The following is a 230,686-nucleotide window of genomic DNA, read 5'->3' as shown; positions in this document are numbered from 1 at the left end:
GGGTTGGCAGGCCCCACAGCGGACTGTCGGCCGGAGGCGGTTCGGGGTGGAAGGTGTCCAGGCCGGCACCCCCGATACGGCGTTCGCTCAACGCATGCACCAGTGCATCGGTATCGACCAGCTCGCCACGTGCGGTATTGATCAAGATGGAGCCGGGACGCATGCGCTCAAGTTGCTGGGCGCCGATGAGGTTGCGGTTGGTGTCCGTGAGCGGGCAATGCAGGCTGATGATATCGCTATCGGCCAGCAAGCGATCGAAATCCTCTTCGCGCTCGACGTGGTCACGCACGGGCAGTTGCCGTAGGTAAGGGTCGTAAACCTTGACCTTCATGCGCAGCGGCGCCACCAAGTCCATCAGGATCGCGCCAATCGAGCCAAGGCCGACCAAGCCCAGGGTCTTGCCCGCCAATTCCATACCGTTGGCAGTGGCCTTGTCCCAGTGGCCTTCGCGCATGCGCGCATCGAGTAAGGCGGTCTGGCGCGCGACGCTGAACATCAACGCAAAAGCGTGCTCGGCCACTGATTGGGCGTTGGCCCCAACGGCGATGGAGACAGGAATACCACGGTCGGCGGCGGCCTGGATGTCGATGGTGTTGTAGCCAACCCCATGCTTGGCCACCACCTTCAATGCGCTGGAGGCGTCGATCATGGCGCGGGTTAGGCTGCCTTGGCGCACGATGATGCCATCGGGTTGCTCTGCGCGAATGATCGCTTCGAGCTCTTGCTCGGGCAGATAGGGCGTGGTGGGGATGACGCGGATGGCGTGTTGTTCGGCCAGGCGCATCGCTTGGTCGGCCAGCGCCGGACCGGTCAGCAGAAGGGTACGGGACATCGTCGATACCTTGTTTTTGTTCAAGACGGTAGGACTGCACTGAGTGCTTTCACCAATAACGTAGCATAATGAAATGGCGTTGCAACAACAGTTTTATCGTCAATCAGATTCCGTAATTATCGCCATTTAAAATCCTTGAAATGCGTTTAATGAAATGACATTCTGAAATGGCGTTCTGGTTTGCCTGGGGCGCGCCCAATAAATCCAAGAGAGGAAGGTCACATGAGCATTGGTTTCCAGGTGCTTGAACGCACGCGCAAAATCGGTGATGAATGGGTATCGCGCTACCGCGAGGTGCCGGTTGCCAACGTCAGCGATTCGATGAATCGCATGACGGCCGGTGGTGCGCGTTTGCGTCCCATGCACCGGGAAGGCGTGCTGTGCGGCGCGGCGCTGACAGTCAAGGCCCGCCCTGGTGACAACCTGATGCTGCACTACGCCATCGACATCGCCGAGCCAGGGGATGTGATCGTGGTCGATGCTGGCGGCGACATGACCAATGCACTGATCGGCGAGATGATGGTGGCGTACGCTGTAAAGCGCGGTGTAGCCGGTATCGTCATCAACGGTGCAATCCGCGATGCCGGAAGCATCAAGGCCGGTGACTTCCCCCTTTTCGCTGCCGGTGTTTCCCACCGCGGCCCTTACAAGGACGGACCGGGTGAGATCAATGTGCCAATCGCCATCGATGGCATGGTGATCGAACCTGGGGACCTGATCATCGGTGACGATGACGGCTTGCTGTGCGTACCCTATGCCCATGTCGCAGAGGTTTACCAACGCGCCACGGCCAAGCACGCTGCCGAAACGGCGCAAATGGAACATATCACTCAAGGTACCAATGACCGCACCTGGGTCCTGGAATCCTTGAAAAAGAAAGGCTGCCTGCTGCCAGGCTGAGGATCGACCCGCACGTGGTACGAGCAAGATCCTTCAATGGCGGCGGCTTCTCACCTGAGGACTTGCTCACTTGTCAGACCTGACGCCGCCCCCTCGTACCCGTTGGCCCTCTGCGGTACGCGCACTGGGCCACCGCAACTTCCAGGTTTACTTCGCAGGCCAGGGTGTTTCCACCTTGGGCAAGTGGGTTCAGCAAGTCGCGCTGTCCTGGCTGGCCTACCACTTGACCGGTTCAGCCGTATTGCTGGGGCTGATCACCTTCCTTTCCCTCGCCCCGCAACTGGTCATTGGCCCTCTGGCAGGCGCCTGGATCGATCGCCATGACAAGCGCCGATTGCTGATCGTCGTCCAGTCGATACTGGTGGTGCAGTCAGCCGTGCTTGGGCTGGCCACCTGGGCGCATTGGGTAGATGGCCCTTTCATCGCCGCCATGGCGTTGCTGCTGGGCTTGCTCAACGCCGTCGAAACGCCACTGCGCCAAGCCCTGATTGCTTCTTTCGTGGATGACCCGGCAGACCTGCCCAATGCGCTGGTGCTAAACGCGATGCTCATCAACGCGGCCCGCTTCGTCGGCCCGCCATTGGCCGGTGGCTTGATTGCCGTGGCAGGGGAGGCGGCGTGCTTTGCCTTGACCGCCTTTGCTTTCACCGCCTTGCTCGTTGGGTTGCTGAAGGTGCAAGCCAAAGCCAGCCCTCGGGCTACAGGTTCCACCGCCCAGGTGTTCCGTGAGGGCCTCGCTTATCTATGGCGCGAGCAAGGCGTCAGGCAATTGCTGTTCAACGTCATCATGGTCAACCTCCTGGCATCCTGCTATGCAGCGCTCTTGCCGATCCTGGCCAAGAGTGTGTATGCCGGTGACGCACGGGTGCTGGGCTGGCTTTGGGGCGCGGCGGGCGCGGGCGCGTTCGTGGCCACGCTGGTGCTGGCGGTGGGCGGAGCCTTGCCTCGCCTTCGCCAGTTCATCGAAATGGGCGCAGGGCTTTGCGCCCTGGCACTACTGGGGTTGTGCTGGGCAGGTCAGTTGCAGCTGGCATTGTTTGCCCTGGTGGTGCTGGGTTTCGGTATCACGCTGAGCAACGTGAGCACCAACATGCAGCTGCAGAGCCAAGCGCCAGGCCATTTGCGCGGACGTGTCATTGCGTTCTACATCGCCATGCGCTTCGGCTTCGAGGCACTGGGCGGAATGGCCGCCGGGCTGCTGGCTGCTCGGGTTGGCGCCCCGGCTACCTTGGGTGCAGCCGGGGCAGTGTTGCTGTTGGGTGTGGCGGGGACTTGTGCATGGCGCAACCGTCGGGCTGCATAAACGCGCCGGGCTGGCCTGCTGTTGGCAGGCCAGCCCGAATGGGAAGAACGTCATAACCCGAGCATGTTGTAGTGCACGTAGTACATGATCCACAGCGACAACCCCACCAACAGCGTGATGATCACCACCGTGAATACCAGCGCGACCAGGTTCCAACGCTGCTCTCGCGCTGTGGTCAGGTGCAGGAAAAACACCATGTGCACCACGATCTGGAACAGGGCGCACACCAGCACAGCGATGAAGGTCAGGTGACGCGGCAGGCTGGGGTACATGGCCAACCCGAAGGGGAGCAGGGTGAGCAGGGCGGCCAGGACGAACCCAGTGTTGTAGGAACGGTGGCTGCTCTGGCTAGCGCCGGCACTGCTAGGCACATGGCTTTGACGATTCATCAGATCACCCCGAACAGGTAGACGACGGTAAACACGCATACCCACACGATGTCCAGGAAATGCCAGAACAGGCTCAGGCAGCTCAAGCGTGTGGCATTGGCACAGGTCAGGCCGCGTTGATGGACCTGCATCATCAACAGGGCCATCCAGATCAATCCCACCAGCACATGCAGGCCGTGAGTGCCCACCAACGTGAAGAACGCCGTCAGAAACGCGCTGCGTTCAGGGCCTGCGCCCTCGCTGATCAGCTGATGGAATTCGTTGATCTCCATGGCGATGAAGCCCAGGCCGAGGAGAAACGTGACGCCCAGCCAGCGCAATACCCAGCGCTTGTCCCGACGGTGGTTGGCGAGCATCGCATAGCCGTAGGTGATGCTGCTCAACAGCAGCAGGAACGTCTCCACCAGCACATAGGGCAGTTCGAAGATGTCCGCCGCGCTGGGCCCACCTGCCACAGACTGGCCCAGCACCGCGTAGGTAGCGAACAGGGTGGCGAACAGAATGCAGTCGGTCATCAGGTAGACCCAGAAGCCGAACAGGCTCAGGGAGCCTGCGTCTTCGTGGCCATGCTCCTGCTCGCGAGCCGTTTCGTTGTGCACGACATGGGACATGATTCAGGCCTCCGCCAGCCGTTGGCGCCGCTCGGTTTCCATCCGTTCGACCTCTTCGGCCGGGATGTAGTAGTCGGTATCGGGGTCGTAACTGCGCACGATCAGGGTGGCGATGACTGCCAGTGTACTGGCGATGACCAACCACCAGATGTGCCAGATCAACGCGAAGCCTAGCGCCGTGGACAGAACGCCTAGCACCAGGCCCAGGCTGGTGTTGCAAGGCATGTGGATCTTGCGAAAATCCATCTCGGCCAGGGTTTTCACGCCTTTCTCCTTCATCCCCCAGTACGCGTCGATGCCGCCCACGACCGGTTGTTCGGCGAAGTTGTAGAACGGGGGCGGCGAAGCGGTCGCCCATTCCAGCGTACGCCCGTCCCAGGGGTCGCCTGTGGTGTCGCGGTTCTCATGACGTTTGCGGATACTCACCACCAGTTGCATGACCTGGCAGGCCACGCCGCACAGAATGATCAGTACCCCGACCATTTCCAGCAGCAGCAAGGGCCGCCACTCGGGTACGTCGAAGTGATTCAGGCGCCGGGTCATGCCCATGAACCCCAGGAAGTAGGACGGCATGAAGGCAAAGTAAAATCCAGCCAACCAGCACCAGAAGGCAGCACGCCCCAAGGGGTCGTAGAGCTTGAAACCGAAGGCCTTGGGGAACCAGTACGTCAGGCCGCAGAGGTAGCCGAAGACCGCGCCGCCGATGATCACGTTGTGGAAATGGGCAATGAGGAACAGGCTGTTGTGCAACAGGAAGTCCGCCCCAGGCACCGCCAGCAGGACCCCGGTCATGCCCCCGATGCTGAAGGTGACGATGAAGCCAACCGTCCACAGCATCGGCGTCTCGAAACGTACTCGGCCCCGGTACATGGTGAACAACCAGGTAAAGATCTTCACCCCGGTGGGCACGGCGATGATCATGGTCATGATGCCGAAGAACGCATTCACGTTGGGCCCGGCGCCCATGGTGAAGAAGTGGTGCACCCAGACGATGAACGACAGCACCGTGATGACGATGGTCGCCCACACCAGGGAGTAGTAGCCGAACAGCTTCTTGCGCGAGAACGTCGAGGCCACCTCCGAGAAGATACCGAACGCTGGGAGTATGAGGATGTACACCTCGGGGTGGCCCCAGGCCCAGATGAGGTTCACATACATCATGGGGTTGCCGCCCAGTTCATTGGTGAAGAAGTGCATGCCCAAATAGCGATCAAGCGTGAGCATGAACAAGGTGGCAGTGAGAATGGGAAAGGCAGCCAGGATCAGGATCGAGGTGCACAATACCGTCCAGGTGAACACTGGCATGCGAAACAGCGTCATGCCGGTGGTACGCATCTTCAAGATGGTGACGAAAAAGTTCAGCCCGGTGAGCAGGGTGCCGACCCCGGATATCTGCAGCGCCCAGATGTAGTAGTCCACCCCCACCCCGGGGCTGTACCCGATGCCCGACAACGGGGGATAGGCCACCCAGCCTGTGCGGGCAAATTCGCCAATGCCCAGCGAAAGGTTCACCAGTACAGCGCCGGAGACGAACAGCCAGAAGCTGACGGCGTTCAGGAATGGATAGGCCACGTCGCGTGCGCCGATCTGCAGGGGTACCACCACGTTCATCAGCCCGACCACGAACGGCATGGCCATGAAGAAGATCATGATCACCCCGTGGGCGGTGAAGATCTGGTCGTAGTGCTCAGGTGGCAGGTAGCCGGGCGAGCCGTTCGAGGCCATGGCCTGCTGGGTGCGCATCATCAACGCGTCGGCGAAGCCGCGCAGCAGCATCACCAAGGCGACGACGATGTACATCACGCCGATGCGCTTGTGGTCCACGGTGGTGAACCATTCTTGCCACAGGTATTTCCATTTGCCCATGTAGGTAATGGCCCCCACGACCGCCAGGCCCAGCAGCCCGACGACGGCCAGCGTGTACATGATGATCGGCTCGTGGAGGGGAATGGCATTCCAGGTCAGTTTTCCGAACATGGTCTTACTCCTTGCTGCCTTGGGTGCTCTCGCCCTGGGAATCGCCAAGCCGGCGCTCGACCTCGCGGGAGCGGTTGACGCCCTGGTACTTGTCGATCAGCGACTGGAACAGGTGCGGCTCGACCTGGCCATAATGTTCTACCGGGTGGGCAATACTGGGCTTGGCCAACTGCGTGTAGGCAGCCCCATCGAGCTGGCGCCCGGCAGCGCGTGTGCGTTTGACCCACTCTTCAAAGCCTGCCGGGTCGAGGGCCAGCGCCTTGAAGTGCATGTCCGAGAACCCCGGCCCGTTGTAGTTGGCGGCGATCCCCGTGTAGTCGCCTGCGTGGTTGGCGATCAGGTGCAGCCGTGTCTGCATCCCGGCCATGGCGTAGATCTGGCCACCCAGGGCTGGGATGAAGAACGAGGTGATGGCCCCGTCGGAAGTCACCCTGAAGTCGACGGGCGTGTCCACAGGCATCGCCATCTCGTTGACCGAAGCAATGCCAAGTTCGGGATAGACGAACAGCCACTTCCAGTCCATGGCGATGACCTGGACCTTGAGCGCCGGGGTATCGGATGCCAGCGGCCGGTACGGGTCCAGCGCATGGGTCGAGCGCCAGGTGACGACGCCCAGCACGATGATGATGGCCAGTGGTACGCCCCATACCACCGCTTCGATCAGCCGCGAGTGGCCCCAGTCGGGGGTATAGCGGGCCTTTTCGTTCGAGGCCCGATAGCGCACCGAAAACACCAGCGCCATGATCATCACCGGTATCACCACGATCAGCATGAGCAGGGTGGCGAGGATGATCAGGTTGCGTTGCTCGAGCCCCACCTGCCCCTTGGGGTTGAATAACACCATGTCGCAGCCCGAGAGCTGGAGTGCCACAGTGCCTAGCGCCATTATCCAAAGCAGTCGGCTTGCCGTTTTTGGTTCCCTGGCCATGTGAGCGTCCCGTATTTGTTGGCAGATGTTTCGGCTATCACCTGTGAGAGGAAACCCGTGCTAGCAAGGTTTTTTGCAATGTTCGATTAGTCGACGAATGGCAGCGCAGGTCAGGGAACTTAAGTCCATGGGACGGTGGGGTTGGCGCGCCCTTTGGGCAAGGGCACTGAACCTTGCGCGCAGGTGCTCAGTCACAGCGCCATTGCCCGGACGAATGGAGCGCCATGATGACCAGCGACGCAACTGCCTCACTCAAACGCGTGATCACCCTACCGTTGCTGGTGTTCTTCATCCTCGGGGACGTATTGGGCGCTGGCGTATACGCGCTGGCCGGCGCCATCGCCGACCGGGCCGGTGGCGCCATCTGGGCCCCGCTGGCCCTGGCACTGTTCTTCGCCCTGTTGACGGCGGCGTCCTACGCCGAACTGGTCAGCAAATACCCCCGGGCCGGCGGTGCGGCCGTGTTTGCACGGCGTGCGTTCGGCTCGCCCTTGCTGGCTTTCTTGGTGGGGTTCGCCATGTTGGCGGCAGGCATCACCAGTGCTGCCGGGCTGGCGTTGGCGTTTGCAGGGGAATACCTGCGCGTGTTCATCGACTGGCCTTCGGCGGTGCTGGCGCCCCTGTTTCTGGTGCTGATGGCCATGCTCAACGCCCGGGGTATCAAGGAGTCGCTAAGCGCCAATCTGGTCATGACCCTGATCGAACTCAGCGGCCTGGTGCTGGTGATCATCGCGGTGGCGGTGTTGAGCGGCCAAGGGCAGGCCGAGCCTGCCCGCTTGTTGGACTTCGGTGATCAGGGCCCGGCAACTGCGATACTGGGCGGCGCCTTGCTGGCGTTCTACTCGTACGTGGGGTTCGAGACTTCCGCCAACCTGGCCGAGGAGATCAAGGACGTACGCCGGACGTACCCGCGCGCGCTGTTCGCGGCCTTGCTGGTGGCCGGGCTGGTTTACCTGGCTGTCGGCGCCGGCGCTGCGTTGGTGATGCCAGTGCAAGCACTGATCGACGCCAAGACGCCCTTGATGGACATCGTGCACAACGCAGAACTTGGGCTGCCCCACGGCGTATTCGCCATCATCGCCCTGGTGGCGGTGGCCAACGGCGCCATGTTGACCATGATCATGGCCAGCCGTCTGACCTGGGGCATGGCCCGCGATGGCATGCTGCCGCGCATGCTGGGCCAGGTGCTACCCAACCGCGGTACCCCGGGTTATGCGATAGCCGCGACCACGCTGCTGGCCATCGTCCTGACCTTTACTGGCTCGCTGGAAGTGCTGGCTGAAACAGTCGTGCTTTTGCTGTTGTTCGTTTTTTTGAGCACGAACGTGGCGGTGTTGGTGCTAAAGAAGGACAAGGTCGATGCCGAGCATTTCTCGGTGCATCCGGTGGTGCCTGTGTTGGGTATCCTGTCGTGCCTGCTGGTCCTGGGTCAGCAGCCCTTCGAGAACTGGCTGAGGGCGGGAGCGCTGTTGGGATTGGGTGCGGTGTTGCACTGGCTGGCGGGCAAGGGCTTTGGTCGTACCGTCAGCGAGGGGGATGCGGGGCAGTGACTGGAGCATGCGATCATGTGCGAGCTTTGGATGTCCAACCGCTATCTGGCGAACCGCGCCCTCGCGCAGACGTGTGCAGCCAATCATCAGGAACTCTTCAATGGCCAAAGAGATTGAAAGCCCTTGCGTGTCGAGCTGCAAGCTCAAGCATGAAGTGTGCACGGGCTGCGGGCGCAGCAAGGAGGAGATTAAAGGCTGGCGAAACATGAAGCGCTCTGAGAAGAAGGCGACGGTCGAGAGAGCAGCTGCTCGCTTGAAGAAGATCAAGAAGAAAGGGAAGGGTTGAGCGGTGTGCAGGGTTGGCTGATAGCAGGTAACGGTCGGTAGATGCCATTCACTGGACGACCTATCCGCGAATATCAACCGGATAGTCTCTTGCGGCTTGGTTCCAGCATCCCCTCGACCTGAGGAGCGACGTTCAAGTGGAGCATGGAAGTGAAGCTGTCTATCAACGGTGATTCTCTGTGGGTGTTCCAACTCATGTACAGGCCGATGGCCGGGTTGGGGGAGGTGGTCACGGGGTAGAGACGGCGCAACACTACCTTGTCGCGCATGATCGAATTGGCAATCGACTCAGGCACGCACGCTTTACGGCGCTTCTTACCCGGCGAACGGCAATTACCTGCAACAGATATCGGTGTTCGCTCGGACGCCGGAGCAACTGGGCCGACCGGACGGCCTGGCGTTGGACGTAGAGGATAACCTGTGGGTTTGCCAATTCAACGGAGGCTGCCTGCTGCAGTACGACCGCCATGGGATGCTGTTGCAGACCTTGCCGGTGCCGGTGCCACGGCCCACCAGTTGCTGCTTTGGCGGACCGGATATGCGTACCCTGTTCATTACCACCGCCAAATTCGGCATGTCGGCGGCCGAGCACACGGACTATCCGGCGGCGGGCAATATCTACAGCATCCGGTTGCCAGTGCCCGGAAAGCCGCGCCACCGTTTCAAGGAACTGTAGTCCCTACGCATCAAGGCCTTGGCAGGCCGGCAGGTGTCCGTGAGTAGTGGGTAGAGTCAGGAAATGGAAAGCCAGTAGCGTGGTTTTGACAATTTATGCTTTGGGCTCGTTCCAGTCGCTACGCGTCGCAGCAGTCAGCGCATCCCAGTCATCAGGAGGGTTGCCGCGGCCCAGCATCTTCTCGGATACGGCGTAGGGATCGAATTTGCTACCTGCGGAACGTAGAGTGTTTTCGTCGTTGACCCATGCATAGACGATGACCTTGGACCTTGAGTCGTAGCGAAAGAGCAGCCGAAAGCGCCTGCCGATTTTTGCACGGCGCCAATGTCGGTAGACGGTGCCCAGCGTGTTGCCTTTGCGGAAATCATCACGGCCTGGGTCGGCAGGCACAGCCTCCATGATCAGATGGCTCAATGCCCGAAACAGCTTCATGTTGGCGTTACTTTCAAAATCTTGCGGGTCGTTCTGCTCGGCCCGGGCGGCGGCTTCTTGCAATTTGCGTAGCTGTAGAGTCACACCTTCATGGAACAACAGTGTCCAGCCATGTCGCAGCAACAGATTGCGACCTCACCGTCGATCTCTTCGTCCAGGTTAACGGAGTGGTTTGCGTTGGCGAGCATGGTTTGCGCCAAGTCTTCCGGCAGGGTAGTGAGGTGGCGGCCGCTTCGAATATCAGCATCCAGCAAACCGAGAAACGCAGCGATGGCAGGGTCTTCGTGGGTGGTTTTTACGCGGCTGACCACGATTTCACCGTCGCGTACATCGAATGCAATCTTGCCAACAGTGTCAATGCCCAAAAGCTGGCGAACGGATTTGGGCAGTGTGATCTGTCCCTTCGAGGTCAGCGTTGCGATTTCGTGAATAGCAGGCATGAGTGTTCTCCCGGATGTATTGATTGAGGGGTAAGGAATAATCCTTACAAGGTCAATCCTGGTTTTCTGCTGTTCAAGCATACGGGGGGAGGACGCTCAATAGTGCCGCAACATGATTTATACCATTGCCTTCGGCGGTGGAGTCGTAAAGGTGTGGTCGCCGGCCCCTTACAGTTGGACCGTTGACTGGAAGCATCCTTAGCAAACTATACAAAGCGTGCCCTTATATGCCCAATGTTGAGCAATTAACTGGAAGTCAGTGGCTAGTCGAAGCCGGAAAAAGCCAGAAATGATCAGCCAACAAGCATGCCCGAAGCCTTTAAAGACTCTCAGGATCCCCAAAAAACATCTGAATCCTAGACCTCAACCACCGCTCCGCCGGATCATTGTCCTGCGCCCCGCGCCAGGCCATGTGCAATTCAAAACTGCGCACCTCCAGCGGCAGCTCTTCAGCCCGCAACCCACCGGCCGCTGTCAGGGCATCGGCCGTGTAATCGGGCACGGTGGCCACGATGTCGGTGCCGGCCAGCAGGCTGCCCAGGCCATTGAACTGCGGCACGGCCAGGACCACGTGGCGCTTGCGTCCAAGCGCCTGCAGGGCTTCGTCGATGAAGCCCGACAGGTCCCCGGCGAACGACACTAGGGCATGGGGCCTTGCGCAAAAATCATCGAGGCTGATGCTGCCCGGTACGCTGTCGGCCCGCAGCAGCTTCGGCCGGCTGCGGCGCAGCACCTTGCGTTTGGCATTGGCGGGCAGTTCGCTGGTGTAGCTGACGCCGACCGAAATTTCACCGGAGGCCAGCAAGGTGGGCATCAGCAGGTAATTGACGCGCCGTATCACCAGCACGATACCTGGCGCTTCGGCGCGTACGCGCTTGAGCAACTGGGGCAGCAGGCCGAATTCGGCATCGTCCGACAGGCCGATGCGAAACACGGCGTTGCTGGTGGCCGGGTCGAACTCGGCCGCTCGGCTGACGGCCGTGGAAATCGAATCCAGCGCGGGCGAGAGCAGGGCGAAGATTTCGTTGGCGCGGGCCGAAGGCTCCATGCTGCGCCCGGTGCGCACGAAAAGCGGATCATCGAACAGGTTGCGCAGGCGCGACAGGGCGGCACTGATGGCGGGCTGGCCGAGGAACAGCTTTTCCGCTGCACGGGTCACGCTTCGCTCGTGCATGAGCGTTTCGAACACGATCAGCAGGTTGAGGTCTACGCGACGCAAGTCGTTTCGATTCATCGGGGCGCTTCGCCAGAAAAGGAGCAGGGGTGAATATTAAGGCCAAAGGCTGGTAACCTGCACCCATCCAGGGGGCCAATTGCAGGGAAAATGCAGGGCCCAATCGATGACAGGCATGTCGACTATTAATGACCGCGGCTGGTCTGATGGGTAAAGCCCGGATAGAGTCAGTGGTAATTGATGTTTCACGAGGCGAGGTAGGCGATGTCCCGCATGATTCGGTTCCACAAGTTCGGCGCTGCGGATGTGCTCCGTTGCGAGGAGCAGGCTGAGCCGATGCCCGCCGCCGGTGAGGTGCAAATCCGCGTCGAGGCGATCGGTGTCAGCTGGTACGACGCGCTCTGGCGCCAGAACCTGGCGTCCTCCCGTGCACGGCTGCCAGCCGGTATAGGTCATGAAATGGCCGGCGTGGTGACGGCGGTGGGCGAGGCGGTCGACGACATCGTGGTCGGTGACAGGGTCGCGAGCTTCCCGGCCACCAGTGCCAACGATCACCCGGTGTACGGTGACGTCATCGTCTTGCCCCGTTCAGCCATCACCCGCTATCCCGAGGTGCTGACACCGATCGAAGCGAGCGTGCACTATACGCCGCTGCTGATCGCCTATTTTGCGTACGTCGATCTGGCCCGTGCAAAAAGTGGGCAGACGGCACTGGTCACCGATGCCAGTCATTGCGCGGGCCCGGCGTTCGTGCAGCTGGGCAAGGCGCTTGGGCTGACGGTGTTTGCCGCGACCAAGGATGGCGAGCAGCGTGACTATCTGCTCGGCCTGGGCGCTGACAAAGTGATCGTCACCGAGGAGCAGGACCTGGTGATGCAGGTAGGCAAGTACACCGAAGGTCGCGGTGTAGACATGGTGCTCGATGGCCTGGGTGGGCCACAGATGTCGTTGCTCGGTGATGTCTTGGCCCCGCGTGGCAGCCTGGTGCTGTATGGCCTGCAAGGCGGCAACCAGACCCCATTCCCGGCCTGTGCTGCATTCCAGAAGAACATTCAGTTCTACGTGCACTGTATTGGTAATTTCACAGGCAAGCCTGAATTGGGCATCAGCCAGGACCAGGTGGCCTTGCACAGGGCATTGCGCGACATCAACCAGTTCACGGCCGACAAACTGCTTACGCCGCAGATCATCAAGGTGTATCCGTTCGAGCAAGTGGTCGACGCCCATAGGTACATGGACCAGTGCCCTTGCGGCGGGCGCGTGGTACTGGACCTTACGCCAGCCTGACAAGCCACTTGCTGATGGCTCGCTTCACTGGGTGGGCATCTACAGGTCGCTGCCGGCCACATCTGGCTTTACTCGCACATACTCCTCCCAACAGTCAGCCGTCGCCGGCGTGATCCCCGGCGACGGCTGACTGTTCCTGGTTGTTTACTCGCTTCGACCCGTGGCAGGGGGCCTTCGCATGAATTTATAAAAGGATAGGTCCTACAATGGACGAAGACTGATACTACATAAAGTTTCAGTGTTCTCGAGTTGCAGAAATATTTCGCCTCTTATCTTTGATTGAAGTCTTTAAGTTTCAACGTCAAGCTGTCGTTTCATCACTGCTGACTACTTTTTTTCCCCTGATCTGTATCTTTAATTCTTCTGTTGCATATCGATAATGGCGCAATGACAGTTTACGCAAGGAGCGTGATATGAGCAGGGCTGAGCTGGCTGGGCAATGGCGTGAAGGTCCGGTGTGCCATGGGCATGCGGTGAGGGTTTCCGATGTGTGTCGACAGTGAAGGTGAACTTCGTTGTGCGTGAACTGTAACGACCTTTCGGAGTACCCCGGGCCGGTGGATGCCAAGTGCTTTGTGCATCGACTGACCGCATGAACTGGACGAGGTAATATCGTGACGGCTATTCACGATCAGGCTATGCATCATATCTATCGGCAAGTGCTGGAGCGCTTGTTGAATCATATGTCCCAATCACAACGTGCGTCCTTGCAGTTGTTGATTCAGCGATTGCTAATAGCTGCCGGAGGTGCTGAATATATCGGGACATTCCGTGTATTGGTCCTGCATGGCAACGACCGCCGTAGTGCAAGGTTACTGGCCATGCTTCGGGCTGCGCAATTGAGCATCGCCGCACGCGGGCCGGTCACCTTCCAGTTGCGCGTGTTGGTGATCAGTCAACCCGCTCCCAGTTTCAACACCCTGATAGCTCACGAGCGTGCGTTCAATGCCTTGTTCCTGCAGGATGATCCACGCGTTGAGTTGCTTATGGTCCAAGGCCGGGCGGTCAGACCCTTTTCGCGAGACTGGGTGCCCAGCAGAGACGACGCCCCTGCGGCCAGTACTGCCATGCTGATGTTGGGGCATCTGGCACGGACCAGGCCCGAGGGGGTGCTAGGCGCTTGGCTTTATCTGGACCTGGCAACCACATTCAGTGAGGCCGTGCAGTCCCAAACACCTGTCGACGTGATGATCACGGCAATACCGGCGCGAGAGCGGCATCGTTTTCTGGCCTGGTTCCGGCGCATCCTGCACCTTGCAGGCGAAATTGGCTTGCCCGAGGCGCAGCATTGCCTGGCTGCGTTGGCTGACGGCCTCAGTCAACTGTCACGGCGGCTGGAGGGTGCTGGCGGCCAGGAAACCATGCCGGCAGGCCGGGAGGTGCAGGCACGTACACCACTGCGAGTCATGGCGATCGATGAGCTTCTGGCTGACTTGCTTGAAGGGCAGAAACTCGAATCGATGCTCGGCAATGCGTGTGCAGTGCCAGAGGATGCCTATCCATTGGGGGCTTTCGTGGAGCCTGAGGCGTTGGCGCAGGTGCGTCAATTGCAGGGCCGCGCTGAGCAAACCCTGGGGTGCAGGCCTGCATTGTCGCTCAAAAATCAGGTAGACAAACCGGGCCGGGGCCGCGCCGCGCAGGCGGGCGGCGTGCTGGGTTTGAGTCACGATCAGTTGATTTGCCTGCTGTTTGCACCTTTCGCTCGCAGGGGTGAGCATTTGGAGCGCTACCTCAAGTGCCGGCATACCGACATGCTGGTGGCATTGCCCTATTTGCACTACGCCTTACGCGGCGAGCCTTGTCCACAGGCCGTGAAGGCTTGGCTCGTCAATGTCAGTGGCTTGCCTGTTGCACAGCTGCGGGCCGTGTATGAAACCAGCTTGCCTGCCTCGGCCATTCGCGTGTTGAGGCACCTGGCCAGGCGTGACATCAACCTGCGTCTGCTGTGTCAGGCGCCATTGCCGGCGCAGGGCAGTGACGTGGAGTGGTCGTGATGCCGCAGGCCCCGCATCGCGAGTTTGCCTACCGCAAGGTCTACCGGTACATCGAAGCACTCATCGATCAATCGCCGCCCGGCCAACGACAGCGTTTGCCCTCGCTGCGTGGCTTGGCTTCGAGGCTGCGGGTGTCGTTGGGCACTGTTCAGCACGCCTATAACCTGCTGGAGGAAGCCGGTCGTGTTCAGCGCCTGCCCAGATCGGGCTACTTCGTGCACGGTGCGTCAAGCAGCGAGCTGGCCATCGTGCCCCGGCAGCTGCCGGTATTCGAGCCATCGCTGTTCGAGCTGAACTTGCACAACCATGAACGCCGGCTGGCGCGTCAGCGGCTGCGAGCCGTGGGCAGGGGGCAGGATCCGGGGAGCGTGAGATTGCGTCAGGCGCTTGCAGAGCGCTACACCCATTCCAGCAGCCGTTACTGGTGCGCTAAGGATGTGCACGTGGCGCCGGACCTCACTGCGTTGCTCGATACGGTGTGGGCAGCGCTCGAACTTCGGCATGCGACAGTACTGGTTCATTCACCGTGCTGCTGGCAGCTACTGCAGGCGCTCGCCCGGACCGGGGTGCCCGTGCTGGAGGTGCCAGTGGATACTAGAGGTGATCTGAATCTGTATGCGCTGACCTGTCTGTTGGAAAGCGAGCCAGTGGGGCTTGTGGTGTTGCCCTCATGTCTGAGCACGCCACAAGGGCGGTTAGTGTCCTCGGCGGGCCAGCAGCAGTTGGGCCATCTGCTTTCACGCTATCGGGTATGGGTGCTGGAAAGCGACCTGGACAGCGAGCTCTGTCACGCAGGCCCGCCTGTCATACGCCAGCGAGACTGGGTGGATGTCAGGCAACTGTTGGTGGTGGGTGGGTTCGAGGCAGTGCTTGGGCCCGAGGCCCCGTATGCCTACGTACTCGGACCAACCGGTGCACTGACCAGAGGCTTTGGCGAACGGGCTTTCCGCTTGCCACCCTTACGCATGCAAGCGCTGGCCTGCATGTTGGACAAAGGGGAGGTGGACGCACAATGGGCCTGGCTTCGCCAGGCGCTGCAACGCCGTACCCGAACATTGGCACGCGTGCTCGCGTTACGCTTCGGGCCACAGCTGCAACTGCGTTTGCCCGACGGCGGCGGCTTGATCTGGGCAAGGTTGCGCCAGCCTGTGCATTGGGAGTCCATCAGCAAGGCGCTGGCAGGCACGTCGCTGCATGCCATGCCTGGCAAGCACTTCAGCTTGCAAAGCCGCTTTCAGCACCACCTGGCCCTGGGCTGGACCGGCGATGACCCGGTAGAGCTACAGATTGCCGTCGATCGACTGGCTCGGATCGCCGGGCATCCCTGATGACCTTACCAGCCGGCATCGGCCGTGCTGCCACGGTGCGAAGGTGCACGGCCCGACCCGCGGCACTTGTCACATGGGCCCATCTGTATGTATAACCAGTACCCCGTAAAGCTGCCGTCCGACCGATTTCCGTGATTGCCCATTCTGTCGAAGATCCCCTGTATTACCTGCATAACTTCCGCCAGGTCCTGTGCTGGGTGGGGCAGCGCTATGCAGACCTGCTCGATCTGAGCGAGCAGGCGTTCATCGCTGCGTTCGCCGAGTTGGATCCTCCTGCACAAGCGATCATGGTGCGCATGGTCATGCGCAAGGGTGAGCTGTTTCGCGATGATCGCCTGCAGTATGCCGAAGTCGGTGATACCGGGCAGGCTTTGGCACCTCTGATCGGCCTCGGCTGGGTGTGCGAGCCCGAGCACTTGACCCTCGAGCAGTTGTTCACGCTCTTGCGCAAGGATGAACTGGCGCAGTGCTTTGCAGCGCAGCTCAGCCGGCCGCGGGCGGCCAAGCATGAGCTGCTGGCCGAGTTGCAAGCATTGGAACTGGCTCCGCGGTCGCTGCGCCAATGGTTCGCCGACAGTGAGCTGCGTATCGTGCAGTGGTGTCGACAGCCGGTCTGTGACCGAATTCGGCTGCTGTTTTTCGGCAATCTTTATCAAGACTGGTCGGACTTCGTGCTCGCCGACCTGGGGGTGCTGCGCTTCGAGCAAGTAGCGTTCAGCGCTGACTCGCGGGCCTTGCACCAGCGCTCGGAGGTTGATCTGGCCCTGGCGCTGCACCAGTGCGCCGAGCGTCTTGAGGAGGGCGCCGATACCGCTTCGATCCTGGCGACACTGCAAGGCTTGCACAGTGGCAATGCATGGCTAGCCAGGCGCCGGGCGCGGTTGCTGTTCGCGCTGGGCCAGCAGTGCGAACGCAACGGCGAGTGGGATCAGGCCATGGCGGTGTACGCCCAGTGCGCCCACCCCCAGGCGCGCATTCGTCAAGTACGCGTACTGGAGCGCACACAGTCCTGGGAGCAGGCCCATGCCCTGGCTCTGCAACTGGCAGCAGCGCCGGCCAATGCGCTCGAGGTACAGGCGCTGGAGCGCATGTTGCCGCGCCTGGCGCGCAAGCTCGGCGGGCCACCTCAGCGTCGCCAGCGCCTCAAGCCCGTCGAAGTGATGGAGCTGGAACTGCCCAGAGCCCACGCCGAGCTTGGCGTCGAGGAAGCGGTGCGACAGCATCTGGCTGCGGCGGGTGGGGAGGTTCACTATGTGGAAAACACCCTGTTCAACAGCTTGTTCGGCCTGCTGTGCTGGGAGGCCGTGTTCGCCCCGGTCCCAGGAGCCTTCTTCAACCCGTTCCAGTCGGCGCCACAAGACCTGCACGACAGCGACTTCCAGCATCGGCGCAGCCAAGTGTTCGAGCGTTGCCTGAGCCGGCTGGACGACGGGACACATCGGCAGGCCATTCTGGACTGCTATGCCACCAAGCGCGGCCTGCAATCGCCTTTCGTGTTCTGGGGCATGCTCAGTGAAACCCTGCTGGACCAAGCCTTGGGCTGCTTGCCGGGCGCCCATCTGAAGCAGTGCTTTTTGAGGTTGCTGCAGGACATTCGCAACAACCGCACCGGTATGCCGGACCTGATCCAGTTCTGGCCGGAGCAAGGCCGCTACCGCATGGTGGAGGTCAAGGGGCCAGGTGATCGCCTGCAGGACAACCAGCTGCGGTGGCTGGAATTCTGCCGCCTGCATGGCCTGCCGGTCGCGGTGTGTCATGTGCGCTGGAGCGAGGCGGCGTGAGCTACAGCGTAGCCGTACGGGCGTTGTGTGAGTTCAGCGCCAAGGTGGGTGACCTGGACCTGCGCTTCACGCCGTCGCCCACAGCCCAGGAAGGCATTGAAGGCCATCGGCGCGTGGTCGCCCGCCGGGGGGCGGGCTATGAGTCGGAAATCGCCCTTGAAGGGCAGTTTGAAACCCTGCGTGTTCGCGGACGCGCCGACGGCTATGACCCGGCCTGCAACCGCCTCGAAGAAATCAAGACCCACCGGGGTGACCTGGCCCGCCAGCCTGACAATCATCGCCAATTGCATTGGGCTCAGGCCAAGGTCTATGGCTGGCTGCTGTGTCAGGCGCGTGGCCTGTCAGCCCTTGATGTGGCCCTGGTGTATCTGGACGTCGACAGTGACGGGCAGACGCTGATCACCCAGCACTGCACGGCGACTGATCTGCAGGCCTTCTTCGACGACCAGTGCCAACGGTTTCTGGCCTGGGCTCACCGTCAGCAACGACGCCTTGCGCAGCGCGACCAAGGGCTACTGGCGCTGCGCTTTCCCTATCCGCAGTTTCGGCAAGGGCAGCGGCAGCTGTCTGAGACCCTGTACAAGGCCGTGAGCACTGGCCGCTGCCTGATGGCCCAGGCCAGTACCGGCATCGGCAAGACGCTTGGCACGCTGTTTCCCTTGCTCAAGGCCATGGTGCCGCAGCAGTTGGACAAGCTGTTCTTCCTGACAGCCAAGACACCGGGGCGCGCGCTGGCCCTGGATGCCCTTCGCCAACTGACCGATACCCAGGCCCAGCCCGGCTTGCGCACGCTGGAGCTGATCGCCCGCGACAAGGCCTGCGAACACCCGGACAAGGCCTGCCACGGGGAGTCATGCCCGTTGGCGGCGGGCTTCTACGACAGGCTGCCTGCCGCACGCCAAGCCGCCGCTGCCCAGCCCATGCTCGACCGCAGCAGCCTGCGCGCAGTGGCGTTGGCCCATCAGGTATGCCCTTATTACCTGGGGCAGGAAATGGCGCGCTGGGTCGATGTGCTGATTGCCGACTACAACTACTACTTCGATGCCCACGCCTTGCTCTTCGGTTTGGCCCAGGCCAACCAATGGCGTACTGCGGTTTTGGTGGACGAAGCCCACAACCTGGTCGAGCGCGGCCGCAACATGTACAGCGCCAGCCTCGATCAGGGCCAGCTGCAGGCGTTACGCCAACGTAAGCCGGCCGGGCTGACCACGGCGCTGGACCGTCTGAACCGGCAGTGGAATGCGCTGCACAAGGAACAGCGCGCGCCGTACCAGGCCAGTGACGCGTTGCCCCAAGCGCTGCTACGCGCGCTCCAGCAGTGCACCAGCCTGATTCAGGAGCAGATGAACCAATCCCCGGCGCATACCGATCCGCACCTGCTGCAGTTTTTCTTCAACGCGTTGCAGTTCAACCGGGTGGCAGAACTGTTCGACGAGCATTTTCTTTTCGACATCAGCGTGCGCAACGGCCCACGCAATAAGCGCTATTCCACCCTGTGCCTGCGTAACGTCAACCCGGCGCGGCTGCTCGCGCCCCGTATGCTGTCGGCCCGCAGCGTGACCTTGTTTTCAGCCACCCTGAGCCCCCGGCGCTTCTACCACGACCTGCTGGGCATGCCGGCGGACACCGCCTGGCTCGAGGTAGCCGCGCCATTTCGCGCCGAGCAGCTGGAGGTGCGCATCGCAAGTCAGGTTTCCACGCGTTATCAGCAGCGCAGCGCCTCGTTGGCGCCGATCGTCGAGCTGATTGCGCAGCAATACCAGCGCCTTCCGGGTAACTACCTTGCTTTCTTCAGCAGCTTCGAATATCTGCAGCAGGTGGCCGAGCTGCTGGCGCGCCAGCACGGGCAAATCCCCCTCTGGTCGCAAGCCCCAGGGATGGACGAGGGCGAGCGTCAGGCGTTTCTCGACCGTTTCGTCGAGGGCGGCCGCGGCGTAGGGTTTGCGGTGTTGGGCGGGGCCTTCGGTGAAGGGGTCGATTTGCCGGGGACGCGCTTGATCGGCGCGTTCGTGGCCACCTTGGGCCTACCCCAGGTCAACCCGATCAACGAGCAGTTCAAGCAGCGGCTTGGTCGCCAGTTCGGCGCTGGGTTCGACTATGCCTACCTGTATCCAGGTGTGCGCAAAGTCATCCAGGCAGCAGGGAGGGTCATCCGGGGCGACCAGGACCGCGGGGTACTGGTACTTATCGACGAGCGCTTTGCCGAACCCCGTGTTCAGCAGATGTTTCCAGGCTGGTGGCCGCCAGCGATTGCTTGACACTGCAGCGCGGGCCCTTTGCCGCTACTGATGAAAAGGCAGCTTTAAGGCCCTGCGTTCGTTCTGGTGGGCCCTTTGCGGTAAGATCAGCGGCCACACCGTTCCACAATCCGTTGTATTTGAGGGCGGTTGAGCGTGTCAGGTTCGCAGTGGCTTGGCCCGTGCGCTGTCTCCGAGGCCTGAGAATGGGTAGCTTGCACTCATCGTCCGCCTGCGCTGCAACACGGCTACAGGATTTATGTTTTGTCCGAACTTTCGAAAAACCCGCTCTTGCAGTACATGGACCGGCTGGCGCCCTCCAGCCAGCAGACCATGCGCTATATCCTCCAGGACGCTGCCGACCGGCTAGGGTTCGTGGACTGCAACCTGGTCGATGTGCCGTGGCATCAGCTCGAGCCTGGTCATGTGATAGGGCTGGTCGCCGCGCTGCGCAGCGATGGTTTTGCGCCCAATAGCTCGTCGCTGTACGTCAACGCCATCCGCGGCGTGATGAACGAGGCCTGGCGACAGGGCCTGATCGACCACGAGCACCTGCTGCGCATGCGCGAGGTCAAACCTGCCACTGGCTCGCGACTACCGCCTGGTCGCAACCTGCGGCGCAGCCTGATTCGGGAACTGATGGACGTCTGCGCCGCTGACCCGCGCCCGCAGGGCGTTCGTGATGCGGCCATCATCGCCCTGTTGTACGGCACCGGCATGCGCAAGTCGGAATCGGTGGACATCGACCTGGACCAGGTGGATTTCGAGGCGCGCAGTTTGCAGGTGGTGGGCAAGGGCAATCACCAGCTGATCAAGTACGCACCGCCCTGGGCCTTCGAAAAACTGCAGGCCTGGCTTGACCTGCGGCGCGCTGGCTTGCCTGCCGGCGCAGAGGACGATCCGTTCCTGTTCAACCGAATTCGGCGGGGCAACCACATCACCCGGGCTCGCATCACCAAGCATGCGATCTACTACATTGCCCGCCAACGCGGTGCGCAGGTCGGTGTGAAGATCATGCCGCACGATTTTCGTCGCGCCTTCATCACGCGGGTCATCGAAGAGCATGACCTGTCCATCGCTCAGAAGTTGGCGCACCACGCCAACATCCAGACCACGGCCATCTATGACCGGCGCGATGACAACGAACGTCGGCGTGCCGTGGACCGTTTCGACTACTGAACACGCCTGTCCCTTGTCGCAAGACAGCCCACCCCATGCCTAGGCCCACGAGCACCTCAATGGCGCTCGTGCATGCCCTCGGCTAGTGCGCGCACCAACCAGCTGCCCAATGCGGGCGCAGCGCTTTGATTCAAGCATCTACCGCTGAGCTGCCGAATTGGCCCATTCCCTGCTATGTCCACCTCGAGAATTTGATCGAGTGGTCAGGCAGGAACGCGTAGTCGTCCCCGCCCGGTCCCCTCGCAACGGCCATCAGGCCACGCACTACAAGGGCTGCAGGATGATGCTCGCAGAGCCGCTTAAAGCATTGGACGACCCGACCGGGTGGAGCGCTTGTCTGCAATTGCGTTTTGTCGTACGCGAGGATGTGACCCGCCTTGGTGCGCGCCGGCATTTCGGACCTCTTTTGGTGCAGCGGCCATTCTATCCGGAAGGCGCGCCATGCCACGTCTATGTCCTGCACCCGCCAGGCGGCATCGTCGCCGGTGACCGGCTAGAGTTGGACATCAGCCTGGAGCCCGGTAGTCACGCGCTGCTTACCATGCCGGGGGCGAGCAAGTTCTACCGCAGCGTGGGCCCAACGGCGCGCCTGACCCAGCGCTTTCACCTGGCAGCGGGCAGCACACTGGAGTGGCTGCCTCAGGACAGCATCTTTTTCAATGGTGCCAAGGCAACGCTCGAGAGCCGCTTCACCCTCGAAGCCGGCGCTCGACTACTGGCCTGGGAAACCTTGTGTCTGGGTAGGCCGGTCATGCAAGAGCGCTTTGAGCAAGGCGCGCTCGACAGCCTGCTGAGCATCGAGCTTGCAGACCAAATCGGCCTGCACGAACGCTTGCGGGTGCGCGGTGGACGTCTGGAGAAGCTCGGTGGTCATCCGTTGCTGGCAACGTTCTGCGCTGCGCCCGCCAACCAAGACACGCTTGAGGCCATACGCCCGCATCTGGACGCGCTGGGTATCCCGGCAGGCGCGACGCTGCTCGGCTCGCTGCTGGTGATCCGCCTGCTCGATCACGACAACCAACACCTGCAACACACCCTGCAACGCCTTTGGCAGGTGCTGCGTCCGGCCATCCTGGGGCTGTCCGCCTGCCCGCCACGAATCTGGGCCACCTGAAGAGAGTACCGATGGAGCTGACCCCTAGAGAGAAAGACAAACTGTTGCTGTTCACCGCCGCATTGCTGGCCGAACGGCGCCTGGCCCGTGGCCTTAAGCTTAACTACCCCGAGGCGGTGGCGCTGATCAGCGCGGCGGTGCTCGAAGGGGCACGTGACGGGCGTACGGTCGCCGAGCTGATGAGCCTTGGCCGTGAAGTACTGACCCGCGAGCAGGTTATGCCCGGCATCGCCGAGATGCTGCACGACGTGCAGGTAGAAGCAACGTTTCCCGATGGCACCAAGCTTGTGACGGTGCATGACCCCATTGTCTGAAACCCCACCGGAGCCCCTGATGATTCCAGGTGAAATCCAGGTCGCCCTTGGCGACATCGAGCTCAACAGCGGCCGTGCCACCGTCAGCGTGAGCGTTGCCAACCACGGCGACCGACCCGTGCAGGTCGGGTCGCATTACCATTTCTACGAGGTCAACGCGGCCCTGGTCTTCGAGCGTGGCCCCACCCGCGGGTTTCGCCTGGACATCCCGGCAGGTACCGCCGTGCGTTTCGAACCAGGCCAGGCCCGTACCGTGCAGTTGGTCGCCTATGCCGGCAAGCGCGAGGTATATGGGTTTCAGGGCAAAGTCATGGGGCCTTTGGAGCATGAAGCATGAGCCGACTGTCTCGCCAGGCCTATGCCGACATGTTCGGGCCCACGGTAGGGGACCGGGTACGCCTGGCCGACACCGAGCTGTGGGTGGCCGTCGAAAAGGATTACACCCTGTACGGTGAAGAGGTGAAGTTCGGCGGCGGCAAGGTCATCCGTGACGGCATGGGCCAAGGGCAGATGCTGGCCGCCGGGGCCATGGACCTGGTCCTTACCAATGCGCTGATCATCGACCACTGGGGCATCGTCAAAGCTGACATTGGCATCAAGCATGGCCGCATCGCCGGGATTGGCAAGGCCGGCAACCCTGACGTCCAGCCAGGCGTCACCTTGCCGATCGGCCCTGGCACCGAGGTGATTGCGGCCGAAGGCAAGATCGTCACAGCTGGCGGCATCGATTCGCACATCCATTTCATCTGCCCCCAACAGGTGGATGAAGCGCTCAACAGCGGCGTGACGACCTTCATTGGCGGTGGTACCGGGCCCGCCACCGGCACCAATGCCACCACCTGCACTCCAGGCCCCTGGTACTTGGCGCGCATGCTCCAGGCAGCCGACAGCTTGCCCATCAACATAGGGCTGCTGGGCAAAGGCAATGCATCGCGTCCCGAGGCACTGCGCGAGCAGATCGCCGCCGGCGCCGTGGGGCTGAAGCTGCACGAGGATTGGGGCTCGACCCCAGCGGCCATCGACTGTTGCCTGGGGGTGGCCGAGGAGATGGACATCCAGGTGGCCATCCATACCGACACCCTCAATGAGTCCGGCTGCATCGAAGACACCCTGGCCGCCATTGGCGAGCGCACCATCCATACCTTTCACACCGAAGGGGCTGGCGGGGGCCATGCGCCGGACATCATTCGGGCAGCGGGGCAGGCCAATGTACTGCCGTCCTCGACCAACCCCACGTTGCCTTACACGGTCAATACCGTGGATGAGCACCTGGACATGCTGATGGTCTGCCACCACCTGGACCCGAGCATTGCCGAAGACGTCGCCTTCGCCGAGTCGCGTATCCGGCGCGAGACCATCGCGGCCGAGGATATCCTGCACGACATGGGCGCCTTCGCCATGACATCTTCCGATTCCCAGGCCATGGGCCGGGTCGGAGAAGTCGTGCTGCGCACCTGGCAGGTGGCGCACCAGATGAAAAAGCGGCGCGGGCCCCTGGCGCCCGACACGGCGTACAGCGACAACTTCCGGGTCAAGCGGTACATCGCCAAATACACCATCAACCCTGCAGTCACCCACGGCATCGCCCATGAGGTCGGCTCGGTCGAGCCGGGCAAACTGGCAGACCTGGTGTTGTGGTCTCCGGCGTTCTTCGCGGTCAAGCCGGCGTTGGTGATCAAGGGCGGAATGATCGTCACTGCGCCGATGGGCGACGTCAACGGCTCGATTCCAACGCCGCAACCGGTGCACTACCGACCGATGTTCGGCGCCCTGGGCGCGGCCCGCCATGCCACCCGCATGACCTTCCTGCCGCAAGCCGCAATCGACGATGGCCTGCATCAGGCGTTGAACCTGCGCAGCCTGATCGGGGTGGCCCACGGCTGCCGACGGGTGCGCAAGGCCGACATGATCCACAACACCCTGCAACCGGTGATCGAAGTCGATGCCCAGACCTATCAGGTCAGGGCCGACGGTGAACTGCTGGTGTGCGAACCGGCCACCGAGCTGCCGTTGGCGCAGCGCTATTTCCTGTTCTGAAGGAGCCCCGATGTTAGTTCTGACCCGTCGTATCACCGACCCCGGCACCCATGCCGTAACCGGCACTGTCACCCTGGATGTGGACAGCCGCATCAAGAGCCGTTTGCGGGTAACCCTTGACGATGGCCGCGAAGCGGGCCTGATGCTCGAACGGGGGCACTTGCTGCGCGGCGGAGAACTGCTGACGGATGCTACCGGCAGCCAGTTGATCCGGGTGCAGGCCGCGGCCGAAGCAGTCTCGACCGTGCGGTGTGCAGACCCGCACCTGCTGGCACGCGCCGCCTATCACCTGGGGAATCGACACGTACCTCTGCAGATCGAGCCTGGCCTGCTGCGCTTTCAGCATGACCATGTGCTCGATGACATGCTGCGCGGCCTGGGCCTGACCGTGGAGGCCGAACAAGCGCCTTTCGAGCCTGAGGCCGGTGCCTACCAGAGCACACCCCATACCCATGGCCATGATCACCCCTTCGTGCGCCTGCCTGCTCATTCCTGACCCTACTGGAGCTACCTATGAAAAAGACGTTCGCGCTGTTGTTACTGATGCTGGCGTTGCCCGCTTTCGCCCACCCTGGTCACGATACCCACCCGCTACAGGACGGGCTGTTGCACCCGTTGACCGGGCTGGATCACCTGTTGATGCTGCTGGGCACTGGCGTGTTGGCGGCGCTCACTGGCCGCACGTTGCTGCTGCCCTTGGCGACATTGGCGGCGATGTTCGCCGGTGCTGTAGGGGGACACTTGTTCGGCAATGTACTGGGCATGGAAACCCTGATTGCAGGCTCGCTGGTGGTGGCCGGTGCGGCCATGCTGCTGCCAGCACGGCAACTGCTGCTGGCGCTGGCCATGCCGGTCTTTGCGCTGTTCCATGGCTGGGCGCATGGGGTAGAGGCGACGCCCAGCGCGTTCTGGCAATTCAGCGCAGGCTTCGTTGCAGTGAGCGGGCTGTTACTGGCCTGTGGCTACGCAGCAGGCTTGCTGCTGCGCCGCCATGCACGGCTGCAGAAAGCGTTCGGCGGTGGGCTGCTGGCCGGCGCAGCACTGGTGCTGGCCGGTTGATGAGCACCGATCTGGCGTTGCTGCGGTTGCTGCAGCTGGCAAGCCCCGGCTTGCCGGTCGGGGGCTTCACCTATTCGCAAGGCCTGGAATGGGCAGTCGAGGCAGGGTGGGTCAAGGACACAGATGGTTTTGCCGCCTGGCAGCGCGAACAGATCCAGGACACCTTGGCGTACCTGGACTGGCCCGTGCTTGTCCGCCTGTACAACGCCTGCCTGGCCAGCGATGCCCAGGCCTACGCCCATTGGTGCCAGTTCTTGCTGGCCAATCGCGAAACGGCAGAGCTGCGCCTGGAAGAGCAACAGCGTGGGGCCGCCCTGGCGCGACTGCTCGACGGTTGGCAGCTGGCCCAGGTTCCGGCTTGGCGTGACAGCCTGGGGCTCACCCAGCTGGGTGGCATGGCCTGGCTGGCCGTGCATTGGGCGATCCCCTTGCGGCAACTGGCCATGGGCTACGGTTTCGCCTGGCTTGAAGGGGCGGTAATGGCCGGTGTCAAGCTGGTGCCGTTCGGCCAACAGGCTGCCCAGACCCTGCTGCATGCGCTGAGCAATGACTTGCCCGAGGCATTCGACCACGCCCTGACCCTTGGCGACGACCAGCTTGGCGGCGGCTTGCCACTGCTGGCCATCGCTTCATCGCGCCATGAAACCCAATACACCCGTTTGTTCCGTTCTTGAGGACTGCCTGAATGCAAAGCTATCAACAACCCCTGCGTGTCGGTGTGGGTGGCCCCGTGGGCTCCGGCAAGACCGCATTGCTCGAAGCGCTGTGCAAGGCCATGCGCGACCATTACCAGATCGCGGTGGTGACCAATGACATCTATACCAAGGAAGACCAGCGCATCCTGACCGAAGCCGGTGCACTTGAGCCTGAGCGCATCGTGGGCGTCGAAACCGGCGGCTGCCCGCACACGGCCATCCGTGAAGATGCGTCGATGAACCTCGCAGCCGTCGAGGAGCTGGCACGCAAGTTTGGCAACCTTGAAGTCATCTTTGTCGAAAGTGGCGGCGATAACCTGAGTGCGACGTTCAGCCCCGAGCTGGCCGACCTCACTATCTACGTGATCGACGTAGCCGAAGGCGAGAAGATTCCGCGCAAGGGTGGACCCGGCATCACCAAGTCCGATTTCCTGGTCATCAACAAGACCGACCTGGCACCGTACGTTGGGGCTTCACTCGAAGTAATGGAGCGTGACACCCAACGGATGCGGCCCGAGCGGCCCTGGACGTTCAGCAATCTGAAAAAGGGGGAGGGGTTGCAGGCGGTGATCGACTTCATCATCGAGCGGGGCATGCTGGGCGTGCGAACCTGACACCCGCTTGATGGGCAATACCCAGCCAGGCGGGTATGCCAGGCTGGGTAGACGCGACCCGGCAGCGCATCAGCCTGAGTGCGCGACGTGCTCCGGCGTCAGTTCATCCTGGAAATCCTCCTCGCCAGGCAATGCGGTGATCACGCTGAAGTCACTCACCTCGACCTGCCCACCGCCATAGCCCAGCAGGTGGAAGGAGAAGGCCTTGCGCTCCACCGGGTTGTCGAAACCGAACTCCATCTCCAGCGGCTCGTCAGCGGTGACCCTGACTTCCTCGGGCAAGCCTAGCGGCACATCCTGCTCCAGTTGCTTGGCCTTGAGCTGGATATACGCGGCGTGCCTGGCGTCCAGCGCACGCACCTTGACCCTGACCCGCGTGCGCGAGCCCTCGGGCATTTCCAGGTACTGCGCGCCGATCAGGTTATCGGCCCAATCGTCATGGATGCGCTTGCGCAACTGGATGGGTGAAGGCCCGCCAAATTGATAGCGCAGGTTGAGGGGGCTTTGCATCAGCGACTGGTCCAGTACGCCGGCCAATGCCCCCATCTGCTGGCCCAGTGCGCTGTCGCCCTGGTCCAGGTAGCGGGCCTGATCGGCAATGAAACCTTCGCTGGCGTAACGGCGACAGCGCTGCTGGAAATCGCACTCGGTAAACACGCCCTTGCCGTTGTGGTAGCGGAGCATGCCATTGGTGAACGAGATCATTTCACGACCGGTGTCGTAGTCTCGGTACATCGACCGCCCGCCAAGGGCCAGCGGGATGGGCAGCGCGAAATAGTCCAGCAGCGAAGTGGCCAGGTCGACATGCCCGTAGGTGCCGCCCTTGAGGTGAGGTAACTGGGCCTGATCGGGTGCGAGGGTCAGGTTGAAGCCCCAGGAAGAGGCCAGACGCACCCCATCGATGCCGTGGGATTCATCCGAGGTGATTACCACCAAGGTGTCCTTGAGCACGCCCCGGCGCTCCAGGTTATCCAGGAAGGCCCCCAGGGCATCGTCCAGATAGGCCACGGCGGCCTGCTTGGGCGTGTCGAAGCGCGCCAGGTAATCGGCAGGGGCGGAGTAGGGCTGGTGGGTGCCGACGGTGAGCAGGGTGAGCATCCACGGTTTGTCTTGCTTGCGCAGTTGCCCGACGTAATTCAGTGCGCCCTCGAAAAAGGCTCGGTCATCCTTGCCCCACGGGAAGTCCAGGTAATTGCGGTTGGCGAACCACTCCACGCCATGTACCGAATCAAAACCTATGTGGGGCATGATGCGGTCCTTGGCCATGAAACGAAGCCCAGCGCCCTGCAGGTAATGGGTGGTAAAACCAGCCTGGCGCAACTGTGCCGGCAGGCAGGCCTGGTTGCGCTCGGCCTGGGTCAGCAACTCCACGCCCTTGGGCGTACCGTTGGCCAGCTTGTCGTAGTCGCCACAGAGCATTGCATACAAGCCGCGTATGGTCTGATGGCTGTGCAGGACATAGTCCGGGGTGTTCATGCCCCGCGCTGCCCATTGGCTCAGGCGCGGCATCAGGTCTTCGTCGAAGCGGCTGTGCAGCGCCTCGCGATTGGGGCGCAGGTAGGCACCCGGTATGCCCTCGAGCGTGATGACCAGCAGGTTGCGCGCGCTGCCCGGGCCATCGAGCAGGCGTTGGCCGTTGAGGTCCGACTGGGTGAGGCCGGCGCTCGGCAGGGGGGTGAACGGCGTCGCTTGGCCGCTCCAGCGTTGCACCTGGCGCTGCACATCGCCCACCGCCGCAGAGACGAGCTGATGGCCCAGGTTGTATTGGCGCCACTGTTCGGCATCGGAGGGTGCCAGGTGTTGGCTGGCCCAATGCACGCCGAACAACGCCAGGACCGCCATCCACGCCTTGCGTGGCAGCGATCGGCCAGGCTGTGTACGCGTCTTCCACGCCCAGGCCAGCCAGGCCAGCAGCCCGGCACCCAAGGACCAAGGCAGCCAGGCGTGGGCCAGACCGCCCCCGGTGGAGTTCTCCATAAACTGCGGGTCGACCAGATAGGCGAGGTCTGCGCTGGTGGGCAACCGTCCCACCGCGCTGACCAGTTCGGCCGAGGCGACCCAGAGGAGGGCCCACGCCAACAGCACCGGCAGCGCCAGCCACCAAGGCCGGCGGTGCAAAAGCAGCACCAGTGCGCCGCCCAAGGCCAGGTCGGAGAGATAGCCAAGCGGGTTGGACCAGCCCAACACGGCACGTGCGCCCAGAGGTAGCACCAGCACCAACACGGCCAAGGCGGCGAGCCGCTGGTGTGAGGGGTCTGAAAGGCTCTTCACAAAAATCTTTCCTTTGCCATTAAATCGTCATCAAACTGTGGCTGATGATAACAGGCCGAGGCCGGGCAAGGCGGGCGTGCAAAGCGCGGGCACACAAAAGGAGGCCCGCGTAAGCGGGCCCGGTGCGTCGTTCATCAGAAGTAGTAAGGGAATTTGAGGCTGAACGAGAAATCGGGCGCATCATCTGTCAGCCCAATGGACAGGTTGGGCACGATCGTGAGGTTGTTGGTCGCCGCAAACGTCATGCCGACGTTGAAGTTGGCCGCGTTGTAGTCGCTGTTGGAGACCGATTGCCAGTCACCACCGTCGGGCTTGATCTTGCTCTTGCGTCCGAACTGGTCGGAGACCGAGAACGACATGCTCATCTTCTCGTTCAGCGCGAAGGCAATACCCGCACCGATCTGCCACGAGTCGCCCAGCTTCACGTCACCTGGGACCTTGCTGTCGACCTGCGGGCTGATGTCGCTGAAGGAGTCTTGCAGGTTGTATGTGTAGGACAAGCTGCCGAACAGCACGGCCGGATCGAACGTCTTGACCAGCGAGATACCCGGCGTGATGGACCAGACCCCATTGCCGGTCGGCAGGCTCTCGGGCACGGAAAGGTTGTCGTTGCCCGCCACTTCGCGCAGCTTGATCCCATAGGGGTCCTTGCCGGTCGGCGCCTTGACCCGCAGGGTGGCCACGGCGTCTGGCCAGGTCTCGGATTCGTCCAGGAACTTGTAGGCGACACCTACGTTGATATCGCCGATTTCCGGGTCCCGCGTGACCGTGGCATCCGAGATGCTCGGCCCGGCACCGCCGGCGCCGCCAGACGAATAGGTGGACTCGCGGTAGATGACCGGGACGTTGATGTCGAACTGCCAGCGCTGGTCCAGGTTATAACGTGCCGTCAGGTCCAAGGTCCAGTTGTCAGCCTTGATCCGGTCCAGGTTGATATTGCCCAGGAAGATCGAATCCAGCGCCAGGAAGCCGTTGAGGGTCAGGGCGCGGGTGTCGTAGTGGGTGTAGGTCAAGCCGGTTTCGAGGCTGAACTTGCCACCCCCGAAGAACCCGCTGGCCTCGTCGTACAGGTTGGAGACGCTTTGCGCAGGCTCGGAGTCTGCGGCCAGCGCCTGTCCATACGAACTGCCGGTGGTCCCAGGCGCCCCGGCAGCGACGGTCTGGGCCCCCTTGACCCGTTCGCTGGGCGATCGCACCAGGCGTTTTGGCGGGGGCGCGGCCGGGGTTTCTTCGACCTGGCGAACCCGCTGCTCCAGCACCATCAGCGCCTGCTGCTGGGCTTCATAGCGGCGCTTGAGTTCGGTCAGTTCCTGTTTGAGTGCTTCTACTTGCGGATCTACAGCGGCGTACAGCGATGTGGCGGGTGCCAAGGTTGTCAAACACACAACCGCTTTGAGTGCTAACGATCGTTGCATGAAGATGCCGTCCCTTCCGACTGCTGTGATGAGACTGAGCGTAGATCAGTATCCGACAGAGCGAAGCCCTTTGAGCTGGTCCAGGCTGCCATTTAGCGAAGCGGCAGTCGGCAGGTTCTGGCGCATGACCACGTTCAGGGAGGTGACGTTGTTCACCAGGTTGCCATTGCCAAGCACGGTGGTGTTCTGCATCAACCCGCCCTGGGCCAGGCGCTGCACGCTGCTGCCCTGGTTGGCGTTGGCGTCTATGTTCATTTGTACGCCCACGCCTGTGGACGATACGCTCAGCGCGCCGGCACCGTTCTCGGCCATCAGCGTCTGCCCAGCGGCCAAGACCTGGCCATGGGGCTGCACGGCGGGGGCCTGATCGGCCTTGGTCACGTTGACGTTTACAGTGTTGTTCGCACTGTTGTCGTCGCCGGCCGCGCGGACCACCTGGGTCACTCCCTGGGTGGTGCCGAGCCCGGCACCGCCGCTCACCGTGCCGCTGCCTTGGGCGACCGGCTGGGCACCTCCCTGGGCCGTCGGCGCGCCGTGCTCATCGATTAGCGAGACATAGAACTGCGGCTTGATCGTGGCCTCTTGCACCTGCAAGGTGCTGCTGGCGCCTATCACTTCACCGCGCGCGTTCTGCCAGGTGCTGCTCATGACGATGCCAAAACTCACGATTCGGCCCGGCATCACGTAGCGCCCACGCAAGCTCGCCAGCTCCTGGTCCTTGAGCTCGATGGGGTGCAGCACTTCGGCGTGGACAGGCAGGCAGGCCGTCATGCAGGCCAGCACCAACCAGGTAGGGGTCTTCATGCAATGCTCCCCGGCGCATCATGCACCTTGTTCTTGGAAGAGGCGTTAGAAGAAATCGCTTCGAATGAAGCCGTAGTCCAGCAGATCGGCATCCTTGACCGGCGTGAAGCCGTCCAGGCGGCCTTTGGCCGTCAGCGGCAACGGAGGGTCGAGCAGGGCGTTGTGCTTGTCGTAGCCCTGGCCGATCACCGCGAAGATGATGCCGTTCCAGCCCTTGAGGAAGTCCTCGGTTCTGTAGCGCTTGTGCCCCAACACCGGATCGCCGATGTAGACCCAGCCGCGGTCGACCTTCTGCATGACCACAAAATGCTTGTAGCCGCGGATGTCCATCAGCACCACCACCGGGATTCGTACGCTGTTAAGGGTCTCGGGTGCCACCCGGTATCCCCGGGCGCGCATGCCCAGGCTTTCCACGTAGCGCTTCATGTCGAGCATCGAAAACCCCTGGGTGCGGACCAGGTCCTGGTCGGCATGGGTCAGCATGCCTTCGATGATCTGGTGTTCGTCCACGTCCAGCCAGTAGGCCTGACGCAGGATGGTTGCCAGCGCGGCAGCGCCGCAGCTGAAGTCGGTCTTCTGTTGCACCAAGTCGGCGAACTTGCGTTCGCGCATGCTCTGGATGGGCTTGAACACCACCGCACCGCCGGGCAGGACGGACAGGGGCATCTGGGCTGCTTGACCCATGCTGGCCAGGCACAGCAGGAACGCCAGGGCGAATACGCGCATGATCGACGCCTTTGGATGCGTTGAAGATAGGCCCCCTGAAAGGGGGCCTTGGGTCTGGCATCAGAACGAGGTATTGGAGATAGCCAGCGAGTTGCTCTGCTGGTTGCCGACACCGGCCGCCACGTTCACGCCCAGGTTGCCGCTGCCGCCATTGACCGAACCGCTAAGGGTTGCAGTGTTGGTCACAGGGTTGGCCCAGCCGGTCGGGGTCAGCACTTGGAAGGACACGGTATTGCTCAAGTCGTAAGCGCTGCTTTCGCTGTAGCTCTTGGCCACGTCGTTGGAGGACTGACTGGAGGTTTCGCCAGACTTTTCAAACGCCGAAGCCGAAGCGTTCTCGTAGGACGAGTCATGGGACTTGGTGTACGACGAGTCCCGCGAATGGTTATAGGCCGACTCGCTCGACTTGTCGTAGTTGGAGTCGAAGGCTTTCTCGAACGAAGAGTCGTAGGCACTTTGCTGCGAGGTGTTTACCGAGGCATCCAGGGATGCATTGAGTGAACCGTCGACGCTGCTGGTGCGGGTGCGCTCGCGATCACCGTTGGTCAGGGTCAGGGTACGCGTGGCATCGGCAGCCGCTGCCAGGCTGGCACTGAGGCTGGCGCTGCTCGAAGCGCTGGCGCTGCCGCTGGCCGAACCGTTCATGCCCCAGCTGTTGGAGCCACTGGCACTGGCACTGTTGGAGCCGCTGGCGTTATTGGCACTCGAACCACTCGCATTCCAGCCGCTGGAGCCGCTGGAGCTGGCACTTTGCGAGCCCGCCAGGTTGAAGCTGGACGAGGCACTGCGGTCATCGGTCGAGTTCAGCGTACCTTCACGCGAGCTGGAACCGGTGGCCGAGGTGGTGAAGGTCAGGGTATCGACACGGTAAGTGCGGTCGGCCCCATTGTTGACCACAAGCCCAGGACCGTTCTGGTCGGCCTTGGCCGTAGCCGTGGCGTTGCCGATACCGGCATTGGTATTGGCGATGGCCATGCTGTTTTTCTGCTGGTTCAGGTCGCCGCCGGCAATGTTGATGCCTACGTTGCCCGAGCTGCCTTCGCCAGAGCCGCTCATCACCGCCGAAGACTGGGTCGACCAGTTGTCGACACGGTTGTTGTTGCTGTACTGGCTGACGTCAGCATTGGCTTGCGCGGTGCCGAAGACGAAACTGTTGTCCAGGGTAGAGTCGGCAGCGGCGTTGGCGATGGCCGACGCGTTGCCCTGCTGGTTACCGTTACCAGACGCCACGTTGACACCCACGTTGCCACTGGCGCCAGTTGCCGAGCTGCTCATTTCAGCTTCGTTCACGGTGCCCTGGTTGGTGATGGTGTTGCCGGTGCTACGCTGGGTGTCCAGCGCATCGGCCTTGGCCGAGATAGGCAGCCAGGTGGTGCTGTTGCCGTTGTAGCTGCGACGGTTCTGATCGGCTTGTACAGCAACGGCCATGACCGCAGCAATTGCGAAAACCAGAGGCTTGAGTGCCATCGAAGGTTTCATGGTGATTCTCCGTACTCTAAAGGTTAAGTGTCGTTCATGACTCAAACGGTCAGTCGGCGACTCGTATGCTCAAGGTGTTGGCCATGCGGTTTCCCACCCCGGCACTCTGATTCAGCTGAACCACGCCACGGCCACCGGTGAACGCCTGGTCACTGGTGGTGACCTGGCGATGACCTGTCGGGGTAGCAGCTGAGTCAAAGGTGTTGAGCAGCGTCACGTTCTGTTTCAGGAGGACGCTGTCGTCGATGCTTTGCGGTTGTGTTCCGACGCTGATGCGCAGGGCGTTGGCCTGCTGGGTGCCGGCACCGGCGCTCTGGTTGACGCCAAGCGCGCCATTACCGTGGCTGAACGAGGCGCCGCCAATGCGGGCTTGGGTATCCATGGGAGCGTGCGCAGGCGTATTGAGCCGTTGCCGGATCTGGGTCGTGGCACTGGCGCCGTGGCCAAGGGCGAAGGCCCGGGCATTGGCCTGCTGCTGCATGTCCCCGGCGGCCTGGTTAACCGTCATGTTGCCCTGATAGGCACGGCCGGCGTCGTCGATGGTGGCGCTGTTGCTGATGGCAGTCGGTGGCTGGGCCATGGCAGAGGCGCTGCACAGCAGGGTGATGACGAGCAGGGCAGGCTTCATGTCATTTGCCCCCCGTCAGGATCTGCAGGGGCGCGAGGCCTTTCTGCACGCTCGAATTGACCATGTTGGAGATCCCGTTGCCCGACCCTGCTCCACGCCCGCCAGAGAGGTTGGGCAACTGGCTCTGGTGGCCAAGGTTGCTGCCCAGGTGATCGGTGTGTTGGGTGATCAGGGCGTTGATGCCTGAGCCGCTGCTGATGCTGGCGAAGTCGCCATCGCTCAACTCGTTGGTCTGGCGCAGCACATGATTGACCGGGTTGGCATTGACGGTGGTGGGTGTGGGGTCCGGACGCAGTGGGGGAATCACGGCATTGCGTGTCTGCACGTCGCGGGTAATGACGATGGTGCCATTGTCGGCTTGGGCGGTCGCGCTGAGCGAGCTGATCGCGCACCCCAGCAGCAACAGGTAACCCAGGCGTTTGTCGATGTTCCTCACGACGGCAATTCCTTCTTCAGCCGCTGGCCTTGTTCAGCGTTGCGCTAGCAAGAGCAGAAGCCGTGCCGCTTTTGAGAAGTCGTTGTATTTCAGGGGGTTAGCGCGATGAAAGCTGTCGTGTAGGGCTGCGTTGTGTCAGTGCTGATACAACGACTATTGACTGATGACCAAGCGGTCACCTCTAGGGCTGGGTTTGATTGGAATGACAGGCAGTGTATCGGTGGCGTGACACTTATCGGAGCTCACCGCGTAAGCCGCATGCTTGCGGGGTTGGCAACAGCCGGGGTGTGTCAGAGGCTTAACACCGGCTCAGAGCCCCGCAGCGTCGAGGCGACCAGTTCCAGCGCCAGGGCCTGACGTGTCGCCCAGTCACCTTCGATGATGTGATAAGGCTGATCGTGGTCTTGCAGCCAGTGCAGGCTTGCCTCGAAAAACTGCTGGCGCTCTCGCACATCTGGTTGGGTGCGCTGGCCATCGGCAACCCAGGGTACGCCCTCTGGGCTGAGAAGCAGGTGCAGGTCGTAGTGACGATCGAGCAGAGCCTGCTCCAGCCAAGGTGGGCAATCGCCGAACAAGGTCTGGCTCCAGAGCATGTTGCTGAGCAGGTGGGTGTCCAGAATCAACAGCGACGGCGAGGCTGCGCGTGCAGCGTCTTCCCAGGCCAACTGCCCACGGGCGATGCTGGGGATGTCGGCGTAGCACGTGTCGCGGCAGTGCTGGTCGATGAAATGACGCACGTACTCACCCACCACCAGCCCTCCGAAACGCGCCTGGATCTGGCCGCTGAGCCAGCTCTTGCCACTGGATTCGGGGCCGCACAGCACCACAACCTGGGTGCTCGTGACAGCGCTCATGGCTTCACCAACGCCGGGTCCCGGTGCCATTCCAGCCATCCGCGCAGGGCAATGAGGGTGAGCACCGCAAACAGCGCCGCGGTGAAATACAAGTGCTGGTGCAGGTACTGCCCGACATAGATGATGTCCACCACGACCCACAGGGGCCAGCATTGCAAGCGCTTTTGCGCCATCCACAGCTGGGCCACCAAGCTAAAGCCGGTCAGGCTGGCATCCAGCCAGGGCAGGGCGGCATCGGTCCAGGTGGCCATGGCAGTACCCAATGCTGCGCTAAGCAGTACGCCCAGGCCCAGGTGGATGACCAGCGCGCCGGGCCGTAAGCTCGATACCTGGCGTGCCGCGTCTTGCCGTTCAGGGCGCTTCCACTGCCACCAGCCATACAGTTGTAACAGCGCATAGGCAACTTGGAGCAGCATCCCCGAATAGAGCTTGACCTCATAAAATAGCCAGGCATAGATCAGCACCATGATCAGGCCGAGGGGCCAGCACCAGGCGTTCTGCTTGACCGTGAGCCACACAGCGATGACGCCGAGGACGGCGGCGATGAGTTCAAGGCCGGACATCGGCGATCCTTGGAGATTTCAGGGAGGGGCGCGATTGTAGCGGTTAGCTCAAGGAAGGTGTAGAGCGTTGCCGGGATCAGGGCCGTCTAGCAGCCCTGAGCCGGTGTCGGCTTCAGACCCTGAACTGGCGCAGCAGTTGTTCCAGGTCCTGGCTGAGGCGGCCCAGCGCCACGCCGGCCTCACTGGACTGGCGTGCCGCCTCGGCCGCCTGCTGCGAGAGGCCTGCCGTGTCCAGCACGTTGCGGTTGATGTCCTCGACCACGTGGGACTGCTGCAGGGTAGCGCTGGCAATAGAGGCATTCAACGCTGTCAGGGTGTGCAGAGCCTGGTTGATCGCATCTAGGCTGGCGCCTGCTTCGCGGGCTTGCGTGACGGTTTGCCGTGAGGCCTCGCTGCTGGTGTCGATCGCCTTGACGGCGGCATCGGACTGGCTCTGCAAGTGTTCGATCATGATGTGGATCTCGGCCGTGGACTGGGCCGTGCGCTGCGCCAGCAGGCGCACCTCATCGGCTACCACGGCAAAACCCCTGCCTTGTTCGCCTGCGCGAGCGGCTTCGATCGCCGCGTTAAGCGCCAGCAGATTGGTTTGTTCTGCAATCGAGCGGATCACGTCCAGCACGCCGCCAATACGGGTACTGTGCCCGGCCAGGTCACGGATTACTTGCACCGCCTGTTCGATGGTGATGGACAACCGATCGATCTGGGCCAGGCTGCCATGGATCGCCTGCTGCCCATGGGCGACCTGTTGCTGAGCGCAGTGCATTTCCCCGGCGGCCTGCTCGGCGGTCTTGGCCACATCCTGCACGGCGTAGGTCACCTCGTTCACGGCCGTTGCCACCTGGTCCATCTGCAGGGATTGTTGGGCGCTTTGCTGTTGCGCCGCACCGGCATTGTCGCCTACATGGTCGGCTGATCTGGCCAGCGCATGCGCCGCACTTTGTAATTGCCCGATCACCCCTTGCAGCTTGCCGTTGAAGCGGTTGAAGTGCTCGCCCAGCTGACTGAGTTCATCGCGCCCGTGGGTGTCCAGGCGCCGGGTCAGGTCGCTTTCGCCGCTGGCGATATTGCCCATGGCCTGCACGGCTTCCTGTAGCGGGCGGGCAATGCTGCGTGCGATCACCCAGACCATCAGGCCCATCAGCAGCGCGATCGCCATGCCCAGCAGCGAAGCGTCACGCAGCTGGCGAGCGAACTCGGTCTGTACGTCGTCAACGTAGACCCCAGAGCCGATGATCCAGCCCCAGGGCTTGAACAGCTGGATGTAGGATGTCTTGGCAACAGGTTCGCTAGCCCCTGGCTTGGGCCAGCGGTAATTCACGGGCCCAGCCTCCTGCTGGCGCGCCAGCGCGACCATTTCGTTGAATACGGCAAAGCCATCCGGATCGCGAATGCCCGAAAGGTCCTGGCCGTCGAGCTTGGGATTGGCCGGATGCATGATCATGCGCGGGGTCAGGTCGTTGATCCAGAAGTAGTCGTCATGGTCATAGCGCAACGCCCTTACCACTTGCAGGGCTTGTTGCTGGGCCGCGTCACGGCTCAAGGTACCGGCGGCCTCCAGCTGTTGGAAATGCGCCAGTACACCTGTGGCCGTTTCCACCACATGCCGGGTTTTCTCTGCCTTGGCTTGGTACAAGTCGCCGTGGATCTGGCGCAGCATCAGCAGACCAAGCACCAACAGCATGGCTATGGCCACTATCAGGATCAGCCATAAACGGCTGCTGATCGACATCGATCTTAGCGTCTTCATTGCGCATGCTCCATTTGTTCTTGTTCTCACCTGCATCCAAGCACGCCTGCGGCCATGGACCCACTCGACCAATGGCTAAGTGCCATGTGCCGTGGAGTCTGTTGCCTGCCACGTCATGACAGTGCAAAGGAGCTCTGCCAGCATTTCGGCCGCGCAAGATGAAACCTTTAGTAACCGTGAACTTTTCCACTGGCTTTGCGACCAACAGACGCTGTAAAACAGCCGGGCCGCGTGCGGCAATATTCAGGCAAATCAAGAACAAGGAGCTTGCCACGAGCAGGCTCCATCGGGGGAATGATGGATTTTTGGACGGCCTTTCAGGCAATCATACTGGGCGTGGTGGAAGGGCTGACGGAGTTCCTGCCGATTTCCAGTACTGGCCACCAGATCATCGTTGCCGACCTCATCGGTTTCACAGGTGAGCGGGCGATGGCCTTCAACATCATCATTCAGCTGGCCGCCATCCTGGCGGTGATGTGGGAGTTTCGCGGCAAAATATTCGCTGTGGTCCGTGGGTTGCCGAATCAGCCCAGAGCGCAGCGCTTCACCGGCAACTTGCTGTTGGCCTTCCTGCCGGCGTTGGTATTGGGTGTATTGTTCGCCGACCTGATTCATGAGTACTTGTTCAACGCTGTCACCGTGGCAGCTGCGCTGGTACTGGGTGGGGTGGTCATGCTCTGGGCCGAGCGACGCCAACACAGGGTTCAGGTGACTCATGTCGACGAGATGCACTGGAGCCACGCGCTTAAAATCGGTTTCGTGCAGTGTCTGGCCATGATCCCGGGGACCTCGCGTTCCGGCTCGACCATCATCGGCGGCCTGCTGTTTGGCCTGTCGCGTACTGCCGCGACGGAGTTTTCCTTCTTTCTGGCGATGCCGACGATGGTGGGGGCTGCCGTGTATTCGGGTTACAAGTACCGTCATCTGTTCCAGCCCGATGATCTGCCGGTCTTTGCGCTGGGCTTCGTCACCTCGTTCATCTTCGCGATGATCGCCGTACGCGGTCTGCTGAAATTCATCGCCAACCACAGTTATGCAGCCTTTGCCTGGTATCGGATCGTCTTCGGCATGCTGATCCTGGCGAGCTGGCTGTTTGGCTGGGTCGACTGGACCGTCGCTCATGGATGAGCAGTCAGACCGCCAGCGCCCGACACGGATACGCAATGCCAAGTTCAAGGGAGTGCTGCTGGGGCTGCTGTGTGTGCTGCCGGTGTTGGGCGTCGCGTGCCTGGCCTTCGACGCGCAGGCGTGGTGGCCGCTGGTGGTGTACCCTGTGATGAGTCTGCTCACTGTGTTGCTCTATTGGCGCGACAAGTCCCAGGCCCGCAGCCAAGCGCGACGCACCCCGGAGAAGCTGCTGCATGGTGTAGAACTGTTCGGTGGCTGGCCTGGGGCTCTGCTGGCGCAGCAGGTGTTCCGGCACAAGACACGCAAGGTGCCTTACCAGGTCAAGTTCTGGGCCATCGTGGTCGTGCACCAGGCCGCCTGGGCGTATTGGCTGTTCTTTCAAGGGCGAGCTGCAGCGTTGGGGTGAAGCCGCTGTATCACGAATGGGGGCGAGCGCCCCCATTGAAGTCCCGGCCACTCGGGTTGGGCTCAGTGATGTGTCACACGTAACGTTCCCCGCACGTTTCGAATGAGGCGGCCAAATGGTCGATCCATACCCGCACCGCAGGCGTGACACCGCGTCGGTGCGGGTAAACCGCCTGCAGGTAGCCGCCTGGCAAGGACCAGTCCGGAAGTAATCTAACGAGTTCACCGCGTTGGAGCTGCTCTTCACAAAACAGGCTGGGCAGGGCGGTGAAGCCCAGGCCAGCGCGTACAGCTGCATTACGTACCACGAAATCGTCCACTGACAGCCTGGGTTCGAGCGCCAAGGCGCGTTGTTGGCCCCCTGGCCCCTGCAGCCTCAGGTGTACCAGGCGGTCGGCCTCGGGTGCACCCAGCACCGGCAGGTCGGCCAGCTGCTCAGGCGTGCGCACCTGGGGGGCGAAACCGGGCGCGGCTACCAGTTGCATCTGTGCCTGACACAGTCGCCTGGTCACCAGCGTAGGGTCTTCATCGCCCAAGTCGCGCACTCGCAGCGCTACATCTATTCCTTCAGAGATCAGGTCCACTCTACGGTTGAGCAAGACCAGATCCAGCTGCACGAGCGGATACTGTTGCAGAAACCGGGTTACCACGTCCGGCAAGAACGCATGACCCAAGGCCACCGGGCAGGACACGCGTAGCCTGCCGCGTGGTTCACTGCTCATGCTGGCTACTGCCTCTTCAGCGGCTTCAGCTTCGAGGAGCATGGCTTGGCAGTGATGCAGGTAGCGTTCGCCCACGGCTGTCAGTTTCACTTGCCGCGTGGTGCGCTGTAGCAGGCGCATGCCCAAGCGATCCTCCAGTTCGGCGATACGGCGGGATAGCCTTGATTTCGGAATGCCGAGCTGGCGTCCAGCGGCGGCGAACCCGCCTGCTTCGACGACACGGGCAAAGTAAAACAGGTCGTTCAAATCCTGCATGGCACGGCTCATTGTTCCAGGGGTAGGACAAACTAGCGCGATTGGGCGCACTTATCATCCATTACACACTTAGGTAACATCCTTTTCATCGAATATATTCAGCCTTACCCCCTTTCACAGGAGTACCCCATGAAACTGCTGCACATCGATTCGAGCATCCTGGGTGACAACTCGGCCTCGCGCCAATTGAGCCGTGAAGTCGTCGCCGCGTGGCAGGCCGCTGAGCCGAACGTTGAAGTGGTTTATCGCGACCTGGCAGCCGATGCCATCGCTCACTTCTCGGCCGCAACCCTGATGGCTGCCGGCACCGGTGAAGAGCTGCGCGATGCGGCCCAGGCTTTCGAGGCCAAGCTCAGTGCCGAGACCCTCGAAGAGTTCCTGGCCGCCGACGCAGTGGTCATCGGCGCGCCAATGTACAACTTCAGCGTGCCGACCCAACTCAAGGCTTGGATCGACCGCATCGCCGTCGCCGGCAAGACCTTCCGTTATACCGAGGCTGGTCCAGAAGGCCTGTGCGGTGACAAGAAAGTGGTGCTGGTTTCCACGGCAGGGGGAATGCACGCCGATCAACCAACAGGGGTCGGCCACGAAGACTTCCTCAAGGTGTTCCTGGGCTTCATCGGCATTACCGACCTGCACGTGGTTCGAGCTCATGGCCTGGCTTATGGCCCGGAGCAGCGCACCCAAGCGATTGCCGCGGCACAGGCGCACATCGAAAACGATCTGTTCGCGGTGGCATAAAGGCAGGGGAAACAGCGCAAATTGAGGGTCGCCTAGGCGGCCCTTTTTCATGGGCGTACCAACCGCATGTTGCTGATGGCCGCACAGCTCACTGTTGCGCAACGCTAGGGCGCAACTGTAATGGTGGTTCATTGAGGAATAGCCTTATGCTGTAACGAAATATGTATAAGTGCTGAAGAAGGAAGCCGCAATGCCGCTCAAGGACCTGCTCATCGCTCTGGTGGTAATCATCGCCTGGGGCGTCAACTTCGTCGTGATCAAGGTCGGGCTCGATGGGTTGCCACCCATGTTGCTGGGGGCGCTGCGTTTTCTGCTTGTGGCTTTTCCCGCGGTGTTCTTCATTAAGCGGCCGAACCTGCCGTGGCGTTGGTTGATCGCCTACGGTGCGACCATCTCGCTGGGGCAGTTTGCATTTCTGTTCCAGGCCATGGCCAGCGGCATGCCACCGGGGCTCGCTTCATTGGTCCTGCAGTCCCAGGCCTTCTTCACCTTGGGCTTCGCTGCGCTGTTTCTGGGCGAGCGCTTGCGCGTGGCCAGCGTGCTCGGGCTGCTGGTGGCCGCCGGTGGGCTGGCGCTGATCGGCAGCGAAGACGGTAGCCATGTCCCCATGCTCGCGCTGGTACTGACCTTGTGTGGCGGGGCGATGTGGGGCTTGGGCAACATCATCACTCGTCGCTTCGGGTCGATAGACTTGGTGGCATTGGTCATCTGGGGCGGCTTGATCCCTCCGCTGCCTTTTCTGCTGCTCTCTGGCTGGTTGGAGGGGCCTGAAAGCATCAGCCAGGCGCTCACGCACATCGGCTGGCACTCGATTGCCGCGCTGGCATACCTTGCATTCGTGGCCACCATTCTGGGCTACAGCCTCTGGAGCACGCTGTTGTCGCGCCATCCGGCCGGAAAGGTCGCGCCTTTTTCGCTGCTGGTACCTGTCATAGGCCTGAGTTCATCAGCGCTGCTGCTGGGCGAGCGCCTGACCGAAACCCAGGGTTGGGGTGCCTTGCTGGTTATGAGTGGCTTGTTGGTGAACGTGTTCGGCGCCCGACTCGGACAGCGACTCAAGGCTGCGAGGGCCTGAGTAATTACGAGTGCTACCTGTCTTTTTTTAAGCGTTGATTGACCAAGCTCATGATGTCGGTCAGTTACGGTCGCCTATCAGGCACGGATATGGTTCCTTGGTTACGTTTTTTGTAAGGAGGACCGCAAACGATGCGAGTCAGGGACGAAACCTATTGGCAGTGGGCCGATGCACAACTGCACAGCCGCTGCCACGACGAAGTGCTGAGCGATGGCACCACCCTGGATGTGCAGGTGCGCCTGTCCAGGCAAGGCGCAACTCAACTGTTTCTCGGCCTTTACGCACGCAATGGGCAGGCTCTGGTGGAGGAGTATTATCCTGCGCGCTCTGGGGAAACCATGACCCGGGCGCTGGTTTGGGGTGTTGAGCGCGCTCGGGCGTTGGCCACAGGTGCCATGCCATTACCTAAAAACGCCAAAAGGCGCGCATGAAAAAGCCCGGCGCGGTGGCCGGGCTTGATACAGCGTGACGGTCAGTACTGCGCTTCGATCACTTTCACGGCACGTTGCGTACGTGCCTCTGGCCATTGCTGTTGCAGGGTTTGCAAGACACGGCCGACGAACTCGGTATCGGCAGCCGCCTTCTTGCCCACATAGCCCTGGCCTCGGCGATAGGCCTTGAATCGCGCACGCATGCTTGGCAGGTGCTCCTGGAATTCATCTTCGATCGTGTTGGGTGGCAAGCGGTCCAGGCGCACTTCGCCGCTTTGGCTCACCCACAACAGATGGTCATCAAGGCTGTCCTTGCGCGTGGCGAACAGCTTGGCCAATTGATCGATGGTCGGATTGTCGTTCAAGTTCATCATAAAGCCCCCATTACCCAGTTTCAGGTGATTTTCACAGTTGGCGCTATCGCGATGTAGCGCGTTTCCAAGGCTGCTACTGCAGCTTTGCAACAGGGGCTTTCTCACGCTGCCTTTTGGACAGTTCCCTCTCCACGGACCGCCTGCGTTACCGCGCAGGCGGCCTGGAACACCCTTGCCACGGCTCCCGATCAGGGAGACGGCCTCATCATGCACAAGCGCGATGAACGGCGTCAACCATTTTGTAGTGATATTTTCTGCTAACTACATTTTCGTAGAGTTGTTCGACAATCCTCGATTTCAAAGCCCTGAAAGAATCTCGTATGCCGCGCGCACGCGGGCTTCGTTGGGGTAGTTGCGGTTGGCTAGAAGCACGATGGCCAACCCCTCAGACGGGACGAACGCTGCGTAGGCACCGAAACCATTGGTGGAGCCTGTCTTGTTGTACCAGGCTCCCGCCAATGGGGCGGCAGGCGGCTGCAGCCGTTGTGCCGGCTGGGGGCCTCGTATCATCTGCGGGCCATTGCCGGCGATGAGGGTGCGCAGTGCAACGGGGTACGCATAACGCTCCCAGCCTAAGCCTTGTGTCATTTCACCGATCTGGGCGTAGCCGCTACGGGTGATGAGGGTGGCGCGGGCCAAGGGCGCAGGCAGACCGTCGGGCTGCATGTTCAAGCGCACATAACGCAGCAGATCGCTGGCACTGGTCTTGATGCCGTAGGCTTGCTGCGCATAAGGGCCAGGGTTTACGCGCACTGGCTTGTCGCTGGCATCGTAGCCTTGGGCATACAGGCTACGTGCATCACTGGGCACCTCCAGGTAGGTACTGTGCAGGCCCATGGGCTCCAGCACGTTGTGCTCAAGCAAGGTGGCAAACGGTTGGTGTTGGGCGCGGGCGGCCAGGTCGCCGAACAGGCCCAGGCTCGGGTTGGAGTAACACCGTTGGGCACCTGGCGTGCCTTTGGCCTGCCATTGGCGCAAAAACTTCACCACTTGCTGGGGTGTTTCCACGGTGTTGGGAAACTGCAAGGGCAGGCAATCGGCACTGTAGGTGCCCAGGTCCAGCACGGTGGCGTCGCCCAGGGGAGTGCCAGCCAGGGCCGGGTGATAGCGTTTGGCAGGGGCGTCCAGGGCAAGCTGGCCTTCAGCATTGGCCACTGCCACCAACGTGGCGGTGAATGTCTTGCTCAGCGAGCCAATTTCGAAGAGGGTGTCGCGGCTAACGGGCACGCCGCTGTCGCGGCTGGCGACGCCGTAGCTGAAGTAATGAGCGTGGCCATTCGCATACAGCGCGACCGCCATGCCGCTGATGCCCTGGGCCTGCATCAGGGGACCGATGACGGTGTCGACTTTGATTCGCAGCGGGTCATTGGCGTAGGCGGGTAACCAGGGGGCGCCGAGTGTGAGGGCGACCGCAAGGGTCACGGAGCGGGAGCAGATCATGAAGATTCCTTGGCTGACTGTCCGTTGCGCGATACCAGAAGGGGTTCCGGCGTTAGCGCCTGGGGGCGCTAGACCTTATCCTCCGTCCTTGCCCAAAGACAAGACGGAGCTGTGATGAAGTACCTGCGCATGCTGTTCGACAACTTCACCCTTGCCTTGCTGGCAGTGGTAGCGATCGCCACCGTGTTGCCTTGCTCAGGACAAGGGGCGGTGTATTTCGGCTGGCTCACCAACCTGGCGATCGGTTTGTTGTTCTTCCTGCACGGGGCCAAGCTCTCGCGGGAGGCAATCATCGCTGGAGCGGGGCATTGGCGCCTGCACCTGCTGGTGTTTTCCTGCACGTTCGTGCTGTTTCCGCTGCTGGGCATGGCGTTCAAGCCGCTGTTCCTGCCATTGGTAGGAGACGAGCTCTACTTGGGGGTGCTGTACCTTTGCGCCCTGCCTGCCACCGTCCAGTCGGCCATCGCGTTCACCTCGCTGGCGCGGGGTAATGTGCCAGCGGCCATCTGCAGCGCAGCCGCATCCAGCCTGCTGGGCATATTCCTGACCCCGGTTCTGGTGATGCTGTTGCTGGGCGCCAGCGGCGACACCGGCTCGGGTCTGGACGCAGTGCTCAAGATCACCCTGCAGTTGCTGGTGCCATTCGTGGCCGGGCAACTGGCCCGCCGCTGGATCGGTGCCTGGGTTAAACGCAATGCGCGCTGGCTGAAGATCGTCGACCAGGGCTCGATTCTGCTGGTGGTCTACACCGCCTTCAGCGAGGCGGTGGTCACGGGCTTGTGGCACACTGTTTCGCCGCAGCACCTGGCAGGCCTGTTCGCCGTTTGCGGCATCCTGCTGACCGTGGTGTTGGTGGGGACCAGCCTGTTGGGCAAAGTGCTTGGTTTCAACCTCGAAGACCGGATCACCATCCTGTTCGCAGGCTCGAAGAAGAGCCTGGCAACCGGTGTGCCGATGGCGCAGGTGCTGTTCGTCGGAAGCGGCATCGGCGCAATGATCCTGCCATTGATGCTGTTCCACCAGATCCAGCTGATGGTCTGCGCTGTGCTGGCCCAACACTATGCGAGCCGCGAGCAGGATGATATCGAGGTGCCGACGGTGCGATGACCCGGTGATGGTTGCAGCTCACGTGGTCTGCAACCATCACGTCGCCTGGGTCAGAAGTTCGCGGGGGTATTGGCGCTGATGATCTCTGCTTCGTCCTGGCCAATATTCTTGAAACTGTGGGGCAGGGTGGTAGGGATGTAGTAGCCATCTCCCGCATTGAGCACGCTGACCTGGCCATCGACCCACAGCTCGACGGTGCCTCGCGTGACGAGCCCGCACTCTTCGCCCTCGGCATGCACGATGGGCTCGCCCGAGTCGGCACCTGGGGCGTAAAGCTCGCGCAGCATGCGCATTTGCCGGCCCTCGACGCTGGCACCTACCAGCAGCATGCGCAATCCGTTGCGACCCAAGTCGGGCTGCTCGCCCGCCCGGAACACGAAACGCTCCTCACGCACGGGTTCATCGAAGCTGAAAAACTCTGCCAGGCTCATCGGAATGCCCTCCAGCAGCTTTTTCAAGGAACTGACCGATGGGCTGACGCGGTTCTGCTCGATCTGCGAAATGGTCGAGTTGGTGAGCCCGCTGCGGCGCGCCAACTCTCGCTGGGAGAGGTTGTTGCGTTCACGCACTAGTTTGAGTCGCGTCCCCGTGTCCATAGCCGCCTTGTAATAAGAGGTGTCAAGAATAATGAGCGAGGCGCATTAAAACACACTCTCAAGGCTTGCGCGCTGCGGTTTGCAGGTGCCCGCTGCCAGCGAGGCCGGACGGGCCATCGCCAGGCAAGATGCGGCGCCCTCAGTCCGCCTTTGATCCTGGCCACATGCTGCGCAGCACCCCATCACGGCGAACCCAGGCGTGCATCAGCGCAGCGCCCACGTGTACCAGTACCGTGGCGAACAACAGGTAGCCTCCCCAGCCGTGCGCCTGGCGCAGCACGGCATACAGCTGCAAATCATGGGGCACGATCGCCGGCAGGCCAAACGGGCGAGGGTACCCGCCGGCCGAGAGCATGGCCCACCCCAGCAAGGGCATGGCTAGCATGAGGCCGTACAGCAGCAGGTGCGAAGCGCCGGCAGCCAGGCGCTGGAAGGCTGGTAGGTCCTGGGGCAGAGGTGGATGGGGAATGCTCAGGCGCACGATGATGCGCGCTACGATCAGCACCAGCAGCGCAAGCCCCGTGATCTTGTGCAAGCTGACCAGTACGGGGTGACGGACCGACAGGTCCGTGACCATGCTCACGCCGATCAAGAGCATGGCCAGGATCAGGAACGCCATCGACCAGTGCAGCAGGCGGGCGACGGGATGAAAGGCGGTGGGTTTCATGGTCGGGCTCCCGTGCTCAAGGACTCGCGGCTACGACGGTTGAATGATTCCGAATAGGCCGCTGACCGGGCCGCGAGTATAGGGTCGGCGGAGGGTTCGATGCCGTGGGGCAGTATCAAGGGGTCAAAGTTGAGGTCGCGGCAGGCACCCTGTTCCGGTGCGTCGACCTGCTCAAGCACCAGGGTGCCTGCGTTGACGCTGCGCCGGCTCGCTGGCCAAGGCTTGGCAGGGTCGTCGATAGCGTCGTCCGGTTCGGCCAGTACCAGGCGCAGGGTCCAGCGCAACGGCCCCAGCGCCAGCCGTCGTCGCAGGTCATGTTGCAGGAACAGAGGGTCGTCCACCTTCGCCGGTAAGGCCGTATACGGCGTGAGCGGTTCAAGCTGCCAGCGCACCGGATGGGCATGGCCGTCGTGATCGATCAACTTGAATGCATTGATGCTGTGGTACTGGGTGTTGGCGAAGCTGTCGCTGGGCTTGTAGCTGGCTGCCCATTGCCTGAACGCGGCGCTCTCGGGGTGGGCTGCAAAGAAGGCCTGTACCTTGGCAGGGTCGGGCTTGCGCGTGGCCGGGTCCGGGGTGTTGGCCAGCACCTGCTCGTAGAACGCCTCGGCCGTACTTACCGCCAGAACGGGCGGGTTGTTCATGCCGGTCCTCCAGACTTGCCCATCGTCGGTGGCGAGTTCGATTGCCAGGCTGCGCACGGGGATGCCGGTGTCAGGCGCAAACGGGTTGGCACCACCAATGGCCAGGCGGCCTGTGACCGGCACATGCGCCTGGGTGAATGCCCGTGCCGTCGACAAGCTTGCCGCTTGCCCGCTGGCCTGGAAATAGCCGCTCACGCACAGGCCTTTAGCGTGGTTCTTGCGATAACCCGGGTAGTGCCCAGCCTGGGCCTCGAACGTGTCGATGATGCGCTGTGGTGTGAGCGCGGATTGGCCAAGCCAGCCGGCGCTGTAGGCGAAGCCCGCACCGGCAGCCAGCATCACCGCGCCGATTGCGGCAAGCCGCCAGGCCTTGGCCCGGCCGTGCAAAGGTTGGTTCATGGTCAGTCCCGTTGATTTCACGAAAAGTGCCAGTACGACGCTGCCCTGGAAAAGTTATTCCCCGAGCGGGAATAACTTTTTCTCCAACGCGTCTGTTCTCTACACTGCCCCATCATTGACCGGATACTTTCCATGCAGGACTTGGACGACCAACAATGGCGAGCGCTACTGGCCCGACTGCGTCGCTTCGCCCTCTGGCTGACCCGCGAGGCGGGAAGTGCGGATGACCTTGTGCAGGCCACGGTCGAGCGTGCCTTGAGCCGGCGTCAGCAGCATCAGGATCCCGATGCCCTGCGCGCCTGGCTCTTCACCATCCTTTATCGATTGTTTCTTGATGGCAAACGGCGAGAACGGTTGCATGCCCGCTGGCTGTCCTGGTTCGCCAGCAGTAGCGCTGCCGAAGAAACGGCCGGCGATAACCTTGAGGACATCGTGCTGGCGCAGGCGGATTTGCAGGCATTTGGCCGGCTCAAGACCGAGCAGCGCGCGTTGCTGTTGCTAGTGAGCGTTGAGGACCTGAGTTACAAGGAGGCTGCCCAGACGTTGGGTATTCCAATCGGTACTGTCATGTCACGGCTGTCGCGGGCGCGCGATGCCCTGCGTGCATTGACCGAGGACAGCCCTCGACCACCGGCCTTGCGGAGATTGAAATGACCCGTCTTATTCCTAGCGAAGAAGAGCTTCACGCCTACGTCGATGACCGCCTGGACCCGGTGCGCCGTGCCGAAGTCCAGGCCTGGCTGGCCAATCATCCAAAGGCTGCGCAGCGTGTGGAAGGCTGGCGCGCCGATGCGCGCCAGTTGCGTACGAGCCTGGCGGGCCTTGCGCAGCCGCTGGCGGGCCCGCGGGTTGACCGCGATCAGCTGCGCCAACAGGCGCGACACCGCCTGAAGCGTCGCTGGGCAAGTGCTGCAGCGATCGTCCTAGCCTTAGGCGTTGGGGGACTTGGCGGGTGGCAGGCGCGCGATGCCAGCTTTGCCGACGCAAAGCCCATGGCTGATGCCGTGCAGGCCCACCGATTGTTCGCCGACAGCCAAGCGCTGGATATTCAGGCGCGTGACCCCGATCAATTGCGCACCTGGCTGCAAGCGCACTTTCACCAGGTGGGCCAACTGCCTGATTTGGCAGGCTACGGGTTCGCCCCGGTGGGCGCCCGGCTGCTCAGTAACGAGCAAGGGCCGGCGGCGCTGGTGGTGTTCCAGGACGGGGCGGGGCGCCGTATCAGCCTGTTCCTGCGCTCACCCGGCGAGCACTTCCGGCGCATGCCGCAAGGGCAGCGAATCGATGGGCAGCTCCAGGCCCGATACTGGTCCCATGGCGCCTACAATTTCGCCCTGGTCAGTGCTGCCGATGATGGTCGCGGTGTGGGTATCGGCGAGGCCTTGCGCACGACGTTGTGAGCCGTACAAGGCCTCCTGCGCCCTAGGCTGGCTTAGCTGAGCTCTAGCCAGATGGGCGCATGATCCGACGGTTTTTCCATCGCGCGCAGTTCGTAATCCACGCCTGCAGCCTTGATCCTCGGAACCAGGCTTGCCGAGGCCATGATCAGGTCGATGCGCAGGCCACGCTTGGGCTCGTCCTCGAAGCCGCGGCTGCGGTAGTCGAACCAGCTGAAACGGTCGTCGACACCCGGGTGCAGATGCCGGAAGCTGTCCACCAGCCCCCAGCCTTTCAAGCGCTCCATCCACTCCCGCTCCTCTGGCAGGAAGCTGCATTTGCCGGTCCTGAGCCAGCGCTTGGCATTGTCTGGGCCGATACCGATGTCGCAATCCTCTGGGGATATGTTCATGTCGCCCATGACCAACACGGGCTGGTCACTGCGAAACTGGCTTTCGAGCAGCGCTTGCAGGTCCGCGTAGAAACGCTGCTTGGCGGGAAACTTGGTGGGGTGGTCGCGGCTTTCGCCCTGGGGGAAATAGCCGTTCATGACGGTGATGGGGTTGCCGTGGTGGTCGGCGAAGGTGCCCCAGATGAAGCGCCGCTGGGCGTCTTCTTCGTCCGTTGAAAACCCTTTGTGCAAGCTCAAAGGTGCCTGGCGTGACAGCAAAGCGACACCGTAGTGGCCCTTTTGCCCGTGGTAATGCACGTGGTAGCCCAGAGCCTGGACCTCGGCCAGTGGAAACTGATCGTCGCTGACCTTGGTTTCCTGCAGGCCGATGATGTCCGGCTGGTGCTTTTCGACCAAGGCGGCCAACTGGTGTGGGCGCGCCCGCAGGCCATTGATGTTGAAGCAGACGATCTTCATGCAGAGCCGATCCCGGTAAAAAGGCGCGATGCTAGCCGACATCGGCGTTGATCACCAGCATGAGGGCGCTTAGGCGCGGCTGACATGGCGCGAAGGTGAACGATGGGCGGCATTGTGCCTCCAAGGCCTATCAGCCAGCCCAGAAGGTTCCCCTCCATGTCTCAAGCCCCTGCCGCCGAGGCCCGCGTTTGCCTGCTCGACTCCGGTTATCGCCGCGAAACCCGGGCACTGCTGTACACCGTCTACCGGAACGACCCTACCTTCGCTTATCTGCTCGAAGCGCATCGCCCTGGTTATGAGCGCCGCCTGCGTACGCTGCTACGCGAGTGGGTACGCCAGCATTTCTACCTGCAACTGCCCGCCGTTGGCCTGCTGCTGGACGATCGCTTGGTAAGCGTCGCGCTGATTGTGCCGCCACTGCGGCGTCTGGGTGTGGCTGACAGTTGGGCCTGGCGCCTGCGCATGATGGTTGGCGCGGGGGTGCGCGCCACCCGGCGCTTCATGGCGTACCAGGCGGCTGTCTCGACATGTCGGCCTACCGATCAAGTGCACGTGCTGCCGCTACTGGGGGTGTTGCCGGCGCTGCAAGGCCAGATGTATCCGACCCAGTTGTTACATGCGGTACAACAATGGTGTATGAAGAATGGGCAGGTCGAAGGGATCGTCGTCGACACGGGCAATGATGAACACGTGGCGTTTTATCACACGCAAGGCTTTGTCGAGGTTGGCGAGGTCGCCATTGGGACAGTGCGCCAACGCGTTCTGATGTATGACAGCGCTCAGGTCAGTGAACCCTTGGCGTGAATGGCGTTTCGGTTGGCTTCTTTTACACCCTTGGTCTGGTAGCATGCGCGGGATGACATATTCAGGAAGAGTTCGCTGGGGCCTGGTGATCTGGGCCGTCAGCTTTGCTGCATGGGGCCAGAGCGAATTGGTGGTGACGGTCAAGCCGGCCAACAAGGCGCTCAAGGCCAATGTCGAGGGCTATATCGGTAGCTTGGGCGACCGCGACGAGCAAGCGCTGCTGCGTTTCAGTCGCGGGGCCGAGGAGCAGGCGCGCAAAGCGGCCCAGGCGCTGGGCTACTACCAGGCCCAGATAAGTACCGACGTCAAGCCGCCCCGCGACGATGACGGTTCACCACGACTGGTGGTTAACATCGTGCCCGGCGAGCCGATACGCCTGCGCAACGTGACCGTGCGTGTCGAGGGGCCGGCCAGTGACATGACCGCGTTCAGAGTGCCTTCCGGGGGCGCGCTTCGCACTGGCGAGCAACTGAACCATGGTGTCTATGAGGATGCCAAGCGTGTCATTCAGAACCAGGCCTCACGCTATGGCTTCTTCGCAGGTCGCTTCAGCCAGCAGCGCCTGGCCGTCGATCCCCGCGCCGGGGTGGCCGATATCGACCTGGTCTACCAAAGTGGGCCGCGGTACCGACTGGGCGCGGTCACCTTCAGTGGCGATACGCCGTTGGACGACGATTTGCTGCAGCGGATGGTCTCGTTCAAACCCGGTACGCCCTACGATTCGGAGCTGATTGCCGAACTCAACAGCGACTTGCAGTCCAGCGGCTACTTCGAGGGTGTACGCGTAGACGCCGCGCCCACGGCCGCAGTCGCTCAGAATATTCCGGTCGATGTACGCCTGGAAACCCGCAAGCCTCGCACATTGGGCTTGGGCCTTGGGTATTCCACCGACGTTGGCCCGCGCGGCAAGGCCAACTGGACGCGCCATTGGGTCAATCCCCAGGGGCACAGCTATGGCTGGGAAGCGGAGCTGTCGGCGCCGCGTCAAAACGTGGGGCTGTGGTACGACATCCCGTTGGACCCGCCATTGACCGACAAACTGCGATTTGCCGGGGGGTACCAGAACGAAGAACTGGCGGGCACCGACACCCTCAGCAAGCTCTTGACGGTAGGCCCTGAATGGCACAGCAAGCTGCCCAGCGGCTGGCAGCGGGTCATATCGCTCAAGTACCAGCGCGAAGAGTACCGGCTGGGGGACGATGCGGGCCTTAGCAACCTGCTCATGCCCGGTATCAGCTATTCATTCCTGCGCAGCGACAACCGCATTGACCCCCATAATGGCTATCGCGTGCAGTTCGAAGCGCAAGTGGCAAAGGAAGGCCTGGGTTCCGATACGAACCTGCTGCGCGGCAACGTGCTGCTCAAAGGGCTCACCACGGTAGGTCAGAACCACCGGCTGCTGGGCCGCGTTCAGTTCGGCGGCAGCGCCACCAACGGTTTCCAGAACAGCGTTCCGCCTTCGCTGCGGTTCTTCGCTGGTGGCGACCAGAGCGTGCGCGGCTACGACTACCAGACCCTGTCGCCGAAAAACAGCGACGGGGATCGCATCGGTGGCCGTTACCTGGTGGCGGGCAGCGTCGAATACCAGTATTCCCTGACGGACAAATGGCGCCTGGCGACCTTCGTCGACCAGGGCAACGCGTTCAACAACTTCGAGTTGCCCAACCTGAAGACGGGGGTCGGCTTCGGCGTACGCTGGGTTTCACCGGTAGGGCCGCTACGCTTGGACTTGGCCAAGGCCTTGGACGACGACGGCGGCATCCGCCTGCACTTTTCCATGGGGCCTGAGCTTTGAAATCTGTCATCAAATACATGCTGCTGGGCCTGTTTGGGCTCGTGGCCGTCCTGACGCTGACCATCGCGTTGGTGATCGGCACCGAGGGCGGCAGCCGTTGGGCGCTGGGCAAGGTTCCCGGGCTGACCGTGGAGGGTTTCGCAGGACGCTTGGCGGGCACCTGGCAAGCCACTCGTCTTTCCTACGTCGATGGGCAGACCCAAGTCCAGACGCAGGCGCCGTTGCTGAACTGGTCCCCGGCATGCCTGCTGCGTGGGGCTTTGTGCATCGAGCAGTTGCACGCAGAACGAATCGACATGGCGTTCGCCCCCTCGACTGACGTCAGCGACGACGGCCCGCTGCAACTGCCCACATTGGACTTGCCGCTTGCCATCGAACTGGGCGAGGTGAAGATAGGGCAACTGCGCCTGGATGGCAGCGACCTGCTCGGTGATCTGCAACTGGCTGCGCACTGGACCGGTGAAGGCATGCGCATCGACAGCCTGCACCTGACCCGCGACGATCTGCAGTTGGGCCTGCAAGGTGATGTGAAGCCTCAAGGCGATTGGCCTGTGCAGTTGCAGGCCCAGGTGCAGCTCCCCGCCGTGGGGGACAAGCCATGGCAACTGGCATTGCAAGCCACGGGTGAACTGCAACGCTCGCTTGACCTGACCGGGACGAGCAATGGGTATCTGGATGCCACCCTTGCGGGCAAGGTCCAGGCATTGGCTGAACACCTGCCGGCCAGCCTGAGCATTCAGACCAAGGCGTTCAAGCCATCCGAGGCACTGCCCGACACCCTGCAGCTCGATGACCTGGTGCTGTTAGCCGATGGGAACCTTGAGACGGGCTATGCATTGACCGGGTCTGCCAACTTGCCAGCCCAGCAGTCGCCCATCGCCCTGGCTTTGTCCGGGATGGTCGACAGCAAAGGTGCCGTGGTCAAGGGCCTTGATCTCAACGCAGGCGATAGCCAGCAGGTGAAGCTGCAAGCCAAGGTCGACTGGCAGGACGGCCTGGCAGCGGACGCCCAATTGGCTTGGCAGGACTTTCCCTGGCTGCGCCTGTACCCGCTGGATACACCGCCTGAGGTGACGCTCAAACGCCTGAACGCGCAGGTTCGCTATCGCGACGGTCGCTACGAGGGCAGCTTTGATGGCGATCTGGACGGGCCTGCCGGCGCCTTCAAGGTGGCAAGCCCTTTCGAAGGGGATCTGGAGCAGGTCACTTTGCCAACGCTGGCGCTTACTGCGGGACAAGGCAAGGCGACAGGCCGTGTGGCCGTACGCTTCGCGCAAGCGCTCGCCTGGGACGTGGACCTGCAGTTGTCGGCGCTGAACCCGGCCTATTGGGTGGCGGAGCTACCTGGAACATTGGCCGGGCCGTTGCGTAGCAAAGGCCAGCTGCAGGGCGATGACCTGTCGCTCGACGCTCAGCTCGACCTCAAGGGGCGCCTGCGCGGCCAACCCGCTGTGCTCAACGTTCAGGCGGACGGGGCAGGGCAGCGCTGGACACTGGCAGCCTTGCGCGTGCAACTGGGTGACAATCGTATAAACGGAAGTGGCAGCCTGCAACAGCGCCTGGCCGGCAAGGTGGACATCGATCTGCCACGGCTGGGGCAGCTGTGGCCCGAGCTGCAGGGCCAGGTCAAGGGGCAACTGGACGTGGCCGGTACCCTGCAGGCGCCGCAAGGCACGCTGGCATTGCGCGGTACCGGGTTGGCACAGGCCGAGAATCGCTTGCAGCAACTGAATCTCTCGGCCCGTCTGGACGACCGGCAACGGGCCAATATCGACTTGAAAGTCACGGGTATCCAGGCGGGTGACACCGCCCTCGGTACGCTGCAGGCGGTCGGCAATGGTGACATGCGACGACAGGCATTGACGCTGGCGTTGAACGGCCCGCAACTGAAGCTGGACGTGGGTCTGGACGGGCAACTGGATAACGGTGACTGGCGCGGCCGCCTAGCCACTGGGCGGGTACAGGCTGGCGGGCAAGACTGGCAATTGCAGGCGCCTGCCAAACTGCAGCGCCTGGCCAGCGGTCAGCTGGATTTCGGCGCCCACTGCTGGCGTTCCGGGCAGGCCAGTCTGTGTGGTGATGATCAACGGTTGGCGCCTGAGCCGCGCCTGCGGTACCACCTCAAGCGCTTCCCGCTGGACAGCCTGGCGCAGTGGATGCCCAAGGATTTCGCATGGCAGGGCCTGCTCAATGCCGACATCAACCTGGACCTGCCCGCCAGCGGCCCAAAGGGCACCGTGGTGGTTGACGCCAGTCGCGGCACATTGCGTGTCAATGACGGTAACCGCTGGGTCGATTTCCCCTACCAGACCCTGCGGCTGGATAGCACCTTGGCGCCGCGGCGTATCGATACGCGTCTTGCATTCCTGGGGGAGCGCCTGGGGCAGCTGAATCTCACGGCGCGTATCGATCCACTGGGCAAGGACAAGCCGTTGTCCGGCGACTTCAACCTGGCCGGTCTCGACCTCTCGGTGGCCCGTCCCTTCGTGCCGATGGTTGAGCACCTGGCTGGGGAGCTCAAGGGGAGCGGACAGCTGTCTGGCACGCTGTTGGCGCCGCAAGTCAACGGCAGCATGAATTTGAGCGGCGGCCAGATCACCGGTGCCGAACTGCCGATTCAGTTCCAGGACCTGGGCCTTCAGGCCCGGATCGCGGGTGAACAGGTGCAGCTTGCCGGCACCTGGCGCAGCGGCACTGCAGGTCGCGGCCAGGTCGATGGCAACCTGGCCTGGGGCCAGGCGCTGGGGATGAACATCCGCGTGCAAGGGCAGCAGTTGCCTGTCACGGTCGAACCCTATGCCACGCTGGAGGTAGCGCCGGACCTTACCCTGGAACTGATCGACGACAAGTTGGCAGTCACAGGCAAGGTGCAGGTGCCCAACGGCAAGATCACGGTGCGCGAGCTGCCCCCTTCCACGGTTAAGGTTTCCGACGACACGGTCATCGTCGGCAACCAGACCGAGGAGGGCAAGCCGCCGATGGCCATGGCCATGGATATCGATGTCGAGGTAGGCCGAGGCAAACTGTCGTTCAGTGGTTTCGGCCTGACTGCCAACCTGTTGGGGCACGTGCATATCGGTGACAACCTCGATACGCGTGGCGAGTTGAGCCTGGCCGATGGTCGCTACCGCGCCTACGGACAGCGGCTGACCATCCGCCGCGCCCGGCTGCTGTTTGCCGGGCCGATCGACCAGCCCTACCTGGACATCGAAGCGATCCGCCAAGTCGATGACGTGATCGCCGGCATCCGCTTGAGCGGCAACGCCGAGCAGCCGACTAGTACGGTGTTTTCCGAGCCTACCATGAGCCAGGAACAAGCGTTGTCCTACCTGGTGCTTGGCCGTCCGTTGGGGGCATCGGGTGAGGACAACAACATGCTGGCCGAGGCTGCCTTGGGACTGGGCTTGGCCGGCAGCGCAGGGATCACGGGTAATGTGGCATCCCGCCTGGGTATCGATGACTTCCAGCTCGATACCGAGGGCTCAGGCAACACCACCAGTGTGGTGGCCAGTGGCAACCTGACCGAGAAACTCAGCCTGCGCTATGGAGTGGGCGTGTTCGAGCCGGCCAACACCATCGCCCTGCGCTACAAGCTCAGCAAGAAGGTGTATGTCGAGGCTGCCAGTGGCGTGGCAAGCTCCCTGGACGTCTTCTACAAACGCGACTTCTAGTCGCCACCGAAGGTTGCCGGCTTGGTCCGACCGAGAGTCGGGTTAAGCAGGTGGTTTGGGAATCAACGTACCGTCGCCGCCTCGATGAATTCGTTGGTGGGCGAGGGTGGTGGCGCTGGAGCTGGAGCTGGAGCCGGAGCCGGAGCCGGGGCGCGAACTGGGATGATCAAGTTGGTGTATTCCTCGATCAGCCGGTTCAAGGCCTCGGGCGGTTCGCTTGCCTGGAACTGCATCCGGATCTGCACCTCGTCGGGGTCGCGGCTATCTCCTTGGCGCTCCTGGCCACCGATGGTTACCTTGAAACTGGCCGAGCGGCTTGCGTCGGCTGGGGTTAATGCTCGTTGTGCTTCGGTATTCTGGACGCGAACCGACAGGTCGACCTGCATCCGTTCCAGTGCCAACCCTTTAGGCGACACTAGCGCGAAAAGGGGCACGCGCATCAGGTGCTGCCCATCCATGGCCACCTCGACCATCTTCGCGGTCATCGGCGCGCCCAGCTCCTGGTGATTGCAGTCGAAAAAACGATCGAACAGTTCAATGTACTGTTGCGCGATCATGCTGTTGGCGGCGCTCGCAGCTTCCTGCAGGCCGCGAGTGATTTCGCGCAGGTCAATGGAGGTCATAGGGACAGGGCTCTTGTCCATGGGTTCGACTCATTGGGCCAAGTGGGTCCCCTGAAGAGCCTTCAGGGGGACAGTTCGCGCCGCGCCGTGACTGCGCTGGCAGTAGTCATGCCGTTGGGCTATCGAGCTCTTCCTGAGCCTGAGGTGGCGCACTCAAGGCTGGCGATTGCTGCGTGACATCCTTTGCAACAATGGGCTTGGTAGCCGCCTCCGTGAGGAAGTCGATCACCCTCATCATTGCCTCTGGTGGGTCCTGTCGCTTGAGGGTCGTGTTGAAGGCGTAGCGTGCCCGGGTGTCGGTCTTGCGCGTTTGCGAGGACTTATGGCTCACGCTGCCCTTGACGTTGAGCTTGAAGGGGCCCCAGCCCAAGGAGGCGGCGCCTTCTGCGTTCATGTCCCTGGCCGAAGTGGCTTCGGACATCTGATTGATGACCAGCTCGAATTCGACGGTGCCGTTTTCGATGGCGATGTTGGGGTGGGTGATCGCCGCCATTAGCGGCACTTGCAGCGTCTTTTTGACCACGCCCTGTGATTGGCCCTGCTCGTCGGCGATGGTCTCGTCATAGTCGAACTGGATAGCGACCGCCTTGCCGTCCTGTACGCAGACTTGCATGAGGAAGTCTGCGTAGGATTTGCTGGCGGTGACCTGGGCCTGGACCATGGCCTGCAACGGGCCCGCAATCATGCGGTCCATGGGCAAGGCACTGATGACGGACCCTATGAGGCTGTTGTCTATGGACATGCTGGGTTCTCTTTTAAATTTCAGGTTAAGGGTGTGTATGGGTTGAGGAGGCTTCGCTCATCGCAACGGCAAATCCTGACGGCGGATGTTGCCGATCTGGCGCAGGCTCAGGCCGTACTTGTCGGCCAACAAGCTGCGCGAGAATCCGCTGGCGCTTTCTTTCTGAATCTGGTGGTTGCGCAATTGGCGGATAAAATGATCAGCCTTGGGAATCTCAAGCGCGACACCTGCAAAGCGCTTGATCAGGGCGTCGAGTGCCTCAGCCGGTAACACGTCAGCAAGTTTGGTTCGATCGCGGTGTTTTGGAATGTACTTAGGCCTACCGCCAAATGCGCAGGTCAGCTGGTACGCGTTTTCTATGCCTATGCACTCAATCAGTGCCTGTAGCGATTGCGGCAATTGGCTAACGTCGATGTGGCTCAAGTCTGGCGTTTCCATATGACGCTCCTTCGAAAATGGTAGGGGTCACCAGCGGCATAACGTCGAGGTGTGGCTAAATTCTCTGTGATAGCCGGCGGGACCCGCTAGGCGCCATTAGGGGTGAGGGCTGTAGTTTCGGTTACTAGCTTACGCAGGCAGCGCAGTCTCACGGTGTAGGAAAAAAACATGCAAGCGCTTGAAAAACGAATGTTCCCGAAGGGATGTGCGCAACGTATGGCACTTTGGGTATTAGCACCTCAGTCGCAGGGGTAGGCACTGAGTAGACTGGCACTGCCCACGTGTGCGTCTTGAAGACTTCTCGGCCCGGATGGCACGGACCTCCAGTCCACCTGCACGCAGAGCGCGTGCAGAGGCTGCCCGTTACGGGATCCGATAATCCGGTCATCGAAGGTCCTGCGGTAGATCGCGTGGGTCTCGGACACCGGCCGGACTTGGTCGGCGCGCGCCAGGGTCTGCTGCGCAAGTGTTGGCAATACAGCGGAGGGCACCTCGAATCGCAACGAAGTGTTGCCAGGATTCAGATAGCCAGCCTTTCGAACCCGTTGCCACAACTGTTGCCACTGGCTGCTCCCTGCTTGCTGGCTCAGCGTGTAACCAAGATCGAGCAGTCTTGCGCAAGGCACCTCAGTTGTATTGAAAGCATGCAGTGGCGTGGCGGTCAGGCACAGCATGAGTGTTAACAGGCGTTTGTTCATGGGGCTCCCCACACGTGTGATGAAGCCGAATGTTTTCAGGTTGGGGTGCTACCAGGCAGCAGGAAATGCAGCGCCGGGGCGTGCGAACGTTGTATCATCTGCGCGGCTTGAGCTAAGCCATCTGTCCCGGATGTAGCAAGGAACCGTCGATGACACACGTGCAGCGCCTCAAATATTCCCTCCTGATCATTCTGGTGGTCCTTGGGCTAATGATCGGCCTTTCCCATTTGCAAAAAGCGGGTACGATCAGCGAGCAGACCTTTCAGATGCTGGCTATCGCCATTGCCGTGGTTGTGGTCGTGATCAACGGCATACTGCGACGTAAAGTCAGGCGATGACGTTTGTCGGTCCAGTGGCCAACCCAGCTACTCAGGCTGAGGTGGGTCGCTCCAGCAGGGCACGTGCCTGCGGATCAAGGCTGTAGCATTTGTCAGCACCTAGCTGAATCACGCCTTCGGCACATAACCGTTTGAGCACTTCTCGTACGCTGAGAAATGACAACGGTATGTCCAACTGCTCCAGTTGCGCATGCACACCCCGCACGCCAATGCTTCTTCCATTTCGCTCTGCCGCGTGCAGGGCGTCTATCACTTTCAGCCGTATCAGGCTCGTACGCAGCCCGAAGCTGCGCAGCAACTCCCGTATCTGCTCGTTGCCGGTTCGTTCGTCGACCTGCGCGTCCTGCCCAGTCGGGGTGTTGGCCTGCGCCGTGTTGGCTTGCACTGGAGTTGGCGGGTTGTACATGTGAATGCTCCTTTTCTTAGACGAACCGAACGATGGGTGCCTCTTTGAATAAGACGAATGAGCGCCTGTAATCTGCAATGCAAAGCGAAAAAACCTTCATCAGTTGTTGTGGGCTCAGATCAAGCGGCTTCTTTTACCGTCACGCCTGGTCCCTGTACACGAGCGTCAGGCCTGAGCGTAAAGGCCGCCTAAACTCTTCTTGCGTTCGTTCGTTTCACCGGCATGAACCGTATTCGAGGAGTGTCCGTGTCCCCATTTATCCGCTCAAGCCGTTGTGCCGGTCTGGCCGCAGCGCTCATGGTTGCGGCCTTAACCGCACACGCTCGTCCCGTAGCGCCAGATGCCAGCGCCCAGATCCGTCGCACTACCTATGGCGTGCCACATATCGTGGCCAAGGATGAAAGAGGACTCGGTTATGGCATTGGCTATGCCTATGCCCAGGACAATCTTTGTTTGCTGGCTGACCAGGTCCTGACGGTCAGCGGTGAGCGCTCGCGCTATTTTGGTGGTCAAGGCCAGACCGTGGACCAGCGCGAGAACCTGGCCAGCGATGTCTTCTTCACCTGGCTCAACGGGCCGACACAGGTGCAGGCGTTTCTGGACGCGCAGCCCGCTGCCATCCAGGCTCTCTTGGCGGGTTATGCCAGTGGGTTCAATCGAGCACTGGCTGAGCGTCGTCAGCAGGGCCTGCCACAGGAATGTGGAGGGGGGGAGTGGGTGCGCGCCATCACCAGCCAGGACCTGGTCAAGCTTACACGGCGGTTACTTGCAGAAGGTGGGGTCGGGCAGTTCGTCGAAGCCCTGGCCGGCGCGCAGCCGCCCGAGAACGATGTCCGGCGGCCCGCCGTCGCTTACGGGAAAGCGCTGGAACAGCAGCAACGGTTTGCCACCCAGCGTGGCAGCAACGCCATTGCAGTGGGTGCCCAGCGTTCGGTCAATGGGCGTGGTTTGCTGTTGGCCAACCCGCATTTCCCATGGGTGGGAGGCATGCGGTTCTACCAGATGCAATTGACCATCCCCGGTGAACTCGATGTGATGGGTGCAGCATTACCTGGCTTGCCGATGATCAACATCGGCTTTAATCGCCACCTGGCGTGGACCCATACCGTCGACACCTCCAGGCATTTCACCTTGTTTCGCCTGCAACTCGACCCCAAGGACCCAACCCGCTACGTGCTCGACGGCAAGTCCCTGCCGCTGACCCGCCAAAGCGTCAGCATCATGGTCAAGGCCGCCGATGGCCGACTGCAAAAAGTCGAGCGTGTTCTGTATAGCTCGTCATTTGGTCCGGTCGTTCAGTGGCCTGGGCGGTTGGACTGGGACAGGCATACGGCCTACAGCCTGCGTGATGCCAACAGCGATAACGCCCGCGTGCTGCAACAGTGGTACCAGATCAATCGTGCCGACAGCGTGGCGGCGCTGACGCGTTCCATTGAGCAGCTGCATGGTATTCCTTGGGTCAACACCGTCGCCGTGGATGAACGTGGCAAGACGACCTACCTGAACCAGTCAGTGGTGCCTTACGTCGACCAGGCATTGCTCGATGCCTGCGGTGGCGAACAGACAGGCCCGCTGGTAGTGCTCGATGGTTCCCGCAGCCTGTGCAACTGGAAAGTCGACAGCCGCGCTGCCCAACCCGGTACGGTTCCGGCGCAGCTGATGCCCCGTCTGGAGCGCGATGATTTCGTGCAGAACTCCAACGATCCAGCCTGGATGACCAACCCTGCGCAGCCGATGACAGGCTACTCGCCCTTGGTCAGCCGCAGCGATCAGCCTCTGGGCATGCGTGGGCGCTTCGCGTTGGAACGTCTGCAAGGCAGGGCGCTGCTTGGTGTGGAAGATCTGCAGCGCTTGGTGACCGATGACAAAGTCTACCTTGCGCGTTTGCTGCTGCCGGATCTGCTGAGCTGGTGCAAGCGTGCCCCCACTGATGTCGAGCCCGTGTGCCGCAGCCTGGCCAGCTGGAACGGCAAGGCCAACCAGCAGAGCAACATGGGGCTGGTGCACTTTGAAAACATCTACAACGCAATCGAGCAACAACCGCAGGTATGGCGAGTGGCGTTCGATCGCAACGATCCTGTGCATACCCCGCGTGGTCTGGCGGTTGAGCAGGCATCGGTGAGCAAGGTGGTTCATCAGGCGGCCCTTGCCTCACTCCGGCAAGTGGCCGAGGAGGGCATCGACCCGAAGGCGCACTGGGGGCAGGTACAACAGGCCCATGATGGCACGCCAGTGCCGGGCGGGCCCCAGGCGCTTGGCGTGTACAACGCCATGTACAGTGTGCCGATGGGGCAGGGCAAGCGCTTGGTTGTCAGCGGCACCAGCTACCTACAGCTGGTCAGCTTCACCGATGAAGGCCCCAAGGCACGCGGTCTGCTGGCGTTCTCCCAATCGAGCGAGGCGGCCTCGCCCCATGCCAGTGATCAGACCAAGGCGTTCGCTGCCGGTCAGTTGCATGATATGCCGTTCACAGAGAAGCAGATAAAGGCCGATCCGGCGTACCGGGAGGTGATTATCCGTGAGCGAGATGAGCGGCTAGGCGATCGGTGAGTATCGGAATGGGAGACAAGCCTTGCTCGTCTCCCGCATAAGTATCAGCCCGACGCCTGAATGTTGCGCTCAGGCTGGCTAGCCACTATCGAGCAAATAGCGCTCAAGCGCTCAGGGAAATTCGAACGGCGCCAGCTGAAACCCTTGCGCGTCCACTTGCAAGGCCCAGGCACGCTTGTCCCAGTCGCCCAGCACAATGCGCCGGGCAGGCTCCCCGTCCACCATCAGCTTGTGAATCGCCGGGCGATGGGTATGGCCGTGCACCAGTGTGCGCACGTCGTGCGCCGCCATGACCTTGGGCACTTCTTCGGGCGTAACGTCAACGATCTCCGTGGATTTCATTCGCGTCTGGGCGCGGCTTTCGCTGCGCAGCTTGCGTGCCAATTTCAGCCGAACTGACAAGGGAAGGTGCCTAAGCAACCAAAGGCTCAGGGGATTGCGCAGCAATCGCCGCATTTTCATGTAGCCCACGTCTCGGGTGCACAAGGTGTCGCCGTGCATCAGCAGCACCCGTTCTGCTTCCAGCTCCACCACACAAGGATCGCTCAGCAGGGTGCAACCTGCGGCCTCGCAAAAGGCCTGGCCGATCAGGAAGTCGCGGTTGCCGTGCATCAGGTAGAGCGCAGTGCCGCTGTCGCTGAGCCGTCGCATGGCTTGGCAGATCGACTGCTCAAAGGCGGTCATGGCATCGTCGCCGATCCACGCTTCGAAAAAATCGCCCAGTATGTACAGCGCCTTGGCCTGGCGAGCCCGACCTTCGAGCAGATCAAGAAACGCCCGGGTAATGTCCGGGCGTTCTTCTTGCAAGTGCAGATCGGAGATCAGCAGTATCACTCAATGATCTCGGCTTTCTCGATGATTACGTCGTCCTTTGGTACGTCCTGGTGGCCAGCCTTCGAGCCGGTGGCAACTTTTTCGATGGCGTCGACGACTTCACGGCCTTCGATCACTTCACCGAACACGGCGTAGCCCCAGCCCTGGGTGTTTTTGCCGCTGTGATTGAGGAAATCGTTGTCAGACGCGTTGATGAAGAATTGTGCCGAGGCAGAGTGCGGGTCCATGGTGCGGGCCATGGCGATGCTGTACTTCGTGTTCTTCAGGCCGTTGTCGGCTTCGTTCTGGATGCTGGCGCGGGTTTTCTTCTGGGACATGCCAGCTTCAAAGCCGCCGCCCTGAATCATGAAGCCCTTGATGACACGGTGGAAAACGGTGCCGTCGTAGTGGCCGTCCTTGACGTACTGAACGAAGTTTTCGGTCGTCTGCGGCGCTTTCTCGGCGTCCAGCTGCAGGACGATGTCGCCGTGGTTGGTGCTCAGTTTGACTTTGGACATGCAGAAACTCGCTTTTTCAAGGCAATCGAAAATAGGAAGCGCTGGGCGCTGATTACTACCAGACGCGGCGTCAGGCGTTGGGGACACATGGCGCGCTTGCGCCATTTTGCCAAGGCTGCGGCAAAAAGGCGTGAGAAATCACGCGAGTTTGGCGGAGCCCGACTGTCGGCAGCTTGACTGCTTCGGCTATGATAGGCCCTTTGATTCATTCGGCCTACCCAGGCCGGCTACGTGCATTCAAGGATCCTATGAGCAAGCCCACTGCCGACAACGCGCCCAACGCCGCTGCCAAAGGCGCCCCCGCTGTCCCTGCGAACTTCCTGCGGCCGATCATCCAGGCCGACCTGGACTCGGGCAAGCACGCCAGCATCGTTACCCGCTTCCCGCCCGAGCCCAATGGCTACCTGCACATCGGCCATGCAAAGTCGATCTGCGTCAATTTCGGCCTGGCCAAGGAGTTTGGAGGTGTCTGTCACCTGCGCTTTGACGACACCAACCCTGCCAAGGAAGACCAGGAGTACATCGATGCCATCCAGCGCGATGTAAAGTGGCTGGGCTTCGACTGGGCCGGCGACGTTCGCTACGCCTCGAGCTACTTCGACCAACTGCACGCCTGGGCCGTCGAGCTGATCAAGCAGGGCAAGGCCTACGTGTGCGATCTCACGCCGGAGCAGGCCAAGGAGTACCGCGGCAACCTCAAGGAACCAGGCAAGAACAGCCCGTACCGCGAGCGCAGCGTGGAGGAGAACCTCGACCTGTTCGCCCGCATGAAGGCCGGTGAGTTCAAGGACGGTGAGCGCGTGCTGCGCGCCAAGATCGACATGGCTTCGCCCAACATGAACCTGCGTGACCCGATCCTCTACCGGATTCGCCATGCCCACCACCACCAGACGGGCGATACCTGGTGCATCTACCCGAACTACGACTTCACTCACGGCCAGTCGGATGCCATCGAAGGCATCACCCATTCCATCTGCACGCTGGAGTTCGAAGGACACCGGCCGCTGTACGAGTGGTTCCTGGACAACCTGCCGGTGCCTGCGCATCCGCGCCAGTACGAGTTCAGCCGTCTTAACCTCAACTACACCATCACCTCCAAGCGCAAGCTCAAGCAACTGGTGGACGAGCAACACGTCGAGGGCTGGGACGACCCGCGCATGTCCACCTTGTCGGGCTTCCGCCGCCGTGGCTACACCCCGGCGTCGATCCGCAACTTCTGCGAAATGATCGGTACCAACCGCTCGGACGGTGTGGTCGATATGTCCATGCTGGAGTTCTGCATCCGCGACGATCTGGACCGCACTGCACCCCGCGCGATGTGCGTGCTGCGCCCATTGAAGGTGGTGATCACCAACTATCCCGAAGGCCAGACCGAGCAGCTCGAACTGCCGCGCCATCCCAAGGAAGACATGGGCGTGCGCGTGCTGCCATTCGCACGTGAGCTGTACATCGACCGCGACGACTTCATGGAAGAGCCGCCCAAGGGCTACAAACGTCTTGAGCCTAACGGCGAAGTGCGCCTGCGCGGTAGCTACGTCATCCGCGCCGATGAGGCGATCAAGGATGCCGAGGGCACCATCGTCGAGCTGCGCTGCTCCTACGATCCGGACACCCTGGGCAAGAACCCCGAAGGCCGCAAGGTCAAGGGGGTGATCCACTGGGTGCCGGCCGAGGGCAGTGTGGAATGCGAAGTCCGGTTGTACGACCGTCTGTTCCGCTCGGCAAACCCTGAGAAGACCGAGGAGGGTGGCACTTTCCTCGACAACATCAACCCTGATTCGCTGCAAGTGCTCAGCGGCTGCCGTGCCGAGCCCTCGCTGGCCCAGGCGCAGCCGGAAGATCGCTTCCAGTTCGAACGCGAAGGCTACTTCTGTGCTGACCTCAAGGACAGCCAGCCGGGCCGCCCGGTATTCAACCGCACCGTCACCCTGCGTGACTCCTGGGGCAGCTGAGGAACTACCGTGCTCACGATCTACAACACCCTGACCAAGACCAAGGAGCCGTTCAAGCCGTTGGACGGCAACAACGTGCGCATGTATGTCTGCGGCATGACCGTCTATGACTACTGCCACCTGGGCCATGGTCGCAGCATGGTGGCTTTCGACCTGGCCACCCGCTGGTTGCGCAAGAGCGGCTACAACCTGACGTACGTGCGCAACATCACCGACATCGATGACAAGATCATCAACCGGGCCAACGAGAACGGCGAAACCTTCGATGCACTCACCGCCCGCATGATCGATGCGATGCACGAGGACGAACGCCGCCTCAACATCCTGCCTCCGGACCAGGAACCGCGTGCCACCGATCACATTGCCGGCATGCATGCCATGATCCAGACCTTGATCGACAAAGGTTATGCGTATGCGGCTGGCAACGGCGACGTGTACTACCGCGTCGGCAAGTTTGTGGGTTACGGCAAGCTCTCGCGCAAGAAGATCGAAGACTTGCGTATTGGTGCGCGAATCGAAGTCGGCGAGGCCAAGCAGGATCCGCTGGACTTCGTCCTGTGGAAAGGCGTCAAACCGGGCGAGCCCAGCTGGGAGTCGCCTTGGGGGCCTGGCCGCCCTGGCTGGCACATCGAATGCTCGGTGATGTCCACGTGCTGCCTGGGTGAGAGTTTCGATATCCATGGCGGCGGCAGCGACCTTGAGTTCCCGCATCACGAGAACGAAATTGCCCAGAGCGAAGCTGCCACCGGCAAACCGTACGCCAACGCCTGGATGCACTGCGGCATGATCCGCATCAACGGCGAGAAGATGTCCAAGTCGCTGAATAACTTCTTCACCATTCGCGACGTGCTGGAAAAGTATCACCCCGAAGTGGTGCGCTATCTGCTGGTGGCCAGCCACTACCGCAGCGCGATCAACTATTCAGAGGATAGCCTTCGCGACGCCAAGGGTGCACTGGAGCGGTTCTACCATGCTTTGCGTGGCTTGCCTCGTGTACCGGCCAGCGGCGGGGAGGCCTTTGTCGAGCGTTTCACTGCTGCGATGAACGACGACTTCGGCACGCCTGAAGCCTGCGCCGTGTTGTTCGATCTGGTCCGCGAAATCAACCGCCTGCGCGAGAGCGACGTGTCGGCCGCGGCTGGCTTGGCGGGGCGTTTGCGTGAGCTGGGTGACGTGCTGGGTGTGTTGCAGCTGGAGGCCGATGACTTCCTGCGTGCAGGCGCTGAGGGGAAGGTGGACGCGGCCCAGATCGAGGGTTTGATCCAGGCGCGCTTGCAGGCGCGGGCGGACAAGAACTGGGGAGAGTCCGATCGCATTCGTGACCAGTTGACGGCCATGGGTGTGGTGCTTGAAGACAGCAAGGGTGGGACGACCTGGCGGTTGGCGGACTGATCTGGGGGAGGGCGAGCGGGATTAGGTTGCTTGCAACCCATGTCCAGCCCGCCTGTAACTCGGCGATGGCCAAGCGATTACCGTCGTCCTTGTCCGCGTCCTTACCGCCACGTGCTTTCTGCTTTTGCTTCTAAGCGCGCAATAGCTCAGGCGCCGCAGATCGCGACTTCAGGAGGCCGAGCGCAGGGCTTGCGGAGGGAGGTGACAGGCATGGATGCCTGTCAAGCGCTGGGCTCCAGGATGGGGCCTGCAGCGCGGTCCTCCCGGGAGCAAGCCCGGAGCGAGAGGACCCCGGAGCGCAGCGCAGGGGCCGGGTGATAGGAGCAGGCGGTTTTTGCTCACTTTTTGACAAGACAAAAAGTGAGCCGCCGTAAGGGCGCAAAGGTGACTGTGCGCCACCCGCGCCAATGAATACCAACTTGCCGTATGCGCCCACACTTTGAAGTTTGAAGTTTGAAGTTTCAGGCTTCAAGTTTGATTGCGTTGGCGTGGGTATTGAAAGAGAGCACATTCCATTTGCGATGGCGACGCTTAGTCACCTTTTCGCCATTACGTGAACTGACCCCCGAATGTTGGACACCTATCTCACCGGAGGGTGTTCCATGACGAAATACAACCTGGCGCTCAAACAGGCACTCATCGAAGAGTGCCTTTCTGCTCCTAGCATTCATGAAGTGGCGCTAAAGCATGACCTCAGTCCATCGATGCTACGTCGGTGGGTAAAGGGCTATGAAAAACACGGCGCAGCCGGTTTAAGTGCCAAGTACAGCCGCTACGATGCCCAGTTCAAATTGAAGGTTTTGCAGTGCATTGAGCAAGAAGGATTGTCTGCCCAGCAAGCCTGCATCCAGTTTGATATTCGTGGTCCAAGTAGCATCAGGCAGTGGAAAAGGTTGTATGATCAAGGCGGAGTTGAAGCACTTCATCCGCATCATACCCGAGAGTTGAGCATGCCCCGTAAGCCATCGAAAAAAACCAGCGCAAGTCCTCCTACCGCTTCGGATAGCGACCTGACACCCGAGCAAATGCTCGAAGAGCTGGAATATCTGCGTGCGGAGAATGCTTACCTAAAAAAGCTCGATGCCTTGATCCAAGCGGACCCTCGCACTGCGCAGGCGAGAAAACGAAGGCTGTCCAGGGATTGAGGCACGGGCATCGACTCGCTCTGCTGTTACGTGCCGCCGGGCTTGCACGTAGTACCTTTTATTACCAAAGCAAGGTGTTGTTGACTGACAAGCATGCGGCTTTGAAAGAGAGTATCAACAACGTCTATCACGAGCATAAGGGACGGTATGGCTATCGCCGGATCACTGAGACCCTCAAGCACAACGGTCGGATGATTAATCACAAGAAGGTGCAGCGACTGATGCAGCTTATGGGTCTCCAGTCGCTGGTCAGGGCGAAGAAATATCGCTCGTACCGAGGCTCAGAGGGACTGGTTGCGCCTGATCTGCTCAGGCGAGAATTCAAGGCAGGAGCCCCTAATCAGAAATGGGCAACCGACGTGACAGAGTTCAAAGTGAAGGGGCAGAAGCTGTTTCTTTCGCCGTTGATGGACCTGTATAACGGCGAAATCCTCGCTTATCAGATTAACCGGCGCCCGGAGTTCAAGATGGTCTCGGCAATGCTTGAGCAAGCCTTTGAGCGGCTGAATCCAGGTGATAAACCGATATTGCACTCCGATCAAGGATGGCAGTACAGGCAGCCCACTTACCGGCATATGCTGGCCGAGAAGAACATTGAGCAGAGTATGTCGCGTAAGGGCAACTGCCTAGACAACGCCGCAATGGAAAGCTTTTTCGGCACACTCAAGAGCGAATATTTTTACCTGGAGTCGTTTGAAAATGTCGAGCAGTTGGCTTCAGGACTTGATGATTACATCGCTTACTACAACCAAAAACGCATCAGCCTCAGACTTGATGGCCTGAGTCCGATACAATTTCGGACCCACGCGCTGGCCCCATAGCGCTCACTGTCCAACTTTTGGGGGTCAGTTCAACGGCGAGTCACTTTTTGTCAAACGCGACAAAAAGTAACCAAAAAACGCTGTGCTCCATTCATACGGCCCCTACGCTACGCTTCGGGGTTCCCTCACTCCGGTCTTGCTCCCGGGAGGACCGCGCTGTAGGCCCCATCCTGGGGCCCAGCGCTTGACAGGCATCCATGCCTGTCACCTCCCTCCGCAAGACCTGCGTTCGGCCTCCTGAAGTCGCGAAGATCAAAAGCAAGATCAAAAGCCAAAGCAAGATCAAGATCAAGATCAAGATTAAGATTAAGATCGAGTATGAGTTTTATTGCTGGCTGTTGTTTGCCATTTCGTTTATGTACATATCCGGTGTAGGAGCGGCCTAGTGCCGCGATGGGCCGCGCAGCGGCCCCAGTATTTAAATCACAACAAACAAACTCCAAACTCGGGCCACAGCGCGCCCCATCGCGGCCGGTCCGGCGCTCCGGCCAGGCCGCTCTTACAAGAAATGGTAGGTAGTTTAAAGTTTTTTGAACGCAGCTACACCACTATGAAAGAGACTGATCTATAAGGTGCAACGTGATACCCAATTTCCATTCTCGCCAATAGGTGACCCACCTGAAAGACGTCCCTCCATCAATCCGCTAGCACCCAGATCCAACACAGGACCGCTGCTCCCCCGTATCGATGCTGACCACCACCGACATACCCGGCCGCAGCCGCGCAGCTTCTGGCTGCCCCGCATCCACCGTGATACGCACCGGTATCCGCTGGGCGATCTTGACGAAGTTGCCGGTCGCGTTGTCCGCCTGAAGCAACGCAAACTCCGAACCCGTAGCAGGGGAGATCTGTTCGATGTGCCCGTACAGCTTCAAATGGTTCAAGGCATCCACCGTGAAACTGGCCGGCTGACCGATGCGCACGTCGGCCATCTGCGTTTCTTTCATGTTGGCGATGATCCACAACGTATCGGGCACCAGCGCCATCAGCTGGGCACCTGAGTTGACATAGGCGCCCAGGCGCGTGCCGATCTGCCCCAGCTGCCCGTCCCTGGGCGCAGTGACGCGGGTGTTGTCCAAGTCGATACGGGCCAGGGCCACGGCTGCCTTGGCATTCTCGACCGCAGCCAGCAGCGCCGCGCGGTTGACGATCACCGACTCACGATCCTGCCGAGCGATCTCAAGCGCGGCCTTGGCCTGCGCAAGGCTCGCCGCCGCTGCCGCTTCGCTGGCGCGGGTAACATCCAGTTCGCGTCGTGACACTGACCCATCGCTGACCAGCGCCTGGTTACGCGACAGATCGGCCTTGGCTTTGGTCAACTGCGCGGCGGCGTCATTGATGGCAGCCTGGCGCTGGGCGATGGTCGCTTCGGCGCTCTTGCGCTGCTGGGCATTGTTGGCCAGCGCCGCTTCCTGTTGCTGCTGCTGGGCAATCGCCTGGGCCAGACGCTGGGTGTAGATGCGATCATCGAGCCTGACCAGCAACTGGCCTGCCTTGACGTACTGAAAATCCTGTACGGGCACCTCGACGATATAGCCGCTCAACTGCGGACCTATGATCGTGACCTGCCCGCGCACCATGGCGTTTTCGGTACTTTCGATGGCGCTGCTGAAAGGGGGCAGGCGCCAGGCATAAAGCACCACCAGCACGCCGACCAAGGCAACACAGCCGAATGTGATGGCAGACAGTATGCGCACCTTGCGGGTGCGTCCAGGTGAGGTCGGCTCGCTGGGTGGCGGTGTGCCTTCCGGCGCTTCGGCGATGGCGGTCGTGGTGGTGGTGCGGGATTCTTCGGTCATCGTGTCGGTGCGCCAAGGGATGGGTCGGTCAGGCGGGCCTGACGTTTGCTGTACCAGAGCCAGGTGCCGCGTATGCAGATCCAGATCATGGTGAGAATAGCGATAGCGCCAATGAGCATGAAGACATCGTTGTAGGCCAGCACATTGGCTTCTCGGGTGGCCGCGCTGGCCAGTTGGCGCATGCCCACTTCAGTACGCAGGGCAGGGTCGGCGATCAGGCGCCCGACGCTTGCACCACCACTTTGAACCCGGGCGGTGACCAGCGGTTCCACGCTGCTCAGGTGGTCCATGAGATGGCTTGAGTGAAATTTTTCCCGCCAGATCTGGAACGTGCCCAGCAGCGCTGCGCCAATCAGGCCACCGAGGTTGTTGCAGATGCCGAACAGCACCGAGAAGCTCACCAGGTTCTGCGGATTGGCCCGCACATGGCCGATGCCCAGGGCCATGGAGGGGCCCAGGAAGAACGTACTGCCGAACGCCAATAGAAACTGGCTCAAGTACATCTGCGCAGGGCGGGTCAGGTTGCTCGACCTGCTGTCCATGAAGGCCCCTATCGCCATGGCCAGCAGGGAGATCAGCAACGGTAGGATCAGGTGGTTGGGATTGATGGTCAGGGCGCTGGTCGCCAGCCCGGCGACCGCGCCGAGCAGCATGATCCAGTACAGCGAACGCATCTGTTCGCTGGACATGTTGAGCATCTGCAGAAAGCCGACTGCGCCGGTGGATTGTTCGGAGGTGACCATACGGATGAGGATCACGCACAGCCCCAGGCGGATGATGGCGCCGCTGCCCAGCCACCGCGTCATCAGCAAGGGGTTCTCGCGGTTGTGCTCGATCGCCAGTCCACTGAGGATCAGGACGATCGAGCCTGCCAGCGCCATGCCGATCCATGGCGCATCCAGCCACCAGTCGATGCGACCAAGCGATAAGGCAGCGCAAAGCAGCGCCGTGCCGCTGGCCATCAGGGCGAAGGTAAGAAAATCCAAGGGCTCGAAGGTCTTGAAGCGGTCACCAGGTGGCAGTTTGAGCAGAAGTACGCAGCCCAGGGCTGTCAGCGCCAGCCCCAGTTCGAACAAGTAAAGCCCCCGCCATTCGGCGATCAGTAGCAGGTCTTCTGAAAATATCCGTGCCAGCGGCAAGGCCAGCTGGGAAGCACCAAGGCCCAGGACCATGGCCTTGAGCCGCCACTGCGCAGGAAAGGCCTGGATCATGTAGTACAGGCCGAGCGAGGTCAGCGCGGCGCCCACCATGCCGTGGGCGGCCCGCACGGCAATGGCCGAGTTGAGGTCGTTGACCAGCAGGTGAGCGAAGGTCACCAAGACATAGAGCACCAGGAACACTTCGGTGAAGGCACGCAAGCCAAATTGCTGGCGAAACTTGACCAGCAACAGGTTCATGGACACGTTGGTCATCACATAGGCCGCTGGCAGCCAGGCCATTTCCGCCGTGGTCGCGCCCAGTGCACCTTGCAGAAACACAAGGTTTGCGGTCACCAGCGCGTTGCCAAGCCCGCCGGTGATGGCGACCAGCAAACCGACCAGGCCATAGGCCAGGCGCTTGGCTGGGCTGTGCAGGGGCGTAGACGGCGAACCTGGCAGGGTCGGTTTCTCGTGGGGCAACCACTGGCGGGGTGCGTACTTGTCCATGAACCAGCCTATCTAAGGTGTTGAAAGCGGCCGTTGCTTGGCCGCATGCGCTCGCGTCGATGTCATCCAGCGCTGCTACAAAGCCCGTGCCAGGAAGGGGGCTGTACGGCTGTGCTCAGTCGTGGCTACCTGTTCGGGCGTGCCGCTGGCGACCACCTTGCCGCCGGCATCGCCCGCACCAGGGCCGATGTCGATCACCCAATCGCACTGGGCGACCACGCGCATGTCATGTTCGACCACCACCACGCTGTGGCCGTTGTCCACCAGGCGATTGAGCTGCACCAGCAAGCGGTCGACATCTTGTGGATGCAGGCCGTTGGTGGGCTCATCGAGCACGTACAAGGTGGCGCCGCGCGCCTGGCGTTGCAGCTCGGTGGCCAGCTTGATCCGTTGCGCTTCGCCCCCTGACAACTCCGTTGCCGGCTGGCCCAGGCGCAGATAGCCCAAGCCTATGTCTTGCAGCACCTGAAGCGCACGCCGCGCCGATGGCTGATCCTCAAACACGCTCAACGCCTGTTCCACGGTCAGGTGCAGCACCTCGGCGATATTCATGCCACGCCAGACAACCGCGAGGGTCTCTGGATTGTAGCGGGCCCCGTGGCAGGTCGGGCAAGGAGCGAACACGCTTGGCATGAACAGCAACTCGACACTGACAAACCCTTCGCCTTCGCACGTAGGGCATCGGCCCTTGGCCACGTTGAAGGAGAAACGCCCGGCATCGAAACCCTGGGCCTTGGCCTGTTCGGTACTGGCGAACAATTTGCGTACATGATCGAACAGACCGGTGTAGGTGGCCAAGTTGGAGCGAGGCGTGCGGCCGATTGGTTTCTGGTCTACCTGCACCAGCCGCTTGATGTGCTCAAGGCCTGCGCTGACGCGGCCCGTGCTCACCTGCTCTGGCTCATCTTCCAGGTCCGCCTCCTGAGTATCCTGTGAAGCCTCGACGTGGCCCAGGTGTGCGCCCACCAACTCCAGCAGGGCCTGGCTGACCAGGCTCGATTTGCCGGAGCCCGAGATGCCGGTCACCGCCGTGAAGCAGCCCAGCGGGAACGCTGCGCTGAGGTTGTCGAGGTTGTTACGGGTTATGCCTTCCAGGTGTAGCCATGCCTGGGGCTCGCGTAATGGGCGCGGTGTCTTGTCCTGTACCTGGAACAGATAGCGGGCCGTACACGATTGCTCGACCTGGGCCAGGTCAGCCGGCGGTCCGCTGTAGAGAACCTCACCTCCGTGCTCCCCGGCGGCCGGTCCCACGTCCACCAGCCAGTCCGCACGGCGCATGGTGTCCAGGTCGTGTTCGACCACGTACACCGAATTGCCCGCCTGCTTGAGGCGCTGCAGGGCTTCGAACAAGGCTTCACTGTCGGCGGGGTGCAGGCCGGCGGAGGGCTCGTCCAGCACATAGACCACGCCAAAGAGCTGCGAATTGAGCTGCGTGGCCAGGCGCAGGCGTTGCAGCTCGCCCGATGACAGGGTAGGGGTGCTGCGCTCGAGCGCCAGGTAACCCAGGCCGAGCTCGAGCAGCGTGTCGATGCGCACCAGCAGCTCACTGGCGATGCGTTGCGCGGCCAGGCGTTTTTCAACGGTCAGGTCATCGTCCTGGGTCAGGTACTCGGCTGCCGCCACCTTGCGCAGTACCTCGGCCAGGGCCTGCAGGGGCAGTTGCGACAACGCTGCGATGTCCAAACCTGCAAAGGTGACACTCAATGCCTCGGGCTTGAGACGTTTGCCCTGACACGTGGGGCAAGGACTTGGGCGCATGTAGCGGGACACGCGCTTGCGCATCTGCGCGCTTTGCGAGTGCATGAACGTATTCAGCACATAGCGCCGGGCGCCGGTAAACGTGCCTTGGTAGCTGGGCTCTGCCTTGCGCTTGAGGGCAGCGCGTGCCTGGGCGGGCGTAAGGCCCGCGTAGACCGGCACGGTGGGAGTTTCTTCGGTGTAGAGAATCCAGTCACGCTGCTTCTGGGGCAGATCGCGCCAGGGTACATCCACGTCATAGCCCAGGGTGACCAGAATGTCCCGCAGGTTCTGCCCTTGCCAGGCCATGGGCCAGGCAGCCACTGCCCGTTCCCGGATGCTCAGCGAGGGGTCGGGGACCATGGTCGCCTCGGTGACCTCATAGACCCGGCCGAGCCCATGGCACGCGGGGCAGGCGCCTTGAGGCGTGTTGGCCGAGAAATCCTCGGCATACAGCATCGGCTGGTTGGCAGGGTACTGGCCTGCGCGCGAGTACAGCATGCGGATGGAGCTCGATAGCATGGTGACACTGCCCACCGAAGACCGCGCACTCGGGCTGCCACGCTGTTGCTGCAGCGCCACCGCTGGCGGCAAGCCTTCGATGGCGTCCACGTCGGGCACACCCACTTGATCGATCAGGCGCCGAGCGTAAGGCGCCACCGATTCGAAATAGCGGCGCTGGGCCTCGGCATACAGTGTTGAGAAAGCCAAGGACGACTTGCCGGAACCCGACACGCCGGTAAACACCACCAATGCGTCGCGCGGTACATCGACATCGACATTCTTCAGGTTGTGCTCGCGCGCACCCCGTACACGAATGAAACCGCTGAAGGCAGGTGTGTCGCTTGGCATGTGGCTGTCCTTGCTTGGCAGTTGGGTCGGGAAGACATAGCAGGCAATCGATCACGTGTGTGGCCTGCGGTCGAATGGGGATCGCACGCTGTAGGACGCTTCAAGCGGCCAGGGAGTTCTACCGGGCAGCCTGCGAGCTGAGCGGAGCGTGGCCATCGACCTGGACGCACACCTGTCGGTCGCCCACCGTTTTGCAGGGCCAATGATCATTGATGTAAGCATCCGGGGTGAAACACACCCGGTCATCGTTGACCCAGAACATGTGGCCGCTCGATCCGGATAGACGCAATTGGGCGCACGGCCGATAGTCCTTGATCATGAGCGTTGCCGTGGTCACTGCAATCATCACCGGGGCCGCGATGCATATCGCCATGAGCGTGACCTGGAAGGAGCGGAGCTGGAAACGGTCAAGCCGGGACGCCCGCGGCGGGTCGAACTTGCGGCCGGTAAAAAGGCCGATAATGGCGGCGAGGACCACGATGGGCGTCAACGGAATCACACCGATCATGAAGAACGCCTTGAACGAAGTCTCGACTACCGGGGCGTTGCGGTACAGGCGGCCAAAGACCGGCAGCACATCCATCCAGATGGCATACATCGCCAGGCTGCACACTGCGACCATGCCCAATCCCAGCCCCAGGGCTACGCAGCGAAACAAAAGCGGGCTGCGCAGGTGAAGTTCAGCCCGCTGTTTCATCGATTCCCGCCGGCGCCCTGTCCGTGCCCAATAACGCCCATAGGCGCGCATCTTCGAAGTTATCGATGACCAGGCGCGCACCTGCCTCGATCAAACGTTGTGGCGTCTGGGTGGTGGCAAGGCCGACTGTGAAGATCCCGGCAGCGCTGGCTGCCCGAACGCCCGGCAGCGAGTCTTCAAACGCCAACGCCTGGTCGGCATGGGCCTGCAGCCGCTGCAGGCCGGTCAGGTAGGGAAGCGGGTCGGGTTTGGGCTTGGCCAGTTCATCGGCAATTACCACGTGGTCGAACCTGTCGCTCAACTTCAGGCCTGCGAGCATGTGTTCGGCATTGAGCCGTGGGGCGTTGGTTACCACGCACATGCCTACGCCGTGGGTGCTGGCGTGATCGAGCAGACGAATCAGCCCAGGCAGCGGCTCGAGCTTTGGCGACATTTCACGGAAAAGCGCTTCCTTGCGCTCAGCCAGTGCCTGGCACTGCGAGGCACTGGCGCCTTCGAACAACTCGGCGAACAGTTCGCCATTGGCCCGGCCACTGATTTGGGCATCGAACTGGTCCTGGCTCAATTCGCGGCCATCGTACTCATGCAGTAGCTGGCGAAAAGCCTGTAAATGGAGGGTATCGGTGTCTGTGAGGGTGCCATCGAGGTCGAACAGCAAAGCATTGAACATCAGGATTTCCCAGTCAGGTACGGGGTGGCCAGACGATGATAACCAATGACGACGACGAAGGGGGCTGGTCAGCGTGCTCCGGAAAGAGTACAAATGTGCTCCATGGACACTCTAACCCCTAAGCGCCGCGCCATTTTCGATTTCATTCGCGAGCGCATCACCGAACAAGGCCAACCGCCTAGCCTGGCCGATATCGCCACGCGCTTTGGTTTTGCCTCACGCAGCGTGGCCCGCAAGCACATCACCGCGCTGTGCCAGGCAGGCTACATCGACGTCACCCCCAATCAGGCCCGCAGTATTCGCCTGGCAAGGCCGTTACGCCGGCCTGAAATGCTGGAACTGCCGGTCCTCGGGCAGGTCGCGGCCGGTGCGCCGATCGGGCCAGACCTGGACATCCACGAGCAATTGCTGCTCGACCCCAGCCTGTTTCGCCGCACCCCCGATTACCTGCTCAAGGTGCGTGGGGACTCGATGATAGGTGACGGCATCCTCGACGGCGACCTGGTCGGCATCCGCCAGCAGGGCGATGCGCGGGACGGGCAGATCGTGGTCGCTCGGCTGGACGGCGAGGTGACCATCAAGCGCCTCCAGCGCCTGGGCGAGGGCTATCGGCTGCTGCCGCGCAACCCGGCTTACGCGCCGATTGACGTAGGGCCGGACCAGGATCTCTTCATCGAAGGCATCTTCTGTGGCCTGGTGCGGCGCGACTGATGGGCGCGGTCGTCGATCTGGACAGGCTGCTCGACCAGCGTCGGGTGTGGCGCGGCCGTCAAGCCCAGGCCCGGCCACTGGGCCTGCAACCGACCGGGCATGCCAGCCTGGACGAACGCCTGCCCGAAGGCGGCTGGCCGGCAGCGGCCCTCAGCGAATTGTTGCTCGCCCGCCCTGGCAGCGGCGAACTGCAACTGCTCTGGCCCACGCTGGCGCGCCTGAGCGGCGAGGGCGGACGCGTGGTGTTGGTATCACCTCCCTTCATCCCTTTTGCACCAGCCTGGCAGGCGGCGGGCATCGACCTGCGCTGGCTGTTCCAGGTCGACGCGGGCACCACCGACACCCTGTGGGCCGCCGAGCAGTGCCTGCGTTCGGGCAGTTGTGCCGCTGTGGTGTGCTGGCCAGAACGCGCCGACGACCGCGCCTTGCGCCGCTTGCAGGTCGCGGCGGAAACCGGGCAGGCCCTGGCGTTCGCCTGCCGCGGGCAAGCGGCCCTGCACAATCCGTCGCCTGCGGCATTGCGCCTGGCCATCGACGTACGCCCACCCCAGTGGCGGGTGCTCAAATGCCGTGGCGGCATGCCGCCAGCCCAACCGATCGCGTGTTCAAGGCAGGGATGATGGATCATGTTGTGGGCCTGCATTCTATTTCCGCAGTTGGCGCTGGACAGCCTGCTGCGCGAGCGCGACGACCGTGACGCACCCCTGGTGCTGCTGGGTGGTCCCAGTCAGCGCCGGGTCCTGCAGTCGGTCAACCCAGCGGCCGCCGCCCTGGGGCTTCGCGCCGGTCAAACCCTGACGGCAGCCCGTGCCCTGGCTGACGGCTTCACCTGCCTTGAAGTCGACCCCAGGCGCATCGATGCGTTGCAGCAGTTGCTGGCCGCCTGGGCCTACCGTTTCAGTGCCCAGGTCAGCTTGCACTACCCGCGAACTTTGTTGCTGGAGGTAGGGTCCAGCCTGCAGTTGTTCGGGCCGTGGCCAGTATTGCAGGCGCGCCTGCGCCAGGAACTGTCTGCGCTGGGCCTGCGTCAGCGCATCGTCCTGGCCAGCAACCCGGTGGCTGCGCGCATGCTGGCCAATGCTCACGACGGGTTGGCGTTGGAAGATGCCGCTTCGACCCGTGCAGCGTTGGCCGAAATGCCCATCGACCGGATCGGTCTGCGACCGGAGGATGCCCAGGCCTTTAGCCGCATGGGATTGCGCCAGCTCAATCATGTGCTGGCGCTGCCGCGTGATGCACTGGCCAGGCGCTTTGCTCCCCAGGTGCAGTTGCACCTGGATCAGTTGCTGGGCATGCGCAACCTGGGCCTTGCGTTCTTCGAACCGCCCGATCGTTTCGACGCGCGGTTGGAGCTGAACTTCGATGTGGAGTCGCATCAGGCGCTGTTGTTCCCATTACGTCGCCTGCTGACCGACCTGGCCGCGTTCCTGGCGGGGCGCGACTGTGGTGTCCAGCGTTTCAAGGTGTACATGGAGCACGCGCAGGGCTCTGACACCCAGCTCGACGTTGGATTGTTGGCTGCAGAACGCGACCCGGCCATGTTGCTGGAACTGGCCCGTGGCAGGCTGGAATCGGTGCGCCTGAAGGCGCCGGTGCGTAACCTGCGCCTGGTGGCCGAGGATTTGCCACCGTTCGTACCTCAACACAAGGCGTTGTTCGACCCGCGTGCCCAGCAGGCCCAACCGTGGGAACAACTGCGCGAACGCTTGCGTGCACGCCTGGGTGACCAGGCCGTGACGGGGCTCAGTGCCTTGGCGGACCATCGTCCTGAACAAGCATGGCAGGCCAATGAAATCGGCCAGTGGTCCAGCCTGTGCGTTGCACCCGGAAGCCGTCCTGGCTGGCTGCTGGCAACCCCCACGGTGCTCGAAGAGCAGGCGTACCAGGTTCAGGGGCAGGCCGAGCGCATCGAGTCCGGTTGGTGGGACGGCGGGGACGTGCGCCGTGATTACTATCGCATCGAAACCCGTGAGGGCCTGCGTGGGTGGGCCTACCGCGACCTCGGCCAAGGCGGCCCGCTGTGGCTGCAGGGCTGGTTCTGATGAGCGGCGTTGGCTACGCCGAGTTGCATTGCCTGAGCAACTTCAGTTTCCAGCGCGGGGCTTCAAGCGCCGATGAGTTGTTCCGCCGGGCTCGCGAGCAAGGCTACCAAGCCCTGGCCATTACCGACGAATGCACGTTGGCTGGCATCGTGCGCGCATGGCAAGCGGCGAAAGAGCAGGGTGTACGGCTGATCGTCGGCAGCGAAGTGCAACTGCAGGACGGGCCCAAGCTGGTGCTGCTGGTGCAAGACCTGCAGGGCTACCAGAACCTTTGCGCCTTGATCACCCGTGCGCGGCGTCGGGCGTCCAAGGGGAACTACCAGCTATTTCGCGAGGACCTGCCTGCGCACAGCCCGGGCCTGTTGGCATTATGGGTGCCTGACGATATGGCCGATCAGGCGGTGGGCGAGTGGTTGAGGGAAGTCTTCGAGCACCGCCTATGGCTGGCCGTGCATCTTCACCGCGGTGTCGATGACGACCAGCGCCTGGCGCGTCTGCGCGCATTGGCGACGGCCTTGGGTGTGCAGGCGGTGGCGTGCGGGGACGTTCACATGCATGTGCGCGGTCGGCGCGCCCTGCAAGACTGCATGACGGCCATTGGCCGACGGTGCCAAGTGGCTGAGGCAGGGCGCTTTCTGTACGCCAACGGCGAACGTCATTTGCGTACCCCTGCCCAATTGGCCGAGTTGTATCCTGCCGACTTGCTGGCCCAGACCTTGGTGATAGCCGAGCATTGCCGTTTCGACCTCGCCGAGCTGCGCTACCGCTATCCCGAAGAACTGGTGCCCGCCGGGCATACCCCTGCCAGTTGGTTGCGTCAGCTGTGCGAACAAGGGTTGCCGCTGCGCTGGCCCCAGGGCCCGAGCACCCAAGTCCGCCAAGCCCTCGATCGAGAGCTGGCCTTGATCAGCGAGCTGGGCTACGAGAGTTATTTCCTCACCGTCCACGACATCGTGGCCTTTGCCCGTGAGCAGCACATCCTGTGCCAGGGGCGCGGCTCTGCAGCCAACTCGGTGGTGTGCTTCGTGCTGGGGATCACCGAGCTGGACCCCATGAAGCATCGCTTGCTGTTCGAGCGCTTTTTGTCACGCGAGCGCAACGAGCCGCCGGATATCGATGTGGACTTCGAGCACGATCGGCGCGAGGAAGTCATCCAGTATGTATTCAGGCGCTATGGTCGACACCGCGCGGCGTTGACAGCGGTGGTCAATACCTACCACGCCAGTGGGGCGGTACGCGATGTAGCTCGCGCATTGGGGCTGCCAGCCGACCAGGTGGACGCCCTGGCCAAGTGCTGCGGCCGCTGGAGCGACCGCATCCCCGATGAGCAGCGTCTGAACGAGGCGGGGTTCGATGCAGGCAGCCCGGTGGTGCGGCGCATCCTGGTGCTGGCCGGTGAGCTGATCGGTTTTCCCCGGCACTTGTCGCAACACCCAGGTGGCTTCGTCATCTCGCAACAACCCCTCGATCAGCTGGTGCCCGTGGAAAACGCGGCCATGGCCGAGCGTACCGTGATCCAGTGGGACAAGGATGACCTGGACATGGTCGGCCTGCTCAAGGTCGATGTGCTGGCACTGGGCATGCTCAGTGCACTGCGTCGCTGCTTTGCGCTGGTACAGCAGCACCGTGGGCGACACTTGACCCTGGCCACCGTCCCTGCCGAAGACCCGGCCACGTACGCCATGATCAGCCGCGCCGAGACCATGGGCGTGTTCCAGATCGAATCCAGGGCGCAAATGGCCATGTTGCCGCGCCTGCAGCCCAGGACCTTCTACGACCTGGTCATCGAGGTCGCCATCGTGCGTCCCGGTCCCATCCAGGGCGACATGGTCCATCCCTACTTGCGCAGGCGCCTGAAGCAGGAACCGGTGACGTACCCATCGCCCAAGCTCAAGGCGGTGTTCGAGCGCACCCTTGGCGTGCCGCTGTTCCAGGAGCAGGTGATGGAGTTGGCCATGGTCGCGGCGGACTACAGCCCCGGTGAGGCCGACCAACTGCGCCGCAGCATGGCCGCGTGGAAACGCCACGGCGGGCTGGAGCCGCACCGCGAGCGGTTGCTCGACGGCATGCAGCGCAATGGTTACGAACTGGCGTTCGCCGAACGCATCTTCGAACAGATCAAAGGCTTTGGCAGCTACGGATTCCCCGAATCCCACGCCGCCAGTTTTGCACTGCTGTGTTATGCCAGCAGTTGGTTGAAGTGCCACGAGCCGGCCATCTTCACCTGCGCGCTGGTCAACAGCTGGCCGATGGGGTTCTACAGCCCCGACCAACTGCTCCAGGAGGCTCGCCGCCAGGGCATTGAGGTGAGGCCGGTGGACGTGTGTCACAGCCAGTGGGACTGCACGCTCGAGCCAGGGCCTGGGGGTGAACTGGCAATCCGCATGGGCTTGCGCTTGGTCCGCGGCCTGGCCGAAGCCGATGTGCGCCGGCTCGAACAGGCAAGGGCCATGCAGCCTTGGCGAGACGTCGAGGACCTGTGCCTGCGCTCGGCCCTAGATGAGCGCGCCCGGGCTCGTCTGGCGGATGCAGGCGCCCTGGTCGCGCTGGCCAGGCACCGGCACCAGGCACGCTGGGAAGTGGCGGCGGTACAGGCGCAGCTGCCTTTGTTCGCCGACGTGCAGGCGGCCCCCGAGCAGCCGGTCGAGCTGCCGGCGCCTACCGTCGGCGAGGATTTGGTAGCCGACTATCACGCCATGGGCACGACCTTGGGGCCGCATCCATTGACCTTGCTGCGGTCCCGTCTGCGGGCACTGGGTTGTCGCAGTTCCGGCGAGCTGCAAGGTGTCGAACACGGCGACGCCATCGCCATGGCCGGGCTGGTGGTGGGCAGGCAGCGGCCACAGACCGCCAGTGGTGTGACCTTCGTCACGCTCGAGGATGAGTTCGGCATGGTCAACGTGGTGGTGTGGCGGGACCTGGCCGAACGGCAGCGGCGTGCGCTGGTCGGCGCCCGGCTGATGAAGGTCAGTGGCCGCCTGGAACAGGAAAATGGCGTGCGCCACCTGGTGGCCCGACGCCTGGAGGATGTCAGCGTGCTGCTGCAGGGGCTGGACGTACGCAGCCGGGATTTCCACTGACCCCCTGCAGCACAGCCTCGCTTACACCATCGCCAGGCGCTGCTTGCGGGTAGGCGCCTCGAATGCCTGGTCGATGGCGTTCAGGTCATCGGCGGTCAAGTTCAAACGCGTTGCCTCGGCATTGAGCCTGACATGCTCGGGCGTCACGGCTTTGGGAATGGCGATGACGCCGTTGTGGCGCGTGACCCAGGCCAGGCAGACCTGGGCCGGAGTAGCACCATGGTCGTTGGCGATTTGCTTGAGCACTGGGTGTTGCAGTAAACGCCCTGCCTGGGCCAGGGGGCAATAGGCCATGATGGGCAATCCATGCTGCACCGACCAGGGCAGCAGGTCGAATTCGATCCCTCGTTGCGCAGGGTTGTAGAGCACCTGGTTGGTGGCACAATCGGCGTTGTCCAATTCGCGAAGGTCATCCACGTCGAAGTTGGACACGCCCCAGTGCTTGATCTTGCCAGCCTCGCGCAGCCGCTCGAAAGCGTCCACGGTTTCGTGCAACGGGTACTGGCCGCGCCAGTGCAGCAGGTACAGATCGATGCAGTCGGTACCCAGGCGCTTGAGGCTGCGCTCGCAGGCGGCCTGCGTGCCGTGCTGGCTAGCGTTGTGCGGGTACACCTTGCTCACCAGAAATACCTCGTCCCGACGCCCGGCGATGGCCTGGCCCACCACTTGTTCCGCGCCACCTTCGGCATACATCTCGGCGGTGTCGATCAGGCGCATGCCCAGGTCGATGCCTTGTTGCAAGGCGGCGACTTCGGCCGCCCGACGGCTCGGGTCTTCGCCCATGTACCACGTACCCTGGCCGATGCTCGGCACGTTGGCGCCTGCCAATTTCACGTCACGCATGTTACCTCCGGTGGGTGGGTATTGTTCAGTAGAACATCCAGCAGCGCCTGGGCTGCCGTGGACAATGTGTGCTCGCGCAGGGCTATCACGCCAATGCGCCGTTCGACGGCAGGCTCGACCAGGGGGATACAGCGGGCCCCCAGCTCCTGCATCTGGGTAATGCAAAGCGCCGGTACCGCGCTGACGCCTAGACCGCTCGCGACCATGCGGCCAACGGTTGCAAGCTGATGGCTTTCGAAAGCCACAGCCAGTTTGCCGTGCTGCACCGCCACGTTCTGCTCAAGCAACAGGCGCACGGCAGAAGGACGCTGCAGCGCCACGAAATCCTCGGCAAGAAGCTGCGCCCAACTGATTTGCGCAAGCCGGGCCAAGGGCGAGTCAGCCGGCACGACTGCAACGAACCGGTCGAGGTACAGCGGGTGAAAGTGCAAGCCCTCGACATTGTCTGGCTCAAAGCCGATGCCCAGTTCGACGCGCCGATGCCTGACCAGTTCCTGCACCTGTTCGTTGATCACGTCGTGCACGGTCACGTTGACCTTGGGGTAGCACTGACGGAAAAGCTTGAGGGCCCCTGGTAACAGGTTGCCGGCAAAGGAGGGCATTGCCGCGATGGCCACCCGGCCCAGTTGCAGGGTGAAGCGCTGGCGCAGCATTTCCTCGGTGTCGTCCCAGTCAGCCAGCAGGCGACGGGCCAGCGGCAGCAGTACCTCGCCTTCTGCCGTCAGGCTGACGCTACGTGTGGTCCGGCTGAGCAGGGCGCCGCCCAGGTTCTCCTCCAGCGCCTTGATGGTCAGACTCAGTGCGGGCTGTGAGATGTGCAGGTGCTCGCCGGCCTGGGCAAAGCTCTGGAACTTGGCCACGGCGACGAAGGCGCGCAGTTGCTTCACATTCATGGGAATCGCCTATGCTTTGATTTGAAGTGCTTATCAATCGATCATAAAAACAAAATTAACAAATCAGTGAACAGGGGAGAAGATACCCCCACACGCTTACCGACGCCCCGTCGGCTCAACAACTACAAAAGGCGAACCAGCATGGCCGGATTGGACAAACGCGTAGCTACGTACGAACAGGCCCTGGAAGGGCTGACCGACGGCATGACGGTACTGGCCGGGGGGTTCGGCCTGTGCGGCATACCTGAAAACCTGATCGCCGAGATCAAGCGTCGCGGCGTCAAGGGCCTGACCGTGGTCTCCAACAACTGCGGCGTTGATGGCTTCGGCCTTGGCGTGCTGCTCGAAGACCACCAGATTCGCAAGATGGTCGCTTCCTACGTGGGGGAAAACGCCGAATTCGAGCGCCAGCTGCTTAGCGGGGAGCTTGAGGTCGAGCTCACGCCCCAGGGCACCCTGGCCGAAAAAATGCGCGCTGGCGGAGCGGGCATTCCTGCATTCTTCACTGCCACCGGTTATGGCACCCCGGTCGCCGAGGGTAAGGAAGTGCGGGAATTCAATGGTCGCAAGTACATCCTCGAAGAAGCCATCACCGGGGACTTTGCCATCGTCAAAGGCTGGAAGGCTGACCATTACGGCAACGTGATCTATCGCAACACCGCCCAGAACTTCAACCCTCTGGCCGCTACAGCCGGCAAGATCACCGTGGTCGAAGTCGAGGAAATCGTTGAGCCTGGCGTGCTGCTGCCCAGTGAAATCCATACCCCAGGCATCTTCGTGGACCGCGTCATCGTCGGCACCTTCGAGAAGCGCATCGAAAAACGCACCGTCAAGGCCTGAGCGCCCCTACAGAACAACAAAGAGATCCTGACCATGGCACTGACCCGCGAACAGATGGCCCAACGCGTTGCACGTGAACTCAAGGACGGTTACTACGTCAACTTGGGTATCGGTATTCCCACCTTGGTCGCCAATTATGTGCCGGCCGACATGGACGTGATGCTCCAGTCGGAAAACGGCCTGTTGGGCATGGGGGAATTCCCCACCGAAGCGACCCTTGATGCTGACATGATCAACGCGGGCAAACAGACTGTCACCGCCCGCATTGGTGCATCGATCTTCGACTCGGCGCAGTCGTTCGCCATGATCCGCGGCGGTCACGTCGACCTGACCGTGCTCGGTGCCTTCGAAGTGGACGTGCAGGGCAACATCGCTTCCTGGATGATCCCGGGCAAGCTGGTCAAGGGCATGGGGGGCGCCATGGACCTTGTGGCCGGTGCGGAAAACATCATCGTCACCATGACCCACGCCTCCAAGGACGGAGAGTCCAAGCTGCTGCCCCAGTGCAGCCTGCCGTTGACCGGCGCGGGCTGCATCCGCAAGGTGCTCACCGACCTGGCTTACCTTGAGATTGAGGACGGTGCATTCATCCTGCGCGAAACCGCGCCCGGTGTGAGCGTCGAAGAAATCGTCGCCAAGACGGCCGGCAAGCTCATCGTGGCCGATGATGTGAAGGAAATGACCTTCTAACCCCACATGCAATCTCACCCTGCTGCGACGAACCCGCTCGTCCAGGTTGCCGCCTTCACCACGGTACCTGGCGGGCGGGTTGGTTGGCGCAGGGTTCGCGCGTTTATGCGCGGCCTTTCATCTACCTATAAAACCAATAAAAGGACGCTTCCGTGGCCGCTGAACTACAAGACAGCCGCTCTGCACGCTTTGCCCTGCGCTGTTCCAACTGGGCCGAGCGCTGGTTCCCCGACTCCTGGGTATTCGCCGCCTTGGCAGTGCTGCTGGTGTGCCTGGGCGCGTTGGCCATGGGCGCCAAGCCCCTGGACACCGCCAAGGCCTTCGGGGATGGATTCTGGAGCCTGATTCCGTTCACCATGCAAATGGCATTCGTGGTCATCGGCGGCTATGTGGTCGCCAGTTCGCCGCCTGCCGCGCGGTTGATCGATCGTTTGGCCCGCATTCCGCGCAACGGTCGCTCGGCCGTTGCGTGGGTAGCCCTGATCTCGATGCTGGCGTCACTGCTCAACTGGGGCTTGTCCCTGGTCTTCGGTGGTCTGCTGGTGCGCGCGTTGGCGCGTCGTACCGACCTCAAGATGGACTACAGGGCTGCCGGTGCGGCGGCCTACCTGGGATTGGGTGCCGTTTGGGCGCTGGGGCTGTCCTCTTCGGCGGCTCAGTTGCAGGCCAATCCGGCCAGCCTTCCGCCCTCGATCCTGTCGATCACCGGCGTCATTCCATTCACCGAAACCATCTTCCTGTGGCAGTCTGGCGTGATGTTGGCGGCATTGGTCGTGGTATCGCTGGTCATCGCCTATGCCACGGCGCCGGGTCCCAACAGCGCGCGCAGCGCCGAGGCCTGTGGCGTGGACCCAAGCTTCAGCGCCCCGCCGGCACCGGCGCGTACACGCCCCGGCGAGTGGCTGGAGCACAGCCCAGTGCTGATTTTGTTGCTCGTTGCACTCGCCGCAGGCTGGCTGTATCAGGAGTTCGCGAGTAAACCCGCCATTACGGCCATCTCCGGCCTGAACACCTACAACCTGCTGTTCATCATGCTCGGCGCACTGCTGCACTGGCGGCCGCGCAGCTTCCTCGACGCGGTGGCCCGTGCCGTGCCCACCACCACCGGCGTGCTTATCCAGTTCCCGTTGTACGGCTCCATTGCCGCGATCCTCACCCAGGTCAAAGGGGTCGACGAACAGACGCTTGCCCATCACATCTCGCTGTTCTTCACCCAAATTGCCACCCACGATACCTATGCCCTGTTGATGGGTGTTTATTCGGCAGTACTGGGCTTCTTCATCCCGTCAGGCGGCGGCAAGTGGATCATCGAGGCGCCCTACGTGATGCTGGTGGCCAACGACCTGCAGTACCACCTCGGCTGGGCCGTGCAGATCTACAACGCAGCCGAAGCGTTGCCCAACCTGATCAACCCGTTCTACATGTTGCCGTTGCTAGGGGTGCTTGGCCTGAAGGCGCGCGACCTGATCGGGTTTTCCTTCGTGCAGCTGCTCGTGCACGTCCCCTTGGTGCTGTTCCTGCTGTGGGCCTTGGGCACCACGCTGCAATACACGCCACCGGTCATGCCGTAGCGGCTGCTGATGACCACAGCACTGCGTCTTGCTTTAGGGTGAGGTGCAGGGCTGTGGTCAAGGTGCTTTCTCTAAGCCGCCCCTTGGCGCGCGAATAGCAACAGGCTCCCACCCCCTTGAATTCACCAAGCCACATTCCCACCACCTGCACAACTCAAGCGACGTTTTTTTGACTTGTTTGGACTAAGCCCATTGAGATTTATTATGGTGTCGGTTCATTGACGTAATGTCAGAGTGCCCATAAGCTCAAGTCAATACCGCAACACACCCCGCATCATCGCGCCACTTACTCATTGATTATCCTGGTTAAAAGGACGGCGTATGCGCACGACTCTGATTGTGAAATCGTTCTTTTTGTTGGTGCTGCTAAGCGGTGCCGCCCGCGCGGCTGATTCGTATATCAACCAGAGCAGTATCATTCCTGTTGCAACCGCGGGTTGGTTCTTCGCATTTGCAGTCGTGGGTTTTGTCGCCGTGGCCAATCGAAGAAAGATTTGAAAGACCGCTGTTATAGTCACTCAGGTAAGACCGCTTGAGTTGGCTTGTGAATTCGTCAAGCGTTGCTATATTGCCATTACCCTCTCGAAGTCTGGTCAACAGGGTTCGACGTGCCGCCTAGCGGCCGGCAGAGCGTGGCGCTTGCGGTGGTAACTGCGAAGTGGAGCGAGAGTTGGTGTGTTGTTCTCTTCAGTGCTCTAGTCGGGCCATTTGGCCGGAGGGACCCTCATGGTGCGTTCATTGTTCGCCGTCGTTGGCCTTGTTGCAATGTGGTCGGGTCAGTGCGCTGCCGCGCCCTCGGAATCGGCCTATCGCCTCAATCCCGGCGATGTGGTGATGGTTTCGGTCTGGCAGGAGGACAGCCTCAAGCAGGAGGCAACCGTGCTCCCCGATGGCAGCATCACGTTCCCACTGGCGGGCCGCATAGATGTTGCAGGGCTGGATGTGGCCTCGGTTGAAAAACAAGTGGCCAGCAAACTTGAAAAGTTCCTGCCCGACCCGAACGTCAGCGTGGTGGTCAAGAGTAACGCGGGCAACTTGGTGTATGTCCAAGGCAAGGTCATAAAGCCCGGCCCTGTGCAAATGTCAGGCCCCACGGCCGTGCTGCAGGCGTTGAGCATGTCGGGTGGGTTGGACAAGTTTGCCGATGAAAGCGAAATAATGGTCGTGCGTGGCACCGGCACGTCCCAACGAATCTTGCCCGTGCGATACAAGGACCTGGTGACGGGCCGCGACATGTCTACAAATTTCCAACTTCAGGCCGGTGACACACTGGTCGTTCCTTGATCATGCCTTTTAATAAGTAGACTTGATGCCTCTTCCAAGAACAACACGCATTGCCGCGGCAATTGTGGTCTTGCCGCTTGCGCACTCAACCCAGGCCGCTACCTGGCAGTCGACGATGGTGGTACCGACTTCGGTCGAACACGACAGCAACCCGCTGTTGCTATCGTCGGGCGAGAAAGGGGTGACACGTACCCTGATCGCACCTGACTACACCCTGATCGGCAGTTTCGGCCCAGATGAACTCCGGTTGGGTCTGGGCCTGGACATTCTGCGCTCATCCGACACCAACGTCGTCGATGACCGCGAAGACCCGGACATCAGCTTGGGCTGGCAACGCACCACCGAACGGGGGCAGTTCGGGCTCCTAGCACGCTACAACGAAACCTCGACGCTGTCGGGGACCGTACTCGATACGGGCGTAGTCACCACCGATGGCACGCAGAAGCTGTACACCTTGACGGGTAACTGGCGCCAGGCGATCACCGAACGCAGTACCCTGAGCAACGAAACGACCTATAACCGCGCCCGTTACGATATCAACAGCCTCACTGGCTACGACGAGCTGGCCAATACCCTGACCTGGACTTATGCCTGGAGCGAGCGCGCCGACGTTTATACCCGCTTCGGTGCTCGGCGTTATGAACCCGATGACGACCTGACCGCCACGGCCTCCAACAGCTACAGCCCGGCGGTGGGCATCAAGTACCAGTTCTCCGAGTCACTGAGCGCCGATGCACACCTGGGCGTCAACAAGGTGTCGGGCAGCCAAGGGGGCCGGCGCGGGGAGGGCGGCGTGGCGCTGCTGTACACCGGGGCACGCAGCGATGCCAGCCTGACGGTCGAGCGCAGCACCGTGGCCAGTGCCCAAGGCGGCTTCGCCCAGCTCGATCAGGTGCGTGGGGTCTGGAGCTATGCCCTCGACCCGTTGACCCGGGTAGGCGCCGACGCCGCCTGGCAGGACAGTAAGGGCCAGATACCCAATACCTTGCAGATCTACAGCCTCTGGGCCAGCCGCCAATTGTCCCCCTATTGGGACGTGCGCCTGGCGCTGACCTACAAGGAGCGCAAGCAGGACCTTGACGGCGATGCGACCGCCACGATCGTTGGCTTGACCCTGACATACCGCTATCCCGACATCTGAACCGCTTGCAGGTGGCCCCATGAAGTCCGATTACGAGCTCTCCCTCAGAGATTACATCGCCATTATCAAGGACCGGGCCGTGGTGTTGGGGGGCAGCGCAGCCGTCATCCTGGCCGCCACCGTCGCCGTGGCGTTGATGGTGCCACCGATCTACCAGTCCACCGGCACGATCCTGGTGGAGTCCCAGCAGATCTCACCCGAACTGGTGTCAACCAACACCACCAGCTTTGCCGACGAGCGCATCGAGGTTATTCGCCAGCGGGTGATGACGCGGGAAAACCTACTGCGCATCATCGACAAGTACGGACTGTTTGCTGACAAGCGCTTGAGCGAAAGCGACAAGATCGACCAGATGCGCAACGCCATCGCGGTCCAGACGTTGACCACGTTCGTGCGTGGACGCGGCGAGGCGACGGTGGCCTTCAACGTGTCCTTCGAACATCGTCAACCAGAGCTGACCAAAGAAGTCGCCGATGAACTGGTGACACTGTTTCTCAATGAGAACCTCAAGCAGCGCACGGAGCGGGCCAACGAGACCACCGAGTTTCTGACCCAGGAGGCGAACAAGCTGGGGGCAGAGCTGGCCAGCCTGGAGAACCAGTTGGCCGACTTCAAGCAGGCCCATGCCAACGCGTTGCCTGAGCATCAGACGCTGCGCATGAACATGCTTTCGCGGGCAGAGCTCGAGTTCCGCGAGGTAGACCGCGACTACAAGGCGGCCCAGGAGGAACTGCGCTACCTGGAGCTTGAGCTGTCCGCCGCCAATGCCGGCCTTGGTACCAAAACCGGGGAGGGCGCGCGTCCAGCCGGCGCGGATCAGCCTCAGGACCTGGCCAGCCTGAAGGCCGAATACGCCCGCTTGTTGACCCGCTACAAGGAAGCGCACCCCGACGTGGCCGCGGTCAAACGCAAGATTCAAGCGCTGGAGGCCAGTGGCCAGACCGGTAGCGTGGCCTCGACGGTGAGCCTGGATGCGGCACGCGTAAGGGCCAAGATGAGCGCCGCACAGGTGCGTATTGCCTCGTTGGCCGAGCAGAAGCGCGAATTGACCCGCAAGATGGAAGGGTACGAAGCCGAGATTCTCGAAGCGCCGCAGGTTGAGCGCGACCTGGTGACGCTGATGCGCGACCATGACAACGCGCGCAAGAAATACGAGGAGATCCGGGCCAAGGAAATGGGCGCCAAGATCACCGAGAGCCTCGAGCAGGAAAACAAGGCCGAGCGTTTCGTACTGCTCGAACCGCCCTTGATGCCCGAAAAGCCTATCAAGCCCAACCGCAAGAAAATCGCGGCACTGGGGCTGGTGCTGGCGCCGGCAGGTGGTGGGGCGCTGGTCATGTTGCTGGAGATGCTCAACCAGCGGGTGCGGGGCGTGGGCGCCCTTGAGAACCTGCTGGGCAGGCGCGTACTGGTGGCGCTGCCTTACATCGACACCCGCGCCGACGTGGCCAGGCGCAAGCGCTGGCGCAACGGCCTGATTCTGGCAGCGTTGTGTCTGGTGGCTATCCTGGTAGGGCTGGTACACCTCTTCTACATGCCGCTGGATGTGCTGTTGCTCAAGCTCACTTCCAGGTTTGCATAGGAAAGCAGTGATGGACAGGAATACACCGGCTTATGGCAATACCCTTCACCCGGTCACTCCAGGTACGCCCCAGGCCGTGACCCCGGCACCGGGCACCGCGCTTGCCGAAGTCCCGGGGCAGTTCGACTACGTCAATACCAAGGTGGTGGCGCTCAAGGCCGACCACTTGGAACGTCATCGCATCGTTGCCTACAACAAGAACTCCAGCATGAACGGGCCCATTGACCTGCTGCGTACCCAGGTGCTCAGGACCATGGAGGAAAATGGCTGGCGTACCCTGGCCATTACGTCCCCCACCCCCGAAGCGGGCAAGACAGTACTGGCTATCAACCTGGCCATGAGCATTGCCCATTACACCACCCGCACGGCCTTGCTGGTGGATTTCGACCTGCGGCGCCCCCGCGTCGGCAGAAGCCTGGGGCTACCCATGGACTGCTCGTTGAACGAGTTTCTCGATGACCAGGCGCCATTGCAGGATTGCCTGGTGAACCCGACATTGCCTCGCTTCGTCGTACTGCCGACGCGGGTGCCGGTCCCCATGTCGACTGAAGTATTGTGCTCACCCAAGGTCACCCACCTGGTCAGCGACCTGCGCAATCGCTATGCCTCGCGTATCTGCATCTTCGACTTGCCACCGCTGCTGAGCTCCGACGATGCGATCACCGTGCTGCCCACGTTCGACTGCGTGCTGTTGGTGGTGGCCAACGGCATGAACACCAAAAAAGAGATCGAGGACTGCCTGCACCATCTGGGCACGGCGAACCTGATTGGCACCGTCCTGAACAAGGCCGACGAAAAACCGCAGCCCTACTACTGAGCGCGTGCAGGGGCGCCACCACGCAGGCCCCGGCAGACGCTCAACGCCACGACATCGCAGGCCACGGGTACTGCCGCTCCCATTGCCAGGCGTGGGCCACGATCACTTCCAGCTCCGCGTGCACAGGCCGCCAACCCAGCACCTGCATGGCCTTGCTGGCATCGGCCACCAGTCGAGGCGGGTCGCCTGCGCGGCGCGGTGCATCCAGCACGGTGATGGGGCGGCCCGTCACGGTCCTGGCCGCATCAATGACCTCCTGCACCGAGAACCCTTGGCCATTGCCCAGGTTGAACACTGCACGCTCACCGCCTTCGAGCAGGTAGTCCACGGCCAGTGCATGGGCGCAGGCCAGATCAGTCACATGGACGTAATCGCGGATGCACGTGCCGTCCGGGGTGGGGTAGTCCCGGCCGAACACCGTGACTGCCTCGCGCCGGCCCGAGGCGGCCTGGAGGATTAGCGGGATCAGGTGTGTCTCCGGCTCATGGCGCTCGCCGAGCAACCCGGCCGGGTCGGCGCCTGCGGCATTGAAATAGCGCAGGCACACCGACTTGAGCCCATAGGCCCGATCGAAGTCCTCAAGAATCTGTTCCACCATCCACTTGCTCAGCCCATACGGGTTGATCGGCGACTTGGGATGGGCCTCGTCGATGGGCACGTACTGCGGATCCCCATACACAGCCGCCGTGGAGGAGAAAATCAGGCACTTGATACCTGCGTTGACCATCGCCTGCAGCAGCGACAGGGTAGCGGCGACGTTGTTCTGGTAATACTTGCCCGGTGCGCTGACCGATTCGCCGACCTGGATGAATGAGGCAAAATGAAACACCGCGTCGAACGTGCACATGCCGAACAGCACGTTTAGCGCAGCTTCATCGGCGATATCCAATCGGGCCCACTGAACGCCCGGCCCTGGCGATACCAGGTCTGCTACAACCACTGAATGCCCGGCAGCCAACAGATAGCCGACCATGTGCGAGCCAATGTAGCCCGAGCCCCCCACCACCAGGTACCTCATCCACACCTCCACGAAGCCGCTGTCGACAGACACCGTGAACCGTCCCTGGAACATGCAGGCGGGATGCTCGGCTAACAGGTGCCCTGAGCGTAGATGGCCATCTGCCCTATTTCAAGAACAGCCAATTGGACATGTAGGTGCCGTCCAGGATGATGTGATAACGCCCATCTCGGTAGCTGGCGGGCAGTGGTTTGAGCTGCGCCTGGGCATCGCGGGCGAACAGTTTCAACCCAGCAGGCGCCTTGATGCTCAGCTCGGCCTTGAGCGGCTCGACATGAAAGCGCGTGTTTTGCTCAGGCTGGGGCACCGCTCGTGTGCCCAGGGACACCAGCATGCTGCGCGACTGGCCTAGCACGACCCCGTCAAGGCTTTGCACGGCGACACTGGCGTAGGGCGTGCTTGCCTGCACCTGGACATCAGCCAACGTGATCGTGCGCCCGCCCAGCCAGCCCGTCACCGCTTGGGTGAGCGGCGTGTCGATGGTGTAGAGGCCCGACTGCCAGTTGCGCTTGAGCTCGCCGGTATCGCTCACCGACTCAGTCGCGTCTGCCGGCAGCAACGCCTGGGCAGGATCGTGCAACACGGTAGCTCCGTCAGCGATGGCAGCAGGTTTGAGCCATTGCAACTCGGGCGTGGCAGGCAAGGCGATCTGCAGCTGGCCCAGACCTACCGCCGTGCGCAGCAGCGCCGAAGTACGCGGGGTGATCTCCTGATTGAACAAGGTATCGGGGCTGGGCGCGAATACGTAGTGGGTACTGGCGGGTTGAACGTCCCCGCGCCGATACATCAGCGCCGCAGCCGGCAGGGTGGCAAGCAATGCCGGATCATTGTAGGCATGCCAGTTGTCTGCCGTGCGCCAGCCGGGGTTGAACGCCTGTTGACTGTAGGCGTACTGCAGCATGGCGTCCCAACCCTGGTGGCTGGCGGTGCCGGCGATATACAGCGGCAGGGAGTGCCGGTCAGGCAACGGGAATGGCTCGGCGTTCCATTCACTGACCGTCAACGGCTTGCCCACGACCTGGGCGGCGGCCAGCCAGTCGATCAAACCATCACTGGTCAGCGGGTTCTTCTCCAGCTGGCCGCTGGCACCGTAGCTGTGGGCATCGATGACATCACCCACCGTGAGGGCGGGCAGGGCACTCAGCCCATTGCCTCCCCAGGTGCTGGTGGTGGCGATCGGCACTCTTACCCCCAAGGCGCGCAGGTGCGCGATCATGTCGGCATTGAAGCGCTGCTCGAGGTCGTTGAGAAACAGCTTGGAGGGGCCAGGCTGCCAGGCCCGCCAGGTCAGGTCCGCAGGCAGGTCGTGCTGGCTGGCGAACGCCTTGGCAGCGGCCATGTAACGCTGACTGTGGCGGGGCACGTCCTTGTCCGGGAGCAGGGCGTTGCCGTAGTGCTGGGTGATGTCGTTCTCGTTGGTGAGCAGGATAGCCGCGATGGCGGGGTCATCTTTGTAAGCCAGCCCTGTCAGGGGATTTACATGGCCTAGGTACTGAGTGGCAAAGCGTTTCATCGCCTGCTGGATGCTGGCGTTGACGTAGGCGTAGCCCTTCAGGTCGACCCGCGCTTCGCCCTTGGCCAGTTCGCCAAAGTCATCGATACCGTCCTGGGTGGTCAGGGCGCGTTGCACGTGCAGGTCCAGCCAGATGTAGATGCCCTCGTCCTTCAGCGCCTTGATCCAGAGGTCAAGCTTGCGCATGGACTCGGCGTCCACCTGTTGGGTGTTGCGTACCAGCGTACCGTCACCAAACACATTGGGGCTCACCCAGGGCGAGTCGTGATGGTGCAGCCGTACAAGGTTGAAGCCCAGCGCCGACAGGCGTTTGGCCTGCTGGACAATCTCCTCGTCAGGGCTCTTGAACAGGGCGTAGGCCGACAGGTTGGTGCCCCAGAACCGCACGGGCGTGCTGTCCTCGAACACCAGTTGTTCACCGGACGCCTTGACGAAGCCGTGTTTGCCGGCGGGTTTTTGCTGCGCATTGAGAAACGACAGGTCCACCGGTGATGTGCGCCAGTCCAACTGGTCCAGTGGCCAGGTCTTTGGGTCCACCAGGCCGAAGCGCTCGGTTGGCGTGGGCGCCAGTGCGATGTCCCCCGTAACGTTCAGCGTGGCCTTGAGCTGTTGCTTGCCGGGGGCGATGTCGTCTTTGTAGAAGAAGGCGCGCAGCTCCGAGGGGTTGCCGCGCTCGAAGTAGACCTTGGCCAAGGGTGGGTCGAAACGCATCTCTACACGCCGGCCCTGCTCGGCACCGCCCCAGGACCACCCGCGGTTACCGGCCAGCAGTTGCGGGGCACCCATGGGCCCTGCGATCTGCGCCGGGTCGAACTGGAACACCATGCCCCCGCCTATCACATCGCGCTGGCGGCTATGGGCATCAAGGTCGAAGTCCCACGCCAGGGTTTGCGGTTGCACCTGGGTGATTGCCGCCTTGAGCTCGAAATCCAGATCCTTGTTCTGCCCCTGCAAGGTGTAGCGCGCCGGGGCATCGACGCTCAGGGCCGTCTGGAAACCCGTCCAGCTCCAGTCCTGCGCCCAGAAGTCGAACTTGGCGCTCATCACCGGCCCGCCACCCTGTGTTACCACCGGCAGGCCGTTCTGCTCATCGATGCTGACCTGCCACGCCTCGGCCTGAACGTTGATGGGCAAGGCCAGGGCGCTCAGGGCGGCCAGGCTCAGCAGGGCACGCATGGCAGACAGGGTCATGAAAGGCTCCTGGGTTGCGCAGAGGGGATGTCGTAAGCGGGCGTAGCGAGCGCGTGCTGCCGGCGGACCATGTGGGTGTAGGCCACAGCCAGTCCGGCGATGGACCAGTACACCACCGGGATGAAGGTGATGCTGCTGACGGTGAAGATGATCACCAGGATGCCGATCAATGTCGCCAGCAACACCCGGCCAAGCTGGCGACGTTCGTCATCCTTGTCGTCGAAGCTGCGCATAGCCTTGTAGAGGCCGCGCAGCACCACGGCAAAAAAGGCCACGAACAATCCAAGCCCGACCAAGCCGACGTGCAGGGCCAAATTGATGTAGGAATTGACGATATCGATGATGCCTTCTCCCTGGATCATCGACTGCATTTCGGGCGTGTTGCGAAAATCGAACGAGCCGAACAACGGATTGCGCTGAATGACGATCCAGGCATTGTCCATGAGCCGCTCGCGGTAGGTGATGTTCTCTTTTTCAAGGTTGCCAATGAACGGCAGCAGGTCCAGCACTTTATCGCCACCGGGTATCACGCCCAGCAGCGGCAGTGCGAGCACCCCCGCCGTAGCCAGCAGGGCCAGGCGCCGCACGGCACCCCTGCCCAGTGCCACGAACACCACCACGATCACCGCAGCGCCGATCCAGGGCCCGCGTGAGAGCGGCGCGAACAGACCGGCAGCCAGCAACAACGCGCCCATCCAGCGGTGCAACGGACGGCGCAGGTAACCTTGCACGAACAGGAACAGACCAATGGCGACGCTCATCACATAACCCAGCACGATGGCCTGGCCCGTGGTAACGCTGGCCCGCAGGGCCCCGCCGCGGCTCAGGTAGCCTGACAGGCTCCAGGGCACACCCATGGCGTCGATCAGGGCGCTGTACAGCAACCAGTGGCGTACGTACTCGGCGACCCCGATCAACGCCAGCAGGAAACCGACCAGCACGAAGGCCAGCATCGCGTCCTTGAAGTCGCTGACCTGGCGCAACCCACGGCTGGCCACGTAGTAGGGCAGGAACACATCGACATACAGGTACAGCGTCTGGCGTAGGGTGTCGGTGGGCGTGGTTTCGCGCAAGTAGAGCACACTCATCAACACCAGGCTCGCTGCCAGCAGTCGATCTGGCCAGGTGCGGCCGAAGCGCAGCGTGTCCGGCTGCCGACGCAGGGTCAGTGCGGCCGGTAGCAGCACGCACAGCGTCAACAGGCGGATGTGGTTGAGGTCGACCAGGTAGTTGACCACGCCGAACCCCGGTACCTGCGCCGCCGCCGGTGGGATCAGGAACAGCAGCAGGTAGAACAGCGCCATGGGGTTATGCTCACGGCGCCCGGCCAGGTACAGGATAAGCCCGCCTGCCGCCAGGTACAGCCAGAAGCTGTGGGAGACGAACGCCAGTACCGTCAGCAAAAACCACAGGTTGCGCCGGCGCTTGAAATCGCGCAGCGGGATCAGGTCGGTGGCAGGACGCCGAGCCAGCACGAATACCACGCTGGCCAGGAACAGGATGACGATCAACGCGCGAAAATGTTCAGGCATCAGCTATTTACACCTTCCTTTCGGTGGGCCACGGCTAGCATCATGGCTAATTGAAACTATAGTGACTTTTAGCCATTCAGTCAGAGATTGAACCCATGCCGTCGATTGAGGTGTCAGCCACCCCGAGCCTGCGCTCGCGGGCCTTGCGGGCGGGTTCATGGAACCTGGTCTCGCAAGTGGCTTCCCAACTGATGCGCCTGGGCGGCAACCTGATCATGGCGCGTATCCTGGTCCCGGAGATGTTCGGGGTCATGGTCATCGCCACCACGGTTTCGGTACTGCTTCACTTGCTCTCCGATGTTGGCCTGCGCCAGAACATCATCCAGAGCCACCGGGGTGACGACCCCGTTTTCCTCAACACGGCCTGGACCGTGCAGATCATTCGCGGCTTCATCCTGTTCGCCTTGACCTTGCTTCTGGCCCTGGGCGCGTGGCTGGCGCAGGTGGCTGAGCTATGGCCTGCGGACGCGACGTATGCAGCACCCGTGTTGCCGGCGGTACTGGCCATCACCGGCCTGTCTGCCGTGATCTGGGGTTTTCAGTCCACCAAGATAGACGTGGCAGTGCGAACCTTCCAACAAAAGCGCGTGGTGCTGGTCGACCTGGCGTCCCAAGTCGCGGGTCTGCTGGTAATGCTTGTGGTGGGCTACCTGACCCATTCCATCTGGGCGCTGGTCAGCGCTGGCCTGGTGTCTGCCCTGGCCTGGACGGTACTGGGCCACACTGCGCTGGAAGGCCCTGGCAACCGCCTGCACTGGGACCGCGCCGCCCTGAACGAGCTGATCGTGTTCGGGCGCTGGATCCTGCTGTCTTCGATGGTCGGGGTGCTGGCCATGTATGGTGACCGTATCTGGTTCGGTGCCAGCATGACGGCGGCGCAGCTGGGGGTGTACTCCATCGCCGTGTTGATCCTCGGTGCGGTGCAGATGGCCATTATGAAGGTGGTCGGCGCCGTGGCGCTGCCAGCGTTCAGCGAGGCAGCGCGTGCTGACGATCGCGAACGTCTGGTGGCCCTGTATCACCGTTTCCGGCTGTTGGTGGACCTGCTGGTGCTGTTCACCTGCGGGGGGTTTCTGACCGCCAGCCCGCTGCTGATTGGCTGGATGTACGACGAGCGGTACCGTGAAGCAGGGCCGATGCTCGCAATTCTCTCGCTGTCCTTCTTCACATTGCGCTATACATTGGCCCATCAGGTCTGGATCGCCTTGGGGCTGACCAAGTACCAGGCCATGGACAACATCATCCGCCTGGTGTCGTTGTGGGGGTTGCTGCCGGTACTGCTGTATTTCGGTGGGGTGGACTGGGCGATCTGGGGCGTTGCCCTGCACACGCTGCCCACACTGGTGTTGATCGTTTACGTGAACAGCAAACTGGGTATGTTCAGCCTCAAGCGCGAGCTTGCAGTGTTGCCGGCCCTTGTGGCCGGGGCGCTGTGCGGGGCTGGGCTGACCGCGTTGTTCGAGTGGATCTGAGCGCTACCTGTCGGAATTTTGTGAGGATGGCCAGGTGATCATGGGCAAGCAGAGCGTGTGTGCGTCACAGGTAGGTCGCAGGGAGTTTCTCAAGGGGTGCGCGGTGGTAGGGGCGACAGGCGCCGTGCTGGGTCCGATGACGGCGGTCGCCGGCCAAACGCTGCCACGGCACACCGCTGACACCAGCGAGGCGTTCGTGGTCATCAATGGCTGGGTATTGCCGTCCCAGTATTTCAAGAGCCCGTCGGCATGATCACCGATTTTCAGGAACACAAGACGCTGCGCGACAGCTACGACGTGTGCATCATCGGCGCCGGCCCGGCCGGCATCACGCTTGGGTTGCGCCTGGCGGCGGCTGGCTGGAGCGTGTTGCTGGCAGAGGGGGGTGGGCATGACTATGCACCTCGCTCTCAGGAGCTGTACGCCTGCACCTCCAGTGGGCTGCAACTGTATGCCGAACAGACCCGGCTGCGTTACCTGGGCGGTACTTCAAACCATTGGGCAGGCCGCTGCCGACCCTTTACCCCGTCCGATTTTTCCATCGCTCCGCCAGGCGACCTGCCAGGCTGGCCCATTGCCTACGCCGAAATCGCGCGCTACCTGCCCGCCGCCATGGACATCGTCGATTTGCCCGCCGGTGCGGACTTTCACGCCATCAACACGGGCCTGGACGGCGACGAGTTCGAACCGGACCGCTTCCTGCTCAGTACCCCAACCCGATTTGCCCAAAAGTACGCCACCGCCCTGGAACAAACCCCAGGGCTGGACGTGTTCATCAATTGCAACTGCGTAGACCTGGAATTCGACCCCGCCTCTGGTCGGCTGGCAGCGGTGCTGCTGTCAGACTACGCCGGCAACCGCCAGCGTCAGGTCGCGCGGCAGTTCATCCTCGCCGCAGGCGCCATCGAGAACGCGCGGCAACTGCTCAACAGCACCTCCCTGGCAGCGGCCGGGGTGATCAGCAAGGACGGCTTGGTGGGCCGGTGCTTCATGGAGCACCTGAACATCGACATGGGCACGTTCATCCTCAAGTCGGGGCTTGATCCCGATCCGCGCGAGTACTACACCACCGACGCCTTCATCGAGCATTTCAAGATCGGCAAGGGCAATGTGCGCGCGGCCCTGCTGGCCGATGTGCAAACCTACGGGCGTACCGCCGAGGTCAAGTACTTTTTGGAAACCTTGGCCTGTGACATGGGCGTGGCCAGCAAGGTGGCCTTCGTCGCCAGCTTCAGCTGCCCAGGCGATGGCATCATCAGCACCATGATCGAACAGTTCCCAAGCCTGCACAGCCGGATCTCCTTGCTCGACGAGAAGGATGCGCTGGGCGTGGCCAAGGTCAACGTCAACTGGGTACTCGACGAGCAGGACCGGCACACGATCAAGTGCATCGGCACCGAGCTTGCGACCCAGTGGGCCAAGCAGAACCTGGGGTTCGTCAAACTCAACGACTTCGTCTACGACACCTCGGTACCGCTCAGGCTGTCGCCGCACGCCCACCACATGGGCACCACGCGCATGGCCGCCGACGCCCGTCATGGCGTGGTGGACCGCGACTGCAAGGTGTTCGGCACCGACAACCTGTATGCAGCCGGCAGCAGCATCTTCGCCACCGGCGGTGCCTCCAACCCGACCATGCCACTGTTGCAATTCGCCGTGCGCCTGGCCGAACACCTCGATGCCCGCATGAGCGCCCAGAGGAGCGCCGCGGCGTGATCCACCCGCTTTAGGAAAAGGGGTGCGGCGGTCAGCACACACAAGAATGAGACCGGCGGCGCCCAGGGATAACTCAGGTTGCATCGATTGCGAGGCCAGGCAGCATGATGGGATGGATACGCAGAGCCGTAATGCAGTATGCCCACCGCACGGGGCGGGCACGCGGTTTGTACAAGAAGATGTGCAACCCTGCGGGGCTGGAATGGGGCGAGTACCTGGCCCGCTGGGGCGGTTTTCACTCCGTGGGCACCAACGTCTACATCAACCAGGGTTGCAACGTGACCGATCCATCGCTGGTGCGCATCGGCAACAGCGTGGGCTTGTCCGATTGCACCCTCATCGGCCATGACGGCGTCGTGCTGCTGATCGAGCACCGCTTCGGCAAGCACCTGGACTCGGTCGGCTTCATCGACATCAAGGACAACTGTTTCATCGGTCACGGCGCAATCGTCATGCCACGCGTGACCATCGGCCCGGACTCCGTCGTGGCCGCCGGGGCCGTGGTGACCAAGGACGTGCCGCCTGGCACTGTCTACGGGGGTAACCCCGCGGCCTTCATCTGCACCACCGACGCGCTGATCAAACGGGTGGAAGCCCGCTGCGAAGCCTATCCCTGGATCGACATCGTCAAGCAGCGCAAGGGCGCCTTCGACCCGCAGGTGGAGCCCATGCTGATGGCCCAGCGGCGCCAGTACTTCTTCGGGGACAGCGACAATGGCTAAGCCGGTGGATGTGATGGTGGTCAATTTCAACACGGCCGGTTTGCTGCAGCCCATGTTCGATGCCTTGCGCAGCGCCGACAGTGAGCATCTGGCGCGCTACCTGGTGGTGGACAACGCCTCGGCCGATGACTCACTTGCACGCCTGACCCAGGTCTGCCCTCAGGCAGTGGTGCTGAGCAACCCGAAGAACGTAGGGTTTGGTCGTGCCAACAACCAGTTACTGGCGCACCTGCAAGGCCAGTACGCCCTGCTGCTCAACACTGATGCTTTCATCGCCCAGGACGCGCTGCACAAAACGCTGGACTACATGCAGGCGCATCCGGAATGTGGCGTGCTCGGTGTTCGGCTCGAAGGTCGCGATGGCAGCCTGCAACCGAGCTGCCGGTATTTTCCGACGCCGCTCAACGTGTTTCTCGCCCGCACCGGGCTCGAACGCTTCGTCCCCGGCGTACAGCGCGTCGACGACATGAGCTGGGACCATGGCTCGGTGCGCGAATGCGATTGGCTGCCTGGATGTTTCTACCTGGTGCGCCGCGAAGTCCTTGACCAGGTGGGGCTGTTCGACCCCCGTTTCTTTCTGTATTACGAAGAGGTCGACCACTGCAAGCGCGTCAAGGCCGCGGGCTGGAAGGTGGTGTTTTACCCGCACACCACGGTGGTGCATATCGGCGGCGAGAGCTCCAAGTCGGTGGCCCAGCTCGAAGCCGCGAGCCGACAGATCTCCACGTATCAGATCGAAAGCGAGCTGCTGTACTTTCGCAAGCACCACGGCCGCGCGGGCCTTGCCCTGCATATGGGGCTGGTGAGCCTGGGTGACGTGATACTGGCGCTCAAGGCAATGATCAAGCGGCGCGGGCGGGAGGCCTTGAAGGCCTGCTGGCTGCATAGCCGCACCACGTGGGCATTGCTGTTCAAAACCCGCTACGCCACCCAGCCGACAAGGTAGCGCGCCATGTTCGAGAATATTCGTGCCGATCTGCGGGCCCACGGTGGCGACTGGGGAGCCCAGGGGTTCTGGGTGATGTTGGTCTACCGGTTCGGTCGCTGGCGCTATGGCGTAAAGCCTGCGCCACTGCGCAAGCTCTGTTCGCTGGTCTACAAGGTGTTGTTCAAACTGGTACAGATCCTGACCGGGGTCGAACTGCCTTGCGAGGCGTTGGTGGGTCGCAATTTCGTCATCGATCACTTCGGCGGCATCATCGTCAGCGGCTACGCCCGGTTCGGTGACGACTGTCGCATTCGCAACGGCGTGGTGGTGGGGCTCAAGCAGGTCGATCGGCCTGTGGCGCCCGTGTTCGGTAACAATGTGGACATTGGTACCGGCGCCAAGATTCTGGGCGATATACGCATTGGCAACAATGTGGTGATTGGCGCTAATGCCGTCGTGCTGGTCGATGTGCCGGACAACAGCATTGCCGTGGGCGTGCCGGCGGTGGTCAAGCCCAGGCGCAGCCCTGCGACGCAGGTGATGCCGTGAGCGCACACCTGGAGAGCATTGGCGTCGTGGTGATTGGCCGCAACGAAGGCCAGCGCCTGGCGCGCTGCCTGCGCGCGCTGGTGACCCGTGTCAATACGGTGGTGTACGTGGATTCCGGCTCCACCGATGGCTCGGTTCAGCTCGCGCATCAGTTGGGTGTACACGTCCTGGCCCTGGACTTGTGTATCCCATTCACTGCCGCCCGCGCGCGCAACGAAGGCTTCGCCAGGCTGCACCAGTTGCAGCCTGGTCTGGACATGGTGCAGTTCGTTGATGGCGACTGCGAGATCGACGCCCAGTGGCTGCCCACTGCCCACGCCTTCTTGCAACAGCACGCCGAGGTTGCGGTTGTTTGCGGGCGGCGGCGTGAGCGCTTTGCCCAGCATAGCGTCTACAACCAGTTGTGCGACCTGGAGTGGGACACCCCGGTTGGCCAAGCCGAGGCCTGTGGCGGTGACGCATTGATGCGTGCCCAGGCATTCGCCAGCGTAGGCGGCTTCCGGGCGGGGCTGATTGCCGGCGAGGAGCCGGAGCTGTGTGTACGTTTGCGAGCCGCGGGCTGGAAAATATGGCGCCTGGACGCCGAAATGACCCTGCACGATGCAGCCATGACGCGCTTCGGCCAATGGTGGCGACGCAGCATGCGCGCCGGCTACGCCTATGCCGAAGGCGCCTGGTTGCATGGTGCTGCACCCGAGCGGCACTGGGTGCGTGAGTCCCGCCGTGCCTGGGTCTGGGGGCTGGGGATCCCGCTGCTGACACTGGCGGCATGCCTGCTGTTCGGGGCAGGGGGGCTGGCGCTCTTGCTGCTGTACCCACTGCAAGTCCTGCGGTTGGCCAGGCGCGGCGGCCTGGCGCCCCGGCAACGCAGGTTGCAGGCCTTGTTTCTGGTCCTGGGCAAATTCCCAGAGGCAGTGGGGCAACTGAAATTCTGGCGCCAGCGGCTGTTGCCCGGCAAATCAGCGCTGATCGAGTACAAGTGAGATGACCCCATGATGCTTGTCCGCCTCGTGAGCAGCCTATCGACGTTGCAACCCGGTTTCACCCCGCGAGCCTTGAAGAGCAAGTACGCGCTGGCCGTGCTGATGGTGAGCCATCGCCACGCGCTCGAGCATTTCATGGGGCGCATGAGGACTGCACTGGGCCCCCAATGGCGGCAGCGCGTAGGGGACGACGCGCTGGGCATGGTGCAATGGCCCTACATCAGCAGCGGCTGGAACGTGGCCCAACGGCTCGACACCGTGGCCTCGCATTTCGAAGTGGTGACTGCTAAAGCGCCGGTGCTGCTGATCACAGGCCGCGATGAGCGCCGCGTGTTGTGCGATTTGGGGGACCATTCACCGGCCTGCAGCCTGGTGCTGGACCGGCCGATCTGGTTCAAGCGCGAAGGCGAGTTGGTCCTGAACCTGTTTCAGGGCGAGCTGCGGGTCGCGTCACTGGCCTTCACCCTGTGTAACGACGGGAACAGGTTGACGCTTTTCATCGGCGCCGTGCAAGGCATCCACAAAGGTATCGACAGTGAAACGTCCTTGGGCATCTACCGCGACCTGACCAAGCATTTCGAAGGCCTGCGCCCGCGCAGCCTGGTGCTCGAAGCGCTCAAGTGCCTGGCCCGCTCGCTCTCGGTCGATCGCATACTGGCCGTCAGCGACGGCTGCAGGCACCACCGTCATCCCTATTTTGGCGCCGACACCGCCCGTGAACTGGCAGCCGACTACGATGCTATCTGGCAGGAGCACGGCGGCCAGCCGACGCCCTGCAACGGTTTTTTCGAGCTACCCCTGGTGGCTGCACAGCGCGCCGAATCGGACATTCCCGCCAAGAAACGGGCGATGTACCGCCGCCGGCAAGCTTTGCTCGACAGTGTTTTCACGCGCATGCACAAGGCTTTGGCAGGCGCTGCCGGCAACCATGAACTACAAGAACTACAAGGGGATGCATGCGCTGGGCATGCATCGGCAGTGGACGCTCCGCCCCTGACAGAAGGCCGTACATAAGGCTTGTCGGGCGTGGTGTGTCATCAAGCGGGTTTGGATCTGGATTCGTATGCGTATTGCTTACTTCGTCAATCAGTACCCGAAGGTGAGTCACAGTTTCATACGGCGCGAAATCCTGGCGATTGAACGCCTGGGCATTACGGTTCAGCGCATTGCCCTGCGCGGATGGGACGCCCAGTTGCAGGACCCTGAGGATGTCTGCGAGAAAGCCAAAACGGTGTATGTGCTGCAGCATGGGCTGGCGGGTTTGCTCAAACCGCTCTGGCGCGTGCTGCGGGCACAACCACGGCGTTTCTGCCAAACCCTGAGCCTGGCCTTGCGCATGGGATACAGGGCGGACCGCGCCTGGCCGTATCACCTGGTATACCTGGCTGAAGCCTGCCAGGTACTGCTCTGGCTGCAGCAAAGCGGAGCCTCCCACGTTCATGCCCACTTTGGCACCAACTCCGCTGAAGTCGTCATGCTTGTCCACGCACTGGGTGGGCCGCCGTTCAGTTTCACCGTCCACGGACCGGAGGAGTTCGACAAGCCGCAGTTCCTGCACCTGGGCGACAAGGTCGACCGTGCAGCGTTCGTAGCGGCTGTCAGTGCCTACGGACGCAGCCAGCTATATCGCTGGGTGGCCCACGCCAACTGGCCGAAGGTCAAGGTGGTGCATTGCGGTCTGGAACGCGCGTTTCATGAGGTGCCCAGCGTGGCGATACCCCAGGCCCCGAGACTGGTTTGCGTGGGCCGCCTGTGCGAGCAGAAAGGCCAGTTACTGCTGCTGGAGGCCGCGTCCCGGCTGGCGGCGCGTTCCATCGCCTTCGAACTGGTGCTGGCCGGTGATGGCGAGATGCGTGGCGAGATAGAGCGGTTGATCGCCCATCATGGCTTGCAGCAACAGGTATGCATCACCGGCTGGATCGGCAGTGAGCAGGTGCGCGAGCACATGCTTGCGGCGCGTGCCTTGGTGCTGCCCAGCTTCGCCGAAGGGTTGCCCGTGGTCTTGATGGAGGCCATGGCGCTGCGTCGTCCTGTGCTGAGCACCTATGTGGCAGGTATCCCCGAACTGGTGCGCCCTGGCGAGAACGGCTGGCTGGTGCCAGCGGGGGACGTCGAACAATTGACCGAAGCCATGGCTGACTGCCTCCGGCAGCCGGTCGAGGCGTTGCAGCGGATGGGCGCAGCCGGCCATGCGCGGGTGTTGGAGCGGCATGATGTGGACACTGAGGCGGCCCGGCTGGCCGAGTATTTCAAGGCAACGGCATGATCACTGTATTGACGTTCTTACTGGGGGGGCTGGCGCTCCTAGTCTCGGTTCCGGTGCTGGTGCTGCTGGGGCAGGTGTTGCTGGCCTACCTTCCCGCTCGTGCGCAACCCGTCGCTGCCCGGGCGCGCCCGCAGGTTGCCGTGCTGGTCCCGGCCCATGACGAGGCCAGCATCATCGCCGCCACGCTCGCGAGCCTGGTGCCGCAACTGCAAGCCGGTGACCGCCTGCTGGTCGTGGCCGACAACTGCAGCGACGACACAGCGCGACGGGCCGAGGAGGGCGGTGCTGAAGTGGTTGTGCGTCAGGATGCCTTGCGCCGGGGTAAAGGCTATGCGCTGGACTTCGGTATGCGTCACCTGGCCGCCGACCCGCCCCAGGTGGTGATCATCGTCGATGCCGATTGCCGTGCTGAGCAAGGGGCGCTCGAACAACTGGCCCTTCGCTGCGCGCAGAGCGGCCGGCCGGTGCAGGCGCTGTACCTCATGAAGGCGCTGGCAGGTGCCGGTCTCAAGGTGCAGGTGGCCGAGTTCGCCTGGCGGGTCAAGAACCTGGTCCGGCCCCGTGGCTGGGCACGGGTGGGCTTGCCCTGCCAGCTCATGGGCTCGGGCATGGCGTTCCCGTGGCAGGACTTGGCCGCCGTGGACCTGGCCAACGGGCATCTGGTCGAAGACGTGAAATTGGGCCTTGACCTCTGCCAGCGGGGCACGCCGCCGTTGTTCTGCCCGCAGGCGCTGGTCACCAGTCAGTTCCCGACCAGTGAGCAAGGCCTTAACAGCCAGCGCACGCGTTGGGAGCACGGGCACCTGGGGCTGATGCTGGCCGATGCGCCCCGTCGCGCCTGGGCTGCCTTCAGCCAGCGCAACGTGGCCTTGGCCGGTTTGACGCTGGACGTGCTGGTGCCTCCGCTGGCCCTGCTGGTCCTGATGTTGCTGGGGCTCAACGCCCTTACCTGGGTGGCCTACGCCGTAGCAGACGTGGCGACACCTGCCTGGATGGCGCTGAGTGCGTTGCTGCTACTGGCGCTTGCCGTGCTGCTGGCCTGGGCACGATTCTGCCGCGACGTGATCCCGTTCTCGGTGCTGCTGTATGCGCCGTTCTACGCCTTGCGCAAGGTGCCGGTTTACGTGGGCTTTCTGATCAAGCGCCAGGTGGAGTGGGTGCGCTCCCGCCGGGAGGACGATTGATGGCCGCAAAGCAGTGGCCAGCACGGTGGCACGCGGTGATCGACCAGCTGCAGGTGGTCGAGGATAGCGAGGCTGCTGAGCGCCTGCTGCACGCCTTGGCTGCCCCTGTAGCCCCGACCGTGCTGGGCTTCGTCAATGCCCATGCCATGAACCTGATCGTTCGCGATGACGCCTATGGCGAGGCGCTGCTGGGCGCCGATGTGCTGCTGCGCGATGGCTCGGGCATGGCGATGCTGTACCGTCAGCTGGGGTTGGCGCCAGGGTTGAACATGAACGGGACGGATTTCATTCCTCGGCTGGTGCACGCCTACGCAGGCCGCCGCGTGGCCTTCTGGGGCACCCGCCAGCCTTATCTGGGGCAGGCTGTTCAGTGCTGCGTTGCCACCTATGGCGTCACGCCGGTTTCGGTGCATGACGGCTTCGCCGACGTGTCGACGTACCTGCACCTGGCGACCGAGCATCGGCCGGATCTGATCCTGCTAGGCATGGGCATGCCCAAGCAGGAGGCCGTGGCGGCTGCGCTCAAAGGCACGGGCCTTGTGTGCACGATCGTTTGCGGCGGCGCCGTGTTGGACTTCATGGGCGGCAAGGTCCATCGCGCACCGGCCTGGGTCAGGCGGCTGGGTGCAGAGTGGCTGTACCGCTTGCTGTGCGAGCCCCGGCGGCTGTTCATGCGCTACGTGGTGGGCAACCCGCTGTTCCTGTTACGCGCCCGGCGGTTCGCCCGGGCAGGGCGAGCGCTGCATCCTGGCGGCTGACGACATGGCGCGGTCGCCCGAAGTTACCGCGCAGCCAAGGACGGGCTGCTACAGTGATATCACCGCTACAGACACCCGCGCGCGCCTGCTGCTGTACCGGTTTCGCCAACGCTGTCCTTCAGTATCAAAGGGCGATTACAGGCCCTGGCCATGTACCCATCGATGAGGTCTGAAATGGTGTTCGAACCCCGAAGCAGCCGGTCTTTGCTTCAGCGCAGAAGCAGCGTCAGCAACGCCGTGCAAGCCGGTCTGGATGGCGTGGCGGTGACCGGCATTGCCTGGTACCTGATCTACGACCAGTTCGGCTACATCACGTCCGACTACGTCATCATGTTGCTGTTGCTGATCGGGGCACTGGCGGTCATCTACGATCACTACGCCATCTATCGCACCAACGTCGGGCTGTCGATCAAGGCGTTCCGGCTGTTCAAGGCATGGTCGGCAACGTTCTGCTTTCTGGTGGTCATGGCCTTTCTGACCAAGCAGAGCGAAACCTATTCACGGCTGTTGGTGGTGGAATTGTTCGTTATCGGCTACATCGCCCAGCTGTTTCTGCATGTTGCCGTGCGTGAACTGCAAAAACGCTTTACCGCCCACGCTCGCCTTGAGAACGCCCTGATCATCGGCGACGGTGACCTGGCTAATTTCCTCTATCAGAAAATCAGCAGCAACCCCTGGTTCGGGGAACGGGTGGTAGGCTGCGTGTTGACCGCAGAAGCCGCGCCGCTCGGCGACGACGTCGAGCACGGCAAGCAGCGCCTGCCGGTGCTGGGGCATATCAGCGATTTGGACGGCATCGTCGCCCAGCATGGCATCCGCACGGTCTACCTGGTGACGCCACTGGGAGGCTCGCAAGTCATCAGCGACGTCTATTTCAAACTGCTCGACAAGTGCATCGCAGTGAACTGGGTGCCCGACATTTTTTCCCTACGCCTGATCAACCATAGCGTGCGCGAAATCGCCGGTATTCCTGTCCTGACCCTGTCTGAAACCCCGTTGACCGGCATGAGCCTGTTCCTGAAGAACCTCGAGGATCGTGTCCTGGCGGCACTGATTCTGCTGTGTGCATCGCCGGTGTTGCTGGCTGTGGCCCTGGCGATCAAGCTCGACAGCCCAGGCCCGGTGTTCTTTCGCCAGGAACGCACGGGCTGGACCGGGGAATCGTTTCGGATCTGGAAATTTCGCAGTATGCATGTTCACCAGCCCGAAGCCGGGCAGATCAAGCAGGCACAGAAAAACGACCCGCGCCTGACCCGGGTCGGCGCCTTCATCCGGCGCACCAGCCTCGATGAGCTGCCGCAGTTGTTCAATGTACTAACGGGCGAGATGTCATTGGTTGGCCCCAGGCCCCATGCATTGCAGCATGACACCTTGTACTCCCAGGACATCGTCGACTATTTCGCGCGCCACAACATCAAGCCAGGCATGACCGGCCTTGCCCAGGTGCGGGGCTTCAGGGGTGAAACTAAGGACATCGAGCAGATGATCCAGCGTGTCGATTCGGACATCGAGTACATCAACAACTGGTCCCTGTGGCTGGATTTCGTGATCCTGGTGCGCACCCTAAACGCCTTCACCGGCAAGCAGGCGTACTAGCGACCCAAGCCAGACAGGCTGGGTGTTTTGCGCTACAGATCTTGCGGTGCGCCAGTCAGGGGATGCAATTCTCGAAACGCCTGCGCTTCTGCCACCAGCCAGTCGTGTACCGCACGTGCGCCGGGCTGGTTCAACCCGCCAGGCGGGTAGTGCACCACGTAGCGCTTGTGGTTGGGGATGGCGACCCCGAATGGCACGATCAGCGCGCCACGCTCCAGTTCGTCGTTGAGCAGGGTACGCCGGGCAATGGCCACGCCAAGGCCCGCAATGGCCGCCTCGATGGTCAGGTGGTTGCGGTTGAAGGTGTGGCCACGCCGTACGGCTTGCGCAGGCGCACCGATGCCTTCCAGGTAGAACTCCCATTCGGCATATTCCGAGCTGCCTCGCCAGGCCGTGATGTCGTGCAGCAACGGGTAGTGCACCAAGTCCGCTGGCCCGTGCAGCGGGGGACGCCCACGCAGCAGGGCTGGGGAGCAGACCGGGAAGATCTGCTCGGCCAGAAGCGGCGTCGACAGCATGCCGGGGTAGCTGCCGTCATTGAGGTCGATCGCCAGGTCAAAATCCCCAGGCGTCAGGGCCTGTGCGCTGTCCTCGGCCACCAGCCGCAGCTCGATGTCTGGGTAGCGTTGCTGGAAACGTGACAGCCGCGGGGTCAGCCACTTGGCCAGGAACGAGGGGATCGAGCGCACCCGTACGGTGCCGCGTATTTCACCTGCATCCAGGCGCACCAGTTCTGCCTCGATGCTGCCATAGGCGTCCGCCACCGTCTGAGCCAGGCGCTGGCCTTCGGCGCTCAGTTCCACGCCACGGGCGCGGCGCAGGAACAGCCGATAACCCAGGCGCTCCTCCAGTTGGCGCATCTGCTGGCTTACGGCCCCGGGGGTGATATGCAGCTCTTCGGCGCAGCGGGTGAACGACAGGTGACGGGCGGCACAGGCGAACACGTGCAGCCAGACGAAGGATTGCCCTGTCAGTTGGCGTCTCATGGTTTAGTCCTGCTAAAGGCTGGCTTAGGAAGTTTCGTTAGTCATTTGTAGCACAGGGGCGCAGTATCTCGCGAAACGGGCCTGTGCGCCTGAGGTTTTCAAGTGTTGGGCGTTTTGGCAGCAGCAACCGCCCGTCAGGTATTAGCATGGCTATCAGTGTTTTCGACCTTTTCAAAATCGGTATCGGCCCATCCAGTTCGCATACGGTCGGCCCCATGCGCGCCGCCGCCACGTTTGCCCAAGCGCTGCGCGAGCAAGGCTTGCTCAACAGCACCCAGCGTGTCGAAGTACGCCTGTATGGTTCGCTGTCGGCCACTGGCGTGGGCCATGCCACTGATCGAGCCTGCCTGCTGGGCCTGATGGGACAATGGCCAGACCGCATCGACCCTGCCAGCATCGATGCGCGCATCGGCCAAGTGTTGCAAGAGCATTGCCTGATGCTCGACGGCAGCCATCCTGTGGCGTTCGACTACGCCCGCGACCTGCTGCTGCTCGATGAAAACCTGCCCTATCACCCCAACGCCATGCGCCTGGAGGCGTTCGACCAGCATGCCAGCCTGCTGCACCAGACCTACTATTCGGTAGGCGGCGGGTTCATTGTCGAGGAGGCCGAGCTGACCGCGCCGGTGGGTCTGTCGCCAACCGTCACGCTGCCTTACGAGTTCGACAGCGCAGCCGAGCTGCTGGCGCTGTGTAGCCAGCATGGCCTGAGCGTTGCGCAGTTGATGATGGCTAACGAATGCGCGTGGCGGCCCCAGGCGCAGGTGCGCGACGGGCTGTTGCGCATCTGGGCGGCCATGCGCGAGTGCGTCGACAATGGGCTGCGCAACGAGGGCGTATTGCCGGGCGGCTTGCAGGTCAAGCGCCGGGCGGCCAAGCTGCACCGCAGCTTGCAGGAGCTGGGCAAGCCCAACGTCATCGGCTCTACCTTGAGCGCCATGGAGTGGGTCAACCTGTTCGCCTTGGCCGTCAATGAAGAGAATGCCGCCGGTGGGCGCATGGTCACCGCACCCACCAATGGCGCGGCCGGCATCATCCCGGCCGTGTTGCACTACTTCATGAAATTCAACCCCGGCGCCTGCGATGACGACGTGGTGGATTTCCTCCTGGCGGCTGCGGCCGTGGGCATCTTGTGCAAGAAGAATGCGTCAATTTCCGGTGCCGAGGTGGGCTGCCAGGGCGAGGTGGGCTCAGCGTGCTCGATGGCAGCCGCAGGCCTGGCGCAGCTGCTGGGCGCTACGCCCCCGCAGCTGGAAAATGCCGCTGAAATTGCGTTGGAGCACAACCTGGGCCTGACCTGTGACCCGGTCGGCGGCCTCGTTCAGGTGCCCTGCATCGAGCGCAATGCCATCGCCGCGGTCAAGGCGATCAACGCTGTGCAGATGGCGCTGCGCGGTGACGGGGAACACTTCATTTCCCTGGACCGCGTCATCCGCACCATGCGCGACACCGGTGCGGACATGCACGCCAACTACAAGGAAACTTCTCGCGGCGGCCTGGCCGTTGCGTTCGTGGAGTGTTGAGCACCCTGCGCTTCAGCGCAGGGCAGTCGAACCCGGGCTGCTGTGCATGGCCTGTTTGAACAGGCCCTTGAGTTGTTCGTTGCCCGCGTCAATCAAGTGGTTGTCATCGAAATACAGCGGCCTGCCGTCCTTTGAACCCATGCACTTGCCGTCCGGGCAGAGGTAGGGCACCGGGTCAACGATACCTGCGTGGCAGCGTTCGGCCGCCGTCTCGATGGCTTCCAGGGCCAGGCGGTTGCGCGCCTGGTAATCGCTCACAGGCGTGACGATGTCGCTGTTCATGCCTAGAAGCCGGTGCTGCAGGGTCAGGCCCTTGTAGACACTGAACGGCATTTCCGGCACCGGCTTGACGATGTACACCGGGCGATTTTGTGCCAGCATGCACACCGTTTGGGTGTAGGTCTGGATGAACTGCTGCTCGAATTGCGGGCCGCTTTGGTGCTTGTCGCCGTTGAAGTAGACGCTATAGCCACTGTGCCGGCGCTGGTCGGTATACAGCGCTGCGCGGCTGAACAGGAACAAGGGTACGCCAGGGTAGTCCGTGGCCAGTTGGGCGAACTTGTCGGCGTTGAAGGCTTTGCAGTGCTGCTCGACGTCCTTGTCGCCCATTTCGAAGTCGATCAGGGTAGGGCAGCCGGCCCGTGCCCAGCCCATCGCCGCGCCGGGGTTTTCCAGCATCAAGGCCGCGGCGGTGGATTGGGCATGGCTGTCGCCCAGCAGAAGGGCCGAGATATCGCCGGTGCCCAATACGCACTGTGCGGCCCCGTACGGGTTGGTGTCGCAGTGCTGTGCGTACAGCTTGCTGTCGTACTCCGGCTTGCCGTCATCGTGGGCCCAGCGCAGTTGCGGGTTGTGCTTGATTGCCGAGGCCACGGCCCCTGCCGCCGCCACCCACACCAGGCCCATGCCTGCGTAACGGGCAAGGCCCAGTACCGGGCGCTTGAGGGCGCGTGTCCTGCTTTCGATCAACCCATAGGACGCCGCGCCCAGCGCAACCGACAACAGCACCGCACAGGTCACCGCGCGCCAGTCTTGCAGCAGCCCGCAGGTATAGAGCAACACCACCAATGGCCAATGCCAGAGGTAGATCGAATAAGACGTCTTGCCCAGAAATGCCAGTGCCCGGTTGCGTGCGAACAGGCTGTTGGCATTGGCGTGGATCACCAGCAGGGTGCCGATCACCGGTATCAGGGCCAGGTAACCCGGCCAGGTAGCGTCGTGGGGCAGCAGTGCCAGGGCGCCTGCAATCAGTGCAAGGCCCAGGGCTTCGCACAGTGCCGCCGCCCTGGGCGAAAGCGCGAGCGGATACAGGAACACCAGAGCACCGGCGAGCATTTCCCAGGCTCGGGTAGGCAGCAGGAAGAACGATGCGACCGGATGGCCTGGGCTGTAGAGCGCCGAGAACACCAGCGAGGCGGCACCAAGCGCCAACACAAGCCGCTTGAAGGTAGGCGGTGCGCACACGTTGTGCAGGCCCATCACGATCACGGGATAGATCAAGTAGAACTGCCACTCCACCGACAGCGACCAGGTGTGCAGCAGCCAGTTTTCCTGAAGCGGTGCATCGAAATAACTGCCGTCACGGGCGAAATAATGGTTGGACGTGAACAGCAGGCTTTCCTTGCTGGTGCGCAGCAACTCCCGGTAGTCGTCCGTTGCCAGAAAGAAATACCCGAACACGGCCAGGGCGATGCACAACCCCAGCAGGGCCGGAATGATTCGCCTGGCCCTGGCCGCGTAGAAACCGATTAGCGAGAACTGCTGCTTGTCCAGGCCGCTCACGATGATCCGGGTCATCAGGTAGCCCGAAATCACGAAGAACACATCCACGCCGAGAAACCCGGCCGAGAACCCCGGGATCTTGAAGTGGTACAGCACGACCGATATGACGGCCAACGCCCGCAGGGCGTTGATGTTCTTGTGAAACAGCATGGGAGGGGTCCTGATCTGGCCTGGGCCGGGTGGCCCGCTTCCTTTTGGCATGGTCGGCGCGACCATGCATTTCGAGGGGCGCAGACTACCACATGGCCCATGGCCTGTACCTGAACGTCTTCACCCCAGGGCCTCGCGCAGCCGGTACCACAACATGCCAAGGGCCAGCAGGGGCGAGCGCAGCGCTCTGCCGCCGGGGAACGTGAGGTGGGGCACGGCGCTGAACACATCCAGCCCCTTGCTTTGCCCCAGCGCGATGCTCTGGGCAAGCAGCCTGGCCGTCCAGTGTGTGACGTTCAGCCCATGGCCCGAATAACCCTGGGCATAGTAGACGTTGGGATGATCACGCAGTCGCCCGACCTGTGGGAAGCGGTTGGCCGTGATGCCGATCAGGCCGCCCCATTGATAGTCGATGCGCACTTCGCCCAACTGCGGGAACACCCGGTGCACCTTGGGCCGCATGTACGCGGCGATATCGCGGGGATCGCGCCCGGAGTAGTGGCAGGCACCGCCGAACAGCAAGCGCCGGTCGGCGGTCAGGCGATAGTAGTCCAGCCCCACCTTCTGATCACACAAGGCCATGTCTTGGGGAATGAGCGACATTGCGACCGTTTCCTCCAGTGGCTCGGTCACGACCACGTAGCTACCCGCTGGCAGCACCTTGCCGCTGAGCCTGGGCTCCAGGCCCTCAAGGTGGGCATTGCAACCCAGTACCAGGCTGGCAGCGCGTACCTTGCCGTGCGCGGTGTGCACCGTTACGGTGGAGCCATGGTCGATGCGCATGACCGGGCTCTGTTCAAAGATCTGCACCCCCAGGGACTGCGCCGCTCGGGCTTCGCCCTGCACCAGATCCAATGGGTGCAGGTGCCCTGAGCCCATGTCCACCATGCCGCCTGCATAACGGTCGCTGCCAACCACTTCGCGCAGGCGCTCTGCCGGCACCCGGTAGGTGTGAGGCTGGTAGCCCAAGGCCGCCAGCTCCTGCTGCTCGGCGGCAAAGGCAGCGAACTGGGCGGGGGTATTGGCCAGCTCGCAGAAGCCCCAGCGCAGGTCGCATGCTATGCCGTGGCGGGCGATGCGCTCAGCCACCAAGGTCACCGAGTCGATGCCTGCCTGCTTCAGATACCTCACGCCGTCCTCGCCCACGTACCGAGCGAAGCCGTTGACATCATGGCCGATGCCACGGATCAGCTGGCCGCCATTGCGCCCGCTGGCACCCCAACCCACGCGCCGGCCTTCGAGCAGCACCACCGACAGGCCGCGCTCGGCGAGTTCCAATGCGGTGTTGACCCCTGTCAGGCCGCCGCCGACGACGCACACATCGGCATCGACTTCGCCGTCGAGGTACGGATAGCGGGTTGTATCACGGGCAGTGGCCGCATAGTAGGACGCGGCATGTTCGGCAGATAAAGGCATGGGTAAGGCTCACTCAGCGATTGGACTTGATCTTGGTCCAGGCGCGCGTCATCAGGCGCATGATCTTCGGGCTTTGTGTCGTGGAGATGTACAACTTGTCCAGCACCTGCTGGGGTGGGTAGACCTCGGGGTTGTTCACCAACGCCGGGTCCATGAATGCCTTGGCATCGGGGTTGGCATTGGCATAACCGACCGTCGCACTGACCTTGGCGATCACCTGTGGGTCGAGCAGGTAGTTGATGAAGGCCAGGGCCTGCTCGGGGTTGTTGGCATCCTTGGGGATGGCCAGCAGGTCGAACCACAGGTTGCTGCCCTCCTTGGGAATGCTGTAGGCGATCTTCACACCATTGTTGGCCTCTGCCGCGCGGTTGGCAGCCTGGAACACATCGCCCGAATAGCCAAAGGCGATGCAGATGTTGCCGTTGGCCAGGTCCGAGACGTACTTGGAGGAATGGAAGTAGGTGATATAGGGCCGCAGGGCCAGCAGGCGCGCCTCGGCCTTGGGATAGTCCGCTGCGTTCTCGCTACGCGGGTCCATGCCCAGGTAGTTGAGCATGGCCGGGAACAGCTCATCGGGCGAGTCCATGAAGGCCACGCCGCACTGCTTGAGTTTCTTGAGGTTTTCGGGCTCGAACAGCACCGCCCAGGAGTCCACCCGATCGATGCCCAAGGCTGCCTTGACCTTGTCCACGTTGTAGCCGATGCCGTTGGTCCCCCATAGGTAGGGCACTGCATAGCGGTTACCGGGATCGTTCTGCTCCAGCAGCTTGAGCAGCTTGGGGTCCAGGTGCTGCCAGTTGGTCAGCTTGCTGCGATCGAGCGGCAGGAAGGCGCCGGCCTGAGCCTGGCGTGCCAGGAAGTGGTTGGACGGCACCACCACGTCATAGCCGGTGCGACCTGCCAGCAGCTTGCCTTCGAGGGTCTCATTGGAGTCGAACACGTCGTACACCACCTTGATACCGGTGCTGGCCTGAAAGTCCGCCAGCGTCGTGTCACCGATATAGTCGGTCCAGTTGTACACGCTGACCGTCGGCGCTGCCTGGCTGGTGGCCGCGAACAATAGGGTGAATGCAGAAGGGATCAGGGCTTTCAGGTAATGCATGACGACACCTCGTTGGCATTGTTGTGGGTGTACGGTGCTAAGGGGCCGCGTTGCGGCCCCTGCAGGATCAGACGCTCAGCATCAGGAACTCGCGCTCCCATGAGCTGATGACGCGTTTGTAGTTCTCATGCTCGGCCCGCTTGACCGCCACGTAGCCCTGCACGAATGACTTGCCCAGGTACTGTTGCACGGTCTGGCAGTCTTCCATGTGCTGCAGCGCATCCTCGATGGTGATCGGCAAGCGCAGGTTGCGCCGTTCGTAAGCCCGGCCCTGGACCGGCGCGCTGGGGTCGATCTGCTCGACCATGCCCAGATAGCCGCACAGCAGGCTGGCGGCGATGGCCAGGTAAGGGTTGGCATCTGCGCCCGGCAAGCGGTTTTCCACGCGCATCGACTCGGGCGTGGACGTGGGAACGCGCAGGCCCGCGGTGCGGTTCTCTTCGCCCCACTCGACGTTGACCGGGGCGGAGGTGTCCGGCAAGAACCGGCGGAACGAGTTGACGTTGGGGGCGAACATCGGCAGCAACTTGGGTATGTACCGTTGCAGACCGCCGATGTGGTGCAGGAACAACTGGCTCATGGTCCCGTCATCGTTGGCGAACACCGGCTTGCCGGTGGCCACGTCGAGCACGCTTTGGTGCAGGTGCATGGCACTGCCGGGTTCATCGGTGATGGGCTTGGCCATGAACGTGGCCGCCACGTTGTGCTTGAGGGCCGCTTCGCGCATGGTGCGCTTGAACACCGTGATCTGGTCGGCCAGGTCAAGCGCGTCACCGTGGCGGAAATTGATCTCCATCTGCGCCGGGCCGTCTTCATGGATCAGGGTGTCCAGGTCCAGCCCCTGCAGTTCGCACCAGTCGTAGACGTCCTCGAACAAGGGGTCGAACTCGTTGGCCGCGTCAATGGAGAACGACTGGCGCCCACTCTCGGCACGCCCGGAGCGGCCCAGCGGCACCTGCAATGGCAGGTCCGGGTCTTCGCAGCGCTGGGTGAGGTAGAACTCCATCTCAGGGGCTACGATGGGTTGCCAGCCTTTATCGGCATACAGTTGCAGCACTTTCTTGAGAACGTTTCTAGGTGACAGCTCGATCGGGTTGCCCTGTTTGTCGAAAGTGTCATGGATCACGATGGCGGTCGGCTCGATGGCCCAGGGAATTTGGTACACCGCACTGGGGTCAGGCCGGCAGATCATGTCGATGTCGGCCGCATCGAGCAGGCTGTAATAGATGTCATCGTCGACATAGTCGCCGGTGACGGTCTGCAACAGTACGCTCTCGGGCAGGCGCATGCCCCGTTCGTGCAGGAACTTGGCGGTAGGGGCGATCTTGCCGCGGGCGATGCCGGTCAAGTCGCTGATGACGCATTCGACCTCGGTGATGCGGTGCTCTTTCAGCCAGGCGGACAGCTGATCGAAGGGGGCGTTCATACGGACCTCTTGAGGTTATCGGTGAGTGCGCGGCATCACAGGTGAACAGGCATTGGCTTCCCAGTCGACGCGCTGGCGACTATCTTGGTCGCAGTCCCGGCTACGATCTATCCACTTTCTACGCTGTCGAATGCACCATAAGAGTGCACAAAGGATGTCGCGTGAATACCGCAGATGCCTTGCAGGTCCAGGCTTACCACACTCACGATGTTACCGAGCAGATCCGCGTCACACCTGGGTGGCAGCAGCACTACCGGCAAATGTCGCCGGGTCATTTCAGCGGCGAGCTGCGCTGTCTGGGACTGGACGGGCTGCAGGTGTACGAAGAGCGGCTCAACACCCGGGTGGAACAATTCTTTCGACCGCCTTCGGGCTCGCTGACCTTCTGCTTCGACCGAAGCGAGAACAACCTGTACCTGCTCAATGAGCATACCCGCAACATCTGGATCACCCCCGAGCACTACCAGGAAGTGGCCGTGGTGTTCGAGCAGGCCTTCCTGCTCAGCCATGGGCTTAACCTCGAACGCCTTGATGGCCTGTTCATGGTGCCGCTGGGCAGCGGGCAAACGGCGCTGTTCAGCAGTTGGCTCAGCGCCACGCTCACCCACCTGGGGCAGTCACAGGGCTGTGTGCAGGGGCAAGCCCTGGCCGAGCAACTGCTGCAGGATTGCCTGTTCATTCTGGATAACGCCTGCCAGCGCCTGCAGGGCGTGGCATTGGGGCAGCGGGGGGAGGCAAGGGCCATCATGCGCCGTGTCAGTGACTGGGCCGCCGATTGCCCCGAGCAGACCCTGAACCTAGTCGAGCTGGCCAGCGTTGCAGGCGTTTCGCTGCGCCAATTGCAACAGGCATTCAAGGCCTTCACAGGGATGACCCCTGCGCACTGGATGCGGCTAAGACGCCTGAACGGCGCCCGGCGGGATCTGCTCAATGGGGCCAGCGGCACGGTGGCCGAAGTAGCGATGCGGTGGTCATTCTGGCATTTAGGAAGGTTTTCAAACAGTTACAGGCATTTGTTCAAGGAACTTCCCAGCGACACGCTGCGGCGCGCCAAGAGTTGAGCAGCCCCCGCATTACGGCAGGACGGTCCTCGGGTGTTTGGTGCCTGCATCAGGGCGATAAAGTTGCTATCGTGCCGCCCTTATAAACACCTGAGGTGCCGATGTTCTACCTGCCTTTGCCCAGCGACCAGGCCGACAACCTCGCCGCCGGCACCTGTGCCGATCCACTTGTCTCTGCCAGTGTGCTGCAAGCGGCTGCCGTGCTGTTTGTCCAGCGTCTGGCCAGTCAACGGACGCCGCTCACGGCCGACGCCCAGGAGCGGCGCTTCGCCGAGGTGCTGCGCATTGCCCAGCAGGTCGAGCAGGCAGCGCCCGGGCGTTTTCAGGCGCAGGTGCAGCAGCAATTCGACCGCGAAGTGTTCGCCATGGGCCTGGGCATGCTGGGCGAAAATGGTGTTGCGCTGTTGTCGCCTGAGGTTGCTCATGCGCCGGACGAGTTGCTGGACGATCAGGGGCAGTGGAACTACCAGTTCGCCGATCTGTACCGGCAGCGCGTCACGCCCCTGCATGCCGTACACCTGCCGTCGCTGGCCAGCGATCTTAGGCTCAGTGATCAGCAAAACCGTCTGTTGCGTGAGTTTCTCAGCGGGGTGGACGAATCGGTGGCTGTGCAGGGGTTTGCAGGCACCGGCAAGACCTTTCTGATTCATCAGTTCGCCAGGTTGCTCGATCCGCAGCGCACCTTGCTGCTGGCCCTGACCGAGGGGCAGCTGCGGGCGCTGCAGGCGCGGGTAAAGGATGCAAAGGCCTACACGGCCATGACATTCGGGCAACTGGCCGATGAGCTCTTGAACCGTGATCTGACCCGCACCGGCTGGCGATTGCGTGACCCGTACCGCACCCGGCAGTCCTGGCGACCGCAGGAGGCGCAGATCGTGCGCTGGCTCGGCTTGCCCGACGTCGGGCCGCTGGCCGCCGTCGACGTGGTGGGCGTTTGCGTACGCGCGGTGCGCGCCTTTTGCCACAGTGGCGACGCGCAGATTGACTTGCACCATTTGCCGTCGTCCGTACCGGGTATCACGCCGCTGGACCAGCACGTGCTGCTCGAAACGGCGCGCCGTTACTGGCAGGCGCTGATCCGCCCCCCGGCCAGGGATATTCAGTTGCCGCTGCGCGATTATCACCGGGTCAAATTGCTTGCCCTGACCGGCTACCTGATCGATGCGCGATATACCCACGTCATCGTGGACGAAGCCCACGAATTGTCAGCGCCCATGCTCGAGGTGCTCGACCGTAGCCCACAATCGGTGATTGCGCTGGGTGACGAGTTGCAGAACCTCAATGGCCTTAGCGCCCATCATGGTGGGTTCATTCGTCAACGCTACATCGACCATTCATTGCGGGTCGGGCCGGCCATGGACAATGTGCTCAACCCGTTGATTCAAGCGCATCCGGCTGCCATCCAGGCCGCGTTCAGCGGCAGTGCCGAGCATTACACACGCGTCAGTTTCTTCGACAGCGTGACCGTGCCCCAGCAGCCCACGGCCTTGATCGTCGAGGACGAATGGGGCCTGTTCGGTTGGTTCCAGCGCCTGACGCATCTTGGCGTTGCGTTCGTGATGCTGCACGGGGCACGCAAGGACTTCGAGCTGTTTGTCGAAGACTGCATCGAACTGTACCGCCACGGTACTCGGCCGCGGCACCCGATGCTGTTCCGGTACGCCAGCTGGCAGGCGCTGGCCGAGCACAAAGGGGACGACAAGGCGTTCATCGCGGTGGCTTCGATGCTGGGCAAGGGATATACCTCGCAGCATTTTGCCAAGGCCAAGAGCCGCTACCGCTGGGACAAAGCGCCCAAGCTGTTCCTGGGGCGGGTCAGGGATGTGAGGAACATGGAGTTCGCGCGGGTGATGGTGTCGCCAGAGCTGATGGTGCCGCAACAGGTGACAGGCAACCGCAACGAGCGCGCCCGGCTGCTGGCGGGGTTGTATACGGCGTGTTCCAGGGCTCGGCACGAGCTGATCGTGCCAGGTGGGATGCTCGATTGGGTGAAGGATCAGGGGCGGGGGTGATGGTGGGTGAGGGTAAGTGGGTTGTCAGGCGCTGGGCCCGATCTGCATAGTAGGCTCAGAGCCAGTGCTGTCGATCTCCCACGGGGACCGCATAACCGTGATACTCGCGTAAAGCCTGTGTGACAATTGCACCTCATCTGCGAGTTGCCGGGTCGCCGGGCCGGTCGCGGCAGGCCCCCGGATTCAGCTCGCACTCTAGATCGCCGGGGCCGCGCAGCGGCCCCCGACGGTGTAAAACGCGAAGCTAAACCCCCATCACCGTCACAACACGGCACCCAAGCCAGACAGCGCCTCAGTTGCGATCCAACCACACCGTCTGCACATTGGTGAACTCACGCACGCCAAAATGCGACAGTTCACGCCCGAACCCGCTTTTCTTCACCCCGCCGAAGGCGACACGGGGGTCGGAGGCGCAGTAGCCATTGATGAACACCGCACCGGTCTCCAGCGCCGACGTCATGCGCTCGGCCAAGGCATAGTCGGCGGTGTAGATGGTCGAGGCCAGGCCAAACTCGCTGTCGTTGGCCAACGCCACGGCATGGTCGGCATCCCGCGCGGTGGTGATCGCCGCAACCGGGCCGAACAGTTCCTGCCTGAAGGCTGTCATCTGCGGCGTCACATCCCCCAGCACGGTCGGTGCGTAAACGTTGGCCACACCTTCGACCTTGTGCCCGCCGAGCAACAAAGTAGCGCCCTCGGCAAGGCTGGCCTGCACCTGGCCATCGAGCTCGTCGCGCAAATCGTAGCGGGCCATGGGTCCGATATAGGTCGCCTCTTCAAGCGGGTTGCCCACCTTCAAGGCTTGCGTTGCTTCAACGAACTTGCGTGTGAAGGCCTCGGCGATGCTCTGCTCGACGATAAAGCGCTTGGCGGCCGCGCACACTTGCCCGGTGTTCTGGTATCGCCCGATCACTGCTGCCTGCACGGCTGCATCCAGATCGGCATCGGCCAGCACGATAAAAGGGTCCGAGCCGCCCAGTTCCAGTACGCACTTCTTCAGCGCAGCACCGGCTTGAGCACCGATCGCCATGCCGGCGCGCACGCTGCCGGTCAAGGTCACCGCCGCAATGCGCGGGTCGTTGATGGCGCGAGTCACACCGTCCGGTGTCACGTTGAGCACCTCGAACACACCCTCTGGAACGCCCGCATCCTTGAACAGCTTGTCCAGCAGGTAGGCGCTGCCCATCACATTGGGGGCATGCTTGAGCACGTAGGTGTTACCCGCCAGAATCGCCGGTACCGCGCCGCGCAGCACCTGCCAGACGGGGAAGTTCCAAGGCATCACGGCCAGGATCGGGCCCAACGGGCGGTATTCGATGCGGGCTTTTTCGACCTGGGTCGCTTCAGGCGCGAGCATCGCGGGGCCGTGCTCGGCGTACCAGCGGCATAGCCCCACGCACTTGCTGACTTCACCCCGGGCCTGGGTGATGGGTTTGCCGATTTCGCGGCTGATCATCTGGGCAAACGTCTCTGCCTGAGTCTCCAGGGCGGTGGCCAGCGCCAGGAGGTGCTCGCTGCGCTGATCGGCCGACAGCCGGCTCCACTGGCCGTAGCCGTGCTTGGCCCGCGTTAGCGCAGCTTCGAGCGCGGCATCGGTGTCGAACGGGTAGGCGCCGATCTGTTCGCCGGTGTACGGGTCAAGGGAGATGGCGTGGGTCTGGCTGCTGATCGCATTCATGGCGGGACACTCTCGCTGTAGGTATGCAGTGGGCTCAGACTAGTGGGCTAGGGCTTTAATGAAAACTGAATAATAATGAGCCACTCATTCACGTTTGGAGAAAGCCGTGGACCTGATACAACTTGAGATGTTCAAGGCAGTCGCCGAGCAAGGCAGCATCAGTGCAGCGGCGCAGCATATCCACCGGGTGCCCTCCAACCTGACCACGCGCATCAAGCAACTGGAAGAGGACTTGGGCGTAGACCTGTTCATTCGCGAAAAAAGCCGCTTGCGCTTGTCCCCGGCCGGCTGGAATTTTCTGGAGTACACCCGGCGCATCCTCGACTTGGTCCAGGAGGCGCGCAGCACGGTGGCAGGGGAGGATCCGCAGGGCACGTTCGCACTGGGCTCCCTGGAAAGCACCGCGGCGGTGCGGATCCCGGCCGTGCTGGCAGCCTATAACCAGCGCTATCCCAAGGTGGACCTGGATCTGTCCACGGGACCGTCCGGCACCATGCTCGAGGGTGTTCTGTCGGGTCGGCTGGTGGCCGCGTTCATCGACGGGCCGGTGTTGCACCCGACCTTGGAGGGCATGCCGGTCTTTGAAGAAGAGATGGTGATCATCGCGCCCCTCAACCACGCGCCCGTGACCCGGGCGCAAGACGTGAACGGCGAAAACATCTACGCCTTTCGCGCCAACTGCTCGTACCGGCACCATTTCGAGAACTGGTTCGTCAACGATCAGGCCGTCCCACGCAAGATCCACGAAATGGAGTCCTACCATGGCATGTTGGCGTGCGTCAGCGCCGGTGCAGGCTTGGCCATGATGCCGCGCACGATGCTGGAGAACATGCCAGGGTGCAGCACGGTCAGTGCCTGGCCGATGTCTGAAGACTTCCGTTACCTCAAGACCTGGCTGGTCTGGCGCCGTGGAACGGTCTCGCGCAGCTTGTCAACGTTCGTGAATCTACTTGAAGAAAGTATCTCATCTACCTGATTCAAAATGATTTTGAACGATTCTTACAGCGACCAGTCTAGGCATCCGTTGCCGGCTCGATGCGTTGGACCACTATGCCAGGGCCTTGGATATGGAAAGCGGTCTAGCGCGCCTATCCAGCCCAATCCAAGTAGTAAACGGCTAAGGAACACGAGAAGTGATAGCAATCTACTTCCAAGTTCCTATACAACTGACCATAATCCGGCAATTATTACATCGTGTGACCGAAACATGAGATTCGGTTACCAAAAATTTCGAGAGGTCAAAGCCCCAGGCCGTCCAGTCGATGCTCAGCAGGCTGATGCAACCGACTGACCCAGGGTCCAGACTTCCAGCTGTCGCACTTACCATCAGGAGATGTCATAGATGAAATCCCGTATCGCTGCTTCGTTGGCTGCCGCCGTGCTGGCCTTCGCCGGGGCGAACCTGGCCCAGGCTGCTCAGGTTTCCGGCGCTGTCGGTGTTACCAGCCAAGGCGACATGACCTACCGTGCAGGCTTGTCCTTCGACTGGGACAAGCAGTGGTTCGAAACCAGTGTTGGTCACCTGACCGGCTACTGGGACGCGGGCTACACCTATTGGGAAGGCGGTGACGCCAGCGGTGCCCACTCGCTGTCCTTCAGCCCGGTGTTCACCTATGAGTTCAGCGGCTTCACCTACACCCCCTACATCGAAGCGGGTATCGGTATCGCGGCATTTTCCAAGACCCGTGTCGGCGACCAGCGCCTGGGCTCGTCCTTCAACTTCGAAGACCGTATTGGCCTGGGCTTGAAGTTGCCGTCGGAGCAGAAGGTCGGCATCCGCGCCATCCATTACTCCAACGCCGGCATCCGCCAGCCTAACGATGGCATCGAGTCGTACTCGCTGTTCTACAGCAAAGGCTTCTGATGAACAGCCCGGCTCGGCGGCTGCGTTGCCGCCGAGCCGGTCGAGTGCCTGTCAGAAGGTGTAGGCCACCCCGGCCTGCACCGTACGCGGCGCGCCGGGATAGGCGTAGGTGTTGAACGAGCCTTCGTCATAGCCCTTGTTGAACAGGTTCTTCACGTCCAGGTTCAGGCGTACGTGCTCGTTCACCTTGTAGAAGCTCAGCAGGTCCACCACGCTGTAGCGCTCCATGGTGTAGGTGGTGGTTGCGGTCTGGCCGGCGCGGTCATCCACATACTTCACCCCAACGCCCAACCCGAGCCCCTTGGCCAAACCGTCCTGAAACTCGTAGGTGTTCAGCAGGCTGAAGGTATTGCGCGGGATATTGGCAAGGCGCGTACCGCTGGGCAGGCTGGTGTCCTTGGTGACTTCGGCGTCGACATAGGAATAGCCACCGATGACGCGCCATTCGGGGGTCAGGTTGCCTGCCACATTGATATCCAGCCCGCGGCTGCGCACTTGGCCTGCGGCCACCTTGAAGGTGTTGGTAGGGTCGCTTGGATCGTTGGCCAGGACATTTTCCTTGATGATGTGATAGACCGCGGCATCCGCGCTCAGCTGGCCATCGAGCGACGCCCACTTCAACCCCAGCTCATAAGACTTGCCCTTTTCCGGATCGAAGCCGCCACCGCTGGCGGGCGTGCCGGTGTTGGGCTTGAACGAGCGCGCGGTATTGGCGTACACCGCCAGGGTATCGGTCAGGTCGTAGATCAGCCCAACGCGCGGCGTGACGCCATTTTCCCCTTTGCTGAAGTCGCGGTTGGTGGGCATCTTGTCGTCGTAGTCATGCTCGAAGCGCTCCAGGCGTACCCCGGCCAGCGCCTTGAGACGTTCGGTCAGGGCCACTTGGTCCTGAATGAAGAACGCCCAGGTTTGCAGGTTCTCCTTGTCCCAGGTGGTGGTGCGCGTCAGGGCAGGGCGAGGCTGGCCCAGTACCGGGTGATAGATATCGATGGGGTAGGTACCATCGCGCGCCGAGGAGCGCTGGATGATGGAGTTGTAATCGTAGTTCTCGTATTCGACGCCGGTCAGCAAGGTGTGGCTGAACGCGCCTGTGTCGAAGTGCCCCGTCAGGTTCAGTTGCCAGTCCCGGTCGGTCCACTGCAGCTTGCGCCAGTTGAAGTTACGCTCCAGGGTGCGGCCATCCACCGGGGCCTTGTTGGCCTCCACGGCGTTGCCGTGCAGGCTGCCATCAAGGAACTGGAAACCGCCAGCCAGCGTCCAGTCCTGGTTGAGCAGATGCTCGAAGCGTACCTGGGCCATGTTGTTGTCGTTGTGCAGCAGGTTGTCACTGCCCTTTTCCCAGATGTAGGTGTCTCGCGAGGCACTGCGCGGTTGGCTAGCGTAGCGGGTCAGGCCACGGTCGAGGGGGTGGTTGTTGCGCATGAAGTCGCCTTCGAACACCACCTTGGTGCTGTCGTTGACCTGCCAGCTGAGTACTGGCGCTACGTCATAGCGCTCGCCCTGCACATCGTCACGGAAGCTGTCGCCGCCTTCGCCCAGCACATTGAGCCGGTAGGCCACGGAGCCATCCTCGTTCAGCGGCCCGGTGGCATCGAGGGTAGCGCGGTGCATGCCTTGGTCGTCGAACTGACTGCCCAGGGTCACTTTAGGGTCTGGTAGGGGTTGCTTGCTGACCACGTTGAAGGTGCCCCCCGGATCGCCACGGCCATACAGGCTGCTGGCCGGGCCGCGGATGACTTCCAGGCGCTCGACCGTGTTGGCGTCGGGCGCATTGGGGTAGCCCCGGTTGATCGGGAACCCGTTGCGGTAGAACTCGCCAGTGGTAAAGCCGCGCACCGTGAAGGTGGTAAGGCCCTGGCCGCCGAAGTTGTTGGCACGGCCTACGCCGCCGGCATAGTCGAGCCCGTCCTGCAGGCGCGTGGCGCCCGTATCCTGCAGGACATCCTTGGGCACCACGCTGACCGACTGAGGCGTCTCGTGCAGTGCCGTGTCAGTGCGCGTGGCGCTGGCCGAGCGACTGGCCTTGTACCCCTCGACCGGGCCATCGACCCGCTCGGCGTCGGCACTGCCGGTAATGCTCAAGGCTTGAAGTTCGATTTGCGCGGTGTCGGGCGGGGAGGCCGGGTCGGCAAACGCCAGGGGGGAAACGGCGTGAAGTACACAAAGCGAGACGAACGTGCGACGCATCGACAGTACGATCCTAAGTAGGGCGCTGAGGTTGGAGGTTTAAACGCGCCGCGAAAAATACTATGAATCATTATCAAATGCATCTGTTTCGGTTTACACCTGTGCTCTGTATGCGCAGGCGGTAATGAGCAGGTCGCTAGCCAGCTGTCATCCATTTGGTCAGGCCATTACGGCCGCTTACGCCTAGCTTGGCAGCGGCGCGTTTTAGATAGGTCTCAACAGAACTGTTCTTTACATTCAACCGCTGGGCCAGCTCAGGGACAGTGCAGCCGCCCAGCAAGCCCACGCACACCTCCTGTTCGCGCGCCGAGAGCTTGACCGACGCCTGAAGCAGGCGCCTGCCGAAGACTTGCTGCAGTCTGCCGACCTCCGCGTCATCCAGCGCCTGGCCGATCACTTCGGCGCCGTCATGGCCGAGCAATTGGCCGTGATGTTCCACGAGCGGCAGCAAGGTGCTCGAAAGGCTTTTGAGCTGCGACAGCTCTGCCAGCGAAAAGCGTCGCTCGCTGGGCAACCGGTAGGCACTGATCACCCAGCGCTTGCTGCCGCTGCACGACACCAGGTGGCATTGATGGGCCCGCCGCAGGTTACGCGGATTGCTACCGTCGGGCGCCTTGAACTCGATGAGCAACGGGTCGTGCATCCGCTCGATCGACTGCAGCAGGGGCTGAGGCGCGCGTGAACCCACCTGCCTGGCATGCACACCGGCGCGGCCGAGCACTTCGACGCGGCTGTCCGTCAGCTGCGGTGCATCGAGGGTCCATTCACTGATCTCCAACCCGTCGATGCTGACTTGATCCTGTACCAGGCGAAGCATCTGTTCGGCGAAACAGGCGCCTCCGGTCAGCGCGATCAATTCACCCAGTTGCAGGTAGAGGTGAGGGTCCGGGCGGTAGTCGGAGCGAGCGTTCAACATCATGTCGATGGGTTCCTGAGGCCTGCTGGGGTTGCGTCTGCCCGTGCAACCACATTGCAGCCGGGCAGGGTGTAGGGGCGTATTCAAGCCCGCTGGCTGGAAAGCGTCTGTAGTGGGATTCAGGGACAGAAAATGCCAGCAAAAGGTGGTAGGCGCAGGTCAACTGAAGCGCGGGGGAACGCTAGGAAACGGGCTATATGCCAGCAAATTGGCGTCAGAACGGTGGCTCATGGGACCTGAATGCAGCGAATACGGTATGCCGTGAGCCATCGTCGCCGGCCCCGTGTAGGTAATCTCCTACAAGGATTTCAGCAGCCCGCGTTGCTTCCAGGTCTGTCCGGGTTTAATGGGCCATACACAGCAGGCGACCGGTGTTTGAATCCCACGCTGACCCCTCAGAAGGACCTGACCGATCATGCCTGCCGCCAACCTTTTCGACCTGACCGTTGCCCAGCGGGATATCTGGCTGGAGCAACTCAGCCAAGGCTCGTCCCCGCTGTACAACATTGGCGCCTATGTCGCGCTGGAGGGGCAGGTGGACAGGACCAGGCTGGCGCAGGCACTGGACCATCTGGCTAGCCTGCACGATGCCTTGCGCACCACCTGGGTGCAGGACGGTGGCTTGGCACAGCAGCGTTTCGCCACCCAACTGCCCGTGAAATTGATGTGGGACGACCTGCAGGCTGAGGCCCACCCCGCCGATGCCGCCCTGAACCTTCTCGACGCCTGGATGCGCAGCCCTATTGCACTGGAGCAAGGGCCACTGTGGGAGGCCAGGCTGATCAGGCTGAGCCCCCACGAGCACCTGCTGGCCTTGCGCGCCCATCACCTGGTGCTCGATGGGTGGGGCGTGGACCAGTGGTTCAAGCAACTGGCCGACCTCTACCACAAGCTCGAAGACCACCAGCCGTTGCCCGCCAGTGCGCCCTCGTACTGCGCCTACATCGAGGATGACGCCCGTTATCAGGCCTCGGCACGTTATCAGCGAGACCGTGACTACTGGCTGGCCAGGCTTGCCCAACTGCCCGACCCCCTGCTGCGGCCTAACCCGTCGGCCCTGTCGCTGGAGGGCTCACCTAGCCATGCGGATGACCTGGCGGTTGCGCCTGACCTGATGCGCAACCTGCGAGCGCTGGCCAACACCCTGGACGTGTCGCCGTTGCCCGTGTTGCTGGCGGCACTGCACGTCTGCGTCTGCCGCACGTGGCAGCGCGATCAGTGGATGGTCGGCTTGCCGGTGCGCAACCGGGCCAACGCACAGTTCAAGGCGACCCTGGGATTGTTCACCCAGGTCAGCCCGCTGCGCATGGACTTTGGCAGGAACCTGTCCTTCGCGGGCCTGATTCAAGCCATTGCCGCTACGCTCAAGCAGGACTTTCGTCATCAGCGCTACCCGCTGAGCGCGCTCAAGCGCGACCTCGCCGCGCAACATGAAGGGCGCACGCAGTTGTTCGAGCTGCTGGTGTCGTTCGAAGAAGACACCAACGCACTGCGAATCGGCGATGCAGCAGGTGCGACGGTCATGATCTGCAATGGCCATGAACCCTCACCCTTGAGCATCCATCTGCGCTGCAACACCCACGCAGGCACGGCGCGCCTGCACCTGGTGCACAGCCGCGCCTGGTTCAGCGACGAACAAGCCGAGGCCATTGGCGCACGGTTGCTGCACGTGCTGGAGCAGGGGCTGGCCCAACCCCAGGCCCTGGTATCGGCCTTCGACATGCTGACTGCACCCGAGCATCAACGCCTCAAAGCATGGAACCTGACAGCCCCGCCGGCGACCGACACTGCGCCCTGCCTGATTCAGCAACGCATCGAGCTGCAAGCCCGCACTCGTCCGCAAGCCCTGGCAGCCTGTTTCGGCGACCAAACCTTGAGCTACGGTGAGCTTGACCACCGCGCAAGCGCCCTGGCCCAACACCTCGCCAGCCTGGGCGTGGGCCCTGAACGGCGCGTGGCGGTGGTCGCCCAGCGAGGGCTGGAGACCCTGGTTGGGCTGCTGGCGGTGCTCAAGGCAGGCGGCGCCTACGTGCCGATCGATCCGGCTCACCCGGCAGAGCGTATCGCTTACCTGTTGCAGGACAGCGCCCCGCACGCGGTCCTGACCCTTTCGCGGTTCGCACCGCGCCTGCCCAAGCACGGCAGGCTACAGATCGAACTGGACAACCCGTCGTGGCCCACCGAGCCCGTAGCCAGTTTCTCATTCGCACCGCAAACGAGTACGGATTTGGTCTACGTCATCTATACCTCTGGCTCCACCGGCCAACCCAAGGGGGTGATGGTCGAGCAACGCATGTTGGCCAACCTGGTGGACTGGCACTGCACCCAATTTGCGCTTGGCCCAGGTCGCCATCAGTCCAGCGTGGCCGGCTTTGGCTTCGACGCCATGGCCTGGGAGGTCTGGCCAGCGCTGTGCAGTGGCGCCACTTTGCACCTGGCCCCCGTGCGCGAGGGCGCCGAAGACGTGCACGCCTTGCTCGCCTGGTGGCGGGCGCAACCGCTTCACGTCAGCTTCCTGCCCACACCGATTGCGGAGCTCGCCTTGGCCCAGGGGATGCCTCATCCAACGTTGGAAACCCTTCTGGTGGGCGGTGACCGCCTGCGACGACTGGGCCCAGCGCTGACGTACAAAGTGATCAACAACTATGGCCCGACCGAAGCCACGGTGGTGGCCACGTCAGGCCAGGTGCTGCCGGGTGGGTCATTGCACATCGGCGTCCCGATTGCCAACACCCAGGTGTATGTGCTGGACGGCCAGGGCCAGCTGCTGCCGCCCGGCGCGGCCGGCGAGCTGTACATCGGTGGCCAGGGCGTGGCCAGGGGCTACCTCAACCAGCCGCAACTGAGCGCCGAGCGCTTCGTACAAGACCCGTTCAGTAGCGCGCCTGGCGCCCGGCTTTACCGGACCGGTGACTGGGTGCGCTGGTTGCCCGACGGCACGCTTGAGTACCTGGGCCGCAACGATGACCAAGTGAAGATCCGCGGCATGCGGGTGGAGCTTGCGGAGATCGAAGCCGCCTTGAGCCGTCACCCGGCGGTAAGCGACGGCGTGGTCATGCTCTGCGAGGGTCAGCTGCATGCCTGGTTCACGGCGCCCTATCCGGTCATTCCCAGGGCCTTGCACGATCATCTGCGCGACAGCCTGCCTGTCGCCCTGCTGCCGGTCGCTTACATGCAGGTCGCCCACTGGCCCTTGACTGCCAATGGCAAGCTCGACCGGCGCGCGTTGCCTCCAGCCAATGACACGGCCATGGTGCGGCACGAACACGAGCCGCCAGAAGGGGAGATGGAGCAACGCTTGGCCGCGCTCTGGAGCCAGTTGCTGCACATCGAGCGCATCGGCCGCTACGATCACTTCTTCGAACTGGGCGGGCATTCGCTGCTGGCTGTCCAACTGATCGAGGGCATGCGCCAACAAGGCTTGCAGGTCGATGTCCAGGTGCTGTTCGGGCAGTCGACCCTGGCAGCGGTCGCCGCCAGCACCAGGGCCACCGAGTGCGTGCAGACCCCCGCGCCTTGCATTGCGTCGGGTTGCCAGCGCATCGAGCCCGGTATGCTGCCTTTGGCCACGCTGGGTCAGGCAGCGCTCGACCGCATCGTAGCGGGGGTGCCGGGTGGCGCGGCCAATGTGCAGGAAATCTACCCCTTGGCGCCCTTGCAGCAGGGGCTGCTGTACCACCACCTGACGGACACGGTCGACCCGTACCAGCAGCAGGCTGTGTTCTCGTTCGCCAGCGAGCACCAGGTGCGCGACTTCGCCGCTGCGTTGCAGCATGTAGTGGAGCGCCACGACATCCTGCGCACAAGCTTGGCCTGGGAAGGGCTGGAGACGCCGCATCAGGTGGTCTGGCGCCATGCCCGCCTGCCGGTCGAACGATGGCAGGGGCCTGAAGGGCAGTGGCGTGAGCACTATCATCCCAGCCGGCGCCCGCTCAGCCTGGACAAGGCCCCGATGCTGGCGCTGGTGTGCATGGATGCACCTGAACAGGGCCGTTGGCTGGCGCTGCTACGGTTTCACCATCTGGTCAATGACGCGGTGTCGTTGCAAGTGCTACTGGGTGAGCTGGAGGCCTGGATGGCAGGGCAGGGCGCGCAATTGCCAGCGCCTGTGCCGTACCGGGATTACGTGGCGCTCACTAACCGCGCCGAGCGCCAGGCCGCCCACCGGGCATTCTTCACCGAGCAATTGGCGGGTTTGGAGCCGCAGCAGCCCTTGGCAGGCTGGGGCGGGGCGGCGCTCGATCAGGCCGACCTCGAGAACGCCAGCCGTGACCTGCCCGCCGCCACGGTTGCCGGCCTGCGCACCCTGGCAAGGGCGCATGGCGCCAGCCTGGCGAGCCTGCTGCACCTGGCATGGGCCCATGCACTCGGTAGCCTGGGTGGGCGCGACCAGGTGGTCGTGGGCACGGTATTGCTGGGGCGCAGCATGGCCGGCACCGGCGCCGACCGGGCGCTGGGGATGTTCATCAACAGCTTGCCACTGCGCATCAACCTCAATGGCTGCACGCCAGCGCAGGCGTTGGCGGACACCCATGCTCGCCTGGCGGCGCTGCTGGCCCATGAAGATGCGCCGCTGATCCTGGCTCAGCAATGCAGCGGTCTGCCGGCCGGCAGCGCACTGTTCGATAGCCTGGTGAACTACCGCCAGGGTGCCGTGCCATTGGGCGAGGTCATGCCGGGTGTCGCGCTGGTCGAAGCCAGTGAAGTGACGAGCCATGGCTTGGTATTGACGGTGGACGACCCGGGAGACTGCCTGCAATTGGCCGTGCGCGCCCCGCGTGCGCTCGGAGCGCAGCGTATGCTGGACTACCTGGACACGGCGCTTGAGCAGATCGGCCAGGCATTGTCGGCCCCGGCGTCCGGTATGCTCCAGCAGCTATGCCCGGTGCCTGCACGGGAGCTGGCGTTGATGCTCGAGTACTTCAACGCCACCGAAGATCCCACCAGCCCTGTTCACCACACCCTGCCAGCGCTGTTCGAAGCCCAGGTGCAACGTACGCCCTGGGCCATCGCCCTGCAGGCCGACGGCCAGAGCCTGGACTACCAGACGCTGAACGAACAGGCCAACCGCCTGGCGCATCACCTGATCGGCCTGGGCGTGACACCTGACAGCCGCGTGGCGGTGTGCATCGAGCGAGGTGTCAGCCTGATGATCGCATTGCTCGGGGTGCTCAAGGCAGGCGGCGCCTACGTGCCGCTGGACCCCGAATACCCGGAAGAACGGCTGCGCTTCATGTTGCAGGACTGCGACCCGGTCACGGTGCTGGTGCACGGGGCCACGGCAGGGCTGTTCGCGCCGCTGCAACAGCCCACCCTGAACCTGGACCGCTGTGATGTGAACGAGCGCCCCAGCACCGACCCTCAGGTGCCAGGCCTCGGCCCACAGCACCTGGCCTATGTGATGTACACCTCAGGTTCCACCGGCACGCCCAAGGGCGTGATGATCGAGCATCGCGGCCTGTGCAACCTCATGCACTGGGGTTCGCAGATCCGGGCCCCACGCGCGGGTGACGCATTGCTACAGCGCGCCCCGTGCACGTTCGACGGCTCGGTCTGGGAGTTGTTCTGGCCGTTGACCGCGGGCTTGCGCCTGGTCCTGGCTCGCCCTGGCGGGCACCGGGACCCTGGCTACCTGGTGGAGCTGATCAAGGCGCAGCATGTCAGCATCGTCAAGTTCGTCCCAGCGCTGTTGCAGCAGTTCCTCGATCAGCCAGGTGTGCAGGGGTGCACCCGCCTCACCGACATCTTCTGCGGAGGCGGCGACCTCACCCCAGCGTTGCTGCAAAGCCTTCGCGAGCGCTTGCCTTGGGTTTGCGTGCATAACGTGTATGGTCCCACCGAGGCCACAGTCGACAGTACCGCCTGGTCGTTGCCGGCCCATGCGCCATTGCCGGTGCAGGCACCGCCCATCGGCCGTCCGATCCCCAACACCCGCGTCTACGTGCTCGATGAACACGACCGCCCGGTACCGCTGGGTGGCGTGGGCCAGTTGCATATCGGTGGAGTCGGCGTCGCGCGCGGCTACCTGGGCCTGCCTGAGCTTCAAGCCGAGCGCTTCATCCCCAGCCCCTTCGTCGACGGCGACCGGCTCTACCGCACAGGCGATCTGGTGCGCTATCGAGAAGACGGCGACCTTGAGTTCATGGGCCGTAACGACTTCCAGGTCAAGCTGCGCGGCCTGCGTGTGGAGCTGGGTGAAATCGAAGCCTCGCTTACCGCCCACCCGGCGGTTGCGCAGGCGGTGGTGCTGATGCGCGAGGAGCGCCTGGTGGCCTACTTCACCCTGTGCGACGACCAGCCCGCGCCGGCCCTCGAAGCCCTGCGCGGTCACCTGCTGGCCTGCATGCCGGAGTACATGGTGCCACAGGCCTTCGTGCGCCTGGCGCAGTTGCCCTTGAGCGCCAACGGCAAGCTGGATCGACGCGCCTTGCCCGAGCCCGGCGCCGATGCGGTCATCAGCCGTGCCTACCGTGCACCCGAAGGCGAGCTGGAAGCGGCCATGGCAGCCATCTGGGCCGAGTTGCTCAAGATCGAACAAGTGGGCCGTGACGACAACTTCTTCGAGCTGGGCGGGCATTCATTGCTGGCCGTGAGCTTGGTGGCGCGCCTGCGCCAGGCCGGGCTGCATGTCGATGCCAGGGCGCTGTTCACCCAGCCCACGCTCTCGGGGCTCGCCGCCAGTACCCAGGCGCAGCCTGAACAGGCCGTCATCGCGCCTACCACCATCCCAAGCCTGGGCAAACGCAGGCGCCTTTGACGCCAGGCCCGGGGCCAGCCGGCCCCGGCAATCGTTTGCGCAGTTGTCCCCACTTCCCATGTCAGACCGGCCGGTCGCGTTGCTTTAGCGTGTCGGCCATCAACCCTTCCAGGCAAAGCAGGATGCTTACCGATGCACTTCAGCGAACTGATCAACGCACTTTCCACCCGTCCCATCCGTCTGCAGCGTGAAGATCAGGACCTGATCGTCCTGGGTGACGATCAGACGCTGGACGACCCGTTGTGGGAGGCGTTGGCCCGGCACAAGCCGGCTTTGCTGGAGATGCTTGCAAGTCAGGATGACGATTGGCTCAGCCCAGCATTTCGGGTCACCCCGGACATGCTGCCATTGGTCAGCCTTGACCAGGTGGCCATCGACCGTATCGTCGACAGCGTGCCGGGCGGCGCCGCCAACGTACAGGACATCTACCCGCTGGCACCCCTGCAGCAGGGCATGCTGTACCACCACCTCTCGGCCCAGGACGGCGACCCCTACTTGTCGCAGGTGCAATTGCGCTTGGCCAGCAAGGCGCACCTCGATGCCTTCGCCGATGCCCTGCAAGCGGTCATCCAGCGCCATGACATCCTGCGCACTGCCGTGCATTGGGAATACCTGGACGAGCCCGTGCAGGTGGTGTGGCGCGAAGCGGCCCTGGTGCGTGAAGCGTTGCCGTTCAAGGGCCATGACGCACTGGCCGAGCTGTGCGAGCGCCTCGCCCCACGCCGGTATCGACTGGACCTGCGCCAGGCGCCCCTGATGCACCTGGCCCATGCCCAGGGTGAAGGGCAGACGTGGGTGGCGCTGCTGACCTTCCATCACATGATCATGGATCACACGGCGCTGGATATCGTGCGCCGGGAAATTCAGGCGCACCTGGCCGGTACTGCCGCCCAATTGCCCGCGCCGACGCCGTTCCGCAACCTCCTGGCGGCGGCGCGCCAAGCCCTGGACGAACAGGCCCATACCCAGTTCTTCGAGCACATGCTGGCCGATATCGACGAGCCGACCCTGGCCTTCGGTGCCCAGGCAAGCCCCGAGCAGCGCCTGCAGCAAGCGCGGGTGACCTTGCCGACACCCCTGGCTCGGCGCCTGCGACAGCAAGCCCGGCAGCAGGGGGTCAGCCCAGCCAGTGTCCTGCACCTGGGCTTCGCCCGTTGGGTGGGGCAGCTGGCCGGGCGTCAGGCAGTGGTGTTCGGCAGCGTATTGCTGGGCCGCATGACCGCCGGGGAGGGTGCTGAGCAAGCCTTGGGAATGTTCATCAACACGCTGCCGCTGCGTATCGACCTGGCAGAGGTGGGGGTCAAGGACGGCTTGTTGCACACCCACCGTCGCCTGACCGGCCTGCTGGCCCACGAGCAGGCGTCCCTGGCCCTGGCCCAGCGCTGCAGCGGTGTGGCGGCGCCCACGGCCCTGTTCAACAGCATGCTCAATTACCGTCACAGCGACGCCGGCGATGCCGCCGAGATCATTCCTGTGGCGCCGGGCATCGACATTGTCGGCGCCCAAGAGCGTACCGATTACCCGTTGACGGTGAGCGTCGACGACCTGGGCGATGACCTGCGCCTGACCGTGCAGAGCCTGCCTCAGTGGGATGCCGCACGCTTGTGCCAGCAGTTCCAGCAGGTGCTCGCCAATCTCGTGCACGCCCTGGAACAGGCGCCCGACACGCCCTTGCTGCACGTGGCCGTGCTGCCAACGCAGGAATTCGATCAGGTGGTGCGTCGCTTCAACGACACCGCCTGCACTTATCGCCAGGGCGACACCGTGCACGCACGGATCGAAGCGCGTGCGCGCATAGCGCCAGACGCCATCGCGTTGCGTCAGGACGGCCAGGCACTGAGCTACGCCGTGCTCAACCAGCAGGCCAATCAGCTGGCCCACCGGCTGCTGGCAGAAGGTGTGGAGCCAGGCCAGCGCGTAGCCCTGTGCCTGCCGCGCAATGCCAACAGGCTGGTCGGCATGCTTGCGGTGCTCAAGGCCGGTGCGGCCTACGTGCCAGTCGACCCCGCTTACCCCGCAGACCGTATTGCCTACTTGCTGACCGACAGCGCGCCCGCCTGGGTGCTGGCCGAGTCCGGCATCGAGGGCCTGCCCACGGGCGTACCGCGCATGGACCTGGACCAGCCCCATGCCGACGCCCCTACGCACGACCCTGTAGTCACGGGTCTGGATGATCGGCAACTGGCCTACCTCGTCTACACCTCTGGCTCGACCGGCCAGCCCAAGGGTGTGATGGTCGAACACCATGCCCTGGCCAACCTGGTGGACTGGCACTGCCAGGCCTTCGACCTGGACGAGCACGGCCATGCCTCAAGCGTGGCCGGATTCGGTTTCGATGCCCTGGCCTGGGAGGTATGGCCCTGCCTGTGCGCCGGGGCAACATTGCACCTGCCGCCGGCCGATCTTGGCAATGAGCATGTGGAGGCCCTGCTCGACTGGTGGCTGGAGCAGCCGCTGACGGTGAGTTTCCTGCCAACGCCGGTGGCCGAGCACGCGCTGCGCCGCGAGCGCCAGCACCCGACCTTGCGCACCCTGCTGGTGGGCGGCGATCGCCTGCGCCACTTCGAGCGCGACCCAGGCTTTGCGTTGGTCAACAACTACGGCCCTACTGAAACCACGGTGGTCGCCACTTCTGGAGAACTGCGCCCTGGCGGTGCCCTCCATATCGGCACCCCGATCGCCAACACCCAGGTCTACGTGCTGGACGCCGGCCTGCAACCGGTGCCCGTGGGCGTCGTAGGCGAGCTGTACATCGGGGGTGCCCAGGTGGCGCGGGGCTACTTCAACCGCCCAGAACTGACGCAATCGCACTTCATCAAGGATCCGTTCAGCGATGATCCCCAGGCACGCCTGTACCGCAGCGGTGACCTGGTCCGCTGGAACACCGACGGCACGCTGGACTACCTCGGGCGCAATGACGATCAGGTGAAGATTCGCGGCGTGCGCGTCGAGCTGGGTGAAATCGAGGCTGCGCTCAAAGGCCAGCCCGGTGTCGAAGACGCCGTGGTGCTGGTGCGCGACGGCCGGCTGCTGGGTTGGTACACGCAAACCCAACCCCTTGAGCCGCTGGCGCTGCGCGAGGCCTTGCAGGCCTGTCTGCCGGCGCAACTGGTGCCGGCGGCAGTGACCTGCCTCGATGCGCTGCCGCTGACCCGCCATGGCAAGCTCGACCGCCGTGCGTTGCCAACGCCGGACACCGCCAGCCTTGCGGCCAGCGCGTTCGAAGCCCCGCACACCCCGACCGAAACGGCCATGGCCGCGATCTGGGCCGAGGTGCTGCAGGTCGACCGGGTAGGGCGCCATGACAACTTCTTCGAGCTGGGTGGGCACTCGTTGCTGGCGGTCACGCTGGTCGAACGTCTGCGCCGGGCTTCGCTGGTGGTGGACGTGCGCGTGCTGTTCGCCCAGCCCACTGTCGCCGCCCTCGCCGCTGTGGTCGGCGATAGCCCGGCCCAGCAGGTGCCGGCCAATCGCGTGCCGACGGGCGCGCAGCGCATTACGCCAGACATGCTCAGCCTGATCGCGCTCGAGCAACCCGTGATCGACCGCATCGTTGCCCAAGTGCCAGGCGGCGCGGCCAACGTTCAGGAAATCTACCCACTGGCGCCGTTGCAACAGGGCGTGCTCTACCATCACCTGAGCGCAGAGCAGGGCGACCCCTACCTTTTGCAGACATGCCTGGCATTCGACAGCATCGAGCGCCTGCTGGCCTGGGCCGGGGCCCTGCAACAGGTCATCGACCGCCATGACATTCTGCGCACCGCCGTAGTGAGTCATGGCTTGCCGCAGCCGCTGCAGGTGGTGTGGCGCAAGGCCGAGCTGGGCGTCTTTGAGGTGACCGACCTGGCCGAGGGTTCGAGCACCTCGCGCATCGACCAGTTGCAGGCGCGCTTCGATGCCCGCCATCACCGCATGAACCTGGGCCAGGCACCCCTGGCGCGGCTGCACTACAGCCTGGACCCTGACAATCACCAGGTGGTGGCCGTGTTGCTGTTCCATCATCTGGCACTGGACCATACGGCCCTGGACGTGGTGCTGTTCGAGATGCGCGCTTTGCTGTTCGGGCAAGGGCATACCCTGCCGCCGGCCGTGCCGTACCGCAATTACGTTGCCCAGGCCTGCCTGGGCGATGAAAGCGCCCACGAGGCCTTCTTCAAGACCTTGCTGGCCGATATCGATGAGCCCACCCTGCCGCTTGGTCATGCCGACGTGCAAGGCGATGGCGCTGGCATCGAGCACGCCCTGCTGCCGCTCGACCACGGCCTGGCCCAGGGTCTGCGTGCCCAGGCCAGGCGCCTGGGGGTGAGCGCTGCAAGCCTGATGCACGTGGCCTGGGCCCGTGTGCTGGGGGTGCTGGCCAACCGCAGCGATGTGGTGTTCGGCACGGTGCTCATGGGGCGCTCGCAAGCAGGCGAAGGCGCCGACCGCGCGCTGGGCATGTTCATCAACACCCTGCCACTGCGCGTCGATACTGCCGCCGGGGTAGAGCAGGGCGTGCTGGCCACGCACCGCCACTTGTCGGCGCTGCTGGCCCACGAGCATGCGTCATTGGCACTGGCCCAGCGCTGCAGCGGCGTGGCGGCCGGTACGCCATTGTTCAGCGCATTGCTCAATTACCGCCACAGCACCGACCCGGCAGCCCAGGCAAATGATGGGCTGTGGGAGGGCGTGCAACTGCTGGGGGCAGAAGAGCGCAGCAACTACCCGCTCACCCTCAGCGTCAACGACCTGGGAGATGACTTTACCTTCAACGTGCTGGCGTTGATCGACATCGGCGCGGCGCAGGTTGCCGGGTGGATGGCAATGGCCGTGGCGCAGTTGGTTCGGGCGTTGGAGCACGAACCGCAGGTCAGCGTTCAGCGCCTGTCCATACTGGACGACGGGGCGCGCGAGCAGGTACTGGGCGGCTTCAACGGGACCGCACAAGCGTACCCCCAGGGCCAGACCGTTCATGGCTTGATCGAGGCCCAGGCTGCCGCGGTGCCCGATGCCACAGCGGTGTGCCAGGGCGCTTTGACCCTGACCTACGCCCAGCTCAACCGACGCGCGAACGCGTTGGCCCATCGACTGATCGCAGAGGGCGTAGGCAAGGGTGAGCGCGTCGCCTTGTGCCTGGATCGCACGCTGGACCGTATCGTCGCCTTGCTGGCCGTACTCAAGGCCGGGGCCGCCTATGTGCCCGTGGACCCGGCCTATCCGGCCAGCCGTATCGCCTACCTGCTCGAAGACAGCGCACCGACCCTGGTACTGGCCCAGACCGATATCGGCGGCCTGCCGCCGCACATGCGCCGCCTCGACCTCGACCAGCCGGATGCGGGCCTGAGCCGTGCCGACAACCCGCACGTGGCGGGGCTGACTGCCACTGACCTGGCGTACCTGGTGTACACCTCAGGTTCCACCGGCCAGCCCAAAGGCGTCATGGTCGAGCACCAGACAGTGACCAACCTTGTCCACTGGCACTGCCAGGCATTTGCCGTGCAGGGGGGCACACGCACCTCCAGCGTGGCTGGTTTCGGTTTCGACGCCATGGCCTGGGAAGTCTGGCCAGCCCTGTGCGCGGGGGCCACGCTGCACCTGCCGCCGGCCTGCCTGGGCAATGAGCAGGTCGAGGCGTTGCTGGACTGGTGGCTCGAACAACCCCTGGCGGTCAGCTTCCTGCCGACGCCTGTGGCTGAACAGGCGCTGCGCCGCCCACACCAGCACGCCACGTTGCGCACCCTGCTGGTGGGCGGCGATCGCCTGGGTCAGTTCAAGCAGGACCCAGGATTCACCGTGGTCAACAACTACGGCCCCACCGAATGCACTGTGGTCGCCACCTCGGGTGCGTTGACACCCGGCGCAGCCCTGCACATCGGCATGCCCATTGCCAATACCCGTGTCTACGTGCTCGATGCCCTGGGCCAGCCTGTGCCGGTCGGGGTCACCGGCGAGCTCTACATCGGTGGCGCGCAAGTGGCGCGAGGCTATTTCAACCGGCCGGACCTGACCGCAGAACGCTTCCTGCGTGACCCGTTCAGCCGCCTGCCCAACGCCCGGATGTACCGCAGCGGCGACCTGGTGCGCTGGAACGGCGATGGCACGCTTGACTACCTGGGCCGCAACGACGACCAGGTCAAGGTGCGTGGCGTCAGGGTGGAGCTGGGTGAAATCGAGGCCGCGCTCAGGGCGCAGCCCGGTGTCGGCGATGCCGTGGTGCTGGTGCGCGGCGAACGCTTGCTGGCCTGGTTCACCGAGACGTCTGCCGTCCAGGTGAGTAACCTGCGCCAGGGCTTGCAGGCGTGCTTGCCGGGTCAGCTGATGCCCCAGGCCTTTATCCGCATTCAGGCGCTGCCCCTGACCAGCCACGGCAAGCTCGACCGTCGCGCGCTGCCCGAGCCACAGCCCCATGACCTGGTGCAGCAGGGGTACGAGGCCCCGCTGGGTGAAACCGAGGCCATCATCGCCCAGGTCTGGGCCAACGTGCTGGGCCTGGAGCAAGTCGGCCGGCACGACAATTTCTTCGAACTGGGCGGGCATTCGCTGTTGGCCGTGAGCCTGATCGAGCGGCTGCGCGAACAAGGCCTGGCCCTGGATGTGCGCGTTTTGTTCGCGCAACCGACGGTGGCGGCACTGGCCGGGGCGCTGGGCACAGCCCGTCAGGTACGCATCCCTGCCAACGGTATCCCGGCCCACTGCGCCCGCATCACCCCGACTATGCTGCCCTTGTTGACGCTGGAGCAGGCTGCGCTGGACCGCATCGTCGCTGCAGTCCCCGGCGGCGCGGCCAACGTCCAGGATATCTACCCACTGGCGCCGCTGCAGGAGGGCATTCTCTATCACCATCTCAGTGCAGACGGTGTCGACCCTTACCTGCTGCAATGGCGAGTTGCCTTCGATTCGCTGCAAAGGCTGCATGCCTTTGCCCAGGCCCTCGACCAGGTGGTGGCCCGCCACGACGTGTTGCGCACGGCGGTGCTCTGGGATGGCTTGCCCCAGCCGGTGCAGGTTGTACTGCGCTCGGCGAACCTGGCGTTGATCGAGGTGACAGAAAAGGACGCGATGCTCGACGGCCAACGCATCGAGCTTGCCTCGGCGCCGCTGATCCGGCTGTTGCATGTGCATGATGCGGCAGGGGTGCAGGTCGTGCTGCAGTTCCACCACATCGTGCTCGACCACACCGCCATGAAAGTGGTGCTGGCAGAGATTCGCGATCACTTGCACGGCCAGACGCCGGCAGGGGCGCCGGTGCCTTACCGCAACTATGTGGCCCAGGCTCTGCTGGGTATCAGCGAGTCCGAGCATGAGGCGTTTTTCAGGACCGAACTGGGCGATGTCGATGAGCCGACGCTGCCCTATGGGCTTGCCGGTCTGCAGCACCAAGCCAGTGATTTCGAGCTGGCCAGTACCGAATTGGCCCTTGAGCAGTATCAACGGCTGCGGGCTCTGGCCCGCCAGTGCGGGGTGAGCGCCGCAAGCCTGGTGCACCTGGCCTGGGCGCGGTGGGTCGCGGCCACCAGTGGCAAGGACGACGTGGTCTTCGGCACCGTGCTGCTCGGGCGGCTGCAAGGCGGCGAGGGCGCCGACAGGGCATTGGGCATGTTCATCAACACCCTGCCGCTGCGCCTGGACCTGGCAGGGCTGGACGTACGGGCAGCGCTACAGCTGACCCACCAGCGCCTGGCTGCGCTGCTGGTCCACGAGCACGCCTCGCTGGCGCTGGCCCAGCGCTGTAGCGGCGTGGCTGCACCCACACCGCTGTTCAGCGCGATGCTCAACTACCGTCACGGCGCGACCGAGCAAGAGCAGCAGGCGCGCGACCAGGCCCTTGAGGGTATCGAAGTGCTGCCGGCCGGTGGGCATGGCAACTACCCGATCAGCGTCAACGTCGACGACCTGGGCTCAGGGCTGCGCATCACCGCTCAGGTGTGCAGGCCCATTGGCGCACGGCCGCTGTGCGAGCAATTGACGCATGTGCTGGTCGAGCTGCTGGAGGCGCTTGAACGGCGTCCGGCCCTACCGGTGCACAGCGTGTCACTGCTTGACCCTGCGGCGCGCGCAGCGGTGCTGGGTAACCACCGCGCCTGCCCACATGACCTGACGCAGACCCTGCACGGTCTTTTCGAAGCACAGGCCCGGCGCAGCCCACAGGCCATCGCGCTGGTGGCCGAAGAGGGCGAGCTGAGTTACGCCGAACTCGATCGACAGGCCAACGGCCTGGCTCACCATCTGCTGTCGCTGGGCGTACAGCCTGACGACCGCGTTGCGATCTGCCTTGAGCGCAGTGCCGCGCTGGTGGTAGGCCTGCTGGGCATCCTCAAGGCCGGCGCGGCCTATGTGCCGATCGACCCTGGCTACCCCGCCGAGCGCATCGGTCACATGCTGCGCGACAGCGACCCACGCGCGGTGCTGGTGCATCGCGCTATCGGCGAGCTGGCGCTGCCCACCCAGGCGCCCAGGGTGGACATGGACGCCGCTCAATGGGGGGAGCAAGCGCATCTGGCTCCCCTGGTGCCAGGGCTCACTGCACGCAACCTGGCCTACGTGATCTACACCTCCGGCTCCACCGGGCTACCCAAGGGCGTCATGGTCGAGCACCGCAACGTGGTGAACCTGGTGCACTGGAGCCAAGGGCAGTGGCCGCTCGCTGCGACCCAGGCTGTACTGCACAAGACGCCGATCAGCTTCGACGCCTCGGTGTGGGAGCTGTTCTGGCCGCTGTGCAGCGGCTTGCGCCTGGTGCTTGCCCGCCCGTTGGGCGAGCGCGACCCGGACTATCTGGCGCGGTTGATCCAGGCACAGGAGGTAGGCGTGGTGCAGTTTGTGCCTGCGCTGCTGCAGCAGTTCCTCGACCACCCTGGCAGCCGCCTGTGTTCAGGGTTGACGGACATCGTGTGTGGGGGCGGGGAGCTGACCTGTGCGCTGGCCAGCCAAGTGCGCGAGCAGTTGCCCCAGGTGCGTCTGCACAACGTCTACGGCCCCACCGAGACCACGGTCGATTGCAGCGTCTGGACACTGCAGCCCACTGCCGCCATCCCCGTCGCTGGCCTGCCCATCGGAAGCCCGGTGGACAACACCCGCTTGTATGTACTCGATGCACACGACCAGCCAGTGCCGCCCGGCGTTGCCGGGCACCTGCACATAGGCGGTGCTGGCGTTAGCCGCGGGTACCTGGGCTTGCCCGAGCAGCAAGCGGAGCGGTTCCTCGATAACCCCTTCGTCGAGGGCGAGCGGCTTTACCGCAGTGGCGACCTGGTGCGCCTGAATGCTCAGGGCGAGCTGGTCTTCCTCGGCCGCCTCGACCAGCAGATCAAGCTGCGCGGCCTGCGGATCGAACCCGGCGAGATCGAAACCTGCCTGCAGCGCTTGCCTGGTGTGGACTCCGTGGTAGTGCTCGCGGTGGACGGCACCCGGCTGGCTGCCTGGTACACCGGTGACCCGCAGGCCCCCGAGGCACTGCGCCAGGGCTTGCTCGAGCACGTGCCCGAGCACATGGTGCCCGCGGTGTTCATTCACCTGGATCGCTTGCCTTTGACGCCCAATGGCAAGCTTGACCGCAAAGCCCTGCCCACCCCGGACAGCGTGTTGCAGGCACGGGCCTTCGAGGCGCCGGTAGGTGATACCGAAGCCCTGCTGGCCCGCCTGTGGGGCGAATTGCTGGCGGTGCCGCAGGTGGGCCGATACGATAATTTCTTCGAATTGGGTGGCCACTCGCTGTTGGCCGTCACCCTGACCGCTCGGCTGCGCCTTGAAGGCTTGCAGGTCGATGTGCGCACCTTGTTCGGCCAGCCGACCGTAGCGGCCCTGGCGGCCACGCTCACGGCCAGCCGCCAGGTCCAGGTGCCCGAAAACCGCATCCCGGCGAACTGCTCGCACATCACCCCCGACATGCTCAGCCTGATCGAGCTGGACCAGGCCGCCATCGGGCGGATCGTCTCGCAGGTACCGGGCGGTGCGCCCAACGTGCAGGACATCTACCCCCTGGCGCCGTTGCAGGAAGGCATCCTCTACCATCACCTGTCGGCCGAGCATGACCCCTACGTGCTGCATACGCGCCTGCGTTTGAGCGACAGGCAACGGCTGCAGGCCTTCGCCGCTGCACTGGACCAGGTCATCGCCCGCCACGATGTATTGCGCACGGCGATCTTCTGGGAAGGGCTGCCGCAAGCGGTGCAGGTGGTGGTGCGCCAGGCTCGCCTGAGCGTGGACGCCGTAGCTGACCTGTCGGCCACTGCCAACCTTGACCTGGCACGGGCCCCGCTGCTGCGACTGGTGTACAGCCAGGGGCAGGACGGCATCGAGGCCAGCTTACACTTCCACCACATCGTGTTGGACCACACGGCGCTGGAGGTAGTGGGCGAAGAGCTGACGGCCCTGCTTAGTGGTGCCCCCGTACCGGCTCATGCTGCGGTGCCTTACCGCAATTACGTGGCCCAGGCCAGGCTAGGGGTCGATCAGCTCGCCCATGAGGCGTTCTTCACCGCGCAGCTGGGTGACATCGATGAGCCGACCTTGCCCTATGGCCTGGATGACGTGCAAGGCGACGGCCGCGACCTGGATGAGGCCAAGCAGGTCTTGCCCGAGGCCCTGTCTGCCGGCTTGCGCCAACAGGCGCGGCGCCTGGGCATCAGCGTTGCTTCGTTGTTCCATTTGGCCTGGGCCCGCCTGCTCGGGGCTGCCAGTGGCAGATCGTGCGTGGTGTTCGGCACCGTGCTGCTGGGGCGCCTGCAGGGCGGTGAAGGGTCCGAACGGGCGCTGGGCATGTTCATCAACACCTTGCCATTGCGCGTGGACCTGGAGGCCATCGGCCTGGTGGAGGCGGCCAAGGCCGTGCATCAGCGGCTCAGCGACCTGTTGGCCCATGAGCATGCTTCGCTTGCGTTGGCACAGCGTTGCAGTGGCGTCGCGGCGCCGCAGCCGTTGTTCAGCGCCATGCTCAACTACCGCCATGGCACCCAGCCGGGCGCCGATCGCGGCGAAGGCTGGGCGGGCATCGAGGTGGTGGACGGGCAGGAGCGCACCAATTACCCCCTGAGCCTGAACGTGGATGATCTGGGCGACGCGTTCCGACTGGTGGCTACCGTACCTTCCCAGATCGGCGCGCAGCGCATCTGTGGGCAGGTGCAGCAGGTGCTGCAAGCGCTGCTGAGCGGGCTTGACCGCACCCCGACGCTGCCCGTGCAGCAATTGCCCGTGCTCGAGAGCCATGAGCGTGAGCGCGTGCTAGTAGGTTTTAACGCTACCGAAAAGGCCTACGGGCTCGATCACACGCTGCATCGACTGATCGAGGATCAGGTACAGCGCACCCCGCAGGCTGTCGCCGTCAGTGCCGAGGAGGGCGAGCTGACCTTCGAGCAGCTCAACGCCCAGGCCAACCGCCTGGCTCACCACCTGATCGCGCTGGGTGTGAAACCCGACGATCGCGTGGCGATCTGTGTCGAACGCGGCTTGTCGATGATGGTGGGCTTGCTCGGGATCCTGAAGGCGGGCGGCGCTTATGTGCCGGTCGATCCGGACTACCCGGCAGAACGTATCCGCCACATGCTCACCGACAGCGCGCCGGTAGCGGTACTGGTGCACGCGGCGACCAGGCATGTGCCTGAGCACGGCGTCGTGATCGATCTGGACGCGCCTTTGAGCCTCGAACTACCTGCCGACAACCCGCATGTGCCAGGGCTCACCGCGCAGCACCTGGCGTACGTCATCTACACCTCAGGCTCTACCGGCCTGCCCAAAGGGGTGATGAACGAGCACGCCGGCGTGGTCAACCGCCTGCTGTGGATGCAGGACGCCTACGCGCTGGATGCTGACGACGTCGTGCTGCAGAAGACCCCGTTCAGCTTCGACGTTTCGGTCTGGGAGCTGCTGTGGCCCTTGCAGACCGGTGCGAAACTGGTCATGGCCCGGCCCGGTGGGCATCGCGACCCGCAGTACCTACAACGGGCTATCGAGGCCGAAGGTGTCAGCACGCTGCACTTCGTGCCGTCGATGCTGGACGTATTCCTCTCGGCCATGGAATCAGGCTGGTCCGCGCCTTCGCTCAAACGGGTGGTGTGCAGCGGCGAAGCATTGCCGGGCAGCTTGGTGCGTCGTTTCCACCAACAACTGCCAGACGTGGAGCTGCACAACCTCTACGGCCCGACCGAAGCCGCGGTGGATGTGAGTGCCTGGCACTGCGTCAGCGCACCCGACAACACCCCAATCGGCAAACCCATCGCCAACACCACCCTCTACGTACTGGACGAGCAAGGCCAGCCGGTGCCGCAGGGCGTGGCCGGTGAGCTATACATCGGTGGCGTACAGGTCGCCCGCGGTTACCTGAACCGCCCCGAGCTGACCGCCGAGCGCTTCGTCGATGACCCCTTCGGCCAGCGCCCAGGCGGGCGGCTGTACCGCACCGGCGACCTGGCACGGCACCTGCCGGACGGCAACCTCGAATACCTGGGCCGTAACGACGACCAGGTGAAAGTGCGCGGGCTGCGTATCGAACTGGGTGAAATTCAAGCAGCCATGACGGCTGTCGCGGGCATCAAGGAGGCCGTGGTCATCGCCCGCGACCAGCGCTTGATTGCCTACTACACCGGCTCCCAGCAACCGGTAGACGCGCTTCGCGCAGCCTTGCTGCGTCAATTGCCGGACTTCATGGTGCCGGCGCTGTTCATGCACCTGCAGGCCTTGCCGCTGAGCCCCAACGGCAAGCTCGACCGCAAGGCCTTGCCTGCCCCTGACGTGACCCAGGAACGCGCCTTCGAAGCACCACTGGGCGAGACCGAAACCTTGCTGGCCGCGCTCTGGGGCGACCTGTTGGGCGTGGACCGCGTGGGCCGACAAGACAACTTCTTCGAGCTGGGCGGCCATTCGCTGCTGGCGGTCACCCTGACGGCGCGCCTGCGGGAACGCGGGCTGCAAGCCGACATTCGAGTGTTGTTCGGTCAGCCGACGTTGCAAGCCCTGGCTGCCGCGCTGGTTAGTCAGCGCAGCGTCGTCGTGCCGGAAAACCTGATCACGCCTGACTGCACCCGTATCACACCTGAGCTGTTGCCGCTGGCGGACCTTTCGCAAGCGGCCATCGACACGCTGGTGGCGCAGATACCCGGCGGGGTCGAGAACATCCAGGACATCTATGGCCTGGCGCCCTTGCAGCAGGGCATTCTTTATCACCACCTGACCTGCGAAGACCGCGACCCCTATGTGCTGCAGGCCCGCTTCAGCTTCCCCGACCAGGCGCAGCTGGACGCTTTTGCCGCTGCCCTGGACGTGGTCATCGCTCGCCATGACATCCTGCGCACCAGCATCCATTGGCACGCGCTCGAAGAACCCGTGCAGGTGGTATGGCGCAACACCCCTGCGCTGGCCAGCCAACTTGCCATCCCTGGCGAGGGGCTGAAGCTCACCCAGGCGCCGCTGGTGCGCCTGGTGCAAGCGTCCTCTGGGCAACAGGTGCAGGCAACGCTGTTCATCCACCACATCATCCTCGACCATGCGGCGGTCGAGCAGCTGGTGGCGGAAATCACCACTGTGCTGCAAGGCCAGCCAGTGCTGCACGCCAGCACGCCCTACCGTAACTACGTGGCCCAGGCACGCCTTGGCGCCGATCCGCAGGCAGACGAAACGCTGTTCCGTGAGTTGTTGGGCGACATCGACGAGCCAACTGTCGTGTTCGGCCTGCACAACGCCGATACAGGTACGGGCGAGGTGTTCGAGACGCGTCAGTGGATCGAAGGCGAGGTGGTCGTGCAGTTGCGCGAACAAGCGCGCCGACTGGGCGTGAGCCTGGCCAGCCTGGTGCACCAGGGGTGGGCGCAGGTGTTGTCGCAGCTCAGCGGCCGCGAGGAGGTGGTGTTCGGCACTGTCCTGCTCGGCCGCCTGCAGGGCGGCGCAGGCGCCGAGCGTGCCTTGGGCATGTTCATCAATACCTTGCCGCTGCGCGTCAGCGCAGGCGCGGCGGGTGTCGCCGATGGCGTGCGCCTGACTCATCAGCGCCTCGCCAGCCTGCTGGCCCACGAGCAGGCATCCTTGGCCTTGGCCCAGCGCTGCAGTGCGGTGCCGGCTTCACAAGCACTGTTCACCAGCCTGCTGAACTTCCGCCACAGCGCACCGGCCCAGCAGGGCTTGAGCCAGGCCTGGAACGGCATCGAGCAGGTGGCGGCGGTGGAGCGCAGCAACTATCCGCTGGTGGTCAACGTAGACGATGTGGGCGATGCAATGGCACTTACCGTGCAGGCCGTGGCCCAGGTCGATGGCCAGCAGGTCTGCACGCTGCTGGCCCATGCGCTTGGCCAACTGGCGCAGGCCTTGGAACAGGCGCCCGGTACCCCGTTGTGGCAGGTTTCGCAGCTACCGGCTGGCGAACGCGAACGGGTGCTCGACGGCTTCAACGCCACCGCGCGCGACTATCCACGGGACCAACCGCTGCATGCATTGTTCAGCGCACAGGCTCACCGTGCGCCCAGTGCCTGCGCCGTGGTGCATGGCGAGCAGCAATGGACGTATGCCCAGCTCGAACGGCATGCCAACCGTCTCGCGCACCACCTGCTGGACCTGGGCGTGATGCCGGGGGACAGCGTGGCGCTGCTGTTACCGCGTAGCTTCGACCTGTTGGCGGCGCAACTGGCCGTCAGTGCCTGCGGCGCCGTCTACGTGCCGCTGGACAGTTATGCGCCCGTGGAGCGCCAGGCCTATATGGTGCAAGACAGCGGGGCAGCCGTGCTGCTGACGTTGAGCCACGAGCCCGCGCCGCCCTGTGCCGTACGCATCGACCTGGACCGCTGTGATCTGACCGATCAGCCGGCCCAGGCGCCGCACACCGAGGTTTCAGCCCAGCGCGCGGCCTACGTGATGTATACCTCCGGCTCCACCGGGGCGGCAAAGGGCGTGCAGGTGCCCCATCGGGCCATTGCCCGTTTGGTCATCAACAACGGTTTTGCGGCGTTCACCGCCCAGGACCGTGTCGCCTTCGCCTCGAACCCGGCATTCGACGCCAGCACCCTCGAAGTGTGGGCGCCGCTGCTCAACGGCGGCGTGGTGGTGGTCATCGATCAGGACCAGGTGCTGGCGCGCGACAAGCTGCGCGATGCATTGCTGAACCAGCAGGTGAGCGTGTTGTGGCTCACCGCCGGCCTGTTCCATCAATTTGCCGAAGCCTTGCTGCCAGCCTTTGCACGCCTGCGCTACCTGATGGTCGGTGGTGACGTGCTGGACCCGCATGTCGTGGCCCGGGTGCTGCGTGACGGTGCCCCGGCACACCTGCTAAACGGCTACGGGCCAACCGAAGCCACGACCTTTACCACCACCTTCGAGATGACCCGTGTCGAGGCGGGCAGCCTGCCCATAGGCCGGCCGATCGGCAACACCCGCTGCTACGTGCTGGACACTCACCAGCAACTTCTGCCCGTGGGGGCCGTCGGCGAGTTGTACATCGGCGGTGACGGTGTAGCCCTGGGTTACCTGGGCCAGCCCGCGCTGACGGCCGAGCGCTTCATCGCCGATCCGTTCAGCGGCCGGCCGCAGGATCGGCTGTACCGCAGTGGCGACCTGGTGGCCTGGCAACCAGACGGTACCCTGCGCTACCTGGGCCGCGCCGACCAGCAGGTCAAGCTGCGTGGTTTCCGCATCGAGCTGGGTGAAATCGAGACGCGCCTGGCCGAATGCGACGGCGTGCGGGAAGCCGTCGTGCTGCTGCGCGAAGATCAGCCGGGCGACAAACGGCTGGTGGCCTACTTCACTGCCCACGCTACTGTGCCCCTGATCGCCGACCTGCACGCCAGGTTGCAGACGCAGTTGCCCGACTACATGCTGCCGGCCGCGTACGTCCAGCTTCAGGCATTGCCCCTCACGGCCAATGGCAAGCTTGATCGCCGTGGCTTGCCGGCGCCTGGTCTCGACGCGGTGCTGACCCGTGGCTTCGAACCCCCGCAGGGCGAGGTCGAGGTGGCCTTGGCGAGCCTCTGGGCCGAGGTGCTCAAGGTCGAGCGCGTCGGTCGGCATGATCACTTTTTCGAACTGGGCGGGCACTCGCTGCTGGCCGTGACCCTGGTCGAGCGGATGCGCAAGGCCGGCCTGGGCGCCGACGTGCGTGTGCTGTTTGCCCAGCCCACCCTGGCAGCCCTGGCCGCCGCCGTGGGCCAGGACCGCGACCTGCAAGTGCCTGACAACCGCGTGCCAGCGCACGCCGAGCGCATCACGCCGCAGATGCTCAGCCTGATCGCGCTTGATCAGGGCAGCATCGACCACATCGTGGCCAGCGTGCCTGGTGGGGCGGCCAACGTGCAGGAAATCTACCCCCTGGCCCCGCTGCAGCAAGGCATTCTGTTCCATCACCTGAGTGCCCAGCAGGGCGACCCGTACCTGCTGCAATCGCGCCTGGCCTTCAACAGCCTGGCGCATCTGCAGCACTGGGTAGCGGCGTTGCAACAGGTGATCGACCGCCACGACATTCTGCGCACCGCCGTGATCAGCGAAGGCCTGGCGCAACCGGTGCAGGTGGTATGGCGTAAAGCGCAGATGGCGGTCAGCGCCGTCGACGGGCTGGACGAGGCCGACGTGCTGCACGCCTTGCAGGCGCGCTTCGATGCCCGCCAGCAGCGCCTGGACCTGGCGCAGGCGCCGATGATGCGCCTGGTTTACGCGCCCGATCCGCGCAACCTGCGCGTGGTGGCCATTTTACAGTTCCACCACCTGGCCCTGGACCACACTGCCATGGAAGTCATCGCCAGCGAGATGCAAGCGCTGATGACCGGGCAGGGGGACACCCTGACGGCGCCGGTGCCGTATCGAAACTACGTGGCCCAGGCCCGGCTCGGGGACGACGAGGCGGGGCACGAGGCGTTCTTCCGGCAGATGCTGGGCGATGTGGACGAACCGACCTTGCCGCTGGGCCTGGCCGACGTGCAAGGCGAAGGGCATGCCATCGAGGAGGCGCGCCTGGGCGTCGATGCCCGCGTGGCCGGAGGGTTGCGTGAGCAAGCGCGGCACCTGGGGGTGAGCGTCGCCAGCCTGGCGCACCTGGCCTGGGCGCGGGTGCTGGGCGCACTGGCCAACCGCAGTGACGTGGTCTTCGGCACCGTGTTGATGGGCCGCCTGCACGGCGGCGAAGGGGCCGACCGGGCGCTGGGGGTGTTCATCAATACCTTGCCGCTGCGTATCGACCTGTCCGTGCCGCTGGTCGAAGCCGTGCGCACCACTCACCAGCGTCTGAGCGCGCTGCTGATGCACGAGCACGCGCCCCTCGCGCTGGCCCAGCGATGCAGTGGGGTGGCCGGCTCGCTGCCGCTGTTCAGTGCCTTGTTCAACTACCGCCACAGCAGCGCCGCGGACGGCAGCCACACCGGGGCCATGCAGGGCGTGCGTCTGCTCGGGGGCGAAGAGCGCAGCAACTACCCGCTGACCTTGAGCGTCGATGATCTAGGCGAAGCCTTCAGCTTGAGTGTGCTGGCCCAGGCCGGGATTGACGCTGCGCAGGTGGCCAGTGCCATGAACCAGGTGTTGACGGGCCTTGTGGCCACGCTTGAGCAGTTGCGTCAGCCAGGCGCAGCCTCTGGAACGGGCCTGCCGGTGGCCCTGCTGCCGGTGCTTGGCGCTCCAGCGCAGGCGCAGCTGTTGCACGCCTTCAACGCCACCCACAAAGCCTACCCTCAAGGGCAGACCGTGCATGGGCTGATCGAAGCCCAGGCGGACCGCGCGCCACAAGGGGCTGCGCTGGTGCAGGACGGATGTGTGCTGAGCTATGGCGAACTCAACCGCAGCGCCAACCGCCTGGCGCATTTCCTGATTCAACAGGGCGTAGGCCTGGGCGACCGCGTTGCCCTGTGCTTGCCGCGCAACCCGCAGCGGCTCATTGGCCTGCTGGCCGTGCTCAAGTGCGGGGCGGCCTATGTGCCGATCGACCCGGCTTATCCCGATGAGCGCATCGCCTACCTGCTCGGTGACAGCGCCCCGAAAACGGTGCTGGTCGATCATGTCAACCAAGGCCGGATGGGCCCTGTGCATTGCACAGTCGTGGACCAGGACGGCTGGCAGGGCGAATCGCACGTCAATCCCTGCGTGGCCGGGCTCGATGCGCACCAGCTGGCCTATGTGGTCTACACCTCCGGCTCCACCGGGCAGCCCAAGGGGGTGATGGTCGAACATGCCACCCTGGCCAACCTGGTGCATTGGCACTGCGACGCCTTTGGCGTAGGGGCGGGAACCCACACCAGCACCGTTGCAGGCTTCGGTTTCGACGCCGTGGCCTGGGAGGTCTGGCCGGCCCTGTGCGCCGGGGCTGTGTTGCACGTGCCCCCCGCGCACATCGGGGCCGAGCACGTGGATGAGCTGCTCGACTGGTGGCTGCAACAACCGCTGGCGGTGAGCTTCCTGCCTACCCCGGTGGCCGAGCAGGCGCTGCGCCGCGAGCACCAGCACCCGACCTTGCAGACCTTGCTGATCGGCGGTGACCGTCTGCGTCAGTTCGAGCGTGATCCAGGCTTCACGGTGGTCAATAACTACGGGCCGACCGAAGCCACGGTGGTTGCCACCGCCGGGGCCCTGACCGCGGGCGCGCCGCTGCACATCGGCAAGCCGATCGCCAACACCCGCGTCTACGTGCTGGATGCCTATCGCCAACTGGTGCCATTGGGCGCGGTGGGCGAGTTGTACATCGGTGGGGCAGGTGTGGCACGCGGCTACTTCGACCGTGAGACCTTGACCCACGACCGCTTCCTGCCCGACCCGTACAGCCCCCAAGCCAATGCGCGCATGTACCGCAGTGGCGACCTGGTGCGCTGGCGAGCGGACGGCACCCTGGAGTACCTGGGCCGCAACGATGACCAGGTCAAGGTGCGCGGCGTGCGTGTGGAACTGGGCGAGATCGAATGCACGCTGGCTGCCCAGCCGGGGGTTGGCGATGCCGTGGTGCTGGTACGCGATGACCGGCTGCTGGCCTGGTTCACCGAAACCGCGCCGGTCAACGTCGACGCGCTGCGTCAGGCCATGCTGGCCAGCCTGCCCATGCACCTGGTGCCGCAGGCCTTCACACGTCTGGATGTGCTGCCCTTGACCAGCCATGGCAAGCTCGACCGCAGGGCGCTGCCCGAGCCTGCCATGCTGCACCGGGCCGGCGAGGACCATGAGCCACCCCAAGGCCCGGTAGAAACCGCGCTGGCCCAGGCCTGGGCTGATCTGCTCGGCGTCGAGCAGGTCGGTCGTCACGACAACTTCTTCGAGCTGGGCGGGCACTCCTTGCTGGCCGTCAACCTCACCGCGCGGCTGCGCCGCGAAGGGCTGCAGGTCGATGTCCGCACCTTGTTCGGCAAGCCGACCATCGCGGCGCTGGCCAGTACCCTGGGCCAGGCGCGCGCGGTCACGGTGCCGGCCAACCTGATCGCCCCCGGCTGCGAGCAGATCACCCCGGCGATGCTGCCGTTGATTACGCTCGATGAGGGCGCCATCGCGCGCATCGTCGCCCAGGTGCCAGGCGGCACCGGCAACGTCCAGGACATCTATCCACTGGCGCCGTTGCAGGAAGGCATTCTCTATCACCATGTCAGTGCCGACGGCCACGACCCCTATGTGCTGGAGTCCCGCTTCGTCTTCGATACCCGTGGGCATCTGGACACCTTCGTGGCGGCATTGAACAAGGTCATCGCCCGACACGATGTGCTGCGCACGGCCATTTTCTGGCAGGGCTTGCCCCAACCTGTGCAGGTGGTGCTGCGCCAAGCTTCGCTGGCCGTGCTATCGGCGCAGGACGCCGTGGGCGGGCCACCACCGGCGTTCGACCTTGGCCAGGCACCGCTGATGCGCCTGGTGGTCGGCCCGGTAGGCACTGACCAGCAGGTGCAGGCCACGTTGCAGTTCCATCACATCGTGATGGACCACACGGCCATGGAAGTGGTGGCGCAGGAGCTGATCGCCTACCTGCAGGGCGATGACGCGCCTGACCAGGCGCCGGTGCCTTACCGCAATTATGTGGCCCAGGCGCGTCTGGGCATGAGCCAGGACGAGCACGAAGCGTTCTTCCGGGCGCAGCTGGGCGCGGTTGATGAACCCACCTTGCCGTTTGGCCTGAGTGATGTGCAGGGCAATGGCCAGGCGCTGGAAGACGCCACGCTGTGGCTTGATGATGCACTGGCCGACCGCTTGCGCAGCCAGGCACGCCGCCTGGGCATCAGCGCCGCAAGCCTGTTCCACCTGGGCTGGGCACGTCTGTTGAGTGCAGCCACAGGGCAGGGCACGGTGGTGTTCGGCACCGTGTTGCTGGGCCGTCTGCAGGGCGGCGAAGGGGCCGAACGGGCCTTGGGCATGTTCATCAATACCTTGCCGCTGCGCATCGACCTGGCGGGTATGCCCGTCGAGGCCGCGGCGCGCGCAGCCCATCGCCAGCTCAGCGAACTGCTGGCCCACGAGCATGCCTCGTTGGCCCTGGCCCAACGCTGCAGTGGCGTGGCCGCGCCGCAGCCGCTGTTCAGCGCCATGCTCAACTACCGGCACAGCACCCAGGCCAGCGCCAGGCAGAAAGCGGCGAGCGCAGGCATTACCATCGGCCAAAGCCAGGAACGCAGCAACTACCCTCTGGGGTTGAACGTGGACGATGTGGGCCAGGCCTTCCGCCTGGTGGCCACGACCACGGCTGCGGTGGGTGCAGCGCGTATCTGCGGGCAGATGCAGCACGTGTTGCAGGCGCTGGTGACGGCGCTTGAGCAAGCCCCTGATCAAGGCGTGCAGCACTTGCCAGTGCTGGAAGCCGCAGAGCGCGAGCGGGTAGTGGCAGCGTTCAACGCCACGGCCAGGGACTACGACCTGGACCACACCTTGCACGGGCTGATCGAAGCCCAGGTACGACGCACGCCGACGGCGGTGGCGGTGAGCGCCGAGGAAGGCGAGCTGACCTTCGAGCAGCTCGACGCCCAGGCCAACCGCCTGGCTCATCACCTGATCGGGCTGGGTGTGAAGCCTGATGATCGCGTGGCGATCTGCGTCGAACGCGGTTTGTCGATGATGGTGGGCCTGCTCGGGATCCTGAAGGCGGGCGGCGCTTATGTGCCGGTCGACCCGGACTACCCGGCAGCGCGTGTGCGCCACATGCTGACCGACAGCGCGCCCGTGGCCGTGCTTGTGCATGGCGCAACCCGCCATGTGCCGGAACACCCGGTCCTGATCGATCTGGATGCACCCGTCTGGCAACACTGCCCGGCTATCGCTGCGTCGGTGACCGGGCTGACCCCTCGGCATCTGGCCTATGTGATCTATACCTCGGGCTCAACCGGCTTGCCCAAAGGGGTGATGAACGAGCACGCCGGCGTGGTCAACCGCCTGCTGTGGATGCAGGATGCCTATGCCCTGGAGCCTGGCGACGTCGTGCTGCAGAAGACCCCGTTCAGCTTCGACGTTTCGGTTTGGGAGTTGCTGTGGCCCTTGCAGACCGGTGCAAAACTGGTCATGGCCAGGCCCGGTGGGCATCGCGACCCGCACTACCTGCAACAGGCCATCGAAGCCGAAGGCGTCAGCACGCTGCACTTCGTGCCGTCGATGCTGGACGTGTTCTTGTCCGCCATGGAATCAGGCTGGTCCGCGCCTTCGCTCAAGCGTGTGGTATGCAGCGGCGAAGCATTGCCGGGCAGCCTGGTGCGTCGCTTCCACCAGCAACTGCCAGACGTGGAGCTGCACAACCTCTACGGCCCGACCGAGGCCGCAGTGGATGTGAGTGCCTGGCACTGCGTGAGCGCGCCCGACAACACCCCAATCGGCAAACCCATCGCCAATACCACCCTGTACGTACTGGATGAGCAAGGCCAGCCGGTGCCGCAGGGCGTGGCCGGTGAGCTATACATCGGTGGCGTACAGGTGGCCCGCGGTTACCTGAACCGCCCCGAGCTGACCGCCGAGCGCTTCGTCGATGACCCCTTCGGCCAGCGCCCAGGCGGGCGGCTGTACCGCACCGGCGACCTGGCACGGCACCTGCCGGACGGCAACCTCGAATACCTGGGCCGTAACGACGACCAGGTGAAGGTGCGCGGGCTGCGTATCGAACTGGGTGAAATTCAAGCAGCCATGACGGCTGTCGCGGGCATCAAGGAGGCCGTGGTCATCGCCCGCGACCAGCGCTTGATTGCCTACTACACCGGCTCCCAGCAACCGGTAGACGCGCTTCGCGCAGCCTTGCTGCGTCAATTGCCGGACTTCATGGTGCCGGCGCTGTTCATGCACCTTCAGACCTTGCCGCTGAGCCCCAACGGCAAGCTCGACCGCAAGGCCTTGCCTGAACCCGACGCACTGCCGCAGCGCCCGTTCGAAGCGCCCGAAGGGCCAACCGAAACCCTGATGGCTGCACTGTGGTGCGAGCTGCTGGAGGTAGAGCGGGTAGGGCGGCACGACAACTTCTTCGAACTGGGCGGGCACTCGCTGCTGGCCGTCACCCTGACTTCCAGGCTGCGCGAAGCAGGCCTTGAGGCCGACGTGCGGGCCCTGTTCGACCAACCGACACTGGCAGGCTACGCAGCCATCACAGACAGAATGGAGATCGTCCTGTGAGCATCAACCAATTACTGGCCACATTGGCCGACCACGACGTGCAGCTGGCGCTCAAGGATGGCCAACTGGTGGTGCAGGGCAACCGACAGGCACTGACCGACGGCGCCCTGGTGGCCCAGTTGCGGGCCCACAAACCGGCGCTGGTGAGTCTGATCGAGCGCGGCGAGTACGTGGCCCGCAAGCACGGCCCGGTGGCCGTGCCGCCCAACCTCATCGCACCGGGTAGCACCCACATCGACGCGGCGATGCTCAACCTGGTGACCCTGGACCAGGCCACCGTGGATCAAGTGGTCGCGGCCATCCCGGGTGGGGCGGCCAACGTGCAGGACATCTACCCGCTGGCGCCCCTGCAGCAGGGCATGCTGTTCCACCATGCCAGCGCCGAAGGCCACGACCCGTATGTGATGCAGGCGCGCTTCGCCTTTGCCAGCCAAGCACGCTTCGACGCTTTCGCGCAGGCGCTGCGCGGCGTCATCGCCCGCCATGACATATTGCGCACGTCGGTGCACTGGGAAGGCCTGGCCCAACCCCTGCAGGTGGTCTGGCGGCACGCCGAGCTGGCGGTGCTGACACTGGCAGACCCGGCGACCGAACGGGACTGGATCGACCTGACCCAGGCACCCCTGATCCGCCTGCTGCGCGAGCCCACCCAGCCCGACGGCACGCTGCATGCCACCTTGCAGTTCCATCACATCGCCCTGGACCACAGTGCACTGGACGTGGTGCGGCAGGAGCTGATCGCCTTTCTGACCGGCAACAGCGAGCAGCTTGGGGCCGCGGTACCGTTTCGCGACTACGTGGCTCAAGCCGTGCTTGGCGTCAGCCAGGCCGAGCACGAAGCTTTTTTCCGCGACATGCTCGGCGACATCGACGAGCCGACCCTGGCCTACGGGCTTGCCCAGGTACAGGGGGGCGACCCGGTGCATGAAGAGCATCAACTCGACTTGCCGCTGGCGCTGTGCCAGGGTTTGCGCAGCCATGCCCGCACCCTGGGGGTAAGCGTTGCCAGCCTGTTCCACCTGGCCTGGGGGCGCGTGCTGGGCGGGCTGACCGGGCACGATCAGGTGGTGTTCGGCACGGTGCTGATGGGGCGCTTGCTCGGCGCGCAAGGGACCGACCGGGCCTTGGGCATCTTCATCAACACCTTGCCATTGCGGGTGGACCTGGCGGCAGCGAACCTTGAAAGCGCTATCCACGCGACCCACAAGCGACTGACCGCCTTGATGCGCCATGAACACGCGCCACTGGCGCTGGCCCAACGGTGCAGCGGCGTGGCCGCACCCGCGCCGCTGTTCAATAGCCTGCTCAATTACCGGCACAGCGCCGTCGGCCCGGCTGAGCCGCGCCGGGCAGCATTGGCCGGCATCGACATCATCGACTCGGTCGAAGCCACCAACTACCCATTGACCTTGAGTGTCGACGATTTGGGCGAGGGGTTGCGCCTGACCTTGCTGGCCGATGCCCAGGTACCGGCGCCACGTGTTTGCGCCTATCTGCAGCAGACTCTTGAGAGCTTGTTGCGCGCGCCGCAGGCGGCGGTACTCGACCTGCCCATGTTGCCGGAGGCCGAGCGTCAGTGGCTGCTGGACAACTTCAATGCCTGCCACGGCGACTATGACCAGCAGCATACGCTGCACCAGCGTATCGAGCAGCGCGCCCAGCACTGCCCGGATGCGGTGGCGGTAACCTTTGGCGAACGTCAGTTGAACTATGGCCAGCTCAACCTGCAGGCCAATGCCCTGGCCCATCACCTGATCGCTCTGGGGGTGCGACCGGATGACCGCGTGGCTGTGCTTGCCCGGCGCGGCCTGGAGACGCTGGTGGGCCTGTTGGCGGTGCTCAAGGCAGGGGCAGGCTACGTGCCTGTCGATGCTGCCCATCCTGACGAGCGTGTGCGCTACCTGCTTGAAGACAGCGCCCCGGTGGCGGTGCTGACGCAACGGGCGCTGCTGCCACGGGTCGGTCATAGCGAACGGCCAGTGCTGCTGCTGGACCAGCCCGACTGGCCGGCCCGGCACGACGATCCTATCGTCAAAGGCCTAACCCCTCGGCACCTGGCCTATGTGATCTACACCTCCGGCTCGACCGGTGAACCGAAAGGGGTGATGGTCGAGCACCTGACGGTGAACAACCTGGTGGACTGGCATTGTCGCGCCTTCGGCCTGGGCCCAGGTCGGCATACCTCGAGCCTTGCCGGGTTCGGCTTTGATGCCATGGCCTGGGAGATCTGGCCGGCGCTGTGCACCGGCGCAACCGTGCACCTGGCCCCGACGAGCGGCGCCAGCGACGACCTGGATGCCATGCTTGCCTGGTGGCAGGCGCAGCCGCTGGATGTGAGCTTCTTGCCCACGCCCGTGGCCGAATACGCCTTCAACCACCACCTGGAACACCCCACGCTGCGCACCCTGCTGATTGGCGGTGACCGCTTGCGCCAGTTCAACCGTACCCAGCGCTTCACCGTGGTGAACAATTATGGCCCCACCGAAACCACGGTCGTGGCAAGCTCCGGCGCCGTGCAGGCCGGCAGCACCCTGCACATTGGCAAACCGGTGGACAATGCCCGGCTCTACGTGCTCGACGCGCGCCGGCAACCGGTGCCGCTGGGCGTGCCTGGCGAGCTGTACATCGGCGGTGCCGGGGTTGCCCGTGGTTACCTGAACCGCCCGCAACTGACAGCCGAGCGCTTCGTGCAAGACCCGTTCGCAACCTCGGCCAGTGCCCGCATGTACCGCTCAGGCGATTTGGTGCGCTGGCTTGCCGACGGCTCCCTGGAGTACCTGGGCCGCAACGATGACCAGGTCAAGATCCGCGGCTTGCGCATCGAGCCCGGCGAGATCGAGAGCCGCCTGGCGGCCCTGGCAGGTATCGACGAGGCGGTGGTCATCGCCCGCGAAGATCAGCCCGGGCACCCACGCCTGGTGGCTTACTACACGGCCAAACCCGACGTGGTACCGCTCGAACCTGACGGTCTGCGCGCGCAATTGCAGGCCCATCTGCCTGAATACATGGTCCCGGTAGCCTTCATCGCCTTGCCAGCGCTACCCCTGACCGCCAACGGCAAACTTGACCGGCGCGCACTGCCGGCACCGGAGCGCTCAGCGCTTTTCGAGGTGGGTTTCGAAGCGCCGGTGGGCGAGCTCGAGCAGGCCCTGGCCCAGCTGTGGGCAGAGCTGCTGCACGTGGAGCGGGTCGGGCGGCATGACGACTTCTTTCGCCTGGGTGGGCATTCGCTGTTGGCCATGCGCATGGTTTCCCAGGTGCGCGTACGCCTGGGGGCTGAGCTGAGCCTGGCGGCACTGTTTGCCGCCCCGCAACTGGCCAGCGTGGCCAGGCACCTGGAGAAGGCTGGGCGCAGCGAGGTGCCGCCCATCGTGGCGGTAGCGCCAGGGCAGCCCTTGCCCATGTCCTTCGCCCAGCAGCGCCTATGGTTCCTGGCACAGCTGGAGGGTGGCAGCCAGGCCTACAACGTTCCCCTGGCCCTTGGCCTGCGCGGTGCGCTGGATGTCGATGCGCTGGAAGCAGCCCTGCTGCGCCTGCTGGAGCGCCACCCGGTGCTGCGTAGCCAGTTCAAGGCCGTGGCGGACAGCGCCGAGGTGGTCATTTGCCCCGTGCCGCAGAGGGGCTGGTTGCAACGCGAGGCAGTAACGCCCGAGGCCTTGCCCGCCCGGCTTCAGGTGCTTGCCCGGGCCCCCTTCGACCTGGCCTGCGGGCCCCTGGTGCAGGCGCACGTGTTGCGCCTGGGCGAGCAGCACCATGTACTGGCCATGACCATGCACCATATCGTGGCCGATGGTTGGTCCCTGGGCGTGATGACCCACGAGTTGAACCTGCTCTACGCCGCATTGCGTGAGGGCCGGGATGACCCGCTCCCCGCGCTGGCCCTGCAGTACACCGATTACGCCCTGTGGCAGCGTCGATGGCTGACGGGCGAACGCCTGCAACAGCAGCTCGATTACTGGCACCAGACGCTGGAGGGTGCCCCGGCGCTGATCAGCCTGCCCACCGACCGGCCACGCCCGGCGCGTCAGGACCTGGCCGGTGCCAGCGTGCCGGTGCACCTGTCGCCGCGTCTCTCGGCGGCGCTGCGCACTTTGGCCCATCAACACGGTGCGACCCTGTACATGACAGTGCTGGCAGCCTGGTCAGCGCTGCTGGCGCGCCTGGCCGGACAGCCTGAGGTGATAATCGGCTGCCCGGTCGCAGGACGCGGGCGCGCCGAACTCGAACCCTTGGTCGGGCTGTTCGTCAATACGCTGGCCGTGCGCATCGACCCAAGTGCAGCACCGACCGCACAGGCCTTGATGGGCCAGGTACGCGACCGGGTTCTGCAGGCCCAGGCCCACCAGGACGTGCCGTTCGAGCACGTGGTGGAAGTGCTGCGCCCGGCGCGCAGCCTGAGCCATACGCCCGTGTTCCAGGTCAGCTTGAACTGGCAGGCAACCGAGGGTGCAGCGCTGGCGTTGGCCGGCTTGCATCTGGAGGCCGTCAACCAGGCCAGCGCCGTGGCCAAGTTCGACCTGACTTTGAACCTGGGAGAACAGGGCGACTGCCTGATTGGCAGCCTGGACTACGCCACAGCGCTGTTCGATGAGGCGACGGTGTGCCGCTACCTGGGTTACTTCGAGCGGCTGCTCTGGGCGATGACGGCCGATGACCAGCAACCCTTGGCCCAGGTGGACCTGTTGGACGCCCGCGAGCGTGATCACCTGTTATTCGCGCTGAACCAGACGCAAACCGCCTGCCCCCGTGAGTGCAGCGTGACGCACCTGTTCGAGCGACGCGCGGCCGAGCACCCCGCGGCCATCGCCGCTGTGCATGGCGAGCAGGTCCTGCGTTATGGCGAGCTCAACCGTCAGGCCAACCGCCTGGCACGGTACCTGGTTGACCAGGGCGTCAGGCCAGATGCGCAGGTGGCGCTGCTGCTGCCGCGCTCGTTCTCGTTGCTGGTGGCCCAGTTGGCCGTGCTCAAATGTGCGGCCAGCTATGTGCCGCTTGACCTGCACGCACCTGCCGAACGCCAGGCGTTCATGGTGCAGGACTGCCATGCCAGCCTGGTGCTGACAATGGCCACGATCAACGCACACCTGGACGCCCGACGCATCGACCTCGATGCCTTGCAGCTTGCAGGCTGGACGGATGATGACCTGGGCCTGGCAGCGACCGCCGACAGCACCGCCTACGTGATGTACACCTCCGGCACCACCGGCCAACCCAAGGGTGTGTGCGTGCCGCACCGTGGCATCGTGCGGCTGGTGGTGGACAACGGCTATGTCGAACTGGGCCCCAATGACCGCCTGGGCTTGGTCTCCAATCCGGCGTTCGATGCCAGCACCTTCGAGGTCTGGGGTGCGTTGCTCAACGGCGGCCAGGTGCAGGTGATCGACCACGCCACGCTGGTCGACCCTGAGCGTTTTGCCTGCGCGCTGCATGACCAGGCCATTACGGTGCTGTTCCTGACCACTGCGCTGTTCAACCAGTATGTACAGCTGATGCCCCAGGCACTGGCCGGGCTGCGGGTGCTGATCAGCGGCGGTGAGCGGGCCGAGCCGGCCGCGTTCCGCGCACTTTTGACCCAAGCACCTGGCCTGCGCCTGATCAATGCCTATGGCCCTACCGAAACCACCACCTTCGCTGTCACCTGCGAAGTTCACGCGCTGGCGCCGCAGGCAAACCAGGTCCCTATTGGTCGCCCCATCGGCAACACCCAGGTGTACGTGCTTGATGCGTGGCAGCGTCCGGTGCCACAGGGCGTGGTCGGTGAATTGTATGTGGGCGGTGACGGTGTGGCCCTGGGTTATCTGAATCGGCCCGACCTGACCGCACAGCGTTTCGTCGAAAACCCCTTCGGCCAGCAGGCGGGGGCCCGTCTTTACCGCACCGGCGACCTGGTGCGCTGGAATGCCGACGGCCAGCTCGAATGCCTGGGGCGTAACGACGATCAGGTGAAAATCCGCGGCTTCCGCATTGAGCCAGGCGAAATCGAGCAAGTGCTGGCGCAGGCACCCGGCATCGGGGAGGTGCTGGTCATGGCCATCGAGCAGGCCCACGGGCCCCACCGACTGGTCGCCTGGTACACGCGCCGTAGCGAGGAACTCGATGGCACGGGGCTGCGCGATTACCTGCGCGTCCGACTACCCGACTACATGGTACCTTCGGCATTCGTGCCTCTGGCGCGGATGCCGCTGAACAACAACGGCAAGGTCGATCGGACGGCGCTGCCGCCCCCGGGGCTACAGGATCTGTCGACGGTGGCGTTCGAGGCCCCTCGGGCTGGGCATGAGTCAGACCTGGCGCGAATCTGGGCCGATCTGCTTGGGCTCAACACCGTCGGCCGGCAGGACCGTTTCTTCGAGCAGGGCGGGCACTCCTTGCTGGCCATGCGCATGCTGGCCCAGGTGCGCGAACAGATGGGCTGCGAACTGGCGTTGGCCGACCTGTTCGCCGACGACTGCCTGGCCGCGGTGGCGGCCACCTTGCAGGCCAGCGTGCAAGCCTTACCCGCTCTGGAGCCGATGCCACGTGAAGGGCGCCTGCCGCTTTCCCTGGCCCAGCAGCGCCTGTGGTTCCTGACCCAGATGGGTGAAGCCAGTGCTGCGTATCACATTCCGGTGGCGCTGCACCTGCAAGGGCGCCTGCACCGCCAGGCGCTGGAGCGCAGCCTGCGGGCGCTGGTGGCCCGTCATGAAAGCCTGCGCAGCCACTTCCATGAGCATGACGGGGAACCGTATGTGGCGCTGGCAACCGATACCGGCGCCTTCACCGTGCAGTGGCACCAGGCCTGCGGGCTGGATACGCCTGCGTTGCAAGCCTGGGCCCGCGCCGAGGCGGCGCGGCCCTTTGCCTTAGACCAGGATTTGCCGGTGCGCGCTCATGTGCTTGAGCTCAGTGATGACCGCCACGCGCTGCTACTGGTCGTTCACCACCTGGTGGCCGATGGCTGGTCCCTGGGCATTCTGATTGGCGAGCTGGCGGCGCTCTACCAGGCTTTCGCTACGGGCGCCCCCGACCCGCTGCCCGCGCTTGGGGTGCAGTACCTCGATTATGCCCAGTGGCAGCAGCGCTGGCTCAACGGTTCGGCGCTGCATGCCCAGGCCGACTATTGGCGCAAGCAGCTCCACGGCTCGCCTGCGCTGCTCACTCTGCCGTGGGACCGGCCTCGTCCGGAGCGCCAGCAATACGCCGGCGACAGCGTCCAGGTGCAGCTCGACCTGCCGTTAAGCGAAGCCCTCAAGGCTGTGTGCACACGCCATGGCGTCACACCGTTCATGCTGTTCACGGCAGCGTGGGCAGCACTGCTCGCTCGGCTGTCCGGGCAGCAGGATGTGGTCATCGGCTCGCCGGTCGCCAATCGACGGCAGAGCCAGGTCCAGGGAATGGTAGGCATGTTCGTCAATGCCCTGGCCCTGCGCCTTGACCTGTCGGGCCGCCCGCAGGTGTCTGCGTTGTTGGCCCAGGCCAAGGCCGTGGTGCTGGAGGCCCAGGCCCATCAGGATGTTCCGTTCGAACAGGTGGTGGAGCTGTTGCGCCCGCGTCGAAGCCTTGGGCATACGCCGCTGTATCAGGCAACACTGGACTGGGATGCCAACACCGGGCACCGGGCCCCTGCGTTTGCGGACTTGCACGTCAGCGCCATGGCTGCCGAGGCCGCAGTGGCCAAGTTCGACCTGAGCTTGAGCATGGGTGAGCGGGCCGGCTGCTTTGCCGGTGGCATCGTGTATGCCACCGCGCTGTTCGACCGCGCCACAATCGCACGCTTCGCCGGTTACCTGCAGCGCGTACTGCAAGTCTTTGCGACCAGCGACCAGGCTACCGTCGCGGACATCGACCTGTTGGCTGCCGAAGAACGTGAGCGGGTGCTGCACGCCTTCAACGCGACCAGCACCGACCATGACCTGGACTGTACCCTGCACGCGCTGATCGAGGCCCAGGCGCAGCGCACACCCCAGGCCGTCGCCGTCAGTGCCGAGGAGGGGGAGCTGACCTTCGAGCAACTCAACGCCCAGGCCAACCGCCTGGCTCACCACCTGATCACGCTGGGTGTGAAACCCGACGATCGCGTGGCGATCTGCGTCGAACGCGGCTTGTCGATGATGGTGGGCCTGCTGGGGATTCTGAAGGCAGGCGGCGCTTATGTGCCGGTCGATCCGGACTACCCGGCAGAACGTATTCGCTACATGCTCACCGACAGCGACCCGGTAGCGGTGCTGGTGCACGCGGCGACCCGGCATGTGCCTGAGCACGGCGTCGTGATCGATCTGGACGCGCCTTTGAGCTTCGAACTTCCTGCCGACAACCCGCATGTGCCAGGGCTCACCGCGCAGCACCTGGCGTACGTCATCTACACCTCAGGCTCTACCGGCCTGCCCAAAGGGGTGATGAACGAGCACGCCGGCGTGGTCAACCGCCTGCTGTGGATGCAGGACGCCTACGCGCTGGATGCTGACGACGTCGTGCTGCAGAAGACCCCGTTCAGCTTCGACGTTTCGGTCTGGGAGCTGCTGTGGCCCTTGCAGACCGGTGCAAAACTGGTCATGGCCCGGCCCGGTGGGCATCGCGACCCGCAGTACCTACAACGGGCTATCGAGGCCGAAGGTGTCAGCACGCTGCACTTCGTGCCGTCGATGCTGGACGTATTCCTCTCGGCCATGGAATCAGGCTGGTCCGCGCCTTCGCTCAAACGGGTGGTGTGCAGCGGCGAAGCATTGCCGGGCAGCTTGGTGCGTCGTTTCCACCAACAACTGCCAGACGTGGAGCTGCACAACCTCTACGGCCCGACCGAAGCCGCGGTGGATGTGAGTGCCTGGCACTGTGTGACCGCACCCGACAACACCCCCATCGGCAAACCCATCGCCAACACCACCCTCTACGTACTGGACGAGCAAGGCCAGCCGGTGCCCCAAGGCGTGGCGGGTGAGCTGTACATCGGTGGCGTACAGGTGGCCCGCGGTTACCTGAACCGACCCGAACTGACCGCCGAGCGCTTCGTGGATGACCCCTTCGGCCAGCGCCCAGGCGGGCGGCTGTACCGTACGGGCGACCTGGCGCGGCACCTGGCGGACGGCAACCTTGAATACCTGGGCCGTAACGACGATCAGGTCAAGCTTCATGGTCTGCGCATCGAACTGGGTGAAATCCAGGCGGCGATGACGGCCGTGGACACCGTCAAGGAAGCGGTCGTGCTCGCCTGCGACCAGCACCTGGTTGCGTACTACACGGGCCAGCGTCTGGCCCCCGAGGCGTTGCGGGCCATCTTGATGGCGCGCTTGCCCGGGTTCATGGTTCCGGCGCAATTCATCCACCTGGCCGCGCTTCCGCTGGGCCCTAACGGCAAGCTTGATCGCAAGGCGTTGCCAGCGCCCGAAGTGCAGCAGCGCCCCTTCGAAGCCCCTTGCGGGGACGTCGAGCAGCTAGTCGCGAGCCTTTGGCGCGAGTTGCTCGAGGTCGATGAGGTGGGCCGCCATGACAACTTCTTCGAGTTGGGCGGTCACTCGCTGGCCGCCATTCGCCTGGTGGACCGCCTGCACAAAGCCGGGGTGCCCGCGGCGCTCAATGACGTCTTCCAGCGCCCAACGGTGGCAATGCTCGCCAGGCTGGTGGAACGGCAGGCGCCCGCGGTACCGACCGTCATCACGGTCCGGCCGGGTACTGCCCAGGCGCCGCTGTTCCTTGTGCATGAATTTTCCGGGCTGGACTTCTACTTCCCCGTGCTTGCCCAGCAGATAGGGGGCGACTTTGCCATTCACGGCCTGCCGGGCGTACCCGATGGTGCCCCGCAGCTGCCCACGCTGGAATGCCTGGCGCGCTACCAGATCACGCAGATGCGCACCGTACAACCCCATGGGCCCTACCGTCTGGCCGGGTGGTCGTTCGGCGGTGTGCTGGCCTTGGAGATGGCCAATCAGCTGCGCGGCGCCGATGAACAGGTGGCGTTCGTGGGGTTGATCGACACCTACGCACCGCGCCTGGCCGACCAGGGCAAGGCACGCTGGGAAGGCCCGTATGCCTTGGAGCGGCAGTTGCTGCTCAACTGCACGGCGTACTGGCAAACCAAGGGTGAGGCAGGCGACGCCAAGCGGGCGCTGCTCGCGCGCCTGGAGCAGGACCAGGCCGACTTCGCGACCCTGGTGGCAAGCTGCCGTGAGCACGAGGTGCTTTACGGCCTATGGGCCAGCATGACGGACGCGGACCTGCGGCATTATTTCTGCCGCGAGCTCGCCCATGGCCATGCGTTGGCCCATTACCGCCCAGCGTCCGTGGATGTGCCGGTGCACCTGCTCTGCGCCGCAGAGGCTGACGAGGTGCCAGAGGGCCTTGGCTGGCGTACGGCGTTGCCGACCCAGGTACTGGTGACCCACACCGTTCCGGGGGACCACCGCAGCCTGATGCAGGCGCCTCACGTGACTACCGTTGGCCAGGTGCTGACGCAGGTCCTGGCAACTGCTGCCGTTACGCCTGTACCAGCGCCCTTGGCCCCCGTGGCCATCCAGACCGGTACTGCCGGGCACGCGCCCGTGTTTTGTGTGGCCGGTGCCGGCGACAGTGTGACCAGCTTCATCGGCCTGGCCGAGGCCCTGGGCCCGCAGTGGCCTGTGCAAGGCTTGCAGGCCCGAGGCCTGGATGGCCTGTCGCTGCCGCACAGCTGCGTCGAGGCTGCAGCAGCGTGCCATGTGCAGGCGATCGAAGCGGCCTATCCCGAGGGCCCGCTGAACTTGGTGGGGCACTCGTTCGGAGGCTGGGTGGCCCATGCCATGGCCGCGCGCTTTGAGGCCAAAGGGCGTCAAGTGCGGTCCTTGACGTTGATCGACAGCGAAGGCCCAGGCCCGGGGAGCACCTGCGGCCAGCCCCATACCTTCACCCAGACGCTGCTGCGCCTGATCGATGCGTTGGAAATGTCCACCGGCAAACCCCTTGGCCTGGACCGGGTGGCGTTTGCCCAGGCCAGCGACGATCAGCAACAGCACCAGCTGCACGCGGCCATGGTGCGTTCAGGACTGCTGCCTGCCAGGTCCAGTACGCGTGTGCTCGACGGCACGGTGCGCACCTTTGGGGCGGCGCTGCGCACGGCCTACCACCCCGAGCTGCCGTACACCGGCCCGGCAGGGTTGGTGCTGGTGGACGATCCGGGACTCGACACTGAAGGTAATGCTGCCGAGCACCGTCTCATGCAGCAACGCTGGGAACAGTTGTTGCCTGAACTGAAGGTGTGGAAGGCGCCGGGCGACCATTTCAGCATCCTCAAGGTGCCGCATGTGTTCAGCCTGGCCGCCTGGTGGCATGACGGTCAGGCACTTGCTCAGGCCCAGGTCGCTCAGTAGCCGGTTACCTGGCAGCAGGTGGGCGAGCCCGCCGTTGCCAGGTCTCGGCGCAGTCTTGTCAAACAAAGGAATAACGTGTGTCCATGGATAAAACCAAACTGCGCAAATGGGGCATCGGGCTGGGCCTTGCCGTGATGGCGAGTATCGGCCTGTATGCGGTTCAGGCCCCAGCCAAGGCACCGCAGTACATCACCGCCCAGGTCGAGCGCGCCGACATCGAGAACGCGGTACTGGCTACCGGGGTGCTCGAAGGGATCAAACAGGTGGATGTGGGTGCCCAGGTATCCGGTCAGCTGAAATCGCTCAAGGTGAAGCTGGGCGACAAGGTGACCGAAGGCCAGTGGCTGGCCGAGATAGACCCGCTGGTGCTGCGCAACACCTTGCGCCAGGCGGAGGTGGACGAGCAGAAGCTGCAGGCCCAGCGCCGCTCGACCCTGGCCCAACTCAAGCAGGCCAAAGGGGTCTATGAACGCTATCGGGCGCTGCAGGTCGATGCCTCGGTATCGCGCCAGGAATATGAAAAGGCCGAGGCCGACTATCAGGTCCAGCAGGCCGCCGTGGGCTCGCTCGATGCGCAGATCCGCAGCGCCCAGGTGGAAATCGACACGGCCCGAGTCAACCTGGGCTATACCCGCATCAGCGCACCGATCACAGGCCACGTGGTGGGCATCGTTACCCAGGAAGGGCAGACGGTGATCGCCAACCAGCTGGCCCCGGTGCTGCTCAAGCTGGCCAACCTGGACACCATGACCGTCAAGGCACAAGTCTCGGAAGCGGATGTGATTCACATCACGCCGGGCCAGGAGGTGTATTTCACCATCCTGGGGGAAGACAAACGCTATTACGCCAAACTGCGCGGCACCGAGCCTGCCCCTCAGCACTACGCCCAGAGCAGCGACAAGGCAGAGGGCGGGGCCGGCAAGCCAACGGGCGCTGTGTTCTACAACGCCTTGTTCGAAGTCCCCAACCCTGATCACCGCTTGCGCATCGCCATGACGGCGCAAGTGCACATCGTACTCGACACCGCGCAGCAGGTGCTGACCGTGCCAGTGGCAGCACTGGGTGGGCGCGAGGCCGACGGCAGCTTCGCCGTGCGGGTGCTCGATGACAAGGGCTTCGCCGAGCAGCGCAAGGTGGTGGTGGGGATCAACAACAACGTTCGGGTACAGATCGAGCAGGGTCTCAACGAAGGTGACCGTGTGGTGATTGGCGAGCCGATCACCGGCGACTCGGGAGCCTGAACATGAACATGAATGTGCAACCGACCGCCCCCCTGAGCCAGGCAACAGGGCAGGGGGAGCCCTTGCTTTGCCTGAAGGGCGTTACCCGCAGTTTCCAGGCCGGCGAGCGGGCTTTTCTCGCCCTCAAGGGTATCGACCTGCAGATTCACCGTGGTGAGCTGGTGGCCATCATCGGCGCCTCGGGCTCGGGCAAGTCCACGCTGATGAACATCCTGGGCTGCCTGGACAATGCCAGCGCTGGCAGTTACCGGGTCGATGGTCAGCAAACCCGGGACCTTGACGCCGATGCGCTGGCCGCTCTGCGCCGCGATCACTTCGGGTTCATCTTCCAGCGCTACCACTTGCTGCCGCACCTGGACGCCCTGCACAACGTCGAGATCCCTGCCGTGTACGCCGGGATGGACCTGCAACGCCGCCATGAGCAGGCGCAGACGCTGCTGAGCCGGCTGGGGCTGGGCGAGCACTTGCGCCACCGTCCCAGCCAGCTGTCCGGAGGCCAGCAGCAGCGGGTGAGCATATGCCGGGCCCTGATGAATGGCGGCCAGGTGATCCTGGCAGACGAACCCACAGGCGCGCTGGACAGCGCCAGCGGCAAGGAAGTCATGAAGATCCTGCTGGAGCTGCACGCCGCGGGCCACACCGTGATCCTGGTCACCCATGACCCGCAGGTGGCCGCACATGCCGAGCGCATCATCGAAGTCAGCGACGGTCAGATCGTCAGCGACCAGCGCAAAGCCCCTGAAACGGTGCCTGCACGGGCCGTTGCCCCAACGCCGGCTCGGCCAGGTGGGCATCGCCTGTTGGCAAGCCTGGGCATGTTCCGCGAGGCGTTCAAGATGGCTTGGCTGGCCTTGGTGTCACACCGCATGCGTACCTTGCTGACCATGCTGGGGATCATCATCGGCATCACCTCGGTGGTGTCTATTTCAGCTATCGGCGAGGGGGCCAAGGGGTATGTACTCAAGGACATCCAGGCCATCGGCAGCAACACCATCGATGTGTATTCAGGAAGCAACTTCGGCGACAGCCGGGCCAGAAACATCGAAACCTTGGTGCCGGCGGATGTGGCGGCGCTCAACGCCTTGTATTACGTCGACAGCGCAACGCCTGTGATCGGTCAGGGCACGCTGGTGCGCTACCGCAACCTGGACGTGGACGTACAGCTCAATGGCGTCAGCGAGCACTACTTCCAGGTGCGCAACATCCCACTGGCAGCGGGCATCGTGTTCAGTGCCGAGGATGCCCGGCGCCAGGCCCAGGTGGTGGTCATCGACCATAACACCCGCGAACGCCTGTTCGGCCCGGCCATCGACCCCCTTGGGCAAGTGATCCTGGTCGGTAACCTGCCCTGTACCGTGATCGGCGTCACGGCCCGCAACAAGAACCTGTTCGTGGCCAGCAACCAGCTGAACATCTGGGTGCCGTACGAGACTGCCGCCGGGCGGGTGCTGGGACAGCGTCACCTGGACAGCATCAGCGTGCGGATCAAGGATGGGGTGCCCAGCAAGCGGGTCGAGGAGGAGGTCAGCCGGGTACTGCTGCAGCGCCACGGCAGCAAGGACTTCTTCACCAACAACCTGGACAGCATCATGCAGACCGTGCAGAAGACCAGCCGCTCGCTGACCTTGCTGCTGTCGCTGATCGCGGTGATCTCGCTGGTGGTGGGCGGCATCGGGGTGATGAACATCATGCTGGTATCGGTGACCGAACGTACCCGGGAAATCGGCATACGCATGGCCGTCGGGGCCCGTCAGGTCGACATCCGCCAGCAGTTCCTGGTCGAAGCGGTCATGGTCTGCCTGTTGGGCGGGTTAGTGGGCGTGGGCCTGTCCTACGCGGTGGGCTACCTGTTCGAACTGTTCGTCAAGCAATGGGAAATGGTGTTTTCTCCGGCCTCGATCGTGATGGCGTTCGCCTGCTCGACCTTGATCGGGGTGGTGTTCGGCTTCGTGCCGGCGCGCAATGCGGCTCGACTGGACCCCATCGAAGCGCTGGCACGGGACTGAGCCACCCGCACTACAGTTGGACCGGAGCTTGGCCTAGGCGTACATCCAGCGCATCAGCGAATGCCGCCCGCCGATGCCCAGCTTGATCACGGCCCGGCGCAGGTAGCTTTCGACGGTATTCACGCGCAGGCCAAGCCGCTCGGCCTGCTCGGGGGCCGTTTGACCGGCCAGCAGCCCAAGGCAGACCTGGCGCTCGCGTTCGGACAGCTTAAGGCCGGTCTGGGCCAGGCGCTCAATGAACCGCTGCTCCAGGCTCTCGTGGCTATTGCGCTGCGCGGTGGGTTGCAGGGCACGCAGGTGTTTCTCCAGCATCGGCAGCACCAAGGGTGTAATGGCCTCGAGCCTGTTGCGCTCCAGGGCGGAGAAGCCGTAGGTGGTGTCGGCGCGCAGTACGCGGATCTCGACCCGCGCGTCGCTGGTGCGGATACGGTGCAGGCGCGATGGGTCGCCCGAGGCGGTGGCAGTGGCTTGATCGCACGAGAACACGGTTTCGTCGAGCACGGTGGTTTCGCTCGGCGAGCGTGGCAGCTGGCGGATCTGCGTGGCGTCGATGCACAGGTGAGCCTGAATCAGGTCATGCAACAGGCGGGGGAACTGGCGGCTGCCGGTGCTGGCAATGATCTTGCCGATCTGGGGATAAATGGAATTGATGCTCATCGAATCGTCCTTGAGGCCAGGGCAGAAACCCGGCTGTGGTGCAAGCCCTCATCCTGGGCCGGCATCGGTGCGTGACAGGTATGCTAGTACAACGAGCGAGTCCTGGCTAAATCAAGGCTCGATGATGCCATATTGATATTGTTTTGTGGGCGCCATGCCGATCAGCGGGTTTGCTATCATGCCGCCTCCCTGACTAGCACAAGGCCCCATTTCCATGCCCCTGAGCGCCGAACAGATTGCCGAGTTTCGTGAGTTTGCCGAGCAGTTGGCCGATGCTGCGAGCGCGGCCATCACGCCTTACTTTCGTGCAAGCCTTGAGGTCGAGGACAAAGGCGGTCGCTTGTACGACCCGGTCACCGTCGCCGACAAGGCGGCCGAGGACGCGATGCGCGAGCGGATCCAGGCGCGCTATCCAGACCATGGCATTCTCGGTGAAGAGGCGGGCGTGGCCGTGGGCAGCAGCCCGTTGACCTGGGTGCTCGACCCGATCGACGGCACCCGTGCCTTCATCACCGGCCTGCCGTTGTGGGGCACGCTGATCGCGCTCAACGACGGTACCCGGCCAGTCGTGGGGGTGATGAACCAGCCCTTTACCGGCGAACGGTTCATCGGCACGCCCGAAGGTGCCTGGTCGGGCACGCGAGCGCTCAAGACCCGCGCCTGCAAGGAACTGGCAGCGGCCACGCTGATGTGCACCACCCCTGACATGTTCGATACGCCTGCGCGCAAGGCTGCGTTCGAGCACGTGGCCAGCCAGGCGCGGCTGATGCGCTACGGTGGCGATTGCTATGCCTATTGCATGCTGGCGTCGGGCTTTGTGGATGTCATCGTCGAAGCCAGCTTGCAGCCCTATGACGTGCAGGCGCTCATGCCCATCATCGAGGGCGCAGGCGGGGTGATCACCGCCTGGGATGGCAGCAGCGCGCAGCAGGGCGGTTGCGTGGTGGCCTGTGGTGACCCGGCCCTGCATGCCCAGGTCGTGGAGCTGCTGCGCGGCGCGATGTAACTCAGGTCACTGCACGGACTGGCGCTTGCCGCACTTTTTTGGCTTTCGGGGCTCTATGCTAGGCCCAGGCCGCCGCGATCCCCGCGGTGGCCGCCGAAAATGAAGCGGTGCCGATGGTAGTGTGCAGTTGCTCCACGATAGTTCGCCTGCTGTTGGCAGGCTCCCTGGCCAGCCTGTGCGCCTGCACCCAGCAGCAGGGGCGCGACATCGTCAACCAGCTGGGCGAAGGCAAACCCAGCGAGCTGTTCCAGACCAGTGTGGACCGCCTGGCCACCTTGTCGATGCGCGACAACCTGCAAAGCCTCTACCTGCTGATGAACAAGCTGTACCTGCGCAATCCCAACCAGTTGCAACGTTCAGGCTACCTGGACGCGGCCACGGCCGAGCGCCAGATCCGCCTGGCCATCGAGCAGCGCCAACCCCTGGCGCAACTGGGCAATCGACGTGACCTGGCTGCCTTGAGTTATGCCTTGAGCCCGGAGTTTCGCGGTGATCGAGTGGGTGCGTTCATCTACGCCATCGGCAGTATGCTGATCACCGCCCACGGTGGGCGCACCGCGTTCTACATGACCGACACCCTCGACCCGTTGTTCATCAACAACGCCGCGCGCAACATCGAAAAAGCCACCTGGATGCTGAGCCAGCGGCAGGACGCCAACGGTGTGTTGTTGCTGTTCTCCAATGAAATTTCGGAGGAGGGCAGCAACCTGAGTTTTGCCGTGGAGTTCGGCAAGGTGGTTGCCCGCCTCGACCTGCTGGCCGAGCTGCTCGACGAGCGTTACCGCCGTATCGGCCTCAATTATGCGCAAAGCCTGCTGCTGATGAATTTCCTGCCGGTACAGTGACCTGCTGCGCCTGGAGCAGGGCCTGGATGGCCTTGCGGTAACGCTGCCCGGCCAGGCTCATGCTGTTGTTGTGCGTTGCACCCGGCACCAGCAACAGCGTCTTGGGCTCGCGCGCGGCCTCGAACAGCTGCTGGCTGAAACGCGAGGGCACGTAGCGGTCGTCCAGGCCATGGACCAGCAGCACCGGCAGGTCGATGTCGCCGATCTTGCCCAGCGAGTCGAATTTCTGCGACAGCAGCCAGCGCACCGGCAGCGATGTATTGGCGACCACGCCTGCCACATCGCCCAACGAGGTGAACGTGGACTCCAGGATCAGCCCTCGCGCCGGGGCGCTGGTGCGCGTGTCTCGGGCTTCACGGGTAAGCGTGCGCGCCAGGTCGACCGCCACGGCCCCACCCAGGGAGTGCCCATAGATCAGGCGTTTGCTGGCATCAGGTTGCAGTTGGGCGAAACGCTCCCAAGCCACGCGAGCGTCCTCGTACACGGTGGCTTCCGAAGGCAAATCCCCTCGGCTGCGACCAAAGCCGCGATAGTCCACCGCCAGCACCGAATAACCCATGGCGTGCAGCTGCTCGATGCGAAACAGCTGGCCCGTAAGGTTCCAGCGCACACCGTGCAGGTAAAGAATGGCCGGGGCATCGGCGCGTTTTGCGGGCCACCACCAGGCATGCAGGCTCTGGTTCTCGGCGAAGGTACGCGGGCGCAGGTCCAGCTCCTGAACACCGCCGGGCAGGCCATGGAACCAGCTGGCCTGGCCGGGCTCGATGCGAAACACCAGCTCGCGTTCCTTGTGCTGCAAGACCGAGCACCCGGCGGGCAGGGCGAGCACCAAGGTGGCAGCGCACAGCCAGCTGAACCAACGGCGGCGTAGGGCGGAGAACAACCGGGTAGACATACGGAGTTTGGGGGTCTCGAAAGTGGTCAAGGCGCGGGAACGTACAAGAAGCGTGGCGTAGTTCTATCAAATGCTGCAGGTCATATGTAAGAAATATTACCCGCCGGCGGGTCAGCTTCTTTGCAAGCTGTTTCCAGCGCGAGCGTGCGCACGGTGCGCCGATTGCGCAAGCGCCCCGCAAGCAGGTAGCGTGGCCCGACACCCTCCTGACGAAGGCTTTGTTTTGGACTCGATAACCCAAGCCGTTCTCGGCGCTGCGTTGCAAGGCACATTGTTGGGGCGCATTCAGGGCCGTCGGGCCCTGGTCTACGGCGCTGCGCTGGCCACACTGCCGGACCTGGACGTGATCATCCGCTATGCCGACCCGGTCTCGCAGATGACCTACCACCGTGGCTTTTCCCACTCAGTGTTCGTGCTGACCGCGCTGGCAGCGCTTCTGGCATGGCTGGTGAACAGGGCCTGGCCGGACAAAGGCTATACGCTGTCCCGCTTATTCCTGACGTTCTGGCTGGTCTTGGTGACCCACCCTGTGCTCGACGCGTTCACCGTGTACGGCACCCAGCTGCTCTGGCCCTTGCACGTGACCCCGCAAAGCTGGGCGGCCGTGTTCATCATCGATCCTGTGTATACCGTACCGTTGCTGGTGGCGGTGGCCTACGCCGCCGTGCGTGGCACCCATGCCCGCGCACTACGGTTCATGGCCGTGGCGCTGGTTTTGAGCACCACGTACCTGGGCTTAGGCCTTGCCAGCCGTACCCTGGCAGAACACCGTTTCCAGGCCGCGCTCGATGCCAAGGGCGTGACTGTGAGCGAGGTTCGGGCAGTGCCCATGGCGTTCAACAGCCTGGTCTGGCGGGTCTTGGCCAAAGCGCCGGACGGCGTCTATTACGAAGGGGTCAGTAGCCTGTTGGACCGCCAGTCGCCAGAGATGCTGCGCCTGAACCGCAACCTGTCATTGGCCCAGGTGCTGGCAAACGATCCGCTGCACCAGCGGCTGCGCTGGTTCACCGACGACTGGCTGCGCTACGACCAGGTCGGCGACCGGCTGGTGGTGACCGACCTGCGCATGGGTACGCCGGGCAACTACACATTCCGCTTCGACATGGCACGGAAGGGCGAGCAGGGCCGCTGGCAGACGCAGCAGCCGGCCGTGCACACCGTCAGCGGCCCGCGCGATCTGTTCGACGGGCAGGCACTGAGGTTGATCTGGCGCCGCATCGTCTTCCAGCAACCCCCGCTGCCCTTGGCCGCCTGGACCGCACGCATTGCAACGCCAGGGCAAGGCCAGGTGGAGTAGCCCCCCATGCGCTCAGGCGGGCTGGACCTGGTGAAGTGGGTCGCGATGCTGGCGATGGTCGCTGACCACCTGCGCTTTCTCTGGCCGCAGGCCCACGGCCTGTTCGTGGTTGGCCGACTGGCGTTTCCGCTCTTTTGCCTGGCCATGGCCATGAACGTGGTGCGGCGCGGGCCTGACACGTTGCTTGATCGCCACCACGGGCGGTACCTGGGGCCGATGCTGCTGTTCACGGTGCTGTCCGAGCCCGCTTACCGCTGGCTGGACAGCGGCTCGACCACGTTCAGCATCATGCCGACGCTGTTGTTGGGCCTGCTGCTGGCCTGGGGCGTGCAGCATACCCAGTTGGCAACGCGGCTGCTGGGGCTGGTCGCGCTGGGCGCAGGTTGGGCTGGCAGCCCGTACCTGATGTACGGCCTGCCAGGGGTGCTGCTACCCGCCGTTTGCGTGCTTGGCCACCGCTACGGGGGCCGAATGTGGCTTGTGCCGTGCCTGTCGGCGGTTGCCGGCAACTTGACCAACAGCTGGTTGATGACGCACCTGAGCGCCCCCTTCACCTGGGTCACGCTGACGGTTGCCGCCGTGGCCATCCCGGTCGGCAACGGCCTGTTGCACAGCCGATGGCGTCGCGTGCCGGCAGTGGGTCGCTGGGGCTATGGGTTCTACCCGCTGCACCTTTTGCTGATCAAAGCTGCGGGCATTCTTCAGCTGTGACACACCTGTTCCACCTTTGACCCAAGGTTGAAGCAACTGTGTCGAGCATTCGCCCGTATCCGGCCCCTGCTCACTGACGGCCAAAGGCTCTACCGCGGTATCTCCGGCCCTCAGCCGGCGGTTTGGCACAGCCGTTGCTCTTGCCTGGAATGACGCTCGTCGCAGCGTCGCCATAACAAGAACGGAGAACAGCGCATGAATCGATCAGGCCCCCAACGCCTTGCACTCGGCTGCCTGGCCATGGCCCTCAGTTGGACACCCCTGGCCTTTGCCGCCGGTGTCGATGGGCAACGCATCATCGATGCGGACAAAGAGCCCGGCAACTGGATGAGCCATGGCCGCACGTACGACGAGCAACGCTTCAGCCCCCTCAAGACCATCGACCAGAGCAACGTCAGCCAGCTAGGGCTGGCGTGGAGCTACAAGCTCGACCTGGACCGCGGTGTGGAGGCGACTCCCATCGTGGTCGATGGGGTGATGTACACCACGGGGCCGTTCTCGGTGGTGTACGCGCTGGATGCGCGCAACGGCCAGCTGCTGTGGAAGTACGACCCGCAGTCCGACCGCAACCGTGCGGGCGAGGCCTGCTGCGATGCGGTCAACCGGGGCGTGGCCGTGTGGCAGGGCAAGGTCTACGTCGGTGTGCTCGACGGTCGCCTGGAGGCCATCGACGCCAAGACCGGCAAGCGGGTGTGGTCGGTCGACACCCGCGCCGATACCACGCGCAGCTACACCATCACCGGTGCGCCGCGGGTGGTCAACGGCAAGGTGGTGATTGGCAATGGCGGCGCCGAATTCGGCGTGCGTGGCTATGTGACCGCCTACGACGCCGAGACCGGCCGCCAGGCATGGCGGTTCTACACCGTACCGGGCGACCCGAAGCTACCGCCTGAGGATAAGGCCATGCAGATCGCCAGCAAGACCTGGCACGGGGATGCCTACGTCGAGTGGGGGGGCGGCGGGACAGCCTGGGATTCCTTCGCCTATGACCCGCAGTTGAACCTGCTGTACATCGGCGTGGGCAACGGCGCGATGTGGGACCCCAAATGGCGCAGCCAGGCCAAGGGCGACAACCTGTTCCTGTCCTCGATCGTGGCGGTGAATGCCGATACCGGCGAGTACGCCTGGCACTACCAGACCACGCCCGGCGACGCCTGGGACTTCACGGCCACCCAACACATGATCCTGGCCGAGCTGCCCATCGACGGCAAGCCGCGCAAGGTGCTGATGCAGGCGCCCAAGAATGGCTTCTTCTACGTGCTGGACCGGGAAACCGGCGAGTTGCTGTCGGCCAAGAACATCGTGCCGGTGAACTGGACCAAGGGCATCGACATGAAGACTGGCCGGCCCATCGTCGATGACGAGGCGGCGGCCTACTGGAAGGACGGCAAGCGCAAACTGGTGACCCCGGCGTTCTGGGGGGCGCACGACTGGCACCCGATGTCGTACAACCCGCAGACGGGGCTGGTGTACATCCCGGCCCACATCATGTCCGCCTACTACGAGCACGTGCCCGAAGCGCCCAAGCGCAACCCGTTCAAAAGCGTCTATCAGCTGGGGCTGCGTACCGGCATGATGCCCGAAGGCGCCGAAGGGCTGCTGGACATGGCCAAGACCTGGTCAGGCAAACTGATCGCCTGGGACCCGGTCAAGCAGGCGCCTGCCTGGGAAGTGCCGTACATCACCATCTTCAATGGCGGCACCTTGAGCACGGCCGGCAACCTGGTGTTCGAAGGCAGCGCCGACGGCCGGGTCATTGCCTATGCCGCCGAAACCGGCAAGAAGCTGTGGGAAGCGCCTGCAGCCAGCGGCGTGATGGCCGCACCGATCACCTATGCCGTCGACGGTGAACAATACGTCACCTTCATGGCGGGCTGGGGCGGCGCGTTTTCCACATTCGCTGGGGCACTCTCGTTGCGTGCAGGCGTGCAGCCCTACGCACAGGTGCTGACCTACAAGCTGGGCGGCACGGCCAAGCTGCGCGAGCCGGCCCCGCCTGCCGATGCGCCCAAGCCGCCGCCATTGACGGCCAACGCCGAGACGGTCGCCGCAGGCGCTGCGCTGTACGACGGCAACTGCTCCCAGTGCCACGGCATTCATGCGGTCAGCGGCGGGGTACTGCCGGACCTGCGCAAGCTGAGCGCCGACAAGCACCAGATGTTCCTCGGGATTCTCTACGGCGGCAGGGTGCCCGATGGCATGCCCTCGTTCGCCGACAACCTCAACCCCGAGCAGGTCGAGCAGGTCCATCAGTACCTGATCAAGCGTGCCCACGACTTGCAGGAGGAGGGCGAGGTCTGGAAGCGGTTCAGCGCCCGCCCGGCAAGCTCTTCATCGCTGGCTGACAATGCACCACAGGAGTGAAATGCCCATGAACGATTCGGTCTACCAGAACTTCATCGACAACCGGTTCGAACCCGGTGAAGCCTTGCTTGAGGTCCATAACCCGGCCAACGGCCAGTTGCTCGGTCGCGTGCCTGAGTCCTCGCAGGCTCAGGTCGACCAGGCCGTGAGCGCGGCACGCCGGGCTCAGAAGGCCTGGGCAGCCCGGCCTGCGCAGGAACGCGCGGGCTACCTGCGTGCTATCGCGAGCCGGATACGGGCCAATGCCGACCAGCTGGCCCGGACCATTACCCTGGAAGGCGGCAAGGTCCCGGCTCTGGCCCAGGTGGAAGTCGGCTTCACGGCCGATTATCTGGACTACATGGCCGAGTGGGCGCGGCGCCTGGAAGGTGAGGTGTTGACCAGCGACCGTCAGGCCGAGCATGTGTTTCTCATGCGCAAGCCGGTGGGCGTGGTGGCAGGCATTCTGCCGTGGAACTTCCCGTTCTTCCTGATCGCCCGCAAGATGGCGCCGGCGCTCATCACCGGCAACACCATCGTGGTCAAGCCCAGTGAGGAAACTCCGATCAACTGCTACGCGTTCGCCCGGCTGGTGGCCGAAACCGGCCTGCCACCCGGGGTGTTCAACGTGGTCGGCGGCACAGGCGCCGCCGTGGGCCACGGCCTGTCCAGTCACCCCGGCGTGGATATGGTGAGTTTCACCGGCAGTGTGGCGACCGGTGCACGGATCATGGCAGCGGCGGCGCCGAACATCACCAAGCTGAACTTGGAACTGGGCGGCAAGGCGCCTGCCATCGTGTTGGCCGATGCCGACCTGAACCTGGCAGTGAACGCGATCGTCGCCTCGCGGGTGATCAACACCGGACAGGTGTGCAACTGCGCAGAGCGCGTGTACGTGGCGCGCCAGGTGGCCGATCGGTTCATCGATCAGGTGGCCCAGGCGATGGCCGCCACGCGCTATGGGGACCCATCGTCGCAGGAGGACCTGCACATGGGGCCGCTGATCAACCAGGCCGGCCTGGACAAGGTGGCGCAGATGGTGCGCACCGCCCAGGCCCAGGGCGCGCAGGTGGTCACGGGCGGGCAGGTGGCCGACCTTGGCAGCGGTTTTCATTATCAGCCCACCGTGCTGGCAGGCTGCGCGGGCGACATGGAGATCATGCGCAAGGAAATCTTCGGGCCGGTATTACCGATCCAGGTGGTGGAGGACCTGGACGAAGCCATTGCCCTGGCCAACGACAGCGAGTACGGGCTGACCTCGTCGCTCTATACCCGCGATCTGAACGCCGCGCTCAAGGCATGCCGGGAAATCGACTTTGGCGAGACCTACATCAACCGCGAAAACTTCGAGGCCATGCAAGGCTTCCACGCCGGGGCCCGCAAGTCGGGCATAGGCGGGGCGGACGGTAAGCATGGGCTTTATGAGTACACGCGCACGCAGGTGGTCTACATCCAGGGTTGAAGCTCGGCAGTTGCCAGTGCCCCGCCGTCACGGCAGGGCACTGGGCTCAGTGGCCCTGGCGATTGGGTTGCACGATGCCGTGGCGCCTGATCTTGCGGTACAGCGTGGAGCGCGAGATGCCAGCGGCCTGGGCGGCGGCGCTCATGTTCCACTGGGTACGGCGCAGCAGCGTTAGCAGATGGTCAGCTTCAGCCTCCTCGACCTGCTGCCCAAGCTGCGGCGTTGCGCAGATTGTCCTGCTCGGTTCGACCTGCCCAAGCTGCAACTCGGCGGGCAGGTCGGCCAGTTCGATGCACCCGCCTTCTGCCAGGGCCGCGCCCTGGCGCAGGGCATTGAGCAGTTGGCGAATGTTACCCGGCCAGGAGTAGGCCAGCAGGGCGGCGTGTGCAGATGCTGACAGGTGCAGCCCTGGCGCCAGACGTGCCAGCAGACCCTCGATCACGTGCGCCCGGTCACTGCGCTCGCGCAGCGCCGGCAGCGTGATGCGCATGCCACAGAGCCGGTAGTAGAGGTCCTCGCGGAATTGGTGGGTGGCGATCCTGGCAGTCAGGTCCTGGTGCGTCGCCGATATCACCTGAATATCCAGCCTCACCGGCGTGGCCGCCCCCAGCGCCACCAGCTCCCGTTCCGCCAGCACCCTTAGCAGACGGGTTTGCAGATCAGCCGGCATGTCGCCTATTTCATCGAGAAACAGCGTGCCGCCGTTGGCCTGTTCCAGCTTGCCTTTCATGCCCTTGCGGTCCGCCCCGGTGAAGCTGCCGGGCCGGTAGCCGAACAATTCGCTTTCGATCAGCGCTTCGGGAATGGCAGCGCAATTGAGCGCCACGAAAGGCCGGGCGCTTCGGGCGCTTGCCTGGTGCAGGGCGCGAGCGAACGCTTCCTTGCCGGTGCCGGTTTCACCGCTGAGCAGCAGCGCGATGTCCTTGTCCAGCACCTTGCGCAGGCGCGTGACGGCGTGCTGCAGCTGCGGGTCGCCGCCGGCCAGCTGGTCGAGTGTCGGATGTGCGTTGGCAGAGGCCGCCGGTGCAGTCGAGGCACAAGGGCGATAAGCGCGCGGCACGCGCAGGCCAACCTCAAGGCCCGTGACCTGGCACGCATCGTACAGCTGCGTGCCCCGAGCGCCGCCCTGGGTCAGGGCCAGCAACTGGTCGATGTCGGCACTCAACACCTGCTCGATACGCAGGCCGAGCAGGGCATGGGGGTTGCTGTTGAACGCGGCCCGGTTGGCCCCGACGATACGGCCACCCTCGTCGAGGGCCAGCAGTTGCTCGGCTGCCAGGTCCGCATCGCCGTCGCAGGGCTTGACCGCGAGGGTCAGGCAGTCGCGGTAACGCTGGCGAAAATGCGCGTTTTCGATCAGCCGCGCGTACAGCGTCACCAATTGCAAGGTCAGGTGCTGGGCCTGCTTGGGCCCATCGTTGTACAAGCAGGTCGCGTTCAGGCAACCCAGCAGGTGGTTATGGCTGTCGAAAATCGGCGAGACCGAGCAACTGAGCCGGGCATTGCTGGCCAGGAAATGTTCCTGACGGTGAATGGTCAGCGCCTGTTGTGAGGCCAGCGCGGTGCCGATGCCGTTGGTGCCGGCGATGGACTCGTCCCAGCGCGCCCCCACCACCAGCCCGGACCCGGTGAAGTGCCCGGCGTCGGCAGGCAGGCGGGCATCGAGCGTGACCCCCGCCGCATCGCTGAGCAAAACGGCAAAACCTGCATCCGCTACCCGCCGGGCCAAGCCACTCACCCCCTGGCTGGCGAGGGTCAGGTAGGCCTGGTGCTGGGCTTGCAACTGGCGGATTTCGGCGGCACTGAGCATATTGTCCGTCGGGTGCACACTCGGGTCCAGGCGGTGCTGGGTGACACTGCGGTACCAGGATTCGGCGATCACCGCTTCCGGGACCAGGCCGCGGTGGCCGAAGTGACTGTCGACGAAGGCCGCCAGTTCCGAGGCAGGGTTATGAGCGGGCATGGGCGCTCCACAGTTATTGTTATCAGGGGTGAAGATAACCCTAGCTGATGGCGCGCTACCAGCCCAGACGCACGGCCAGGGACCTCAGTGGATCAGTTCGAGGGCCTCGGCGGTGGTCAGCGGCCGCTTCATGCGTTGTGACAGCTGCATCATGGCTGAGGCATAACCCTTGGCAACCACGGCCTGTACCAGATCCGCCAGGCATTGCAGCGCAATGAAATCCCCGCTTTCCGGGGCGCCGACGAAGGTGATGGCGTCCCACTGCCGAGCGTGGCCGAGCACTTCGAACCGCTGCCCATGGTGATAGGTCCAGAAAAACGGCACGTCGGCGTAGCGGCGCTGCTGGCCCAGCATGTTTGCCGCGGCGATGACGCCGTGTTGCTGCGCCAGCCGCCAGTGTTCGATGCGCACCGATTGGCCGGCGAGTGGGAAGGTGGCCATGTCACCCGCCGCCCATAGGCCTTCGGCCACCTGCATTTCACCGTTGACCGGCACGCCATGGTCGTCGGCCAGCGACACCCCATTGAGAAAAGCCGTGGCCGGGGCTACCCCCGTTCCCAGCAGCACCGCCTGGCAGTCCACGCGCTCGCCGCTGCCAAGCACGACCGCTTCGACCTGATCTACGCCTTCGATCGCCTTCACCTCGGCCGGGCCATGGAAAGTGACGCCCTTGCGCTCGTGCAAGGCACGAATCGCCCGGCCGATGCGCTCGCCCAGCTGCTTGACCAGCGGGACATCGTGCCGTCCGATTACATGGACCTGGGCACCGTATTCGCTCAACGCCGAGGCCGCTTCCAGGCCGATGAAACTGTCGCCCACGATCACGACCGGCTTGCCCGGTTCCACGGCATCGAGCAGTTGCGTCGCGTCCCCGCGCGCGCGCAGCGTGAAGACGCCAGGCAGGTCACGCCCCGGGATATCCGGGCGCTGGGCCTTGGCGCCCGTGGCGAGCAGACAGGCGTCATAGTCAATGCGTTGGCCGTCGGCCATCAGGAGCTGGCGTTTCTGGGCGTTGAGCGAGCGGACCTTGGCGTGCCGACGCTCCAGTTGCCCCATCCGCAGGTCATCAGGCTCCAGCAGCATCGGCACCTCATCCGGGGCCATCTGGCCTGCGAGCACGAATTTGCTCAGGGCCGTGCGGTCGTAGGCCGGCTGGCGCTCCTGGTCGATCCACACCAGGCGGCCGTTGAAGCCATGGCGGAGCAACGTGGCCACGGCGGCACTGCCTGCCGCACCGGCCCCCAGCACCACGAAACACCGCGCATCGCTGTGCCGGGGCGGGCGCGCCTTGGGCAGAGGGCGGTCGTCCACCCACACCTGGTCATCCTTGACCCAGGCCTTGTAGCGGCGCAGGTCGGTCAGGGCAGGGGGCTCGCACACGGCCCCCTCGTCCACGGCGAACGCGGCCTTGTGCCATGGGCAAATCAGCAAGCCGCCGCAGACGCGGCCCTCATCCAGCGGCGCGCCTGCATGAGGGCAGTTGCCCTGAAAAGCACGCACCTGATCGCCCTGACGGACGATGATCAGCTCTTCGCTACCGGCTTCCACGCGCAGGGGGGTGTGTTCATCGAGGTCGGCCAGGCGGGCCACGGCGTGTTCGGTCATGGTGAATTCTCCAAAGGGGGGCCTCTGGAAGGGTTCGACGCCGATTTGCCAGGTCGGGCTGCGTCGAGCTGACGACTGGAGCGCCGTACAGGGAACAAGGGGTGGTCAACCTTGCTCGCACGGGACCGCATGACCCGTGCGAGCAAGCGCCGTTGGCGCGACCGTCAGTCGGCTGTGGCAGGTGCGGGCATAAGGGTACGGGTGGCGCGCAGGGCCACCAGGCTACCCACCACGATCAGCGCCGCCAGGGCGTAGAGGGCAGCGTCGGTCGAACCGGTCTGGTCCTTGATGAACCCGACCAGATAAGGGCTGAGAAAGCCCGCCATTTGGCCGACCGAGTTGATCAGGGCCAGGCCCGCTACGGCCGCACCCGCGCTGAGCAAGGCCGTGGGCATCGGCCAGAACATCGGCAGGCCGGTGAGGGCGCCCATGGTGGCGATGGACAGGCCCAGGATGGCGATCGCCGGAGTAGCCGCGAAATTCACCGCCATCAGCAGGCCCACAGCGCCCATCAGCATCGGCACTACCAAGTGCCAGCGGCGCTCATTGCGAAGGTCCGCCGAGCGCCCGCACAGGATCATGAAAACCCCGGCCAGCAAGTAGGGAATGGCGCTCAACCAGCCAATGAGCAGGGGGTTGTCGAAGCCCATGTTCTTGATGATCGAAGGCAGCCAGAAGTTGATGGCGTACACACCGCTCTGGATGCAGAAGTAGATGAAGCCGAAGGTCCAGATCAGCGGGTTGGCCAGCACGGCCAGAACGCTGTCGCCCGTGGTGGGCGGCTTGCTGTCGGCATCGGCCTGCAGATCGGCGGCGATCAGCCGGCGTTCATCATCGCTCAGCCAGGCCGCTTTCTGGTAGCCATCGCTGAGCAGGAACACCGCCAGCACGCCGAGCGCAACGGTCGGCAGCCCTTGAATCAGGAACATCCATTGCCAGCCGGCAAGGCCATGTTGCCCGGCTGCAAAATGCTCGAGGATCCAGCCGGAGAACGGGCTGCCCAACAGGCCCGAGACCGGGATCGCGGACATGAACAAGGCCATGATGCGGCCACGGCGCGCACCGGGGAACCAGCGCGAGAGGTACAGCACCACGCCTGGGAAGAAGCCTGCCTCGGCGGCACCTGTGAGCAGGCGCAGGGCATAGAACTCGGTGGGGGTCGTCACGAACAGCAGACAGGTGGACAAGCTGCCCCAGGCAATCATCATCAAGGCGATCCAGCGCCGTGGGCCGAAGCGGTTGAGCGCCAGATTGCTCGGAAGGCCGCACAGGACGTAGCCGATGAAGAAGATACCGGCACCGAGGCCGTAGACGGTTTCGCTGAACTTGAGCGCGTCGAGCATCTGCAGCTTGGCGAAGCCGACGTTGACGCGGTCGAGGTAGTTGAACAGGTAGCAGATGAAAATGAACGGAATCAGCCGCAAGGTGATGCGCCGGTACAGCGCATTGCGGGTGGTGTCCGTGCCTTGGTCAGGGGCGGGGCTGTGTGCCATGATCGGGTTCTCTGTTGTTATGGTTGTCACCGCGTCGCCTGTTCCGGCGCTCGCCTGAACGAGTCTCGGGGACGGCGGCGTGGCTGTCTTTGTGCTTTTGCACAGGCCATGGGCCTTGCTGCTGTGCCCGAGCCCAACCGCACGCCCCCAAGGACCGTTGAATGTTCGAACTCGACCACGACCTGGCACAGGATATCGTAGACCGCGCCATGGCCATTCTGCCCTGCAACGTCAACGTCATGGACAGCCAGGGCCTGATCCTGGGCAGCGGCGAGCCGGAGCGTATCAACACACGGCACGAAGGCGCCCAGCTGGTGCTCGCCAATGGCCGCAACGTGGAGCTCGACCAGGAGGCGGCACGCTGCCTGAAGGGGGTGCAGCCGGGGGTGAACCTGCCGCTGATGCTCGACGACCGCCTGATGGGCGTCTTGGGGCTGACGGGTGATCCGCAGCAGGTTCGGGTGTATGCCGAGCTGGTGCGCATGACCGCCGAAATGCTGCTGGCCCAACGTCACCTGCAGGCCGATCAGCAGTGGCGCAAGCAGCGCTGCGACGATTTGCTGGCCTTGCTGCTGGGCGGGACCGGCGACGCCTCACGGCTGCTGGACGAGGCACGCCAACTGGGCCTGAAACCGCAGCTACCACGCATTCCCTGCCTGTTCGAGTTGGCCAGCGGGCCCGATGCCGAAGCGCTGGCAGGCTGGCTGATGAGCCGCTACCCCGACAGTTGGTGCGTGAGCCCAGCGCGCCACTCGCTGCTGTGGTGTCGCCCGGCAGGCGTGGCGCTGGAGGTATCACGGCTGGTCGAGCGCATCGAGCGGCACGGTTGGGCGGTGGAGCGCTCGGCCATGGGTACCGCCGCGCAGGGTCTTGAGCAGCTGCGCCGCGGCTACCGGCGTGTGCGCGACCTGCTGGCCTATGGGCGTGAGGTGGTGCCCCAGGAACGGCTGCTGAGCTTGCAGCGCTATCGCCTGCCAGCCTTGCTCTGGCGCCATCGCAACGATGAGGCGCTGGACGAACTGCTCGAGCCGTTGCTGCGCATTCAGGCCCGCGACAGCAGTGGGCAATTGCTGGCTACGCTGCGCGCCTGGTGTGCCCATGATGGTCAGAGCCAGGCGTGTGCCGAGGCGCTGGGTATTCACCGCAACAGCCTACGTTACAGGCTTGAACGCATCGCCGAGCTGGGCGAGGTGGACCCCATGCGCCTGGAGGGCATGCTCAGTTTGTACCTGGGGCTGCAGTTGCTGCCCATCCGATAGCCATAGCCGGCTGGGCACTGTCGCCTGGCGCTGGCATCTGCCCAAACAATCCGTCGGGCGGTTTGTGCATTTGACCGACGCCGCTTCGCGGGCCAGCTGTCAGCATGCCGCTACCCGGACAGGAGAATCATCATGAAGATCGTCATCGCGCCTGACTCGTTCAAGGACAGCCTCGAGGCGGCAGACGTGGCGCGCGCCATCGCTGCTGGCCTGGCCGAAGCACTGCCCGACGCCCAGTTGATCGAGTGCCCCATGGCCGACGGTGGCGAAGGCACGATGCAGGCCATTCTTGCCGCCAGCGACGGCGAGCTGCGCCGGCTTACCGTGCGCGGCCCCTTGGGCACAGCTGTGGCGGCGGGCTGGGGCTGGCTGCCCCAGAGCCGCACCGCAATCATCGAAATGGCGCAGGCCAGCGGCCTGCAACAGGTGCCCACCGGTCAGCGCGACGCCTGCCGCAGTTGCACCTGGGGCACCGGTGAGCTGGTCGCCGCGGCGCTCGACGCCGGCGCGCAGCGCGTCGTGCTGGCGATCGGCGGCAGTGCCACCAATGATGCGGGCAGTGGCATGCTGCGCGCCTTGGGCCTGCGACTGCTGGATGCAGACAATCAGCCACTGGCCGAGGGTGGCCTTGCCCTGGCCGGCCTGGCGCGGATCGATGCCAGCGGGCTGGACCCGCGCCTGGCGCACGTAAATTTCGAAGTGGCGGCTGATGTGGACAACCCGCTGTGCGGCCCCCAGGGCGCATCGGCCATCTTCGGGCCGCAGAAGGGGGCCAGCCCGCAACAGGTTCAGGCCCTCGACCAGGCGCTCGGTCACTTCGCCGACCACTGCGCCCGCTTGCTGGGCCAGGATGTGCGTGATTACCCAGGCTGCGGCGCCGCCGGGGGCATGGGCTTTGCGGCCAGGGCCTTCATGGGTGCCCAGTTCCGGGCCGGCGTGGAAGTGGTGGCCGAACTGGCCGGCCTGCAAGCCCATGTCAGGGACGCGGACCTGGTGGTGACCGGGGAGGGCCGTTTTGATGCCCAGACCCTGCGCGGCAAGACGCCGATGGGGGTGGCCCGGGTCGCCAAGCGTCATGGCGTGCCGGTGGTCGTGCTGGCGGGCATGCTCGGCGAGGGCTATCAGCAGCTGTACGCCCATGGGGTAGATGCCGCCTTTGCGCTGGTGGACGGTCCCATGACGTTGGAACAGGCCTGCCGCGACACCTCCCGCCTGCTGCAAGCCCGCGCCTGTGACATCGGTCGGCTCTGGGCCTGGGTCAAGCGCGTCTGAGCAGATGAAGCGCGCAGCTCAGGGTGCCAGCACCGGCAGGGGTGTGCTGGGCAACACGGCCAGGTCGCCGAAACGCTGCGTCGAATCGATGTAGCGCAGCGCCGACTTGGCGTCCTTCCAGCCTACGTAGCTCATGAGCGACTTGAGCTCCCAGCCATTGGCGCTGGCCCAGGTGGCGAAGCCGCGACGCAGGGAGTGACCGGTATACAGCGCAGCTGGCACCTGGGCGCGGGCCAACATGCGCCGCAGCAGGCCCACCAGGCTGTTGCTGTTGAGCGGCTGGTCACCGAGATTGCCCCAGCGGTCGAGCTTGCGGAACACCGGACCGTGGGCGATGCCGGCCACCTGCAGCCATTGCAGGTAGGCCGTTACCGGGCATAGGGCCTTCAGGGCCGGGGTGCGGTGCTGCACGCCAAGTGCCTCGCGGTCGCCTTTGCTGCGCGGCACAAACAGCGTGATGCCCACGCCCGCTTCGGCCTGTATGTGCTCGACCCGCAAGCGCGCCAGTTCATCGCCGCGAAAGCCACGCCAGAACCCCAACAGCAGCAGCGCCGTGTCGCGCCGGGCGCGGCGCAGCCCGGCCATGTCGTGGTTCGCCTGGGCTTGGCGGGCTTCCTCCTCGAAGCAGGTCACGGCCGTTTGCACATGTTGCAGCAGCAATGGCGCTGCCTGCCTGGGCGGGGTGGGATGCAGCGTGCGGATGCCGCGCAGGACCTGGCGCACCACTGGTGCTTTGGTGGGGTCGGGGAAGCCTTGGCTGATGTGCCACTGGCTGAGGGCCGCCAGGCGCTGGCGCAGGGTACTGACCGCATGCTGCTGGGCGTGGTCGGCCAGGTACCGGGCGATGCTTTCGGCAGTGGCCGGCAGAAAACCGCCCCATTGCGTCTCGAAATGATCCACCGCCGCCTGGTAGCTGCGGCGGGTGTTGTCACGCGTGGCGGCGCGCAGGTAGCGCTCGATATCGGTCATGGTGCGGGCGTCGGCGGATGGATGCAGTGGTGCCACCTTAAACCTTGAGGCCTGTCGGTACCAAGGGTTTGCCAGGGTTTGCACGCTCTTCTTCGCTTCAGTGCAACGCGGCCAGGGGCTGCGCCTGATGCTTGAACGGCACGTAGTCACGCAGCTGCGCGGCGGACAGGGGCCGGCTGAAATGATAGCCCTGAGCAACGTCGCACCCCGCCAGGCGCAGGCACACGACCTGCTCGCGGGTTTCCACGCCTTCGGCCACCACCACCAGGCCCAGGCGTTTGGCCAGGATGATGGTGGAGGCCACGATGGGGCTGTCGTCCGGACTGTTGGACAGCGAGGCGATCAAGGATCGATCAATCTTCAGTTTGCTCAGAGGCAGTGCATGCAGATGGGCGAAGCCTGCGTAGCCTCGGCCAAAGTCGTCCAGGCTGATCCCGATGCCTGCCTGGCGCAGCCGGTGTAGATGCGCGATCGCCGGGCCCTCAGGGTCGAGGATGGTGGTTTCGGTGATCTCAAGCTCCAGATGCTCGGGGGCAATGCCGTGCTCGCTCAGTTGGTCGAGCAGGCGCACAGTGAAGTCAGGCTGACGCAACTGCAAGGCAGACACGTTGACGGCCAGGCGGACCTGGCGGCTTTCCCTGTGCCAGGCCGACAAGGCCTCGCAGGCCAGGCGAAGGACTTCCCAGCCCAACTCGACAATGAAGCCGCTGCGTTCGGCCAGAGCGATGAAACGGTCGGGGTAGAGCAGGCCGAACTCGGGATGCTGCCAACGTACAAGCGCTTCAAAGCCTGCGACCTTGTGGTCATCAAGGCCGATCTGCGGCTGGTAGTGCAAGACGAATTGCCTGCCTGCCAGTGCAGCGCCAAACGCCTGCTCCAAGGAAAATGCCTGGATGTCGGCCACGTTCAGGGAGGGGTCGAAATAGCGGTACTGCGCGCGGCCGGCCTGCTTGGCCGAATACATGGCCGCATCGGCGCTGCGCACCAGGCTGTCGATGTCCTGGCCATCGCGCGGGCAGATGCTGACCCCGATACTGGGACTGGTGTTGACCTCTTGTCCTTCCAGGGCATACGTGGCAGAAAGCCTGCGGGCCAGTTCGCGTACCCAAGCATCGATCTGCTCCTCGCTGCGCTCGCCTGCGAGCAGTACGACGAACTCATCGCCGCCAAAGCGCGAGGCTTCATCGCCCGGTTCGAGCAAGCGCTGGATACGGCCGGCCACAGCCTGCAGCAACAGGTCACCGACTTTATGGCCCAGCGAATCATTGATGGACTTGAAACGGTCCATGTCGATGAAGAGGATGGCCACCAGTTGCCGCCTGCCACGCTGATGGACGAGCGCGGCACCTGCCACTTCGACGAATTGACGGCGGTTGTGCAGGCCGCTGAGATGATCGGTAGCGGCGGCATGACTGCTGCGCCGGTGTGCATCTTCCAGGCGCCCAATCAGTTGCTGGTTGATCTGCTGGGCGTGTTCCAGCGCCGTGAAGGCTTCCTGGCGCTTGCGCAGCAGGCGCAGGGTCCAGGCCAGGCTGGCCAGGATCATCAGTGTCATGCCCAGTGTCAGCCAGAACTGCCGGGCACAGGCCGCGTCGATGGGCCCGGTGATCTCGTTCTCGCGCTGGCTGATGACAAGGGTAAAACCGTGCTCGGGCCGATGCCTGAAGACGCTCTGGTAAGGATCACCTTCCAAGTACTGGGTCAGCACGCCCGCAGGGGTGCCATCGGTTGGCAGTGCCGGCTGCAAGGCAGGTGTGATCGGCAACAAGCCGCGATTACCGAGGCGCAGGCGTTCCGTCCCGTCGGCCTGCAACACACTCACGCGGGTAGAATCGCCCAGATCCACCTGTTGCAGCAATTGCGCCAAGGGGTGGGCGGCAAGCTGCACTGCAACCAACGTATCGCATCCCTCGGGCTGCTCAGGCACGGGCATGAGGACCGGGGAGGAGGTCGCACACGCTGTGCCCTCGGCAGCGGCGTGCGCACGCTCGAGCCATTGGCTGACGTTTTCGGCGAGCACGTTGGCCAGCCGCTGATGTTCGTTGCCACGGTTGGTCAGAGCATCCTGGCGAGCGGTTGCTTTCTGAGCAACATGCACCCCCCACAGAAAGGTCAGCGTAGCAGCGCACAGCAGCAGGATCAGCAGCCTGAGCAAGGTCGCCGAGGAAAGTGAACGTCGTATCAATTGCAGTGTTTCCCGGCCTTGTGTGAGGCCCGGACATTACGGCAGCAACATGACAGCGCCATGACTGGTGGCAAATAGCCTGTAGTGATGGCTGAACCAAAGATGACAGCGGCGGGTCAAGTCGGGTATACCTTGCCGCTACCAAGGGGAGCCCGATAACGGGCTGAGAAACCGCTGAGCCAGGTGCAGCGCGGTGACCCTTCGAACCTGATCCGGATAATGCCGGCGAAGGGATGGGGTGCTATACCGCCTGCCTTCCCGCCGGTCTCAAGGCGAGACCCGATTCATGACCATTGCCCAGGTCTCGCTGTCACCCTCACCAAGGACAGCGCCATGACCGAAGGTTTCACCCAGACCCTGCGCCGCCAGAGCGAGACGACATGGGCCGCCGCCACCGGCCATCGTTTCGTGATCCAACTGTGTGACGGCAGCCTGCCTGATCCCATCATGGTCGACTACCTGGTCCAGGATCATCGCTTCCTGGACAGCTTCCTGATGTTGCTGGGCGCCGCCATCGCCACGGCCGACACCTTCGAGGCGCGCCTGCGCCTGGGGCGATTCGCGGGCATGATCAGCAGCGAGGAGAACACTTACTTCCTGCGGGCGTTCCAGGCGCTGGGTGTCAGCCCGGCGCAGCGTGATGAGCCGATGGACACGGTGCCCACGGCGGCGTTCAAAGCCATCATGCGCGAAGCGGCTGCCACCCGCTCGTACGCCGCCGCGCTGGCAGTGCTGAGCGTCGCCGAAGGCCTTTACCTGGACTGGGCGCTGCGCGCGCCCAAACCCCTGCCGTCGCGTTTCATCCACGCTGAATGGATCACCTTGCACGACAATCCGGATTTCCAGGCGTTCGTGGCGTTCCTGCACGCCGAACTGGACCGCGTCGGCCCTCTGCATGCCGCGGTGGCGCAGGACTTTCACCAGCGCACCGTCGCGTTGGAGTTGGCCTTCTTCGACGCCATCTACCCGGAGGCGGAATGAACATGGACATCTTTGATCGGCTCAAGCAGGCCGCTGCACCGCAGTGGCGCGGTTACGTCGACCATGCCTTCGTGCAGCAGATGGGCGATGGCACGTTGAGCGAAGCCGCTTTTCGGTCCTATCTGGTGCAGGACTATCTCTTCCTCATTCAGTTTGCCCGCGCCTGGGCGTTGGCGGCGTACAAGAGCAGGCGACCGGCCGATATCCGTGCCGCACAGGCGGGGCTGGCGGCGATCCTCGACGAAACCGACCTGCACGTGCGTCTATGCGCACGCTGGGGGCTGAGCCAGGCTGACATCGAGGCGGCCCCCGAGCACCCGGCCACCGTGGCGTACACCCGGTATGTACTGGACTGCGGTGCCGCTGGCGACTTGCTGGAGTTGCACGTGGCGCTGGCGCCCTGCGTGATCGGCTACGCCGAGATCGGGCAGTCCCTGGCCGCACGCATCGGCAATCTGAACGCGCATCCCTATCGCGAGTGGATCGGCGAATACGCCGGTGCCGGCTACCAGGCCGTCGCAGCAGCTGCACGCACGCACCTGGATTCGTTGGCGGCGCGCAGCATGACGGATCAGCGGTTTGCCGAACTGGCCGCGATCTTTGCCCAGGCCTCGGGGCTGGAGGCCGATTTCTGGCAGATGGGGCTGGACATGGCGTGACTGGGCAGCCGCATGCCTGGATCGCCACTATCCCCGTGTGCTGTTGGCTGGCAAGCTGTAGTGGAAAAGGGGGCACGCGGATGATCGCCGCAACTGGCCCGCAGCGCTCGAAGACGATCCAGGACGAGGAAGGACAGCATGAACATCATCAACGCACGGCTGCGTGGCAAGCCTGGCCTGTACCGCATCGAACTGGCCGGTCAGCGCATTGGCGCGATCACTGCGCAGAACGAGGGTGTGCTGCCCGTGGCCGGCGCCGATCTGGATGCCGCCCAGAACCTGGTGGTCCCCCCTTTCGTCGAGCCGCACATCCACCTCGACGCGACCCTGACGGCCGGGCAGCCTGAGTGGAACATGAGCGGCACGCTGTTCGAGGGGATCGAGCGCTGGGCCCAGCGCAAGCAGAGCACCACCCATGAGGACATCAAGACCCGGGCCAAGACCACCCTCGACATGCTGGTCGATCACGGCATCCAGCATGTGCGCACCCATGTAGATGTAACCGAGCCGGGCCTGGTGGCACTCAAGGCCATGGTCGAGGTGCGCGATGAAGTGCGTGATCTGGTCGACTTGCAGATCGTTGCCTTTCCCCAGGAGGGTATCGAATCGTACCCCGATGGCCGCGCATTGATGACCGAGGCGGTGGCCATCGGCGCCGATGTGGTGGGCGGCATTCCCCATTTCGAGAACACCCGTGAACAGGGTGTGGCGTCGATCCAGTTCCTGATGGATTTGGCAGAACGCACCGGCTGCCTGGTGGACGTGCACTGCGACGAGACGGACGATCCGCAGTCACGGTTCCTGGAAGTACTGGCCGAACACGCTCGGGTTCGGCAGATGGGGGCGAGGGTGACCGCCAGCCACACGGTGGCCATGGGTTCGTACGACAATGCCTACTGCTCGAAGCTGTTTCGGCTGTTGAAGCTGTCCGGCATCAACTTCGTGTCATGCCCTACCGAGAGCATTCATCTGCAAGGGCGCTTTGATACCTATCCGAAGCGCCGTGGGGTCACCCGTGTCGCCGAACTCGACCGTGCTGGCATGAACGTGTGCTTCGGCCAGGACTCGATCGTCGATCCGTGGTACCCCCTGGGCAACGGCAATATCCTGCGCGTGCTCGAGGCGGGCCTGCACATTTGCCACATGCTGGGCTATCAGGACCTGCAGCGCTGCCTGGACCTGATCACCGACAACAGTGCCCGCGCCTTGAACCTGGGTGAGCGCTATGGCATCGAGACCGGTCGCCCTGCGAACCTGCTGCTGCTCTCGGCCCCGGACGACTACGAGATGGTGCGCAGCCAGGGCCACGCGCTGGTGTCGGTGCGCAACGGAAAAGTACTGATGCGGCGCCGGCCTGCGCAGGTACAACGCGAGTTCTGAATCCGGCGCTTTCAGGCGCCGATGGCCGCCAGCACACAATCGGCGATCTGCGCATCCTGAACGGCAACGCCGGTCAGGTCAGCCAACGTGATCTGGTCGTCGGACTCCCGGCCATGGGCTCGGCTTGCCAGCAGCGCGCCAAGTTCGACCAGTTGGTTTGCGGTCACCAGGCCTTTGCCGATCGCATGGGACACTTCGCCATATTGGGCGCACTGGGTGATCGAGTCGACGACCAAGCGGTCGGCCCTGGCGACCAGCCCAGGGTCCAGCTCTTGCTTGCCAGGGCCATCCGCACCGACAGCGGTGATGTGAGTGCCCGGTTGTATCCAGTGCGCCTGCAACAGCGGCTCGCGCGAAGGTGTGGCGCTGACGATGAGGTTGGCAAGGCCCGCCAGTTCCGCGGCGTCGTGTGTACTGCGCACGGTAAAACCAAGATCCCGCGCCATCGTCACGTAAGCGCCTAGTCCTTCGGCGTGACGCCCCCAGACGATCACCTGGCGGCAGTCGGTGACGCTGCGCAACTGCTCCAATTGCATGCTGGCCTGCATGCCTGTGCCCAGGATGCCGATGGCCTTGACCTGTGAGGGCGCGAGCAGCCGGGCCGCGATCCGTCCCGCCAGTGCCGTGCGCATCGCCGTGAGCCAGCCTTGGTCCTGGAGCAGGGCCAGCGGCTGGCCGGTGTGGGCCGAGAACACCATCATCAGCCCGTCGTTGCTGGGCAAACCGTTGGACGGGTTGTCATAAAAGCCGGTGGACACCTTGACGGTAAAGGTGGGGCTGCCCACTTTGTAGGCAGACTTGATGCAGCAATCCCCGTTGGTCTCGGCGAAGGTAAACGCCTGCACAGGCGGTACCTGAACGTTGCCAGCGGAATAGGCGATAAAGCCCTCTTCGATGGCGCTGAGCGCCCGCTCGGTGTCGAGGCTCGCGAGGATCTGAGGCTTGGTGATCAGCTTCATTTGACGGCCTCAAGGAAGGTATCCAGGGCAATGTTCCGCCCACACAGCACCACAGCTACGCGTTTGCCTTGGTACCGGTCCGCGCATTTTTTCATGGCGGCCACTGCGACAGCTGCCGCGCCTTCGATGATCCACCGCTCGCTGCTGGCGATGTCGCGCATGGCGGCGCGTATTTGCGCTTCGCTGACCAATACAGTATCGGTGAGCAAGGCCTGGCACAGGGGCAGGGTGATGGCGCCTGGCTCGACGCCGCCTGCCGTGCCGTCGGACAGCGTGGGACTGGCAGGTACGTCGATGATCCTGCCGGCCTTGAGCGACTGCTCAAGGGCCGGGTCGTTCTCGGGCCAGCAGCCGATGATGTCGACACCCGGTGCCAGGGTACGCAGGGCAGCGCCAATGCCGGCGATCATGCCGCCACCACCCACCGCGACGAATACGGCGTCCAGGTCTGGCGCCTGCTCGAACAGTTCCATGCCGATGGTGCCCTGGCCGGCGATCACCTGCAGATCGTTGTAGGGCGATATGAAGGGCACGCCCTTGGCCTGGGCTTGCCTGGCCGCTTCCAGCTCCGCGCTCAAGGGATCGGTCGGCAGGCAGATCACTTCAGCGCCGAGGTTACGCATGGCTTCGACCTTATAGGTTGACGCCGTAGTGGTGGTGTAAAGGGTCACCGGAACCCCGGCGGTTTTGCCGGCCAGGGCCAGCGCCTGGCCATGGTTGCCAGACGAGGCGGCGATGACGCCATGCTCACGTGCACTCACAGGCAAAAGCCTGACTTTATTGCTGGCCCCGCGAAACTTGAATGAACCGGTAGGTTGCAGGTGTTCGCACTTGAGCCATACGTCCACGCCGGTGGTTGCTGACAGGTGCTGGCTGCGCGTCAGCGGGGTTGTGCGTACGGCTGGCCGCAAAGCGGCATGAGCGTGCTTGATCGCCTCGAACAGAGCGTTGAGGTCGGGTTCGCAGACGGTTGGCGGTGCAAGGTCAGACATGGCGCATAAGGCTCCGTATGGAATTAGTGTCTACGGTAGACGTATTGTCCATGCTCGTGCAAACACTTCTTTCAGCCTGGGTCAGTCCTGGCGCTCAAAATCGTCATCCCTTGAGCGCCTTGAGGTATTTGTAAACCGTCGCACGCCCCATGTTCAGCACATTGGCCACATAGTCCACGCCGCTTCGGCCTTCGAACGCACCCTCGGCATGCAACGCTTGCACCAGACTGCGCTTGTCGCCCATCTGCATTGTCTGCAGAGACAAATGGCGCGCCTTGAGCCAAGCATGCATGAAGGTATTGATGCGCTCCTGCCAGTCATCGCGAAACAGCGCCTGAGGCTGCTCGACCAGGCGACCCATTTGAAAGAACGCCTCCAGCGCATGACGGGCGTTTTCGAGCACCGACAGGTCCAGGTTGATGCACATCAGGTGCCGAGCATCACCCTGCTCATCGCGCAAGACCGTACTGATGGAGCGCACCTTCTGACCGTTCCAGTTCAACTTCTCATATGGGCCCAACTTGGCGCCGCCGAGCAGATCGTCCAGGTCCTCGGCAATGGCCGAGTCATCTCCCAGGCTGCGCTTGGAGATGTTGTTGGCGATATGCACCACCGTCTGGGTGCGCAGGTCATGGACGACGACTTCGGCATGGGGATACAGCAACAGGGCAATGCTTTCGGCGATTGCCTGGTAGTTCTCGAGCGACATGCGGGGCCACTGTGCATTCTAAGGAGGCGCTTATGTTGGCTCTCGAATGCCTCCTCGCACAAGGCGCCGTATGCCGATCAACCACCCTGTACACGCTGAGACGGGCTGGTGGCGACCAGAACCGGCTCAAAATCGGCCTAACATTCGATAAGCCGTGATTATTCCATGTGAGATTTCACTTGTTTTAGCAGTTCGGAACCAGCAGAATTGGTACGTAATTACATAGTACGTACAACATTACGAAATCGTAGGAGCATGCATGGCACGTGGCGGCATCAACAAGGTGGTTGTGCAACAGGCCAGGCAGGCCCTGATTGCAAGAGGGGAGAACCCCAGCATCGATGCCATCCGCATCGAGCTGGGCAATACAGGCTCGAAAACCACCATTCACCGCTACCTCAAGGAGCTCAACGGACAGCAGCCAATGCCCTCCGAAGGCGGCGCGCCGATCAGTGAGGTATTGAGTCGCCTGGTAGGTCAGTTGGCGACGCAACTGCAAGACGAAGCGGATTTGGTGATCGAGCGGGCAGAAAGCGTCTTCACCGAGCAGCGCGAGGCGCTCGAAGCGGCCTTGGCGGCAGCTGAGCAGGCGCTTGCAGCGGCTGACCAACAGCACGAAATCGATGCAGCGGCCTTGCGTGAGGAGTCAGAGAAACTCAACAGCACGCTAAGCACGCTACAGGCTGAGCAGCTGCGCAGCGCCAGCCTCAACCAGTCCCTGGGGGAACTGCAAGTACGCCTGGCGGATAAGGATGAGCAGGTCAAATCCCTGGAAGACAAGCACCGACACGCCCGCGATGCGCTTGAGCACTACCGCACGGCCAGTCGCGAGCAGCGCGAACACGAGCAGCGTCGTCACGAAGCTCAGTTGCAGCAGATGCAGGTCGAAGTACGGCAGTTACAGCAGGCCATGATCGTCAAGCAGGACGAGCTCACTCGCCTGCACCGTGATAACGAGCGTCTGCTTGGGGAGAATCGCCAGGCGAGCAGCGAACGGCGGGCTCAGGAACAGCTGCTAGAGCAGCGCGACGCCCAGATCCAGGGCTTGCGCACGATGCTGGCACAGGCCCAGGGGAGCAGCGACGAGCTGCGCCGCCAATTGGCTATGCAGGCCAAAGCGCTGGAGGACAGCAAGGTCTCGTGCCGGGATCAGGCGCTAAAGCTTGAGACGCTGGAGCGGGAGCTGACAGAGAACCAGGCGTCGTTGCGCCTGTGTCAGGATCAGCTAAGGGATGGAGAAGATAAATAAAACTTTCTGGCGCAACGGCTTTCTTCCCTAGACAGCCATTTGGAGAAGACCGCATGAGCGAACGAGGCACAACCCACGGCACGCAGCACGGACCTCACTCGACCGACGAAGCCGATAAACCGGATGATCTTGGCTTTGACCCTGATTCTCCCGACCTCGATGATCCTCAGGTAGACCCCCAAGGCCCCGCCAAACCACCAAGGGATGTAGAGAAAGACACCTGAAGGGCACGCACCAAGCAAAAGGCCCTGATCGATACGATCAGGGCCTTTTTTATCCAGCATCAAGGTCAGGGTGGACTTTGCCCGTGCTGACCAGCGGACGTCAGGCTTGTGCCTGTTTTTCCACTTCAGCCTGCTTGGCCGCCTCGACACCCTTGGCAGAGAGCTTGATCGGGTAGTTGAGCGTCATCTCATGTTCAGCATCCACACTTACGCTACCGTCGTGGATCAGGCCATCGTCCTGCAGCGATTTAAGCATGCCGGCCACAGCTTTTTCACCGCGGTAGTTGTCCAGCAGTTCCTTGCCCAGACCATGGGGGTGAGCATGGTTGAGTCGGGTCAGGATTTCGCTTTTCAGTGCGTCGTTACTCATGCGCGCCTCACTTGCCATGCTGGGTTTGCAGTGCCTTGGCTTCTTGCAGGTGTTTCTCAAGGGTTGGCAGGGTCTTGGCAGCGAATGCCTTGAGCTCAGCCTTGTCAGAAGAAGTGGCTTCTTTCTTGAACAGTTCGACGGTCTTCTCGTGAGCATCGACCTGATTGTTCACGTAAGACTTGTCGAAGGACTCGTCACGCCATTCCAGAATCACTTTTTTCACCTTGTCGGTGATGGCCGCATCATCGGGCACCGAGATGTCCAGCTTCTTGGCAATTTCTGCCAGCTCCTGGTTGGCCTTGGTGTGGTCGGTCACCATGTGCTGGGCAAAGGTCTTGATCTCGGCGTTCTGGCTTTTTTCCAAAGCAAGGTTGCCGGTCACGATCTCTGCGATGCCGGCTTCGGTAGCCGCGTCTACGAAGTCGTCCGAGCTGGCAGCAAAGGCGTGAACCGAGGCCATGCCCAGCACCATGGAAAGGCCGACGCGCTTGACGAAGAGATTGCTCATGTTTCACTCCTTAAACGATGGCGCGACATCAGTGTCGCGTACTGTTGAGGGCGCGCGCAGGCCAAAGGTTTCATCTTTTTTGCATCAACAGGGTGTGGCAGTGGTCAACAGCGTTGACCAAGCACGTGCAGGGGATGTGCATGCGAAGCGCCAGGCAGACCGATGAAGAAAGAGCCCTTGCGCTGGCGGGCCAGGGACGAGCGGTAGCCCTGTTTCGCCTGGTGCTGGCGTTCATGCTGGTGGTCATGACCACGTTCGCAGCCGTTGAGGGCTGGCGAATCTGGCGTGATTACCGGGACGCGTTCCACAATGCCGCGAACATGGTGACCAATCTGGCCCAGGCCACCGCCCAGCATGCCGAGGATGCCATTCGCCAGGTCGATTCCATCAGTGCGGCGCTGGTGGAGCGCGTGCAAGGCGATGGGTTCGAGCACTTGGATCGCAAACGCATGCATGGGTTGCTCAGCCAACAGGTGCGCATCATCCCTCAGCTCCACGGCCTGTTCATCTACGACAGCCATGGTCGCTGGCTCGTCACGGACCGCTCGGCAACGCCGCCGGCCGCTAACAATGGCGACCGTGATTACTTCATCTACCACCGCGACCATCCCGATAGCGCCATTCGCATCGGTGCAGTGGTACGCAGCCGCTCGACGGGCGATCTGATCGTACCCATTTCTCGGCGCCTGAATTATCCGGATGGGCGTTTTGCGGGCGTACTGCTTGGGACCATCAAGGTCGACTGGTTCGTGCGTTACTACGGCGAATTCAAGATCGACGAACGTGGTGCGCTGGTGCTGGCCAAGCGCGACGGTACGATCCTGGTGCGGCGCCCATTCGTGGAACCGCTGCTTGAGCGTAACCTGGCCAACAGCGATATTTTCAAGCACCACTTACCCTATGCAGCCCAAGGGTTGGTCGAAGCGGTGGCCGTCGTCGATGGTACACCGCGCCTGTACGCTTACCGAGCCTTGGCCAGCTACCCGCTGGTGGTCGAAGCGGGCCTGTCACGCGAGTCAATCATCGCCCCCTGGCGCCAGGATGCGATCAAATCGCTGGTGGTGTTACTGGTGCTGGTCATGGTCCTTGCGTTGTTCGGTTGGGTGGTCCTGCGCCAGGTGCGCGAACGCATCGTGATCGAGCGCGCCTTGCACCAGGCCCACCAGACCCTCAAGACCCTTGCCTTGACCGACAGCCTGACCGGATTGGGTAATCGTCGCAGGCTGGACGCGGTGTTCGAGCCCGAGCTGCGCCGGGCTCGGCGCCAGGCGTATCCGGTGTGCGTGGTGATGCTCGACCTGGATCATTTCAAGGCCTACAACGACCGTTACGGACATGCGGCAGGCGATCAGTGCTTGCAACGCTTCGGCGAACTGCTGCGCCAAGCCGCGCAGCGTCCGGCAGATCTGGCCGTACGCTACGGGGGCGAGGAGTTTACCTTGCTGTTACCCGACACGGATGTACGCGGAGCGAAGGCGTTTGTCGAGACGCTGCAGCAAGCTCTGCGCAAGGAGATGCTGGTGCATGCGGGCAGTCCACTGGGGATCGTCTCGTTCAGTGCGGGTATTGCGGTGGCAGAACCCACGCGCAGTGAACAGAGTCCACAGCAACTGCTCGAAGCCGCAGATGCGGCACTGTATGAAGCCAAGCGCCAGGGACGGGACCGCTACGCGGTCGCTGACCCTTGAGAACCGCATGGGATGCAGGCAGCCCGCCTAGCCCTGGCGGGCATCGACTTCATGCCTGAAGTTGCCAACGTACCGAACTGACGCCCTTCTCCAGGCTGACCCGGCTGACCAGCCGCTCCAACTGGGCGGGCGCCTGTGAGGTACCCAGCAACTGGGCACGCACTTCCAGGCGGGCCGGGTCTGGCAAGTCCTCGCTGTGCAAGGACTGCAGGCGCAGTTCAGGCTCGCCGAGGCTATGCAGCATCAAGCTGCGTACCTGAATCTCATCCTGGGCTCGACAGACAATACGCACCTCGAACTGCTGTTCTACCTCCGTGGCGGGCACCACCTCCTGGCGGTCCAGGCGTTGGGCGATATCCCTTAGCAAGATGTTGGCGCACAGCACGACCACCGCGCCCAGGGCTGCTTCGAGCAGCAGCCCCAGGCTGCACAGCACGCCGATGGCAGCGGTGCACCACAGCGTTGCCGCGGTGTTCAGCCCCCGCACATTGAAGCCGTCACGCATGATGACGCCGCCGCCCAGGAAACCGATACCCGACACCACATACGCCGCCACCCGGGAGGCGTCGGTAGGCGCCATGCCTGGAACCGCCTGGGTCATCAGTACAAAGAGACAGGCACCCGTACTGACCAGGCCGTTGGTGCGCAGGCCAGTCAAGCGCTGACGCAATTGGCGTTCGGCGCCGATCAAAGCCCCCAGCAGCAGGGCGGTGCTGACACGCAGCAGAAATACTTTCCAATCCATTACGAACCTCTTCCACGGGCCCAGGCCCGCTCTAACGCCATCACTCAAGAAAGCGCGGTGGTAAAAACCAGAGATGCGAAAGGACCACAGGGGGGAAGGAGGGGGCGATGCTGTGCATCGGCTGCCTCGGCAACTCGGCCAGGCAGCGTGGGAGACTGCCGGGCTAGCGCGCCGCGTGGGCCTGTCGCAAGCGACTGGGGCTAGTGTCCAATGCAGGGCTCCTATTGGTGAATGCAAAAGTGCGGCGCGGACGATAAGCCCGACCCTCAATCAGGTCAAGGGTAAAAACATGACAATGGCTTCATCCGCAAATGCCTGACAAGCCTGCCGGTACGATGGAAAAATTCACGGCCAATGGTTAACCTTTTGCCTTTTCTGAACCGTTGCGGGCTGATCCATGCTGTTCAATATCCTCGTCCTGCTTGGCACACTGGTGGCCATGGAGGGTGTCGGCACCTTGGCGCACAAGTACATCATGCATGGCTGGGGCTGGTGGCTGCATCGCTCGCACCACGAACCCCAGCTGGGCATGCTCGAAACCAACGACGTGTACCTGCTGGCACTGGCGGTGATTTCGCTGGCACTGGTGGCGGTCGGCAAAGCCGGGCATGCGCCACTGCAGTGGGTCGGAGGCGGGGTGGCGGCTTACGGCGCGCTGTACGTGATTGCGCATGATGGCTTTTTTCACCGTCACTGGCCCCGCACGGTGCGCCCGGTGGGGCGCTACCTGACGCGCCTGCACCGCGCGCATCGGCTGCACCACGCCGTCAAAGGGCGCAAGGGTAGCGTGTCGTTCGGTTTTTTCTACGCGCCCCCGTTAAAGCGGCTGGTGCGCGAGCTGCGGCGCAACAGGGGCTCTGGTCTCTGAGGTCTCAAGCGCACAGACGCCTTTGCTGATCGGGTTGCCTCCACCACCCTGCCTGCCCGGCATACATTGCACTGTCTGGACCTGCGCAGTAGCATGCGCGCTTTTCAGCCCAGGACTCGCCCTTCATGCCGTATCAGCAAGGTCTGCTTGCCACGCCCGTGCCGGTGCACGCGCGTCACCTGTTCTTCTCCATCGAGTCAACCGAGGCCGTGCCTGCGGCCCTCGATGCCTTGCTGGGTCATGTCGACGGCCTGCGCGTGACACTGGGTGTGGGCGCCCCTTTGGCAAAAGCCCTGAACGCCCAGATCGAAGGCCTGACCCCGTTCCCGCTACTGGACGCCGCGGTCGAGAACCCCAGTACCCAGCACGCGCTGTGGCTGTGGTTGCGGGGTGACGAACGCGGGGACCTGTATCTGCAGGCCCAGGCGCTGGAGCGTCTATTGAGCCCAGCCTTTGCGCTGGTTGATCATGTTGATGGCTTCCTCCACCGAGGCGGCCGGGATCTGACGGGCTACGAAGACGGCACGGAAAACCCCAGCGGCGACGACGCCATCGAAGCCGCCATCCTGGGTGACGGCGCGCCTGGCTTGCAGGGGTCGAGCTTCGCCGCGTTCCAGCTGTGGAAGCACGACATGCACTACTTCAAATCGCTGCCACAGCAGGTGCAGGACAACATCATCGGCCGGCGCCTGAGCGATAACGAGGAACTGGAGGATGCGCCTGAGTCCGCCCATGTGAAGCGTACTGCCCAGGAAAGCTATGCACCGGAGGCTTTCATGGTGCGTCGCTCGGTTTCCTGGGCTGATACCCGCGGTGCAGGGCTGGCGTTCGTGGCGCTGGGTACGTCTTTCACCTCGTTCGAGGTTCAGCTGCGCCGCATGAGCGGGCTGGAGGACGGTGTGATCGATGCCCTGTATCAGTTCACACGCCCGCTGACCGGGGGCTACTACTGGTGCCCGCCGATGGCGCAGGGTTCGCTGGACTTGCGCCTGCTGTTGCAGCCCGAGGCTTAAACATCCAGATACACAAGATGATCGCAAGACAGCTTCCACGAACTAGCATTGGATATTTCCGCTCTGTTACGGAGATTTCCTATGTATGGACGTCGGGATGTCCTACGTGCGGGCGCTGCGATCGGTCTGCTGGCCACCAGCCCCTGGCTGAGCGCAGCTGCAGTGGCGAGCCTGCTCTCGCGGCCGATTCCGTCAACGGGTGAGCTACTGCCGGTGATCGGCGCCGGCACGTCAGGCAGCTTCGAAGTCGAGGCCGGCTCAGCGGACTACCGGCAGCTGTATCAGGTGCTTGAAGCCTTCTTCAAAGGTGGCGGTCGGGTCATCGACACCTCTCCCAACTACGGCGGCGCCGACAGCATCCTGGGTCAACTGCTCGCCGAAGGCGGGTGGCACCGCCAGTGCTTCATTGCCACCAAGATCGCCGCCAACAGCCGCGCAGATGCCCAGGCCCAATGGGACGGCACGCTGCGCAGCCTGCGCACGGACAAGGTGGACCTGCTACAAGTGCACAATTTGCGTGACTGGCAACAGCAGTTGCCCTATGCACGTGAACTCAAGCAACAGGGCAAGACACGCTATGTGGGCATCACCCACTATCTGGACTCGGGACACGACCAGGTGGCCGCGATCGTGCGCAGCCAGGCTCTGGACTTCATCCAGATCAATTACGCAGTCAATGCCCCTGGCGCTGCGCGTGAGCTTCTTCCCTTGTGCCGTGACAAGGGCGTGGCGGTGCTGATCAACCGCGCCTTCGATGACGGTCGTCTGTTCGCGGCGGTCAAGGATCGCGCCCTTCCAGAATGGGCACAGGAACAGGGCGTCGGTAGCTGGGCCCAGTTGTTCCTGAAGTTCGCACTCAGCCACCCGGCAGTCACCGCCGTGATACCGGCCACTGGCCGACTGGATCGTCAGTTGGACCAACTCAAGGCAGGGCAGGGTCCGATGCTTACCCAGGCGCAGCAGCAAGCGCTGATCGAACAGTTCGCCTGACACCATGGTGACGCGGCGGCAGCGCCTGCAGCAGATGCTGGACATGCGGTCTGGGGAAGCGCCAGCGGTTCTGGCAGGCAGCCTACTGTTCTTCATGCTGTTCACGGGGTATTTCATGCTCCGGCCGGTGCGAGAAACCATGGGCGTTGCCGGTGGCGTCGAAAACCTGCAATGGCTGTTCACCGGTACCTTCATCGCCACGTTGGCTTGCCTGCCTGTGTTTGGTTGGATGGCCTCCCGTGTACGGCGCCGGCACATATTGCCTTGGACCTATGGCTTCTTCATCTGCAACCTGCTCGCCTTTGCCGCGCTATTGGCACGCCATCCCGACGGGCCTTGGGTGGCCCGGGCGTTCTATATCTGGTTGTCGGTATTCAATCTACTGAGTATCTCGCTGGCCTGGAGCGTACTCGCCGACCTGTTCAGCACCGAGCAAGGCAAGCGCCTGTTCGGCGTACTGGCAGCAGGGGCGAGTGTGGGCGGATTGTGCGGGCCGCTGCTCGGCACGCTGCTGGTTGCGCCCCTTGGACACCCCGGTTTGTTGACGCTCGCGGCCGTGTTGCTGCTGGGCAGCGTACTGGCCGCCTGGGTGTTGCAGCGTTGGCGCACGAATAATCCACTCCCGACCCGCGATCCCGCTTGCGAGGGCCGCGCACTGGGCGGCAATCCGTTTTCCGGTGCAACGGCGGTAATACGCACGCCGTACCTGCTCGGTATTGCTCTGTTCGTCGTGCTGCTGGCCAGTGTCAGCACATTCCTCTATTTCGAACAGGCTCGCATTGTCAGTGAAACCTTCACCGACCGTACTCGGCAGACGCAGGTGTTCGGCGCAATAGATGCAGTCGTTCAGGCACTGGCCATTCTCACGCAGCTGTTTTTCACCGGTCGGCTCGCTCGACGCCTGGGGGTGCGGGTGTTGCTGGTGGCAGTGCCGCTGGCCATGGCTGCCGGGTTCATGTGCCTGGCCTTGTCGCCTGTCTTCGCCCTGTTCGTCATCGTGATGGTCGTACGGCGGGCCGGCGAGTATGCCCTGGTTCGGCCTGGCCGCGAGATGCTGTTCACCGTGGTCAGCGCCGAAGACAAGTACAAGGCCAAGAACTTCATCGACACCGTGGTCTACCGAGGCGGGGATGCGGTCAGCGGCTGGATAAAGCGGGCCCTGGACCTGATGGGGGATCATCCACAGGTGGCCATGCTAATCGGAGCGCTACTTGCCGTCTGCTGGGCCGCAACCGGTCATTGGCTCGGTGGCCAGCAAGGTCGACGCGACGAAACCCGTCGCCGCTGACAGGTACACCAACTATTGGGCTGATCCTTCTTTAACGCCGTTTGTCAGAAGCCTTCTCGATAATGCGAATCCTCAAGCACGGGTGTACTCCCAATTCATGTACGGCATTGGCGCCGTGCATTCCGAAGTCATAAGAGGTTTCAGATCATGGCCACTAAAGACAACAGCCGTAGCGGTAACCAGCAGGGCAGCCAGGGCGGTAGCAAAAATTCGGGCAACTTCGCCAATGACCGTGAGAAGGCTTCCGAAGCCGGCAAGAAGGGAGGGCAGGCAAGCGGCGGCCACTCCAGCGAGTCGGGCCGCAAAGGCGGCAAGTCGTAAGTGAAGCCTTGCAGTGCCAGGCTAGCCTGGCACTGCGATTCTTCGAACAAGGAGCCAGCCATGCGCACATTCCCACTGATCACTCTCATGGGCGCCTTGACTCTGGTCGGCGGTTGTTTTGACCGCGACAACAATCATCCCGGCAAGGACTCCGATGCCAGCAAGCCGTCCTTGCAGATGCAAAAACCTGACGAACAAACCGCACCCCGTTCTGCGCCAGCCCCTGAGCCGATGCCAGGGCAGAAAGCCAACCAATAATACGCGCACGAGGAATACGCCATGACGGTCATGACCCGCCAGACCGCCGCGATGGTCCAAGCCCCATCTGTCGCTCCCAGCCTGAAAGACCGCTATCACGCCCTGCTCGAGGGCCATGACACCAGTAGCCGGGCCTGGCTCGATAGCCAGTTGGCTCAGGCCCGGAGCATGCCTGATGACCTGCCGGATGACCCAGCGCAACTCGACGCCTGGAGCTTGCAGCACGCTGCCGGTGTGGCCGAGGGATACAAGGCGTACCTGGAGCAGCGCAAGCAGGGCGCCCCGCGGCGCTATTTCGCCAACCGCGCCCAGGCGTTGTGGTTCCTGCAGCAAGTCGAACCCACCAAGGTTGTGGACGGCGCGTGGCTGTTCAGTGCCCTGCGTCAATGGCGAGATCCACGCTACCACGGCCTGATCCGTACCTACCTCGAGGAGCTGGGCAGCGGTGACCCTCGCTGCAATCACGTGCTGATCTACCAGCGCCTGATGAGCCGGCTCGGCTGCCTGGATCGCCCGGACCTGGACGATTCCCGTTACCTGCAGGCGTCCTTGCAATTGGCCCTTGGCGAGTATGGCCAGGACTATTTACCTGAAGTGATCGGCTACAACCTTGGCTACGAACAACCGCCTTTGCACTTGTTGATCACAACTTACGAATTGGCTGAGCTGGGCATCGACGGATTTTACTTCCAGCTGCACGTCACCATCGACAATGCAGCCAGCGGTCATGCCCATCTGTCGCTCCAGGCCCTGCACCAGTTGTGCCCGACTGATGATGTGGCGGGTTTTTATGAGCGGGTCCGTCGGGGCTACCGTCTCAATGATCTAGGGACCAGCACCCCTGCGCTCATCGCAAGTTTCGACTTGGAAGCTGAGCTGCTTCAGGCCCTGGAGCACAAGCGCAATTTTGGGCAGTTCATGCACTCGGACCACTGCCGTCTGCAAAAACGCACCATCAACCAATGGCTGGCCGAGCCAGGCGCCATGCCGGCCTTTCTTGACGCCATGCAAGCCCAGGGTTGGATTCGCCGCGGCGAAGCTCCTGAGCAAAGCCGCTGGTGGACGCTGATCGAGGGGCCGACCGCGCCCATGTATGGTGTATTTACCGCCTACGAGAAGCAGCTGTGGCACGATTGGATCGCCGCGGGTTCACAATCGCGCATTCGTCGTGTGTTACCCGGCAGCTGGGAGGCGGCACTGCAATTGCAAGACCAGACGCCGGGTACCCAGCGGCAGCGCCCTGCGCACCACGATATTGATACGTTGATTTGTGCCATGTCCGGCAATAAACATGCGACGCCCGAAGGACTGGCCGCGACTCAGGCTTACATACAGGCCACTGGCCTGCTCCAGGAAGGAGCTCACTGATGCCCCTCGATTCACCTCAGACAGCCGCTGACCAGGCTCTGCTACAGCTGGGAAAGCGCCTTCGCGCTGATGGTTACCACTTTACCTGCGTGACACCGGCGACCCATGCATTGGTTAATGCGCGACCAGGCGCTGAGAAGGCTTGCACCGTCCGGGATGTATTCGGTTGGAGCCGGCCATTCGCCGGCTCGATGCTTTCGGCCGATGAGCTGGACTTGATGAAAACCGCTGGCGTGGTGAAGTCTCATCGAGACTTATTGGCCAGCACCGTCCGTTGGTCGAGCCTCGACGGGCTGCTACTGGTGCACTCGGCCTACCCTACGCAGGCCAGCGATGCGGTGTTCTTCGGCCCCGACAGTTACCGGTTCGCTCATGTCATCCAGGATCACCTGCGATCGACGCCCAAGCGCATTGAGCGTGCAGTGGACATTGGCTGTGGCACAGGGGTGGGCGCATTGGTGATCGCTCGTGCTGCGCAGCACGCGCAGGTGACCGCCGTGGATATCAACCCCAAGGCGCTGCGTTTTACTGCGGTCAATACGGCACTTGCCGACATCGGTAATGTGTCTGTGCAGCAAAGCGATATCCTGCAGGACGTGACAGGTCAGTTCGACTTGATCGTGGCCAATCCGCCTTACATGCTTGACGATGGTGAACGCACGTATCGCCATGGCGGAGGATCGCTCGGAGCGGATCTTTCGCGACGCATCATCGAGCAGAGCCTTGAGCGACTGAGCGTGGGGGGATCATTGTTGCTGTATACCGGCGTTGCCATCGTCGAGGGGCAAGACGCTCTGCTAGAAGGCATTCGCGAGCAGCTGGCCGGCCCTGAATTTTCTTGGGTCTATCGAGAGATCGACCCTGACGTGTTCGGCGAGCAATTATTGGAGCCTGGCTATGAGCGGGTGGAACGTATTGCTGCGGTAGCACTGACGGTTATGCGCAATCGTTGAGACCGGAGTGTTATCGACACGCCTGGCCCATCGTGGCGTTAAGCGGCTGCTGTAGCAGACCTGCCTGTGCAGACACATTCTTGACCTAACCACCGGTTCAAAGAGAATAGCGAGATCGACAACCGTTTCTCCAAGGACCGTAGCCATGATGCTGACCCCGCTGTTCCCCCGTGTAGCCCTGGAAGACACGCTGTTCGTCTTTGCCCTGGAGGCAGAGGCGGGCGGTCTGTTCGGGCATCTGAATACGGTCTTCACCGGTATTGGCAAGGTGAACGCGGCCATCGCGCTCACCCGCGCTGTGACTACGCGCAGGCCCAGGCTCATCGTCAATCTCGGCTCGGCAGGCAGCCGGCTGCATGGCAAGGGCAGCCTGGTGTGCTGCACACGGTTCGTCCAGCGCGACATGGACGTCACGCCTCTGGGGTTTGCGCGTTACGAAACGCCGCTTTCCGACATCCCTGTCGTACTTGAACATGGGCTGGCCATTGCGGGGCTGCCTATCGAAACCTGTGGCACAGGCGATAATTTCGAGATCAGGCACGGTGATGCGCCCTATGACGTGGTCGACATGGAGGCCTATGCGCTGGCGCTTGTCGCACGGTCCGAGGACATCCCGTTCGTATGCCTGAAATACATCTCCGACGATGCCGGGAGCGATGCGGCCACCGACTGGTCCGTGCAGGTTCACTTGGCGGCAGAAGCCTTCAAGCGGGTGCTCTTCAATCCTGCCTGAATATCTGCCTATGGCTGTGGGAGCCACCGGGCACTGCGGTTAAACCTTTCCTGATGTGGCGCAGTCACTTGAGGTATCAGCAGATCACTCAGGGAGCATGTCAATGGCCAGGGCAATCTGGAAAGGCGCCATCAGTTTCGGTTTGGTACACATCCCCGTGGCGCTCAACTCCGCCGTCAGCAGTGAACGCGTTGATTTTGACTGGCTGGACAAGCGCAGCATGGACCCAGTGGGCTACAAGCGCATCAACAAAGTCACCGGCAAGGACATCGACAAGGAGAACATCGTCAAGGGCGTGGAGTACGAGAAGGGCCGCTATGTGGTGATCAGTGAACAGGAGATCCGCAAGGCCCGCCCGGAGGCCACTCAGACGATCGACATCTTTTCATTCGTGGACGCAGGGGAAATTCCCCTTCAACACTTCGACACCCCTTATTACCTGAGCCCTGACCGGCGCGGCGGCAAGGTCTATGCGCTGTTGCGCGAAACGCTGGCCACCACCGGCAAAGTGGCTTTGGCGACAGTCGTGCTGCACACACGCCAGCACCTTGCGCTTATCCGACCCCTGGATGAAGCCCTGGTAATGATCACGTTGCGCTGGCCCGATGAGGTACGTGGGCTCGATACCCTTGAACTGGACACGACTGTGACCAAGGCCAAAGTGGACAAACGGGAACTGGACATGGCCAAGCGTCTGGTTCAAGACATGACCGGCACCTGGTCACCGGACGAGTATCACGACGCGTTTCGGGACACAATCATGGAGTTGGTCGCGGAAAAAGCCAGCAAAGGCAAGATCGAGACGGTGGAGAAGGGCGAGGACAGCAGCGGCGAGAAGAGCGCAGACATCATCGATCTCACCGAGCTGCTCAAACGCAGCCTCGGCGGCAAAAGCACCGCGTCTCCCAAGAAGAAACCGGCTGCGGCGAAGAAGCCCGCCAAACGTACGCGCAAGGCTTCTTGAGTACACTCACACCTGCTAGGCCTGCAGGTGCTCCTGCAGGCCGGCCAGGTAATCGCCAAACCCTTCGCGTGCTCGACACTCGCGCCGGCTGCTGGTGGCCACACTGTGCGCAGCCGACCAACTGATCGGCACCCCCAGCGCTTCCAGGTCCCGCACCAGTTGAACATCCTCGTGGGCAGCCAGTGGCTGGAAGCCGTCGACGCGCTGATACGCCTGGGCGCTTACGCCTAGATTGGCCCCATGGATATGACGGTGCCCGTCACGTGCCTCGTAGCGGCTCAGGTAGAGCTTGCGTAAGGCGGCTGTTTGCCAGGGCTGCCAGTGGCTCACATGGACCGTACCGCAGACGACTTCAGCGCCGCAGTCGAGCTGTGACGTCAGCCAGTGGGCAGGAACCTGGCTGTCGGCGTCTGTGCAGGCGAGCCATGTGGCACCGCGCGCGAGCATCCATTCTGCGCCCGCGCGCCGAGCCATGCCGACATTACCGGCATCGATGGCGAAGGTGTGTGCACCGTGGCGCCGGGCGACGGCGGCGGTGCCGTCGGTACAGCGATCGAGCACCACCAGAATATCGACCTCATGACCGGCTACCGCAGCGTGTTGGGCGGCAGCCGAGGCAGCCTTCAGGCATCGACCCAGACGCCGGGCTTCGTTGTGGGCCGGAATGACGATGCCGATCATATGCACGTCTCGTCCAGGTCTACCACGCTGGGCTGATTCGACCAGTAAGCCATGATGAAGTCGGCTTCGTCGTGGCAGAACACCGGGTACAGCGGCAGGTGTTTGGACAGCATTCGGTGCACCTCGCGCCCGTCCTGGGGGCACCCGGCAATCGGGTGCTTCCAGTGACACGCCAGCAGGCCGCCGTCGTAGGACAAGCTGGCGACAGCCTGTTCGATTACCTGCAACCAGTCGGTGGGATCAAGGTAGTAGCCCACTTCGCTGAGCACGATCAGATCGAAACGCCCGCCTGGCCAGTCGGCAGGCAGGCGGGCGCGTTCGACCTGTGCGTGGCGGACATCGGCCAGGCGATCGGTGGCCAAGCCCACAGCCTTCGGGTCGAGGTCCTGGCACACCAGCTCGGCACAGCGCTCGGCCAGCAGCACACTGAGTTCGCCATTGGCGCAGGCGGGCTCGAACACCCGTTCGTAACACTGCCGGGGCAGGCTTGCCATGACCAGGTCGCGTTTTCGTTTTTCATACCAGCGGGTACGAAAGGCCCAGGGGTCTTCGTTGGCGGCATACAGGTCGGCGAAGTATTGGGCATCGATACTCATGGCGAATCCTTTTACAAGAAGACCAGTTCGAAGGGCTGTAGCACGCAGTCCAGCAGGTTAGGGCGTAGCACCGGCGGTGTACAACCGTCAGGCTCGAACTGGCTGGCGTGTGCAGCAATGGCTTTGCGCTTGCGTGCCACCTGGCCCTCATTGAGTTGCAAGCGGTGCGCGCGCTCCCAGGGCAGACGTGGATCGTCAGGTTGTCCCCAGTGCCATGCCCATACTGGGGCTTCCACCAGCTGGGCTTTACGCGCTAGCGCTGCCTGTGCCCCGGCCCGGCCTACGGCCTCGTGATCGCAGTGGCCGTCACCTCGCCAGGTCGTCATCAGCACATCCTCAGGGCGCAGTAGCTGAGTCAGATGGCTGACCAGAAAGGCTTCCTCCCTGGCCAGTTGACTGTCCTTCAGGTGCAGGCGGCGCCAATCGATACGCTTGGGGTCCAGCCCGAGTTGCTCGATGGCCTTGCGGCTTTCTTGCGGCCGGTCGCGACGCAAACGATGCTCTGTCCAGCGGGTCGAGCTGGGATGGCTGCCTTCGCCGTCGGTCGCCGAGATCAGCACCAGGTCCTCTTCACGCCCGGCAAAATCGGTCAGCAGACCGCCTGCCATGAGAATCTCGTCATCCGGATGGGGTGCGATCAGCACCAGGCGCCGACCAGGCGGGCAGAGCTGGTGTGCATTGAGCCAGGTGGCCCGGGCCAGATGGGCCGAGTGCTGCCACGCTGACCAGGGCGTACCATCATTGGACTGGATCAGGTCTTCACTCATAGCTGCCATGCTCCGGAAGAAAGCTGTGCGGTCTGTTCGCCGAGGGCTGCAAGGTCTCGCTCGGCGTGACTTTGGCGAATGAACACCGGCAGGTCTGCGCTCAAGCGCGCAAAGTGGGCATTACGGCAAAACGGGGTTGCACCCAATGCTCGGCCTACGTGACGCATGACGTGTTCCACGGCATGTTCAACCTGAGCGCGCACGCGTTGCACGATCAGGCTGGCATCGGCGCCTGGGTTGAGATCGATCCAGGCAGCACATTCACGCAATGCCGCCCGAGCGCCGCACAGGGCGGCATCTACAGCGCCCAAGTGCGCGTCTGCGTGGGGGTCTGGTTTGGGTTTGCGGCAGTGCTCGCGCAGGTATTCGGCCAGCGCCTCGGCCGCCCCATACCAGCAGGCGGCGATGCCCGCGCCGCCGTGCCAGAAGCCCGGCCTGGACAAATATTGGCCCGCTGCACCGACGAGCACACCAGGTGTGTCGTTGAATTCGACCTCGACACTGGCAGTGCTGGCCATGCCCACAGCCTGCCAGTGCTCGATATTGAGGCCCAAGGTTGGGTCGGCCAAGCGGATGGCAACCAGCTGTGGCTTACCGGACTCGTCCCAGGCGGTGATCAATGCCTGATCGATTTGCAAGGCGCCCGAACACCACGCTTTCTTTCCGCCGAGGCGGACACGGCCCCCGTCTTGGGAGGTGATGACGGCACGAGCATCCGGGGGCTCTGCGGCCCACACGCCCCAGATCCCCTCAGACGAAAGATGGCCAGCACCACACTCGGCCAGGATCGCCAAAGCGTCCGTATGCCCTTCATAGAGCTTGGCCAAGACCAGGTCACAGCCGGCGACCCGCGACAAGGTCTGCCAACGCTCAAGCGTATTGCCGTGGCCCGGCCTGGGCAGAATATCCAGGCAATGGGCCTGCAAAGCTTTCATCAGTTCAAGTAACTGGGTGTCGACATTGAGCGGCTGCAGCCGCTCGTCATAAGTGCGCAACAAGCGGTCCAGCTGGGTGAGGTCATAGTTCTGAGGCATGCTCATGCGCGTAACTCCCTGTCGCGTTGGGCGTCGCCCATCACGTGAGCCCAAGTTGTTTGCGCATCCGCGCCGTGATGGATTGACGGGTCTTGCTCATGTCGGCCCAAGGGTCTTGGGTATCGGCCAGTCGCTCACCTATTGTGGCAATGGTCCACTGATTGGCGCCCTTGAGCTGTGCCAGTTCTTCACGCCAGACCGGCACCGACACCGGCAAGCCCTCGCGAGCGCGCAGCGAGTAAGCACACACCGTGGTAGCACCTTTGCCATTGCGCAAGTAGTCGATGAAGATGCGGCCTACACGGTTCTTGGGGCCGGACACTGCGGTGAGCCGATCAGGGAACAGTTTTGCCAGGTAGGTGACGATGGCGTGGCTGAAATCCTTGACGTCGTCCCAGCTCGCTTTTCTCGTTAGCGGGACAACCAGATGGATACCTTTGCCCCCGCTGGTCTTGATGAACACCTTCAGACCCAGTTCGTCCAGCAGGGTCAGGGTCAGCTGGGTGGCCTCCAGCATTGCCTTCCACGGCAGGGCCGGGTCAGGGTCCAGGTCGAGTACGAAACGGTCTGGCCGGTCGAACTGCGTGTCGGTGGCGTTCCAGGTGTGCAGTTCAAGCATGTTCATCTGTACGGCGCCGAGCAAAGTGTCAGGGCGGTTGATGACCATGGCGGCCTGGCCGGCTTCCTCTTTGCCGTACGTACGCACGTTTGGAATGTGCAGCTGGCCCGCGTTTTTCTGGAAAAACAGTTCCCCGGCGAGGCCGTCTGGCGCACGCACAAGCGCAACCGGCCGATTCTTGAGGTGGGGCAAGATCCATTCGCTGACCTGGGCGTAGTATTCGACGACGTCACGCTTGGTCATGCCAGAGGTAGGGTCGATCACGCGATCAGGGTGGGTCAGGCGCAGATCACCCAGCGTCTCGGTGCTCTTGGCCGCCTTGCGCTGATGGACGGTCTTGCTCGGCATGGCACGCTCCAGGTCGATATCGGTTGCCGGTTTGTCGTCGCGCAAACCGTGGAATACCGCGTGGCGTACTACGCCGTCACGGGTCATCTGGGCAAAGGCGATCTCGGCCAGCAACGTGGGCTCTAGCCAATGTATCCCTCGGGCTTCGGCGCCAGTGGGGGGGTTGGCTACAGTAGGCTGGGCGGTTTGTAGGGGTTTGAGTTGTGCGTGCAATGTGTCAAGGGTGGTGGCACTGAACCCTGTGCCCACCTTGCCGGCGTAACGCAGCATGCCTGCGTCGTCGTGCAGGGCCAATAGCAAGGCGCCGAACCCACTGCGGCTGCCCTTGGGGTCGGTATAGCCCACCACTACAAACTCCTGCCGCCGCTTGCACTTGAGCTTGATCCAGTCGGCGCTGCGCGTGCCTGAATAGCTGCTGTCGGCACGCTTGCCGATCAAGCCTTCAAGGCCCAGCTTACAGGCGCTCTCGAGCAACGCTTCAACCGGCTCGTCGAAGTCCGCAGAGTACTTGAGGTTGTCCGCAGTGCTGTGCTCAAGCAAGCGCTCCAACGCGTCGCGTCGCTGCTGCAAGGGAAGGGCGCGCAAATCTTGACCGCCCAGAAACGGCAGGTCGAAGACGTAATAGGTGATTTGTTCATCATGCGCGGTATCGAATGCGTTCTGTAAGGCCTGGAAGTCTGCAACCCCCTGGTCGTCATTGACGACCATCTCGCCATCGAGCCACGCAGAGTCCACACCCAACGCGCGTAGCGTAGCGATTTGGCCCGGCATCTTGGCGCTCCAGTCATGGCCATTGCGGGTATAGAGCCGCACATCATCGCCCTCGATGCGCGCGAGAATGCGGTAACCGTCGTACTTCACCTCATACCGCCAGTCCCCCGAGGGGGGTGAGTCGACCAACGTGGCCAACTGCGGCTGCATGTGTTCTGGCAGCATAGCGGGCTTGGACTTGGCGGCTTGCTTGGTCGGGGCGGGCTTGCCTTTGCCGGGTTTGGCCGTTTTGGCGGATTGCTTGGCAACCAAAGTGCGGTCGCTGATCACGCTGTCGGGCTGGTCCTCGACAATGCTGTACTGGGCCTCGCTGCGGGCCTGGCTGTCATTCGACTTGACCAGCATCCACTGCTCTTTCTTGCCAGCCAGCCGTGTGCGGAACAGGTTCCACATACCAGCGAGCTTCTCGCCTTGCAGGCGAAAGCGCAGTTTGCCTTTTTTGTAACCCTCACGCGGGTCCCCGTCGGGTTCCCAAACCCCACGGTCCCAGACGATGACATCGCCCCCACCGTAGTGACCTTCCGGAATGTGGCCTTCGAAGGTGGCGTAATCGAGCGGATGGTCTTCGACATGCACGGCCAGGCGTTTGACTTTCGGATCCAGGGAGGGACCCTTTGGAATCGCCCAACTTTTGAGCGTGCCGTCCAGTTCCAGTCGGAAATCGTAGTGCAAATGGCTGGCGTCATGTTTCTGGATGCAGAACTGTAACGCGTGAGCCCCTTTGCTGCGGCCGGATTTGCCGATTGGCTCGGGCGTGGCGTTGAAATCGCGCTTGCGCGCGTATTCCTCGAGTGGCGTGGCCATGAGGGGGGCTCCGGAACCTGGGCTGTCTTGATCTTGGGAGGCGGGGAGCGGCATTGGAGTTCAAAAAACCGCCACTGGCCGCGTAAAACTCTGAATCTTCCTGGGTGCAGAGCAGTCGACTTTGGGTAAGCCAACTGATGGAGAGGCGTAATGTCCAGACCCGATGAACCCAAAGCCTATACCCCGACCGAGATCGATGACATCGAGGATCGTATGGGCAGTGTGCATGAGCTGAACTTCAGTGATCGCCTTGATGACCGTCAGGGGCGGGTAGGTGATGAACGACCAGAGCGTGAAGTGGAGCAGGAATTCCCGGAAGAGCGGGTGCGCCAGAGCGGCTTGACCGGCGGCGAGGCGCTGACCGACAGCCTGCATGAGGACGGTGTCACGGATGATGATCTGAGCCCGGACACGCTACTGGACGAAACCGGCGCTCGAGATTCCCATGAGCCTGGGTACGGCGGCCCTGCCGATCAGGCGCTGACCGAAAAAGACGCGATCGAGATCGGCGGCGGTCGAGGCCTTGACGAAGCAGAACTGGCCCGCACCAACCCGCTTGACGGGAAACCGTGGACTGACGATGCAATTGAAGAAGACGAAAGGAGTTGATCATGAGCGAATTACGCTGCGCTTGTACCGAGTGTTCCTGCACGGTGAGCACCTTGCCGCAGAATGGCAAGGCCTACTGCTGCGAAGCGTGTGCGACCGGGCACCGTAACGGCGAGCCATGCCGCATGCCTGACTGCACCTGTGGCAAGGTTGAGCAGAAAAAGGAAACCAGTGTGGACAATGCGCTGGATGAGACTTTCCCAGCGAGCGATCCTATTTCGCCGTGAGGGGTATTGAGCCGGGTCTGCCTGGGCAGACCCGGCCTGTTCAACCTCTCTTAAACCGTCTCAGAGAGTGAGCGAATTCCATAGAAGCGGCCTTGACGAGGCGCTCCTGCAAGGGGACTGTGCTGAGCTTGGAGCAGCACTAGTTTTGTGACTTACCCACCAACCGCCCCCCTTTATGTTGGTGCTGGCGTATCTTGCCGGCGCATGGTCTTAGCGCGCTTTTCCAGCACCAAGTAGGTGATGACCGCCAACACCAGCGGTATCAAGTAGTACAAGGTTCGATAGGCCAGTAAGGCTGCAACCAGGCTGCCTTGTGGAATCTGCCCTTGAAGCAGGCCCAGGAATACGGTTTCCAGCACACCAAGCCCAGCCGGAATGTGAGCCACCACCCCGGCCACGCAACTGATCAGCAGAACCCCCAGGATGGAGGGATAGAACGCCTGCTCTGGCAACAGCCAGAAGATCAGCAGCGCCATCATTGCCCAGTTGCTGGCGCCCAAGGCCACCTGGCACAGTGCAAGTCGCAGTGAAGGCAGCGTCAGTTCATGCTCGCGCCAGCGCCAGGTGCGTTTTTTGGCAAAACCGCAGGCCAGCAGATAGCCGATCGAAATGGCCAGCAGCGCGAAGCCAATGAGCTGCAGCCCAGTGGTGCCGACCGCCCAGTTTGCGGGCAATTCGACCAGGCGCATGGCAAACACGCTGCCTGCCAGCAGCATGTAGCCCATCCAGTTGGTCAGTAGCCCCAAGGTGAGAATGCGCGTGATGGTGGGCGTGTCCAACCCAAGCCTGCCGTATAACCGATAGCGCAACGCAACACCGCCCACCCAGGTGGTGAAGTTGAGGTTGAAGGCGTAGCACACGAAGGCGATCGGCAGCACTTGCCGGACCGGCAACTTGTGACCGGTATAGGTTCGGGCCAATAAGTCGTAACTGGCAAAGATCAAGAAGCTCATCAGTGCCATGACCAACCCGACGGCCAATGTGCCGGGTTTGTAGGCCAACAGCGATTCACGCACCTCGTTCCAATCCAGGTTGCGCGCCAACGTGAACAGTAACGCCGGGATCAGGATAAGGAACAGGACGGTGAACAGACGCTTGGCCCACACTTGCCAACGCTTTCGTTCCATCAGGTGTTGCCCTCGTGCAGGTTGCCTTGGGTCTCTACGGCTTGCCCAGGCGTTTTCAGGCGCTTGCGATGCGCAGGTAGCCAACCGGCAATGCGCGGAAAGTGACGTATGACATGGAAGCTCAAGAAGATCAGTGGCGCCCGCCACCAGTAGCCGCGAATCATTCGCTCCAGGGTGACCGTCTTGCACTGTTCGCTGGCCAGCGACTGCAGATGGTCGTGGAGCTGCTGATTGAAGGCGCGGCTGCGGATGAACAGGTTGGCTTCAAGGTTGAACGACAGGCTCAGCGGGTCGAGGTTGCTCGAACCGACCGTGGACCATTCGTCATCCACCAGTGCGACCTTTCCGTGCAGGGGGCGCCGGCAATACTCATGGATCCGCACCCCGTCGCGAAGCAGGTAGTTGTAGAGCAGGCGAGCCAGGGTACGCACCCACCACATATCAGGCTCACCCTGCATGATGAGGGTCACTTCAACCCCGCGACGCGCGGCGTTACGCAACTCGCGCAACAGGCGATAGCCTGGGAAAAAATAGGCATTGGCTACCACGATGCGCTTGCGCGCGCCACGCAGCGCTTCGAGGTAATAGGCTTCGATAGCCGTGCTGCGCTGGCCGTTGTCCCGCTCTACCATCACAGCGGTGATGTCGCCAGTGGGGTCGGTGACAGGCCGCACCTCGCTTGGGGGCTCGAGCACCGGCGACATCAATCGACGGCTGACGGCATGCACCTGCGCGACCACTGGCCCGGTTACCTCCACGGCGTAGTCCTGCTTGGCCATGGGGCCATAGTCGCCGAGATGATCGGCGCTGTAGTTGATGCCGCCAATGAACGCACGCTCCCCGTCGATCACGACGATCTTGCGATGCAGGCGGCGGAACAGGTTGGTGCGCAGGCCCGCCAGACGAGGCTGGGGGTCGAACAGGTGAAACCTTACTCCCGCCTCGGTCATCGCCGCGATGAACTCGGCTGACAGGTCAGCGGTGCCGTATCCGTCGGCAACCACTTCGACACGGACCCCGCGTTGCGCTGCCTCGATCAGGGCACGCTGCAGCTGATGGCCTACCTTGTCTTCGTAGATGATGAATGTCTCGAGCAGGATTTCATTGCGCGCCTGGCCCATGGCCTCGAAGACCCGCGGGTAGAACGCCTCACCATTGATCAGCAGCTCGACGCTGTTGCCATCGACCCAAGGTCTTTTCACACGTTGATCTCCGCAGCCAGGGGGGCGTGGTCGGACAGGTGCGACCACGGATAGTTGGATAAAACCTTTGCAGCGTGGGGCATGGCATTGCGCACGTAGATCCGGTCAAGCCGAAGCAGCGGCAGGCGTGCCGGAAAACTGCGGGCTGGCGAGCCGAAACGCTCCCCGAATGCCTCTATCAAGCGCTGCGACAGCACGGCATCTCCTTTCAGACGCCAGTCGTTAAAGTCGCCGGCGATGATCACCGGTGCCTTGGCGGGCAGGCGGTCGAGCAAGTCGAACAGCAGACTCACCTGCTTCTGCCGGTGTGCCTCCCGTAGGCCCAAGTGCACGCAGATTGCATGCACTTCGTCGTGGCCGGGTACTTCCAGTTGACAGTGCAGCAGGCCTCGCTGTTCATTTCCCGCCACTGAGACGTCGAGGTTTTCCGAACGCACGATCGGAAATTTGGAGAGCAAGGCGTTGCCGTGATCGCCATGGGGATAAACGGCGTTGCGACCATAGGCAAATTGCGGCCACATGCTGTCTGCCAGGAATTCGTACTGGGGCGCCTGCGGCCAGGCAGGGTGGCTGATCGCATGCTGTTGGTGGCTGCCATGCACCTCCTGGAGAAACACCAGGTCGGCGCCCGTGGCACGTACCGCATCGCGCAGCTCCGGCAGGATGAAGCGGCGGTTGAAGAAGGTGAAGCCTTTGTGCACGTTGAGCGTCAGTACGTTCAAACGGTGCACGGCGGTGACTTTGTCGATGATGCAGCTTGGCGCGGAGAGTGTAGGGTTCACAGTTCAACCTCCGGCTCGGCGCCCGGCTCTGTCATCAGCTCGTGGTCCAGGTGCATCTTTTCCAGCAATCGGCGCGCGTCGTAAGGGGCGTGGACTTTCTGGTCGTTATCGAAATAGCAGTACACATCCCGGGTTGAGCGCCGGGGGGGAGGGCCCTGTACGATCAGGTGTGCATCGTCGGCCTGACTCCCCTCACGCCACTGTTCGATCCGTTTCTTCCAGCGGCGCAGTGCGCTGACGGTATAACCGCTGCTGTAGAGTTCGACGTCGCCATGCAGGCGCATGTACATGAAATCTGCGGTGACGTCCTCCACGTAAGGCCACTTGCCCGCGCTGTCGGCAACCACCAGGGCAACGTTGTGCTGGCGCAGCAGTTCCACGAAGCGCTCGCACAGGAAACTTTCGTGACGAATTTCCACCGCATGGCGTAGCGGCGCATTGCCGCTTATCTGCGTGCCGCCGTTACCTTGCAGGCGTTGCTCGCAGCCACTGGCGCTGCGTCGGGCAGCGGCGCGGTCACGCGGCAGCGATCGCAGAAATGCATCGAATCGCTCAGCGTCGAAACGCATGTTGGCAGGGAACTGCCATAAGAATGGGCCGAGCTTGTTACCGAGAAGGAGCGGCCCGGAGGCGAAGAAATTGGCCAATGGCGTATCGATGTCCTTAAGTCTGCGGATGTGGGTGATGTATCGCGGCGCCTTGACCGCGAACACGAAGTCATCGGGTGTGGCGTCATGCCAGGCTTGATAGCGTTCGGGCGTTTGCAGGCTGTAAAACGAGCCGTTGATCTCGATGGTATTGACTGCCCTCGACGCGAAGGCCAGCTCGTCGTCCTGGCGCAGCCCCTTGGGGTAGAAGTCCTTGCGCCAGGGACCGTATCGCCATCCTGAAATGCCAATGCGTACCTCGCTCACGCTGCCTCCTATCGCATCTCCATTCCATTCATCATTGCGACCAGTGCAGCGGCAGGAGGGTTCAGGCGCAGTTGATCAGTGGTGGCGAGCAGGGCTGGAATTGAACTTTGCGGGCAGGCTTGATGCCACTTTTAGACAGGCAGGGTGGTGACCAACGCTCTGTATCGACACTTCTTGGAGGTGCACATGGCCAGACACATCATCCATTTCACCGGCCCTATCAACTCGTCTACCTGCGGCAATCTGATCAACACCTGCACCAAGGCCGTGAACCAGGGGGCCGAGGTGGTGCAGTTGAATGTCGCCACCATGGGCGGCGAGTGCAGCTACGGGTTTACCCTGTACAACTACTTGCGGACCTTGCCGGTCAGTGTGCACACCCACAACCTGGGCACGGTCGAGTCAATGGGCAACATCCTGTTCCTGGCCGGCGAGCACCGCACCGCATGCACTCACAGCAAGTTCCTCTTCCACCCCTTTCACTGGACGCTGCACGGCTCCATCGACCACTCACGCATGGCCGAATATGCCATGAGCCTGGATTATGATTTGCGCCTGTACGCGCAGATTGTGGCGCAGCGCACCGAGGGCGCAGCACAGGCACTTGACGTGCCGCGCTACTTGATGGCGGCCCCGCGAATCCTTGGCCCACAAGAAGCCCTGGACAGCGGGATGATTCATGCAGTCGACGACTTGCCGATAGAGGCGGGCGACTGCCAATGGAGCGTGCACGCTTAGAGCGGCACGCCCGTTTTTGAATTAGCAGCCAGTAAAGTGGGCGTTAGCGCACAGACGCTGCGGTAGCTGCGTCGCACTCGAGCAAAGAGCGAATCAATTTCTTGATGTCTTGCTTGAGCGTGCCGACGTGCTCGAAATGGGCGAACTGGTAGTCAGCGATCTCATGCAAGGCGCAGGGCTGCGGTGCTTCGTCGAACTCGGCCTCGAAGACATAATGCATGCGTTGTGGCGTTTCGTGGCGCATCAGCAGCGTGAAATTGTGGGCCTGCAGGCCTGTCTCTTCCAGCAGTTCGCGCTGGGCTGCCTCAAGCGGCGTCTCACCAGGTTCTACCTTGCCTCCTGGCAGCGTCCAAGGGGCATTTGGCTTGCGAACCCACAGCCATTTATGAGCGTGTTTGCCATGCCGACAGATGATGGTTGCGCGGGGCTTGGCGGATTTCATGGGTACTCCGGCGAATCACATTCCTATGAGGAGTTAGTCGCCGAGCACCGTGCAAAAGTCATAAAACTGTAACAATTGACCGACGAACGGTCAGTAGGGTACCGAACCGTGGAGGCTCTCGATGGCCTCTACCAACTCGTCGTAGCCGACAGGCTTGTTCAGATGACGATCAAAGCCAGACTGCTTCGACCGATGCTGATCAGCGCTTGCCCCATAGCCGGTAAGGGCAATGGCCGGGGTATGCTGCAGGTGCTTGATCTCTCGCAAAGCCTTTATCAGGGCATGGCCATCCATGACTGGCATGCCGATGTCCGACAGAATGACGTCATAGCCCGTTTGCCGTGCTGCTTCGAGCGCCTGGCGGGGGTCAGCGAACGCGCTCACCTGCGCACACTCCATTTCCAGGAGCTGTTGCATGACGTCGAGCACCTCGGGTGAGTCATCCACCAGCAGTACATGCAAGCCATCGAGCCGGCCCATGCGTTCAGTTTGCTGGCAGGCCAGTCGCTCGCCTTTACCGCTTTTGGACAAGGGCAGGGTGACGGTGAACGTACAGCCCTGACCAAGACCGGCGGAGTACGCGCATACGCTTCCGCCGTGGGCCTCCACCAACTGACGGACCAGCGATAGCCCAATGCCCAGGCCCTCTCGCGCCGCATGCCCGAGCGGCGAAGCCGCCTGGCTGAACAGGTCGAAAATGTGTTCCAGGCTATCTGCCTCAAGGCCAATGCCTTGGTCGATCACGCTGAGCGAAACCTGCGTGTCGTCATGGCTCAGGGACAACCGGATAGTGCCGCCGGGTGGGCTGAACTTCAGGGCGTTGTTGAGCAGGTTCCAGATCACTTGCTCCAGGCGTGTGCTATCCCCGTCGATGAACAGTGGCAAGCCGTCTGCAGGCAGTTCCAGCACAACCGCCGAGTCAGGCTGCTCGCTGATGACCACCGCGTGGATACCCTCGATGATGGCAACCACGTCCACCGCTTCGGTCTTGAGCTTGAGCTTGCCGGTACGGATACGGGCCACGTCCAGCAGGTCATCGATGATGCGCGCCTGGCTGGTCACGGCTTCGCGAATGATGCCCACCGCCTTGCTCGCAGCGGCGACGTGGGCGATCGAGGGCAGACGACGCAGGATCTCGGCGTTGAGCTGTATCAGGTTAAGGGGGTGTTTGAGTTCGTGGGACATGATGGCGAAGAACTCATCCTTCATGTGGCTGCTGCTTTGCGACTCGGCCAGTTGCTTGCTCTGCTCATCGTGCAGGCGCTTGTGCCCGGTCAGGTCCCGAGCAATCTTGACGAAGCCACGCAATGAGTTGCCCTTCAAGCGCGAGATTTCACCACTGGCATAGAAGCGGCTCCCGTCCTTGCGCAGGTGCCAGCGCTCATCCTGGCTACGGCCGTTGGCGCGCGCTGTCTGTAATTCCTGCTCGGGGATGCCGTGCTGGCGGTCGTCCTGGGTGAAGATGAGCTGGTAATGCCGGCCCACGACATCGGCCTTTTCATGGCCGAAGATCAATGCAGCACCTGTATTCCAGTCAGTGATCAGGCCCTGTTCATCTAACAGGATGATGGCGAAGTCGTGGGTACTTTCAGCGACCACTCGCATGCGCTCTTCGCCAAGTCGCACCCGCTCCTCGGCCGCGCGACTCTTGCTGATGTCAATGAAGGTGAGCACGGCCCCGTCGATCTTCTGTTCGCTTGAACGGTAGGGCAGCAACCGGGCCAGGTACCAGTGGTAGGCCTGGCCTCCGATTTCCCGCTCGATGATGTGCTCGCCATTGACCACGGCGCGCGCATCATCGGCCAGGGCGGGGTAATCCAGGCGATGAGTGATGTCCAGCAGGGAGCGCCCTGTATCCACCGGCAGCATGTTGAACAGGTCGGTCGCACGTGGGGTGAACCAGCGAATGTGCAGGTTGCGGTCGACGAACACGGCGGCGATGTCGGTGCTGGCGATCAAGTTGCGCAGGTAGTCATTGACCTTGTCGGTCTCCTCAACCTTGCTCTTGAGCTCGTAATTGACGGTCAACAGTTCTTCGTTGATCGACTGCAGCTCTTCCTTGCTGGTTTCCAGTTCTTCGCTGGCCGAGCGAAGCTCTTCGTTGATTGTCTGCATCTCTTCGTTGGAGGCCGTGAGTTCTTCGCTGGATAGCTCCGACTGCTCAATGGTCTCCTGCAATTGCACGCGCATGCGCTGCAACTCTCGCTCCAGGTTGTTCAGCACCATGCTGTCGGTCTGGCGAATAGCATCGACTAACGGCAATGACAGATCGGGCGCACGCTCTTCGAACACCACCAGCAGGTATTCGCCGGCCGTTTGCTCATCCTTATGCGGTTGCACGGTAATTTCGATCTGGCAGCGCTGACCCTCCTCGCCCATGTCCACAGGGCGAGAGGTGACCGCATGGGTGCCCTGGCGCGCCTGGAACAAGGTGCTGCGAAGCGCCAGTCGCAAGCTGGGCAATACCAGGTTGAGCACGTTGCGGCTCAATTCACCGCTGCCCAATTGCATGTAGCGCCCGACACCTTCGCTCAGATGAAGGAGGGTACCCTCACCGTCGATGATCAGACTCGGCGGGGTTCGGCGGGCCAGTGCACGATGGTGCACCTCAGCGTAAGAGGGCTTGCGCTGGGCTCTGCTTTTGGCGGTGGCCGGTTGCTTCAGAGCGCCCAGATCAGTCCCTTGCAACTGACGCCCCGGACGCGTGTCGGCATGGGCGACCTCGCGTGCCCGGTAGATGCGATTACGCTTGTCCACCACCGCGAACAGATCGCCAGCCAGTTCAGCCGATTCGGAAGAGCCCAGAAACAGGTAGCCACCCGGGCGCAGGGCGAAATGGAACATGCGCAGGATATCCCGCTGGATTTCACGGTCCAGGTAGATCAGCAGATTGCGACAGACGATCAAGCCCAATTGCGAGAAAGGCGGATCGGACAGCAGGTTATGCCGTGCGAACAGCACTTTCTCTCGTATTTCCTTACGCACGCGATAGTGCTGGTCTTCTTTGGCGAAAAACTGGCGCAGACGCGAGGGTGGCACATCGGTGATGATGGACTCTGGATAAAGGCCGGTGCGGGCATGGCCAATGGCACGCTCGTCGAGGTCTGTGGCAAACACCTGCACCTTGTTGGCGCGCTGGTCCAAGGCCAACTGCTCGCACGTCAGCATGGCTAGGCTGTAAGACTCCTCTCCCGTCGAACAGCCCGCGGACCAGATGCGAATTTCGGCTGGGTTATCGCCTTGGTCCGGCTCATTTGCCAGCTGGGGCATGACGATACGCTCAAGCGCCTCGAACGCCTCGCGGTCGCGGAAAAAATTAGTAACCCCGATCAGCATGTCCGCCAGCAACGCTGCCGACTCTTCCTCATGGGTCTTAAGGTAGTGCAGGTAGGCTCGAAGATCGGCCTGTCCCGTGACATGCAGACGTCGCTCGATACGCCGCAGCACAGTGGCGCGCTTGTAATGGTGGAAATCATGACCAGTGGCGCTGCGCAATTGCAGCAAGATGTCTTCCAGCACAGGTTTGCACGCCTGAGGGTCGCCGGCTCGGGTACCCAGCGCCGGCGGTAGGCTATCGTCTTCGATACGTGGCAGATTGACCTGTCGCGCGTTGTGCCACAGCTCCATCAGCTTTTGGGCAAGCTCTGCCGCCGGGAGCACCACGTCGACCAGACCCGTCTCGATGGCCGCCCGAGGCATGCTGTCAAACTGAGCATCATCCGGGCTCTGTACCAGGGTGAGGCCGCCTTGTTCCTTGACACGTGCCAGGCCTACGGCGCCGTCCGCGCCCGTACCGGAAAGGACCACGCAAAAGGCATGATCCTTATGCACGTCGGCCAGGTCGCGGAAGAACAGGTCGATGGCCACATGGTCACCGCGCCGCCTGTTGGCCGGCGCTACCCGCAGGTAACCATCATTGGTCGATAGCCGATTGGCAGGAGAGATGACGTACACATGGTTGCGTTCGATCGGCACCGGTTCCGTTACCTGGCTCACCGGCATGCTGGTTGTCTCCTGAATGATCCGATCAGCGACACTCTGATGGTCTGGAGACAGGTGCAGCACAATGACAAACGCCATGCCTGAGTCGGCGGGCATCTGCCTGAACAGGGTACAGATGGCTTCGATGCCCCCCGCTGAGGCACCAATACCCACCACAGGGAAATTGAGATGGCTAGGGCTCAGGTTCGAGGGATGCGGCGCGGCGGGCTGGTTAACGGTCGACTTCATGGCGGTGCCCTGTACAGACCTTACAGACAGCCCATCGACACGTCGCGGGGCATGAGGAGCGCCATTATAGGCAACGCGCACGGATATTCGCGAGTGCGTTGATGCGACGCTAATGACTGGTCCGCAAGTGTTCGGACAGAGAATCTTTTCGCGCCACCGGTCTGCAATCCACGCCATGCGACTGAATAGCCTGTTATCGCAGCGGTTCGGATGAAGGGCATGGCCTCGTGTCGTGCACATTTCCAGAACCGCAAGGAGAAACGAAATGGCTCGTGATCAAAAATCGACCGGTCAACGTGGCGGCACTAAGGAAACCAATCCAGGCAACTTCGCCAACGACCGCGAAAAGGCTTCCCGCGCTGGGCAGAAAGGGGGCCTAGTTTCAGGTGGGAACTTCGCCAATGACCGCGAGCGCGCCTCGCAGGCTGGACGCAAGGGCGGTCAGAACAGCCACGGCGGCGGGCGCGATCTAACGAGCGAAGCGCGCGGCTGACCTCGTCCTGGGTGCCCGCCGAAACCGTGCTGGGCACCCATCGGGGCCAACGATGCATATCCGATTGAATCTTTAGCGCCGCGCTGCACTCCATCGCAGGGTCATCCACGCAAAAGAGGAGGGTGTAGCGATGCCTAGTCCCCAGTTGTACATCATCGATTACCGGCTCCATGGCGAGCCTCGCACCTTCATCATTCGTCTGGACCGTCTGGATAATGCCGAGGCTTGGCATTGGGCGAGCTGTGATGCCGGCATCGGCATCATCCCCAAGTTCGGGCGCGAGAAGATCCGCAAGGTCAGCCGGCCCATGGCTGAGCGCTACGGCGTCACGGATGTGACTTGGCGCCTATCAGGCAGTAAGCCCGGACAGTCTCTGGAAGACCCTGCCACCACCGCCTGATTGCGCAACTTCTTCCATCACCCGATTACACACCTGCCTCAGGGTCGCTGGCAGGCACGCCTGGACGATTTTGATCGTCATCGGTCAGGCCCGGGTCAGTGTCGGGGTCGTCGACTCTGTCATTGCGCTGCTCTTGTTCAAGCTCGGGCCAGTCATCCTGGACATTGCCGCCACCCATCATAAGTTTCTGGATCACTGCATGCGCCTCCGTTGGTTTGGAAAAAAGGCCCGCCCCGAAGGCGGGCCAACACAGGAGTGAGAGGAACAGCCATTGCCAGACCCCTCACTTTTTCAGAGCGCCACTGCAGGGGTAGAAGTCCCTCTGCGCAGGCGCGGGTCTGACCAACGGTGCTATCCGGCCGAGTACTTGACGGCAGCAGCGGTCCGCGAGCTGACATTGAGTGCCTTGAGCAGTGACGAAACGTGGATGCGCACCGTGAAGGGCGAGATGTCCAGGGCTTTGGCTATCTCCTTGTTGGTCTTGCCCTGTGCGATCAAACGCAACACATCCTGTTGGCGTTGAGTCAGGTGCTCGGTACCCGCGTCGGCATTGGCGATCGGCAGCAGGCCGGAAGGCAGGTAACGCACCAACACTTCCCCTGCTCGAACGGCAAGGATAGCGGCGCCCATTTGCTCGGCGCTCAGGCTTTTGCCGATGAAACCATCCACGCCGCAGGCCATGACCTGGTCGATGATGACCGGATCGTCCACCATCGAAACGACGATCAAGGTCGTACGCGACAGTTGGCGTTTCAGCTGGGCAAGGCGGCTGACGGAATCCAGGCCCGGAAAACGCAGGTCTAGGATCAGGGTATCGAGAGCCTCGCCAACGCTGGCAATCTGCAATACCTCATCCAGGCTACCGGCCTCGGCCACGCAGGCGCTTGGCAGCACACGGCAGACGGTACGTACCATGGCTTCCCTGAACAGCGGATGGTCGTCCGCCACGATTATTCGACTGGTCACACTTGGCAACTCCCTTTGGCCGCAGGTCGATCAGGCCATGTTAACGTAGCAGCCCTGGCACGTACGCGCTGCCCCGTGATGGGAGCAAAGGCGCCTGATGATAAGGATTTCGGCCATGGTCATGGATAAAAATAACGAGCTCGATCAAGCGAACTTGCGTCTGATTGTTGGCAGTTGCGCGTTCGCCTATGTGGCGATGCTGGTATTTCTGCTGGACCGCTCTGCCGCGCTCTACGTGCCGGTGGTTGTCTACATCTTTGTCTTTCTCTTGGTATCGGTGCTTCTGCGCCAGGCTATCGCACGCTGGCCCGGGCATTATCCGTGGCGCCGGGTGCTGGGCATGGTGCACGACTACACAGGCACCTGTTTCGGCTTGGTGGTCGGCGGTGAAGCGGCGCTGCCGCTGTATGCCGTGATGGTGTGGGTCAACCTGGGCAACGGCATGCGTTTCGGCTCTCGATACCTGGCCATTGCGACCGGGCTGGCGCTGGTCGCGCTGATAGTGGTGTACCGGCTGACGCCTTACTGGCAGGCCAACCCTTTTCTGGTGCTGATGTTGCTGACCACCAGTACCGTGATACCCGTCTATGCGCACTTGCTGCTCGAACGCACGCGCCGAGCTTCGGAGCAGGCCGCTGCAGCTAATCGCGAGAAGTCCCGCTTTCTGGCCCAGGCGAGCCACGACCTGCGCCAACCCATTCACTCTATCAGTCTGTTCACGGCGTGTTTGCGCGAGGCGCGGCTGGGCGAGGAGGAACGCAGGCTGGTGGACAGCATTGACCGATCGTTGCTGAACGTGTCCCAGCTGTTTCGGTCGATTCTGGACCTGTACACCCTGGATAACGGGCGCGTGCAGCCGCGCTATGAAACATTTGCTCTGGGCGATTTTCTCGAAGCCCTTGCACGTGAGCATGCCGAGGCTGCTCGCTGGGCGGGGGTGGAGATACGCGTGCGGCCTTGTCCCTACTGGACGCGTGCAGACCGCGGCATATTGACGACCATGGTCCAGAACGTCCTGTCCAATAGCCTTAAATACGCATCGGGACGGCCACTGTTGATAGGTGTACGGCGCTGCCGGGATGGTCTTGCCATCATGATCTGTGACCAGGGACGAGGCATCGAACCTGCACACCAGACGCTGGTGTTCGAAGAGTTCTACCGGGTCAGGCAAGTGCGCGACAAGGACGTCGAAGGCGTCGGGTTGGGCCTGTCGATTGTTCGTCGGCTTGCGCGGCTGATGAACGTGCAGGTGCACCTGCGATCTCGACCCGGTCACGGCACCACCGTGAGCCTGAAGGGGTTGCCGCAGATAACGCCTCACCCTACACGGGCAGCGCCTGAGCAAGAGCTGGCTGCTGCAGGTTTGCTCAACGGCCTGCGGGTTTGCCTGATTGAGGACGACCAGAACGTGCTCAGAGCAACGTCGGCCCTGTTGCAGCGCTGGGGATGCGAGGTAGATGGCCATAGTTCAGCTGCCGCTTCGAATGAGGACTGCGACGTCATCGTTGCCGATTATGACCTTGGCCAGGACGCCACCGGAGTCGATTGCATCGAGCGGCTGCGCAGCGAGCGTGGCTGGGCTGTACCAGCCTTGATCATGACGGGGCATGATCCGGACCGAATACAGGTCGCAGTACAGGGTCGCGGTATCGCAGTGCTGTCCAAGCCCGTGCGCCCTGCCGAATTGCGGGCCATGTTGCGCACGCTCTGTGATAACGCCACCTCGCCCCGTTATTGAAAGCGGCCATTAGCGCCGGTCAAAAGCGTCCGGTCTGGCCTTCTTTCACGCAGCTGGGCGTGGGTTGATAGATGCCCATGCCGGCCGCAGCGACAAGCGCCCCACTGGGCATTTGGCATTCGAATCGCCCTTTGCCAGTTGTAGCGGTGTAGTACGTGATGGTGCTGTCGCTGCGCACATCTTCCACTTTGGAGACCTTGGTATTGAGTACAAACTCGGTACGCTTCTTCAGCGTGTCATCGGAAGGCTTGACGGTTTGGCAGCCGGCCACGGCGAACAGCGCACCGGCAATGCCGATTAGCTTGAAAGGACTCATGGGAGGTTTCCTTGGCGATGAAAGCCCTGGAATATAGCGTGCGTTGAAGGGAGGAGCGATTAGGACGGATGTGCTAAATGGCACCTGGCTACTAGAGCCTTGATCAATTTATACGAGATATAGAGTCAACAACTATTGATCTTATACTAGTTAGTGTTGATTATAGTCGCTTCTATGAGTCTGGTTTCTCATTTTAGAGGCAACCGACGTAAGTCTTAAGCCTCGTAAAATTTACGATGGTGAGCATTATGCAAGACTTCTTTCCCGTGGCTTGTGCCGACATGCTCGCGCGTGTAGGCATGCTGGTGAAGGCACAGCGTTTGGCGCTAGGTATTCGGCAGGCGGACATCAAGGCCGCTATTGGCATATCGCCGCACCTGTTGCGCAAGGTCGAACAGGGCTCGCCTCACGTAGACCTGCGCTCCTTCATGCTGGTGCTATGGCGGCTTGGCATCAACGATACGGTCTTCCGAACG

Annotated in this window: 176 protein-coding genes, 4 pseudogenes and 1 riboswitch (2 of these 181 cut by a window edge); of the genes and pseudogenes, 102 read left to right on the top strand and 78 right to left on the bottom strand. The window is 63.2% G+C overall.

Annotation, left to right across the window (positions count from 1 at the left end):
• Window positions 1–832: the 5' portion of a hydroxyacid dehydrogenase gene (locus tag B2J77_RS11690; RefSeq protein WP_058639369.1), read on the bottom strand. The gene continues 146 nt to the left of window position 1, outside the view; the window shows 832 of its 978 coding nt (coding positions 1–832); its start codon is at window positions 830–832; its stop codon lies beyond the left edge, outside the window.
• Window positions 833–1,054: 222 nt separating this feature from the next.
• Here B2J77_RS11690 and B2J77_RS11685 point away from each other — a divergent pair, with 222 nt between their 5' ends.
• Both B2J77_RS11685 and B2J77_RS11680 read left to right on the top strand, forming a co-directional pair.
• The gene (locus B2J77_RS11685; protein WP_058639368.1) at window positions 1,055–1,732 is read left to right on the top strand and encodes an RraA family protein; all 678 of its coding nucleotides are present in this window, start codon (window positions 1,055–1,057) and stop codon (window positions 1,730–1,732) included.
• A 70-nt stretch (window positions 1,733–1,802) separates the two neighbouring features.
• Window positions 1,803–3,035: an MFS transporter gene (locus tag B2J77_RS11680; protein WP_058639367.1), complete on the top strand. Its 1,233-nt coding sequence runs from the start codon at window positions 1,803–1,805 to the stop codon at window positions 3,033–3,035.
• 50 nt (window positions 3,036–3,085) lie between these two features.
• On the opposite strand, the gene cyoD is transcribed toward B2J77_RS11680, so the two are convergent.
• The 4 genes from cyoD to cyoA are packed head-to-tail and all read right to left on the bottom strand — an operon-like array spanning window position 3,086 to window position 6,898.
• A complete protein-coding gene (cyoD, locus tag B2J77_RS11675) occupies window positions 3,086–3,427 on the bottom strand; it encodes a cytochrome o ubiquinol oxidase subunit IV (protein ID WP_392516116.1) in 342 nt (113 codons plus the stop codon).
• Entirely contained in the window at window positions 3,424–4,035 is a 612-nt protein-coding gene (gene cyoC, locus B2J77_RS11670) for a cytochrome o ubiquinol oxidase subunit III (protein WP_058639365.1), read from the bottom strand. Before cyoC ends, cyoD begins: the two co-directional genes overlap by 4 nt.
• 3 nt (window positions 4,036–4,038) lie before the next feature.
• On the bottom strand, window positions 4,039–6,012 hold the full coding sequence (gene cyoB / locus B2J77_RS11665; protein ID WP_078478704.1) for a cytochrome o ubiquinol oxidase subunit I: 1,974 nt from the start codon (window positions 6,010–6,012) through the stop codon (window positions 4,039–4,041).
• A 4-nt stretch (window positions 6,013–6,016) separates the two neighbouring features.
• The gene (gene cyoA / locus B2J77_RS11660) at window positions 6,017–6,898 is read right to left on the bottom strand and encodes a ubiquinol oxidase subunit II (protein ID WP_194286107.1); all 882 of its coding nucleotides are present in this window, start codon (window positions 6,896–6,898) and stop codon (window positions 6,017–6,019) included.
• 269 nt (window positions 6,899–7,167) lie between these two features.
• Between cyoA and B2J77_RS11655 the strand changes: the two genes are divergently transcribed.
• From B2J77_RS11655 to B2J77_RS11640, 3 genes are all read left to right on the top strand, one after another.
• Window positions 7,168–8,490: an APC family permease gene (locus tag B2J77_RS11655; protein ID WP_078478702.1), complete on the top strand. Its 1,323-nt coding sequence runs from the start codon at window positions 7,168–7,170 to the stop codon at window positions 8,488–8,490.
• Between the two features lie 100 nt (window positions 8,491–8,590).
• Window positions 8,591–8,776 (top strand): DUF1289 domain-containing protein, encoded by a 186-nt coding sequence (locus B2J77_RS11650; RefSeq protein WP_058639361.1) that lies wholly within the window; start codon window positions 8,591–8,593, stop codon window positions 8,774–8,776.
• Between the two features lie 336 nt (window positions 8,777–9,112).
• The gene (locus B2J77_RS11640; protein WP_228385191.1) at window positions 9,113–9,451 is read left to right on the top strand and encodes an SMP-30/gluconolactonase/LRE family protein; all 339 of its coding nucleotides are present in this window, start codon (window positions 9,113–9,115) and stop codon (window positions 9,449–9,451) included.
• 93 nt (window positions 9,452–9,544) lie between these two features.
• Here the strand turns inward: B2J77_RS11640 and B2J77_RS11635 are convergent, their stop codons facing one another.
• The 3 genes from B2J77_RS11635 to B2J77_RS11625 all read right to left on the bottom strand — a co-directional run bounded on the left by B2J77_RS11635 (window position 9,545) and on the right by B2J77_RS11625 (window position 11,557).
• Entirely contained in the window at window positions 9,545–10,006 is a 462-nt protein-coding gene (locus B2J77_RS11635) for a type II toxin-antitoxin system YhaV family toxin (RefSeq protein WP_078478701.1), read from the bottom strand.
• Complete coding sequence (locus B2J77_RS11630; RefSeq protein ID WP_078479430.1) at window positions 9,964–10,323, bottom strand: type II toxin-antitoxin system PrlF family antitoxin; 360 nt, start codon at window positions 10,321–10,323, stop codon at window positions 9,964–9,966. Before B2J77_RS11630 ends, B2J77_RS11635 begins: the two co-directional genes overlap by 43 nt.
• A 319-nt stretch (window positions 10,324–10,642) precedes the next feature.
• A complete protein-coding gene (locus tag B2J77_RS11625; RefSeq protein WP_058605121.1) occupies window positions 10,643–11,557 on the bottom strand; it encodes a LysR family transcriptional regulator in 915 nt (304 codons plus the stop codon).
• A 204-nt stretch (window positions 11,558–11,761) separates the two neighbouring features.
• Here B2J77_RS11625 and B2J77_RS11620 point away from each other — a divergent pair, with 204 nt between their 5' ends.
• The 14 genes from B2J77_RS11620 to ureG all read left to right on the top strand — a co-directional run bounded on the left by B2J77_RS11620 (window position 11,762) and on the right by ureG (window position 27,136).
• A complete protein-coding gene (locus tag B2J77_RS11620; RefSeq protein WP_078478700.1) occupies window positions 11,762–12,784 on the top strand; it encodes a zinc-dependent alcohol dehydrogenase family protein in 1,023 nt (340 codons plus the stop codon).
• Window positions 12,785–13,398: 614 nt separating this feature from the next.
• Window positions 13,399–14,778, top strand: coding sequence for a hypothetical protein (locus tag B2J77_RS11615; RefSeq protein WP_078478699.1), 1,380 nt, complete (start codon window positions 13,399–13,401; stop codon window positions 14,776–14,778).
• The gene (locus B2J77_RS11610) at window positions 14,778–16,106 is read left to right on the top strand and encodes a GntR family transcriptional regulator (protein ID WP_058639355.1); all 1,329 of its coding nucleotides are present in this window, start codon (window positions 14,778–14,780) and stop codon (window positions 16,104–16,106) included. Before B2J77_RS11615 ends, B2J77_RS11610 begins: the two co-directional genes overlap by 1 nt.
• 131 nt (window positions 16,107–16,237) lie before the next feature.
• On the top strand, window positions 16,238–17,887 hold the full coding sequence (locus B2J77_RS11605; RefSeq protein WP_078478698.1) for a VRR-NUC domain-containing protein: 1,650 nt from the start codon (window positions 16,238–16,240) through the stop codon (window positions 17,885–17,887).
• Complete coding sequence (locus B2J77_RS11600; RefSeq protein WP_078478697.1) at window positions 17,884–20,145, top strand: ATP-dependent DNA helicase; 2,262 nt, start codon at window positions 17,884–17,886, stop codon at window positions 20,143–20,145. The genes B2J77_RS11605 and B2J77_RS11600 overlap by 4 nt, the downstream gene beginning before the upstream one ends.
• 243 nt (window positions 20,146–20,388) lie before the next feature.
• The gene (locus B2J77_RS11595) at window positions 20,389–21,303 is read left to right on the top strand and encodes a site-specific integrase (RefSeq protein ID WP_078478696.1); all 915 of its coding nucleotides are present in this window, start codon (window positions 20,389–20,391) and stop codon (window positions 21,301–21,303) included.
• A 280-nt stretch (window positions 21,304–21,583) separates the two neighbouring features.
• Window positions 21,584–22,417 (top strand): urease accessory protein UreD, encoded by an 834-nt coding sequence (locus tag B2J77_RS11590; protein ID WP_078478695.1) that lies wholly within the window; start codon window positions 21,584–21,586, stop codon window positions 22,415–22,417.
• Between the two features lie 11 nt (window positions 22,418–22,428).
• Complete coding sequence (locus tag B2J77_RS11585) at window positions 22,429–22,731, top strand: urease subunit gamma (protein ID WP_003253929.1); 303 nt, start codon at window positions 22,429–22,431, stop codon at window positions 22,729–22,731.
• Window positions 22,732–22,750: 19 nt separating this feature from the next.
• Entirely contained in the window at window positions 22,751–23,068 is a 318-nt protein-coding gene (locus tag B2J77_RS11580) for an urease subunit beta (protein WP_078478694.1), read from the top strand.
• Window positions 23,065–24,768 carry an urease subunit alpha gene (gene ureC, locus B2J77_RS11575; RefSeq protein ID WP_078478693.1) on the top strand — a complete coding sequence of 568 codons (1,704 nt, stop codon included), beginning with the start codon at window positions 23,065–23,067 and terminating at the stop codon, window positions 24,766–24,768. The genes B2J77_RS11580 and ureC overlap by 4 nt, the downstream gene beginning before the upstream one ends.
• Before the next feature lie 10 nt (window positions 24,769–24,778).
• Window positions 24,779–25,264 (top strand): urease accessory protein UreE, encoded by a 486-nt coding sequence (gene ureE, locus B2J77_RS11570; protein ID WP_078478692.1) that lies wholly within the window; start codon window positions 24,779–24,781, stop codon window positions 25,262–25,264.
• Between the two features lie 17 nt (window positions 25,265–25,281).
• Window positions 25,282–25,827, top strand: a complete 546-nt coding sequence (locus B2J77_RS11565; RefSeq protein ID WP_058639348.1) for a HupE/UreJ family protein — start codon at window positions 25,282–25,284, stop codon at window positions 25,825–25,827.
• Window positions 25,827–26,501, top strand: a complete 675-nt coding sequence (locus B2J77_RS11560) for an urease accessory protein UreF (RefSeq protein ID WP_058605132.1) — start codon at window positions 25,827–25,829, stop codon at window positions 26,499–26,501. The genes B2J77_RS11565 and B2J77_RS11560 overlap by 1 nt, the downstream gene beginning before the upstream one ends.
• Before the next feature lie 11 nt (window positions 26,502–26,512).
• Entirely contained in the window at window positions 26,513–27,136 is a 624-nt protein-coding gene (ureG, locus tag B2J77_RS11555; protein WP_027915537.1) for an urease accessory protein UreG, read from the top strand.
• A gap of 69 nt (window positions 27,137–27,205) precedes the next feature.
• Here the strand turns inward: ureG and B2J77_RS11550 are convergent, their stop codons facing one another.
• The 11 genes and pseudogenes from B2J77_RS11550 to B2J77_RS21915 all read right to left on the bottom strand — a co-directional run.
• A complete protein-coding gene (locus B2J77_RS11550) occupies window positions 27,206–29,407 on the bottom strand; it encodes an LTA synthase family protein (protein WP_078478691.1) in 2,202 nt (733 codons plus the stop codon).
• Between the two features lie 134 nt (window positions 29,408–29,541).
• Window positions 29,542–30,822, bottom strand: coding sequence for a hypothetical protein (locus B2J77_RS11545; RefSeq protein WP_078478690.1), 1,281 nt, complete (start codon window positions 30,820–30,822; stop codon window positions 29,542–29,544).
• A gap of 45 nt (window positions 30,823–30,867) precedes the next feature.
• The gene (locus B2J77_RS11540) at window positions 30,868–31,626 is read right to left on the bottom strand and encodes a hypothetical protein (protein ID WP_078478689.1); all 759 of its coding nucleotides are present in this window, start codon (window positions 31,624–31,626) and stop codon (window positions 30,868–30,870) included.
• Window positions 31,627–31,671: 45 nt separating this feature from the next.
• On the bottom strand, window positions 31,672–32,352 hold the full coding sequence (locus B2J77_RS11535) for a C39 family peptidase (RefSeq protein ID WP_058605137.1): 681 nt from the start codon (window positions 32,350–32,352) through the stop codon (window positions 31,672–31,674).
• A gap of 60 nt (window positions 32,353–32,412) precedes the next feature.
• Window positions 32,413–33,831 carry a heme utilization protein gene (locus tag B2J77_RS11530; protein WP_078478688.1) on the bottom strand — a complete coding sequence of 473 codons (1,419 nt, stop codon included), beginning with the start codon at window positions 33,829–33,831 and terminating at the stop codon, window positions 32,413–32,415.
• A 49-nt stretch (window positions 33,832–33,880) separates the two neighbouring features.
• Complete coding sequence (locus tag B2J77_RS11525; protein ID WP_078478687.1) at window positions 33,881–34,459, bottom strand: adhesin; 579 nt, start codon at window positions 34,457–34,459, stop codon at window positions 33,881–33,883.
• Between the two features lies 1 nt (window position 34,460).
• A complete protein-coding gene (locus tag B2J77_RS11520) occupies window positions 34,461–34,895 on the bottom strand; it encodes a hypothetical protein (protein ID WP_058639343.1) in 435 nt (144 codons plus the stop codon).
• A gap of 290 nt (window positions 34,896–35,185) precedes the next feature.
• Window positions 35,186–35,749: an AAA family ATPase gene (locus tag B2J77_RS11515; RefSeq protein ID WP_078478686.1), complete on the bottom strand. Its 564-nt coding sequence runs from the start codon at window positions 35,747–35,749 to the stop codon at window positions 35,186–35,188.
• Entirely contained in the window at window positions 35,746–36,312 is a 567-nt protein-coding gene (pnuC, locus tag B2J77_RS11510; protein ID WP_058605142.1) for a nicotinamide riboside transporter PnuC, read from the bottom strand. Before pnuC ends, B2J77_RS11515 begins: the two co-directional genes overlap by 4 nt.
• Window positions 36,313–36,424: 112 nt before the next feature.
• Window positions 36,425–37,159, bottom strand: coding sequence for a methyl-accepting chemotaxis protein (locus tag B2J77_RS21920; RefSeq protein WP_372239212.1), 735 nt, complete (start codon window positions 37,157–37,159; stop codon window positions 36,425–36,427).
• Between the two features lie 138 nt (window positions 37,160–37,297).
• Window positions 37,298–37,969, bottom strand: a pseudogene (locus tag B2J77_RS21915) (cache domain-containing protein); the annotation flags it as partial.
• Window positions 37,970–38,356: 387 nt separating this feature from the next.
• On the opposite strand from B2J77_RS21915, the gene B2J77_RS11500 reads away from it, so the two are divergent.
• The gene (locus B2J77_RS11500; protein WP_078479429.1) at window positions 38,357–39,187 is read left to right on the top strand and encodes an undecaprenyl-diphosphate phosphatase; all 831 of its coding nucleotides are present in this window, start codon (window positions 38,357–38,359) and stop codon (window positions 39,185–39,187) included.
• Window positions 39,180–39,593, top strand: a complete 414-nt coding sequence (locus B2J77_RS11495) for a DUF1294 domain-containing protein (RefSeq protein ID WP_078478685.1) — start codon at window positions 39,180–39,182, stop codon at window positions 39,591–39,593. Before B2J77_RS11500 ends, B2J77_RS11495 begins: the two co-directional genes overlap by 8 nt.
• A 73-nt stretch (window positions 39,594–39,666) precedes the next feature.
• Here the strand turns inward: B2J77_RS11495 and B2J77_RS11490 are convergent, their stop codons facing one another.
• Window positions 39,667–40,569, bottom strand: a complete 903-nt coding sequence (locus B2J77_RS11490; RefSeq protein WP_058639339.1) for a LysR substrate-binding domain-containing protein — start codon at window positions 40,567–40,569, stop codon at window positions 39,667–39,669.
• 129 nt (window positions 40,570–40,698) lie between these two features.
• Here B2J77_RS11490 and B2J77_RS11485 point away from each other — a divergent pair, with 129 nt between their 5' ends.
• The 3 genes from B2J77_RS11485 to B2J77_RS11475 all read left to right on the top strand — a co-directional run bounded on the left by B2J77_RS11485 (window position 40,699) and on the right by B2J77_RS11475 (window position 42,816).
• Window positions 40,699–41,310 (top strand): FMN-dependent NADH-azoreductase, encoded by a 612-nt coding sequence (locus tag B2J77_RS11485; RefSeq protein WP_078478684.1) that lies wholly within the window; start codon window positions 40,699–40,701, stop codon window positions 41,308–41,310.
• A 190-nt stretch (window positions 41,311–41,500) separates the two neighbouring features.
• Entirely contained in the window at window positions 41,501–42,385 is an 885-nt protein-coding gene (locus B2J77_RS11480) for an EamA family transporter (protein ID WP_078478683.1), read from the top strand.
• 131 nt (window positions 42,386–42,516) lie between these two features.
• Window positions 42,517–42,816, top strand: coding sequence for a hypothetical protein (locus tag B2J77_RS11475; protein WP_058639337.1), 300 nt, complete (start codon window positions 42,517–42,519; stop codon window positions 42,814–42,816).
• A 41-nt stretch (window positions 42,817–42,857) separates the two neighbouring features.
• Here B2J77_RS11475 and B2J77_RS11470 read toward each other — a convergent pair whose 3' ends face one another.
• Both B2J77_RS11470 and ampC read right to left on the bottom strand, forming a co-directional pair.
• Window positions 42,858–43,190, bottom strand: coding sequence for a hypothetical protein (locus B2J77_RS11470; protein ID WP_058605149.1), 333 nt, complete (start codon window positions 43,188–43,190; stop codon window positions 42,858–42,860).
• Window positions 43,191–43,487: 297 nt separating this feature from the next.
• Complete coding sequence (gene ampC, locus B2J77_RS11465; RefSeq protein ID WP_078478682.1) at window positions 43,488–44,630, bottom strand: class C beta-lactamase; 1,143 nt, start codon at window positions 44,628–44,630, stop codon at window positions 43,488–43,490.
• Window positions 44,631–44,744: 114 nt separating this feature from the next.
• Here ampC and B2J77_RS11460 point away from each other — a divergent pair, with 114 nt between their 5' ends.
• Window positions 44,745–45,737 (top strand): bile acid:sodium symporter family protein, encoded by a 993-nt coding sequence (locus B2J77_RS11460; RefSeq protein WP_058639335.1) that lies wholly within the window; start codon window positions 44,745–44,747, stop codon window positions 45,735–45,737.
• A gap of 50 nt (window positions 45,738–45,787) precedes the next feature.
• Here the strand turns inward: B2J77_RS11460 and B2J77_RS11455 are convergent, their stop codons facing one another.
• The 3 genes from B2J77_RS11455 to B2J77_RS11445 form a co-directional block, all read right to left on the bottom strand.
• Window positions 45,788–46,333 carry a cupin domain-containing protein gene (locus tag B2J77_RS11455; RefSeq protein WP_027915556.1) on the bottom strand — a complete coding sequence of 182 codons (546 nt, stop codon included), beginning with the start codon at window positions 46,331–46,333 and terminating at the stop codon, window positions 45,788–45,790.
• 139 nt (window positions 46,334–46,472) lie between these two features.
• Entirely contained in the window at window positions 46,473–47,000 is a 528-nt protein-coding gene (locus B2J77_RS11450) for a cytochrome b (protein WP_078478681.1), read from the bottom strand.
• Window positions 46,997–48,049 (bottom strand): catalase family peroxidase, encoded by a 1,053-nt coding sequence (locus B2J77_RS11445; RefSeq protein WP_078479428.1) that lies wholly within the window; start codon window positions 48,047–48,049, stop codon window positions 46,997–46,999. Before B2J77_RS11445 ends, B2J77_RS11450 begins: the two co-directional genes overlap by 4 nt.
• Window positions 48,050–48,175: 126 nt before the next feature.
• Between B2J77_RS11445 and B2J77_RS11440 the strand changes: the two genes are divergently transcribed.
• Both B2J77_RS11440 and B2J77_RS11435 read left to right on the top strand, forming a co-directional pair.
• Entirely contained in the window at window positions 48,176–48,697 is a 522-nt protein-coding gene (locus tag B2J77_RS11440) for a sigma-70 family RNA polymerase sigma factor (RefSeq protein WP_078478680.1), read from the top strand.
• Window positions 48,694–49,443 (top strand): anti-sigma factor family protein, encoded by a 750-nt coding sequence (locus tag B2J77_RS11435; RefSeq protein ID WP_058639333.1) that lies wholly within the window; start codon window positions 48,694–48,696, stop codon window positions 49,441–49,443. Before B2J77_RS11440 ends, B2J77_RS11435 begins: the two co-directional genes overlap by 4 nt.
• A 32-nt stretch (window positions 49,444–49,475) precedes the next feature.
• Here B2J77_RS11435 and xthA read toward each other — a convergent pair whose 3' ends face one another.
• Window positions 49,476–50,288 (bottom strand): exodeoxyribonuclease III, encoded by an 813-nt coding sequence (gene xthA, locus B2J77_RS11430; protein ID WP_058639332.1) that lies wholly within the window; start codon window positions 50,286–50,288, stop codon window positions 49,476–49,478.
• Window positions 50,289–50,444: 156 nt separating this feature from the next.
• Between xthA and B2J77_RS11425 the strand changes: the two genes are divergently transcribed.
• The 3 genes from B2J77_RS11425 to B2J77_RS11415 are packed head-to-tail and all read left to right on the top strand — an operon-like array spanning window position 50,445 to window position 56,558.
• Window positions 50,445–51,092: a GNAT family N-acetyltransferase gene (locus B2J77_RS11425; RefSeq protein ID WP_078478679.1), complete on the top strand. Its 648-nt coding sequence runs from the start codon at window positions 50,445–50,447 to the stop codon at window positions 51,090–51,092.
• 52 nt (window positions 51,093–51,144) lie between these two features.
• Entirely contained in the window at window positions 51,145–52,887 is a 1,743-nt protein-coding gene (locus tag B2J77_RS11420) for an autotransporter assembly complex protein TamA (protein WP_058639330.1), read from the top strand.
• Window positions 52,884–56,558 carry a translocation/assembly module TamB domain-containing protein gene (locus B2J77_RS11415; protein ID WP_078478678.1) on the top strand — a complete coding sequence of 1,225 codons (3,675 nt, stop codon included), beginning with the start codon at window positions 52,884–52,886 and terminating at the stop codon, window positions 56,556–56,558. The genes B2J77_RS11420 and B2J77_RS11415 overlap by 4 nt, the downstream gene beginning before the upstream one ends.
• A 62-nt stretch (window positions 56,559–56,620) precedes the next feature.
• Here B2J77_RS11415 and B2J77_RS11410 read toward each other — a convergent pair whose 3' ends face one another.
• The 4 genes from B2J77_RS11410 to B2J77_RS11395 form a co-directional block, all read right to left on the bottom strand.
• Entirely contained in the window at window positions 56,621–57,202 is a 582-nt protein-coding gene (locus B2J77_RS11410) for a DUF2589 domain-containing protein (RefSeq protein ID WP_078478677.1), read from the bottom strand.
• An 85-nt stretch (window positions 57,203–57,287) separates the two neighbouring features.
• Complete coding sequence (locus tag B2J77_RS11405; protein WP_078478676.1) at window positions 57,288–57,923, bottom strand: DUF2589 domain-containing protein; 636 nt, start codon at window positions 57,921–57,923, stop codon at window positions 57,288–57,290.
• A 57-nt stretch (window positions 57,924–57,980) separates the two neighbouring features.
• A complete protein-coding gene (locus B2J77_RS11400) occupies window positions 57,981–58,361 on the bottom strand; it encodes a Mor transcription activator family protein (protein WP_078478675.1) in 381 nt (126 codons plus the stop codon).
• Between the two features lie 239 nt (window positions 58,362–58,600).
• A complete protein-coding gene (locus B2J77_RS11395; RefSeq protein ID WP_058639325.1) occupies window positions 58,601–59,059 on the bottom strand; it encodes a hypothetical protein in 459 nt (152 codons plus the stop codon).
• Between the two features lie 149 nt (window positions 59,060–59,208).
• Between B2J77_RS11395 and B2J77_RS11390 the strand changes: the two genes are divergently transcribed.
• Window positions 59,209–59,397, top strand: a complete 189-nt coding sequence (locus B2J77_RS11390) for a hypothetical protein (RefSeq protein WP_023533551.1) — start codon at window positions 59,209–59,211, stop codon at window positions 59,395–59,397.
• 31 nt (window positions 59,398–59,428) lie between these two features.
• Here B2J77_RS11390 and B2J77_RS11385 read toward each other — a convergent pair whose 3' ends face one another.
• The gene (locus B2J77_RS11385) at window positions 59,429–59,803 is read right to left on the bottom strand and encodes a hypothetical protein (protein WP_058639324.1); all 375 of its coding nucleotides are present in this window, start codon (window positions 59,801–59,803) and stop codon (window positions 59,429–59,431) included.
• A 246-nt stretch (window positions 59,804–60,049) separates the two neighbouring features.
• Here B2J77_RS11385 and B2J77_RS11380 point away from each other — a divergent pair, with 246 nt between their 5' ends.
• On the top strand, window positions 60,050–62,353 hold the full coding sequence (locus B2J77_RS11380; protein ID WP_078478674.1) for an acylase: 2,304 nt from the start codon (window positions 60,050–60,052) through the stop codon (window positions 62,351–62,353).
• Window positions 62,354–62,464: 111 nt separating this feature from the next.
• On the opposite strand, the gene B2J77_RS11375 is transcribed toward B2J77_RS11380, so the two are convergent.
• Both B2J77_RS11375 and B2J77_RS11370 read right to left on the bottom strand, forming a co-directional pair.
• Window positions 62,465–63,187, bottom strand: coding sequence for a UDP-2,3-diacylglucosamine diphosphatase (locus B2J77_RS11375; RefSeq protein ID WP_078478673.1), 723 nt, complete (start codon window positions 63,185–63,187; stop codon window positions 62,465–62,467).
• On the bottom strand, window positions 63,184–63,684 hold the full coding sequence (locus B2J77_RS11370) for a peptidylprolyl isomerase (protein ID WP_058639321.1): 501 nt from the start codon (window positions 63,682–63,684) through the stop codon (window positions 63,184–63,186). Before B2J77_RS11370 ends, B2J77_RS11375 begins: the two co-directional genes overlap by 4 nt.
• 248 nt (window positions 63,685–63,932) lie before the next feature.
• On the opposite strand from B2J77_RS11370, the gene B2J77_RS11365 reads away from it, so the two are divergent.
• The 3 genes from B2J77_RS11365 to B2J77_RS11350 all read left to right on the top strand — a co-directional run bounded on the left by B2J77_RS11365 (window position 63,933) and on the right by B2J77_RS11350 (window position 68,994).
• Window positions 63,933–65,636, top strand: a complete 1,704-nt coding sequence (locus tag B2J77_RS11365) for a glutamine--tRNA ligase/YqeY domain fusion protein (protein WP_058605166.1) — start codon at window positions 63,933–63,935, stop codon at window positions 65,634–65,636.
• 9 nt (window positions 65,637–65,645) lie between these two features.
• The gene (gene cysS, locus B2J77_RS11360; protein ID WP_078478672.1) at window positions 65,646–67,028 is read left to right on the top strand and encodes a cysteine--tRNA ligase; all 1,383 of its coding nucleotides are present in this window, start codon (window positions 65,646–65,648) and stop codon (window positions 67,026–67,028) included.
• 602 nt (window positions 67,029–67,630) lie between these two features.
• A protein-coding gene (locus B2J77_RS11350) for an IS3 family transposase (RefSeq protein WP_153302491.1) occupies window positions 67,631–68,994 on the top strand; the annotation gives its coding sequence in 2 pieces (ribosomal slippage) (window positions 67,631–68,096 and window positions 68,096–68,994; 1,365 coding nt in all).
• A gap of 644 nt (window positions 68,995–69,638) precedes the next feature.
• Here the strand turns inward: B2J77_RS11350 and B2J77_RS11340 are convergent.
• The 5 genes from B2J77_RS11340 to B2J77_RS11320 form a co-directional block, all read right to left on the bottom strand.
• Window positions 69,639–70,793 (bottom strand): HlyD family secretion protein, encoded by a 1,155-nt coding sequence (locus B2J77_RS11340; RefSeq protein WP_058639207.1) that lies wholly within the window; start codon window positions 70,791–70,793, stop codon window positions 69,639–69,641.
• Window positions 70,790–72,439: an MFS transporter gene (locus B2J77_RS11335; protein ID WP_078478669.1), complete on the bottom strand. Its 1,650-nt coding sequence runs from the start codon at window positions 72,437–72,439 to the stop codon at window positions 70,790–70,792. The genes B2J77_RS11340 and B2J77_RS11335 overlap by 4 nt, the downstream gene beginning before the upstream one ends.
• Before the next feature lie 75 nt (window positions 72,440–72,514).
• The gene (uvrA, locus tag B2J77_RS11330; protein WP_058639209.1) at window positions 72,515–75,028 is read right to left on the bottom strand and encodes an excinuclease ABC subunit UvrA; all 2,514 of its coding nucleotides are present in this window, start codon (window positions 75,026–75,028) and stop codon (window positions 72,515–72,517) included.
• Window positions 75,029–75,146: 118 nt separating this feature from the next.
• Complete coding sequence (locus B2J77_RS11325; protein WP_058639210.1) at window positions 75,147–75,725, bottom strand: hypothetical protein; 579 nt, start codon at window positions 75,723–75,725, stop codon at window positions 75,147–75,149.
• Window positions 75,709–76,395 carry an HAD family hydrolase gene (locus tag B2J77_RS11320; protein WP_058639211.1) on the bottom strand — a complete coding sequence of 229 codons (687 nt, stop codon included), beginning with the start codon at window positions 76,393–76,395 and terminating at the stop codon, window positions 75,709–75,711. Before B2J77_RS11320 ends, B2J77_RS11325 begins: the two co-directional genes overlap by 17 nt.
• 93 nt (window positions 76,396–76,488) lie before the next feature.
• Here B2J77_RS11320 and lexA point away from each other — a divergent pair, with 93 nt between their 5' ends.
• Genes lexA through B2J77_RS11300 form a run of 4 tightly spaced genes read left to right on the top strand, consistent with a single transcriptional unit; the run spans window position 76,489 to window position 82,228 of the window.
• Window positions 76,489–77,106, top strand: coding sequence for a transcriptional repressor LexA (lexA, locus tag B2J77_RS11315; protein ID WP_058639212.1), 618 nt, complete (start codon window positions 76,489–76,491; stop codon window positions 77,104–77,106).
• Window positions 77,106–77,726 (top strand): translesion DNA synthesis-associated protein ImuA, encoded by a 621-nt coding sequence (gene imuA, locus B2J77_RS11310; protein ID WP_058604651.1) that lies wholly within the window; start codon window positions 77,106–77,108, stop codon window positions 77,724–77,726. Before lexA ends, imuA begins: the two co-directional genes overlap by 1 nt.
• A 6-nt stretch (window positions 77,727–77,732) precedes the next feature.
• Window positions 77,733–79,148, top strand: coding sequence for a Y-family DNA polymerase (locus tag B2J77_RS11305; protein ID WP_078478668.1), 1,416 nt, complete (start codon window positions 77,733–77,735; stop codon window positions 79,146–79,148).
• On the top strand, window positions 79,148–82,228 hold the full coding sequence (locus tag B2J77_RS11300; protein ID WP_078479426.1) for an error-prone DNA polymerase: 3,081 nt from the start codon (window positions 79,148–79,150) through the stop codon (window positions 82,226–82,228). Before B2J77_RS11305 ends, B2J77_RS11300 begins: the two co-directional genes overlap by 1 nt.
• 21 nt (window positions 82,229–82,249) lie before the next feature.
• Here B2J77_RS11300 and B2J77_RS11295 read toward each other — a convergent pair whose 3' ends face one another.
• Together B2J77_RS11295 and B2J77_RS11290 are read right to left on the bottom strand one after the other, a co-directional pair.
• The gene (locus tag B2J77_RS11295; RefSeq protein ID WP_078478667.1) at window positions 82,250–83,071 is read right to left on the bottom strand and encodes an aldo/keto reductase; all 822 of its coding nucleotides are present in this window, start codon (window positions 83,069–83,071) and stop codon (window positions 82,250–82,252) included.
• A complete protein-coding gene (locus B2J77_RS11290) occupies window positions 83,059–83,964 on the bottom strand; it encodes a LysR family transcriptional regulator (RefSeq protein ID WP_058604648.1) in 906 nt (301 codons plus the stop codon). The genes B2J77_RS11295 and B2J77_RS11290 overlap by 13 nt, the downstream gene beginning before the upstream one ends.
• Window positions 83,965–84,105: 141 nt before the next feature.
• On the opposite strand from B2J77_RS11290, the gene B2J77_RS11285 reads away from it, so the two are divergent.
• The 8 genes from B2J77_RS11285 (at window position 84,106) to B2J77_RS11255 (ending at window position 91,889) form a co-directional block, all read left to right on the top strand.
• On the top strand, window positions 84,106–84,804 hold the full coding sequence (locus B2J77_RS11285; protein WP_058604647.1) for a CoA transferase subunit A: 699 nt from the start codon (window positions 84,106–84,108) through the stop codon (window positions 84,802–84,804).
• 33 nt (window positions 84,805–84,837) lie between these two features.
• The gene (locus B2J77_RS11280) at window positions 84,838–85,494 is read left to right on the top strand and encodes a CoA transferase subunit B (RefSeq protein ID WP_023535443.1); all 657 of its coding nucleotides are present in this window, start codon (window positions 84,838–84,840) and stop codon (window positions 85,492–85,494) included.
• A gap of 152 nt (window positions 85,495–85,646) precedes the next feature.
• On the top strand, window positions 85,647–87,065 hold the full coding sequence (locus B2J77_RS11275) for a short-chain fatty acid transporter (protein ID WP_058639215.1): 1,419 nt from the start codon (window positions 85,647–85,649) through the stop codon (window positions 87,063–87,065).
• Between the two features lie 321 nt (window positions 87,066–87,386).
• Window positions 87,387–87,563 (top strand): EPS-associated small membrane protein EppA, encoded by a 177-nt coding sequence (gene eppA, locus B2J77_RS21500; RefSeq protein ID WP_193755012.1) that lies wholly within the window; start codon window positions 87,387–87,389, stop codon window positions 87,561–87,563.
• Window positions 87,564–87,791: 228 nt separating this feature from the next.
• Window positions 87,792–88,349, top strand: a complete 558-nt coding sequence (locus B2J77_RS11270; RefSeq protein ID WP_058604644.1) for a polysaccharide biosynthesis/export family protein — start codon at window positions 87,792–87,794, stop codon at window positions 88,347–88,349.
• A 25-nt stretch (window positions 88,350–88,374) separates the two neighbouring features.
• The gene (locus B2J77_RS11265) at window positions 88,375–89,490 is read left to right on the top strand and encodes a hypothetical protein (protein ID WP_058639216.1); all 1,116 of its coding nucleotides are present in this window, start codon (window positions 88,375–88,377) and stop codon (window positions 89,488–89,490) included.
• A 19-nt stretch (window positions 89,491–89,509) separates the two neighbouring features.
• A complete protein-coding gene (locus B2J77_RS11260) occupies window positions 89,510–91,072 on the top strand; it encodes a GumC family protein (protein WP_078478666.1) in 1,563 nt (520 codons plus the stop codon).
• A 10-nt stretch (window positions 91,073–91,082) separates the two neighbouring features.
• On the top strand, window positions 91,083–91,889 hold the full coding sequence (locus B2J77_RS11255; protein WP_058604641.1) for a CpsD/CapB family tyrosine-protein kinase: 807 nt from the start codon (window positions 91,083–91,085) through the stop codon (window positions 91,887–91,889).
• A gap of 40 nt (window positions 91,890–91,929) precedes the next feature.
• Here the strand turns inward: B2J77_RS11255 and galE are convergent, their stop codons facing one another.
• The 3 genes from galE to B2J77_RS11240 all read right to left on the bottom strand — a co-directional run bounded on the left by galE (window position 91,930) and on the right by B2J77_RS11240 (window position 97,143).
• Complete coding sequence (gene galE / locus B2J77_RS11250; protein WP_058639218.1) at window positions 91,930–92,907, bottom strand: UDP-glucose 4-epimerase GalE; 978 nt, start codon at window positions 92,905–92,907, stop codon at window positions 91,930–91,932.
• A 106-nt stretch (window positions 92,908–93,013) separates the two neighbouring features.
• Entirely contained in the window at window positions 93,014–95,611 is a 2,598-nt protein-coding gene (locus B2J77_RS11245) for a cellulase family glycosylhydrolase (protein WP_078478665.1), read from the bottom strand.
• Entirely contained in the window at window positions 95,608–97,143 is a 1,536-nt protein-coding gene (locus B2J77_RS11240) for an O-antigen ligase family protein (protein WP_058639220.1), read from the bottom strand. The genes B2J77_RS11245 and B2J77_RS11240 overlap by 4 nt, the downstream gene beginning before the upstream one ends.
• A 95-nt stretch (window positions 97,144–97,238) precedes the next feature.
• Here B2J77_RS11240 and B2J77_RS11235 point away from each other — a divergent pair, with 95 nt between their 5' ends.
• The 12 genes from B2J77_RS11235 (at window position 97,239) to B2J77_RS11180 (ending at window position 109,317) form a co-directional block, all read left to right on the top strand.
• The gene (locus tag B2J77_RS11235; protein WP_078478664.1) at window positions 97,239–98,615 is read left to right on the top strand and encodes an oligosaccharide flippase family protein; all 1,377 of its coding nucleotides are present in this window, start codon (window positions 97,239–97,241) and stop codon (window positions 98,613–98,615) included.
• Between the two features lie 40 nt (window positions 98,616–98,655).
• On the top strand, window positions 98,656–98,868 hold the full coding sequence (locus B2J77_RS11230; RefSeq protein WP_078479425.1) for a twin-arginine translocation signal domain-containing protein: 213 nt from the start codon (window positions 98,656–98,658) through the stop codon (window positions 98,866–98,868).
• On the top strand, window positions 98,865–100,331 hold the full coding sequence (locus B2J77_RS11225) for an FAD-dependent oxidoreductase (protein WP_078478663.1): 1,467 nt from the start codon (window positions 98,865–98,867) through the stop codon (window positions 100,329–100,331). The genes B2J77_RS11230 and B2J77_RS11225 overlap by 4 nt, the downstream gene beginning before the upstream one ends.
• 104 nt (window positions 100,332–100,435) lie before the next feature.
• On the top strand, window positions 100,436–101,053 hold the full coding sequence (locus B2J77_RS11220; protein WP_058639223.1) for an acyltransferase: 618 nt from the start codon (window positions 100,436–100,438) through the stop codon (window positions 101,051–101,053).
• Window positions 101,046–101,999, top strand: a complete 954-nt coding sequence (locus B2J77_RS11215; protein WP_058639224.1) for a glycosyltransferase family 2 protein — start codon at window positions 101,046–101,048, stop codon at window positions 101,997–101,999. Before B2J77_RS11220 ends, B2J77_RS11215 begins: the two co-directional genes overlap by 8 nt.
• A 6-nt stretch (window positions 102,000–102,005) precedes the next feature.
• Window positions 102,006–102,530: a serine O-acetyltransferase gene (locus B2J77_RS11210; protein WP_058639225.1), complete on the top strand. Its 525-nt coding sequence runs from the start codon at window positions 102,006–102,008 to the stop codon at window positions 102,528–102,530.
• On the top strand, window positions 102,527–103,513 hold the full coding sequence (locus tag B2J77_RS11205; RefSeq protein ID WP_228385141.1) for a glycosyltransferase family 2 protein: 987 nt from the start codon (window positions 102,527–102,529) through the stop codon (window positions 103,511–103,513). The genes B2J77_RS11210 and B2J77_RS11205 overlap by 4 nt, the downstream gene beginning before the upstream one ends.
• A gap of 9 nt (window positions 103,514–103,522) precedes the next feature.
• Window positions 103,523–104,527, top strand: a complete 1,005-nt coding sequence (locus B2J77_RS11200) for a DUF535 family protein (RefSeq protein ID WP_078478662.1) — start codon at window positions 103,523–103,525, stop codon at window positions 104,525–104,527.
• A gap of 49 nt (window positions 104,528–104,576) precedes the next feature.
• On the top strand, window positions 104,577–105,779 hold the full coding sequence (locus tag B2J77_RS11195; protein ID WP_078478661.1) for a glycosyltransferase: 1,203 nt from the start codon (window positions 104,577–104,579) through the stop codon (window positions 105,777–105,779).
• Complete coding sequence (locus B2J77_RS11190; protein ID WP_078478660.1) at window positions 105,776–106,963, top strand: glycosyltransferase family 2 protein; 1,188 nt, start codon at window positions 105,776–105,778, stop codon at window positions 106,961–106,963. The genes B2J77_RS11195 and B2J77_RS11190 overlap by 4 nt, the downstream gene beginning before the upstream one ends.
• The gene (locus tag B2J77_RS11185) at window positions 106,963–107,721 is read left to right on the top strand and encodes a WecB/TagA/CpsF family glycosyltransferase (RefSeq protein WP_078478659.1); all 759 of its coding nucleotides are present in this window, start codon (window positions 106,963–106,965) and stop codon (window positions 107,719–107,721) included. The genes B2J77_RS11190 and B2J77_RS11185 overlap by 1 nt, the downstream gene beginning before the upstream one ends.
• Before the next feature lie 174 nt (window positions 107,722–107,895).
• On the top strand, window positions 107,896–109,317 hold the full coding sequence (locus B2J77_RS11180; RefSeq protein WP_078478658.1) for an undecaprenyl-phosphate glucose phosphotransferase: 1,422 nt from the start codon (window positions 107,896–107,898) through the stop codon (window positions 109,315–109,317).
• A gap of 32 nt (window positions 109,318–109,349) precedes the next feature.
• Here B2J77_RS11180 and B2J77_RS11175 read toward each other — a convergent pair whose 3' ends face one another.
• A complete protein-coding gene (locus B2J77_RS11175; protein ID WP_058639231.1) occupies window positions 109,350–110,303 on the bottom strand; it encodes a LysR substrate-binding domain-containing protein in 954 nt (317 codons plus the stop codon).
• Between the two features lie 146 nt (window positions 110,304–110,449).
• Between B2J77_RS11175 and B2J77_RS11170 the strand changes: the two genes are divergently transcribed.
• Window positions 110,450–111,826 (top strand): L-serine ammonia-lyase, encoded by a 1,377-nt coding sequence (locus B2J77_RS11170; protein ID WP_078478657.1) that lies wholly within the window; start codon window positions 110,450–110,452, stop codon window positions 111,824–111,826.
• Window positions 111,827–111,838: 12 nt separating this feature from the next.
• On the opposite strand, the gene B2J77_RS11165 is transcribed toward B2J77_RS11170, so the two are convergent.
• The 4 genes from B2J77_RS11165 to B2J77_RS11150 all read right to left on the bottom strand — a co-directional run bounded on the left by B2J77_RS11165 (window position 111,839) and on the right by B2J77_RS11150 (window position 117,702).
• Window positions 111,839–113,758: an acyltransferase family protein gene (locus B2J77_RS11165; protein WP_078478656.1), complete on the bottom strand. Its 1,920-nt coding sequence runs from the start codon at window positions 113,756–113,758 to the stop codon at window positions 111,839–111,841.
• Between the two features lie 120 nt (window positions 113,759–113,878).
• Window positions 113,879–115,174 (bottom strand): NAD(P)/FAD-dependent oxidoreductase, encoded by a 1,296-nt coding sequence (locus B2J77_RS11160; protein ID WP_078478655.1) that lies wholly within the window; start codon window positions 115,172–115,174, stop codon window positions 113,879–113,881.
• 13 nt (window positions 115,175–115,187) lie between these two features.
• On the bottom strand, window positions 115,188–116,276 hold the full coding sequence (locus B2J77_RS11155) for a polyamine ABC transporter substrate-binding protein (RefSeq protein WP_058639235.1): 1,089 nt from the start codon (window positions 116,274–116,276) through the stop codon (window positions 115,188–115,190).
• Between the two features lie 67 nt (window positions 116,277–116,343).
• Complete coding sequence (locus B2J77_RS11150) at window positions 116,344–117,702, bottom strand: glutamine synthetase family protein (protein WP_058639236.1); 1,359 nt, start codon at window positions 117,700–117,702, stop codon at window positions 116,344–116,346.
• A gap of 161 nt (window positions 117,703–117,863) precedes the next feature.
• On the opposite strand from B2J77_RS11150, the gene B2J77_RS11145 reads away from it, so the two are divergent.
• Window positions 117,864–118,763: a helix-turn-helix domain-containing protein gene (locus tag B2J77_RS11145; protein WP_058639237.1), complete on the top strand. Its 900-nt coding sequence runs from the start codon at window positions 117,864–117,866 to the stop codon at window positions 118,761–118,763.
• Between the two features lie 101 nt (window positions 118,764–118,864).
• Window positions 118,865–120,775 (top strand): AAA family ATPase, encoded by a 1,911-nt coding sequence (locus B2J77_RS11140; RefSeq protein ID WP_058639238.1) that lies wholly within the window; start codon window positions 118,865–118,867, stop codon window positions 120,773–120,775.
• A gap of 292 nt (window positions 120,776–121,067) precedes the next feature.
• Here the strand turns inward: B2J77_RS11140 and B2J77_RS11135 are convergent, their stop codons facing one another.
• Window positions 121,068–122,453 (bottom strand): aldehyde dehydrogenase family protein, encoded by a 1,386-nt coding sequence (locus B2J77_RS11135; RefSeq protein ID WP_058604545.1) that lies wholly within the window; start codon window positions 122,451–122,453, stop codon window positions 121,068–121,070.
• A gap of 106 nt (window positions 122,454–122,559) precedes the next feature.
• On the opposite strand from B2J77_RS11135, the gene ptrR reads away from it, so the two are divergent.
• A complete protein-coding gene (gene ptrR, locus B2J77_RS11130; RefSeq protein ID WP_058639239.1) occupies window positions 122,560–123,429 on the top strand; it encodes a putrescine utilization regulator PtrR in 870 nt (289 codons plus the stop codon).
• A gap of 366 nt (window positions 123,430–123,795) precedes the next feature.
• Complete coding sequence (locus B2J77_RS11125; protein ID WP_058604547.1) at window positions 123,796–124,317, top strand: acyloxyacyl hydrolase; 522 nt, start codon at window positions 123,796–123,798, stop codon at window positions 124,315–124,317.
• Between the two features lie 51 nt (window positions 124,318–124,368).
• Here the strand turns inward: B2J77_RS11125 and B2J77_RS11120 are convergent, their stop codons facing one another.
• Together B2J77_RS11120 and B2J77_RS11115 are read right to left on the bottom strand one after the other, a co-directional pair.
• A complete protein-coding gene (locus B2J77_RS11120; protein WP_078478654.1) occupies window positions 124,369–126,504 on the bottom strand; it encodes a TonB-dependent siderophore receptor in 2,136 nt (711 codons plus the stop codon).
• A gap of 136 nt (window positions 126,505–126,640) precedes the next feature.
• Window positions 126,641–127,423, bottom strand: coding sequence for a helix-turn-helix transcriptional regulator (locus B2J77_RS11115; protein WP_078478653.1), 783 nt, complete (start codon window positions 127,421–127,423; stop codon window positions 126,641–126,643).
• 412 nt (window positions 127,424–127,835) lie between these two features.
• Between B2J77_RS11115 and B2J77_RS11110 the strand changes: the two genes are divergently transcribed.
• From B2J77_RS11110 to B2J77_RS11090, 7 genes and pseudogenes are all read left to right on the top strand, one after another.
• Complete coding sequence (locus B2J77_RS11110; RefSeq protein WP_078478652.1) at window positions 127,836–134,177, top strand: non-ribosomal peptide synthetase; 6,342 nt, start codon at window positions 127,836–127,838, stop codon at window positions 134,175–134,177.
• A 132-nt stretch (window positions 134,178–134,309) separates the two neighbouring features.
• Window positions 134,310–140,756, top strand: a pseudogene (locus B2J77_RS21910) (amino acid adenylation domain-containing protein); the annotation flags it as partial.
• Window positions 140,757–140,870: 114 nt separating this feature from the next.
• Window positions 140,871–143,975: pseudogene (locus B2J77_RS21905) on the top strand (non-ribosomal peptide synthetase); the annotation flags it as partial.
• A gap of 18 nt (window positions 143,976–143,993) precedes the next feature.
• Window positions 143,994–156,662, top strand: a complete 12,669-nt coding sequence (locus B2J77_RS21900) for an amino acid adenylation domain-containing protein (RefSeq protein WP_416231925.1) — start codon at window positions 143,994–143,996, stop codon at window positions 156,660–156,662.
• A complete protein-coding gene (locus B2J77_RS11100) occupies window positions 156,659–167,977 on the top strand; it encodes a non-ribosomal peptide synthetase (protein ID WP_078478650.1) in 11,319 nt (3,772 codons plus the stop codon). Before B2J77_RS21900 ends, B2J77_RS11100 begins: the two co-directional genes overlap by 4 nt.
• Before the next feature lie 83 nt (window positions 167,978–168,060).
• Window positions 168,061–169,218: a macrolide transporter subunit MacA gene (macA, locus tag B2J77_RS11095; protein ID WP_078478649.1), complete on the top strand. Its 1,158-nt coding sequence runs from the start codon at window positions 168,061–168,063 to the stop codon at window positions 169,216–169,218.
• Between the two features lie 2 nt (window positions 169,219–169,220).
• Window positions 169,221–171,224, top strand: a complete 2,004-nt coding sequence (locus B2J77_RS11090) for a MacB family efflux pump subunit (protein ID WP_078478648.1) — start codon at window positions 169,221–169,223, stop codon at window positions 171,222–171,224.
• A gap of 33 nt (window positions 171,225–171,257) precedes the next feature.
• Here B2J77_RS11090 and B2J77_RS11085 read toward each other — a convergent pair whose 3' ends face one another.
• On the bottom strand, window positions 171,258–171,881 hold the full coding sequence (locus B2J77_RS11085) for a helix-turn-helix domain-containing protein (RefSeq protein ID WP_230376832.1): 624 nt from the start codon (window positions 171,879–171,881) through the stop codon (window positions 171,258–171,260).
• Between the two features lie 214 nt (window positions 171,882–172,095).
• Here B2J77_RS11085 and hisN point away from each other — a divergent pair, with 214 nt between their 5' ends.
• Both hisN and B2J77_RS11075 read left to right on the top strand, forming a co-directional pair.
• Window positions 172,096–172,887: a histidinol-phosphatase gene (hisN, locus tag B2J77_RS11080; RefSeq protein ID WP_058604555.1), complete on the top strand. Its 792-nt coding sequence runs from the start codon at window positions 172,096–172,098 to the stop codon at window positions 172,885–172,887.
• A 113-nt stretch (window positions 172,888–173,000) separates the two neighbouring features.
• Window positions 173,001–173,732, top strand: coding sequence for a hypothetical protein (locus B2J77_RS11075; RefSeq protein WP_058639248.1), 732 nt, complete (start codon window positions 173,001–173,003; stop codon window positions 173,730–173,732).
• Here the strand turns inward: B2J77_RS11075 and B2J77_RS11070 are convergent.
• Entirely contained in the window at window positions 173,683–174,627 is a 945-nt protein-coding gene (locus B2J77_RS11070; RefSeq protein ID WP_058604556.1) for an alpha/beta hydrolase, read from the bottom strand. The genes B2J77_RS11075 and B2J77_RS11070 overlap by 50 nt on opposite strands.
• 223 nt (window positions 174,628–174,850) lie before the next feature.
• Here B2J77_RS11070 and B2J77_RS11065 point away from each other — a divergent pair, with 223 nt between their 5' ends.
• From B2J77_RS11065 to aldA, 4 genes are all read left to right on the top strand, one after another.
• Entirely contained in the window at window positions 174,851–175,924 is a 1,074-nt protein-coding gene (locus tag B2J77_RS11065) for a metal-dependent hydrolase (protein ID WP_078478647.1), read from the top strand.
• Between the two features lie 6 nt (window positions 175,925–175,930).
• Window positions 175,931–176,635, top strand: coding sequence for a TraX family protein (locus tag B2J77_RS11060; RefSeq protein ID WP_078478646.1), 705 nt, complete (start codon window positions 175,931–175,933; stop codon window positions 176,633–176,635).
• Window positions 176,636–176,875: 240 nt separating this feature from the next.
• Entirely contained in the window at window positions 176,876–178,999 is a 2,124-nt protein-coding gene (locus B2J77_RS11055; RefSeq protein WP_228385189.1) for a PQQ-dependent dehydrogenase, methanol/ethanol family, read from the top strand.
• Between the two features lie 7 nt (window positions 179,000–179,006).
• Window positions 179,007–180,440 (top strand): aldehyde dehydrogenase, encoded by a 1,434-nt coding sequence (gene aldA, locus B2J77_RS11050; RefSeq protein ID WP_078479422.1) that lies wholly within the window; start codon window positions 179,007–179,009, stop codon window positions 180,438–180,440.
• Between the two features lie 46 nt (window positions 180,441–180,486).
• Here the strand turns inward: aldA and B2J77_RS11045 are convergent, their stop codons facing one another.
• The 3 genes from B2J77_RS11045 to B2J77_RS11035 all read right to left on the bottom strand — a co-directional run bounded on the left by B2J77_RS11045 (window position 180,487) and on the right by B2J77_RS11035 (window position 185,501).
• On the bottom strand, window positions 180,487–182,403 hold the full coding sequence (locus tag B2J77_RS11045; protein WP_078478644.1) for a sigma-54-dependent Fis family transcriptional regulator: 1,917 nt from the start codon (window positions 182,401–182,403) through the stop codon (window positions 180,487–180,489).
• A gap of 84 nt (window positions 182,404–182,487) precedes the next feature.
• Complete coding sequence (locus B2J77_RS11040) at window positions 182,488–184,008, bottom strand: FAD-dependent oxidoreductase (RefSeq protein WP_078478643.1); 1,521 nt, start codon at window positions 184,006–184,008, stop codon at window positions 182,488–182,490.
• Window positions 184,009–184,172: 164 nt separating this feature from the next.
• On the bottom strand, window positions 184,173–185,501 hold the full coding sequence (locus tag B2J77_RS11035) for an MFS transporter (protein ID WP_078478642.1): 1,329 nt from the start codon (window positions 185,499–185,501) through the stop codon (window positions 184,173–184,175).
• A gap of 161 nt (window positions 185,502–185,662) precedes the next feature.
• Here B2J77_RS11035 and B2J77_RS11030 point away from each other — a divergent pair, with 161 nt between their 5' ends.
• Entirely contained in the window at window positions 185,663–186,760 is a 1,098-nt protein-coding gene (locus B2J77_RS11030) for a sugar diacid recognition domain-containing protein (protein ID WP_078478641.1), read from the top strand.
• Between the two features lie 132 nt (window positions 186,761–186,892).
• Complete coding sequence (locus B2J77_RS11025; protein WP_078478640.1) at window positions 186,893–188,032, top strand: glycerate kinase; 1,140 nt, start codon at window positions 186,893–186,895, stop codon at window positions 188,030–188,032.
• A gap of 18 nt (window positions 188,033–188,050) precedes the next feature.
• Here B2J77_RS11025 and B2J77_RS11020 read toward each other — a convergent pair whose 3' ends face one another.
• Both B2J77_RS11020 and B2J77_RS11015 read right to left on the bottom strand, forming a co-directional pair.
• The gene (locus B2J77_RS11020) at window positions 188,051–189,037 is read right to left on the bottom strand and encodes a site-specific integrase (RefSeq protein WP_153302505.1); all 987 of its coding nucleotides are present in this window, start codon (window positions 189,035–189,037) and stop codon (window positions 188,051–188,053) included.
• A gap of 61 nt (window positions 189,038–189,098) precedes the next feature.
• Window positions 189,099–191,186, bottom strand: a complete 2,088-nt coding sequence (locus B2J77_RS11015; protein WP_078478638.1) for a putative bifunctional diguanylate cyclase/phosphodiesterase — start codon at window positions 191,184–191,186, stop codon at window positions 189,099–189,101.
• Window positions 191,187–191,320: 134 nt separating this feature from the next.
• Window positions 191,321–191,437: riboswitch (TPP riboswitch) on the top strand.
• Between the two features lie 82 nt (window positions 191,438–191,519).
• On the opposite strand from B2J77_RS11015, the gene B2J77_RS11010 reads away from it, so the two are divergent.
• From B2J77_RS11010 to codA, 3 genes are all read left to right on the top strand, one after another.
• On the top strand, window positions 191,520–192,167 hold the full coding sequence (locus B2J77_RS11010; protein ID WP_078478637.1) for a TenA family protein: 648 nt from the start codon (window positions 191,520–191,522) through the stop codon (window positions 192,165–192,167).
• On the top strand, window positions 192,164–192,826 hold the full coding sequence (gene tenA, locus B2J77_RS11005; RefSeq protein ID WP_078478636.1) for a thiaminase II: 663 nt from the start codon (window positions 192,164–192,166) through the stop codon (window positions 192,824–192,826). The genes B2J77_RS11010 and tenA overlap by 4 nt, the downstream gene beginning before the upstream one ends.
• Window positions 192,827–192,964: 138 nt before the next feature.
• Entirely contained in the window at window positions 192,965–194,206 is a 1,242-nt protein-coding gene (codA, locus tag B2J77_RS11000) for a cytosine deaminase (RefSeq protein ID WP_058639257.1), read from the top strand.
• Between the two features lie 11 nt (window positions 194,207–194,217).
• Here codA and B2J77_RS10995 read toward each other — a convergent pair whose 3' ends face one another.
• From B2J77_RS10995 to B2J77_RS10985, 3 genes are all read right to left on the bottom strand, one after another.
• On the bottom strand, window positions 194,218–195,165 hold the full coding sequence (locus tag B2J77_RS10995; RefSeq protein WP_058639258.1) for an ornithine cyclodeaminase family protein: 948 nt from the start codon (window positions 195,163–195,165) through the stop codon (window positions 194,218–194,220).
• Window positions 195,162–196,157, bottom strand: coding sequence for a threonine/serine dehydratase (locus B2J77_RS10990; RefSeq protein ID WP_078478635.1), 996 nt, complete (start codon window positions 196,155–196,157; stop codon window positions 195,162–195,164). The genes B2J77_RS10995 and B2J77_RS10990 overlap by 4 nt, the downstream gene beginning before the upstream one ends.
• A gap of 103 nt (window positions 196,158–196,260) precedes the next feature.
• Entirely contained in the window at window positions 196,261–196,866 is a 606-nt protein-coding gene (locus B2J77_RS10985) for a helix-turn-helix transcriptional regulator (RefSeq protein ID WP_058639260.1), read from the bottom strand.
• A gap of 259 nt (window positions 196,867–197,125) precedes the next feature.
• Between B2J77_RS10985 and B2J77_RS10980 the strand changes: the two genes are divergently transcribed.
• On the top strand, window positions 197,126–198,115 hold the full coding sequence (locus B2J77_RS10980; RefSeq protein ID WP_078478634.1) for a DNA-binding protein: 990 nt from the start codon (window positions 197,126–197,128) through the stop codon (window positions 198,113–198,115).
• A gap of 53 nt (window positions 198,116–198,168) precedes the next feature.
• Window positions 198,169–198,339, top strand: coding sequence for a DUF6021 family protein (locus tag B2J77_RS21655; RefSeq protein ID WP_196125528.1), 171 nt, complete (start codon window positions 198,169–198,171; stop codon window positions 198,337–198,339).
• Window positions 198,340–198,439: 100 nt separating this feature from the next.
• On the opposite strand, the gene B2J77_RS10975 is transcribed toward B2J77_RS21655, so the two are convergent.
• Window positions 198,440–198,709 (bottom strand): hypothetical protein, encoded by a 270-nt coding sequence (locus tag B2J77_RS10975; RefSeq protein ID WP_058604664.1) that lies wholly within the window; start codon window positions 198,707–198,709, stop codon window positions 198,440–198,442.
• A gap of 7 nt (window positions 198,710–198,716) precedes the next feature.
• Window positions 198,717–199,217, bottom strand: a complete 501-nt coding sequence (locus B2J77_RS10970) for a DUF4142 domain-containing protein (protein WP_078478633.1) — start codon at window positions 199,215–199,217, stop codon at window positions 198,717–198,719.
• Window positions 199,218–199,357: 140 nt separating this feature from the next.
• Here B2J77_RS10970 and B2J77_RS10965 point away from each other — a divergent pair, with 140 nt between their 5' ends.
• Window positions 199,358–200,905 carry a sensor domain-containing diguanylate cyclase gene (locus B2J77_RS10965; protein ID WP_078478632.1) on the top strand — a complete coding sequence of 516 codons (1,548 nt, stop codon included), beginning with the start codon at window positions 199,358–199,360 and terminating at the stop codon, window positions 200,903–200,905.
• A gap of 49 nt (window positions 200,906–200,954) precedes the next feature.
• Here B2J77_RS10965 and B2J77_RS10960 read toward each other — a convergent pair whose 3' ends face one another.
• Window positions 200,955–201,650, bottom strand: coding sequence for an MgtC/SapB family protein (locus B2J77_RS10960; protein WP_058604574.1), 696 nt, complete (start codon window positions 201,648–201,650; stop codon window positions 200,955–200,957).
• A gap of 397 nt (window positions 201,651–202,047) precedes the next feature.
• On the opposite strand from B2J77_RS10960, the gene B2J77_RS10955 reads away from it, so the two are divergent.
• The 10 genes from B2J77_RS10955 (at window position 202,048) to B2J77_RS10910 (ending at window position 210,406) form a co-directional block, all read left to right on the top strand.
• On the top strand, window positions 202,048–202,518 hold the full coding sequence (locus tag B2J77_RS10955; RefSeq protein ID WP_058639263.1) for a sterol desaturase family protein: 471 nt from the start codon (window positions 202,048–202,050) through the stop codon (window positions 202,516–202,518).
• Between the two features lie 125 nt (window positions 202,519–202,643).
• Complete coding sequence (locus tag B2J77_RS10950) at window positions 202,644–203,531, top strand: Dyp-type peroxidase (RefSeq protein WP_078478631.1); 888 nt, start codon at window positions 202,644–202,646, stop codon at window positions 203,529–203,531.
• 81 nt (window positions 203,532–203,612) lie between these two features.
• Window positions 203,613–204,521 carry an aldo/keto reductase gene (locus B2J77_RS10945; protein WP_078478630.1) on the top strand — a complete coding sequence of 303 codons (909 nt, stop codon included), beginning with the start codon at window positions 203,613–203,615 and terminating at the stop codon, window positions 204,519–204,521.
• 4 nt (window positions 204,522–204,525) lie between these two features.
• On the top strand, window positions 204,526–205,809 hold the full coding sequence (locus tag B2J77_RS10940) for an NTP/NDP exchange transporter (RefSeq protein ID WP_078478629.1): 1,284 nt from the start codon (window positions 204,526–204,528) through the stop codon (window positions 205,807–205,809).
• Window positions 205,810–205,956: 147 nt separating this feature from the next.
• Window positions 205,957–206,130, top strand: a complete 174-nt coding sequence (locus B2J77_RS10935; RefSeq protein WP_023535600.1) for a general stress protein — start codon at window positions 205,957–205,959, stop codon at window positions 206,128–206,130.
• A gap of 60 nt (window positions 206,131–206,190) precedes the next feature.
• Window positions 206,191–206,388, top strand: a complete 198-nt coding sequence (locus tag B2J77_RS10930) for a hypothetical protein (protein WP_058639267.1) — start codon at window positions 206,191–206,193, stop codon at window positions 206,386–206,388.
• A 21-nt stretch (window positions 206,389–206,409) separates the two neighbouring features.
• On the top strand, window positions 206,410–207,756 hold the full coding sequence (locus B2J77_RS10925; protein WP_078478628.1) for an iron-containing redox enzyme family protein: 1,347 nt from the start codon (window positions 206,410–206,412) through the stop codon (window positions 207,754–207,756).
• Window positions 207,756–208,709: a methyltransferase gene (locus tag B2J77_RS10920; protein WP_078478627.1), complete on the top strand. Its 954-nt coding sequence runs from the start codon at window positions 207,756–207,758 to the stop codon at window positions 208,707–208,709. The genes B2J77_RS10925 and B2J77_RS10920 overlap by 1 nt, the downstream gene beginning before the upstream one ends.
• A 145-nt stretch (window positions 208,710–208,854) precedes the next feature.
• Complete coding sequence (locus B2J77_RS10915; RefSeq protein ID WP_058639270.1) at window positions 208,855–209,442, top strand: nucleosidase; 588 nt, start codon at window positions 208,855–208,857, stop codon at window positions 209,440–209,442.
• A 103-nt stretch (window positions 209,443–209,545) separates the two neighbouring features.
• Complete coding sequence (locus B2J77_RS10910; protein WP_078478626.1) at window positions 209,546–210,406, top strand: Ku protein; 861 nt, start codon at window positions 209,546–209,548, stop codon at window positions 210,404–210,406.
• 15 nt (window positions 210,407–210,421) lie between these two features.
• Here the strand turns inward: B2J77_RS10910 and B2J77_RS10905 are convergent, their stop codons facing one another.
• Genes B2J77_RS10905 through ligD form a run of 5 tightly spaced genes read right to left on the bottom strand, consistent with a single transcriptional unit; the run spans window position 210,422 to window position 216,026 of the window.
• The gene (locus B2J77_RS10905) at window positions 210,422–211,087 is read right to left on the bottom strand and encodes a glycosyltransferase (RefSeq protein WP_078478625.1); all 666 of its coding nucleotides are present in this window, start codon (window positions 211,085–211,087) and stop codon (window positions 210,422–210,424) included.
• Complete coding sequence (locus B2J77_RS10900) at window positions 211,084–211,683, bottom strand: class I SAM-dependent methyltransferase (protein WP_058604586.1); 600 nt, start codon at window positions 211,681–211,683, stop codon at window positions 211,084–211,086. The genes B2J77_RS10905 and B2J77_RS10900 overlap by 4 nt, the downstream gene beginning before the upstream one ends.
• A gap of 11 nt (window positions 211,684–211,694) precedes the next feature.
• Window positions 211,695–212,450, bottom strand: a complete 756-nt coding sequence (locus B2J77_RS10895; RefSeq protein WP_078478624.1) for a PIG-L deacetylase family protein — start codon at window positions 212,448–212,450, stop codon at window positions 211,695–211,697.
• Window positions 212,447–213,490: an acyl-CoA dehydrogenase family protein gene (locus B2J77_RS10890; RefSeq protein ID WP_058639274.1), complete on the bottom strand. Its 1,044-nt coding sequence runs from the start codon at window positions 213,488–213,490 to the stop codon at window positions 212,447–212,449. Before B2J77_RS10890 ends, B2J77_RS10895 begins: the two co-directional genes overlap by 4 nt.
• 34 nt (window positions 213,491–213,524) lie before the next feature.
• Window positions 213,525–216,026 (bottom strand): DNA ligase D, encoded by a 2,502-nt coding sequence (gene ligD, locus B2J77_RS10885; protein ID WP_078478623.1) that lies wholly within the window; start codon window positions 216,024–216,026, stop codon window positions 213,525–213,527.
• Window positions 216,027–216,176: 150 nt separating this feature from the next.
• Here ligD and B2J77_RS10880 point away from each other — a divergent pair, with 150 nt between their 5' ends.
• Both B2J77_RS10880 and B2J77_RS10875 read left to right on the top strand, forming a co-directional pair.
• Window positions 216,177–216,635, top strand: coding sequence for a hypothetical protein (locus B2J77_RS10880; RefSeq protein ID WP_058639276.1), 459 nt, complete (start codon window positions 216,177–216,179; stop codon window positions 216,633–216,635).
• Window positions 216,636–216,637: 2 nt separating this feature from the next.
• Window positions 216,638–216,862, top strand: a complete 225-nt coding sequence (locus tag B2J77_RS10875; protein ID WP_027915593.1) for a metallothionein — start codon at window positions 216,638–216,640, stop codon at window positions 216,860–216,862.
• Window positions 216,863–217,035: 173 nt separating this feature from the next.
• On the opposite strand, the gene B2J77_RS10870 is transcribed toward B2J77_RS10875, so the two are convergent.
• From B2J77_RS10870 to B2J77_RS10855, 4 genes are read right to left on the bottom strand one after another with little or no spacing between them, the layout of a single operon-like run.
• Complete coding sequence (locus tag B2J77_RS10870) at window positions 217,036–217,989, bottom strand: lysylphosphatidylglycerol synthase domain-containing protein (RefSeq protein WP_078478622.1); 954 nt, start codon at window positions 217,987–217,989, stop codon at window positions 217,036–217,038.
• Window positions 217,989–219,191: a cardiolipin synthase ClsB gene (clsB, locus tag B2J77_RS10865; RefSeq protein WP_078478621.1), complete on the bottom strand. Its 1,203-nt coding sequence runs from the start codon at window positions 219,189–219,191 to the stop codon at window positions 217,989–217,991. Before clsB ends, B2J77_RS10870 begins: the two co-directional genes overlap by 1 nt.
• Complete coding sequence (locus B2J77_RS10860) at window positions 219,188–219,973, bottom strand: endonuclease/exonuclease/phosphatase family protein (RefSeq protein WP_058639279.1); 786 nt, start codon at window positions 219,971–219,973, stop codon at window positions 219,188–219,190. Before B2J77_RS10860 ends, clsB begins: the two co-directional genes overlap by 4 nt.
• On the bottom strand, window positions 219,970–220,887 hold the full coding sequence (locus tag B2J77_RS10855) for a DUF72 domain-containing protein (RefSeq protein ID WP_058639280.1): 918 nt from the start codon (window positions 220,885–220,887) through the stop codon (window positions 219,970–219,972). The genes B2J77_RS10860 and B2J77_RS10855 overlap by 4 nt, the downstream gene beginning before the upstream one ends.
• A gap of 186 nt (window positions 220,888–221,073) precedes the next feature.
• On the opposite strand from B2J77_RS10855, the gene B2J77_RS10850 reads away from it, so the two are divergent.
• The gene (locus B2J77_RS10850; RefSeq protein ID WP_058639281.1) at window positions 221,074–221,625 is read left to right on the top strand and encodes an ATP-dependent Clp protease proteolytic subunit; all 552 of its coding nucleotides are present in this window, start codon (window positions 221,074–221,076) and stop codon (window positions 221,623–221,625) included.
• 43 nt (window positions 221,626–221,668) lie between these two features.
• Here the strand turns inward: B2J77_RS10850 and B2J77_RS10845 are convergent, their stop codons facing one another.
• Complete coding sequence (locus tag B2J77_RS10845; protein ID WP_078478620.1) at window positions 221,669–222,067, bottom strand: NUDIX hydrolase; 399 nt, start codon at window positions 222,065–222,067, stop codon at window positions 221,669–221,671.
• Between the two features lie 90 nt (window positions 222,068–222,157).
• Window positions 222,158–226,297 carry a CheR family methyltransferase gene (locus B2J77_RS10840; RefSeq protein ID WP_078478619.1) on the bottom strand — a complete coding sequence of 1,380 codons (4,140 nt, stop codon included), beginning with the start codon at window positions 226,295–226,297 and terminating at the stop codon, window positions 222,158–222,160.
• A 319-nt stretch (window positions 226,298–226,616) separates the two neighbouring features.
• Between B2J77_RS10840 and B2J77_RS10835 the strand changes: the two are divergent.
• Together B2J77_RS10835 and B2J77_RS10830 are read left to right on the top strand one after the other, a co-directional pair.
• A pseudogene (locus tag B2J77_RS10835) lies at window positions 226,617–226,790 on the top strand (general stress protein); the annotation flags it as partial.
• A gap of 130 nt (window positions 226,791–226,920) precedes the next feature.
• Window positions 226,921–227,190 carry a DUF6555 family protein gene (locus B2J77_RS10830; RefSeq protein WP_058639285.1) on the top strand — a complete coding sequence of 90 codons (270 nt, stop codon included), beginning with the start codon at window positions 226,921–226,923 and terminating at the stop codon, window positions 227,188–227,190.
• Between the two features lie 25 nt (window positions 227,191–227,215).
• Here the strand turns inward: B2J77_RS10830 and B2J77_RS21345 are convergent, their stop codons facing one another.
• Window positions 227,216–227,386, bottom strand: a complete 171-nt coding sequence (locus B2J77_RS21345; protein WP_153302504.1) for a hypothetical protein — start codon at window positions 227,384–227,386, stop codon at window positions 227,216–227,218.
• 155 nt (window positions 227,387–227,541) lie between these two features.
• Window positions 227,542–228,156, bottom strand: a complete 615-nt coding sequence (locus B2J77_RS10825) for a LuxR C-terminal-related transcriptional regulator (protein ID WP_058639286.1) — start codon at window positions 228,154–228,156, stop codon at window positions 227,542–227,544.
• Between the two features lie 115 nt (window positions 228,157–228,271).
• Here B2J77_RS10825 and B2J77_RS10820 point away from each other — a divergent pair, with 115 nt between their 5' ends.
• Window positions 228,272–229,894: a hybrid sensor histidine kinase/response regulator gene (locus B2J77_RS10820; protein ID WP_078478617.1), complete on the top strand. Its 1,623-nt coding sequence runs from the start codon at window positions 228,272–228,274 to the stop codon at window positions 229,892–229,894.
• Between the two features lie 19 nt (window positions 229,895–229,913).
• Here the strand turns inward: B2J77_RS10820 and B2J77_RS10815 are convergent, their stop codons facing one another.
• Window positions 229,914–230,210, bottom strand: a complete 297-nt coding sequence (locus B2J77_RS10815) for a hypothetical protein (RefSeq protein ID WP_058604601.1) — start codon at window positions 230,208–230,210, stop codon at window positions 229,914–229,916.
• Window positions 230,211–230,458: 248 nt separating this feature from the next.
• Here B2J77_RS10815 and B2J77_RS10810 point away from each other — a divergent pair, with 248 nt between their 5' ends.
• Window positions 230,459–230,686, top strand: partial view of a transcriptional regulator gene (locus B2J77_RS10810; RefSeq protein WP_078478616.1) — the 5' portion only. It continues 117 nt past the right edge of the window; the window shows 228 of its 345 coding nt (coding positions 1–228); it begins with the start codon at window positions 230,459–230,461; its stop codon lies beyond the right edge, outside the window.

The organism is Pseudomonas parafulva (genome assembly GCF_002021815.1).
Taxonomy (GTDB): Bacteria; Pseudomonadota; Gammaproteobacteria; order Pseudomonadales; family Pseudomonadaceae; genus Aquipseudomonas; species Aquipseudomonas parafulva_B.
The sequence above is the reverse complement of the archived record's forward strand: the minus strand, read 5'-3'. Positions and strand labels throughout refer to the sequence as shown.

Bases quoted from the DNA above. Each gene is read 5' to 3' on its own strand.
- B2J77_RS11685 (WP_058639368.1), top strand. From the start codon at position 1,055: ATGAGCATTGGTTTCCAGGTGCTTGAACGCACGCGCAAAATCGGTGAT.
- cyoC (WP_058639365.1), bottom strand. From the start codon at position 4,035: ATGTCCCATGTCGTGCACAACGAAACGGCTCGCGAGCAGGAGCATGGC.
- cyoB (WP_078478704.1), bottom strand. From the start codon at position 6,012: ATGTTCGGAAAACTGACCTGGAATGCCATTCCCCTCCACGAGCCGATC.
- cyoA (WP_194286107.1), bottom strand. From the start codon at position 6,898: ATGGCGCTAGGCACTGTGGCACTCCAGCTCTCGGGCTGCGACATGGTG.
- B2J77_RS11655 (WP_078478702.1), top strand. From the start codon at position 7,168: ATGACCAGCGACGCAACTGCCTCACTCAAACGCGTGATCACCCTACCG.
- B2J77_RS11650 (WP_058639361.1), top strand. From the start codon at position 8,591: ATGGCCAAAGAGATTGAAAGCCCTTGCGTGTCGAGCTGCAAGCTCAAG.
- B2J77_RS11630 (WP_078479430.1), bottom strand. From the start codon at position 10,323: ATGCCTGCTATTCACGAAATCGCAACGCTGACCTCGAAGGGACAGATC.
- B2J77_RS11625 (WP_058605121.1), bottom strand. From the start codon at position 11,557: ATGAATCGAAACGACTTGCGTCGCGTAGACCTCAACCTGCTGATCGTG.
- B2J77_RS11620 (WP_078478700.1), top strand. From the start codon at position 11,762: ATGTCCCGCATGATTCGGTTCCACAAGTTCGGCGCTGCGGATGTGCTC.
- B2J77_RS11610 (WP_058639355.1), top strand. From the start codon at position 14,778: ATGCCGCAGGCCCCGCATCGCGAGTTTGCCTACCGCAAGGTCTACCGG.
- B2J77_RS11590 (WP_078478695.1), top strand. From the start codon at position 21,584: ATGATGCTCGCAGAGCCGCTTAAAGCATTGGACGACCCGACCGGGTGG.
- B2J77_RS11585 (WP_003253929.1), top strand. From the start codon at position 22,429: ATGGAGCTGACCCCTAGAGAGAAAGACAAACTGTTGCTGTTCACCGCC.
- B2J77_RS11580 (WP_078478694.1), top strand. From the start codon at position 22,751: ATGATTCCAGGTGAAATCCAGGTCGCCCTTGGCGACATCGAGCTCAAC.
- ureC (WP_078478693.1), top strand. From the start codon at position 23,065: ATGAGCCGACTGTCTCGCCAGGCCTATGCCGACATGTTCGGGCCCACG.
- ureE (WP_078478692.1), top strand. From the start codon at position 24,779: ATGTTAGTTCTGACCCGTCGTATCACCGACCCCGGCACCCATGCCGTA.
- B2J77_RS11565 (WP_058639348.1), top strand. From the start codon at position 25,282: ATGAAAAAGACGTTCGCGCTGTTGTTACTGATGCTGGCGTTGCCCGCT.
- B2J77_RS11560 (WP_058605132.1), top strand. From the start codon at position 25,827: ATGAGCACCGATCTGGCGTTGCTGCGGTTGCTGCAGCTGGCAAGCCCC.
- ureG (WP_027915537.1), top strand. From the start codon at position 26,513: ATGCAAAGCTATCAACAACCCCTGCGTGTCGGTGTGGGTGGCCCCGTG.
- B2J77_RS11545 (WP_078478690.1), bottom strand. From the start codon at position 30,822: ATGCAACGATCGTTAGCACTCAAAGCGGTTGTGTGTTTGACAACCTTG.
- B2J77_RS11540 (WP_078478689.1), bottom strand. From the start codon at position 31,626: ATGAAGACCCCTACCTGGTTGGTGCTGGCCTGCATGACGGCCTGCCTG.
- B2J77_RS11535 (WP_058605137.1), bottom strand. From the start codon at position 32,352: ATGCGCGTATTCGCCCTGGCGTTCCTGCTGTGCCTGGCCAGCATGGGT.
- B2J77_RS11530 (WP_078478688.1), bottom strand. From the start codon at position 33,831: ATGAAACCTTCGATGGCACTCAAGCCTCTGGTTTTCGCAATTGCTGCG.
- B2J77_RS11525 (WP_078478687.1), bottom strand. From the start codon at position 34,459: ATGAAGCCTGCCCTGCTCGTCATCACCCTGCTGTGCAGCGCCTCTGCC.
- B2J77_RS11515 (WP_078478686.1), bottom strand. From the start codon at position 35,749: ATGAGCGCTGTCACGAGCACCCAGGTTGTGGTGCTGTGCGGCCCCGAA.
- pnuC (WP_058605142.1), bottom strand. From the start codon at position 36,312: ATGTCCGGCCTTGAACTCATCGCCGCCGTCCTCGGCGTCATCGCTGTG.
- B2J77_RS21920 (WP_372239212.1), bottom strand. From the start codon at position 37,159: ATGGACCAGGTGGCAACGGCCGTGAACGAGGTGACCTACGCCGTGCAG.
- B2J77_RS11500 (WP_078479429.1), top strand. From the start codon at position 38,357: ATGGATTTTTGGACGGCCTTTCAGGCAATCATACTGGGCGTGGTGGAA.
- B2J77_RS11495 (WP_078478685.1), top strand. From the start codon at position 39,180: ATGGATGAGCAGTCAGACCGCCAGCGCCCGACACGGATACGCAATGCC.
- B2J77_RS11490 (WP_058639339.1), bottom strand. From the start codon at position 40,569: ATGCAGGATTTGAACGACCTGTTTTACTTTGCCCGTGTCGTCGAAGCA.
- B2J77_RS11485 (WP_078478684.1), top strand. From the start codon at position 40,699: ATGAAACTGCTGCACATCGATTCGAGCATCCTGGGTGACAACTCGGCC.
- B2J77_RS11480 (WP_078478683.1), top strand. From the start codon at position 41,501: ATGCCGCTCAAGGACCTGCTCATCGCTCTGGTGGTAATCATCGCCTGG.
- B2J77_RS11475 (WP_058639337.1), top strand. From the start codon at position 42,517: ATGCGAGTCAGGGACGAAACCTATTGGCAGTGGGCCGATGCACAACTG.
- B2J77_RS11470 (WP_058605149.1), bottom strand. From the start codon at position 43,190: ATGATGAACTTGAACGACAATCCGACCATCGATCAATTGGCCAAGCTG.
- ampC (WP_078478682.1), bottom strand. From the start codon at position 44,630: ATGATCTGCTCCCGCTCCGTGACCCTTGCGGTCGCCCTCACACTCGGC.
- B2J77_RS11460 (WP_058639335.1), top strand. From the start codon at position 44,745: ATGAAGTACCTGCGCATGCTGTTCGACAACTTCACCCTTGCCTTGCTG.
- B2J77_RS11455 (WP_027915556.1), bottom strand. From the start codon at position 46,333: ATGGACACGGGGACGCGACTCAAACTAGTGCGTGAACGCAACAACCTC.
- B2J77_RS11450 (WP_078478681.1), bottom strand. From the start codon at position 47,000: ATGAAACCCACCGCCTTTCATCCCGTCGCCCGCCTGCTGCACTGGTCG.
- B2J77_RS11440 (WP_078478680.1), top strand. From the start codon at position 48,176: ATGCAGGACTTGGACGACCAACAATGGCGAGCGCTACTGGCCCGACTG.
- B2J77_RS11435 (WP_058639333.1), top strand. From the start codon at position 48,694: ATGACCCGTCTTATTCCTAGCGAAGAAGAGCTTCACGCCTACGTCGAT.
- xthA (WP_058639332.1), bottom strand. From the start codon at position 50,288: ATGAAGATCGTCTGCTTCAACATCAATGGCCTGCGGGCGCGCCCACAC.
- B2J77_RS11425 (WP_078478679.1), top strand. From the start codon at position 50,445: ATGTCTCAAGCCCCTGCCGCCGAGGCCCGCGTTTGCCTGCTCGACTCC.
- B2J77_RS11420 (WP_058639330.1), top strand. From the start codon at position 51,145: ATGACATATTCAGGAAGAGTTCGCTGGGGCCTGGTGATCTGGGCCGTC.
- B2J77_RS11410 (WP_078478677.1), bottom strand. From the start codon at position 57,202: ATGGACAAGAGCCCTGTCCCTATGACCTCCATTGACCTGCGCGAAATC.
- B2J77_RS11405 (WP_078478676.1), bottom strand. From the start codon at position 57,923: ATGTCCATAGACAACAGCCTCATAGGGTCCGTCATCAGTGCCTTGCCC.
- B2J77_RS11400 (WP_078478675.1), bottom strand. From the start codon at position 58,361: ATGGAAACGCCAGACTTGAGCCACATCGACGTTAGCCAATTGCCGCAA.
- B2J77_RS11395 (WP_058639325.1), bottom strand. From the start codon at position 59,059: ATGAACAAACGCCTGTTAACACTCATGCTGTGCCTGACCGCCACGCCA.
- B2J77_RS11390 (WP_023533551.1), top strand. From the start codon at position 59,209: ATGACACACGTGCAGCGCCTCAAATATTCCCTCCTGATCATTCTGGTG.
- B2J77_RS11385 (WP_058639324.1), bottom strand. From the start codon at position 59,803: ATGTACAACCCGCCAACTCCAGTGCAAGCCAACACGGCGCAGGCCAAC.
- B2J77_RS11370 (WP_058639321.1), bottom strand. From the start codon at position 63,684: ATGTCCAAAGTCAAACTGAGCACCAACCACGGCGACATCGTCCTGCAG.
- B2J77_RS11365 (WP_058605166.1), top strand. From the start codon at position 63,933: ATGAGCAAGCCCACTGCCGACAACGCGCCCAACGCCGCTGCCAAAGGC.
- B2J77_RS11340 (WP_058639207.1), bottom strand. From the start codon at position 70,793: ATGACCGAAGAATCCCGCACCACCACCACGACCGCCATCGCCGAAGCG.
- B2J77_RS11335 (WP_078478669.1), bottom strand. From the start codon at position 72,439: ATGGACAAGTACGCACCCCGCCAGTGGTTGCCCCACGAGAAACCGACC.
- uvrA (WP_058639209.1), bottom strand. From the start codon at position 75,028: ATGCCAAGCGACACACCTGCCTTCAGCGGTTTCATTCGTGTACGGGGT.
- B2J77_RS11325 (WP_058639210.1), bottom strand. From the start codon at position 75,725: ATGAAACAGCGGGCTGAACTTCACCTGCGCAGCCCGCTTTTGTTTCGC.
- B2J77_RS11320 (WP_058639211.1), bottom strand. From the start codon at position 76,395: ATGTTCAATGCTTTGCTGTTCGACCTCGATGGCACCCTCACAGACACC.
- lexA (WP_058639212.1), top strand. From the start codon at position 76,489: ATGTGCTCCATGGACACTCTAACCCCTAAGCGCCGCGCCATTTTCGAT.
- imuA (WP_058604651.1), top strand. From the start codon at position 77,106: ATGGGCGCGGTCGTCGATCTGGACAGGCTGCTCGACCAGCGTCGGGTG.
- B2J77_RS11305 (WP_078478668.1), top strand. From the start codon at position 77,733: ATGTTGTGGGCCTGCATTCTATTTCCGCAGTTGGCGCTGGACAGCCTG.
- B2J77_RS11300 (WP_078479426.1), top strand. From the start codon at position 79,148: ATGAGCGGCGTTGGCTACGCCGAGTTGCATTGCCTGAGCAACTTCAGT.
- B2J77_RS11295 (WP_078478667.1), bottom strand. From the start codon at position 83,071: ATGCGTGACGTGAAATTGGCAGGCGCCAACGTGCCGAGCATCGGCCAG.
- B2J77_RS11290 (WP_058604648.1), bottom strand. From the start codon at position 83,964: ATGAATGTGAAGCAACTGCGCGCCTTCGTCGCCGTGGCCAAGTTCCAG.
- B2J77_RS11285 (WP_058604647.1), top strand. From the start codon at position 84,106: ATGGCCGGATTGGACAAACGCGTAGCTACGTACGAACAGGCCCTGGAA.
- B2J77_RS11280 (WP_023535443.1), top strand. From the start codon at position 84,838: ATGGCACTGACCCGCGAACAGATGGCCCAACGCGTTGCACGTGAACTC.
- eppA (WP_193755012.1), top strand. From the start codon at position 87,387: ATGCGCACGACTCTGATTGTGAAATCGTTCTTTTTGTTGGTGCTGCTA.
- B2J77_RS11270 (WP_058604644.1), top strand. From the start codon at position 87,792: ATGGTGCGTTCATTGTTCGCCGTCGTTGGCCTTGTTGCAATGTGGTCG.
- B2J77_RS11265 (WP_058639216.1), top strand. From the start codon at position 88,375: ATGCCTCTTCCAAGAACAACACGCATTGCCGCGGCAATTGTGGTCTTG.
- B2J77_RS11260 (WP_078478666.1), top strand. From the start codon at position 89,510: ATGAAGTCCGATTACGAGCTCTCCCTCAGAGATTACATCGCCATTATC.
- B2J77_RS11255 (WP_058604641.1), top strand. From the start codon at position 91,083: ATGGACAGGAATACACCGGCTTATGGCAATACCCTTCACCCGGTCACT.
- galE (WP_058639218.1), bottom strand. From the start codon at position 92,907: ATGAGGTACCTGGTGGTGGGGGGCTCGGGCTACATTGGCTCGCACATG.
- B2J77_RS11245 (WP_078478665.1), bottom strand. From the start codon at position 95,611: ATGACCCTGTCTGCCATGCGTGCCCTGCTGAGCCTGGCCGCCCTGAGC.
- B2J77_RS11240 (WP_058639220.1), bottom strand. From the start codon at position 97,143: ATGCCTGAACATTTTCGCGCGTTGATCGTCATCCTGTTCCTGGCCAGC.
- B2J77_RS11235 (WP_078478664.1), top strand. From the start codon at position 97,239: ATGCCGTCGATTGAGGTGTCAGCCACCCCGAGCCTGCGCTCGCGGGCC.
- B2J77_RS11230 (WP_078479425.1), top strand. From the start codon at position 98,656: ATGGGCAAGCAGAGCGTGTGTGCGTCACAGGTAGGTCGCAGGGAGTTT.
- B2J77_RS11225 (WP_078478663.1), top strand. From the start codon at position 98,865: ATGATCACCGATTTTCAGGAACACAAGACGCTGCGCGACAGCTACGAC.
- B2J77_RS11220 (WP_058639223.1), top strand. From the start codon at position 100,436: ATGATGGGATGGATACGCAGAGCCGTAATGCAGTATGCCCACCGCACG.
- B2J77_RS11215 (WP_058639224.1), top strand. From the start codon at position 101,046: ATGGCTAAGCCGGTGGATGTGATGGTGGTCAATTTCAACACGGCCGGT.
- B2J77_RS11210 (WP_058639225.1), top strand. From the start codon at position 102,006: ATGTTCGAGAATATTCGTGCCGATCTGCGGGCCCACGGTGGCGACTGG.
- B2J77_RS11200 (WP_078478662.1), top strand. From the start codon at position 103,523: ATGATGCTTGTCCGCCTCGTGAGCAGCCTATCGACGTTGCAACCCGGT.
- B2J77_RS11195 (WP_078478661.1), top strand. From the start codon at position 104,577: ATGCGTATTGCTTACTTCGTCAATCAGTACCCGAAGGTGAGTCACAGT.
- B2J77_RS11190 (WP_078478660.1), top strand. From the start codon at position 105,776: ATGATCACTGTATTGACGTTCTTACTGGGGGGGCTGGCGCTCCTAGTC.
- B2J77_RS11185 (WP_078478659.1), top strand. From the start codon at position 106,963: ATGGCCGCAAAGCAGTGGCCAGCACGGTGGCACGCGGTGATCGACCAG.
- B2J77_RS11180 (WP_078478658.1), top strand. From the start codon at position 107,896: ATGGTGTTCGAACCCCGAAGCAGCCGGTCTTTGCTTCAGCGCAGAAGC.
- B2J77_RS11175 (WP_058639231.1), bottom strand. From the start codon at position 110,303: ATGAGACGCCAACTGACAGGGCAATCCTTCGTCTGGCTGCACGTGTTC.
- B2J77_RS11170 (WP_078478657.1), top strand. From the start codon at position 110,450: ATGGCTATCAGTGTTTTCGACCTTTTCAAAATCGGTATCGGCCCATCC.
- B2J77_RS11165 (WP_078478656.1), bottom strand. From the start codon at position 113,758: ATGCTGTTTCACAAGAACATCAACGCCCTGCGGGCGTTGGCCGTCATA.
- B2J77_RS11160 (WP_078478655.1), bottom strand. From the start codon at position 115,174: ATGCCTTTATCTGCCGAACATGCCGCGTCCTACTATGCGGCCACTGCC.
- B2J77_RS11155 (WP_058639235.1), bottom strand. From the start codon at position 116,276: ATGCATTACCTGAAAGCCCTGATCCCTTCTGCATTCACCCTATTGTTC.
- B2J77_RS11150 (WP_058639236.1), bottom strand. From the start codon at position 117,702: ATGAACGCCCCCTTCGATCAGCTGTCCGCCTGGCTGAAAGAGCACCGC.
- B2J77_RS11140 (WP_058639238.1), top strand. From the start codon at position 118,865: ATGTTCTACCTGCCTTTGCCCAGCGACCAGGCCGACAACCTCGCCGCC.
- B2J77_RS11135 (WP_058604545.1), bottom strand. From the start codon at position 122,453: ATGAATGCGATCAGCAGCCAGACCCACGCCATCTCCCTTGACCCGTAC.
- B2J77_RS11125 (WP_058604547.1), top strand. From the start codon at position 123,796: ATGAAATCCCGTATCGCTGCTTCGTTGGCTGCCGCCGTGCTGGCCTTC.
- B2J77_RS11120 (WP_078478654.1), bottom strand. From the start codon at position 126,504: ATGCGTCGCACGTTCGTCTCGCTTTGTGTACTTCACGCCGTTTCCCCC.
- B2J77_RS11115 (WP_078478653.1), bottom strand. From the start codon at position 127,423: ATGATGTTGAACGCTCGCTCCGACTACCGCCCGGACCCTCACCTCTAC.
- B2J77_RS11110 (WP_078478652.1), top strand. From the start codon at position 127,836: ATGCCTGCCGCCAACCTTTTCGACCTGACCGTTGCCCAGCGGGATATC.
- macA (WP_078478649.1), top strand. From the start codon at position 168,061: ATGGATAAAACCAAACTGCGCAAATGGGGCATCGGGCTGGGCCTTGCC.
- B2J77_RS11090 (WP_078478648.1), top strand. From the start codon at position 169,221: ATGAACATGAATGTGCAACCGACCGCCCCCCTGAGCCAGGCAACAGGG.
- B2J77_RS11085 (WP_230376832.1), bottom strand. From the start codon at position 171,881: ATGAGCATCAATTCCATTTATCCCCAGATCGGCAAGATCATTGCCAGC.
- hisN (WP_058604555.1), top strand. From the start codon at position 172,096: ATGCCCCTGAGCGCCGAACAGATTGCCGAGTTTCGTGAGTTTGCCGAG.
- B2J77_RS11075 (WP_058639248.1), top strand. From the start codon at position 173,001: ATGGTAGTGTGCAGTTGCTCCACGATAGTTCGCCTGCTGTTGGCAGGC.
- B2J77_RS11070 (WP_058604556.1), bottom strand. From the start codon at position 174,627: ATGTCTACCCGGTTGTTCTCCGCCCTACGCCGCCGTTGGTTCAGCTGG.
- B2J77_RS11060 (WP_078478646.1), top strand. From the start codon at position 175,931: ATGCGCTCAGGCGGGCTGGACCTGGTGAAGTGGGTCGCGATGCTGGCG.
- B2J77_RS11055 (WP_228385189.1), top strand. From the start codon at position 176,876: ATGGCCCTCAGTTGGACACCCCTGGCCTTTGCCGCCGGTGTCGATGGG.
- aldA (WP_078479422.1), top strand. From the start codon at position 179,007: ATGAACGATTCGGTCTACCAGAACTTCATCGACAACCGGTTCGAACCC.
- B2J77_RS11045 (WP_078478644.1), bottom strand. From the start codon at position 182,403: ATGCCCGCTCATAACCCTGCCTCGGAACTGGCGGCCTTCGTCGACAGT.
- B2J77_RS11040 (WP_078478643.1), bottom strand. From the start codon at position 184,008: ATGACCGAACACGCCGTGGCCCGCCTGGCCGACCTCGATGAACACACC.
- B2J77_RS11035 (WP_078478642.1), bottom strand. From the start codon at position 185,501: ATGGCACACAGCCCCGCCCCTGACCAAGGCACGGACACCACCCGCAAT.
- B2J77_RS11030 (WP_078478641.1), top strand. From the start codon at position 185,663: ATGTTCGAACTCGACCACGACCTGGCACAGGATATCGTAGACCGCGCC.
- B2J77_RS11025 (WP_078478640.1), top strand. From the start codon at position 186,893: ATGAAGATCGTCATCGCGCCTGACTCGTTCAAGGACAGCCTCGAGGCG.
- B2J77_RS11010 (WP_078478637.1), top strand. From the start codon at position 191,520: ATGACCGAAGGTTTCACCCAGACCCTGCGCCGCCAGAGCGAGACGACA.
- tenA (WP_078478636.1), top strand. From the start codon at position 192,164: ATGAACATGGACATCTTTGATCGGCTCAAGCAGGCCGCTGCACCGCAG.
- codA (WP_058639257.1), top strand. From the start codon at position 192,965: ATGAACATCATCAACGCACGGCTGCGTGGCAAGCCTGGCCTGTACCGC.
- B2J77_RS10995 (WP_058639258.1), bottom strand. From the start codon at position 195,165: ATGAAGCTGATCACCAAGCCTCAGATCCTCGCGAGCCTCGACACCGAG.
- B2J77_RS10990 (WP_078478635.1), bottom strand. From the start codon at position 196,157: ATGTCTGACCTTGCACCGCCAACCGTCTGCGAACCCGACCTCAACGCT.
- B2J77_RS10985 (WP_058639260.1), bottom strand. From the start codon at position 196,866: ATGTCGCTCGAGAACTACCAGGCAATCGCCGAAAGCATTGCCCTGTTG.
- B2J77_RS10980 (WP_078478634.1), top strand. From the start codon at position 197,126: ATGGCACGTGGCGGCATCAACAAGGTGGTTGTGCAACAGGCCAGGCAG.
- B2J77_RS21655 (WP_196125528.1), top strand. From the start codon at position 198,169: ATGAGCGAACGAGGCACAACCCACGGCACGCAGCACGGACCTCACTCG.
- B2J77_RS10975 (WP_058604664.1), bottom strand. From the start codon at position 198,709: ATGAGTAACGACGCACTGAAAAGCGAAATCCTGACCCGACTCAACCAT.
- B2J77_RS10970 (WP_078478633.1), bottom strand. From the start codon at position 199,217: ATGAGCAATCTCTTCGTCAAGCGCGTCGGCCTTTCCATGGTGCTGGGC.
- B2J77_RS10965 (WP_078478632.1), top strand. From the start codon at position 199,358: ATGCGAAGCGCCAGGCAGACCGATGAAGAAAGAGCCCTTGCGCTGGCG.
- B2J77_RS10960 (WP_058604574.1), bottom strand. From the start codon at position 201,650: ATGGATTGGAAAGTATTTCTGCTGCGTGTCAGCACCGCCCTGCTGCTG.
- B2J77_RS10955 (WP_058639263.1), top strand. From the start codon at position 202,048: ATGCTGTTCAATATCCTCGTCCTGCTTGGCACACTGGTGGCCATGGAG.
- B2J77_RS10950 (WP_078478631.1), top strand. From the start codon at position 202,644: ATGCCGTATCAGCAAGGTCTGCTTGCCACGCCCGTGCCGGTGCACGCG.
- B2J77_RS10945 (WP_078478630.1), top strand. From the start codon at position 203,613: ATGTATGGACGTCGGGATGTCCTACGTGCGGGCGCTGCGATCGGTCTG.
- B2J77_RS10940 (WP_078478629.1), top strand. From the start codon at position 204,526: ATGGTGACGCGGCGGCAGCGCCTGCAGCAGATGCTGGACATGCGGTCT.
- B2J77_RS10935 (WP_023535600.1), top strand. From the start codon at position 205,957: ATGGCCACTAAAGACAACAGCCGTAGCGGTAACCAGCAGGGCAGCCAG.
- B2J77_RS10930 (WP_058639267.1), top strand. From the start codon at position 206,191: ATGCGCACATTCCCACTGATCACTCTCATGGGCGCCTTGACTCTGGTC.
- B2J77_RS10925 (WP_078478628.1), top strand. From the start codon at position 206,410: ATGACGGTCATGACCCGCCAGACCGCCGCGATGGTCCAAGCCCCATCT.
- B2J77_RS10920 (WP_078478627.1), top strand. From the start codon at position 207,756: ATGCCCCTCGATTCACCTCAGACAGCCGCTGACCAGGCTCTGCTACAG.
- B2J77_RS10915 (WP_058639270.1), top strand. From the start codon at position 208,855: ATGATGCTGACCCCGCTGTTCCCCCGTGTAGCCCTGGAAGACACGCTG.
- B2J77_RS10910 (WP_078478626.1), top strand. From the start codon at position 209,546: ATGGCCAGGGCAATCTGGAAAGGCGCCATCAGTTTCGGTTTGGTACAC.
- B2J77_RS10905 (WP_078478625.1), bottom strand. From the start codon at position 211,087: ATGATCGGCATCGTCATTCCGGCCCACAACGAAGCCCGGCGTCTGGGT.
- B2J77_RS10900 (WP_058604586.1), bottom strand. From the start codon at position 211,683: ATGAGTATCGATGCCCAATACTTCGCCGACCTGTATGCCGCCAACGAA.
- B2J77_RS10895 (WP_078478624.1), bottom strand. From the start codon at position 212,450: ATGAGTGAAGACCTGATCCAGTCCAATGATGGTACGCCCTGGTCAGCG.
- B2J77_RS10890 (WP_058639274.1), bottom strand. From the start codon at position 213,490: ATGAGCATGCCTCAGAACTATGACCTCACCCAGCTGGACCGCTTGTTG.
- ligD (WP_078478623.1), bottom strand. From the start codon at position 216,026: ATGGCCACGCCACTCGAGGAATACGCGCGCAAGCGCGATTTCAACGCC.
- B2J77_RS10880 (WP_058639276.1), top strand. From the start codon at position 216,177: ATGTCCAGACCCGATGAACCCAAAGCCTATACCCCGACCGAGATCGAT.
- B2J77_RS10875 (WP_027915593.1), top strand. From the start codon at position 216,638: ATGAGCGAATTACGCTGCGCTTGTACCGAGTGTTCCTGCACGGTGAGC.
- B2J77_RS10870 (WP_078478622.1), bottom strand. From the start codon at position 217,989: ATGGAACGAAAGCGTTGGCAAGTGTGGGCCAAGCGTCTGTTCACCGTC.
- B2J77_RS10850 (WP_058639281.1), top strand. From the start codon at position 221,074: ATGGCCAGACACATCATCCATTTCACCGGCCCTATCAACTCGTCTACC.
- B2J77_RS10845 (WP_078478620.1), bottom strand. From the start codon at position 222,067: ATGAAATCCGCCAAGCCCCGCGCAACCATCATCTGTCGGCATGGCAAA.
- B2J77_RS10840 (WP_078478619.1), bottom strand. From the start codon at position 226,297: ATGAAGTCGACCGTTAACCAGCCCGCCGCGCCGCATCCCTCGAACCTG.
- B2J77_RS10830 (WP_058639285.1), top strand. From the start codon at position 226,921: ATGCCTAGTCCCCAGTTGTACATCATCGATTACCGGCTCCATGGCGAG.
- B2J77_RS10820 (WP_078478617.1), top strand. From the start codon at position 228,272: ATGGTCATGGATAAAAATAACGAGCTCGATCAAGCGAACTTGCGTCTG.
- B2J77_RS10815 (WP_058604601.1), bottom strand. From the start codon at position 230,210: ATGAGTCCTTTCAAGCTAATCGGCATTGCCGGTGCGCTGTTCGCCGTG.